This window comes from Streptomyces parvus (assembly GCF_014648875.1).
In the GTDB taxonomy this organism is placed as follows: Bacteria; Actinomycetota; Actinomycetes; order Streptomycetales; family Streptomycetaceae; genus Streptomyces; species Streptomyces parvus.
Window position 1 is genome coordinate 343,768 of record NZ_BMRY01000002.1, and the last position, 227,541, is coordinate 571,308.

The 227,541-nt window shown below is 72.0% G+C and carries 205 protein-coding genes, 1 other RNA gene, 1 pseudogene and 2 riboswitches (2 of these 209 cut by a window edge); of the genes and pseudogenes, 106 read left to right on the forward strand and 101 right to left on the reverse strand.

Annotated features, from left to right (window positions below):
• The 3 genes in view from chsH3 to IE140_RS07715 are tightly spaced (at most 47 nt apart) and all read left to right on the forward strand, a layout consistent with a single transcriptional unit that may run on beyond the window.
• On the forward strand, window positions 1-260 hold the end of the coding sequence (gene chsH3 / locus IE140_RS07705; protein ID WP_150197547.1) for an enoyl-CoA hydratase ChsH3. Its footprint begins 595 nt before the window's first position; only the last 260 of its 855 coding nucleotides appear in the window; the start codon falls outside the window, past its left edge; it ends in the stop codon at window positions 258-260.
• A 47-nt stretch (window positions 261-307) separates the two neighbouring features.
• Entirely contained in the window at window positions 308-1,384 is a 1,077-nt protein-coding gene (locus IE140_RS07710; RefSeq protein WP_150197548.1) for a Zn-dependent alcohol dehydrogenase, read from the forward strand.
• A gap of 34 nt (window positions 1,385-1,418) precedes the next feature.
• Window positions 1,419-2,366, forward strand: a complete 948-nt coding sequence (locus tag IE140_RS07715; protein WP_150197549.1) for a 3-oxoacyl-ACP reductase — start codon at window positions 1,419-1,421, stop codon at window positions 2,364-2,366.
• 85 nt (window positions 2,367-2,451) lie between these two features.
• Here IE140_RS07715 and IE140_RS07720 read toward each other — a convergent pair whose 3' ends face one another.
• Window positions 2,452-2,622 carry a hypothetical protein gene (locus tag IE140_RS07720; RefSeq protein ID WP_167533570.1) on the reverse strand — a complete coding sequence of 57 codons (171 nt, stop codon included), beginning with the start codon at window positions 2,620-2,622 and terminating at the stop codon, window positions 2,452-2,454.
• 129 nt (window positions 2,623-2,751) lie between these two features.
• Window positions 2,752-4,110, reverse strand: a complete 1,359-nt coding sequence (locus IE140_RS07725; protein WP_150197550.1) for a hypothetical protein — start codon at window positions 4,108-4,110, stop codon at window positions 2,752-2,754.
• A 212-nt stretch (window positions 4,111-4,322) separates the two neighbouring features.
• On the opposite strand from IE140_RS07725, the gene IE140_RS07730 reads away from it, so the two are divergent.
• The 4 genes from IE140_RS07730 (at window position 4,323) to IE140_RS07745 (ending at window position 8,442) form a co-directional block, all read left to right on the forward strand.
• On the forward strand, window positions 4,323-5,366 hold the full coding sequence (locus IE140_RS07730; RefSeq protein WP_150197551.1) for an ABC transporter substrate-binding protein: 1,044 nt from the start codon (window positions 4,323-4,325) through the stop codon (window positions 5,364-5,366).
• Window positions 5,367-5,519: 153 nt separating this feature from the next.
• Window positions 5,520-6,356 (forward strand): Nif3-like dinuclear metal center hexameric protein, encoded by an 837-nt coding sequence (locus IE140_RS07735; protein ID WP_006124092.1) that lies wholly within the window; start codon window positions 5,520-5,522, stop codon window positions 6,354-6,356.
• Window positions 6,353-7,096, forward strand: a complete 744-nt coding sequence (locus IE140_RS07740; RefSeq protein WP_189460305.1) for a zinc ribbon domain-containing protein — start codon at window positions 6,353-6,355, stop codon at window positions 7,094-7,096. The genes IE140_RS07735 and IE140_RS07740 overlap by 4 nt, the downstream gene beginning before the upstream one ends.
• On the forward strand, window positions 7,096-8,442 hold the full coding sequence (locus IE140_RS07745; RefSeq protein ID WP_189460217.1) for a bifunctional RNase H/acid phosphatase: 1,347 nt from the start codon (window positions 7,096-7,098) through the stop codon (window positions 8,440-8,442). Before IE140_RS07740 ends, IE140_RS07745 begins: the two co-directional genes overlap by 1 nt.
• 16 nt (window positions 8,443-8,458) lie before the next feature.
• On the opposite strand, the gene eda is transcribed toward IE140_RS07745, so the two are convergent.
• Together eda and yaaA are read right to left on the reverse strand one after the other, a co-directional pair.
• Window positions 8,459-9,124 carry a bifunctional 4-hydroxy-2-oxoglutarate aldolase/2-dehydro-3-deoxy-phosphogluconate aldolase gene (gene eda / locus IE140_RS07750; protein ID WP_093439921.1) on the reverse strand — a complete coding sequence of 222 codons (666 nt, stop codon included), beginning with the start codon at window positions 9,122-9,124 and terminating at the stop codon, window positions 8,459-8,461.
• A 76-nt stretch (window positions 9,125-9,200) separates the two neighbouring features.
• Window positions 9,201-10,001 (reverse strand): peroxide stress protein YaaA, encoded by an 801-nt coding sequence (gene yaaA, locus IE140_RS07755; RefSeq protein WP_150198869.1) that lies wholly within the window; start codon window positions 9,999-10,001, stop codon window positions 9,201-9,203.
• A 242-nt stretch (window positions 10,002-10,243) separates the two neighbouring features.
• On the opposite strand from yaaA, the gene IE140_RS07760 reads away from it, so the two are divergent.
• Entirely contained in the window at window positions 10,244-11,671 is a 1,428-nt protein-coding gene (locus IE140_RS07760) for an RNB domain-containing ribonuclease (protein ID WP_189460306.1), read from the forward strand.
• Here the strand turns inward: IE140_RS07760 and IE140_RS07765 are convergent.
• Together IE140_RS07765 and IE140_RS07770 are read right to left on the reverse strand one after the other, a co-directional pair.
• Entirely contained in the window at window positions 11,622-12,581 is a 960-nt protein-coding gene (locus IE140_RS07765) for a hypothetical protein (RefSeq protein WP_150197726.1), read from the reverse strand. The genes IE140_RS07760 and IE140_RS07765 overlap by 50 nt on opposite strands.
• Window positions 12,578-13,327 (reverse strand): MerR family transcriptional regulator, encoded by a 750-nt coding sequence (locus IE140_RS07770; RefSeq protein WP_093439916.1) that lies wholly within the window; start codon window positions 13,325-13,327, stop codon window positions 12,578-12,580. Before IE140_RS07770 ends, IE140_RS07765 begins: the two co-directional genes overlap by 4 nt.
• A 179-nt stretch (window positions 13,328-13,506) precedes the next feature.
• On the opposite strand from IE140_RS07770, the gene IE140_RS07775 reads away from it, so the two are divergent.
• The 3 genes from IE140_RS07775 to IE140_RS07785 all read left to right on the forward strand — a co-directional run bounded on the left by IE140_RS07775 (window position 13,507) and on the right by IE140_RS07785 (window position 15,360).
• Complete coding sequence (locus tag IE140_RS07775; protein ID WP_093439914.1) at window positions 13,507-14,076, forward strand: Uma2 family endonuclease; 570 nt, start codon at window positions 13,507-13,509, stop codon at window positions 14,074-14,076.
• 57 nt (window positions 14,077-14,133) lie between these two features.
• Window positions 14,134-14,541, forward strand: an RNA gene (gene rnpB, locus IE140_RS07780) — RNase P RNA component class A.
• Window positions 14,542-14,868: 327 nt separating this feature from the next.
• Window positions 14,869-15,360 carry a GNAT family N-acetyltransferase gene (locus IE140_RS07785; protein WP_093439908.1) on the forward strand — a complete coding sequence of 164 codons (492 nt, stop codon included), beginning with the start codon at window positions 14,869-14,871 and terminating at the stop codon, window positions 15,358-15,360.
• A 1-nt stretch (window position 15,361) separates the two neighbouring features.
• Here IE140_RS07785 and IE140_RS07790 read toward each other — a convergent pair whose 3' ends face one another.
• The 3 genes from IE140_RS07790 to IE140_RS07800 form a co-directional block, all read right to left on the reverse strand.
• Entirely contained in the window at window positions 15,362-16,264 is a 903-nt protein-coding gene (locus IE140_RS07790; protein WP_032776203.1) for a glycosyltransferase family 2 protein, read from the reverse strand.
• 79 nt (window positions 16,265-16,343) lie between these two features.
• Complete coding sequence (locus IE140_RS07795; protein ID WP_208836346.1) at window positions 16,344-17,033, reverse strand: GNAT family N-acetyltransferase; 690 nt, start codon at window positions 17,031-17,033, stop codon at window positions 16,344-16,346.
• Between the two features lie 73 nt (window positions 17,034-17,106).
• Complete coding sequence (locus IE140_RS07800) at window positions 17,107-18,564, reverse strand: MFS transporter (protein WP_229826726.1); 1,458 nt, start codon at window positions 18,562-18,564, stop codon at window positions 17,107-17,109.
• Window positions 18,565-18,671: 107 nt separating this feature from the next.
• On the opposite strand from IE140_RS07800, the gene IE140_RS07805 reads away from it, so the two are divergent.
• Window positions 18,672-19,307 carry a TetR/AcrR family transcriptional regulator gene (locus IE140_RS07805; RefSeq protein ID WP_150197725.1) on the forward strand — a complete coding sequence of 212 codons (636 nt, stop codon included), beginning with the start codon at window positions 18,672-18,674 and terminating at the stop codon, window positions 19,305-19,307.
• A 66-nt stretch (window positions 19,308-19,373) separates the two neighbouring features.
• Window positions 19,374-20,396 (forward strand): hypothetical protein, encoded by a 1,023-nt coding sequence (locus IE140_RS07810; RefSeq protein ID WP_093806243.1) that lies wholly within the window; start codon window positions 19,374-19,376, stop codon window positions 20,394-20,396.
• Window positions 20,397-20,465: 69 nt separating this feature from the next.
• On the opposite strand, the gene IE140_RS07815 is transcribed toward IE140_RS07810, so the two are convergent.
• Together IE140_RS07815 and IE140_RS07820 are read right to left on the reverse strand one after the other, a co-directional pair.
• Window positions 20,466-21,320, reverse strand: coding sequence for a PhzF family phenazine biosynthesis protein (locus IE140_RS07815; RefSeq protein ID WP_150197724.1), 855 nt, complete (start codon window positions 21,318-21,320; stop codon window positions 20,466-20,468).
• Between the two features lie 197 nt (window positions 21,321-21,517).
• A complete protein-coding gene (locus IE140_RS07820) occupies window positions 21,518-22,330 on the reverse strand; it encodes an SDR family oxidoreductase (protein WP_088574236.1) in 813 nt (270 codons plus the stop codon).
• A 143-nt stretch (window positions 22,331-22,473) separates the two neighbouring features.
• Here IE140_RS07820 and IE140_RS07825 point away from each other — a divergent pair, with 143 nt between their 5' ends.
• Window positions 22,474-24,141 (forward strand): alkaline phosphatase D family protein, encoded by a 1,668-nt coding sequence (locus IE140_RS07825; protein ID WP_109178325.1) that lies wholly within the window; start codon window positions 22,474-22,476, stop codon window positions 24,139-24,141.
• A gap of 6 nt (window positions 24,142-24,147) precedes the next feature.
• Here the strand turns inward: IE140_RS07825 and IE140_RS07830 are convergent, their stop codons facing one another.
• Window positions 24,148-25,143, reverse strand: a complete 996-nt coding sequence (locus IE140_RS07830; protein WP_150197069.1) for a Gfo/Idh/MocA family protein — start codon at window positions 25,141-25,143, stop codon at window positions 24,148-24,150.
• Window positions 25,144-25,232: 89 nt separating this feature from the next.
• On the opposite strand from IE140_RS07830, the gene IE140_RS07835 reads away from it, so the two are divergent.
• Window positions 25,233-26,567, forward strand: a complete 1,335-nt coding sequence (locus tag IE140_RS07835; protein ID WP_150197076.1) for a multidrug effflux MFS transporter — start codon at window positions 25,233-25,235, stop codon at window positions 26,565-26,567.
• Between the two features lie 100 nt (window positions 26,568-26,667).
• Here IE140_RS07835 and IE140_RS07840 read toward each other — a convergent pair whose 3' ends face one another.
• Entirely contained in the window at window positions 26,668-27,987 is a 1,320-nt protein-coding gene (locus IE140_RS07840; protein ID WP_093439890.1) for a hypothetical protein, read from the reverse strand.
• Window positions 27,988-28,218: 231 nt separating this feature from the next.
• Between IE140_RS07840 and IE140_RS07845 the strand changes: the two genes are divergently transcribed.
• Window positions 28,219-29,214 (forward strand): small ribosomal subunit Rsm22 family protein, encoded by a 996-nt coding sequence (locus IE140_RS07845; RefSeq protein WP_150197070.1) that lies wholly within the window; start codon window positions 28,219-28,221, stop codon window positions 29,212-29,214.
• 9 nt (window positions 29,215-29,223) lie between these two features.
• On the opposite strand, the gene ddaH is transcribed toward IE140_RS07845, so the two are convergent.
• Window positions 29,224-30,141 carry a dimethylargininase gene (gene ddaH / locus IE140_RS07850; RefSeq protein ID WP_373296153.1) on the reverse strand — a complete coding sequence of 306 codons (918 nt, stop codon included), beginning with the start codon at window positions 30,139-30,141 and terminating at the stop codon, window positions 29,224-29,226.
• 101 nt (window positions 30,142-30,242) lie between these two features.
• Between ddaH and IE140_RS07855 the strand changes: the two genes are divergently transcribed.
• Both IE140_RS07855 and IE140_RS07860 read left to right on the forward strand, forming a co-directional pair.
• Complete coding sequence (locus IE140_RS07855; protein ID WP_150197071.1) at window positions 30,243-30,899, forward strand: TetR/AcrR family transcriptional regulator; 657 nt, start codon at window positions 30,243-30,245, stop codon at window positions 30,897-30,899.
• Window positions 30,900-31,067: 168 nt separating this feature from the next.
• A complete protein-coding gene (locus IE140_RS07860) occupies window positions 31,068-31,814 on the forward strand; it encodes a bifunctional DNA primase/polymerase (protein ID WP_150197072.1) in 747 nt (248 codons plus the stop codon).
• Window positions 31,815-31,866: 52 nt separating this feature from the next.
• Here the strand turns inward: IE140_RS07860 and IE140_RS07865 are convergent, their stop codons facing one another.
• The 4 genes from IE140_RS07865 to IE140_RS07880 all read right to left on the reverse strand — a co-directional run bounded on the left by IE140_RS07865 (window position 31,867) and on the right by IE140_RS07880 (window position 36,091).
• A complete protein-coding gene (locus IE140_RS07865; protein WP_088574510.1) occupies window positions 31,867-32,889 on the reverse strand; it encodes an SCO2278 family lipoprotein in 1,023 nt (340 codons plus the stop codon).
• Between the two features lie 138 nt (window positions 32,890-33,027).
• Window positions 33,028-33,867 carry a heme ABC transporter ATP-binding protein gene (locus IE140_RS07870; RefSeq protein ID WP_150197073.1) on the reverse strand — a complete coding sequence of 280 codons (840 nt, stop codon included), beginning with the start codon at window positions 33,865-33,867 and terminating at the stop codon, window positions 33,028-33,030.
• On the reverse strand, window positions 33,864-34,994 hold the full coding sequence (locus IE140_RS07875; RefSeq protein WP_189460220.1) for a FecCD family ABC transporter permease: 1,131 nt from the start codon (window positions 34,992-34,994) through the stop codon (window positions 33,864-33,866). The genes IE140_RS07870 and IE140_RS07875 overlap by 4 nt, the downstream gene beginning before the upstream one ends.
• Entirely contained in the window at window positions 34,991-36,091 is a 1,101-nt protein-coding gene (locus tag IE140_RS07880) for a heme/hemin ABC transporter substrate-binding protein (protein ID WP_150197074.1), read from the reverse strand. The genes IE140_RS07875 and IE140_RS07880 overlap by 4 nt, the downstream gene beginning before the upstream one ends.
• Before the next feature lie 181 nt (window positions 36,092-36,272).
• Between IE140_RS07880 and IE140_RS07885 the strand changes: the two genes are divergently transcribed.
• The 3 genes from IE140_RS07885 to IE140_RS07895 all read left to right on the forward strand — a co-directional run bounded on the left by IE140_RS07885 (window position 36,273) and on the right by IE140_RS07895 (window position 40,275).
• Window positions 36,273-37,742, forward strand: a complete 1,470-nt coding sequence (locus tag IE140_RS07885) for an HtaA domain-containing protein (protein WP_189460222.1) — start codon at window positions 36,273-36,275, stop codon at window positions 37,740-37,742.
• Between the two features lie 92 nt (window positions 37,743-37,834).
• Window positions 37,835-39,481 (forward strand): HtaA domain-containing protein, encoded by a 1,647-nt coding sequence (locus IE140_RS07890; protein ID WP_150197640.1) that lies wholly within the window; start codon window positions 37,835-37,837, stop codon window positions 39,479-39,481.
• Between the two features lie 116 nt (window positions 39,482-39,597).
• The gene (locus tag IE140_RS07895) at window positions 39,598-40,275 is read left to right on the forward strand and encodes a PhzF family phenazine biosynthesis protein (protein WP_032761806.1); all 678 of its coding nucleotides are present in this window, start codon (window positions 39,598-39,600) and stop codon (window positions 40,273-40,275) included.
• Between the two features lie 31 nt (window positions 40,276-40,306).
• Here IE140_RS07895 and IE140_RS07900 read toward each other — a convergent pair whose 3' ends face one another.
• Together IE140_RS07900 and map are read right to left on the reverse strand one after the other, a co-directional pair.
• Window positions 40,307-40,972, reverse strand: coding sequence for a biliverdin-producing heme oxygenase (locus tag IE140_RS07900; protein WP_150197641.1), 666 nt, complete (start codon window positions 40,970-40,972; stop codon window positions 40,307-40,309).
• Between the two features lie 229 nt (window positions 40,973-41,201).
• Complete coding sequence (gene map, locus IE140_RS07905) at window positions 41,202-42,059, reverse strand: type I methionyl aminopeptidase (protein WP_032761804.1); 858 nt, start codon at window positions 42,057-42,059, stop codon at window positions 41,202-41,204.
• Between the two features lie 58 nt (window positions 42,060-42,117).
• On the opposite strand from map, the gene IE140_RS07910 reads away from it, so the two are divergent.
• Window positions 42,118-42,354, forward strand: coding sequence for a hypothetical protein (locus tag IE140_RS07910; protein ID WP_150197642.1), 237 nt, complete (start codon window positions 42,118-42,120; stop codon window positions 42,352-42,354).
• A 122-nt stretch (window positions 42,355-42,476) separates the two neighbouring features.
• On the opposite strand, the gene IE140_RS07915 is transcribed toward IE140_RS07910, so the two are convergent.
• Both IE140_RS07915 and IE140_RS07920 read right to left on the reverse strand, forming a co-directional pair.
• A complete protein-coding gene (locus tag IE140_RS07915; protein WP_373296151.1) occupies window positions 42,477-43,799 on the reverse strand; it encodes an MFS transporter in 1,323 nt (440 codons plus the stop codon).
• Window positions 43,800-43,859: 60 nt separating this feature from the next.
• Window positions 43,860-44,462 carry a hypothetical protein gene (locus IE140_RS07920; protein WP_150197643.1) on the reverse strand — a complete coding sequence of 201 codons (603 nt, stop codon included), beginning with the start codon at window positions 44,460-44,462 and terminating at the stop codon, window positions 43,860-43,862.
• A 186-nt stretch (window positions 44,463-44,648) separates the two neighbouring features.
• On the opposite strand from IE140_RS07920, the gene npdG reads away from it, so the two are divergent.
• The 3 genes from npdG to IE140_RS07935 all read left to right on the forward strand — a co-directional run bounded on the left by npdG (window position 44,649) and on the right by IE140_RS07935 (window position 46,965).
• Window positions 44,649-45,362, forward strand: coding sequence for an NADPH-dependent F420 reductase (gene npdG, locus IE140_RS07925; RefSeq protein ID WP_030707797.1), 714 nt, complete (start codon window positions 44,649-44,651; stop codon window positions 45,360-45,362).
• 163 nt (window positions 45,363-45,525) lie between these two features.
• Window positions 45,526-45,708: a hypothetical protein gene (locus tag IE140_RS07930; protein ID WP_093439864.1), complete on the forward strand. Its 183-nt coding sequence runs from the start codon at window positions 45,526-45,528 to the stop codon at window positions 45,706-45,708.
• A 153-nt stretch (window positions 45,709-45,861) separates the two neighbouring features.
• Complete coding sequence (locus IE140_RS07935; RefSeq protein ID WP_229826727.1) at window positions 45,862-46,965, forward strand: ABC transporter permease; 1,104 nt, start codon at window positions 45,862-45,864, stop codon at window positions 46,963-46,965.
• Window positions 46,966-46,987: 22 nt separating this feature from the next.
• Here the strand turns inward: IE140_RS07935 and IE140_RS07940 are convergent, their stop codons facing one another.
• Window positions 46,988-47,794, reverse strand: a complete 807-nt coding sequence (locus IE140_RS07940) for a site-2 protease family protein (protein ID WP_150197644.1) — start codon at window positions 47,792-47,794, stop codon at window positions 46,988-46,990.
• A 128-nt stretch (window positions 47,795-47,922) separates the two neighbouring features.
• Here IE140_RS07940 and IE140_RS07945 point away from each other — a divergent pair, with 128 nt between their 5' ends.
• A complete protein-coding gene (locus IE140_RS07945; RefSeq protein WP_189460224.1) occupies window positions 47,923-51,333 on the forward strand; it encodes an AfsR/SARP family transcriptional regulator in 3,411 nt (1,136 codons plus the stop codon).
• Window positions 51,334-51,344: 11 nt separating this feature from the next.
• Here IE140_RS07945 and IE140_RS07950 read toward each other — a convergent pair whose 3' ends face one another.
• From IE140_RS07950 to panB, 3 genes are all read right to left on the reverse strand, one after another.
• Window positions 51,345-52,211 (reverse strand): ABC transporter permease, encoded by an 867-nt coding sequence (locus tag IE140_RS07950; RefSeq protein ID WP_093439856.1) that lies wholly within the window; start codon window positions 52,209-52,211, stop codon window positions 51,345-51,347.
• Complete coding sequence (locus IE140_RS07955; protein ID WP_150197129.1) at window positions 52,208-53,221, reverse strand: ATP-binding cassette domain-containing protein; 1,014 nt, start codon at window positions 53,219-53,221, stop codon at window positions 52,208-52,210. The genes IE140_RS07950 and IE140_RS07955 overlap by 4 nt, the downstream gene beginning before the upstream one ends.
• Window positions 53,222-53,391: 170 nt before the next feature.
• On the reverse strand, window positions 53,392-54,279 hold the full coding sequence (panB, locus tag IE140_RS07960; RefSeq protein ID WP_032761789.1) for a 3-methyl-2-oxobutanoate hydroxymethyltransferase: 888 nt from the start codon (window positions 54,277-54,279) through the stop codon (window positions 53,392-53,394).
• 204 nt (window positions 54,280-54,483) lie between these two features.
• Here panB and IE140_RS07965 point away from each other — a divergent pair, with 204 nt between their 5' ends.
• The 4 genes from IE140_RS07965 (at window position 54,484) to IE140_RS07980 (ending at window position 59,685) form a co-directional block, all read left to right on the forward strand.
• Complete coding sequence (locus IE140_RS07965; RefSeq protein ID WP_150197130.1) at window positions 54,484-56,097, forward strand: MFS transporter; 1,614 nt, start codon at window positions 54,484-54,486, stop codon at window positions 56,095-56,097.
• A gap of 152 nt (window positions 56,098-56,249) precedes the next feature.
• A complete protein-coding gene (locus IE140_RS07970) occupies window positions 56,250-56,957 on the forward strand; it encodes a TetR/AcrR family transcriptional regulator (RefSeq protein WP_032761786.1) in 708 nt (235 codons plus the stop codon).
• Window positions 56,958-57,181: 224 nt separating this feature from the next.
• Window positions 57,182-58,207, forward strand: a complete 1,026-nt coding sequence (locus IE140_RS07975) for an endonuclease/exonuclease/phosphatase family protein (protein ID WP_150197132.1) — start codon at window positions 57,182-57,184, stop codon at window positions 58,205-58,207.
• A 155-nt stretch (window positions 58,208-58,362) separates the two neighbouring features.
• Window positions 58,363-59,685, forward strand: coding sequence for an MFS transporter (locus tag IE140_RS07980; protein ID WP_150197134.1), 1,323 nt, complete (start codon window positions 58,363-58,365; stop codon window positions 59,683-59,685).
• Window positions 59,686-59,796: 111 nt separating this feature from the next.
• Here the strand turns inward: IE140_RS07980 and IE140_RS07985 are convergent, their stop codons facing one another.
• The 6 genes from IE140_RS07985 to IE140_RS08010 form a co-directional block, all read right to left on the reverse strand.
• Window positions 59,797-61,551, reverse strand: coding sequence for an NAD+ synthase (locus tag IE140_RS07985; RefSeq protein WP_093439846.1), 1,755 nt, complete (start codon window positions 61,549-61,551; stop codon window positions 59,797-59,799).
• 123 nt (window positions 61,552-61,674) lie between these two features.
• Window positions 61,675-63,249, reverse strand: coding sequence for a multicopper oxidase family protein (locus IE140_RS07990; protein WP_150197136.1), 1,575 nt, complete (start codon window positions 63,247-63,249; stop codon window positions 61,675-61,677).
• A 67-nt stretch (window positions 63,250-63,316) separates the two neighbouring features.
• On the reverse strand, window positions 63,317-63,736 hold the full coding sequence (locus IE140_RS07995; RefSeq protein WP_150197138.1) for a hypothetical protein: 420 nt from the start codon (window positions 63,734-63,736) through the stop codon (window positions 63,317-63,319).
• A gap of 108 nt (window positions 63,737-63,844) precedes the next feature.
• The gene (locus IE140_RS08000; RefSeq protein ID WP_150197140.1) at window positions 63,845-64,270 is read right to left on the reverse strand and encodes a CBS domain-containing protein; all 426 of its coding nucleotides are present in this window, start codon (window positions 64,268-64,270) and stop codon (window positions 63,845-63,847) included.
• Between the two features lie 157 nt (window positions 64,271-64,427).
• Window positions 64,428-65,147, reverse strand: a complete 720-nt coding sequence (locus IE140_RS08005; protein ID WP_109178309.1) for a DUF305 domain-containing protein — start codon at window positions 65,145-65,147, stop codon at window positions 64,428-64,430.
• Complete coding sequence (locus IE140_RS08010) at window positions 65,144-65,824, reverse strand: thioredoxin-like domain-containing protein (protein WP_189460226.1); 681 nt, start codon at window positions 65,822-65,824, stop codon at window positions 65,144-65,146. The genes IE140_RS08005 and IE140_RS08010 overlap by 4 nt, the downstream gene beginning before the upstream one ends.
• 254 nt (window positions 65,825-66,078) lie before the next feature.
• Here IE140_RS08010 and glnA2 point away from each other — a divergent pair, with 254 nt between their 5' ends.
• Window positions 66,079-67,440: a gamma-glutamylpolyamine synthetase GlnA2 gene (gene glnA2, locus IE140_RS08015; protein ID WP_006124033.1), complete on the forward strand. Its 1,362-nt coding sequence runs from the start codon at window positions 66,079-66,081 to the stop codon at window positions 67,438-67,440.
• A gap of 132 nt (window positions 67,441-67,572) precedes the next feature.
• On the opposite strand, the gene IE140_RS08020 is transcribed toward glnA2, so the two are convergent.
• Entirely contained in the window at window positions 67,573-68,847 is a 1,275-nt protein-coding gene (locus tag IE140_RS08020; protein WP_032761776.1) for a GTP pyrophosphokinase, read from the reverse strand.
• Window positions 68,848-69,100: 253 nt separating this feature from the next.
• Here IE140_RS08020 and IE140_RS08025 point away from each other — a divergent pair.
• A pseudogene (locus IE140_RS08025) lies at window positions 69,101-69,670 on the forward strand (MerR family transcriptional regulator); the annotation flags it as partial.
• 4 nt (window positions 69,671-69,674) lie between these two features.
• Here the strand turns inward: IE140_RS08025 and IE140_RS08030 are convergent.
• From IE140_RS08030 to IE140_RS08040, 3 genes are all read right to left on the reverse strand, one after another.
• A complete protein-coding gene (locus IE140_RS08030) occupies window positions 69,675-70,139 on the reverse strand; it encodes a hypothetical protein (RefSeq protein WP_150198130.1) in 465 nt (154 codons plus the stop codon).
• 245 nt (window positions 70,140-70,384) lie between these two features.
• Window positions 70,385-70,681, reverse strand: coding sequence for a hypothetical protein (locus tag IE140_RS08035; RefSeq protein WP_093439829.1), 297 nt, complete (start codon window positions 70,679-70,681; stop codon window positions 70,385-70,387).
• Between the two features lie 122 nt (window positions 70,682-70,803).
• Window positions 70,804-71,142, reverse strand: coding sequence for a hypothetical protein (locus IE140_RS08040; RefSeq protein WP_150196355.1), 339 nt, complete (start codon window positions 71,140-71,142; stop codon window positions 70,804-70,806).
• A 161-nt stretch (window positions 71,143-71,303) separates the two neighbouring features.
• Between IE140_RS08040 and IE140_RS08045 the strand changes: the two genes are divergently transcribed.
• Window positions 71,304-72,098 carry a GntR family transcriptional regulator gene (locus tag IE140_RS08045; protein WP_100560306.1) on the forward strand — a complete coding sequence of 265 codons (795 nt, stop codon included), beginning with the start codon at window positions 71,304-71,306 and terminating at the stop codon, window positions 72,096-72,098.
• Window positions 72,099-72,155: 57 nt separating this feature from the next.
• Here the strand turns inward: IE140_RS08045 and IE140_RS08050 are convergent, their stop codons facing one another.
• Complete coding sequence (locus tag IE140_RS08050; protein WP_150196351.1) at window positions 72,156-72,755, reverse strand: acyl-CoA-like ligand-binding transcription factor; 600 nt, start codon at window positions 72,753-72,755, stop codon at window positions 72,156-72,158.
• Window positions 72,756-72,989: 234 nt separating this feature from the next.
• On the opposite strand from IE140_RS08050, the gene IE140_RS08055 reads away from it, so the two are divergent.
• Both IE140_RS08055 and IE140_RS08060 read left to right on the forward strand, forming a co-directional pair.
• Complete coding sequence (locus IE140_RS08055) at window positions 72,990-74,489, forward strand: MDR family MFS transporter (protein WP_150196354.1); 1,500 nt, start codon at window positions 72,990-72,992, stop codon at window positions 74,487-74,489.
• Between the two features lie 253 nt (window positions 74,490-74,742).
• Window positions 74,743-75,537, forward strand: a complete 795-nt coding sequence (locus tag IE140_RS08060) for a putative protein N(5)-glutamine methyltransferase (RefSeq protein ID WP_150196350.1) — start codon at window positions 74,743-74,745, stop codon at window positions 75,535-75,537.
• Here IE140_RS08060 and IE140_RS08065 read toward each other — a convergent pair.
• Window positions 75,530-76,051 carry a pyridoxamine 5'-phosphate oxidase family protein gene (locus tag IE140_RS08065; protein ID WP_109178302.1) on the reverse strand — a complete coding sequence of 174 codons (522 nt, stop codon included), beginning with the start codon at window positions 76,049-76,051 and terminating at the stop codon, window positions 75,530-75,532. The genes IE140_RS08060 and IE140_RS08065 overlap by 8 nt on opposite strands.
• 221 nt (window positions 76,052-76,272) lie before the next feature.
• Between IE140_RS08065 and IE140_RS08070 the strand changes: the two genes are divergently transcribed.
• Together IE140_RS08070 and IE140_RS08075 are read left to right on the forward strand one after the other, a co-directional pair.
• Complete coding sequence (locus tag IE140_RS08070; protein WP_093439815.1) at window positions 76,273-79,269, forward strand: bifunctional [glutamine synthetase] adenylyltransferase/[glutamine synthetase]-adenylyl-L-tyrosine phosphorylase; 2,997 nt, start codon at window positions 76,273-76,275, stop codon at window positions 79,267-79,269.
• A gap of 199 nt (window positions 79,270-79,468) precedes the next feature.
• Window positions 79,469-80,689: an alpha/beta hydrolase family protein gene (locus tag IE140_RS08075; RefSeq protein WP_150195316.1), complete on the forward strand. Its 1,221-nt coding sequence runs from the start codon at window positions 79,469-79,471 to the stop codon at window positions 80,687-80,689.
• Between the two features lie 81 nt (window positions 80,690-80,770).
• Here the strand turns inward: IE140_RS08075 and IE140_RS08080 are convergent, their stop codons facing one another.
• Both IE140_RS08080 and IE140_RS08085 read right to left on the reverse strand, forming a co-directional pair.
• On the reverse strand, window positions 80,771-81,790 hold the full coding sequence (locus IE140_RS08080; protein ID WP_150195314.1) for a phosphatase PAP2 family protein: 1,020 nt from the start codon (window positions 81,788-81,790) through the stop codon (window positions 80,771-80,773).
• Window positions 81,791-81,866: 76 nt separating this feature from the next.
• Window positions 81,867-82,910, reverse strand: a complete 1,044-nt coding sequence (locus IE140_RS08085; RefSeq protein ID WP_093439807.1) for a LacI family DNA-binding transcriptional regulator — start codon at window positions 82,908-82,910, stop codon at window positions 81,867-81,869.
• A gap of 357 nt (window positions 82,911-83,267) precedes the next feature.
• Here IE140_RS08085 and IE140_RS08090 point away from each other — a divergent pair, with 357 nt between their 5' ends.
• The 9 genes from IE140_RS08090 (at window position 83,268) to IE140_RS08130 (ending at window position 100,019) form a co-directional block, all read left to right on the forward strand.
• Entirely contained in the window at window positions 83,268-84,539 is a 1,272-nt protein-coding gene (locus tag IE140_RS08090; RefSeq protein ID WP_150195313.1) for an extracellular solute-binding protein, read from the forward strand.
• A 19-nt stretch (window positions 84,540-84,558) separates the two neighbouring features.
• A complete protein-coding gene (locus IE140_RS08095) occupies window positions 84,559-85,578 on the forward strand; it encodes a carbohydrate ABC transporter permease (protein ID WP_150195311.1) in 1,020 nt (339 codons plus the stop codon).
• Complete coding sequence (locus IE140_RS08100; protein ID WP_150195309.1) at window positions 85,575-86,453, forward strand: sugar ABC transporter permease; 879 nt, start codon at window positions 85,575-85,577, stop codon at window positions 86,451-86,453. Before IE140_RS08095 ends, IE140_RS08100 begins: the two co-directional genes overlap by 4 nt.
• 108 nt (window positions 86,454-86,561) lie before the next feature.
• On the forward strand, window positions 86,562-88,238 hold the full coding sequence (locus IE140_RS08105) for a glycoside hydrolase family 13 protein (RefSeq protein ID WP_150195307.1): 1,677 nt from the start codon (window positions 86,562-86,564) through the stop codon (window positions 88,236-88,238).
• On the forward strand, window positions 88,223-89,278 hold the full coding sequence (locus IE140_RS08110; RefSeq protein ID WP_176741724.1) for a LacI family DNA-binding transcriptional regulator: 1,056 nt from the start codon (window positions 88,223-88,225) through the stop codon (window positions 89,276-89,278). Before IE140_RS08105 ends, IE140_RS08110 begins: the two co-directional genes overlap by 16 nt.
• A 430-nt stretch (window positions 89,279-89,708) precedes the next feature.
• Window positions 89,709-91,445 carry a carbohydrate-binding module family 20 domain-containing protein gene (locus IE140_RS08115; RefSeq protein ID WP_150195305.1) on the forward strand — a complete coding sequence of 579 codons (1,737 nt, stop codon included), beginning with the start codon at window positions 89,709-89,711 and terminating at the stop codon, window positions 91,443-91,445.
• 79 nt (window positions 91,446-91,524) lie between these two features.
• Window positions 91,525-96,843 (forward strand): pullulanase-type alpha-1,6-glucosidase, encoded by a 5,319-nt coding sequence (gene pulA, locus IE140_RS08120; RefSeq protein WP_150195303.1) that lies wholly within the window; start codon window positions 91,525-91,527, stop codon window positions 96,841-96,843.
• 158 nt (window positions 96,844-97,001) lie between these two features.
• Entirely contained in the window at window positions 97,002-99,152 is a 2,151-nt protein-coding gene (locus tag IE140_RS08125) for an ATP-binding protein (RefSeq protein ID WP_150195320.1), read from the forward strand.
• Between the two features lie 162 nt (window positions 99,153-99,314).
• Complete coding sequence (locus tag IE140_RS08130) at window positions 99,315-100,019, forward strand: DUF2470 domain-containing protein (RefSeq protein WP_150195301.1); 705 nt, start codon at window positions 99,315-99,317, stop codon at window positions 100,017-100,019.
• 6 nt (window positions 100,020-100,025) lie between these two features.
• On the opposite strand, the gene IE140_RS08135 is transcribed toward IE140_RS08130, so the two are convergent.
• The 3 genes from IE140_RS08135 to IE140_RS08145 are packed head-to-tail and all read right to left on the reverse strand — an operon-like array spanning window position 100,026 to window position 102,796.
• Window positions 100,026-100,754 (reverse strand): TetR/AcrR family transcriptional regulator, encoded by a 729-nt coding sequence (locus IE140_RS08135; protein ID WP_150195299.1) that lies wholly within the window; start codon window positions 100,752-100,754, stop codon window positions 100,026-100,028.
• A 35-nt stretch (window positions 100,755-100,789) separates the two neighbouring features.
• Entirely contained in the window at window positions 100,790-101,887 is a 1,098-nt protein-coding gene (locus tag IE140_RS08140) for a PDR/VanB family oxidoreductase (RefSeq protein WP_150195296.1), read from the reverse strand.
• Window positions 101,888-101,890: 3 nt separating this feature from the next.
• Window positions 101,891-102,796, reverse strand: coding sequence for a metal-dependent hydrolase (locus tag IE140_RS08145; protein WP_093439785.1), 906 nt, complete (start codon window positions 102,794-102,796; stop codon window positions 101,891-101,893).
• A gap of 91 nt (window positions 102,797-102,887) precedes the next feature.
• Between IE140_RS08145 and IE140_RS08150 the strand changes: the two genes are divergently transcribed.
• Together IE140_RS08150 and IE140_RS08155 are read left to right on the forward strand one after the other, a co-directional pair.
• Complete coding sequence (locus IE140_RS08150; protein ID WP_150195294.1) at window positions 102,888-103,640, forward strand: class I SAM-dependent methyltransferase; 753 nt, start codon at window positions 102,888-102,890, stop codon at window positions 103,638-103,640.
• 27 nt (window positions 103,641-103,667) lie between these two features.
• Complete coding sequence (locus tag IE140_RS08155; protein WP_150195292.1) at window positions 103,668-104,156, forward strand: hypothetical protein; 489 nt, start codon at window positions 103,668-103,670, stop codon at window positions 104,154-104,156.
• Between the two features lie 33 nt (window positions 104,157-104,189).
• Here IE140_RS08155 and IE140_RS08160 read toward each other — a convergent pair whose 3' ends face one another.
• Window positions 104,190-105,713: a DUF1996 domain-containing protein gene (locus IE140_RS08160; RefSeq protein ID WP_150195289.1), complete on the reverse strand. Its 1,524-nt coding sequence runs from the start codon at window positions 105,711-105,713 to the stop codon at window positions 104,190-104,192.
• Window positions 105,714-105,789: 76 nt separating this feature from the next.
• Window positions 105,790-106,335 (reverse strand): carboxymuconolactone decarboxylase family protein, encoded by a 546-nt coding sequence (locus IE140_RS08165; RefSeq protein WP_150195287.1) that lies wholly within the window; start codon window positions 106,333-106,335, stop codon window positions 105,790-105,792.
• 32 nt (window positions 106,336-106,367) lie between these two features.
• Here IE140_RS08165 and IE140_RS08170 point away from each other — a divergent pair, with 32 nt between their 5' ends.
• On the forward strand, window positions 106,368-106,862 hold the full coding sequence (locus tag IE140_RS08170) for a MarR family winged helix-turn-helix transcriptional regulator (protein ID WP_150195285.1): 495 nt from the start codon (window positions 106,368-106,370) through the stop codon (window positions 106,860-106,862).
• Between the two features lie 84 nt (window positions 106,863-106,946).
• Here IE140_RS08170 and IE140_RS08175 read toward each other — a convergent pair whose 3' ends face one another.
• Window positions 106,947-107,594, reverse strand: coding sequence for a LuxR C-terminal-related transcriptional regulator (locus IE140_RS08175; RefSeq protein ID WP_150195283.1), 648 nt, complete (start codon window positions 107,592-107,594; stop codon window positions 106,947-106,949).
• Entirely contained in the window at window positions 107,579-108,847 is a 1,269-nt protein-coding gene (locus tag IE140_RS08180) for a sensor histidine kinase (RefSeq protein ID WP_150195281.1), read from the reverse strand. The genes IE140_RS08175 and IE140_RS08180 overlap by 16 nt, the downstream gene beginning before the upstream one ends.
• 245 nt (window positions 108,848-109,092) lie before the next feature.
• Between IE140_RS08180 and IE140_RS08185 the strand changes: the two genes are divergently transcribed.
• Window positions 109,093-111,210: an MMPL family transporter gene (locus IE140_RS08185; protein WP_189460228.1), complete on the forward strand. Its 2,118-nt coding sequence runs from the start codon at window positions 109,093-109,095 to the stop codon at window positions 111,208-111,210.
• An 88-nt stretch (window positions 111,211-111,298) separates the two neighbouring features.
• Here IE140_RS08185 and IE140_RS08190 read toward each other — a convergent pair whose 3' ends face one another.
• The 4 genes from IE140_RS08190 to IE140_RS08205 all read right to left on the reverse strand — a co-directional run bounded on the left by IE140_RS08190 (window position 111,299) and on the right by IE140_RS08205 (window position 116,309).
• Window positions 111,299-111,967, reverse strand: a complete 669-nt coding sequence (locus tag IE140_RS08190; RefSeq protein ID WP_189460230.1) for a winged helix-turn-helix domain-containing protein — start codon at window positions 111,965-111,967, stop codon at window positions 111,299-111,301.
• A gap of 386 nt (window positions 111,968-112,353) precedes the next feature.
• Window positions 112,354-113,388, reverse strand: a complete 1,035-nt coding sequence (glnII, locus tag IE140_RS08195) for a glutamine synthetase (RefSeq protein WP_150196485.1) — start codon at window positions 113,386-113,388, stop codon at window positions 112,354-112,356.
• Window positions 113,389-113,533: 145 nt separating this feature from the next.
• Window positions 113,534-114,676, reverse strand: a complete 1,143-nt coding sequence (locus tag IE140_RS08200) for an ARPP-2 domain-containing protein (RefSeq protein WP_150196484.1) — start codon at window positions 114,674-114,676, stop codon at window positions 113,534-113,536.
• Between the two features lie 64 nt (window positions 114,677-114,740).
• Window positions 114,741-116,309 (reverse strand): hypothetical protein, encoded by a 1,569-nt coding sequence (locus IE140_RS08205; RefSeq protein ID WP_229826729.1) that lies wholly within the window; start codon window positions 116,307-116,309, stop codon window positions 114,741-114,743.
• A 285-nt stretch (window positions 116,310-116,594) separates the two neighbouring features.
• Between IE140_RS08205 and IE140_RS08210 the strand changes: the two genes are divergently transcribed.
• Window positions 116,595-117,506 (forward strand): Gfo/Idh/MocA family protein, encoded by a 912-nt coding sequence (locus IE140_RS08210; RefSeq protein WP_150196483.1) that lies wholly within the window; start codon window positions 116,595-116,597, stop codon window positions 117,504-117,506.
• On the opposite strand, the gene pdxR is transcribed toward IE140_RS08210, so the two are convergent.
• The gene (gene pdxR / locus IE140_RS08215) at window positions 117,463-119,031 is read right to left on the reverse strand and encodes a MocR-like pyridoxine biosynthesis transcription factor PdxR (RefSeq protein ID WP_150196482.1); all 1,569 of its coding nucleotides are present in this window, start codon (window positions 119,029-119,031) and stop codon (window positions 117,463-117,465) included. The two genes, IE140_RS08210 and pdxR, sit on opposite strands and share 44 nt — an antisense overlap.
• Window positions 119,032-119,078: 47 nt before the next feature.
• On the opposite strand from pdxR, the gene IE140_RS08220 reads away from it, so the two are divergent.
• On the forward strand, window positions 119,079-119,603 hold the full coding sequence (locus tag IE140_RS08220; protein ID WP_150196481.1) for a carboxymuconolactone decarboxylase family protein: 525 nt from the start codon (window positions 119,079-119,081) through the stop codon (window positions 119,601-119,603).
• 24 nt (window positions 119,604-119,627) lie between these two features.
• On the opposite strand, the gene IE140_RS08225 is transcribed toward IE140_RS08220, so the two are convergent.
• Entirely contained in the window at window positions 119,628-120,632 is a 1,005-nt protein-coding gene (locus tag IE140_RS08225) for a hypothetical protein (protein ID WP_229826730.1), read from the reverse strand.
• Window positions 120,633-120,651: 19 nt separating this feature from the next.
• Window positions 120,652-121,017: an ArsC/Spx/MgsR family protein gene (locus IE140_RS08230; protein WP_093806093.1), complete on the reverse strand. Its 366-nt coding sequence runs from the start codon at window positions 121,015-121,017 to the stop codon at window positions 120,652-120,654.
• 119 nt (window positions 121,018-121,136) lie between these two features.
• Here IE140_RS08230 and IE140_RS08235 point away from each other — a divergent pair, with 119 nt between their 5' ends.
• The 7 genes from IE140_RS08235 (at window position 121,137) to IE140_RS08265 (ending at window position 125,167) form a co-directional block, all read left to right on the forward strand.
• Window positions 121,137-121,442 (forward strand): hypothetical protein, encoded by a 306-nt coding sequence (locus IE140_RS08235; protein WP_032761724.1) that lies wholly within the window; start codon window positions 121,137-121,139, stop codon window positions 121,440-121,442.
• A gap of 133 nt (window positions 121,443-121,575) precedes the next feature.
• Window positions 121,576-122,049: a hypothetical protein gene (locus IE140_RS08240; protein WP_109178282.1), complete on the forward strand. Its 474-nt coding sequence runs from the start codon at window positions 121,576-121,578 to the stop codon at window positions 122,047-122,049.
• Between the two features lie 34 nt (window positions 122,050-122,083).
• A complete protein-coding gene (locus tag IE140_RS08245) occupies window positions 122,084-122,977 on the forward strand; it encodes a M55 family metallopeptidase (protein WP_150196480.1) in 894 nt (297 codons plus the stop codon).
• A 55-nt stretch (window positions 122,978-123,032) separates the two neighbouring features.
• Window positions 123,033-123,566: a chloramphenicol phosphotransferase CPT gene (gene cpt / locus IE140_RS08250; protein WP_150196479.1), complete on the forward strand. Its 534-nt coding sequence runs from the start codon at window positions 123,033-123,035 to the stop codon at window positions 123,564-123,566.
• A gap of 72 nt (window positions 123,567-123,638) precedes the next feature.
• Entirely contained in the window at window positions 123,639-124,205 is a 567-nt protein-coding gene (locus IE140_RS08255; protein ID WP_150196478.1) for a GNAT family N-acetyltransferase, read from the forward strand.
• 19 nt (window positions 124,206-124,224) lie between these two features.
• Complete coding sequence (locus tag IE140_RS08260) at window positions 124,225-124,764, forward strand: hypothetical protein (RefSeq protein WP_150196477.1); 540 nt, start codon at window positions 124,225-124,227, stop codon at window positions 124,762-124,764.
• A 10-nt stretch (window positions 124,765-124,774) separates the two neighbouring features.
• Window positions 124,775-125,167: a cupin domain-containing protein gene (locus IE140_RS08265; protein ID WP_109181414.1), complete on the forward strand. Its 393-nt coding sequence runs from the start codon at window positions 124,775-124,777 to the stop codon at window positions 125,165-125,167.
• A gap of 165 nt (window positions 125,168-125,332) precedes the next feature.
• On the opposite strand, the gene IE140_RS08270 is transcribed toward IE140_RS08265, so the two are convergent.
• Window positions 125,333-126,124 carry a hypothetical protein gene (locus tag IE140_RS08270; RefSeq protein ID WP_150196476.1) on the reverse strand — a complete coding sequence of 264 codons (792 nt, stop codon included), beginning with the start codon at window positions 126,122-126,124 and terminating at the stop codon, window positions 125,333-125,335.
• A 217-nt stretch (window positions 126,125-126,341) separates the two neighbouring features.
• Complete coding sequence (glnA, locus tag IE140_RS08275) at window positions 126,342-127,751, reverse strand: type I glutamate--ammonia ligase (protein ID WP_093439729.1); 1,410 nt, start codon at window positions 127,749-127,751, stop codon at window positions 126,342-126,344.
• 297 nt (window positions 127,752-128,048) lie between these two features.
• On the opposite strand from glnA, the gene IE140_RS08280 reads away from it, so the two are divergent.
• Window positions 128,049-128,456: an RDD family protein gene (locus IE140_RS08280; protein WP_032776310.1), complete on the forward strand. Its 408-nt coding sequence runs from the start codon at window positions 128,049-128,051 to the stop codon at window positions 128,454-128,456.
• A gap of 102 nt (window positions 128,457-128,558) precedes the next feature.
• Here IE140_RS08280 and IE140_RS08285 read toward each other — a convergent pair whose 3' ends face one another.
• The 4 genes from IE140_RS08285 to lipB all read right to left on the reverse strand — a co-directional run bounded on the left by IE140_RS08285 (window position 128,559) and on the right by lipB (window position 131,887).
• Window positions 128,559-129,266: a DUF4191 domain-containing protein gene (locus tag IE140_RS08285; protein ID WP_006123960.1), complete on the reverse strand. Its 708-nt coding sequence runs from the start codon at window positions 129,264-129,266 to the stop codon at window positions 128,559-128,561.
• Window positions 129,267-129,364: 98 nt separating this feature from the next.
• Window positions 129,365-129,565 carry an SCO2195 family GlnR-regulated protein gene (locus IE140_RS08290; protein WP_032776311.1) on the reverse strand — a complete coding sequence of 67 codons (201 nt, stop codon included), beginning with the start codon at window positions 129,563-129,565 and terminating at the stop codon, window positions 129,365-129,367.
• Window positions 129,566-129,841: 276 nt separating this feature from the next.
• Window positions 129,842-130,831, reverse strand: coding sequence for a lipoyl synthase (gene lipA / locus IE140_RS08295; RefSeq protein WP_032776312.1), 990 nt, complete (start codon window positions 130,829-130,831; stop codon window positions 129,842-129,844).
• 225 nt (window positions 130,832-131,056) lie between these two features.
• Window positions 131,057-131,887 (reverse strand): lipoyl(octanoyl) transferase LipB, encoded by an 831-nt coding sequence (lipB, locus tag IE140_RS08300; RefSeq protein WP_150196475.1) that lies wholly within the window; start codon window positions 131,885-131,887, stop codon window positions 131,057-131,059.
• A gap of 315 nt (window positions 131,888-132,202) precedes the next feature.
• Between lipB and IE140_RS08305 the strand changes: the two genes are divergently transcribed.
• Window positions 132,203-133,807, forward strand: coding sequence for an NsdA family TPR-like regulatory protein (locus IE140_RS08305; protein ID WP_150196474.1), 1,605 nt, complete (start codon window positions 132,203-132,205; stop codon window positions 133,805-133,807).
• Window positions 133,808-133,942: 135 nt separating this feature from the next.
• On the opposite strand, the gene IE140_RS08310 is transcribed toward IE140_RS08305, so the two are convergent.
• Window positions 133,943-135,385 carry an FAD-dependent oxidoreductase gene (locus IE140_RS08310; protein WP_189460232.1) on the reverse strand — a complete coding sequence of 481 codons (1,443 nt, stop codon included), beginning with the start codon at window positions 135,383-135,385 and terminating at the stop codon, window positions 133,943-133,945.
• Window positions 135,386-135,544: 159 nt separating this feature from the next.
• Window positions 135,545-136,444, reverse strand: a complete 900-nt coding sequence (locus tag IE140_RS08315) for a TIGR01777 family oxidoreductase (RefSeq protein ID WP_093441155.1) — start codon at window positions 136,442-136,444, stop codon at window positions 135,545-135,547.
• A 62-nt stretch (window positions 136,445-136,506) separates the two neighbouring features.
• Between IE140_RS08315 and IE140_RS08320 the strand changes: the two genes are divergently transcribed.
• A complete protein-coding gene (locus IE140_RS08320; protein ID WP_088574170.1) occupies window positions 136,507-137,028 on the forward strand; it encodes a GNAT family N-acetyltransferase in 522 nt (173 codons plus the stop codon).
• Between the two features lie 10 nt (window positions 137,029-137,038).
• On the opposite strand, the gene IE140_RS08325 is transcribed toward IE140_RS08320, so the two are convergent.
• From IE140_RS08325 to IE140_RS08360, 8 genes are all read right to left on the reverse strand, one after another.
• Window positions 137,039-137,560 carry a DUF4240 domain-containing protein gene (locus IE140_RS08325; protein ID WP_109178270.1) on the reverse strand — a complete coding sequence of 174 codons (522 nt, stop codon included), beginning with the start codon at window positions 137,558-137,560 and terminating at the stop codon, window positions 137,039-137,041.
• 62 nt (window positions 137,561-137,622) lie between these two features.
• Entirely contained in the window at window positions 137,623-138,606 is a 984-nt protein-coding gene (locus tag IE140_RS08330; protein ID WP_093441150.1) for a helix-turn-helix transcriptional regulator, read from the reverse strand.
• Window positions 138,607-138,705: 99 nt separating this feature from the next.
• Window positions 138,706-141,378 carry a pyruvate dehydrogenase (acetyl-transferring), homodimeric type gene (aceE, locus tag IE140_RS08335; protein ID WP_150198155.1) on the reverse strand — a complete coding sequence of 891 codons (2,673 nt, stop codon included), beginning with the start codon at window positions 141,376-141,378 and terminating at the stop codon, window positions 138,706-138,708.
• Between the two features lie 267 nt (window positions 141,379-141,645).
• The gene (locus IE140_RS08340; protein WP_006123949.1) at window positions 141,646-142,269 is read right to left on the reverse strand and encodes a GntR family transcriptional regulator; all 624 of its coding nucleotides are present in this window, start codon (window positions 142,267-142,269) and stop codon (window positions 141,646-141,648) included.
• Window positions 142,270-142,417: 148 nt separating this feature from the next.
• A complete protein-coding gene (gene sucB, locus IE140_RS08345; RefSeq protein WP_189460234.1) occupies window positions 142,418-144,196 on the reverse strand; it encodes a 2-oxoglutarate dehydrogenase, E2 component, dihydrolipoamide succinyltransferase in 1,779 nt (592 codons plus the stop codon).
• A gap of 62 nt (window positions 144,197-144,258) precedes the next feature.
• Window positions 144,259-145,647: a dihydrolipoyl dehydrogenase gene (gene lpdA, locus IE140_RS08350; RefSeq protein ID WP_010057769.1), complete on the reverse strand. Its 1,389-nt coding sequence runs from the start codon at window positions 145,645-145,647 to the stop codon at window positions 144,259-144,261.
• 343 nt (window positions 145,648-145,990) lie between these two features.
• Window positions 145,991-147,538, reverse strand: coding sequence for a leucyl aminopeptidase (locus IE140_RS08355; RefSeq protein WP_150198027.1), 1,548 nt, complete (start codon window positions 147,536-147,538; stop codon window positions 145,991-145,993).
• Window positions 147,539-147,744: 206 nt separating this feature from the next.
• Window positions 147,745-148,527 (reverse strand): adenosylcobinamide-GDP ribazoletransferase, encoded by a 783-nt coding sequence (locus IE140_RS08360; RefSeq protein WP_150198029.1) that lies wholly within the window; start codon window positions 148,525-148,527, stop codon window positions 147,745-147,747.
• 88 nt (window positions 148,528-148,615) lie between these two features.
• On the opposite strand from IE140_RS08360, the gene IE140_RS08365 reads away from it, so the two are divergent.
• Complete coding sequence (locus IE140_RS08365; RefSeq protein ID WP_150198032.1) at window positions 148,616-149,380, forward strand: hypothetical protein; 765 nt, start codon at window positions 148,616-148,618, stop codon at window positions 149,378-149,380.
• On the opposite strand, the gene IE140_RS08370 is transcribed toward IE140_RS08365, so the two are convergent.
• From IE140_RS08370 to IE140_RS08380, 3 genes are all read right to left on the reverse strand, one after another.
• Window positions 149,328-150,065, reverse strand: a complete 738-nt coding sequence (locus IE140_RS08370) for a hypothetical protein (protein WP_189460236.1) — start codon at window positions 150,063-150,065, stop codon at window positions 149,328-149,330. The genes IE140_RS08365 and IE140_RS08370 overlap by 53 nt on opposite strands.
• A gap of 143 nt (window positions 150,066-150,208) precedes the next feature.
• Window positions 150,209-151,309, reverse strand: coding sequence for a nicotinate-nucleotide--dimethylbenzimidazole phosphoribosyltransferase (gene cobT, locus IE140_RS08375; protein ID WP_093445064.1), 1,101 nt, complete (start codon window positions 151,307-151,309; stop codon window positions 150,209-150,211).
• A gap of 115 nt (window positions 151,310-151,424) precedes the next feature.
• On the reverse strand, window positions 151,425-152,627 hold the full coding sequence (locus tag IE140_RS08380) for a bifunctional adenosylcobinamide kinase/adenosylcobinamide-phosphate guanylyltransferase (protein ID WP_189460238.1): 1,203 nt from the start codon (window positions 152,625-152,627) through the stop codon (window positions 151,425-151,427).
• Window positions 152,628-152,705: 78 nt separating this feature from the next.
• On the opposite strand from IE140_RS08380, the gene IE140_RS08385 reads away from it, so the two are divergent.
• Complete coding sequence (locus tag IE140_RS08385) at window positions 152,706-152,915, forward strand: hypothetical protein (RefSeq protein ID WP_010057779.1); 210 nt, start codon at window positions 152,706-152,708, stop codon at window positions 152,913-152,915.
• Between the two features lie 66 nt (window positions 152,916-152,981).
• On the opposite strand, the gene IE140_RS08390 is transcribed toward IE140_RS08385, so the two are convergent.
• The 3 genes from IE140_RS08390 to IE140_RS08400 form a co-directional block, all read right to left on the reverse strand.
• The gene (locus tag IE140_RS08390; RefSeq protein ID WP_093445062.1) at window positions 152,982-154,070 is read right to left on the reverse strand and encodes a S1C family serine protease; all 1,089 of its coding nucleotides are present in this window, start codon (window positions 154,068-154,070) and stop codon (window positions 152,982-152,984) included.
• 71 nt (window positions 154,071-154,141) lie between these two features.
• Complete coding sequence (locus IE140_RS08395) at window positions 154,142-154,804, reverse strand: methyltransferase domain-containing protein (RefSeq protein ID WP_032761695.1); 663 nt, start codon at window positions 154,802-154,804, stop codon at window positions 154,142-154,144.
• A 128-nt stretch (window positions 154,805-154,932) separates the two neighbouring features.
• The gene (locus IE140_RS08400; protein ID WP_093445061.1) at window positions 154,933-155,532 is read right to left on the reverse strand and encodes a DUF3043 domain-containing protein; all 600 of its coding nucleotides are present in this window, start codon (window positions 155,530-155,532) and stop codon (window positions 154,933-154,935) included.
• Between the two features lie 341 nt (window positions 155,533-155,873).
• On the opposite strand from IE140_RS08400, the gene IE140_RS08405 reads away from it, so the two are divergent.
• The 5 genes from IE140_RS08405 to IE140_RS08425 all read left to right on the forward strand — a co-directional run bounded on the left by IE140_RS08405 (window position 155,874) and on the right by IE140_RS08425 (window position 162,516).
• Window positions 155,874-156,659, forward strand: coding sequence for a PspA/IM30 family protein (locus IE140_RS08405; RefSeq protein WP_024263376.1), 786 nt, complete (start codon window positions 155,874-155,876; stop codon window positions 156,657-156,659).
• Between the two features lie 10 nt (window positions 156,660-156,669).
• A complete protein-coding gene (pspAA, locus tag IE140_RS08410; RefSeq protein WP_006123934.1) occupies window positions 156,670-156,948 on the forward strand; it encodes a PspA-associated protein PspAA in 279 nt (92 codons plus the stop codon).
• Between the two features lie 154 nt (window positions 156,949-157,102).
• Window positions 157,103-158,425 (forward strand): sensor histidine kinase, encoded by a 1,323-nt coding sequence (locus IE140_RS08415; RefSeq protein ID WP_150192969.1) that lies wholly within the window; start codon window positions 157,103-157,105, stop codon window positions 158,423-158,425.
• On the forward strand, window positions 158,422-159,150 hold the full coding sequence (locus IE140_RS08420; RefSeq protein ID WP_150192968.1) for a response regulator: 729 nt from the start codon (window positions 158,422-158,424) through the stop codon (window positions 159,148-159,150). Before IE140_RS08415 ends, IE140_RS08420 begins: the two co-directional genes overlap by 4 nt.
• A 210-nt stretch (window positions 159,151-159,360) precedes the next feature.
• Window positions 159,361-162,516 carry an efflux RND transporter permease subunit gene (locus IE140_RS08425; RefSeq protein WP_093445059.1) on the forward strand — a complete coding sequence of 1,052 codons (3,156 nt, stop codon included), beginning with the start codon at window positions 159,361-159,363 and terminating at the stop codon, window positions 162,514-162,516.
• Between the two features lie 112 nt (window positions 162,517-162,628).
• Here the strand turns inward: IE140_RS08425 and IE140_RS08430 are convergent, their stop codons facing one another.
• The gene (locus IE140_RS08430) at window positions 162,629-164,821 is read right to left on the reverse strand and encodes a coiled-coil domain-containing protein (RefSeq protein WP_150192967.1); all 2,193 of its coding nucleotides are present in this window, start codon (window positions 164,819-164,821) and stop codon (window positions 162,629-162,631) included.
• Between the two features lie 281 nt (window positions 164,822-165,102).
• On the reverse strand, window positions 165,103-166,281 hold the full coding sequence (gene nadA / locus IE140_RS08435; protein ID WP_093445057.1) for a quinolinate synthase NadA: 1,179 nt from the start codon (window positions 166,279-166,281) through the stop codon (window positions 165,103-165,105).
• Window positions 166,282-166,533: 252 nt separating this feature from the next.
• Here nadA and IE140_RS08440 point away from each other — a divergent pair, with 252 nt between their 5' ends.
• Window positions 166,534-166,890 (forward strand): iron-sulfur cluster assembly accessory protein, encoded by a 357-nt coding sequence (locus IE140_RS08440; RefSeq protein ID WP_006123927.1) that lies wholly within the window; start codon window positions 166,534-166,536, stop codon window positions 166,888-166,890.
• A gap of 112 nt (window positions 166,891-167,002) precedes the next feature.
• On the opposite strand, the gene IE140_RS08445 is transcribed toward IE140_RS08440, so the two are convergent.
• Together IE140_RS08445 and IE140_RS08450 are read right to left on the reverse strand one after the other, a co-directional pair.
• Complete coding sequence (locus IE140_RS08445) at window positions 167,003-168,445, reverse strand: hypothetical protein (protein WP_150192966.1); 1,443 nt, start codon at window positions 168,443-168,445, stop codon at window positions 167,003-167,005.
• 217 nt (window positions 168,446-168,662) lie between these two features.
• Window positions 168,663-168,860: a hypothetical protein gene (locus IE140_RS08450; protein WP_093445055.1), complete on the reverse strand. Its 198-nt coding sequence runs from the start codon at window positions 168,858-168,860 to the stop codon at window positions 168,663-168,665.
• Between the two features lie 156 nt (window positions 168,861-169,016).
• On the opposite strand from IE140_RS08450, the gene IE140_RS08455 reads away from it, so the two are divergent.
• Window positions 169,017-169,991, forward strand: coding sequence for a carbohydrate kinase family protein (locus tag IE140_RS08455; RefSeq protein WP_010057798.1), 975 nt, complete (start codon window positions 169,017-169,019; stop codon window positions 169,989-169,991).
• 17 nt (window positions 169,992-170,008) lie between these two features.
• On the opposite strand, the gene IE140_RS08460 is transcribed toward IE140_RS08455, so the two are convergent.
• Window positions 170,009-171,391 carry a cysteine desulfurase/sulfurtransferase TusA family protein gene (locus IE140_RS08460; RefSeq protein WP_150192965.1) on the reverse strand — a complete coding sequence of 461 codons (1,383 nt, stop codon included), beginning with the start codon at window positions 171,389-171,391 and terminating at the stop codon, window positions 170,009-170,011.
• A 273-nt stretch (window positions 171,392-171,664) separates the two neighbouring features.
• Between IE140_RS08460 and ctaC the strand changes: the two genes are divergently transcribed.
• The 4 genes from ctaC to IE140_RS08480 all read left to right on the forward strand — a co-directional run bounded on the left by ctaC (window position 171,665) and on the right by IE140_RS08480 (window position 176,141).
• Window positions 171,665-172,633 (forward strand): aa3-type cytochrome oxidase subunit II, encoded by a 969-nt coding sequence (gene ctaC / locus IE140_RS08465; RefSeq protein WP_006123921.1) that lies wholly within the window; start codon window positions 171,665-171,667, stop codon window positions 172,631-172,633.
• A complete protein-coding gene (ctaD, locus tag IE140_RS08470) occupies window positions 172,630-174,366 on the forward strand; it encodes an aa3-type cytochrome oxidase subunit I (protein WP_006123920.1) in 1,737 nt (578 codons plus the stop codon). The genes ctaC and ctaD overlap by 4 nt, the downstream gene beginning before the upstream one ends.
• Window positions 174,363-174,761: a cytochrome c oxidase subunit 4 gene (locus IE140_RS08475; RefSeq protein ID WP_006123919.1), complete on the forward strand. Its 399-nt coding sequence runs from the start codon at window positions 174,363-174,365 to the stop codon at window positions 174,759-174,761. Before ctaD ends, IE140_RS08475 begins: the two co-directional genes overlap by 4 nt.
• A gap of 126 nt (window positions 174,762-174,887) precedes the next feature.
• On the forward strand, window positions 174,888-176,141 hold the full coding sequence (locus IE140_RS08480; RefSeq protein WP_088574501.1) for a L,D-transpeptidase: 1,254 nt from the start codon (window positions 174,888-174,890) through the stop codon (window positions 176,139-176,141).
• 90 nt (window positions 176,142-176,231) lie between these two features.
• Here the strand turns inward: IE140_RS08480 and IE140_RS08485 are convergent, their stop codons facing one another.
• Window positions 176,232-176,633 carry a DNA-binding transcriptional response regulator gene (locus IE140_RS08485; RefSeq protein WP_150192964.1) on the reverse strand — a complete coding sequence of 134 codons (402 nt, stop codon included), beginning with the start codon at window positions 176,631-176,633 and terminating at the stop codon, window positions 176,232-176,234.
• A 199-nt stretch (window positions 176,634-176,832) separates the two neighbouring features.
• On the opposite strand from IE140_RS08485, the gene ctaE reads away from it, so the two are divergent.
• The 6 genes from ctaE to IE140_RS08515 all read left to right on the forward strand — a co-directional run bounded on the left by ctaE (window position 176,833) and on the right by IE140_RS08515 (window position 183,984).
• Complete coding sequence (ctaE, locus tag IE140_RS08490; RefSeq protein WP_003969635.1) at window positions 176,833-177,453, forward strand: aa3-type cytochrome oxidase subunit III; 621 nt, start codon at window positions 176,833-176,835, stop codon at window positions 177,451-177,453.
• 56 nt (window positions 177,454-177,509) lie between these two features.
• Window positions 177,510-178,319: a cytochrome bc1 complex diheme cytochrome c subunit gene (gene qcrC / locus IE140_RS08495; RefSeq protein WP_093445053.1), complete on the forward strand. Its 810-nt coding sequence runs from the start codon at window positions 177,510-177,512 to the stop codon at window positions 178,317-178,319.
• Entirely contained in the window at window positions 178,316-179,368 is a 1,053-nt protein-coding gene (gene qcrA / locus IE140_RS08500; RefSeq protein WP_093445052.1) for a cytochrome bc1 complex Rieske iron-sulfur subunit, read from the forward strand. Before qcrC ends, qcrA begins: the two co-directional genes overlap by 4 nt.
• The gene (gene qcrB, locus IE140_RS08505; protein ID WP_093445051.1) at window positions 179,365-181,014 is read left to right on the forward strand and encodes a cytochrome bc1 complex cytochrome b subunit; all 1,650 of its coding nucleotides are present in this window, start codon (window positions 179,365-179,367) and stop codon (window positions 181,012-181,014) included. Before qcrA ends, qcrB begins: the two co-directional genes overlap by 4 nt.
• A 123-nt stretch (window positions 181,015-181,137) precedes the next feature.
• The gene (gene trpD / locus IE140_RS08510) at window positions 181,138-182,202 is read left to right on the forward strand and encodes an anthranilate phosphoribosyltransferase (protein ID WP_093445050.1); all 1,065 of its coding nucleotides are present in this window, start codon (window positions 181,138-181,140) and stop codon (window positions 182,200-182,202) included.
• A gap of 105 nt (window positions 182,203-182,307) precedes the next feature.
• A riboswitch (SAM riboswitch) is annotated at window positions 182,308-182,425 on the forward strand.
• A 179-nt stretch (window positions 182,426-182,604) separates the two neighbouring features.
• Window positions 182,605-183,984 (forward strand): aminotransferase class V-fold PLP-dependent enzyme, encoded by a 1,380-nt coding sequence (locus IE140_RS08515; protein ID WP_150192963.1) that lies wholly within the window; start codon window positions 182,605-182,607, stop codon window positions 183,982-183,984.
• Window positions 183,985-184,049: 65 nt separating this feature from the next.
• Here the strand turns inward: IE140_RS08515 and IE140_RS08520 are convergent, their stop codons facing one another.
• A complete protein-coding gene (locus IE140_RS08520; protein ID WP_073218007.1) occupies window positions 184,050-184,331 on the reverse strand; it encodes an Lrp/AsnC family transcriptional regulator in 282 nt (93 codons plus the stop codon).
• Window positions 184,328-185,083 carry a rhomboid family intramembrane serine protease gene (locus tag IE140_RS08525; protein WP_150192962.1) on the reverse strand — a complete coding sequence of 252 codons (756 nt, stop codon included), beginning with the start codon at window positions 185,081-185,083 and terminating at the stop codon, window positions 184,328-184,330. Before IE140_RS08525 ends, IE140_RS08520 begins: the two co-directional genes overlap by 4 nt.
• 194 nt (window positions 185,084-185,277) lie before the next feature.
• On the opposite strand from IE140_RS08525, the gene IE140_RS08530 reads away from it, so the two are divergent.
• The 5 genes from IE140_RS08530 (at window position 185,278) to IE140_RS08550 (ending at window position 190,813) form a co-directional block, all read left to right on the forward strand.
• Window positions 185,278-185,520, forward strand: a complete 243-nt coding sequence (locus IE140_RS08530) for a hypothetical protein (RefSeq protein ID WP_003969643.1) — start codon at window positions 185,278-185,280, stop codon at window positions 185,518-185,520.
• Window positions 185,521-185,559: 39 nt separating this feature from the next.
• Window positions 185,560-186,921, forward strand: a complete 1,362-nt coding sequence (locus IE140_RS08535) for an NYN domain-containing protein (protein WP_093445047.1) — start codon at window positions 185,560-185,562, stop codon at window positions 186,919-186,921.
• 293 nt (window positions 186,922-187,214) lie between these two features.
• Window positions 187,215-188,240 (forward strand): C40 family peptidase, encoded by a 1,026-nt coding sequence (locus IE140_RS08540; protein ID WP_150192961.1) that lies wholly within the window; start codon window positions 187,215-187,217, stop codon window positions 188,238-188,240.
• Window positions 188,241-188,511: 271 nt separating this feature from the next.
• Window positions 188,512-189,540 (forward strand): C40 family peptidase, encoded by a 1,029-nt coding sequence (locus tag IE140_RS08545; RefSeq protein WP_150192960.1) that lies wholly within the window; start codon window positions 188,512-188,514, stop codon window positions 189,538-189,540.
• Between the two features lie 16 nt (window positions 189,541-189,556).
• Window positions 189,557-190,813, forward strand: coding sequence for a hypothetical protein (locus IE140_RS08550; protein WP_150192959.1), 1,257 nt, complete (start codon window positions 189,557-189,559; stop codon window positions 190,811-190,813).
• On the opposite strand, the gene IE140_RS08555 is transcribed toward IE140_RS08550, so the two are convergent.
• Window positions 190,789-192,039, reverse strand: coding sequence for a glycosyltransferase 87 family protein (locus tag IE140_RS08555; RefSeq protein ID WP_150192958.1), 1,251 nt, complete (start codon window positions 192,037-192,039; stop codon window positions 190,789-190,791). The genes IE140_RS08550 and IE140_RS08555 overlap by 25 nt on opposite strands.
• A gap of 108 nt (window positions 192,040-192,147) precedes the next feature.
• Here IE140_RS08555 and IE140_RS08560 point away from each other — a divergent pair, with 108 nt between their 5' ends.
• Window positions 192,148-193,290 carry a glycosyltransferase family 4 protein gene (locus tag IE140_RS08560; RefSeq protein WP_150192957.1) on the forward strand — a complete coding sequence of 381 codons (1,143 nt, stop codon included), beginning with the start codon at window positions 192,148-192,150 and terminating at the stop codon, window positions 193,288-193,290.
• Between the two features lie 125 nt (window positions 193,291-193,415).
• Here the strand turns inward: IE140_RS08560 and IE140_RS08565 are convergent, their stop codons facing one another.
• Window positions 193,416-195,212 carry an AMP-dependent synthetase/ligase gene (locus IE140_RS08565; protein ID WP_093445043.1) on the reverse strand — a complete coding sequence of 599 codons (1,797 nt, stop codon included), beginning with the start codon at window positions 195,210-195,212 and terminating at the stop codon, window positions 193,416-193,418.
• Between the two features lie 277 nt (window positions 195,213-195,489).
• On the opposite strand from IE140_RS08565, the gene IE140_RS08570 reads away from it, so the two are divergent.
• From IE140_RS08570 to IE140_RS08595, 6 genes are all read left to right on the forward strand, one after another.
• On the forward strand, window positions 195,490-196,296 hold the full coding sequence (locus IE140_RS08570; RefSeq protein WP_150192956.1) for a metallophosphoesterase family protein: 807 nt from the start codon (window positions 195,490-195,492) through the stop codon (window positions 196,294-196,296).
• A 109-nt stretch (window positions 196,297-196,405) separates the two neighbouring features.
• On the forward strand, window positions 196,406-196,855 hold the full coding sequence (locus tag IE140_RS08575) for an SRPBCC family protein (protein ID WP_032761660.1): 450 nt from the start codon (window positions 196,406-196,408) through the stop codon (window positions 196,853-196,855).
• Between the two features lie 5 nt (window positions 196,856-196,860).
• Window positions 196,861-198,048, forward strand: coding sequence for an ArsA family ATPase (locus tag IE140_RS08580; protein WP_150192955.1), 1,188 nt, complete (start codon window positions 196,861-196,863; stop codon window positions 198,046-198,048).
• A gap of 82 nt (window positions 198,049-198,130) precedes the next feature.
• Window positions 198,131-198,598 (forward strand): DUF5304 domain-containing protein, encoded by a 468-nt coding sequence (locus IE140_RS08585; protein ID WP_093445041.1) that lies wholly within the window; start codon window positions 198,131-198,133, stop codon window positions 198,596-198,598.
• A 75-nt stretch (window positions 198,599-198,673) separates the two neighbouring features.
• Complete coding sequence (locus IE140_RS08590; protein ID WP_150192954.1) at window positions 198,674-199,615, forward strand: ROK family glucokinase; 942 nt, start codon at window positions 198,674-198,676, stop codon at window positions 199,613-199,615.
• Between the two features lie 79 nt (window positions 199,616-199,694).
• Complete coding sequence (locus IE140_RS08595; protein ID WP_150192953.1) at window positions 199,695-200,447, forward strand: endonuclease/exonuclease/phosphatase family protein; 753 nt, start codon at window positions 199,695-199,697, stop codon at window positions 200,445-200,447.
• A 44-nt stretch (window positions 200,448-200,491) separates the two neighbouring features.
• Here IE140_RS08595 and IE140_RS08600 read toward each other — a convergent pair whose 3' ends face one another.
• Window positions 200,492-201,187 (reverse strand): hypothetical protein, encoded by a 696-nt coding sequence (locus IE140_RS08600; RefSeq protein WP_150192952.1) that lies wholly within the window; start codon window positions 201,185-201,187, stop codon window positions 200,492-200,494.
• Window positions 201,180-201,959 carry an alpha/beta hydrolase gene (locus tag IE140_RS08605; RefSeq protein WP_032761652.1) on the reverse strand — a complete coding sequence of 260 codons (780 nt, stop codon included), beginning with the start codon at window positions 201,957-201,959 and terminating at the stop codon, window positions 201,180-201,182. Before IE140_RS08605 ends, IE140_RS08600 begins: the two co-directional genes overlap by 8 nt.
• A 224-nt stretch (window positions 201,960-202,183) precedes the next feature.
• Here IE140_RS08605 and IE140_RS08610 point away from each other — a divergent pair, with 224 nt between their 5' ends.
• The 4 genes from IE140_RS08610 (at window position 202,184) to IE140_RS08625 (ending at window position 206,017) form a co-directional block, all read left to right on the forward strand.
• The gene (locus tag IE140_RS08610; RefSeq protein WP_150192951.1) at window positions 202,184-202,954 is read left to right on the forward strand and encodes a lysophospholipid acyltransferase family protein; all 771 of its coding nucleotides are present in this window, start codon (window positions 202,184-202,186) and stop codon (window positions 202,952-202,954) included.
• 31 nt (window positions 202,955-202,985) lie between these two features.
• Entirely contained in the window at window positions 202,986-204,236 is a 1,251-nt protein-coding gene (gene macS / locus IE140_RS08615; protein ID WP_150192950.1) for a MacS family sensor histidine kinase, read from the forward strand.
• A complete protein-coding gene (locus IE140_RS08620; RefSeq protein ID WP_032761648.1) occupies window positions 204,233-204,934 on the forward strand; it encodes a response regulator in 702 nt (233 codons plus the stop codon). The genes macS and IE140_RS08620 overlap by 4 nt, the downstream gene beginning before the upstream one ends.
• An 84-nt stretch (window positions 204,935-205,018) precedes the next feature.
• Entirely contained in the window at window positions 205,019-206,017 is a 999-nt protein-coding gene (locus tag IE140_RS08625) for a 2-hydroxyacid dehydrogenase (RefSeq protein ID WP_150192949.1), read from the forward strand.
• Window positions 206,018-206,025: 8 nt separating this feature from the next.
• Here IE140_RS08625 and IE140_RS08630 read toward each other — a convergent pair whose 3' ends face one another.
• On the reverse strand, window positions 206,026-207,924 hold the full coding sequence (locus IE140_RS08630) for an anthranilate synthase family protein (protein WP_150192948.1): 1,899 nt from the start codon (window positions 207,922-207,924) through the stop codon (window positions 206,026-206,028).
• Window positions 207,925-208,049: 125 nt separating this feature from the next.
• On the reverse strand, window positions 208,050-208,118 hold the full coding sequence (locus IE140_RS36585; RefSeq protein ID WP_106429850.1) for a trp operon leader peptide: 69 nt from the start codon (window positions 208,116-208,118) through the stop codon (window positions 208,050-208,052).
• Between the two features lie 102 nt (window positions 208,119-208,220).
• Between IE140_RS36585 and IE140_RS08640 the strand changes: the two genes are divergently transcribed.
• Window positions 208,221-209,567, forward strand: coding sequence for a class II 3-deoxy-7-phosphoheptulonate synthase (locus tag IE140_RS08640; RefSeq protein WP_162600240.1), 1,347 nt, complete (start codon window positions 208,221-208,223; stop codon window positions 209,565-209,567).
• 163 nt (window positions 209,568-209,730) lie between these two features.
• Entirely contained in the window at window positions 209,731-209,973 is a 243-nt protein-coding gene (locus tag IE140_RS08645) for a (2Fe-2S)-binding protein (RefSeq protein WP_109178235.1), read from the forward strand.
• A gap of 34 nt (window positions 209,974-210,007) precedes the next feature.
• Here IE140_RS08645 and bfr read toward each other — a convergent pair whose 3' ends face one another.
• A complete protein-coding gene (gene bfr / locus IE140_RS08650) occupies window positions 210,008-210,487 on the reverse strand; it encodes a bacterioferritin (protein WP_003969666.1) in 480 nt (159 codons plus the stop codon).
• A gap of 158 nt (window positions 210,488-210,645) precedes the next feature.
• On the opposite strand from bfr, the gene IE140_RS08655 reads away from it, so the two are divergent.
• On the forward strand, window positions 210,646-211,278 hold the full coding sequence (locus IE140_RS08655) for a sulfite oxidase-like oxidoreductase (protein WP_150192947.1): 633 nt from the start codon (window positions 210,646-210,648) through the stop codon (window positions 211,276-211,278).
• On the opposite strand, the gene IE140_RS08660 is transcribed toward IE140_RS08655, so the two are convergent.
• The 5 genes from IE140_RS08660 to thiO all read right to left on the reverse strand — a co-directional run bounded on the left by IE140_RS08660 (window position 211,275) and on the right by thiO (window position 216,559).
• A complete protein-coding gene (locus IE140_RS08660) occupies window positions 211,275-212,138 on the reverse strand; it encodes a deoxyribonuclease IV (RefSeq protein ID WP_032780300.1) in 864 nt (287 codons plus the stop codon). The two genes, IE140_RS08655 and IE140_RS08660, sit on opposite strands and share 4 nt — an antisense overlap.
• A gap of 6 nt (window positions 212,139-212,144) precedes the next feature.
• Entirely contained in the window at window positions 212,145-214,079 is a 1,935-nt protein-coding gene (gene pknB, locus IE140_RS08665) for a Stk1 family PASTA domain-containing Ser/Thr kinase (protein WP_150192946.1), read from the reverse strand.
• A 196-nt stretch (window positions 214,080-214,275) separates the two neighbouring features.
• Window positions 214,276-215,070, reverse strand: coding sequence for a thiazole synthase (locus IE140_RS08670; RefSeq protein WP_093445035.1), 795 nt, complete (start codon window positions 215,068-215,070; stop codon window positions 214,276-214,278).
• Window positions 215,071-215,072: 2 nt separating this feature from the next.
• Entirely contained in the window at window positions 215,073-215,351 is a 279-nt protein-coding gene (gene thiS, locus IE140_RS08675) for a sulfur carrier protein ThiS (RefSeq protein WP_176741890.1), read from the reverse strand.
• Window positions 215,348-216,559, reverse strand: coding sequence for a glycine oxidase ThiO (gene thiO, locus IE140_RS08680; RefSeq protein WP_093445034.1), 1,212 nt, complete (start codon window positions 216,557-216,559; stop codon window positions 215,348-215,350). The genes thiS and thiO overlap by 4 nt, the downstream gene beginning before the upstream one ends.
• A riboswitch (TPP riboswitch) is annotated at window positions 216,557-216,669 on the reverse strand. (Overlaps the previous gene by 3 nt.)
• A gap of 51 nt (window positions 216,670-216,720) precedes the next feature.
• Here thiO and IE140_RS08685 point away from each other — a divergent pair.
• The 6 genes from IE140_RS08685 (at window position 216,721) to IE140_RS08710 (ending at window position 221,604) form a co-directional block, all read left to right on the forward strand.
• The gene (locus tag IE140_RS08685; RefSeq protein WP_006123881.1) at window positions 216,721-217,062 is read left to right on the forward strand and encodes an avidin-fold protein; all 342 of its coding nucleotides are present in this window, start codon (window positions 216,721-216,723) and stop codon (window positions 217,060-217,062) included.
• Window positions 217,063-217,191: 129 nt separating this feature from the next.
• Window positions 217,192-218,367 (forward strand): NAD(P)/FAD-dependent oxidoreductase, encoded by a 1,176-nt coding sequence (locus IE140_RS08690; protein ID WP_229826738.1) that lies wholly within the window; start codon window positions 217,192-217,194, stop codon window positions 218,365-218,367.
• An 82-nt stretch (window positions 218,368-218,449) separates the two neighbouring features.
• On the forward strand, window positions 218,450-218,815 hold the full coding sequence (locus tag IE140_RS08695) for an Rv2175c family DNA-binding protein (RefSeq protein ID WP_032761636.1): 366 nt from the start codon (window positions 218,450-218,452) through the stop codon (window positions 218,813-218,815).
• Between the two features lie 105 nt (window positions 218,816-218,920).
• Window positions 218,921-219,580, forward strand: a complete 660-nt coding sequence (thiE, locus tag IE140_RS08700; RefSeq protein WP_032761635.1) for a thiamine phosphate synthase — start codon at window positions 218,921-218,923, stop codon at window positions 219,578-219,580.
• Window positions 219,581-219,716: 136 nt separating this feature from the next.
• Window positions 219,717-220,634: a methylenetetrahydrofolate reductase [NAD(P)H] gene (gene metF, locus IE140_RS08705; RefSeq protein WP_093445032.1), complete on the forward strand. Its 918-nt coding sequence runs from the start codon at window positions 219,717-219,719 to the stop codon at window positions 220,632-220,634.
• 49 nt (window positions 220,635-220,683) lie between these two features.
• A complete protein-coding gene (locus tag IE140_RS08710; protein WP_093445031.1) occupies window positions 220,684-221,604 on the forward strand; it encodes a hypothetical protein in 921 nt (306 codons plus the stop codon).
• Window positions 221,605-221,644: 40 nt separating this feature from the next.
• Here the strand turns inward: IE140_RS08710 and IE140_RS08715 are convergent, their stop codons facing one another.
• The 5 genes from IE140_RS08715 to IE140_RS08735 all read right to left on the reverse strand — a co-directional run.
• The gene (locus IE140_RS08715) at window positions 221,645-223,159 is read right to left on the reverse strand and encodes a phytoene desaturase family protein (RefSeq protein ID WP_189460240.1); all 1,515 of its coding nucleotides are present in this window, start codon (window positions 223,157-223,159) and stop codon (window positions 221,645-221,647) included.
• Between the two features lie 227 nt (window positions 223,160-223,386).
• On the reverse strand, window positions 223,387-223,983 hold the full coding sequence (locus IE140_RS08720) for a DUF4126 domain-containing protein (protein ID WP_150192945.1): 597 nt from the start codon (window positions 223,981-223,983) through the stop codon (window positions 223,387-223,389).
• 374 nt (window positions 223,984-224,357) lie between these two features.
• A complete protein-coding gene (locus tag IE140_RS08725; RefSeq protein WP_006123872.1) occupies window positions 224,358-224,969 on the reverse strand; it encodes a TetR/AcrR family transcriptional regulator in 612 nt (203 codons plus the stop codon).
• Window positions 224,970-225,022: 53 nt separating this feature from the next.
• Window positions 225,023-227,110 (reverse strand): YhgE/Pip family protein, encoded by a 2,088-nt coding sequence (locus IE140_RS08730; RefSeq protein WP_150192944.1) that lies wholly within the window; start codon window positions 227,108-227,110, stop codon window positions 225,023-225,025.
• Window positions 227,082-227,541 carry the 3' portion of an ATP-binding cassette domain-containing protein gene (locus IE140_RS08735; RefSeq protein WP_150192943.1) on the reverse strand. 371 nt of this gene lie beyond the right edge of the window, so 460 of the gene's 831 nt are visible here — the last part of the coding sequence; its start codon lies beyond the right edge, outside the window — the gene reads right to left on this strand; the stop codon is at window positions 227,082-227,084. The genes IE140_RS08730 and IE140_RS08735 overlap by 29 nt, the downstream gene beginning before the upstream one ends.

A 227,541-nucleotide genomic window follows, 5' to 3' on the forward strand; every position in this document is an offset into this window, starting at 1 on the left:
AGCTCGCCGGGTTCGACCGGCCGATCCTGCACGGCCTGTGCACGTACGGCATGACCCTGAAGGCCGTCACCGACACCCTCCTGGACGGTGACGTCTCCCGGATCACCGCCTACCGCACCCGGTTCGCCGGAGTGGTCTTCCCCGGCGAGACCCTCCGTGTCCGGATGTGGGCCGAGGAGGGCCGCGTCCAGGTCACGGTCACCGCCGCCGAGCGCGACGACGCCCCGGTCCTCGCCGACACGCTCGTCGAACACGCCTGAATCCAGTAACTCCCCTTCTTGGCAGCCGATTCGAGGGAGCCCCACCCATGCGCGCAGCCGTACTGCACGAGATAGGCCAGGAGAAGCTCGAAGTCCTCGACGACGTCGAGGCGGTGGGCTTCGGCCCGGGAAAGGTCAAGCTCCGCATCCGCGCCACCGGCCTCTGCCACTCCGACGTCTCCGCGATGAGCGGCGTCCTTCCGCAGCCCGCCCCCTTCATCCCCGGCCACGAGGGCGCGGGCGAGGTCGTCGACGTCGGCGACGGGGTGACCGGCCTGAGCGCCGGCGACCGGGTCCTCGTCTGCTGGCTGCCCGCCTGCGGGGAGTGTCCGTCCTGCAAGCGCGGCCAGACCCAGCTGTGCCTGGCGGGCTTCATGAACGCGGGCACCCCCAACTTCAAGCGCCCCGGCGGCGACGTCTTCGGCTTCGCGGGCACCGGCACCTTCACCGAGGAGGTCGTCGTGGGCGCGGGCTGCGCGGTGCCGATCCCCGACGACGTACCGTTCGAGATCGCCGCCCTGATCGGCTGCGGGGTCACCACCGGCCTGGGCGCGGCCATCAACACGGCACAGGTGGAAGCCGGTTCGTCGGTCGCGGTGATCGGCTGCGGCGGCGTCGGCATCTCCACGATCCAGGGCGCCCGGGTCCGGGGCGCTGCCCAGATCGTCGCCGTCGACCCCGTCACCTCCCGCCGCGAGGCCGCGCTGCGCTTCGGCGCCACCGAGGCCGTCGCACCCGGTGAACTGGCCGACGCCAAGCAGCGGATCACCGGCGGCGAGGGCTTCGACTACGTCTTCGAGGTCGTCGGCAAGTCCGCCACCGCCCGCACCGCCTACGAGACCACCCGCCGCGGCGGCACCCTGTGCGTCGTCGGGGCCGGGGCGATGGACGACACCTTCCAGGTCAACATGTTCGAGCTGTTCTTCGACGAGAAGCGCATCCTCCCCTCCATGTACGGCGGCGGGGACGTCCTGCGCTCCTACGAGCGGGCCATCGCGCTCTGGCGGGCGGGCCGCATCGACCTGGAGTCGATGATCACCCACCGGGTCCGGCTGGACGGGATCAACGACGCCCTGGACCAGATGCGCACGGGCGAGGCGCTGCGTACCTGCATCGAGCTCTGAACCCCGCCCGCATCCAAGGAAGCCGAGGACCGTGATGTCACTTCCCCTCCCGCTGGACGGGCTGTCCGCGATCGTCACCGGCTCGGGCCGCGGCCTCGGCCGCGCCGAAGCCCTCGAACTGGCCCGGCTCGGTGCGGCCGTCGTCGTCAACGACTACGGGCAGCCCGGCCGCGACGGCTCCGGCGAGGCGTCCGCCGCACCCGCCGAGGAGGTCGCCGCCGAGATCCGCGCGGCCGGCGGCCGGGCCGTCGCCCACCTCGGCGACGTCTCCGACCACCAACAGGCCCGTGAACTGGTCGAGTCGGCGATCTCGGCCCACGGCAGGCTCGACATCCTGGTCAACAACGCGGGCATCCTGCGCGACCGGATGGTCTTCTCGATGACCGAGGAGGAATGGGACTCCGTCATCCGCGTCCACCTCAAGGGCCACTTCAACACCACGCACTTCGCCGCAGCCCACTGGCGCGCCCGCTCCAAGGCCACCGGCGGGCCGGTCTACGGGCGGATCGTCAACACCTCCTCCGAGGCGTTCCTCGCGGGCTCGGCGGGCCAGCCCAACTACGCGGCGGCCAAGGGCGGCATCGTCGGCCTCACCACCTCCACCGCGCTCGCCCTCGCGAAGTACGGCGTCACCGCCAACGCCATCTGCCCGCGCGCCCGGACCCGGATGACCGAGGACGTCTTCGCGGGCTTCCAGGAACCGGCGGACGGCACCCTCGACCCGCTGGCCCCCGAGCACGTGTCGCCGCTCGTCGGCTATCTCGCCTCACCGGCGGCGGCCGGGGTCAACGGGCAACTGCTCGTCGTCCACGGGGGGATGGTCGCCGTCGTCGAACGGCCGAGGGTGGCGGCCCGGTTCGACGCGGCGAAGGAGACGTTCACCTTCGCGGAACTGGACGGACTGCTCACCCCGTACTACGAGGACCGGCCGCCGAACGAGACCTTCGCCGCCGCCGAAGTGCTGGGGCTGAAGCGGCTGTAGCCGGGTTCGGCACGTACATGGGTAAGGGCCCGGACCGGCGGACGTCCGCCGGTCCGGGCCCTCCCGTACCGCACTGCTCGGCGGCTCAGGCCGCCGCGGATTCCGCTTCCGCGGGCCGGCGGTGGCGGCCGTGCGGCCGCACCGACGTGTTCTCCGTCGACGCACCCCCGCGGTGCTTGCCGGAGCCGCTGGTTCCGGCCCCTTCGTCCGCCCCCGTCGGGCGCTGCTGGGTCGTGTCGGTCCGTGCTTCGGACATGTGGGAAGTCACCCCGTTGTGATCGCTTGCGTGTGTCGCGCCTACGTGTGTCGCCGGCCCCGCCACCGTCGCCCGACCCGGTCACCGTCGGTACCCGCCCGGAACGGTCGCGTAGCCCAGGCCCCGAATTCAATCAGGTTGGGCGGCTCCGTGCAGAGGCGCCTGCCCCAACGGAACGGGCTTACACACAGCAGGAGCGGTGTCGGCGGCGGACGGTTCCCTTCCGTCTTCCCCGCCACCCGTACGGCCGGTCACGGAGGAGGGTTCCACGTCCTCGGGGGCGTCCAGCAGCGCCACGCCGCAGGGCGTCGCCCCGTTCGCGTACGGCAGGCGCAGCACACCGTCCCGGCTCCAGTACCCGGCCCCCGGCACCCAGCCCAACGGGGCTGCGAACTGGTGCAGTTGCCGGCCCGCCGGGCGCCAGACGCCCACCCAGCTGCCCGGCGCCCCGTCGATCCGCAGCGCCACCGCGCAGCTCTCCGGCATCAGCATCTGGCCCGGCTGCACCGCGAACGGCGTCACCGCCACATCCGGGAGGCGCAGGCACTCGGGGAACCTGACGGGCAGGCAGCTCCCCAGCACCCCCCAGCCGAGCCGGTCGTGGCCCGGGGCGTCGGAGCGGAGCAGCAGCAGCCCGCTGTCGGCGTCCGCGAGCAGCAGCCGGTCGTTGCTCCCCGGTGCGATCTGGAGCAGCGGCGTCACCTCACCCTGCCGCCCGAGGTCGACGGCGACCGCCTTGACCGGCCCGCGGCCCGGCTCCCGCCGGTCCAGCGCCAGCATCCGGCCCGCCCGGTCCAGCCACACCCCGCCCGAGCAGCGGCCGGGAATCCGCGCGACCTCCTCGGGCCCGAACGTGCCGCCCGCCACCCGCCACAGCGACGCGTGGTCCTCGCCGGCCGCCAGGGCGTACACACACCGGCCGTCCGGCGACGGCGGCAGCAGGCTCATCTCCGCGCATCCGACCGCGCCCAGCAGGAGTTCGCCGGTCCCGGGGCCGGTCGGATAGAGCAGCGAGAACATCTGCCGGTCCGCCACCCTCCGCCGGATCAGCACCCGCCCGTCGGCGAGTGGGGCCACCTCGGAGTCCGGCTCCTCGGGCTGGTCGAGAGGGAGGGGCACCGCGTACGGCTCGGGCCCGTCCAGCGTCCACCGCTCGGGATACCAGGCGCGCTCGCCCGGCGGCCCGGGGGCGGCGGTGATCCGGGCGGCATAGGCGCCGTCCGCGGTGAGCGTGAAGCGGCCGGGGGGCGGTGCGTCGTCGGCGCCCGACCGTGCGTCGGGCCCCGTGGACGACGCTTCCGCTTCGTCCGCTCTTCCGGCTTCCCCGGCTTCCCCGGTTCCCCCGTACTCCTCCCCGGCTTCCCCGTTCTCCGCGTCCGCCCCGGCAGGCTCTCCGGGCTCTCCGGACTCTTCCGGTTCGGGTTCCGCTTCCGGGTCCGCCGTCGCGGCGGCCCCGGCGGATCCACCCTCGATGGCACAGGCAGTCATGGACTCGTCACCTCCGGCTACGAAAGCTAGTTTTCGCACTTCCAGCCGAACAACACGAGCCACCGCACTTCACACATAAGGGTGGCGATGCCCGGATTCTCCTGAGGTGACAGGGGTGAGTGTGCTGTCGGAGGGGGGCGTGTCTATGGTTAGGCGGCCCTAACCAAGCGCCCGTGCATCCCACGCACGCACGCGGACAACTGGAGTACGTGATGTCCCTTCGCCCCCGCGGTACCGCCGCAGTCGCCCTGGTCGTGGCGGCCGCTCTCTCCCTGTCGGCCTGCGGGGGCGGTGACGGCGGCGACGCGGACGCGGCGAAGTCCGACGCGGGCGGCGGCAAGAAGGCCGCCGTCGCCACGGGCGGCAAGGACTTCGCGGACGCGGCGAAGAAGACCGCGTCGTACGGCACCGACGCCGCGGCCGGCGAGTTCCCCCGTACGGTCACCCACGCCATGGGGAAGACCGAGATCAAGACGGCTCCGAAGCGCGTGGTCGTGCTGGACGTCGGCGAGTTCGACAACGTGGTGTCGCTGGGCCTGAAGCCGGTCGGCTACGCCCCCAGCGAGGGCGACGCGGCCATCCCCTCGTACCTGAAGAAGGACGCGGGCGAGCCGAAGAGCGTCGGCACCATCAACAGCCTCAACCTCGAAGCCATCGCGGGCCTCCAGCCGGACCTGATCCTCGGCAGCCAGCTCCGCGCCGCGGACAAGTACGACGAGCTGTCCAAGATCGCCCCCACCGTGTTCTCCATCCGCCCCGGCTTCACCTGGAAGGAGAACTACCTCCTCAACGCCCAGGCGCTGGACCGCACGAAGCAGGCCGAGGCGAATCTCGACGCGTACGAGGCGAAGGCCGACGAGCTCGGCGAGGACATCGGCCCCGACAAGCCGACCGTGTCCATGGTCCGCTACATGCCCGACCGCCTCCGGCTCTACGCCAAGGCCTCGTTCATCGGCACGATCCTTCAGGACGTCGGCCTGCCGCGGCCGAAGAACCAGCAGATCGACGACCTCGCCGCCGAGATCAGCCCCGAGAAGATCGACGAGGCGGACGCCGACTGGATCTTCACCGGCGTCTACGGCGACCCGAAGGCCACCCAGCGCGACACCGCCCGGTCCAACCCGCTGTGGAAGAACCTGAAGGCCGTGAAGGAGGGCCGGGCGAAGGACGTCTCCGACGAGACCTGGTACCTGGGCCTCGGCGTCACCTCGGCCGGTCTGGTCCTCGACGACCTCCGCGCGGACCTGGTGAAGTGACCGCGTCACCGAGAAGCGGACCTGGTGAAGTGACCGCGCGACCGGGAAGGCGACGACCTGTGAAGTAACGATTCGTGTCCGGCCGCCGGTCCTGGCGTACAGGGTCCGGCGGCCAGGGGCGGCGGACCACCCCGGACAGGTAGCCTTTCCCCCGTGCCCCGTCTGTCTGAAGTCATCGCCGCCCTCGACGCCCTCTGGCCCCCCGAGCGGGCCGAGGGATGGGACGCGGTCGGGACGGTCTGCGGCGATCCGGACGCGGAGATCGACCGGGTGCTGTTCGCCGTCGACCCGGTCCGCGAGATCGCCGACGAGGCCCTGGAGCTCGGCGCCCGGCTGATCGTCACCCACCACCCGCTCTATCTGCGCGGGACGACGACGGTCGCCGCCGACACCTTCAAGGGCAAGGTCGTCCACACCCTCATCAAGCACGACATCGCCCTCCACGTCGCGCACACCAACGCCGACACCGCCGACCCCGGCGTCTCCGACGCCCTCGCCGGCGCCCTCGACCTGCGCGTCACGGGGCCGCTCGTCCCCGACCCCACCGACCCCGCCGGACGGCGCGGACTCGGCCGGATCTGCGAGCTGGACCACCCCGAGACCCTGGCCGCCTTCGCCGCCCGCGCAGCCGCCCGGCTCCCCGCCACCGCGCAGGGCATCCGGCTGGCCGGCGACCCGGAGGCCCTCGTGCGTACCGTCGCCGTCAGCGGCGGCTCCGGCGACAGCCTCTTCGACGCCGTGCGCGCCGCGGGCGTCGACGCCTTCCTCACCGCCGACCTGCGCCACCACCCGGCGTCCGAGGCCGTGCAGCACTCGCCGCTCGGCCTCGTCGACGCCGCGCACTGGGCCACCGAGTGGCCCTGGTGCGAGCAGGCGGCGGCCCAGCTCGACGCGCTTTCCGACCGCCACGGATGGGACCTGCGGGTCCATGTCTCGAAGCAGGTCACCGACCCCTGGACCACCCACCATTCCTCTGGAGCCCCCAACTGAACGCCGCGCCCGCCGACCAGATCCGACTTCTCGACGTCCAGGCCCTCGACACGCGTCTCGCCCAGCTCTCCCACAAGCGTTCCTCGCTGCCGGAGCACGCCGAGATCGAGCAGCTCAGCAGCGACCTCGCCCAGCTGCGCGACCTGCTGGTCGCCTCCACCACCGAGGAGAGCGACACCGCCCGCGAGCAGACCAAGGCGGAGCAGGACGTCGACCAGGTGCGTCAGCGCGCCGTCCGCGACCAGCAGCGCCTGGACTCCGGCGCGGTCTCCTCGCCCAAGGACCTGGAGAGCCTCCAGCGCGAGATCACCTCGCTCGCCAAGCGCCAGGGCGACCTGGAGGACGTCGTCCTGGAGATCATGGAGCGCCGCGAGGCCGCCCAGGAGCGGGTCACCGAGCTGACCGAGCGGGTCTCCGCGGTCCAGGCCAAGGTCGACGACGCCACCGCCCGCCGCGACGCGGCCACCTCCGAGCTGGACGCCGAGGCCGCCACGGTGACCAAGGACCGCCAGGTCGTCGCCGAGGTCGTCCCCGCCGACCTGATGAAGCTGTACGACAAGCTCCGCGCCCAGCAGGGCGGGGTCGGCGCCGCCCGGCTCTACCAGCGCCGCTGCGAGGGCTGCCGCCTGGAGCTGAACATGGCCGAGGTCAACGACGTGAAGGCCGCCTCCCCCGAGACGGTCCTGCGCTGCGAGAACTGCCACCGCATCCTGGTCCGCACCGCGGAGTCGGGCCTGTAATGAGCGTCGCCCGCCAGGTGGTGGTCGAGGCCGACGGCGGCTCCCGGGGCAACCCGGGGCCCGCCGGTTACGGCGCGGTCGTCATCGACCCCGCCACCGGGGAGCCCCTCGCCGAGGCCGCCGAGTACATCGGCGTCGCGACGAACAACGTCGCCGAGTACCGCGGGCTGATCGCCGGTCTGACGGCAGCGAAGGCGCTGTTCCCGGACGCGGGGGACGCGCTGCGGGTCCACGTCCGGATGGACTCCAAGCTGGTCGTCGAGCAGATGTCGGGGCGCTGGAAGATCAAGCACCCCGACATGAAGCCGCTGGCGGCCCGGGCCGCCGCGATCCTGCCGCCGTCCTCGGTGACGTACGAATGGATCCCGCGCGCGCAGAACAAGCACGCGGACCGGCTCGCCAACGAGGCGATGGACGCGGGGCGCGACGGCCGGCAGTGGGAGGCGTCCGCCTCGACGGCCGCCCTCGACGCCCCCTCCGCCCGCACCCCGAGCAGCACCCCGCCGCCGGTGCAGGGCCCGCCCGGCGACCAGGCCGCGGGCGCGGCCAGGGCCCGCGCGGCGCTGGCGGCGGCCCGCGGCGCGGCGGCTCCGGAGGGGCTTTTCCCGATGCCGGGCGCGGCCGAGACGCCGGAAGCGGGCGGCGAGCCGACAGACGCCCACCCCGCCCCGCGACAGTCCGCCGGGACCCCGCAGACCGGCTGGGGCTCGGCCCCCGACCTGGGCGCGCCCGCCACCCTCGTCCTGCTCCGGCACGGCGAGACCGCCCTCACGCCCGAGAAGCGCTTCTCCGGCAGCGGCGGCACCGACCCCGAACTCTCCGCCGTCGGCCGCGGCCAGGCCGAGCGGGCCGCCGAGCACTTCGCCGCCCTCGGCACGGTCCAGGAGATCGTCAGCTCCCCGCTGCGCCGCTGCCGTGAGACCGCCGCAGCCGTCGCCGCCCGCCTCGGCCTGGACGCCCGGATCGACGAGGGCCTGCGCGAGACGGACTTCGGCGCGTGGGAGGGCCTGACCTTCGGGGAGGTACGGGAGCGGTACGGCGACGACCTCACCGCCTGGCTGGCCTCGCCGGACACCGCCCCGACCGGCGGCGGCGAGAGCTTCGCGGAGGTGGCCGAGCGGGTCGCCGCCGCCCGGGACCGGCTCGTCGCCCGGTACGCGGGCCGCACGGTCCTGCTCGTCACGCACGTGACGCCGATCAAGACACTCGTCCGCCTCGCCCTGGGAGCCCCGCCCGAGGCGCTGTTCCGGATGGAGCTGTCGGCGGCCTCGGTCTCCACCGTCGCGTACTACGGGGACGGCAACGCCTCCGTACGCCTGCTCAACGACACCTCGCACCTGCGCTGACGTCGGCCCCCGGCGACTACGCGGCGAGCGCCGCCGCCTCGGCCGCCAGGCGGGCCACCCGGTCCCAGTCCTTCGCCGCCACCGCATCGCCCGGGACCATCCAACTGCCGCCCACGCAGCCGACGTTGGGCAGGGCGAGATACGAGGGCGCGGAGGCGAGCGAGATACCGCCGGTCGGGCAGAAACGGGCTTGGGGGAGCGGTGCGGACAGGGCCTTGAGATAGGCCGTACCGCCCGCGGCCTCGGCCGGGAAGAACTTCATCTCGTTCACCCCGCGCTCCAGCAGGGCCACCACCTCGGAGGTGGTCGAGACGCCCGGCAGGAACGGCAGCCCGGACGCCTTCATCGCCTCCAGCAGCGCGTCCGTCCACCCCGGGCTGACCAGGAACCGGGCCCCGGCGGCCACCGTCTCCCGGACGTGCTCCGGCGAGATCACCGTGCCCGCGCCGACCACCGCGCCCGGCACCTCGGCGGCCATCGCCCGGATCGACTCCAGCGCGGCGGGCGTCCGCAGCGTCACCTCGATCGCCGGGAGCCCGCCCGCCACCAGCGCCCGCGCCAGCGGCACCGCGTCGGTGGCGTCGTGCAGGACGACGACGGGGACGACGGGCGCGAGATCGAGCACGGAGGCGGCGGGGGCGGCTGCGGGGGAGGGCGCGGTGGGCGGCACGGAGGAGGTCATGGGCCCATCCTGCCGCGCAGCCACCAATATCTGCAACGAACGTTGCATCCTGCGCAACATGCTCGTGCGGTCGGGCTCAGTGGATCTCCGTCACCACCACGTCCAGCGACCACGGCCGCCCCGCCCGCGCGGGAGCCTCGGCCTCCACCACGTAACCGAGGTCCCGCAACACCTCCACCAGCCGCGCCGGGTCCTTGGGCCGCGCGCCGGCCACCAGCAGGTCGCGTACCAGCCGGCCCTTGGTGGCCTTGTTGAAGTGGCTCACCACGGACCGCTTCTCCACGCCGTCCACGATCTGCGCGTGGAGCACTCGCACGCTCGCCGTCCGCGAGGCCACCTCGCCCTTCGGCTTCCACGCCGCCGTGTACGCGGAGGACCGCAGGTCCAGGACGAGCCCGCCGCCCGCGGCCTCGGGCAGCACGGTCTCCATCGGGGTGCGCCAGTACGCGCCGAGGGCGCCGAGACCGGGCAGCTTCACCCCCATCGAGCAGCGGTACGGCGGAATCCGGTCACCGATCCGGACCGCGCCCCACAGCCCCGAGAAGACCAGCAGCGAGGCGGCCGCCCGGCGGCGCGCGGCCGTCTCCAGCGTGGCCAGGCCGAGGGCGTCGTACAGCACGCCGGTGTACAGCTCCCCGGCCGGGCGGGTCCCGGCGGTGCGCAGCTCGGCGTTCTTGCCGACCTCGCCCGCGAGACCCACGCTCAGCCCGAGCACCTCCCGGGCCTTCTCCTCGTCCGCCTGGCACAGCTCGACCAGCTCGTCCAGCACCGCCGCACGGGCCGGGGCGAGCCCCGGCAGCGACAGCGACTCCGGCTTCAGCGAGGCTCCGCGCCCCGAGGCGGCCTTTCCTTCGGAGGGCGGCAACAGCACGAGCACGGCGGTTCTCCTTCGTACGTACGGCGAGCGCGGATCCGGAGGGCGTGCGGGCTCACCCGGGTCCTCGGCAAGGGTACGGGGACGGGGCGGGGGTTCCCGTACGGCAGCGGGATCCGGGGATCCCCCCTGCGGCCTCCACCAGCGGCCCGCGAACCGCCCAGGACGCGGCCCCGGGGACCGCCCCGGATGCCGCCCGCCCCCTCCCGGCCTACGCTCGGGCCATGCCCCGTCGCCACCTGCGTATGACCGGCGCAGCCGACTGCTCGCTCGGGGCCGCCCTGCGGGCCCTGCGCACCGAACTCGACCTGCCCGGAGCGTTCCCGCCCGAAGTGCTCGCGGAGGCGGAACAGGCGGCGCGGGCCCCGGACCTGCCGGCCCACCTGGACGCCACCGACATCCCCTTCCTCACCATCGACCCGCCCGCCTCCACCGACCTCGACCAGGCGATGCACCTGGAGCGCCGCCGGGACGGGCGCGGCTACCGGGTGCTCTACGCCATCGCCGACGTCGCCGCGTATCTCCGGCCGGGCGGCGCGCTCGACGCCGAGGCCCACCGCCGGGTCACCACCCTCTACTTCCCCGACGACCGGATCCCCCTCCACCCCACCGTCCTCTCCGAGGGCGCCGCCAGCCTCCTCCCCGGCGAGACGCGCCCGGCCGCGCTGTGGCGGATCGACCTGGACGGCGACGGGGTGGCCGTCGCCACCGACGTACGGCGGGTCCTGGTCCGCAGCCGCGCGAAGCTCGACTACGCGGGCGTCCAGCGGCAGATCGACGCGGGCACCGCCGAGGAACCCCTCGCCCTGCTCCGGGACATCGGGCGGCTGCGCGCCGAACAGGAGCTGGCCCGGGGCGGCATCTCGCTCGACGTCCCCGAGCAGGAGATCGTCGAGCACGAAGGGGCGTACGGCCTCGCCTACCGCGCCACGCTCCCCGCCGAGGCCTGGAACGCGCAGATCTCGCTTCTCACCGGGATGGCCGCCGCCCGTCTCATGGCCGACACCGGCACCGGCATCCTGCGCACCCTGCCGCTCGCCCCCGACGGGGCCGTCGCCCGGCTGCGGCGCTCCGCCCACGCCCTGCGCATCGACTGGCCGCACCACGTTCTGTACGCCGAGGTCGTCCGCTCCCTCGACCCGGGGAGGAGCAACCACGCGGCGTTCCTCCAGGAGTGCACGACCCTGCTGCGCGGCGCGGGTTACACCGTCTCCGAGGGCGGCGACCTCCCCGACCCCGCCGTGCACGCCGCGGTCGCCGACCTCTACACGCACTGCACCGCACCGCTGCGCCGCCTGGTCGACCGGTACGCCTCCGAACTCTGCCTCGCCGCCACGGCGGGGAAGGAACCTCCCGAGTGGGTACGGGAGGCCCTCCCCGCCCTCCCGAAGGAGATGGCCGAGGGGACGCGCCGCGCGGGCACCGTGGAGCGGGCCTGCGTCGACCTGGTCGAGGCGGCGCTGCTGGAGGGGCGCGAGGGCGAACTCTTCGACGCGTACGTCGTCGACGTCCAGGAGCGGGACCCGGCCATCGGCACGATCCACCTCCGGGACCCGGCGGTCGTCGGCCGGATCGAGGGCGGCACGGCCCCGCTGCCGCTGGGGGAGCGGCTGCGGGTCCGGCTCACGCGGGCGGGGCCGGCGGCGAGGACGGTGCTGTTCGCTCCGGCGTGAGCGAGCGCGAGGGCGCCTTGAGGCGCGGGGCCGGGGCCGGCGCGGCCCCCTCCGGCGTCGGCGCGGGCGGCGCTGCCCGCCTCGGCGCGGCGAGCGCGGCGACGGCCGCCCGCGGCTCGTCCGCATGGAACCGGAGCGTCCGCGCACTCCCGCGCCGCCCGAGCGGCCGTACGAACTCCACCGGCCCCGTCAGCTCCACGGTCACCGTCGTCTGGCTCCCCACCGCCAGATCCAGCGTCCCGTCCTCGTCGACCCGGACCAGCCCCCCGTCCGGGAAGCGCCGTTCGACCCGGGCGGAGGCGATGGCGTCGGCGGGCACCCGGAGGTCGAACAACGCCCCGTACCGCAGCCGCAGCGAACCGTCGGCCTCCACCAGATGCGGCCGGGTCACCGCGGCGGCGTGCAGGGCGAGGACGATGACGATCCCGTACACGTCCACCACGAGCACGATCGCGTGGACCAGCGGCCAGGGGATCACCAGGGCCAGCACCACGGTCTCGACGACGGAGACGAAGAGGAACGCCCACATGATCCCGGTCTGCGGTTCGGTGTACGAGAACGGCCGGGCCCCCTCCGGAATCCGGTGGCGGCGCCGGGCGCTCCACAGCCCGAGGCTGTGCAGCGCCCGGAACTCGTGGACGACGAGCCGCCGCAGGGCGACCGGCACCGCCGCCCGCACCACGGCGAGCCCGGCCTTCCGCCGGGTGTCGCCCGCCCGCCGCCGGGCCGCGTACAGGGGCCACATCACGTACGCCTCCAGCGCGAGCATCCCCACCACCAGCGCCTCGGCCGCCAGCAGCACGGCCCCCGGTATCCGCACCCCGGCCACCAGGCAGACCACCAGGGCCAGCTCCCCGGGCAGCACCGCCCACATCGCGACCCGCAGGCTCCTCGCCACCCGTGCCCTCATGCCGTCCCCCTCCTCCGCACCCGCTCGGCCAGCTCCTCCATCACCCGGCGTACCACCGCGCGCTGCGCGGGCGGATAGTCGTCGAGCAGCACCCGCCCGAACCCCGTCGCCGACGGCTCCCCCTCGGGGATGACCGCCAGGACCTCGTCCGGCACGGCGGCGACCAGCTCGGCCGCCAGGGGTGCGATCCGCGGATCGTCCACCCCGGCCCCCTCCAGTTCGTCGAGCCGCTCGTACAGCGCGAGCACACCCGGGTGCTCGGCCAACGGCCGCAGCGCCGCGAACAGCTCCGCCCCGGCCCCGTCGCCCGCCGCGTCCAGCAACGCCAGATGCTCGCGGTCCTTCGCGGCGGCCGGAGAGGTGGTGGCGGGCGCGTGGTCCAGGAGCGCGGCGAGGGCGGGCGAGAGCGGCCCGTCCGAGGCGAGCGGCGCCTCCAGCAGCACGGCCAGCACCTGCCGCCGCTCCTGGATCTCCCGCTCCTGCCGCGCCAGATCGGCGTCCAGTTCCGCGAGCACCTCGCCCAGCTCCCGCCCCGCGTCATCGGCGAGCACGTCCCGGACCTCGTCCAGCGAGAGCCCGATCTCCGTCAGCCGCCGGATCCGGGCCAGCAGCACGGCATCGCGGACGGTGTACGCCCGATAGCCGTTGGCCTGCCGGGCGGGCTCGGGCAGCAGGCCGACGTGGTGGTAGTGCCGGACGGCCCGGGAGGTGACTCCGACGAGCGCGGCGATCTCTCCGATACGCATGCGGCCAGTAGAAACGTTGACGCTGCGACAAGGTCAAGCGGCGCGTTCCTTCCCGCGCTTTCGTCCACGCCGGGCGGTCCTGTGCCACGATCGGGGGAAGAACCCCCCTCTCACGGACGGCTGGTCCTCCAATGCCCGAGTCTGGCGAGCGACCGAGGAAGGAGCGTGACATGACTGCCATGGCGCACGAGCCGCTCACGCAGGCAGAAGTCCTTCTGGAGGGCTTCCTGGCCCTGGACACGCCGGAAGGCTTCCGGGCCGAGCTGATCGAGGGGGAGATTGTCGTGACGCCGCCGCCGGACGGGGACCACGAGGACTACATCGGGCTGATCGTCGACCAGGTGGCCAGGCGCGCCCGAACACGCATGCAGTTCTCCGGAAACAAAGGGCTGAAACTCCGCAGCGGCGGTGGTTGCCCGAAGAACCATGCCATCCCCGACGGCACCTTCGCCCCGTTCGACCTTCGCCTCTTCCGCGGCGCCGACCCCTGGATGCCCTGCGAGGGCGTAGCCCTGGTGGTCGAGGTGACCTCCACCAAGCCGCAGGCAGACCGCGAGGCCAAGCGCCGCTGCTACGCGCGCGGAGGCATCCCGCTCTACCTGCTCATCGACCGGGACGACAGCTCGGTGACGCTGTTCAGCGAGCCCGAGGGTGACGACTACCGCCAGCACCTGACCATCCCGTACGGGAAACCGCTCCCGCTCCCCGAGCCCTTCGCCTTCGACCTGGAGACCGGTGACTTCGGCTGAGGGACACCGACAGGGCGGTCGGCCGGTACAGCCCGGTAGGATGGCGATCACGGCAGACGAGCCGTGCGGACGGCCGCGTGAGGATCCCCGGATCCTCCCGAGGAACGTCCGGGCTCCGCAGAGCAGGGTGGTGGCTAACGGCCACCCGGGGTGACCCGCGGGACAGTGCCACAGAGAACAGACCGCCCGGGACTTCGGTCGCGGGTAAGGGTGAAACGGTGGTGTAAGAGACCACCAGCGCCTGAGGTGACTCAGGCGGCTAGGTAAACCCCACCCGGAGCAAGGTCAAGAGGGGGCGTCCCGGAAACGGGACGGCCCTGCGCGGACGTTCGAGGGCTGCTCGCCCGAGTTCGCGGGTAGACCGCACGAGGCCGGCAGCAATGCCGGCCCTAGATGGATGGCCGTCTCCGCGGCCGCCGCGAGGCGACCGTGAGACAGAACCCGGCGTACAGCACGACTCGTCCTGCCTCAGGGGCCTCCGCGCAGCGAACAAGCTGCGCGGAGGCCCCTTTTTCTCCTTTCCGGGGAGATCGCCTTCGTACCGGAGCCGGAGGAGCGGACCGAGCAGGCCGTACCGGTCGAGCAGGTCGAACCGGGTGTGCCCGGCGCGCTGGTGAAGGCCGAGGTGCAGGGAGCGACGGAGGCGGCGGAGCGCACCGGGTGAGCGCGGACCGCGCCTCACGACGGGCCTCCGCGCGGGAATTCCACCTGCGCGGAGGCCCGCGCCGTGTTCTGATCAGCCGTGATCGACCGCAGGGGTGAGGGAGTGACAGGGGTGAGGGAGTGACAGGGATGACGTCCGAGCACCAGGGGGTACGGCTGCGCCCGGCGACGGCCGGGGACGCGGAGGCCGTCACGCGGGTCTTCCTGGACTCCCGCGCCGCCGCCATGCCCTGGCTGCCCCGGATCCACAGCGACGCGGACACCCTCGCCTGGATCACCCATGTCGTGCTGCCCACCAGCACCGCGGTGTGGGTGGCCGAAGCGGCGGGAGAGGCCGGGGAGAGCGGGGAGGTGCTCGGCTTCGCCGCTCTCGCCGGGCGTGACGAGCTCGATCATCTCTATCTGCGGCCCGACGCCTTGCGGCGGGGCATCGGGAGCCGGCTGCTGGCCGAGGTGCGCGGGGCCGTGGACGGGCCGGTCCATCTGTACGTGTTCCAGCGCAACGCCGCCGCCCGTGCCTTCTACGAGCGGCACGGGTTCAGCGCCGTCGCGTTCGACGACGGGGGCCGCAACGAGGAGAACGAGCCGGACGTGCTGTACCGCTGGACGCCCCGACGGTGACTCAGATGACCGGCGGGCGGCCCAGCAGCGTCATCTGCCACACCGTGGACCAGCGCATCGGGCGCCGCTCCCCGCACGGGGTGCGGACGCCCTCGGCGAAGCCGCCCGCCCAGGCGCGCAGGCCCTTCGGGTCGCGGGTGCGGGCGAGGGTGAGCAGGGTCCAGGTGCCGAGGTAGGCGGGGACCAGGGGGAGGGGCAGGTTGCGGCGGGCCAGCCAGACGCGGTTGCGGGCCGTCATCCGGTAGTAGACCGCGTGCCGGGCCGGGGACGTCTTCGGGTGCTGGAGCAGCAGCTCGGGGTCGTACTCCACCTTCCAGCCGGCGTCCAGCGCCCGCCAGGCCAGGTCCGTCTCCTCGTGGGTGAAGAAGAACTCGGCGGGCCACAGACCGGTCTCCGCCAGCATCTTCATGGAGAACGCGTGGCCGCCGCCCAGGAACGCCGTGACCGGGCCGCCGCGCATCGGGTCGCCCGCCCGCAGACGCGGCACATGGCGGCGCTGCGTCTCGCCGGTCTCGTCGGCGATCCGGAAGCCGATGATGCCGAGCCGGTCCTCGGCCGCGAAGCGGTCCCGCACCCGGCGGAAGACGTCCTTGTCGACCAGCAGCCCGTCGTCGTCCAGCTCGATGACCACGTCCACGTCGCCGATCTCGGCGAGCCTGCGCAGCCCCTCGTTCCGGCCGCCCGGGCAGCCGAGGTTCTCCGGCAGCTCGATGGTGGTCACCCCGCCGTCGAGGTCCTCCAGGCCGGGCGTGGAGGAGTAGTCCGGGAGGGCCGTACCGTTGCCGATGATCACGAGCCGGGTGGGCCGGACGTCCTGCATGGCGACCGACGCCAGCAGCGCCTCGACCGCCTGCGGGCGGTCTCCCATGGTCACGATGGATACGCCGATGCGCGGTGCGGACACGGTCGGTACTCCTGGAACTCGGCTGCCGGTGGCCGGCTGCTGGTCGGCAGCGGTGCCCGCGATCGTAACGCCTCGGTGTTCAGTGTGCGGTTACCGCCCGGCCATCCACCGCTCCGTCGCTGTTCAGCAGCGCGTACACGGCCATGTCCCGCCGTTCGTCGCCCACCCGCTGCCAGCCGCGCAGCAGCCCCTCCCGCCGGAAGCCGATGTCCTCGGCGATCCGGGCGGAGGCGGTGTTCCAGGGCTCGATGTAGAGCTGGAGGCGCGGGACGCCGAGGTCGCGCAGGGCCCAGCCCGTCACCGTACGCAGCGCGGCCCGGGCGACCCCCTGGCCGCGGGCGGTATCGGTGAGCCAGTAGCCGAGGGAGGCGCGCCCCTCGGGCAGCTCCCGGAGCCAGAGCCCGATCGCGCCGACCGGGCGCCGGTCCCGGGAGCGCACGATGGCGAACGGGTACCCCGCGCCGGTGGCCGCGCGCTCCCACTGCCCGCGTACGAACGCCTCGGCGGCCGCTTCGGAGTAGGGGGCCGGGATCGTGGTGATGAGCGGGATGTACGGGTCGAGCGAGGCCTCGCGCACCAGCGGGAGGTCGCTCATCTCCCAGGGGCGCAGCACGAAGTCCGGGCCCGCCGACATGCTCGGAACGGTCAGCGGCTCGGGGCCGGGAGCGAGGTCGGGGGCCGAGCCGGGGATGTTGCCGGTCTCGGCGGTGGTGTGGGGGGCGGAGCCGGTGCCGGGGGCGCGTCCGGGGTCAGGCTCGGGAGCAGCCATGTCCGTATCCTCCCGCTGTCGATCCGGTTCCGCTTCCCGGGCCGGTCCCGCCTGCCCGGGAAGCGGGACCGGCTCACCCGTCCTTCCGCCTCCGGGCCCCGCCCGCCAGGAAGTACCCGGCCAGTACGGCGCCGGCCAGGACCAGGGCCGAGTTGACCAGGATCGCGGTGGAGACGCCGGACAGTACCGCCTCGGGTCCGTGCGCGGCCCCCGTCCGGGCGGTGACGACCGCGCTCATCACCGGAATGCCCAGGGCGATACCGACCTGCTGCGTCATCGTCGCCAGCCCGGTGGCCCGCCCCTGCTCCTCGTCCGGCAGGCCCGAGGTCGCCGTGACCATGAAGCCGACGATCATCAGCATGTTGCCGACGCCGCCCACGAAGGTCGCCGCCAGCAGGAGCCAGATCCAGGCCCCGGACGTGCCGAGCGCCACGAGGGAGAGGGTGGCGGCGGCCTGGACGGTGCCGCCGAGGACGATGGCGCGACGGTCGCCGAAGCGGCCCACCGCCCGTCCACCGAGCACACCGCCGACGACCGTGCCCGCGCCGAGCACGCCGAACGCGAGGCCGGTGGCGAGTGCGGAGTGGCCCAGGACCTCCTGGAGGTAGAGGGTCAGCAGGAACACCAGCGAGGTCTCCGTGGCGAAGGCGATCAGCCCGGCGGTGTTGCCCCAGACGACACTGCGCCGCTTCAGGACGCGGATAGGGACGAGCGGGGCCGCGGCTCGCTGCTCGATGCGGACGAACGCGACCAGGAGGACGGCTCCGGCGGCCAGCGCGGCCAGGGTGGCCGGCCCGGTCCAGCCGGTCTCGCCCGCCCGGGTCAGCCCCAGGACGAGCAGCAGCAGCCCGCCGGTGACGGCGACGGCTCCGGGCACGTCCAGCTTCGGGTGCTTCTCCGGCCGGGAGTCGGTGATCACGGACGGGGCCAGCATCACGACGAGGGCCGCCACCGGTACGTTGATGAAGAAGGCCCAGCGCCAGGAGAGCAGATCCGTCAGCAGCCCCCCGAGGATCGCCCCGGCGGTGAACCCGGCCGACATCAGGGCCCCGTTGAGCCCCAGCGCCCGTTCCCGCAGCGGCCCCTCCTTGAACGCGGTGGTCAGCAGCGCGAGTCCGGCCGGGGTGACGGCCGCGGTGGCCAGGCCCTGCAGCACCCGGGCGGTGAGCAGTACCTCGGGCGAGGTGGCGAGGCCGCCGAGCACGGAGGAGAGGCCGAGGACGGCCATGCCGCCGACGAACAGGTTCTTGCGGCCGACGAGGTCGGCGACCCGGCCGAAGAGCAGCGTGAACCCGGCGGCGGCGAGCGCGAAGGAGGTGGCGATCCACTGGAGACCGGCGAGGGAGAAGCCGAGTCCTTCCCCGACGACGGGCAGCGCCACGTTCAGGATCGAGAAGTCCACCGCGATCATGAACTGGGAGCCGAGCAGCAGGGCCAGGACGAGTTTCTGGTGGCCGGACATGCGAGGGGCGGTGAGGGGAGGTCCGGTCGTGGGGTCCGCCGTGGACGTGTCGGTACGGGGTGTGGGCATGGCAGAGGCGCCTTCCTGGACACGGGAACTCTTAATGGTTCTATGGTTCCGTTAAGGTGGCGTCACCGTAGCAGGGAGAGTGTTGTTAATGGAACTGGAGACCCGTTATGACTTCTGAAGGCGGCGGCCCGGAGAGCGCGGAGGGCGTGGAGCCCGGCACCGTACGGCCCGGCGGTCGCACCGCCCGGGTGCGCGAGGCGGTGCTGCGCGCGGCCGGTGACGCGCTGGTCGAGCACGGTTTCGACGGGCTCGACCTGGCCGACGTCGCCCGGCGGGCCGAGGTGGGCAAGACCACCGTCTACCGTCGCTGGTCCTCCCCGGCCGGGCTGGTCGCCGACCTGCTCACGGACATGGCGGAGCAGTCCCTGCCGCGTACGGACACCGGATCCCTGGCCGAGGACCTCCGGGCCAACGCCCGCCTCGTGGTCCGCACGCTGACCGACCCCCGCCAGGGCCCCCTCTTCGTGGCCGTCATCGCGGCCGCCGCCTGCGATCCGCGCACCGCCGAGGCCCTCCACCGCTTCTACGCGGTGCGGATCGGGGAGTGGTCGGGCTGCGTCGAAGCGGCGGTCGGGCGCGGTGAACTGCCCGCGGGTACGGACCCGGGCGAGGTGATCGCGGCGGTGTCGGCGCCGCTGTACTACCGGCTGCTCGCCAGCGGCGCCCCGCTGGACGAGGAGGTCGCCGACCGGGCGGCCGACGCCGCGGCCGCCGCCGCGCGGGCGGGAGTCTTCGTACGGTGAGGAGCGCGGGAGCCCATGGCGGGACCGGCTTCATAGCATCGAACGGGCCGTCGATAAAGTGGTGGAATGATATTCGGTAAAGCCGGGTTCGGGGGAGCCGTCGCCGACTTCGAGGCGGCGGTGTCGGCGCAGGACGCCAAGCGGTCCGGCAAGGCGTTCGTCCGGTTGCAGGAGACCTTCGGGCAGGCCAGGGAGTCGGAGTTGCTGGACGGCGGGCCGCGGCTCGCCGCCGTGCTGGAGCAGGTGCCGCCCGCCCCGCGTGCCGTCGTCGCCGTGCTCGTCGGGGCCTGCGTCGAACGCGGCGCGGACGCCGAGCGCTGCGCGCCGGGGGTCCTCGCCGGGCTGCGGTGGGCCCTGGAACAGGCCGTGGCGTTCGCCGACGCCTGGGCCGCGACCGGGGGCGGCGCGTTTCCCGCCCCCGACGGCGGCGAGCCGGGCCCGGAGCTCGTGGAGCGGGCCGGCTTCGAGGCGGCCGTCGGCTGGAGCACGCTTCCCCAGTGGGAGATGGCCGCCGTCGCCATGCTGAACCACCCCGGCGTACGGCGGGAGGCCGGCTCCCGGGGTGACGCGCTGCGGCTGCTCGGCGCGGTGGAGCGGGCCTCCGGCCTGGAGCTGAAGTCCCTCGCCCACGCCCTCCTGGTGCTGGACGACGAACCGCTCGTCGCCCTCCACCGGACGAGCGGTACCGGCTACCTCCTGCGGATCTCCGGCATCGGGGACAACTTCCAGCTGCACACCCTGCTCGCCGACGCGCTCATCGGCGGTGGCCATGTGGAGGGCCACGCGCCGTCGCCGCAGGAGGCGGCCGTCTGCCGGGAGACCCCCGGCCAGGTGGAGACCGTGGGCTCCTTCGACTTGGTCGCGCCGGACGGCGAACTGATCTGGAACGAGGGCGCCCCCGCCGACATACCCGTCGTCGACGGCGTCCGGCTGCTGGTCCTGGACGAGCCGTCCTACCGGCGGACCTGGCCCGCGGGCCGCTTCTTCCCCGGCATGCGCGGTGACGCCCTGCTGGAGCGGGCCCTCGACCCGGAGGAGACGGAGCGCTGGTACGCCCATGTCTCCCCGGCCAAGAACACGACCGGCTGAGGCCGGCTTCCGGACCGGATCGGTCCCGTACGCCGGAGGCCCCCGGTCCTCGGCCGGCGGTGACCGGTCTCAGTCGATCCGGGTGCCCGTTCCGCTGACCCGGATCCGGGCGTCGCCCGCGCGCAGTTCGACGGTGAGGGTGCCCGGGCGGCCCATGTCCGCCCCCTGGTGCAGCGTCAGCACGGCCGTCTCCGGTACGAGCCCCGACTCCCGCGCGTACGCGCCGAAGGCCGCCGCCGCCGCGCCCGTCGCCGGGTCCTCGACGACCCCGCCCACCGGGAACGGGTCCCGGACGTGGAACACCTCGGGCCCCTCGCGCCACACCAGTTGCAGGGTGGTCAGGTCGAGCCGGCGCATCAGCGCCTCCAGCCGCGCGAAGTCGTAGTCCAGGTCCGCCAGCCGTTCCCGGGTGGCGGCGGCCAGCACCAGGTGCCGGGCCCCCGCGTAGGCGATCCGGGGCGGCAGGGCCGGATCGAGATCGGCTGCCGCCCAGTCCAGGGCCGCCAGCGCCTCCGCCAGATCGGCCTCCGCGGTCTCCTCGACGTGCGGCGCCACGCTGGTCAGGGTGGCACGGAGCTCGCCGCCCTCCCGGACTACGGAGACCGGGACCGGTCCCGCGGGCGTCGCGAACTCCAGCGCGCCCGGTCCGTCCCGTTCGGCCAGCGCGAGGGCCGTGGCGACCGTGGCGTGACCGCAGAACGGCACCTCGGCCTTCGGGCTGAAGTAGCGGATCGTGTAAGCGCCTTCGCCGGTCCGTTCCGTCAGGAACGCCGACTCGCTGTAGCCCAGGTCCGCCGCGATCGCGAGCATCCGCTCCTCGTCGAGACCGGAAGCGTCCAGGACGACCCCGGCGGGGTTCCCGCCCGCGGGATCGCCGGAGAAGGCGGTGTAACGCAGGACCTCGGGCCGGTGATCAGGTGTCATGCAGCAGACAACCGTGGCGCAGCCCCCGCCATTCCCCCGTGGGAGAGGGCTGGTCGCGCCCCCCGGCAGCCGCGACCAACCCCCCTCCCCCCGGAAGACGCCGGCCGTGTCAGTGGCAGTGCTTGGCGCCCTTGTCGGCCCTCGTGGACTTCCCCGGGAGCAGGAGTCCCCGCTCCACCCCGCCCCTGCCCCCGCCCTCAGCCTCGTCCGACGTACGGCATGTTCGTCGCCATCACCGTCGCGAACTGGACGTTCGCCTCCAGCGGCAGCTCCGCCATGTGCAGCACCGTCCGTGCCACGTCCGCCGCCGCCATCACCGGCTCCACCGCCAGTTCCCCGTTGGCCTGGAGGATCCCGGTCTGCATCCGCTCGGTCATCTCCGTCGCCGCGTTGCCGATGTCGATCTGGCCGCAGGCGATCCGGTGGGGGCGGCCGTCCAGCGACAGCGACTTCGTCAGCCCGGTGATCGCGTGCTTGGTCGCCGTGTACGCGATCGAGTGCGGGCGCGGTGCGTGGGCGGAGATCGAGCCGTTGTTGATGATCCGGCCGCCCTGCGGGTCCTGCTCCTTCATCAGCCGGTACGCCGCCTGTGCGCACAGGAACGCGCCCGTCAGGTTCACATCGACGACCGCCCGCCAGTCCGCGACGGCCAGGTCCTCCAGCGGTACGCCGCCGGGGCCGAACGTGCCCGCGTTGTTGAACAGCAGGTCCAGCCGGCCGAACCGTTCCCGTACGGCGGTGAAGAGCGCGGCGACCTCGTCGGCGTCCGTCACGTCCGTGGTGACGCACAGCGCCTCGGTGTCCCCGGCGGCGGCCGCCGTCTCCGCCAGCGGCTCGGCCCGCCGGCCCGCGAGCGCGAGCGACCAGCCCCCGCTCGCGAGGGCGAGCGCCACGGCCCGTCCGATCCCCGACCCCGCCCCCGTGACGACGGCGACCTTCCGGCCGCCGGTCCGGTCGGTCTCCTCGGTCTGCCCGGCCCGCCCGGCCTGCTCCGTCTTCTCAGTGTTCATGGCCCGGCAGCGTACGGGACAGATCCGTGCACAGGGCACGCGGTGCTCATCGACCCGCCATGCGGATGTTGTGCACGCGACAACGGTGCGTCGTCCCCTCCCGCTGCCATGAAGCCCGACAGCATCCGGGCCGAGGAGGGCATATGACAGCCGCACACACCATCATGACGCCCGATCAGACCACCCGAGCCATCGAACTCCGCACCGCCGCCCGCCTACTGGAACCGGGGGTGGGCCGTCGGCGCTTCCTGACCGTCACCGGGGCCGCCGCCGCGCTCGCCTTCGCCGTCAACCTGCCCGCCGCCGGGACGGCGAGCGCCGCCGAGGCCGATGCCCGCCGGATCGCCGAGGACCCCTTCACCCTCGGCGTCGCCTCCGGTGATCCGCACCCCACGTCCGTCCTGATCTGGACCCGGCTCGCGCCCCGCCCCTTCGAACCGGGCGGCGGACTGCCGCGCGGCCGCATCGAGGTGCGCTGGGAGATCGCCCGCGACGAGCGCTTCCGCCGGATCGAGCGGCGCGGCTCGGTCACCGCCCACCCCGAGTTCGCCCACAGCGTCCGCGCCGAGGTCCAGGGCCTCGACTCCGGCCGCCTCTACTACTACCGCTTCCGCACCGGCAGCTGGACCAGCCCGGTCGGCCGCACCCGCACCGCCCCCGCCCCCGGCGCCCGCAACAGCTCCCTCACCCTGGCCGCCGTCTCCTGCCAGGCGTACCACGACGGGTACTTCACCGCCCACCGCCACCTCGCGGCCGAGGACGTCGACGTCGTCTTCCACCTCGGCGACTACCTCTACGAGTACGCCGTCAACGCCACCGGCGGGGCCCGCAACTACACCGACCGCCGCCTCCCGGACCTCTTCAACCGCGAGACGACGACGCTGGAGGACTACCGGCTGCGCTACGCCCTCTACAAGTCCGACCCGGACCTGCGCGCCGCCCACGCCGCCCACCCCTTCGTCGTCACCTGGGACGACCACGAGACCGAGAACAACTACGCGGGCGAGATCCCCGAGAACAACGTCACCCCCGAGGAGTTCCTGCTCCGCCGGGCCGCCGCGTACCGCGCGTACTGGGAGAACCAGCCGCTGCGCACCCCGCAGCGCCCCACCGGACCCGACATGACGCTCTACCGCCGCCTCCGCTTCGGCCGGCTCGCCCAGTTCGACATCCTCGACACCCGCCAGTACCGCGACGACCAGGCGTACGGCGACGGCTGGCGCACCCCCGGCCCCGAGTCCGAGGACCCCGCGCGCACCATGACCGGGGCCACCCAGGAACGCTGGCTGATCAACGGCTGGCGGGCCTCGAACGCCACCTGGAACGTCGTCCCGCAGCAGGTCACCTTCGCTCAGCGACGCGATGTACCCACCGACTCCTACAAGCTCTCCATGGACTCCTGGGACGGCTACCCCGCCTCCCGGCAGCGGGTGCTGGCCGGGGCCGAGGCCGCCGGGGTGGACAACCTGATGGTCCTCACCGGCGACGTGCACGTCTCCTACGCCTTCGACCTGAAGAAGGACTTCGCCGACCCCGCGTCGCGCACCGTCGGCACGGAGATCGTCACCACCTCCATCGCCAGCGGCAAGGACGGCGCGGACCGGCCCGCCAACTGGGAGAACCAGACCCGCGCCAACCCGCATCTCAAGCACTACAACGGGCGGCGCGGCTACGCGCTCGTCACCCTCGGCACGACGGAGGCCCGCGCCGACTTCCGTACGGTCGCGGCCGTCACGACCCCCGGCGCACCCGTCACCACCGCGGCCTCGTTCGTCACGGAGGCCGGGAACCCGGGACTCAACCCGGCCTGAGAGGGCTCAGGCGTCCGCCGGGTAGCGGACGCCGATGCGGTCCCGTACCGCGTCGAGCGTCCGCATCACCGCCAGCGAACCCTCCAACGGGACGAGCGGCGACTCCGGCTCGCCCGCCCGCACCGCGCGCGCCACCTCGACCGCCTCGTACTGCATGCCGGACAGCCCCTGCGGGCCCGGCCCCGACGTGATCGTCTCCGGCTCCGCACCCGCCCGCCGCAGCACGAAGTGGTCCGGGTGGAAGAAGTCGCGCGGGAGGTCGATCCGGCCCTCCGTGCCGATCACGGTGGCCGCCGTCGGATGGTGGCCGACGATCGAGCAGGACAGCAGCGCGGTCGCACCGGAGTCCCAGCCGAGCAGCATGCCCGTGTTCAGGTCCACGCCCTCGGGGGAGAGCAGCGCGTCGGCCTGGACGCGGTCCGGCTCGCCCAGCAGCAGATGGGCGAACGAGACCGGGTAGACCCCGAGGTCCAGCAGGGCCCCGCCGCCGAGGGCCGGGTCGCGCAGCCGGTGGCCGGGGGCGAAGTCGCCCGCGAAGCCGAAGTCCGCCTGCACGGTGCGGATCTCGCCGATCGCCCCGTCCCGGACCAGCTCGGTCAGCCGGCGGACCACCGGGTTGAGGTAGGTCCACATGGCCTCCATCAGGAACAGGCCCTGCTCCCGGGCGAGCGCCACCAGCTCCTTCGCCTCCCGGCTGTTGAGCGTGAACGCCTTCTCGCACAGCACGTGCTTCCCCGCCTTCAGCGCGAGCGAGGCCGCCGCGTGGTGCGCCGAGTGCGGGGTGGCCACGTAGACCACGTCCACCGTGTCGTCGGCGACCAGCTCCGCCCAGCTCCCATGGGCCCGGGCGATCTGGTGCCGGTCGGCGAAGGCCCGCGCCGAGGCCTCCGTGCGCGAGGCGACGGCCACCACCTCGGCGTCCGGGAGCCCCTGTACGTCCGTCGTGAAGGTCGCGGCTATGCCGCCCGTCGCCAGAACACCCCAGCGCACCGTGTCACTCATGCCCGCCACCTCAGCCCACCCGAAAAAGGTATCGACCACTCCGGTCGAGCTGAGAGCATAGATGCGGATTCAACGATGTGGAGATGAGAATGCCGGAGAGCGGCGGCGGCCGGGCCCAGCGAGAGCACATACCCCCCTCCGGGACCGGAAGCGGAACCGGGACCGGACCCGGAACCCACGGGCTCCCCGCCCCGGTGGCGAAGGCCGCCCGGCGCACCGGACTCCTGGTCACCCTGGTCCTCGGCGGGCTCACCGCCCTGCCGCCGCTGTCGATGGACATGTACCTCCCGGCGCTCCCCGCCGTCACCGACTCCCTGAGCGCCCCCGCCGCCACCATCCAGCTCACCCTGACCGCGTGCCTCGCCGGAATGGCGCTCGGCCAGCTCGTCGTCGGCCCCATGAGCGACCGCTGGGGCCGCCGCACCCCGCTGCTCCTCGGCATGGTCGTCTACGTCCTCGCCACCGCGATCTGCGCCCTGGCCCCCACCGCCGGACTCCTCATCGGCTTCCGCCTCCTCCAGGGGCTCGCGGGCGCGGCCGGGATCGTCATCGCCCGGGCCGTGGTGCGCGACCTCTACGACGGCGTGGAGATGGCCCGCTTCTTCTCCACCCTGATGCTGATCTCCGGCGCCGCCCCGATCATCGCGCCGCTGATCGGCGGGCAGGTCCTGCGGGTCACCGACTGGCGGGGCATCTTCGTCGTGCTGACCGTCGTCGGCATCGTGCTCACCCTCGTCGTGTGGAAGTGGCTGCACGAGACGCTGCCGCCCGCCGCCCGCCACACCGGCGGTGTCACCGACGCCCTGCGCACGATGCGCGGGCTGCTCGCCGACCGGGTCTTCACCGGCTACATGGTCGCGGGCGGGCTCGCCTTCGCCGTCCTGTTCGCGTACATCTCCGCCTCCCCGTTCGTCGTCCAGGAGATCTACGGGGCCTCGCCGCAGACCTTCAGCCTGCTCTTCGGGCTCAACTCCATCGGCCTGATCGCCGTCGGGCAGATCAACGGCAAGCTCCTCGTGGGCCGGTTCCGCCTCGACAAGGTGCTCGGCTTCGGCCTCGCCGTGATCGTGCTGGCCGCCGTCGCACTGCTGCTCATGACGACCGGCGTCTTCGGCGAGGTCGGGCTCGTCCCGGTCGCCGCCGGGCTGTTCGTGCTGATGTCGGCGATGGGCCTCGCGATGCCGAACACCAACGCCCAGGCCCTCATGCGGACCAAGCACGCGGCGGGTTCCGCCTCCGCGCTGCTGGGAACGTCCTCGTTCCTCATCGGGGCCGTCGCCTCCCCGCTGGTCGGCATCGCGGGGGAGGAAACGGCCGTCCCGATGGCCGTCGTCCAGGTGAGCTGCGCGGTGGCGGCGGTGGCCTGCTTCCTGCTCCTGTGCCGCCCCTGGCAGCGCGCGGGACGCGAGGCCGACGGCCTCTGAGCCTCCGAGGAGCCGGCCGGGGAGGGCCGGGCCGGTGCGCGTCCGGGGGGCTCAGCCCGTGCGCGTCCGGGAGGGCTCAGCCCGTGCGCGTCCGGGGGGCTCAGCCCGTGCGCGGGTAGCCGATCAGATGCGTACGGTCCTGCCGGTCCGTCCAGCGGAACACCCCGACCCCCGTCGTCTCCGTCCCCGGCAGCCGGGCATTGCGCGACAGCCGCTCGGTGCTCCAGGTCGCGAAGTCCATCGCGACCGGGAGCCCGCCGCCGGACAGCGCCTCCGAGGCGTCGCGCGCGTTCTCCGCCCCGTACGCGATGCCGTCGTCCGTCACCGTGGCCAGCGTCAGATGCGCGGTGCCGCCCTCGTCCTCGAAGCAGCGGCCCTGCTTCGCCTCCAGGTCGAAGGCGAGGTTCCCGGCGATCAGATAGTCGCCCGAGGGGGAGAGGACGGCCTGTGGATAGCGCCCCGGCTTTATGGCCGGCTTGTGGCACTCCACCGAGGTGAGCACCTCCCCGGTCGCCGCGTCGTGCACCGCCCACAGCTCGTGGGTCGCCGCCCGCTTGGTCTTCTTCGCGGGCTGCCACTTGGCCAGCACCTGGTCCGGGGTCATCGACGTCACCACCCCGCTGTCCCTCTCGGTCCCCTTGGGCGCGACGTTCCGGCTGAACCAGCCACCGCGCACCCAGAACTCCCGCGCCCCGCCCACCAGCAGGCCGTCGGCGGTCCGGCCGTGCACCTCGGTGAGCTGTTTGCAGGCCGGGCAGCCCTTGGGATAGCCGAGCTTGTCCGCGCCCAGCTCGGACACCTCACCGGTGACCGGGTCGATCAGGGTGCTGTTCGCCTTCGCGTCGCTGATCACGATGCCCGGCCCGGTCGTGGTCACCTTCGGGGCCCCGGACCACGGCACCTCGACCCGCTGCCGGTTCCCGTTGGTCACGTCGTACAGATCCAGGGCGAGGAAGGTGTCCTCCGGCGAAAGACCGTCGCCGACCTTCCCGTACGACCAGGTCACGAAGAACTGCCGGTCGCCCTTGGCCACCGTGGCGAGCTTCGGGTAGTGCAGCGGGTCCGGCGGCTGCCAGGCCTGTCCCCGCCAGCCCAGCTCGCCGGTGGCCGTGTCGACCGTGCGCAACCGGTAGCGGCTCTCCTCGGACCGCTCCAGATAGGCCAGCAGGCCCGTGGAGTGGGAGACGGCGACATCGGGGGAGGAGCCGATGATCTCCCAGCCCCGGTCCGTCGTGTACTGGGGCGGAACGGTCAGCCGTGTCACCGGGCCCGCGCTCGGCAGCACCGGCTTCGCCGAGGCGGTGGCCCCGCTGTCCCTCTTCTCGCCCTCGGGGTCGCCGCCGCAGGTGGCCAGCAGCAGGAGCAGGGCGAGAAAGACCACCCCGCCGACCAGCGTCAGCCGCACGATCTTCTGCCTCATGGCTCCCCCGCTGGACCATCTTGATCTGGTGCCGTGCACGCGCGGGCCAGCGTAGCAACAGGCCTCCGGCCACGTGGAGTTCGCCGGATTCCTGTTCCGTACCGGTTACGTGAACCCCGGGTGCGGGCCCGCCCGGCGCCTCGTGCCGCTCGCGTACGTCCCCGCCTACCCCCTCCCGTACCGGCGGAAGCGGAATGCGGCCGACGGGTCGCCTCCGCCTACAATTCGGCGGTGAACGTCACCCTCCCCACCGCACAGTCCCTGCGCGCGGCGCTGGCCGGGCTGCTCGACGGACTGCCGCCCAAACAGGCCGCGCAGGCCGTCGACCGGCTGATCGCCAGCTACCGCGGGGAGACCCCGACGAACGCCCCGATCCTGCGGGACCGCTCCGACGTCGTCGCGTACGCCGCGTACCGGATGCCCGCCACCTTCGAAGCCGTACGGTCCGCCCTCGACGCCCTCGTCGAGGCCGCGCCCGACTGGACGCCGGCCACCCACACCGACATCGGCGGCGGCACGGGCGCGGCGAGCTGGGCGGTCGCCGGCGCCTGGGCGGGCCCCGCCACCACCGTCCTGGACTGGGCCGAACCGGCCCTCGCGCTCGGCCGTGAACTGGCCGAGGCGTCCGGTGTGCCCTCGCTCCGCGCCGCGCGCTGGGAGCGGGCCCGGATCGGCGCGGCCCTGGAGCTGGCCCCGGCGGACCTGATCACCGTCAGCTACGTCCTCAAGGAGCTCCCGGCAGCCGCCAGGACCGAACTGGTCGACGCGGCCGCCGGAGCCGGGCAGGCCGTGGTGATCGTCGAGCCCGGCACCCCCGACGGCTACGCCCGGATCATCGAGGCCCGCGACCGGCTGACCGCCGCCGGGCTGCGGATCGCGGCCCCCTGCCCGCACAGCGACGCCTGCCCGATCGCGCCCGGGACCGACTGGTGCCACTTCTCGGCCCGGGTCAGCCGCTCCTCGCTGCACCGGCAGGTCAAGGGCGGCTCGCTGAGCCACGAGGACGAGAAGTTCAGTTACGTCGTCGGCACCCGCTTCCCCGCCGTCCCGGCGCCCGCCCGGATCACCCGCAAACCGCAGATCCGCAAGGGCCTGGTCCAGCTGGAGCTGTGCACCCGGGACGAGGGGCTGGACCGCGCCACGGTGAGCAAGCGCCACGGCGAGCTGTACCGGGCGGCCAGGGACGTCGCCTGGGGCGATCCCTGGCCGCCGGAAGGCACCGGCTGACGGCAGACCCTAGGCCCGCAGCTCCTGCGTGCAGCACTTCACGCTGCCGCCGCCCTTGAGCAGCTCGCCCAGGTCCATCGGGATCGGCTCGAAGCCCCGGTCCCGCAGGGGATCGAGCAGCCCGGTCGCGCCCTGCGGCAGCAGCACGTGCCGTCCGTCGCTGACCGAGTTGAGCCCGAACGCCGCCGCGTCCGCCTCCTCGGCCAGCAGCGCGTCCGGGAACAGCCGGCGCAGCACGGACCGGCTGGCGGCGGAGAACGCGTCCGGGTAGTACATGATCTCGTCGGCCGCCGCGTCCAGCACACAGAGCGCGGTGTCCAGGTGGTAGTAGCGCGGGTCCACCAGATCGAGGCCGATGACCGGCACCCCGAAGAACTCCTGGGCCTCCATGTGCGAGAGCGGGCTGGAGCGGAAGCCGCGCCCGGCCAGCAGATAGGAGGCGGTGACGGCGAAGTCCCCCTCGCCCTCGTTGACGTGCTCCGGCTCGTGGACCTCGGCGAAGCCGTTCTCCCGGAACCAGTCCCGGTGGGCCCCGGCCTCCTCGAACCGCTCCCGGTACGCGAACAGCGCGCCGAGCACCCGGCCGTCGATCACCGTGGCGCCGTTGGCGGCGAAAACCATGTCGGGCAGGTCGGGGCGGGGGGTGAGCAGCTCGACGGTGTGGCCGAGGCTCCGGTAGCGGTCGCGCAGGTCCTCCCACTGGGTCTGGGCCAGCGGCAGGTCGACGGGTTTCGACGGGTCCATCCACGGGTTGATGGAGTAGGTGACCCGGAAGTGCGTCGGAGCGCACATCAGGTAGCGACGAGGGGTGGCGTCACGGTTCAACTCGGGCTCCTCACGGTCGGCGGCCGGGGCCGCGGAACGGTGGGATGCGCACGGTCTGTGCGTGAGCCCATGGTGCGCCGTGCGGGCCGGATCCGCAGTGATCCGATCGGGTGGTTCACCGGACGCCGCACAGGACATCATCAGGACGTCACCGGGACACTGCAAGACGATACGTATCGGCTCGTGCGGGGTAGATTGGCCGCATGGCTCCCACCAAGGCACCCGACTCCAGCCGCCGCAGCGACCGCTCCCGCCGCGCCATCCACGACGCGGCCCTCGCCCTCGTCACGGAGGTGGGATACCGGCGTACGACGATCGAGGGTATCGCCGCCCGCGCCGGGGTCGGCAAGCAGACCATCTACCGCTGGTGGCCCTCCAAGGCCGCCGTGCTGATGGACGCCTTCCTGGACCTGGCGGGCAGGGCCGCCGAGGACGCCGGGGCCGGGTCCGGGTCCGGGGCCGGGTCCGGCGGCACGGGGGAGCCCGCGCCGGGCATCCCCGACACCGGAGACCTGGCCGCCGACCTCAAGCTCGTCCTGCGGGCCACCGTCGACGAGCTCAACGACCCGGCGCTGGAGGCCCCCACCCGCGCGCTGACCGCCGAGGGCATCGTCGACGCGAAGCTCGGCGCCGAGTTCGTCCACAAGCTGCTGGACCCGCAGCTCGCGTTGTACGTCACACGGCTGCGGGCGGCCCAGGAGGCCGGGGACGTACGCGCCGACGTCGATCCCCGGACCGCCCTGGAGCTGCTCATCGGCCCGCTGATGCACCGCTGGCTGCTGCGGACCCTGCCGCTCACCCACGCGTACGCCGACGAGATCGTCGACTGCGCGGTCGGCGGGCTCGCCCCGCGAGCATGACTCCCGGCCCCCTCCCGTCGTGTCCGAAATATGGCGACATCGGGCGTGATGGTGCTCACTCGGTGCAGTGGTACACGGCCCCGCTGGTGAACTCTGGCCACCCGAACCGCAGGATGGTGCGACCATGGACAGGCAACGCTGAGGTGAACTGCTGAGGTGAGGGGATAGATGGGCGCCGATTCCGGCCGTTTCCGCGGCACAGAGAGCAGGATCTCCCAGTGGCTGCGGCGACGTCCCAGATCATCGGGGGCCGACACCGACGAGTCGGCCCGGGTCGCGCTGCTCCTGGCGGTCGCCGACGCGGGCATGCCGATCGCGCCCGCCGCCCACCCCGTCGGATACCGATGTTCGTGCGAACGCATCGGCTGCCCCACCCCCGCCCGGCATCCCGTCTCCTTCGCCTGGCAGACGCAGTCGACCACCGACCGGGCCCAGATCGAGCGCTGGGCCGCCGGTCAGCCGCAGGCCAACTTCATCACCGCGACCGGCATGATCCACGACGTGCTGGACGTCCCGCTCACCGCCGGCCTCAGCGCCCTGGAGCGCCTTCTCGACGCGGAGATCGACGTCGGCCCGGTCGCGCAGTCCGGCGATGACCGTCTGCTCTTCTTCACCGCCACCCGCGGCACCCCCGAGGACGAGGACGAGTGGTGGCCCTGCGAGCTGGACTGCCACCCCGAGACCATGGACGCCCACCCGGGGCTGCGCTGGCACTGCCGGGGCAGCTACGTCCTCCTGCCGCCCGCCCGGCTCCCCGGTGAGCTGGACGTCCACTGGGTGCGCGGGCCCGAGCACGAGCTGCCCGACCCGCTGACCCTGCTGGAGACGCTCACCGACGCCTGCGCCCGGTACGCGGGCAGCGCCGAGCAGAGCGAGCTGGACCACGACGCGATCGCCTGGCCGCTGAGCCGCTGAGCCGCTGAGCCGATCCGCCACGCCGTGCGGGGCGGCTGAGCCGCGGGGGGCGTTATTCGCCCTTCGCCGCGATCAGGCCCGGCAGCCGGTTCAGCATCCGCACCTTGCCGCCGGAGCCCGTGTCCGCACCGGAACCGGCTCCCGCGGCCCGCGGCGGCACGTGCACCAGCTGGCTGGAGACCCGCTCCTTGGTGAGGGTGCTGTTCACCTCGCCGGTGAGCAGCGCCTTCACATCCGGGTTGACCTCCGGCCGCAGCCCCTCCGCGGCGACCTGGCGCTCGAAGTGCTTGCTGTTGAAGAAGACCAGCGCCCCGCCGTCCTCGGTGCGCAGCCCGAGCGGCGCGAAGGTGCTGCCCGTCAGCGGCTGGTCGACGTACTGGTAGGAGAACCCCGCCCGCCGTGTGGTGCGGCGCGTCTCGCGCCAGCCGGAGGTCGAGGTGGACGGTGTGAACACGTCAGGAGAGCCGTTCTGCAGATAGCCCGTGTACGAGGCGCTCAGATCGGCGGGCGCCACGGCCAGCTCGTCGTCCTGCGGCTTCACCGGGGTGGCGAGCCCGTCCCCGTCGAGGGTGAACTCCGGCACCTGGGAAGCCGGGAGGACGCCGAGGTAGGCCGCCTTCCACAGCGCGTCGGGACCTGTCCGGACGAACACCACCAGCCAGCGGGTGTCCAGCTTCCCGCCGTCCTGGTCCCGGTTGGAGTCGGTGTCCGCGAGGAACCAGCGCGGCCAGCCCGCCTTCTTGGGAATGACGTACGTCGCGTCGTCCAGCACCAGCGGCTTGTGCGCCTTGTTGCCGTCGGGGTTGTACGTCCGGCGGGCCTTCAGACCGGCCTGGTTGATCGCGCCGAGCGAGCCCGTCACCCGGTCCGCGTCCAGCGCCGGATCGAACGCCTTGTCCGCCGCGTTGTAGGCGTCGGTGAAGTCCTTGAGCGCCTGGGCGGCCTCGGACTTCTTCGCCCCGGGCAGCACTTCCAGCTCCCCGTGCACCGTCACACAGCCGGTCGCCGTCAGGCACAGCACCGTCGCCGTCGCGAGCCCCGCCGTCAGCCGGCCCAGCCCAGGGTGTCTCGTCATCCGCTGCTTCTGTGCCTTCCGCATCCGTCGCCCGCACTGACCGTCGAAACCCTACCGGGGCCGCGACGGGCGTGCGGGCGGGGACCGGATACAGCGTCCACACCGTGACCTGCCGGCCGGACACCCCCTGGAACCGCCTCAGTTCTGGCGTGCCGGCACGATCAGCGGCGTCCCCGTACGCGGATGGGGGAAGACCTCCACCGGCTGCCGGTAGACCTCGCCGAGCAGCTCGCCGCTGAACACCGCCTCGGGCGGGCCCAGTTCCGCGATCCGCCCGTCGTGCAGGACGGCGACCCGGTCCGCGTATGCCGCGGCGAGCCCCAGATCGTGCAGGACGACGACCACCGCGTCCCCGGCGGCGGCCCGCTCCCGGCAGATCCGCAGCACCAGCTCCTGGTGGCGCAGGTCCAGGGCGGCGGTCGGCTCGTCCAGCAGCATCAGCGGGGCCCGCTGCGCCAGCACCCGGGCCAGCGCCACCCGCGCCTTCTCCCCGCCCGACAGCGCCGAGAACGGGCGGGCCGCGAACCGGGTCACCTCGGTCGCCGCCATCGCCGCGGCCACCGCCGCGTCGTCCTCGTCCTCCCGCTCCGTACCGGCCCAGGGCGCCCGCCCCATCCGTACGACGTCCTCCACCGGGAACGGGAAGGACAGCACGGCGGCCTGCGGCAGCACCGAGCGGCGCAGGGCCAGTTCGGGCGCGGACCACGCGGCGGCCGGGCGGCCGTCGATCCGCACCTCGCCGCTCGCGGGGGCCAGATCGGCGGCGAGCGCGGCCAGCAGCGTCGACTTGCCGGCCCCGTTCGGTCCGACCAGGGCGACCACCTCACCGGCGTGCGCGGTCAGGTCGACGGAGTCCAGCACCTGCCGCTGCCCGAGGCGGACCGAGAGCCCGGCGGCCTCGACGGCGGGGGAGCCGGGCGCGACGGGCGAGGGCAGCTCCCGGGTGCGTACCGCGAACAGATCTCTCAGCGTCCTCATGCCCAACCACCTTGCTTACGACGGGTCCTGCGCAGCAGCCAGAAGAAGAACGGGCTGCCGAACAGCGCGGTCAGCACCCCGAGCGGCAGCTCGGCCGGGGCCGCCACCGTCCGGGCCGCGAGGTCGCCCGCCACCAGCACCAGCGCGCCGCCGAGCGCGCTGCCCGGGACCAGGAAGCGGTGACCGGGGCCGTTCGCCATCCGCAGCAGATGCGGGACGAGCAGCCCGACGAAGGAGATGATCCCGGCCACGGCGACAGCGGCGGCCGTCAGCAGCGCCACCACCAGCACGAGCACGATCCGCAGCCGCTCCACGTCCACGCCCAGGTGCCGGGCGGGCCGCTCGCCCAGCGCCAGCAGGTCCAGCTTGCGGGAGTAGAACGGGGCGATGAGCAGCCCGGCCAGCGCGCACGGCAGCACGGCCAGCACCTTGGGCCAGGTCGCCTGGGAGAGCGAACCGAGCTGCCAGAAGGTGATCTGGGTGATCTGCGCGTTGTCCGCGAAGAAGATGAACAGGCCGATCAGCGCGCCCGCGAAGGCGTTGACGGCGATACCGGTGAGGATCAGCGTCACCACCTCGGTCCGGCCGCCGGAGCGCGACAGCGCGTAGACGAGCAGCACGGTCGCCAGTCCCGCGACGAACGCGAAGACGGTGATGGTCCAGTTGCCGAAGAAGGTCAGGCCGAGCGCGATCGAGGCGACCGCGCCGACGGCCGCGCCCGCAGAGATCCCGATGACGCCGGGTTCGGCGAGCGGGTTGCCGAACACGCCCTGCATCAGGGCGCCCGCGCAGCCGAGCGACGCGCCGACGAGCACCGCGAGGGCGACCCGGGGGAGCCGCACGTTCCACAGGACGCTCTCGCCGACCCGGTCCAGCGCCTGCCCGCCGAGCCCGATCCGGTGCTGCACGGAGGACAGGACGTCCCCGAGCGGGATGTTGTACGCACCGATCGCCGCCGACAGCAGACAGCCGACGAGCAGGGCGAGGGAGAGCCCCAAGGTGAGCAGATACGCCGTGCTGCGCGAGGACTTGACGCCGGGGGCCGGGGGCTCGGGGGCTCCACCCCGGGCCGGTCCGCCCGGGGACTTCTCCACGGGGCCGGTGCGTTCCTCGTACGAGCTGGTCACTGGCCCTTCCCGCCCTTCGCGTACAGCTGCTCGACGATCTCGGTGAGCACCCGGTCGGTGCGCGGGCCGTAGTTCAGCAGTACCCCGTCGTCGACCGTGACGACCCGGCGGTCCATTCCGGCCGGGGTCTCCGCGATCCCCGGGATCTTCACCAGACCGTCCATGCCGCCGACCGACTCGAACCCCTTGGTCATCAGCAGGATCGCGTCCGGGGCGGCCTTGGCGAGGGCCTCGCTGGTGATCGCGGTGAAGTCCTTGTCCAGGCCGGATTCCTTCCCGGCGTCGACCGCGCCCGCCGCCTCCAGCAGCGAACTGGCCCCGGACTCCGCGCCGCCCAGCAGATAGACGGAGGCCGAACCGCGCAGATAGAGGAAGGCGACCCGGGGCTTCCTGCCGTCGGCGTGGTCCGGGATGGACTTCTGGACGTCGGCGATCCGCTTCTCGGTGCGCTGCTTCAGCTCCGTGCCGGCCGACGGTACGCCGAGGGCCTCGGCGACGGTGTCGATCCGGCGGCTCACGTCGGACAGCCCCTTGGCGGGCTCGACGACGAGCAGCGGGATGCCCGCGTCGCGGATCTGGCCGATGGCCTCGGAGGGTCCCGTGGTGGTGTCGGCGAGGACGATCGTCGGCTTGAGGGAGAGCACGCTCTCCGCCGAGACGTCGTGGGCCCGGGTCACCACCGGGAGCCTCGAAGCCTGTTCGAAGGTGGCGGTGATGTCCCGGGCGACGACCTGCTTGCCGAAGCCGAGGGTGAAGACGATCTCGCTCAGCGACCCCGTCAGCGGCACGATCCGGTCGGTGGAGTCGATCGTGACCTTCTTGCCGTCCGCCGAATCGACCGTCACCGGCAGCTTCGGCGCGGGCGCACCGGCCAGCGGCTCGACCCGGTCCGCGTCGGCGGCGCTCTTGGCGGACGCCGGCTTCGGCGCGGAATCGTTACCTCCACCGCAGCCGGTCAGGACCAGGGCGAAGGCGACTGCGGCGGTGAGCGCGGCGGCAGCCCTGCCCCGGGCCGGGCGACGGCGGAGCGTCGTCGCGGCGTCCGGGCCCGCGGGGTCCTCGGTCGCCCGGGGGGCGAAGTCCTGCGAGATGCGCACTGGGCACCGTCCTGTCGTTCTGCGGCGTGCTGATGAGGCGTGCTGATCGAGCGTGCTGGTGGGCCGTGTTGCTCGTGGGGCGAATGTGTCGAGGTGGTGGAGATACCGGAGGGGTTCCGGCGAGGGCTGGGAGTACCTTAGGTTAGCCTTACCTGTGTAGCCAGTCCTCGGAGGGTCCCTCATGCCGTCGTCCAGATCCACCCGCGCGCTCGCCGTCGCGCTCCTGGCGGTCCTGCTGGGAGCCCTGCTCCCCGCCGCCACCGCGCAAGCGGCGAGCCGCACGGTGCAGGGAGGACGGCTGGACTGGGGCATCAAGGCGTCCTTCCAGAGCTATGTCACCGGCCCCATCGCGAACGGGAGTTGGCGCCTGACCGGCGGCGCGGCCACGGTCGGCGGCAGCCAGTTCCGCTTCCACTCGGCGACCGGCTCCTACGACCCGGACTCCGGGGCGTTCAGCTCCGGCTTCTCCGGCGGCGTGCACTTCACCGGCCACAAGAAGGCCGACGGCAGCAATGAGCTGGACCTCACGATCAGCCGCCCCACGATCCGCATCAGCGGCGGCAGCGGCGTGCTCCACGCGGACATGGTCAGCAAGGAGCGGGGGACCGGCAAGGTCTCCAACCGCTCCCAGGTGCCCCTGGCCAGGCTCTCTCTCGGCGGGATCAACATGAAGGGCGGTTCCACCCCCATCGCCCTCACCAACGTCCCCACCACGCTGACCGCCGAGGGCGCCTCCGCCTTCGCCGGCTACTACACCGAGGGCACCCCGCTCGACCCGGTCAGCCTCTCCGTCGACACCAAGGGCGCCGCCGAGCCGAAGCCCTCCGCCCCCGACAAGAAGAAGGACGAGGGCGAGAAGAAGGACAAGGCGGAGAAGAAGGACAAGGAGAAGGCGGGCCGCTTCGAGGACGCCGCCGTCGACTGGGGTGTGCGACGCACCTTCCGCGAGTACGTCACCGGCTCCATCGGTCAGGGCAAGTGGACGCTCGCCGACGGCGCCCAGGACGGCGGGGCCCTGTTCCGCTTCCCGCAGGGCAAGGGAACGTACGACGCGAAGAAGGAGACGCTGGACGCGGAGTTCAGCGGCAGCATCCGCTTCATCGGCGCCCATGACCTCGACCTGAAGTTCGCCGCCGTCACCGTCGCCGTTGCCAAGGGCGAAGGCACCCTCTCGGCCGACGTCACCAGCGAGGGCAAGACCACCGAGAACGTCCCGATCGTCACTTTCGAGGCCGAGGACTTCACGCCCGAGGACGGACTCGCCGCCCTCACGGAAGCCCCCGCCGCCCTCACCGCCGAAGCCTCCAAGGCGTTCGGCTCCATGTACAAGGCGGGCACCGCGATGGACCCGGTCTCGCTCGCCGTGGCCGTCGACGAGAAGGCCCAGCTGCCCGCCCTGCCCGACCTCGGCAGCGAGCCGACCGCGGCCGCCGAGCCCACGAAGAAGGCCACCGCGAAGCCCTCCGCCGCACCGTCGGCCGCCTCCTCCGACTCCGGTCCGGGCGCGGGCACCTGGGCGGCGATCGGCGGTGGCGCGCTGATCCTCCTCGGAGCCGTGGCGGCGTTCTTCGTCCTGCGCCGCCGGTCCGCGCAGCCGGCCCCCGAGGCCGCCGACGCCTCCGCGGCCCCCGACTCCCCCCAGACTTCCTGACCCCCGGCATCACCCATGCGTGCCTTATGGATCCTCACCCCCTCCCCCCACGCTTCTCTTCCGCCCCCGGTCCCTCTAGGAGACACACCGACATGGCAGCAACCCGCCGCCCCATAGCCCTTGCCGCGGCCGTCGCCACGGCCGCCGCCCTCGGCGCCACCGCCTTCGCGCTCCCGGCCCTCGCCGCCGGGTCCCCGGCGGCCGCCCCCACCGCCGCCCCGAAGTTCGAGATCGTGGACGGCACGCTGGACTGGGGCATCAAGGAGTCCTTCCGCAAGTACATCGCCGGCCCCATCGCCCAGGGCAGGATCACCGTCTCCGACGGCGCCAAGCAGGCCGAAGGCAACGGCGTGTTCACCTTCGTCGACGGCAAGGGCTCCTACGACGTCGGGACGCACGCCTCCGACACCGCGTTCAAGGGCGGTGTCCGGTTCGAGGGCCACCACGGCGTGCTCGACGTCAAGCTGAGCGACATCAAGGTCGGCACCGGCCGGGAGACCGGCACCATCACCGCCGACTTCACCAGCAAGAAGATGGACGGCACCGTCGTCTCCAAGGACGACGCCCCCATCGCCGCCCTCGACATCACCGGCGCCGAGCGCGGTCGCGGTGCGAACGGCGAGACGGTCTTCACCGACATTCCGGCCAAGCTGACGGCCGAGGGCTCGGAGGCCTTCGCCGGCTTCTACGCGGAAGGCGCCGAGCTCGACCCGGCGACGCTGACGCTCAAGACCGCGGCCCCGAGCCCGACCCCGTCGGACGACCCGACCAAGGACCCGACGAAGGACCCGGACCCCACCAAGGACCCGGACCCGACCAAGGACCCGACCAAGGACCCGGACCCGACCACGGACCCGACCAAGGACCCGGACCCGACCACGGACCCGACGAAGGACCCGAGCGGCGACCCGACCCCCACGGCCTCCGAGACCGCCGCGCCCGTCAGCGGCCCGGTCGTCGACGGCACCCTCAACTGGGGCGTGAAGGAGAGGTTCCGCAACTACGTCCTCGGCAACATCGCCCACGGCAAGATCGTGACGAGCGACGGCGCGTCCGCCAACGGCGACAGCTACCGCTTCACCAAGGCCACCGGCGTCCTCGACGCCGACAAGAACACCCTCGACGCCGCCTTCAAGGGCAAGGTGCGCTTCCTCGGCCACGAGACCAACGGCGAGTACGTCCTCGACCTGTCCCTCAGCAACCTGAAGGTCGACATCGAGGGCACCTCCGGCACGCTCCTGGCCGACGTCTCCTCCAAGGACCAGAAGTCCGGCAAGGTCAGCAAGTTCACCGGCCTGTCCCTGGCCGACCTGAAGGTGCCCTCCGGCGCGCTCGCCGCCAAGGGCGGCATCGTGAACCTCAAGAATGTCCCGGCGACGCTCACCGCGGACGGCGCCAAGGCGTTCGGCGGCTTCTACCAGAAGGGCGAGGAGCTCGACGCGCTGAACGTCGCGGTCTCCATCGACAAGGACGCCCAGCTCCCGGGCGGCTCCACCGGCGGCTCCGGCTCCACGGGCGGTTCGGGCTCCACCGGCGGTTCCACGGCGGGCGGTTCGACCACCGGCGGCGGCACGGTCGGCGGCGGCTCCACCGGCGGTTCGGTCGGCGGCTCCGGCGCGCTGGCCTCCACCGGCTCCGACGTCCCGACCGGCGCCCTGATCGCCGCCTCCGGCGTCGTCGTGGCGGCCGGTGCCGGTGTCGTGATCGCGGCGCGCCGCCGCCGCGACACCACCGCCTGATCCACCCGCACATCGACCGGGGCCGGTCCGGCGAGCACACCCGCTCGCCGGACCGGCCCCGCGGCCGTACCCGGCTCGCTTGCCGCGCCCGCGCCCGGCAGTGCTTGAATGCCCTGGTGAACGACTACGACGTACCCCGGGGCATCGACGTCCTGCGGGTGTTCTGCGGACCCGACGGCCGGTACGGCAACGCCCTCGGCGTCGTACGCGACGGCAGCGGCCACCCCGACGAGGCGTCCCGGCAGCGGCTGACCCGGCAACTGGGCTTCAGCGAGACCGTGTTCGTCGACGACCCGGAGCGCGGCCGGGTGGACATCCACACCCCGGGGCTCCGGCTGCCGTTCGCCGGACACCCGCTGGTGGGCGCGGCCTGGCTGCTCGACCTGGAGATCCTGGAACTGGCCGTCGGGGACGTGTTCGCGCGCCAGGACGGCGAGTTCACCTGGATCACCGCCCGCCCCGAGTGGGCCCCGCCGCGCACGCTCCAGCAGTACGCGAGCGCCGCCGAGATCGAGGCGCTGCCGGGACCGCCGCCCGGCGAGGGCTGGCTCTACGCCTGGGCCTGGGAGGACGAGGCGGCCGGCCGGGTGCGCGCGCGGGCCTTCCCGAGGCGCGGCGGGGAGGCCGGGATCGTCGAGGACGAGGCGACGGGGGCAGCGGCCATGCTGCTCAGCGCCCACCTCGGCCGGGCCCTGAACATCACACAAGGACGCGGCTCCCAGATCCTCACCGCACCCGCGCCGGACGGCACGGTGGAGGTCGGGGGCCGCGTCCTGATGGCCGCCCGGGGCTGAACCCGGGCGGCGGTGAACCGTGAAGCGGTGACTACGCGCTGAGCGGGAAGACCTCACCCAGCTCGCGGAAGACCGCGGTGTTCAGCGCGAAGGCGCGCTTGCACTCCTCGATGATGCGCTGCTTCTCCAGGTCGTCCGCGTTCACACCGTCCAGCAGCTCGCGGTAACCCCGCTTGAATGCGGCGGGGTTGGTGATCTGCTCGAAGACGTAGAACCGGACGCCGTCTCCCTTGCGCTCGAAGCCCCAGGTCTTCTCCGCCTTGTCGCGGATGATCTGACCGCCCGACAGGTCGCCGAGGTAGCGCGTGTAGTGGTGGGCGACGTAACCGGCGGGCCAGGTGCGCGCGCACTCCGCGACCCGGGCCGCGTACGCCGCGGTGGCGGGCAGCGGCTCAAGGCCCTCGCGCCAGCCGTCCCCGCGCAGATGCGCCAGGTCGCGCTCCAGCTCGGCGGAGCGCATCAGCTCCGGCTGTATGAACGGACCGGCGACCGGGTCGTCGCGCAGAGCCTCCGCGCCCTCCTCCAGCGCCCGGTACACGAACCACAGCTGCTCGGTGTAGCGCGTGTAGGCGTCCACTCCCAGCCGCCCGCCGAGGAGGTCACCCATGAAGGTCGAGGTCTCGGCCTCGGTGTGCTGCTCGTGCGACGCGGTGCGGATCAGCGTCGAGAAGGGAGTGACGGTGGCGGTTGCGTCCAAGGCGGGCCTCCGGGGACCGAGGGGACGGGAGAGTCCAGAAAGAGACGGAAATATCGGCAGGCGGCCGCCGCGACGGTGCGGCGGCGCGTGCCGATACGCCGATCCTCCTACTTAGGCTTACCTAAGTCAACTGGTTCCCGACTGCTTGTCGGTAAAAAAATACGCCACGAAGGGGTGGAGGGCCCGATATCGGAAAGTTCGGGGTGATTCCGGGGTGATTCCCGGGTGGCTACGGAAGGGTGAGGATCTCCGCTCCGGTCTCCGTGACGACCAGCGTGTGCTCGAACTGGGCCGTCCGCTTCCGGTCCTTCGTCACCACGGTCCAGCCGTCCTCCCACAGGTCGTACTCATGGGTGCCCAGCGTCAGCATCGGCTCGATGGTGAACGTCATGCCCGGCTGCATCACCGTGGTGGCGTGCGGGCTGTCGTAGTGCGGGATGATCAGGCCGGAGTGGAACGAGGTGTTGATCCCGTGGCCGGTGAAGTCGCGGACGACCCCGTAGCCGAACCGCTTGGCGTACGACTCGATGACCCGGCCGATGACGTTGATCTGCCGCCCTGGCTTGACCGCCTTGATGGCCCGGTTCAGCGATTCCCGGGTGCGCTCGACCAGCAGCCGGGACTCCTCGTCCACGTCGCCGCAGAAGTAGGTGGCGTTGTTGTCGCCGTGCACCCCGTTGATGTACGCGGTGACGTCCAGGTTCACGATGTCGCCGTCGCGCAGGACGGTGGAGTCGGGGATGCCGTGGCAGATGACCTCGTTGAGCGAGCTGCACAGCGACTTCGGGAAGCCCCGGTAGCCGAGCGTCGAGGGGTACGCGCCGTGATCGACCATGAAGTCGTGGGCGACCTTGTCGAGCTGGTCCGTGGTGACGCCCGGGGCGATGTGCTTGGCGGCCTCCTCCATCGCCTGCGCGGCGATACGGCCCGCGATGCGCATCCGCTCGATGGTGTCGGCGTCCTGCACCTCCGGGCCGGTGTACGGCGTCGGAGCCGGCTTCCCCACGTACTCGGGACGCCGGATGTTTCCGGGTACGGAACGGACGGGAGTGATCTCCCCTGGTACGAGAAGCGACTGGCCAGACATGCCAGCGAGTCTAACCAGCGGCGTCGGGGCACCATGGCGATAAGGAAAGGAGCCGTCGATGGCCCTGTTCAAGAAGCGCACGGTCGGCAAACCGGGCGAGTGGTACTACTGCCTGGAGCACAAGAAGGTCGAGGAAGGCCCGGAGTGCCCGGCGCTGAACCGTTTCGGCCCCTACACCTCCCGTGAGGCGGCCCAGCACGCGATGGACACCGCGCGCGACCGCAACCTGGAGTGGGACACGGACCCGAAATGGCACGACGAGGACAAGGGCAGATCAAGCCCGTCCGGCGATTGAGGACGTCCTTCAGCCCCGTCGGCGCTTGAGGCCGCACATCCAGCCCGTCCGGCGTTCGAGGACGCCTTCTCAGCCCCTCCGGCGATTGAGAAGCGGGGCGCGGGGCGGAGCCCCGGACCGGGTCACCCCTCCACCCGGGCCTCCCGCCTCCGCACCGCATCCTCATCCGTCTCCGAGTCGTACCGCACCAACTTCGGCAACGCCGCCGTCAGCAGCACCACCGACGCCACACACGCCACCCCGCCCGTCCAGATCGCCGACCGGGTCCCGGTCCAGCCGGCCATCGCCCCGGCCCGCACCTGACCCAGCTGCGGCCCGACGCTGTACGAGAGCACCTCGATGCCCGCCAGCCGCCCCCGCAGCTCCTCCGGAATGGTCTGGTTCCAGATCGTCGAGCGCCCCAGCCCGCTCAGCATGTCGCCCGCCCCCGCCACGGCCAGGCAGACCAGCACGACCCACACGCTGGAGAACCAGCCCGCCGCCGCGATCGCCAGCCCCCACACCGCCGCCCCGAACACCACGAACAGCCCGTGCCGCCGCACCCGGGACGTCCAGCCGCTGGTCAGCCCCAGGGCGAGGGAGCCGACCGAGCCCGCCGCGTACATCAGCCCCAGCGACCACTCGGCGTCCAGCTCGTCCGCCAGGAACGGGAAGATCGTGTTCGGGAAGGCGAAGAACATCGCCGCCAGATCGATCGCGTACGTCCCCAGCAGCACCGGCCGGCTCCAGGCGTACCGCGCCCCCTCGACGATCCCGCGCAGCGACGGCTTCGCCGCCTCCTTGGCGGGCGGCGCGGGGGCGAGCCGCAGACAGAGCACGACGGAGGCGGCGAACGTGCACACCGTCACCGCGTACGCCGTGCCGTGACCGGCGTACGCCACCACCAGGCCGGCCAGCGCCGGACCCGCGATCGCCCCGATCTGCCAGCGCAGCGAGTTCAGCGCGGCCGCCGCCGTCTGCTGGGCGTGCGGCACGATCCGGGCCATCAGCGAGTCCAGCGCGGGCCGCTGGAGCCCGGCGAGCGCGGACACCCCGCCGGCCACCACGTACAGCGGCCACAGCAGGGGCTCCGGGAGCAGGGCGTTCACCAGCAGGATCGCGGCGAGCACCCCGAGCCCGGCCTCGGTGAGCAGGATGACCCGGCGGCGGTCCACCGAGTCCGCGAGCGCCCCGCCGTACAGCCCGAAGACCACCAGCGGCACCAGCTCCACCGCGCCCATCGCCCCGACCGCGAGCGGGGAGCCCGTGAGGTCCTTGATCTGGAGCGGCAGCGCGATGAGCGCCATGAAGCTGCCGAAGTACGTGATCAGGCCCTGCACCCACAGCAGCCGGAAGTCCGGCGAGGAACGCCACGGCGAGAGGTCGGGCAGCAGGGCGCGCAACCGCCCCGGTCGCGGTGCCGGCGGCGAGGCGGAGGAGGGGGGTGGGGGAGGTGCTGAGGTCACGAAGGGCCATGATCCGTACAACAGGGTGTATCGGGCAAGCGAGTTTCCGGCCCGCCCGCGCTACCAGCGGGCCGGCGGCGGCTGCGTCAGCCGGTCGGCCAGCCCGGAGAGCCGGTCCCGGAACGTGCGCCGCCCGCCCGCCGGAGGCCTCCCGTTCTCCCCGGCGGCCGCGCTCACCAGGTGCTGCACGATGTCCAGGTCCACCTCGTCGTCCCCGCCGACCACCAGCGACTCGTGCGCGAGACCGCCGACCTCGGGGTCGCCGCCGTCCAGGGTGAGCACCCGCGCCCCGGCCCGCCGGGCGTCGTGCACCAGCTCCAGCAGGCCTTCGTCCGGCCGCTCCGGCGCGACCAGCAGCACCGTCTCGCCACGCCCCGCCGCCGCGATCCGGTCGGGCCCGACCGCCAGGTGCGCCGGGTCGCCCGCCGCCACCCGGTGCCGGACGAGCGTGGGCGCCAGCTCCGGCAGCCCGGACCAGGCGGACTCGTCGGAGAGATGGGCCGCCAGATGCCACGGCTCGTACGCCTCGGTCCCCGCCAGCAGCAGGCCGCCGCCGCGCGGCACGACGGAGGCGCGCAGGGTCAGGGCGAACCGGCGGGCGTCCTGCGGCCACCGGGTCCCGGCCAGCACTTCACGGAGCAGAGCGACGCGTACGGCATCCATGGCCCGGCATCCTGCCCCGGTCCGTCGCCCCGGCCGGCCCCGTCACCCACGGCCTCACCCGAACGGAGGACCCGGCGGGAAACGGGACCAGAGAGCGGAACCGACGGGCGGACCGGGACCGGACCGAGGCCGACCGAGGCCGACGGGGCGGCTTCCCCGCGTCTTACCTGGCAGTAGGGTCGGCCCATGACTACACAGGACAGCAGCGGCAGCGCGCCCAAGCCCCCCGCCAAGGACCCCTGGGACCTCCCCGACGTATCCGGCCTGAGCGTCGGCGTGCTCGGCGGAACCGGACCGCAGGGCCGCGGCCTCGCCTACCGGCTCGCCCGCGCCGGACAGAAGGTCACCCTCGGCTCCCGGGACGCGGCCCGCGCCGAGCAGGCGGCGGCCGAGCTGGGCTTCGGCGTCGAGGGCGCGGACAACGCGGAGTGCGCCCGGCGCAGCGACATCGTGATCGTCGCCGTGCCGTGGGACGGTCACGCCAAGACGCTCCAGTCGCTGCGCGAGGAGCTTGCGGGCAAGCTCGTCATCGACTGCGTCAACCCCCTCGGCTTCGACAAGAAGGGCGCCTACGCCCTCAAGCCCGAGGAGGGCAGCGCCGCCGAGCAGGCCGCGGCCCTGCTGCCGGACTCCCGGGTCACCGCCGCCTTCCACCACCTCTCGGCCGTGCTGCTCCAGGACGAGTCGATCGAGGAGATCGACACCGATGTGCTGGTCCTGGGCGAGGCGCGCGCCGACACCGACCTCGTACAGGCGCTGGCCGGCCGGATCCCCGGTATGCGGGGCATCTTCGCCGGCCGGCTGCGCAACGCCCACCAGGTCGAGTCGCTGGTCGCCAACCTGATCTCGGTCAACCGCCGCTACAAGGCCCACGCCGGACTGCGCACCACCGACGTCTGACCGGGCCGGCCCCGGCGGGCGCTCCGGCACCGTGTCCGGGCGCTCCGGCGACGAGTCCGGGCGCTCCCCGGGACGGGTCACAACGGGGCATGGGGGACACTGGACGGGACCGCGACCGTTCCCGGCAGGGAGCGCGACCCGTTCCCGACAGGAGCCGACCCCCATGCCCCGCATCGCCCTCTACGCCCTCGTCGTCTGCGTCCTCGCCGTCGTGGCGGCCGTGGTCTCCTTCGCCCAGGGCAGCCTGCTCGGGATCGTCTGGGTGCTCATCGCGGGTCTCTCGTCCAACATGACCTGGTTCTACGTGCGCAGGCACCGACTGGCCACCGCCTCCGACGCGGGCTGATCCCACGCCGCTCCCCGCTCCAGGCCTCCCCGCCTCCGCCAATCAGGTCGTGCCCGCCTCTCCCCGGGCGTGCCCCGGCCGGCAGACGCCGCCGGGGGCCGAGCATGTGACGGCCCTGCCACGGATGTGGCGGAACCGGACGAGGGAGGCCGTGTGGCAGACGCGAGGGACGAGGACTTTTCGGGGTCGACCGTGCGGACGGGGGAGCGGACCCAGGGCTTCTGGCAGGAAGTGCGGGACGCCGTCTCGACCCGGGCCGCGCTCGTCATGCTCGGGGTGCTCCTGCTGCAGCTGGGCTTCGCCCTCTCCTACATGGGCGCCTTCCACGCACCCGAGCCGCGCCGGGTACCGATCACCCTGGTCGCCCCGCCCGCCGTGGAGGCAGACCTGGTGGCCCGCCTCGACGCGCTGCCCGGCGACCCGCTGCGGGTCACCGCCGTCCAGGACCGCGCCGAGGCACGCGCGCGGCTGCTCGACCGCCGTACGGACGCCGCCCTCGTCGTGGATCCGGCGAGCCGCACCGACACTCTGATCGTGGCGTCGGCCGGCGGGCCCTCGGCCACCGCGGCGGCCACCGAGATCCTCCAGGAGGTCGCCCGGGCGGAGAACCGGACGATCGTCGTCCGAGACATCCGCCCGCCCGCCGCCGGAGACTCGCGGGGCCTCTCCTCCTTCTACATCGTCCTCAGCTGGACCATCGGCGGCTATCTCGCGGCCTCGGCCCTGAGCATGGCGGCCGGTTCCAACAAGCCCACCCTGCGCCGCACCCTCGTCCGGCTGGCGGCGATGCTGCCGTACGGCTTCGTCTCGGGCATCGGCGGCGCGATCATCGTGGGCCCGGTGCTGGACTGCCTGCCGGGCGCGTTCTGGGAGCTCGCCGGGATCGGCACCCTCGTGGTGTTCGCCTCCGGCGCGGTGGGCGTCGCCCTCCAGTCGGTCGCGGGCACGATCGGCCTCGGCCTCACCATCCTGATCTTCACGATCCTGGGGAACCCCAGCTCGGGCGGCGTGTACCCGTCCTCGCTGCTGCCGCCGTTCTGGAGCGCGATCGGCCAGGCGCTCCCGCCGGGCGCCGGGACGACCGTGGTGCGCAACACCGTCTACTTCGACGGCAACGCCACCACGGGCGCCCTCTGGATCCTCGGTGCCTGGGCCTTCGGCGGCGTCGTGCTGGCGATTCTCGCCGCCGCCGTACGGGCGTCCCGGGCGGCTCGCCCCACCGCCCCGGCCGCCGGGCCCGCCGCCCCGGCGGTCTGACACGGGGGCCCGGGCCGCGCGGTCAGCCGACCGAGCAGCCCGGGTCCTGCTCGTCGAAGAGGCCCCGCCAGAAGCGGTACAGGTCATATCCGCAGTACCGCTGGAACTCCTCCACGCCCAGCCCCCGCAGCAGCGCGTGGATGGCGTCGAAGAACACGATGTTCACCTCGGGGATCCACAGCAGCGCGAACACCGCGATCAGCCCGAACGGCGCGATCGGCTCCACCTGGCGGCGGACCTTGTACGAGAGCCAGGGCTCGATCACCCCGTAGCCGTCGAGCCCCGGGATCGGCAGGGAGTTCAGGATCGCCGCCGTCACCTGGAGCATCGCCAGGAACGCCAGCGCGTACTGGAAGGCACGCGGCACCCCGTCCAGCGCGTCCAGCCAGAACGGGGCCGTACAGAGAAACGCGAACGCCACGTTCGTCAGCGGCCCCGCCGCCGAGATCAGGCTGTGCTTCCACCGGCCGTGGATCCGGCCGCGCTCGATGTAGACCGCACCGCCGGGCAGCCCGATCCCGCCCATGATCACGAAGAGCACCGGAAGCACGATGCTCAGCAGCGCGTGCGTGTACTTCAACGGGTTGAGCGTCAGATAGCCCTTCGCCCCCACCGACAGGTCCCCGCTGTGCAGCGCGGTGCGGGCGTGCGCGTACTCGTGGAGGCAGAGCGAGACGATCCAGGCCCCGGTGACGAACAGGAAGACCGCGAAGCCGGTGGCGTCCGCGAAGCCCGTCCACACCGCCCAGCCCGCGACCGCGGTGACGGCGGCGATGCCGAGGAAGACCGGGCTGATCCTCCGGTCGCCGCGGGTGGCTGCGGTGGTCATCGGCGTTCGACTCCTGGGGCAGGGGACGGGGTGATCGTACGGTCCGGCACGGCTGGAACGTCCGCGACCGCTTGTGGAGTTCCACCCGGTCAACCCAGGTCCGCCACCCGTCACGGACAATGGGCTCCGTGCACTACTGCGTCCTCGGCACCACCCGGGCACTCCGCGACGACGGCACGGCCGTCACCCTCGGCGGGGCGCGGCTGCGCGCCCTGCTCACCGTTCTCGCGCTGCGCCCCGGCCGGACCGTCCCGGCCGCACACCTCGTCGACGAGGTGTGGGACGGCGACCCGCCCGCCGACGCGGCCGGTGCGCTCCAGGCCCTGGTCGGCAGGTTGCGGCGGGCCCTGGGGCACAGCGCCGTCGAATCCGTGGAGGGCGGCTACCGGCTCGCCGCCCCGCCGGACGCCGTGGACCTGCACCGCTTCGAGCGGCTGGCCGGCGAGGGGAGCCGGGCCCTGGAGGACGGCGACGCCGCCGGCGCCCTCGCCGCCCTGGGAGAGGCCCTCGCCCTGTGGAACGGGCCGGCCCTCGCCGATCTGCCCGACCGCACGGCGATCGCGTCCCGCTGGGAGGCCCGCAGGCTCGACGCCCGGCGGGCCGCGCTCGGGGCGCTCCTCGCCCTCGGCAGACCGGGGGAGGCGCTGCCGGAGCTGGCCGTGCTCTGCGACACCCACCCGCTCGACGAACCGCTCCAGGCCCTGCGCATCAGGGCCCTCCGGGACGCCGGACGCCCCGCCGAGGCGCTGGCCGCGTACGAGGAGGTCCGCACCCTGCTCGACGACCGCCTCGGCACCGCCCCGGGACCGGCCCTGCGCGGCCTGCACACGGAGCTGCTCCACCCGGGACCCGCGACCGGGGGCGAGCCTACCCCTGGGACCGCGCCCGCGACCGGGGCCGTCCCCGCCCCTGAGGACGTACCCGCCGCGACCCAGCCGCCCCCCGCCCCGCCCCCGCCCGGCCCCGGCAACCTCCGCGCCCGGCTCACCAGCTTCGTCGGGCGCGACACCGACATGGCCGCCCTGCGCGAGGACCTCGGCCGCACCCGGCTGGTCACCCTGCTCGGGCCCGGCGGCGCGGGCAAGACCCGGCTGTCGCAGGAGACCGCGGAGGCCGCCGCCGAAGCCTGGCCCGACGGTGTCTGGCTGGCCGAACTGGCCCCCGTCGACGACCCTGACACCGTGCCCGAGGCGGTCCTCGGCGCGCTCGGGGCCCGCGAGACCGTGCTGCGCGGGGCGGGCGCCGAGGAGTTGCGCGCCGCCGACCGCACCGGCGGTGACCCTCTCGTACGCCTCACCGAGCACTGCGCCCCGCGCCGGATGCTGCTCCTGCTGGACAACTGCGAGCACGTCATCGGCGCGGCCGCCGCCCTCGCCGACCATCTGCTGGCCCACTGCCCGCAGCTCACCGTCATCGCCACCAGCCGCGAACCCCTCGGCGTACCCGGCGAGTTCGTCCGCCCCGTCGACCCGCTGCCCGACCCGATGGCCCTGCGGCTGCTCGCCGAACGCGGGGCCGCCGCCCGCCCCGGCTTCCGCACCGACGCGGACGAGGCGACCGCCGCCGCCTGCGCCGAGATCTGCCGCCGGCTGGACGGGCTGCCGCTCGCCATCGAACTGGCCGCCGCCCGGCTGCGGATGCTCACCCCGCGCCAGATCGCCGACCGGCTCGACGACCGCTTCCGCCTCCTCACCAACGGCAGCCGCACCGTGCTGCCCCGCCAGCAGACCCTGCGCGCCGTCGTCGACTGGTCCTGGGACCTGCTCGACGCCGCCGAACGCGCCGTCCTGCGCCGCCTCTCCGTCTTCGCCGGAGGCTGCTCGCTGGCCGCCGCCGAGGAGGTCTGCGCCCTGCCCGAACCGGCCGACGGCGTCACCGTGGACTCCCTCGACGTCGCGTCCCTGCTCGGCTCCCTCGTCGACAAGTCCCTCGTCGTCGCCGCGCCCGGCGACGACGGGGAGATGCGCTACCGGCTGCTGGAGACGGTCGGCGAGTACGCCGCCGAACGGCTGGCGGAGGCGGGCGAGCGGGCCGCCGTCGAGCGGCGCCACCTGGTCCACTACCGCGAGCTCGCCCGGATCACCGGCCCGAAGGTGCGCGGCAGCGGGCAGCGGGAGGCGATCGCCGTCTTCCAGCGCGAGTACGAGAACCTGCGCACCGCGCTCCGCCACGCCGTCGCCGCCCGGGACGAGCACGAGGCGCTGTGCATCGTGCTGTCGATGGCCTGGTACTGGATGCTGAAGGATCTGCGCTCGGAAGCCCGTCAGTGGTGCGAGCTCGCCGCCTCGCTCGGCCCCGACCCCTTCGCCCCGCCCGGCACCCGGGCCCCCTCGCTCGCGGAGCGGCCCACCGACCGGCCCCCGCCGATGGACGACGAGCAGCTCGCGGAGGCGCGGCGCGGGGTGTCCCTGGTCCAACTGGCCGGAGTGGACAACGCGATCAGCGCCTGGTCGACTCCCAAGGGCAAGGCGCGGCTGAGGATCATCGCCGACACCTACCGGCCCGGCATGCCGCAGACCTGCCGGATGCCCGGAACCCTCTGGCTGTTCGCGATCATGCTCACCGGCGACCTGGAGCAGCTGTACGCGGTGCTCGACGAGACGGTCCGCGCCTCCCGGGTCCACGGTGCCGAATGGGAACTGGGCTCCGCGCTCCACACCCGGGCCAACCTGCGGGCCAACAGCCCCGAGCAGGTCGCGGACGCGCTCGCCGACGCCGACGAGAGCCTGGAGATCTACACCCGGCTCGGCGACGACTGGGGTGCCGCCGAGGCGCTCTCCGCACGGGGCGAGGCCAACGAGCGGGCCGGCGACTTCGCGGCGGCGCTGGAGGACTACCGGGCCGCCGTGGAGTACGCGCGGAAGATCGGCGCGCAGAGCCAGGCGTCGCTCCTGCGGGCCCGGTACGCCGGATCCCTCATCGAGCTCGACCGGCTCCCGGAGGCCGAGGCCATCCTGCGTGAAGTCACTTCGAGCGGTCGGGAGATGGGCCACGAGGCGACGCCGATGGCGCGGATGTTCCTGGGGTTCGTTCTCGGCCTCCAGGGTCGAGTGGATGAGGCCCGCCAGCAGGCATACCTCGTCCGGGAGGATTTCAGTTCCCGCGATGTCGCCGTCTTCGGCGGCTTCGTCCACGGCACGCTGGCCTGGCTGGACAACCTCGACGGAGACCACTACGCAGCCCTGGACAACGGGCTGACAGCTCTGGAGTGCGCGCGGGAACCGCTGTCGATGATGGTGGCCCCGCAGCTGCCGTCGTCCCATCTGACGGCCATCGCCCAGGCGCTGGCCGGGCTCGGCGGAGCCGACGCGGCGCGGGACGCCGCTCGGCTGCTGGGGTTCCAGGAGACGCTCCTGCCGAAGGGGCACGTGCCGACCGTGATGGAGCGCCGCAACCGGGCGCTCACCGAGCAGGCCGCCCGGGAGGTGCTCGGTGACGACGCGGCCTACCGGGCGGCGTACGAGGAGGGCGGTGGCCTCACCCTCGACGAGGCCACCGCCCTGGCGGAGTCGTACCGGCGGGCGCACCCGCCGACGTAACGCCCGTCCGCTCAGGCCTTCTTGCGGAACTTGGCCACCGCCAGCGGAGCCAGCACCACCGTGATGCCGGCGGCCCAGGCCAGCGTCCACCAGACCGAGTCGCCGACCGGGTCGCCCTGCATGAGCGCCCGCGCCGCGTCCGCCAGGTTGGAGAGCGGGTTGTAGTCGGTGAAGGTCTGGAGCCAGCCCGGCATGGTCTCGGTCGGCACGAAGATCGAGGAACCGAACTGCAGGGGCATCAGCACGAGCATCGCCGTCCCTTGAACAGCCTGGGCCGTCGGCATGGACAGCCCGAGCAGGATGAAGATCCACATGATGGCGGCCCCGAACACCGCCGACAGCGCGACCGCCGCGAGGAGTCCGAACACCGAGCCGTGCAGCTCCATGCCGACGACGAACCCCATGACGAGCAGGATGAGCATGGCGACCATCAGCCGGCCCAGCTCGACCACGATCTTGGCGATGAGCACCGAGGACCGGGAGATCGGCATCGTCCGGAACCGGTCCATGACCCCCTTGCGGAAGTCGTCGTTGACGCCGGTCCCTACGGCCATGGCGATGTTCAGCCCCAGCATCGCCATCAGCCCGGGCACCAGGTAGTTCACGTACTCCTGCCGGTTTCCGCCGAGGCTTGCGCCGACCGAGCCGCCGAAGACGTACACGAAGAGCAGGATGAAGATGATCGGCGTCAGAAGGACGTCGAACATCGACTCCGGGTCCTTCTTGATCTGGAGCAGGTTGCGGCGCGCCAGGGCTCCGATGTGCCGGAGGTTGGCCCGCAGGCCGATCCGCCCCTCGTCGGCCACGACGGCCTGCGCGGATGCCGGACCCGGGGACCCGGGGGGCGTGGGGGTCGGTGCTGTGGTGGTGGCGCTCATGCGGCGACCTCCTGGGGAGCCGGGTGGGAGAGGGGGGAGGCCTTGTCGCCGGTGATCGCGAGGAACACCTCGTCCAGGCTGGGCAGGGCGGTGGAGACATGGGCGAGCGAGAAGCCGCGCACGCCCAGCAGCCCGATGACGGCGGTGAGCTGCTCGTCGCTGAGGATCGGCACGTACAGCAGCCCCTCGTCCACGACGGCCTGGACCCCGGCGACCCCGTCGAGCCCGGCCTCCCGGATCGCCTGCGCCATCGCGGCCAGCTCCGCGGGGTCCGAGGGCCGGATGTGCAGGGTGCGGCCGCCGACCCTGGCCTTCAGCTCGTCGACCCCGCCCCGGGCGATGATCTTCCCCCGGTCGATGACCGTCAGCTCCTTGGCGAGCTGCTCGGCCTCCTCCATGTACTGCGTGGTCAGCAGGACGGTCGCGCCCTCGGCGACCATCCGCTGCACCTCGTCCCAGACCTCGTTACGGGTCCGGGGGTCGAGCCCCGTCGTCGGCTCGTCCAGGTACAGCACGGCCGGGCTGCCGATCATCGAGGCGGCCAGGTCGAGCCGGCGGCGCATCCCGCCGGAGTACTCCATGCTCGCCCGCTTGGCGGCCTCGGTGAGCGAGAACCGCTCCAGCAGCTCGTCGGCGCGGGCCCGGGCCTGCTTGCGGGGCAGATCGAGCAGGCGCCCGATCATGTAGAGGTTCTCCCAGCCGGAGAGTTTCTCGTCGACCGAGGCGTACTGCCCGGTCAGGCCGATCCTGCGGCGGAGCTCGCGCGGCTGCTTCACCACGTCGTAGCCGGCGACGACCGCGTGCCCGGCGTCGGGGGTGATCAGGGTGGACAGGCAGCGTACGAGGGTGGTCTTGCCGGCGCCGTTGGGGCCGAGCACACCGAGGACGGTGCCTTCACGGACGTCGAGGTCCACGCCGTCCAGAGCTTTGGTCTCGCCGTAGTGCTTGACCAGCCCCCGCACTTCGACGGCGTTCCGGCCGCTGCTGGGGTTCTTGTCGATTCGTTCCATGCCCACCAGCAGACCAGCGCCCACCGACAGCTCACCGACAGCCCGCCGACACGGACCGGCGCGGGGCGGCAGACGCGCGACAGCCCGCCGATGGGGGATGTCGGCGGGCTGTCGGTGGTGCGGGAAATGGCTGGTGGGCGCCGCTCGGGGAGCGGCGGCGACCGGGTGGATCAGTGGAAGGTGTGCTCCGCCGCCGGGAACGTGCCCCCGACGACCTCGTCCGCGAACTCCTTCGCCGCGTCGCCGAGGACCTGCCGCAGATTCGCGTACTGCTTGGTGAAGCGCGGCACCTTGCCGCCGGTCAGCCCGACCATGTCCGTGTAGACGAGCACCTGCGCGTCGGTCCCGGAACCGGCGCCGATGCCGACGGTCGGGATGTGCAGCGTACGGGTGACCTCGGCGGCCAGCTCGGCGGGGACCAGCTCCAGCACGACGGCGAACGCGCCCGCGTCCTGGACGGCCTTGGCGTCCCGCAGCAGCTGCTGGGCGGCCTCCTCGCCGCGGCCCTGGACCCGGTAGCCCATCGCGTTGACGGACTGCGGGGTCAGGCCGATGTGACCCATGACCGGGATGCCGGCCTCGACCAGCAGCCGGATCTGCTCGTGGGACCGCTCGCCGCCCTCCAGCTTGACCGCGCCGACGCCCGAATCCTTGATCAGCCGGGTGGCGTTGCGCAGTGCCTGGACGGGGCCTTCCTGGTACGAGCCGAAGGGCAGGTCGGCGACGATCAGGGCGCGCTTGGTGCCCCGTACGACGGCGGCGGACAGCATGGCGATCTCGTCCATCGTGACGGGCACGGTGGTCTCGTAACCGAGGTGGACGTTGCCCATCGAGTCGCCGACGAGCATGACCGGGATCCCCGCCTCGTCGAAGACGGACGCGGTCATCGCGTCGTAGGCGGTCAGCATGGGCCACTTCTCGCCGCGCTCGGTGGCGGCGGCGATGTCGTGGACGGTGATGCGGCGGGTGGACTTCCCTCCGTACAGCGCCTTGCTGCTGTCGGCGGACGGGCCCGCGGGGGAGGTCGAACTCTGTTTCTGTGCAGCCTGAAGCGACATGGCGAAACGGCTCCTTCGTCATCTCGAGGCGCCCTGACGGCGTCCCCGGATCCCTTCCATGGTGGCATCCCGCCCCGCCACTCGGGAAGTGGGCCCGCGGGCGGTGGGAAAGCGGGCCCGAGGAAGCGCCCGTACGGCCTCCGTTGGGCAAAGCTTTAACAATACGAGACGGTCTCGTATCGAAATGGGATTAGGCTCGTCCTCATGCCCATACCGTCCGGCGCTCCCGCCGCGCCCGCCGTGCCCCATGTTCCCGAGGCGATCCACCGCCGCCGCTGGTGGATCCTCGGCGTCCTCATGTTCAGCGTGCTCATCGTCGTGCTGGACAACTCGATCCTGAACGTCGCGGTCAAGACGATCGCGAGCCCCGCCCCCACCGGCATCGGCGCCACCCAGAGCGAGCTGGAGTGGGCGATCAACTCCTACACGCTCGTCTTCGCCGGACTGCTGTTCACCGCGGGCCTTCTCGGCGACCGGATCGGCCGCAAGAAGGTCCTCCTCGCCGGCACCCTGGTCTTCGGCCTCGGCTCCGCGCTGGCCGCCTTCTCCGCCTCGCCGGGCGAGCTCATCACCTGGCGGGCGCTGATGGGCTTCGGCGCCGCCTTCGTGATGCCCGCCACCCTCGCCGTCCTGATGAACGTCTTCGAGCGCGACGAGCAGCCCAGGGCCATCGGCATCTGGGCGGGCAGCGTCGGCCTCGGCATCGCCATCGGCCCGATCACCGGAGGGGTGCTACTGGAGCACTTCTGGTGGGGCTCGATCTTCCTGGTGAACGTCCCCGTGGTCGTCCTCGCCCTGATCGCCATGGCGATCCTGGTCCCCGACTCGCGCGACCCGAAGCCCGGAAAGGTCGACCCGCTGGGCGTCGGGCTCTCCATCGTGGGCCTGGTCCTGCTGGTGTACGGGATCATCCGGGGCGGCGAGCTGGCCGACTTCACCGACACGACCGTGATCCTCGCCATCGCCGGCGGGCTGCTCGTGCTGGCCGGATTCGTCTGGCACGAGAAGCGCAGCAGCCACCCGGCCATCGACATCACGTACTTCCGGAAGCCCGCGTTCTCCGCCGCCGTCGCCGCGATAGCACTGGTCTTCTTCGCCCTCATGGGCGTGACGTTCTTCTCCGCCTTCTACCTCCAGAGCGTGCGCGGGTACAGCGCCCTCCAGTCGGGTCTGCTGATCCTTCCGCTCGCCGCCGCCCAGATGGTCTTCGCGCCCCGGGCCCGGCTGGTCGTCGACCGCTTCGGCGCCCGCGCGGTCTGTACGGCCGGGATGCTGCTCGTCGCCGCCGGCCTCGCGTCGTTCGCCCTGTTCGACGCCGGTACGCCGGTGTGGGTGATGTGCCTCGTCTTCTTCGTCCAGGGCACCGGGATGGCGCACATCATGCCGCCCGTCACCGTCGCCGTGATGCAGGCGCTGCCCCGCGAGAAGGCCGGTTCCGGTTCGGCCATCAACAACACCTTCCGCCAGGTCGGCGGGGCGCTCGGGATCGCGGTCCTGGGCTCGGTGCTCTCGACCGTCTACCGGGGGGACATCGAGGGTCACCTCGGCGCGGTCCCGGCCGAGGTCAGGGACGTGGCGGGCGAGTCCATCGAGGCCACGCTCGGCGTCGCCGAGAAGCTCGGCCCGGTGGCCGGAAAGCCTCTGGTCGCCGCCGCCAATGACGCGTTCATCAGCGCCATGCACGTGACCGCGCTCGGCTCGGCGGCCGTCGCCCTGATCGGCGCCGTGGTCGTCGGCCTGTTCCTGCCGGGCCGCCCTCCGGCGACGACCGAGGTCCCCGAGGAGGTCCGCCCCCCTGCGGAGCAGCTCACCCGCTGACCCGCTGACCAGCTGAGCCGCTGACTCGACGAGGCTCGTCGATCCGCGCCCTCCGGGTCGGCGAGAATCGAGGCGACGGACGTGCGACGGACGTGCGACGGACGTACGGCTGACGTCCGAGGGGCGACGGCGCGACGAGAGGCGGCTTCACGGTGCAAGGCCAGGACGGCGAGCGGGACCGGCGCGGGGCGAGGAACGGGGGCGAACCGCAGGCCGGTGCCCCGGCCTGCGGTTCGTCGGCAGAGGTTCCGGCAGGGGCTCCGGATGCGGAGCCCCGCCGCGGACGCCCCCGTTCCGCTGCGGCGGAACGGGCGATCCTGGACGCCGTGATCGCTCTCCTGGAGGCGGGCGAACCGCTCGCGGGCCTCTCCATCGAACGCATCGCGCGCACGGCGGGCGTCGGCAAGGCCACGATCTACCGCCGCTGGTCGGGAAAGGAGGAGCTGTTCGTCGACGTCGTACGCGACATGGAGCCCACCGACCCGCCCCTCTCCGGCACGGCGGGCCTCGCCGACCTCCGCGTCATGCTGGAATCCCTGCGCACCCGGGGCCTCGCCCAGCGCTCCTCGGTCCTCCTGGTCAACATCTTCGCCCAGATGAAGAGCCACCCGAAGCTGTGGGAGGAGTACCACGGCACGGTGATCGCCCCGCGGCGTGTCGCGATGCTGGAGGCGGTGCGGCGCGCGGTGGCCGCCGGGGAACTGCGCGACGACCTCGACGTGGAGCTGATCGACGACCTCTTCGTCGGCCCCATGCTCGTCCGTACGGTCCACCGCCCCGACGCGCCGCTGCCCGACGATCTCGCGGACCGCATCATCACCGCCCTGCTGCAGGGGCTCGCCCCCGCGGCACGAGTGTGATCGTTCTGTCACAAGGTGCCCCGGCCGGCCCCGGGCCGGAACCCGTCGTCCCGCCACCGTCGTCCTGACCTCCGTACGGGATCCCTCTACGGGATCTCCGTACGGTCGTCGAACACGGGACACCGGGGGCGGCGGGCCGCCAGGTCGGCGGCGGGAAAGACGCCGCTCATCACCTAGGGTCGAGGGCGCGGCGATGTGCAGGGCAAGGCAGTGAGGACAGCGCGATGGTGCAGGCGTACGGAGCGGACACGGACAACGGCAGCGCGGAGCAGCCCGGGGCCCGCGGATCCCGCTTCCGGGGCCTGTGGGACCGGCTGAGAAACGACTCGGGCTACTGGCGGCGCGGCATCCTCCTGGCCCTCTGCTCGGTCCTGCTGACCCTGCTGATGGTCGTCCACGCGCAGATCCCCAACCGGCTCGGCAACCTCGGCAGCCTCATCGAGACCTTCCTGCCGTGGGTCGCCGTCTTCATCCCGGTGCTGCTGGTCCTGGGACTGCTCCGCCGCTCCGCGACCGCCACGATCGCGCTCCTGCTGCCCGCCGTCGTCTGGCTCAACGTGTTCGGCGGCCTGCTCACCGACAAGTCCGGCGACGGCGGCGACCTCACCGTCGCCACCCACAACGTCAACGCGGGCAACCCCGACCCCGAGGGCACCGCCCAGCAGGTCGCCGGATCCGGGGCGGACGTCGTGGCCCTCCAGGAACTCCCGGGCCGGCAGGTCTCCACGTACGAGAAGTCGCTGGCCGGCCGCTACCCGTACCACTCGGTGCAGGGCACCGTGGGCCTGTGGAGCAAGTACCCGCTGGCCGACACCAAGCCCGTCGACATCAAGATGGGCTGGACCCGGGCGATGCGCTCGACGGTGAAGACCCCGCAGGGCGAGGTCGCGGTGTACGTGGCCCACCTGCCGTCCGTCCGCGTGAAGCTGCACGCCGGGTTCACCGCCAACCAGCGCGACGACAGCGCCGACGCGCTCGGCGAGGCCATCGCCGACGAACGCGTGGAGCGGGTCGTCCTCCTCGGCGACCTGAACGGCACGATGAACGACCGCTCGCTGAACGCGGTCACCGCGCAGATGCGCTCCACCCAGGGCGCGGCGGGCGACGGCTTCGGCTTCAGCTGGCCCGCCTCGTTCCCCATGGCCCGGATCGACCAGATCATGGTCAAGGGCGTCGAGCCGATGGCCTCCTGGACCCTCGCGGCGACCGACAGCGACCACCTCCCGATCGCGGCCCGCGTGGAGCTGTGATCACGGCCACGCAACCGCCCGTTCACCACGCGGCATAAAACGTCTGCGACAATTTGTTCCAGTCGCATACATAAAGAAGACTCAGCCGTCGCCCGGCGCCACGCCGAGGCGACGGCTCTTCGTTCTGCCCCCGCTCCGAGATTGCGAAGGTTTCCATGCCCCTGGCCCTCCTCGCCCTGGCCGTGAGCGCCTTCGGCATAGGCACGACGGAGTTCGTCATGATGGGCCTGCTGCCCAACGTGGCGGACGACCTCGGCACGTCCGTGCCCACCGCCGGATACCTCGTCTCCGCGTACGCGATCGGCGTCGTCCTCGGCGCACCGCTGCTCACCGGCCTCGGCTCCCGCGTCCCGCGCAAGAAGATGCTGCTGCTCCTGATGGCGCTGTTCACCGTCGGGAACCTGGCCTCGGCGCTCGCCCCCGACTTCGGCTGGCTGGTCGTGGGCCGCCTCCTGGCCGGTCTCCCGCACGGCGCGTTCTTCGGCGTCGGCGCGGTGGTCGCCGCCCGGCTGGTCTCCGAGGGCCGCCAGGCGCGGGCGGTGGCGACGATGTTCCTCGGCCTGACGGTGGCGAACATCGTCGGCGTCCCCGCCGCCACCCTCCTCGGCCAGCACCTCGGCTGGCGGGCCACGTTCCTCGTGGTCGCGGCGATCGGGCTGGCCGCGATGGCGGCCCTGGCCCGCCTGGTCCCCAGCATCCCGGTCGAGGCCCACCAGGACGTACGCCGCGAACTGCGCGCCCTCGGCAACCGCCAGGTGCTCCTCGGCCTGCTCACCGCCGTCTTCGGCTTCGCCGGCGTCTTCGCGGTCTACTCCTACCTCTCGGCCATGACCACGAAGGCGATGGGCTTCGGCGAGTCCTCCGTGACCCTGGTCCTGGCCCTGTTCGGCATCGGCATGACTCTGGGCGCCCTCGCCGCGGGCCCCCTCACGGACCGCGCCCTGCGCCCGACGCTGTACGGCTCGCTCGGCGCCCTCGCGGTGGTCCTGGTGGCGTTCCCGTTCACGGTGCACGTGCAGTGGGCGGCGCTGGTGATGGTGGTGCTGCTGGGCGCCGTCGGCTTCATGACGACGACCCCGCTCCAGATGCTGGTGATGAACAAGGCGAAGGACGCCCCTACCCTGGCCTCCGCCTCCAACCACTCCGCCTTCAACCTGGCCAACGCGGGCGGCGCCTGGCTGGGCGGCGTGGCGATCGCGGCAGGCTGGGGCTGGACGTCCCCGGCGCTCGTGGGCGCGGTACTGGCGGTGGCGGGCCTGGCGATAGCGGCGACGGCGGGCTTCCTGGACCGGGGCGAGGGGAAGGCGTCGCGGGTGGTGGCGGCCCACCAGTCCCGCCAGGCGCCCTCTTCGGCCCGTCCGGCGGCTGTCCCAGCCCGTCCGGCGTTTGAGGACGGAACCGGTTCGCAGAGCGGGCCCGCAGCCGAATCCGCCAACTCCAGCCCGTCCGGCGGCCACTCCAGCCCGTCCGGCGTTTGAGGACGGAACCGACACGCCGGACGGGCCGGCCACCCACGTGGGGAGCCCAGCCCGTCCGGCGCTCAGGACAAGGACGGCCGCCGGACGCCCCCCGGCAACCACCCACCCCCGCTACGACGACTCGCGCCAGCGATTCGTGATCGGCAACCGCCGGTCCTTCCCGAACCCCTTCGGCGAGATCTTCGTCCCCGGCGGATACTGCCGCCGCTTGTACTCCGCCGTATCCACCATCCGCAACGTCTTCGCCACCAGCTCCGCATCGAACCCGGCCGCGACGATCGCGTCCATCCCCTGGTCCCGGTCGACGTACAGCTCCAGGATCGCGTCCAGGACCTCGTAGTCCGGCAGCGAGTCCGTGTCGACCTGCCCCGGCCGCAGCTCCGCGCTCGGCGGCTTGGTGATCGAGGCCTCGGGGATCGGCGGGGTCTGGCCCCGCTCCTCCGCCGCCCGGTTGCGCCACTTCGCCAGCCGGAACACCGAGGACTTGTAGACGTCCTTGATCGGCCCGTACGCGCCGACCGCGTCCCCGTACAGCGTGGAGTAGCCGACCGCCAGCTCCGACTTGTTGCCGGGCGCCAGCACGATCTGCCCCTCCTGGTTGGAGATGGCCATCAGCGTCGTCCCGCGCAGCCGGGCCTGGAGGTTCTCCTCGGCGAGCCCCGTGAGCTCCAGCGACTCCATGTACGCGTCGAACATCGGCGCGATCGGCACCGTACGGAAGTTGAGCCCGGTACGCCGCGCCAGCTCGGCCGCGTCGCCCTTGGAGTGGTCCGAGGAGTACTTCGACGGCATCGAGACCCCGTACACGTTCTGCGCACCGAGCGCATCGCACGCGATCGCCGCGCAGATCGCCGAGTCGATGCCGCCGGAGAGCCCGATCAGCACACTGCTGAAACCGTTCTTCGCAGCGTACGCGCGGAGTCCCACGACCAGCGCCGAGTAGATCTCCTCCTCGTCCTCCAGCCGCTCCGCGTACCCGCCCGCGAGCTCCGGCCCGTACGCGGCGACCGGCTCGTCCGACAGCACGACATGGTCGATCCGCAGCCCGTCGTCAACGACCCCCGATGGTGCTTCGGCCGCTGCCGCGGGCAGCTCCAGATCGAGGATCACGCTGCCCTCGGAGAACTGCGGGGCACGGGCGATGACCTCGCCCTCCTTGTCGACGACGATCGAGTCACCGTCGAAGACCAGCTCGTCCTGACCGCCGATCATCGCCAGATAGGCCGTCGTGCAGCCGGCCTCCTGCGCCCGCTTGCGGACCAGCTCCAGCCGGGTGTCGTCCTTGTCCCGCTCGTACGGCGAGGCGTTGATCGACAGGAGCAGCCCGGCCCCGGCGGACCGGGCGGCCGGGACACGCCCGCCGTCCTGCCACAGGTCCTCGCAGATCGCGAGGGCCACGTCGATGCCGTGGACCCGCACGACGGGCATCGAGTCGCCCGGCACGAAGTACCGGAACTCGTCGAAGACGCCGTAGTTCGGCAGGTGGTGCTTGGCGAAGTTGAGCGCGATCCCGCCGCGGTGCAGCACGGCGGCGGCGTTGCGCGGGGAACCGGCCGGCTGGCCGTAGCGCGCCGCGGCGTGCTCGGAGCGGTCCAGGTAGCCGACGACGACCGGCAGTTCGCCGAAGCCCTCCGCGTCGAGCCGGGCGGCCAGCGCGCGGAGCGCCTGCCGCGAGGCCTCGACGAAGGACGACCGCAGGGCCAGGTCCTCGACGGGGTATCCGGTCAGCACCATCTCGGGGAACGCCACGAGGTGGGCGCCCTGCTCGGCGGCGTGCCGGGTCCAGTGGACGATCGCCTCGGAGTTGCCGGCGAGGTCGCCGACGGTCGAGTCGATCTGATTCAGTGCGAGGCGTAGTTGAGGCACGTCCGCCAGTGTAATCGTCTTTCTGACGCGATGTCCCGGCGGGCCGGGCAAAATCTGCTCCGGCCCACCGGAACCGCAGGTGGGAGCGGCTGCCGGCGCCGCCCCACGGAGGGGCGCGGGAGGTCAGCCCCGGTAACCGAGGACCGTCATCATCCCCGCCTCCGCGTGGTAGACGTTGTGGCAGTGGACCATCCACAGCCCCGGATTGTCGGCGTCGAAGTCCACCGTCAACGACCGGTGCGGCAACACGACGGCGGTGTCCTTACGGGCCCCGGCGGCGTTCCCGCCGAGGGCGAAGGTGTGCCCGTGCAGATGGAGCGGATGCCACATGGCCGTCCCGTTGTCGAAGACGAGCCGCACCCGCTCGCCCGCCTCCACCGGCCGCCGCCGCTTCGCGTCGTACGGCTGCCCGTCGAAGGCCCAGTCGTACCGAGCCATTCCGCCGGTGAGCCGCATCCGGATCGTCCGGTCCGGCAGCCGGGTAGGCAGCGCCACCGACGGGTCGGGCGCGAGCCGCCCCGCCTGCACCACCTCTCCGTCCAGTTCCTTCGGCCGTACGGAGGCGGCGGGCGCGGCCCCGCCCCCGGTCCGCAGGACGGCGAGGGCGGTCGCCTTCTTCCCCTCCGCCAGGGCGGTCAGCGGGAAGACCCCGTCCCCGGCGGTGACGAGGACGTCGTACCGCTCGCCCATCCCCAGCAGCAGCGCGTCGCCCGTGGTGTGCCGGACCGGGAACCCGTCGGTGTGCGTCACGGTCATCCGGTGCCCGCCGAGGGCGACGCGGAACGCGGTGTCGCCGCCGGCGTTGATGATCCGCAGCCGGACACGGTCACCGGGCCGCGCCCGGAACGTCTCCGGATCGTCCGCGACGCGCCCGTTGACGAGATAGTGCGGATAGGCGACATCACCCGCGTCGCCCCCGAGCAGCTCACTGCGGGCGCCCATCATCATCCGAGAGGGCCCGCCGTCCTTCTTCTTCGGGTCCTCCTTCGACATGGTGTGCGCGCCATGATCCATCCCGCCGCTCATGCCTCCGGACAACTCGTCGAGGACGGCGTCCGGAGTGGACCCGCCCACCCCGTCGACCCAGTCGTCGAGGACGACGACCCACTCCTTGTCGTACGCCAACGGCTCCTTCGGGTCCTCGACGATCAGCGGTGCGTACAGCCCCCGGTCCTGCTGGACGCCGGAGTGCGGGTGGAACCAGTACGTCCCCGGATGCGGCACGGCGAACCGGTAGGCGAACTCGGCCCCCGGGGCGATGTCCCGCTGGGTCAGCCCGGGAACCCCGTCCATGTCGTTGCGGAGCGCGAGCCCGTGCCAGTGCAGGGAGGTGGGCTGCGGAAGGTGGTTGGCCAGGGTGAGGGCGAGGATGTCCCCGGCGGTCACCCGCACCTCGCGCCCGGGCAGCCGGTCCCCGTAGGCCCAGGAGGCGACGGTGGTGCCGCCGCCCAGATCGAGCCGGGTCCGGGTGGCGGTGAGGGAGACCTTCCGTACGGGCCCGGAGCCGCGCGCCGTCTCGGCGGCCTCGACCTCCTTGCCGCCGGGCGAGACGTACGTACCGGAGTCCTGGGCCCCGCTGCCGGGGGAGTGGGCGCCGCCGTGGCCGCCGCCGTCGGAACAGGCGGCGAGGGCTCCCGTACCGGCTACGGCGAGAGCGGCGCCGAGCACGGCGCGTCGGGGGAGTTGGTGCATGGGCATGGTGAAGACACCTCTGGAGTGCTGTGGTTCGGGTGAAGGTGAAGGGGCGGAGGTGAGACGCCCACTTCTAAATGCGCAGCACCGAGACGCTGGCGAGCACCGATATCGGGGGAGGCGGATTCGGTCGCAGCGCGCGCAGGAGACCCGACCCCACCGGCGTACCGAGAGGCCGCCCGTCGGCGCGGAGTCCGAGCAGCCAGGAACCGACGAGGGCGAGGCTCCAGACACCGAGGACGGCGAGGCAGACGGAGAGCGGATCCATGCCGCTCATGGGGGCATCGGCCCCGGGGGAGCCGTGCGGCGCGGGGTGCTCGCCCACGGCGTCCGGCGACTCGGACGTCGACACGGATGCCGCCGGCATCCCCGCCGGTCCGCTGTGCTCGGCCGGATGCCCGACCGTGTGCATGGTGACGATGCCGAACAGCAGGGCGGCGAACAGCATCAGCTGCCCGTACGTCACGCTCCTGCTCCGCGTCCTGCCCGCCATGCGGGCCACCCTACCCCCGGCGGGTATACGGACAGACGGCGGCCCGGCACCCCTCCACCGAGGCGGACGAGGGGCGCCGGGCAACCGCCACGCTCACGTCGGGGCTTCTCAACTCCGCGAGTAGACCTTCTCGGCCCAGCCCGCGATCTGCTCCTCGGTGAGGTGCTGCGCGAGGTCGGCCTCGCTGATCATGCCGACCAGCTTCTTGTTCTCGACGACGGGCAGCCGGCGGATGCGATGGGTCTGCATCTCCTCCAGGACCGCGTCCACATCGGCCTCCGCCTCGATCCAGCGGGGCGTGCCCTGCGCGAGATCGCCCGCCGTGACCTTCGACGGGTCGTGCCCCTTGGCCACACAGCCGACGACGATGTCGCGGTCGGTGATGATGCCGACCATCCGGTCCGAATCGCCGTCGGCCGAGACGGGCAGGGCGCCCACGTGGTGCTCGCGCATCAGCTGCGCCGCACGGTCGAGGGTCTCGTGGGCCGGGATCCAGCGGGCCCCGCTGTGCATGATGTCTTTGGCGGTCGTCATGGGGGATTTCCTCCTGCGTGCCGATGGCACTGCCGTACGGCCCCGAGCGCACCCATCGTCATCGGCCGGGAGGGCACGCGCGACCGCAATCACCCGTTCGGGTGCGCCGACGAGAGGACGCGAGCTGACGCGGGTCGTCCGGGCCGTGGCCCCGGGCTCAGGGCCGGGGCCGGGCCTTTCGCTCGGTGAGCATGTCCCGCATGAGCCCCAGCTCGGACTGCTGCCCCTCGACCATGCCCCGGGCGAGCCGCTGCTCCACCGGGACGGTGCACCGGGAGGCGCAGGCCTCGGCCATGGCGACGCCGCCCTTGTGGTGGTCCGTCATGAGCTGGAGGTAGAAGACCTCGGCCTGCTCGCCGTCGAGGCGCGTGAGCCGCTCCAGCTCGGCGCGGGAAGCCATCCCGGCCATGAGCACACCGTCGGCGTCACCGTCCGCGTGCTGCCCGCCGTGCTGATGCCCTCCGCCACTCCCCATCCAGGCCATCGGCGGATCGTCGCCGCCCGCGACCTTGGGCAGCCCCCACAGGTCCAGCCATCCCAGAAGCATCCCGCGCTGGTTGGCCTGGGTGTTGGCGATGTCGTACGCGAGACGGCGGACGTCCTCGTCCTCCGTACGGTCGCGGACGATGAACGACATCTCGACGGCCTGCTGATGGTGGACGGCCATGTCCCGGGCGAACCCGGCGTCGGCGGAGTCCGCGGCGGGCGCACCGGCCGCGCGGGGCGCCGGGGCGTCCTCGCGGGCGGAGGCGACGGCGGCGGCCCCGGCAAAGAGCAGGGCCAGGACCACGGCGGCCCCGGACGCCCACCGGACGCGCGCGGTCTTCCGCCGCTCGGCACCGGTGGCCGGGTCCGTGGGCTCCGTCGTGCCGGTCACTGCGGTGCCGTTTCCAGCCCGCCGGTGCAGGGGGCGCCGGGCTCGGGCGTCTGGACGCCCTGGACGTACTGGGTGAGGAACTGGTCCACCCGCCGGTCGTCGGCGGAGTCCACGGTGACCTGCTTACCCCAGGCGCTGAGAGTGATCGCGCCCTCCTGGCCGGCGTACGGGCTCATCAGGGTGAACGGGGTCTTCCTGACGCGCTCCGCGAGCGCGGCCACGTCGCTGTCGGCGGCCTTGTCGTTGTACGTGACCCAGACCGCGCCGTGCTCCAGGGCGTGGACCGCGTTGACGTCCGGGACGGCCTTTTCGTATACGTCCCCGTCGCAGTTCATCCAGGACGGGTTGTGGTCGCCGCCGACCGGAGGCTTCATCGGATAGTCGACGGTGCCCGCCACGTGGTTGCGGGTCAGCTTCGCCGCGTCCCAGGACTTCAGCCCGTCGATGGCCCCGCCCTTGGCGTCGCCGTGCCCGCCCGGGTGCTTGCCGTCGTGGGCCGCCGAGGCGTTGTCGGACTTCTCGTCGGCCGCTGAGCTCTCCAGCAGCGTGAACGAGCCGAAAGCGACGAGACCGGCCACGACGGCGGCGCCCAGCCCTATGGCGACGGCCCGGTTGCGGGTGGAGCGCGCGCGAGGGTCGGGGGCCTGGGGCTGGGGGTACCGGGGGTCGAAACTCATGTCGTGTGCGTCCTTCTGCGAAGGGGCCGGGAGGCGGGGAACGGTCCGTGGACCGGGGGCGCGGACGGGCGGGAAGCCGCAGAGGGAGCGGGCCCCGAAGCCGTCCGCCGCTCGGTCGCCGATCGTAGTGGGTGGCCGAGTGCTCTCTCTCACACCGTGTGCGTAATCTGGGGGAAATCCCGGGTCGCGATACTGAAGTGTCCCCCTACCCCGGGCGGTGGTGCACGGACCGTCTGAACTGCAAGGATGTGGCAATGGACAAGCAGCAGGAATTCGTCCTCAGGACCCTTGAGGAGCGCGACATCCGCTTCGTGCGGCTGTGGTTCACCGACGTCCTCGGGTTCCTCAAGTCCGTCGCCGTCGCCCCGGCCGAGCTGGAGCAGGCCTTCGACGAGGGCATCGGCTTCGACGGCTCGGCGATCGAGGGCTTCGCGCGGGTCTACGAGTCGGACATGATCGCCAAGCCGGACCCGGGCACCTTCCAGATCCTGCCCTGGCGCGCGGAGGCCCCCGGTACGGCGCGGATGTTCTGCGACATCCTGATGCCGGACGGCTCGCCGTCCTTCGCGGACCCGCGCTACGTCCTGAAGCGGATCCTGGCCAAGACGTCCGACCTGGGCTTCACCTTCTACACCCACCCCGAGATCGAGTTCTTCCTGCTGAAGAACAAGCCGGTCGACGGCACCCGCCCGACGCCCGCGGACAGCTCGGGCTACTTCGACCACACGCCGCAGAACGTCGGCATGGACTTCCGCCGCCAGGCGATCACCATGCTCGAATCGATGGGCATCTCGGTCGAGTTCAGCCACCACGAGGGCGCCCCGGGTCAGCAGGAGATCGACCTCCGCTACGCGGACGCGCTGTCGACGGCGGACAACATCATGACGTTCCGTCTGGTGATGAAGCAGGTGGCGCTGGAGCAGGGCGTGCAGGCCACGTTCATGCCGAAGCCGTTCTCGGAGTACCCGGGCTCGGGCATGCACACCCACCTCTCCCTCTTCGAGGGCGACCGCAACGCGTTCTACGAGTCGGGCGCGGAGTACCAGCTCTCCAAGGTGGGCCGCTCGTTCATCGCGGGCCTGCTGAAGCACGCGGCGGAGATCTCGGCCGTCACCAACCAGTGGGTCAACTCCTACAAGCGCATCTGGGGCGGCTCCTCCCGCGCGGCCGGCGCGGGCGGCGAGGCCCCCTCGTACATCTGCTGGGGCCACAACAACCGCTCCGCCCTCATCCGCGTACCGATGTACAAGCCCGGCAAGACCGGCTCGGCCCGCGTCGAGGTCCGCTCCATCGACTCCGGCGCCAACCCGTACCTCACGTACGCGGTCCTGCTCGCCGCGGGCCTCAAGGGCATCGAGGAGGGCTACGAACTCCCGGCCGGCGCCGACGACGACGTCTGGGCCCTCTCCGACGCGGAGCGCCGCGCGATGGGCATCGAGCCGCTCCCGCAGAACCTGGGCGAGGCGATCTCGCTGATGGAGAAGAGCGAGCTGGTCGCCGAGACCCTGGGCGAGCACGTCTTCGACTTCTTCCTCCGCAACAAGAAGCAGGAGTGGGAGGAGTACCGCAGCGAGGTCACGGCCTTCGAGCTGAAGGCGCTGCTGCCGGTGCTGTAGCGGTGGTTCGGACGGCTGTGGCCGTCGAGGCGTGATCCCGGGCCGGAGGCGGTGAGCCTCCGGCCCAGGGCGTTCCGGTGGGCGCCGGGCCGTCCGCGGGCCGTCGCGGGATGTGCCGAGGCGGTCGGCTGCTCACCCGGTCTGTGGAGGCTCCTTCAGCTTGGACAGCCGGGCCGTGACGGCGACGATCCTCTCGATCGCCTCCTGAAGGAAGGCCGCCCCGGGTGTTTCACCGCTGTGGACCAGGTCGTTCCTGATGCGCCGCAGGTAGTCGAGTTCACGCTTGAGAGGTTCGGTGAGGTTCGGAATCCTGTTGATGAGAGCCCCCACACCCATGAAGCGCGTGTCCTCGGGGTCCGGGACTGCGAGCTCGCGCAGGGTCTTCTCCAGTGCTGTCCATTTGGACCAGAACCGACCAACGATTTCCTCGGACACCGTGGGCTGGTCGGAAGAAGGAGGCTTCATGGACGAGAAGCTCATCTGGAATTGGATTTCTTCGAACCTTCGGTACCGCTCAGGATCCTCGGAGATTATCGCATCGATGACTTGATCGGCCAGTGGGCGCTCTTCCAGATTTTCGTGGAGGGATGAAATGAAGGGCGCCAGTGAGTTGGGTGTGTTGAACTCCAGGTCGGTGAGAAGCTGAAAGAGGAGGTCGACACGGCCGAGGCCTGACTCTCCGACCGGACTTTTGCGTTCCTTGTTCGCGTGGGCGAGTATATGGGCGGCGAGTTCGTAATGGTTGAGGAAGGTGCGGTCGGTGCTGGCGACACGGACCTCTCCTGCCTTCTGCAGCATTTCGAGGGCGATCTCACCGGCCAGGACCAGACCGTTGAGTTGGTCCAGGATATGGAGTTCCTCCTCGGAGAGGCCTCCTTCGAGTGGTTTGTAGATGAGGTCGTGCTCCACCTCGGACCACGAGTGCATCAAGACCGAGGCGACCTGGATCTCGACCCGCGCTTTGGCGTACCTCTTGTCGCTGTCCCCCAGGCTGCGTTCGGACAGCTGGGCCCTGTAGTGAGCGGCGGAGTAACCGGAGAACTTCTTGGAAGGGTTGACCTTTCCGGAATCAGGGAAATCCCGTCTCTCCTCCAGGAGGTGGAAGAACCTGTTGATGATTCTGTCCACGCGCTCCCGGTCTCCGGGGAAGTAGAGGGCGACGCGCACCCCTGCCAGGTCGACTATGTCGCTGTAGATGTCTTCTATCTGCCTGTAAGGGTCTTCCGCGTTGCGCTTCTCGCATTTTTCGGCAAGCCGGGATATGTCCTTGGCGCGATGGGTGACGATGCAGCGGATTCCTGACCTGTGGAGGTTGCTCTCCAGCGTTTCGGCTGCCAGCCGGGCGGCCTGGCTGTAGAAGTCGTACTCTCTGATGTATCTGGAAATGAATTCCTCTACCAGGTGCATCCTCGGACCCATCGTCGTGTCTACGGAGTAGTGCTGCACTATGCGTCAAGTGACAGGATGCCCCAGAGGGCCGGAGAAGATTGCGCTTTCAAGGAAGTTGGCTTGCCGGCGCTGATGCCGACCAGGAGCACAGTTATTGGACAGTTCGTTCAGAATTGACAGCTATGCCCGCCAGGGAGAGAGTTGCACCTTCCGTAGCGTCATGTGGTCCGGTGGACGTACGCCCCGATCCCTTGAGAGAAGGTCCCCGCCCGTGCCCGCGTCTTTCGTGCCACCCCGTCAGGTCAAGATCGGCGACGCTGCGGCCTTCGCCGGCTGCACACCACGGGCGATCCGCCACTACCACGGGATCGGTCTGCTCCCCGAGCCGGAGCGGGGTGGCGATGACCGCCGCCGCTACGGCTACGAGGACATGATCCGCCTGCTGTGGATCCGCAGGATGGCCGATGCCGGGATCGCGCTGGAGGACATGCGCGACGCCTTCGCCGAGGACCCCGCCGACGCGCAGGACGGAGACGGCATCGAGGCCGTGCTGGCGCGCGTGGAGGATTCCCTCGCCGAGCGAGAGGCGGAACTGCGGCGGCAACGGACCGCCGTGCAGCGGATGCGCGTCGAGGGCAGCCGGGTGGGCCTGCTCTCCGAATTCGTCACCGAACGCCTCAAGGGCCTGCCCGAAGGCTCCCTGCGCCGGGCCGACCTGGACACCCTGCTCGTCACCGAGCGGATCTTCGGCCCGCTCGGAGCAGCCGTCCAGGCCACGCGGTTCGTCGCCCTGGCCACGCATCCCGCGCTGCGGGAGGAATCCGATCGCGTCGACGCCGCCGGCTTCAGCGGGGAGCCAGGGACGACCGCATGTCCGTCATCAGCTTCTGGCGGGCTTCCCGGAAGGCGCGCCGTGCCTGCGTGCACTCCGAGTCGTCCCGCAGGTGCCCCGCGACCACCGCGTCCCGGTACAGAAGCAGGCGGTAGGAGGCGTCCCTGGCGGACTCGGCCACCTCGGGCGTGGCCAGCAGCTCCAGTTGGTACTGCTTCGCGTGCACTCCCTGCGCCGAGGTGCCGGCGCGAGCGAGCTGGGCCCGTTCCGCCACAGGCAGGTGCTCCGACCGGCTCGCATCACTTATGGCGTCGCGTGCCTCGGTCAGGGCCTCCAGGAACTGCGCGGCCACCGTGCGCAGCGTCTCCCTGTCCCGCTCGCGTGTGTCCCGTCGCCAGCTCACCCGGTCCGTGACGAGCGTGCTGCCGACGCCGATGACCGCTCCCAGCACTGTGGCGGCTAACGCTGTCCATTCCATGGACCGGAGAGTAGAAGCCTCGCCGGCCCGTCGGCCAGAGGGCGTGCTGTCCCTCCCCGGGCACGGAGTCGGGATGAGGGGGGTGGGAATCCACGGCCTGCGACATAGTCCCGAGGTGGCTCCCGGGGACCTTTGTGCCCACCCCCCTTGACCGCGTACCTCGAAGGTCTGACCGGTCTTCAGCCACCGCTCAATCCAGTGGGCGGCACTGACAACGGGCCCCGGCCAGGGCGGGGCGCCGGGCCCTACACCGGCGGGGTCCCCGGCGGTGACGGGGCCGGGGGAGGGTTGGGCAGCGGTGGGCCAGGATGGGGCGGGAGCTTCGGGGGGCCGCTGCCGTGGCGGCCGTCGTTCAGGAGCTTGCGGGATGTCAGGCCGTAGATACCGAACGGCGGGAAGAGGTCGACGCGGCGCGGGTAGTCGCCCTCCGCGCACTCCTCGCAGAGCAGGTCGCGGCCGGCGGCGGTCTGCCGGGCGGCGGTGACCGGAGCGTTCCAGCACGCCTCGCAGTCGAGGACGTCGGTTGCGGAGAGGGTGATCATCCAGGCCTCCCGGGTGGTGCCGGTAACGCCTGGCGGGTGCTGCGCATCAGGTGCCTCCGTCGCTGGTGGGTGTGGTGGGTGCGATGGGGCCGATGAGACCGGGGCGCTCTCATCGGTCCCCCTCATCGGCGGGTCTCCCGCCAGACGCGGACGAGCTTGGCCGCGTCGGGGCAGATCGCCCCGGTCCGGCAGGCGGTGCAGGTCGTCGTATGGCCGAGCAGGGCGCGGTAGGCCGTGTCGGGGGATTCGGTCGTGGTCACGTTCGCCTCTCTGCTGATCTCGGCCCAGACGTACTCGGCGGCGCGGGTGCGCGTGTGGCCGTAGCGGTCCGCCGTGGCCAGGGCGGCGAGGACGGCCGCGTGCGCGGTCGCGCTCAACTCGGCGGGGAGATCGGCCTCGACGCGGAAGACGTCCAGGTCGGCGGCCACGCGCGGTTCGGTGCCTGTGGCGGCGCCGAGCATGCCGGTCAGCGCCGCGACCCGCGCTTGTGCAGAGCGCACACTTCTCCCCTGGTGAACCGAATGTCACTCCATGTAATGCTGAATACTCAGCTTCAACCTGATGGGTTAGCTTTGTCAACCAGCGACGCCCATATCGACGCCGAACACACGGAGCTGCTCAAATGCCACGTGATACGCCGTACTTGCAGGTGGCGGACAAGCTGCGGGCTCGCATCCGAGCCGGTGAGTGGGCCGTCGGCGACAAGCTGCCGTCCCGGGCGCGGTTCGCGGAGGAGTACGGCGTCGGTCAGTCCGTGGCGCAGCGGGCCATGGAGCGTCTGATCATCGAGGGGATCCTCGAAGGCCGCGCCGGCTCCGGCACGTACGTCCGCCGGGCCCGCGAGCGCCGGCGCATGGTCCGTTCACGCCACCGCGAGCAGCGGAACAGGAGTCCGTTCGCCTCGGACATGGCCGAGCTCGACCACGAGGCGGACTGGGAGTGCACGAGCGTGGCGCGCGTACCCGCGCCCGAGGACATCGCGGAGCGCCTGGCGATCGAGCCCGGCGACCTCTGCGTCGTGACGGACTACGAGTTCCTCGCCGACGGCATGCCCGTGCAACTCGCCAAGAGCTGGGAGCCGATGGCCATCACGGACGGGACACCGGTCCTGCTCCCGGAGATGGGGCCGCACGGCAGGATGGGCGTCGTGCAGCGCATGCGCTCCATCGGTGTGGACATCGCCACCGGCATCGAACTGCCCCGCCCGGCCCGTGCGACGCGCGAACAGGCCAACCTGCTCGGGATCTCCATCGGTGACCTGGTCATCGAGATCGAGCGCACCTACTTCGACCGTGAGGGTCGCCCCGTGGAGACGGCGGACGTCGTCGTGCCGGACATCCGCTGGGAGATCGCCTACGAGATCCGCGTCGACCAGCCCGACTCCGACCAGCCGGACTCCGACCAGCCGGATTCCTGACACGGCTGCCGAGGGGGCGGGTTCACTGACAGGCCTGACCCTTCGGTGCCCCCGCCCTCACGCGAAACCCCGCCCCATCTCGTCCAGGATCTCGTCGATCACCGCCGCCGGCTCCCGCGCCAGGTCCTCCTCGATCCACATCCGCATCGCGATCCGGAGCGAGGCCAGGAAGCCCGCCGCCAGGACGATCGGGCGGACGGGGGCGGATCGCGGGCCGGGGCGGGCCGCCACCGCTTCGGCCAGGTCGCGTTCCAGGGTGGCGTGGTTGGCCAACTGGCGGGCCAGCAGCGAGGGGTGACGCATCGCCAGGCGGGTGCGGATCGCCCATTCGCGTTCCGGGGGTGCCACGCGGTCCGCGAACTGGGCCACCGCCGCGCGCAGGGCCGGCCAGGCGGGTTCGTCGGCGGGGCGGTCGCGGACCGTGCGAACCAGGGCCCTGATCTGCTGCTCCTCGCCGTAGAGGAGGGCGTCCTCCTTGTTGGTGAAGTAGTTCGAGAACGTTCTGCGGGAGATCCCGGCCGCGTCCGCCACCGCCTCGACCGTCACCTGGTCGAAGCCGTGCTCCACCGTCAGGCGCAGGGTCGCCTCGTGCACCGCCTGGCGGGTGGCTTCCTTCTTGCGTTCCCGGAGTCCCGGGCCCGCGGTGCTGCTGTCCATGGGGGGCATTATCCCCCGGGTGCGCCCCCCAGGTGTGAGATTCTTGCTCAGTGGGCAAAATTGCTCACTGTGCATGTATGGTGAAGCCTTCTCCCTCCCGTACGGGGTCGTGCACGGATTCTGGTTGACCCGGTGCCGACACCGCTGACGGGCCTCTCGTACGAACTTTTCCGGAGGTTGCGCGTGAGCGCAGCAGACACCGCCGCCCCGGCCGCGGCACCCGCCGCCGCACCCATGGACCACCGCCACGTCCTGCGGGCCCTCAGCGGGCTGCTCATCGTGCTGTTCGTGGCGATGATCAGCAGCACCGTCGTCTCGGTCGCGCTGCCGCAGATCATCGGGTCCCTGGAGGGCACGCAGTCGCAGTACACCTGGGTCGTCACCGCGACCCTGCTCGCCTCCACGGCCTCCACCCCGATCTGGGGCAAGCTCGCCGACCTGTTCAGCAAGAAGCTGCTGCTCCAGATATCCATCGGGATCTTCGTCGTCTCGTCGGTCGCGTGCGGGTTCGCCCAGTCCACCGAGCAGCTCATCGCCTTCCGCGCCGTCCAGGGGCTCGGCATGGGCGCGCTCCAGGTGCTCGTCCAGGTGATCATCGCCGCGATGATCAGCCCGAAGGAGCGCGGGCGCTACAACGGTTACCTCGGCGGCGTCATGGCCGTTGCCACCGTCGGCGGGCCGCTGCTCGGCGGGTTCATCACCGACGCCTCCTGGCTCGGCTGGCGCTGGTGCTTCTTCATCGCCGTGCCCTTCACCCTCCTCGCCTCCGTGATGCTCGCCCGCACCCTGCACCTCGTCGAGGTCCGCCGGCCCGACACCAAGGTCGACTACCTCGGGGCCTCGCTCATCGCCGCCGGGGTCAGCCTCCTGCTCCTCTGGGTCACCTTCGTCGGCGACGACTTCGACTGGATCTCCTGGCAGAGCGGACTGATGGTCGGCGGGAGCGTGGTCATCCTCGGGGCGGCCGTAGTCGTGGAGAACCGGGTCAAGGAGCCCGTCGTTCCGCTGCACGTCGTCCGCCGTCGCGACCCCGCCCTCGCCATCGTCGCCAGCCTCGCCGTCGGCATGGCCATGTTCGGGGGCGCGGTCTTCCTCGGGCAGTACTTCCAGATCGGGCGCGGCTACTCGCCGACCGAGGCCGGGCTCCTCACCATTCCGCTCATGGCCGGCGTCCTCGTCTCCTCCACCGTCGCCGGACGGCTGGTCTCCAGGACCGGCAAGGTCAAGCCGTTCATCGTCGCCGGTGTCGTCGTCCTCGCCCTCGGCTTCCTCGGACTGTCCTTCATCGACCACGAGACCTCGCTCGTGATGGTGTCGCTGGGGATGCTCGGCGTGGGCTTCGGGGTCGGTATGTCGATGCAGAACCTGGTGCTCGTCCTCCAGAACACCGTGCCGCTCAGCGAGATCGGCGCGGCCAGCGGGGCCATCACCTTCTTCCGCTCCCTCGGCGGCACCATGGGCGTCTCCGTCCTCGGCGCGGTCCTCGCCCACCAGGTTTCCACGAAGATCACGGACGGGCTGGCGAAGCTCGGCATCGACCCCGCCGCCTCCGGCTCCGGCGGCTCCACCCTCAACGTCGCCGCCATGCCGCCCCAGGTCCAGGACGTCGTCCGGGCCGCGTACGGGGACGCCACCGGCCACATCTTCCTCATCTCGGCCGGAATCGCCGTGATCGGCGTCGTCGCGTCGCTGTTCCTCACGCCGACGAAGCTGCGGGACAGCGTGGATCTGTAAGTCACCCGCACGGCTCGTCCAGCCCGCTTCCGCGCCCCGCACGGGTGCGGAAGCGGGCTGCTGTACTGTTACGACCCCCGTACGCCACGGGGAACGACGCGATCGGCCGAGGAGGTGAGACCCATTACCGCTGGATCAGGCTGGGTGCTCACCCCGCGCGATCACGTCGGACGGCCGGCAGCAACCGAAGCCGGCCGGACGGACTAGGACGATCGTCGAGCGCCCATCGGACTTCCCGAAAGGCTTCGCTCGCATGTCGGTTCACCCCCTCAGCACCACCCTCTCCACCACCGTCCTCGCCCTCCGCCGCGCCGGCTGCGTCTTCGCCGAGGACGAGGCCGTCCTCCTCCACGAGGCCGCCGCTTCCCCCGACGAACTCTCCGCCCTCGTCGAGCGCCGCGCCGCCGGGCTTCCGCTCGAACACGTCCTGGGCTGGGCGGAGTTCCGCGGTCGCCGCTTCGCCGTGGACACCGGAGTCTTCGTGCCCCGGCGGCGTACGGAGTTCCTCGTGGCGCAGGCCGCCGCCCTCGCCCCCCGCCGGTCCGTCGTCGTCGACCTCTGCTGCGGCTCCGGCGCCCTCGGCGTCGCCCTCGCCGCCGCGTCGGACACCGCCGAACTGCACGCCTGCGACGTCGAACCCGCCGCCGTGCGCTGCGCCCGGCGCAACGTCGGCGGCCTGGGGGAGGTGTACGAGGGTGATCTCTTCGACCCCCTTCCCGCCCGCCTGCGGGGCCGCGTCGACGTGCTCCTCGCCAACGTTCCGTACGTTCCGACCGCCGATGTCGAACTGCTCCCCGCCGAGGCCCGCGTCCACGAACCGCGCGTCGCCCTCGACGGGGGCGGCGACGGCCTCGACGTCATGCGCCGGGTCGCCGCCGAAGCGCCCGAGTGGCTCGCGCCTGGCGGCAGCCTCCTCGTCGAGGCCGGCGAGCGGCAGCGGGACACGGCGGTCGGGATCCTGCGCGCCGCCGGGCTCACCCCGCGGGTCCTGGTCTCCGAGGAGCTCTACGCCACCGTCGTCATCGGGACGGCCCGGCGGGTCACGTGAAGCGGTAGCGCGTCTGGCTGTACGGCTCCCCCTTGCCGAAGCCGAACGCCGTACGGGGGTGGACCGCGAACACATGGGCGTGGCCCGCCTCCGCCTGGACGAAGCTGCCGTCCTCGACGCCGAAATGCCAGTCGGCGCCGTACTTCGCCTCCCACTCCCGGGCCAGGGCGGTCAGCCGCTCGTGGTCCGTCACCCGGTCCGCCCGGCCCTCCACCACCAGGTCGAAGCCGGAGTCCAGGGTGTTCGCACCCGTCGTCAGGATCACCTCGGGGTTGGCCGCCAGATTGCGTGCCTTGCGCTCCTGCGGGCCCGTACAGAAGTGGAGGGCGCCCTGCGACCAGACGCCGATCAGCGGGGTGACGTGGGGGCGGCCGTCCGGGCGGACGGTGGACAGCCAGTACAACGGGGCATCGGCGAGCACGGCGGCCGCCTCCGGCCACGGGCGGGCCGTCGCCCCCTCGCTGCTGTAGCGGGCGTCCAGCTCGGTGGCCGGGGGCTGCTCGGTCGTGGACATGGTTCCTCCGGGTGGTGTCCAGCGGCGGTGTCAAAAACGGTGCTGTCAATCTGTGGTGTCAATCGGTGCTGTCACGGGGTGCTGTCAGGTGTTTTCCCCGTGGGTGGACTCCGCCGCCGTCCCGAATTCATCGGTACAGGACTAGGCTCGGAGAGCTGTGACGCGGCGAGGGAGCGGCGAGCAGTGACGCAGTTCGGGTTCGGCTGGCAGGAGAGCACGGGATGACGACCGCGCCGGGGCGCAGAAGCAGTACGTTCACCAGGCTGCTGCGGCACGGATTCACCGACCCGTCCGCCGCCGAGCAGCTCCTCGACCTGGACGCGCTTGCCTCCGTACGGTCCGATCCGGTCCTCCTGGAGGCGCTCGGGGCCACCGCCGACCCCGATCTGGCCCTGCGCGGACTGGTCCGGATCGTGGAAGCGGGGGAGGAGGGCGAGCGGCAGGTGCTGCTCGACACCCTCGTCACCGCCAAGCCCCTGCGTGACCGGCTCCTCGGGGTCCTCGGCGCGTCCGAGGCGCTCGGGGACCATCTGGCCCGGCACCCGCGCGACTGGCAGGCCCTCGTCACGTACGAGTCGGCCGACCTGCACCCCGGGGTCGCCGAATTCGAGCAGGGGCTCGCCGACGCCGTCGACCCGGACTCGCTGCGGGTCGCCTACCGCCGGTGCCTGCTCACCCTCGCCGCCCGGGACGTGTGCGGGACGACCGGTCTCGCCCAGACCGCCGCCGAGCTGGCCGACCTCGCCACCGCCACCCTGCGCGCCGCGCTCGCCATCGCCCGCACGGCGGCGCCCGAGGACGCCGCGCAGTGCCGGCTCGCCGTCGTGGCGATGGGCAAGTGCGGCGGGCGGGAGCTGAACTACATCTCCGACGTCGACGTGATCTTCGTCGGGGAGGCACGCGACGGGGTCGACGAGACCAAGGCCATGCAGGCCGCCACCCGGCTGGCCGCGCACATGATGCGGATCTGCTCCGACACCACCGTCGAGGGCACCATCTGGGAGGTCGACGCCAACCTCCGCCCCGAGGGCCGCAACGGGCCGCTCGTCCGCACCCTCAGCTCGCACCTCGCCTACTACCAGCGCTGGGCCAAGACCTGGGAGTTCCAGGCCCTGTTGAAGGCCCGGGCGGTGGCCGGCGACCCCGAGCTGGGTGCCGAGTACGTCGATGCCGTGTCGCCGCTGGTGTGGGGGGCCGCCGACCGGGAGAACTTCGTCCCCGACGTGCAGAAGATGCGCCGCCGGGTCGTCGACAACATCCCCGCCGACCGGATCGAGAGAGAGCTGAAGCTCGGACCCGGCGGGCTGCGCGACGTCGAATTCGCCGTCCAGCTCCTCCAGTTGGTGCACGGGCGCAGCGACGCCTCGCTGCACAGCGGCTCCACCCTGGAGGCGCTGCGGGCGCTCGCCGAGGGCGGGTACGTCGGCCGCGCGGACGCCGCCCAGCTCGACGAGGCGTACCGCTTCCTGCGCTCCATGGAGCACCGCATCCAGCTCTACCGGCTGCGCCGCACCCACCTGGTCCCCGAGGACGAGGCGGACCTGCGGCGGCTCGGCCGGTCGCTCGGGATGCGCACCGATCCGGTGGCCGAGCTGAACAAGGCGTGGAAGCGGCACGCCTCCGTCGTACGGCGGCTGCACGAGAAGATCTTCTACCGGCCGCTGCTGGACGCCGTCGCCCAGCTGGCCCCCGGCGAGTCCCGGCTCAGTGCGAAGGCCGCCGCGATCCGTCTGGAGGCCCTCGGGTACGCCGACCCGGCGGCCGCCCTGCGGCACCTGGAGGCCCTCTCCTCCGGGGTGACCCGCAAGGCCGCGATCCAGCGCACGCTGCTGCCGGTGCTCCTCGGCTGGTTCGCGGACTCGGCCGACCCGGACGCCGGGCTCCTCGGCTTCCGCAAGGTGTCCGACGCCCTCGGCAAGACCCCGTGGTACCTGCGGCTCCTGCGCGACGAGGGCGCCGCCGCGGAGAACCTCGCCCGGGTTCTCTCCGCCGGCCGCCTCGCCCCGGACCTCCTCATGCGGGCCCCGGAGGCGGTGGCGATCCTGGGCGATCCGGAGGGGCTGAAGCCGCGCACCCGGGAGCACCTGGAGCAGGAGGTGCTGGCCGCGGTGGGGCGTGCGGGCGATGCGGAGTCGGCCGTCGCGGTGGTGCGCGGGGTGCGCCGCCGGGAGCTGTTCCGTACGACGGCCGCCGATCTCATCGGCTCGTACGGCACCGAGGACAGCCCCGCCGAGCAGGACCACGGGGCCCTCGTCGACCGCGTCGGCTCCGCCGTCACCGACCTCAACGCCGCCACCATCGCGGGCGCGCTGCGGGCCGCCGTACGCGAGCGGTGGGGCGACACCCTGCCGACCCGGTTCGCCGTCATCGGCATGGGCCGCTTCGGCGGACACGAGCTGAGTTACGGCTCCGACGCCGACGTCCTCTTCGTCCACCAACCGCGCGAGGGCGTGAGCGACGAGGAGGCCGGGCGGGCGGCCAACGCGGTCGTGGGGGAGATGAGGCGACTGCTCCAACTGCCGACCGCGGACCCACCGTTGCTCATCGACGCCGATCTGCGTCCCGAGGGCAGGACCGGGCCGATGGTCCGCACGCTGAAGTCGTACGAGGCCTACTACCGGCGCTGGTCGCTGGTCTGGGAGAGCCAGGCGCTGCTGCGGGCCGAACACATGGCGGGCGACGCGGAGTTGGGACGGGCCTTCGCCGAGCTGGTCGATCCGCTGCGGTATCCGATGGAGGGGCTGGGCGAGGACGCCGTACGCGAGATCCGCCGGCTCAAGGCGCGGATGGAGTCCGAGCGGATGCCGCGCGGCGCGGACCCCACGCTCCACGCGAAGCTGGGGCGGGGCGGGCTGAGCGATGTCGAGTGGACCGTCCAGCTGATCCAGATGCAGCACGGGTGGGCGGAGCCCGGCCTCCGCACGACGCGGACACGCGAGGCACTGGCCGCGGCGTGCGCGGCCGGCCTGATCCCGGCGGAGGAGGCGCAGACGCTGGACGAGGCGTGGGTGCTGGCGGCGCGGGTGCGCAACGCGGTGATGCTGGTGCGGGGGCGGCCGGGCGACACGTTCCCGTCCGACGCGCGGGAGCTCGCGGCGGTGGGGCGCTATCTGGGGTACGAGCCGGGCCACGTCGGGGACATGCTGGACGACTACCGGCGGATCACCCGGCGGGCTCGGGCGGTGGTGGAGGAGCGGTTCTACGGGGCGGCGGGCTGAGGGGTGTTCCCGGGGCCCGACCCCGGCGCCCCCGAGTGGGCTCTGCCCGGCCCCGGCCCCCTCGGGGCCCCGCCCGAATCCCGCTCCTCAAGCACCGGAGGGGCTGGATTCCCCCAAGGCCAGGAGGGGGTTTTCCCCCGTTGCAGCCCGGGGGGCCGCTCCATGGCCCGGCGGAGCGGCCGACGGGCATGATCCATCCATGACTTTACAGCGAACAAGTATCCGGATCGCGGCCGGCGCGGCGGTCCTCGGCAGTGTCTCCGCCCTGGTGGCTCCGGTCTCGGCGGTGGCCGACTCCCACCGTGAGCGGGTACCGGGCGGGGCTGTCGTCTCCGTCGGGCAGGCGGCCGACCTCACAGCGGAGGAAGTGGCCGAGGAGCTCCGGGGGAAGATCGACCCGTCCCAGGTCCGATACGGTGTGACCGCCTATCGGGTTGTCTACCGCACCACTGACAGCGCAGGCGCCCCCACGACCGCGAGCCAGCTCGTCGTCCTGCCCAAGAACGGGGCGCGCCACCTGTCCACCGTCTCCTGGCTGCACGGAACCACCGTCTATCGCAAGGACGTCGCCTCGGAGAATCCGAAGTCGAACGACCGACTCGTCGCCCTGCTGTTCGCCTCGACCGGGCGGGCCGTCTCGGCGCCCGACTACGTGGGCCTCGGCTCGGGCGAAGGCTTCCACCCGTACGGTGACCCCGGGGCCACCGTCGCGGCCTCCGTGGACGGCCTGCGCGCGGCCCGGATCTTCGCCCACTGGAACGGCCGGGAGCTGAAGCGCAAGGTACAGGTCAGCGGGTTCTCGCAGGGCGGCCCCGCGACCATGCTGGTAGGCCGGGCGCTTCAGCAGGAGGGTGCCGACCGCTACTTCCGGCTGGGGGCACTCGCCCCGGTCAGCGGCCCGTACAACCTCTCGGCCTTCGAGGCCGCCGCGGCCGACGACAAGATCGCCAGATCCGGCATCTACCTCGCCTACTTCGTCACCGCCTGGAACAGGATGTACGGCCTTTACACGTCACCCGGAGATGCCTTCCGGCCTCCGTACGACAGCAAGGTCGAGGGTCTCTTCGACGGTCATCACACCGCCGAGCAGATCGTCGGCGAACTCCCGGCGGCGTCCAAGGACCTGTTCACCGAGGACTTCCTGAACAAGATCCGCAAGCCTGAAGGTGTTCTGAAGGACAGGCTGCGCCCGATGGACAACACATGCGACTGGCGGCCGGACGTACGGGTGGAGATCTTCCACGGCCGGGGTGACAAGGACGTCGACTTCAGTCACGCGGCGTACTGTGCCGACCAGCTGACGAGGAACGGCGCCGCACACCGGCTGACCGATGTCGGCGACTACGACCACAACGAATCGGTGCGGCAGGCACTGCCCCGCATCGTCCGGTTCTTCGACGAGTCGGCGAAGACCGGCTGAAGTACGCCACCGGTGACGGGTGGGGAAGGCTGACCGGCGTCACCGGTGTGGCGCGCCACACCGTTCCTCACCGTCCGAGCACTACGGTCTGCGCGCTCCGGCCGCCCCGGCCGCCTCCGGCTCGGCCTCCGCACCCGGCTTCGGCTCCGGCTGCGGATCCGGTTCGGACGCCGGGCGGGGCAGGCGGGCGGCGCGCAGTCCGGTCAGCCGGCTCTTCGTCGTCCCGGGCACCCACTTCGGCAGCCGGTGCGGCAGCGAGCCGTACCAGACGCGGGAGACCGCGTAACCGAAGGCGAGGCAGGCCATGCCGCCCACCGCGTCCAGCCAGAAGTGGTTGGCGGTGGCCACGATGACGACCAGGGTGAGCGTCGGGTAGAGCAGGCCCAGGACGCGGGCCCACGGCACCGAGGCCAGGGCGAAGATCGTCAGACCGCACCAGAGCGACCAGCCGATGTGCATCGACGGCATCGCCGCGTACTGGTTCGACATGTTCTTGAAGTTGCCCGAGGCCATCGAGCCCCACGTCTCGTGCACGAGCACGGTGTCGATGAAGTTCGCGCCGTTCATCAGACGGGGTGGTGCCAGCGGGTAGAGGTAGTAGCCGAGCAGGGCCACGGCCGTCGTCGCGAAGAGGACAAGACGGGTCGCGGCGTAGCGGCCGGGGTGGCGGCGGAAGAGCCAGACGAGGACGCCGATGGTCACCACGAAATGCAGCGTGGCGTAGTAGTAGTTCATCGACACGATCAGCCATGTCACGGAATTGACCGCGTGATTGACCGATTCCTCGAAGGCGAGACCCAGGGACTTCTCAGCCGACCAGATCCAGTCCGCGTTGCGCAGGGCCGCAGCCTTCTGCTCGGGGACCGCATTGCGCACGAGCGAGTACAGCCAGTAACTGACCGCGATGAGCAGGATCTCGAACCAGAGCCGGGGGCGGCCGGGCATCCGCAGCGAGCGGACTCGGGCCCGCCAACCGGTCTTCCCGGTGGCCGGGGGAGGTGTGGACGAGGCGTCGGCGGTCCCGGGGGCCGCCTCGGCCGCGATGGGTGAAGCGCCGGCCGTCGACCGGCTTTCCTGTGCTGTCACCTGTGTTTCACCCATAGGCAGAGAGTCTTCCATAGAGCTTCCTCTGCCTACGATCATCCTCCGGTCGGGTTCCGGTCGCACGTCCTGCACCTCAGGGACGAGGGGCCGACCCCGACCCGCCTCCGGGTCCGGCGGCCGTCGAGCCGCGTACCACCAGCTCGGGCATGAAGACGAACTCGCTGTGCGGGGCCGGCGTCCCGCCGATCTCCTCCAGGAGCGTACGGACCGCGGCCTGGCCCATCGCCGTCACCGGCTGCCGGATCGTCGTCAGCGGCGGGTCGGTGAACGCTATGAGGGGCGAGTCGTCGTAGCCGACCACGGAGAGGTCCCGGGGGACATCCCTGGACTCCCGGCGGGCGGCCCGGATCGCCCCGAGCGCCATCATGTCGCTCGCGCACACGACCGCCGTGCAGCCGCGCTCCATCAGGGCGGTGGCGGCGGCCTGGCCGCCCTCCAGCGTGTACAGGGAGTGCTGGATCAGCTCCTCGATCTCCTCCTCGGCGAGGCCCAACTGCTCCCGCATCGTCGTGTGGAAGCCCTCGATCTTGCGGAGCACCGGCACGAAGCGCTTGGGGCCGACCGCCAGGCCGATCCGGGTGTGGCCGAGCGCCACCAGATGCGTCACCGCGAGCCGCATCGCCGCCCGGTCGTCCGGGGAGATGAAGGGCGCCTGCACCTTGGCGGAGAAGCCGTTCACCAGGACGAAGGGGACCCCCTGGCCGCGCAGTTGCTCGTACCGTTGCATATCGGCCGAGGTGTCCGCGTGCAGCCCGGAGACGAAGATGATGCCCGAGACGCCCCGGTCCACCAGCATTTCGGTGAGTTCGTCCTCGGTGGAGCCGCCGGGGGTCTGGGTCGCCAGCACCGGGGTGTAGCCCTGCCGGGTCAGCGCCTGGCCGATGACCTGGGCCAGCGCCGGGAAGATCGGGTTCTCCAGCTCCGGGGTGATCAGGCCGACCAGCCCCGCGCTGCGCCTGCGCAGCCGCACCGGGCGTTCGTAGCCGAGGACGTCGAGCGCCGCGAGGACGGATTCGCGGGTGGCCGCCGCGACTCCGGGCTTGCCGTTCAGGACTCGGCTGACCGTCGCTTCACTGACCCCCGCCTGAGTTGCGATATCGGCAAGCCGTGCGGTCATGGGATGCGACTGTACCGGGCCCGTGTCGGATTGCCCACTGTGTGGGGGGCTGTGCGGAGGCCGTACGGGAGGGAGGTTCGACGCGCCTTCCGGCAACGGCTTGCAAGGACTTGCGGCGCCGGATCGCGGAGCGCGGTCGGGTCGTCGCCCTGCGGGTATGGCCAGGCCCGCCCGTCTGTGCCAGGGGGGAGTGGTGGTCGTCAAGGGGCTTGACGGCAACCTTGAGGACACGCGAATGTAACGATCACCAAGGTTTGCAGAAATCTTCCGCAAGGTCTTTCGGTCGTCTTTCATCCTTGTTACGTTCACGTCGACCCGGCGCCGCGACGGAGCGGTACGGCAGTTGAAGGAGTTCAGATGCGACGTGGCATAACGACCACCGCCCTGGTCGCGGCCCTGGCGCTCGCGGCGACCGCCTGCGGCAGCGACGACGAGTCCGGCGGCAGCAAGAGCTCGGGCGAGCTCTCCGGCACCGTCACCTGGTGGGATACCTCCAGCGTCGGCAGCGAGGACAAGGTCTTCAAGAAGCTCGCCGAAGGCTTTGAGAAGAAGCACCCGAAGGTCGACGTCAAGTACGTCAACGTGCCCTTCGGTGAGGCACAGAACAAGTTCAAGAACGCCGCCCAGGCCGGCGACGGCGCGCCCGACGTGATCCGCTCCGAGGTCGCCTGGACGCCGGACTTCGCCAACCTCGGCTACCTGGCCCCGCTGGACGGCACCGCCGCCCTGAAGGACCAGGACGACTTCCTCAAGCAGGCCGTCGCGTCCACCAAGTACGAGGACAAGACCTACGCGGTCCCGCAGGTCATCGACTCCATGGGCATCTTCTACAACAAGAAGATGTTCAAGGAGGCCGGTGTCGAGGTGCCCGCCAACCTGGACGACCTCAAGACCGTCGCCAAGAAGATCAAGGACAAGACCGGCAAGACCGGCCTCTACCTCCGCGGCGACGACCCGTACTACTTCCTCTCCTTCCTGTACGGCGAGGGCGGCGACATGGTCGACGCGGGCTCCAAGAGCGTCACCATCGACAAACCCGAGGGCGTCAAGGCGTTCAAGGCGGTCAAGGAACTGGTCGACGACGGCACCGCGAAGACGGACGCCTCGGACGGCTGGGAGAACATGATGCAGGCGTTCAAGAACGGCGACGTCGCGATGATGATCAACGGCCCCTGGGCCGTCGCCGACACCCTGACCGGCAGCGAGTTCACGGACAAGGACAACCTGGGCGTCGCCCCGGTCCCGGCCGGCTCCGCCGCCCAGGGCGCCCCGCAGGGCGGCCACAACCTCGCCGTCTACGCCGGCTCCAAGAACCTCGACGCCTCCTACGCCTTCGTCGAGTACATGACCTCCGTGGACAGCCAGGCCACCGCCGCCGGCGAGCTGAACCTGCTGCCCACCCGCACCTCCGCGTACGCCAAGAAGCAAGCGGTCAACAGCGAGATCGTCGGCTTCTTCAAGCCGGTCGTCGAGACCGCCGTCGAGCGCCCCTGGATCCCCGAGGGCGGCAGCCTCTTCGAGCCGCTGCGCGTCGAGTACACCAAGGTCCTCACCGGCCAGACCACTCCGGAGAAGGCCGCCAAGGCCACCGGCGACGCGTACCGCAAGCTCCTGAAGGACTGGAAGTAACAGGAAGGTTGGCCGACTCATGGCTGTCCACACCAGCCAGTCGGTGGTGAAGGCCGCGGGCGGGAACACCGCCCGCGGCCGGAGCCGCGGCACTGGCACCCCACCGCCGGCCCACGGCCGCCTCCGGCGCGCCCTGTCGGTCCACTGGTACGCCTGGGCCATGGTCGCCCCGGTCGTCCTCGTGATCGGCGTGATCATCGGCTACCCGCTGGTCCGCGGCATCTACCTCTCGATGACCGACGCCGACGAGCGCAACGTCGCCCGCTCCATCGGGGTCAACGAGATCCCCGCCACCTACGAGTTCATCGGCGTCGACAACTACGTCGACGCGCTGACCGGCTCGCAGTTCCTCGGCACGCTCGGCTGGACACTGGTGTGGACGGTCTCCTGCGTGAGCATCACGTTCGTCCTCGGCATGGCCCTGGCGAACATCCTCAACCGCCGCATCGCCGGACGCTCCGCCTACCGCATGGCCCTCATCCTGCCCTGGGCCATCCCCGGCTTCGTCTCGGTCTTCGCCTGGCGCTTCCTCTACAACGAGGAGCGCGGCCTGCTCAACAAGATCCTCGGCGGCGCCGGCATCGACGCCGTCCCGTGGCTCAACGACCCGACCTGGGCGAAGTTCGCGGTCATCGCCGTCAACGTCTGGCTCGGCGTCCCGTTCATGATGGTCGCCCTCCTCGGCGGCCTCCAGTCCATCCCCTCCGAGCAGTACGAGGCGGCAGAGATGGACGGCGCGACCGCCTGGCAGCGCTTCCGCCACATCACGCTGCCCGGACTGCGCCCGGTCTCCACCACGGTGGTCCTGCTCTCCACCATCTGGACCTTCAACATGTTCCCGGTGATCTTCCTGCTGACCCGCGGCGGACCCGGTGAGGCGACCCAGATCCTGGTGACCCAGGCGTACAAGTTCTCCTTCGAGATCAGCCCGCGCGACTACGCGCAGTCCTCCACGTGGGGCGTGCTGATCCTCGTCCTCCTGATGGTCTTCGCCGTCGTCTACCGGCGGGTCCTGCGCTCCCAGGGAGACAACTGGTGACCACCGTGACCGACACCACCGCCCGGCATGCCGTCCGCAAGGTCCGCCTCCGCGGCGAGCGCTCCCCGCTCGCCTCCGTCGGCCTCCACCTCACCCTGATCGCCGCCTCGGTGATCGCGGTCTTCCCGGTGCTGTGGGTCCTGCTGACCTCGCTCAAGCCCGCCAAGTACGCGACCACCACGGACTTCTTCCGCGAGACGACGTTCGTCAACTACACGAACCTCATCCGCGACACCGAGTTCCTCAACTGGTTCGCCAACTCCGTGATCATCTCCGCGCTCTCCACGGCGATCGGCGTCTTCGTCGCCGCCACCACCGGATACGCCGTCAGCCGCTTCCGCTTTCCCGGCAAGCGCGGACTGATGTGGACGCTGCTGATCACCCAGATGTTCCCGGTCGCCGTCCTCATCGTGCCGATCTACAACATCATGTCGACCCTGGGGCTGCTCAACCAGCCCACCGGACTCGTCATCACCTACCTCACCATCTCGGTGCCGTTCTGCGCCTGGATGATGAAGGGCTTCTTCGACACCATCCCGCGCGAGATCGACGAGTCGGGCGAAGTCGACGGCCTCACCCCCTTCGGCACCTTCTTCCGGCTGATCCTCCCCCTGGCCAAGCCGGGCCTCGCGGTCACCGCCTTCTACTCCTTCATCACCGCCTGGGGCGAGGTGGCCTACGCGTCCGCCTTCCTGGTCGGGGACGAGAACCTCACGCTGGCCGGCGGGCTCCAGAAGTTCGTCAACCAGTACGGAGCCCAGTGGGGCCCGATGACCGCGGCCTCCGTGCTCATCGCCATCCCGGCCGCCCTGGTCTTCCTCTTCGCCCAGAAGCACCTGGTCACCGGCATGTCCGCCGGAGCAGTCAAGGGCTGACACCGCCAGGACGCCCGAACCCGCACGCACCACCGCACCCGTCACGGCGGCGCCGGAAACCCCGACCCGGTCCCGGCGCCGCTCCCACCCAGACACCCCAGGGACGACATGACCCAGCACCTCGCTGCCCCCTCCACCGGCACGTCCGACGACGCCCCGGGCCACCGCACCGGCTGGTGGCAGGACGCGGTGATCTACCAGGTCTATCCGCGGAGCTTCGCCGACGGCAACGGCGACGGGATGGGCGACCTCCCCGGCGTCACCGCCCGCCTGCCCCACCTCAAGGACCTGGGCGTCGACGCGGTGTGGCTCTCCCCCTTCTACGCCTCCCCGCAGGCCGACGCGGGCTACGACGTCTCCGACTACCGGGCCATCGACCCCATGTTCGGCAACCTGCTGGACGCCGACGCCCTGATCCGCGAGGCACACGCCCTGGATCTGCGCGTCATCGTCGACCTGGTCCCCAACCACTCCTCCGATCAGCACGAGTGGTTCAAGCGCGCCCTGGCCGAGGGCCCCGGCTCCGCCCTGCGCGAGCGCTACCACTTCCGCCCCGGAAAGGGCGCGAACGGCGAACTCCCGCCCAACGACTGGGAGTCCATCTTCGGCGGCCCCGCCTGGACCCGTACGGTGAACCCGGACGGCACCCCCGGCGACTGGTACCTCCACCTCTTCGCCCCCGAGCAGCCCGACTTCAACTGGGAACACCCGGCCGTCGCCGACGAGTTCCGCTCCATCCTGCGCTTCTGGCTCGACATGGGCGTCGACGGCTTCCGCGTCGACGTCGCCCACGGCCTCGTCAAGGCCGAGGGCCTGCCCGACCTCGGCGCCCACGACCAGCTCAAGCTGCTCGGCAACGACGTCATGCCGTTCTTCGACCAGGACGGCGTGCACGCCATCTACCGCAGCTGGCGCACCATCCTCGACGAGTACCCGGGCGAGAGGATCGCCGTCGCCGAGGCGTGGACGCCGACCGTCGAGCGCACGGCCAACTACGTGCGCCACGACGAGATGCACCAGGCGTTCAACTTCCAGTACCTCTCCACCGCCTGGGACGCCGCCGAGCTCCGCAAGGTCATCGACTCCTCGCTCGACGCCATGCGCCCGGTCGGCGCCCCCACCACCTGGGTGCTCTCCAACCACGACGTCACCCGGCACGCCACCCGGTACGCCAACCCGGCCGGCCTCGGCACCCAGATCCGCACCCCCGGCGACCGCGAACTCGGCCTGCGCCGCGCCCGCGCCGCCTCCCTGCTGATGCTCGCCCTGCCCGGCTCCGCCTACGTCTACCAGGGCGAGGAACTCGGCCTGCCCGACGTCACCGACCTGCCCGACGAGGCCCGCCAGGACCCCTCGTTCTTCCGCGCCGAGGGCCAGGACGGCTTCCGCGACGGCTGCCGCGTCCCGATCCCCTGGACTCGCGAGGGCACGTCGTACGGCTTCGGCGAGGGCGGCAGCTGGCTCCCGCAGCCCGCCGGCTGGGGCGAGCTGTCCGTCGAGGCGCAGACCGGCGTGGAGGGCTCCACCCTGGAGCTGTACCGGGCCGCCATCGCCGCCCGCCGCGACCACCCGGGCCTCGGCGCGGGCACGGACGTCGAATGGCTGGACGGCCCCGAAGGCGTCCTCGTCTTCGCCCGCCCCGGCTTCGTCTGCACCGTCAACACCACCGGCGCCCCGGTCCGGATCGCCGCCCGCGGCCAGGTGCTGCTCGCCAGCTCCCCGGTCGCCGTGGACGGCGCCGAGGCCGAGCTGCCCGCCGACACCACGGTGTGGTGGACGGTGTGACACTCCCCGCGCCCAGGACCACGGCCGCGCCCCGCCTCTCCGACATCGCCGGCCAGGCGGCGGTCAGCGAGGCAACGGTCAGCCGGGTCCTGAACGGGAAGCAGGGCGTCGCGGACTCGACCCGTCAGCGGGTGCTCGCGGCGCTCGACATCCTGGGCTACGAACGCCCCGTACGGCTGCGGCAGCGCAGCGCCGGACTGATCGGCCTGGTGACGCCCGAACTCACCAACCCGATCTTCCCGGCGTTCGCGCAGTCCGTCGAACAGGTGCTGGCCGGGCACGGCTACACCCCCGTGCTCTGCACCCAGCTCCCGGGCGGGGCCACCGAGGACGAACTCGTCGAGCAGCTCGTCGAGCGCGGCGTCGGCGGCATCGTCTTCCTGTCCGGGCTGCACGCGGACACCTCCGCCGACCCGGGACGGTACGCCGCGCTCACCGAGCGCGGCGTACCGTTCGTCCTGATCAACGGCTACAACGAGCGCATCAGCGCCCCGTTCGTCTCGCCCGATGACAACGCTGCCGTGACGATGGCCCTCCAGCACCTCGCCGACCTCGGCCACCGCCGGATCGGCCTGGCCATCGGCCCGCAGCGCTACGTCCCCTCCCGCCGCAAGCGGGACGGGTTCGTGGCGGCGGCCGCCTCGGTGCTCGGCATGGACCGCTCCGAGGCCGAACTGCTCGTCTGCTCCACCCTGTTCAGCGTCGAGGGCGGTCAGGTGGCGGCGGGCGCCCTCCTGGACGCGGGGTGCACCGGCATCGTCTGCGGCAGCGACCTGATGGCGCTGGGCGTGGTCCGCGCGGCCCGGGGGAGAGGCCTCGACGTACCGCGCGACGTCTCGGTCGTCGGGTTCGACGACTCGCAGCTCATCGCGTTCACCGATCCGCCGCTGACCACGGTGCGCCAGCCCGTGCAGGCGATGGCGGCGGCCGCGGTGGGGGCGCTGCTGGAGGAGATCGGCGGGAGCCCGGTGCAGCGCACGGAGTACGTCTTCCAGCCGGAGCTGGTCGTACGGGGCTCGACGGCGGCGGTACGCGCGTAGGAGTCGAGAGGGACACGTACAGGAGAGGCACCAGGAGTCGGCCCAGGGAGGGCCGGCGGGGAGTTGTAGCGACTCCGGGTGCCTCTCTCTGTCGTGACCGGCCCGGCCGGCCGGGCGCGTGGGGTCCAGACCGTTGCGGACGGGCCGGAACCCTCGGCCGACCGGACCGGAGTCAGAGGCAACGTAACAGGCCCGCAATATCTTGCGAAAGACCTTGCAGCAAGAAATCGCGAAGAAAAATGGCTTGTTTCGTGGATGTGAGCGCTTGATGTCCAAAGGGTTGACCGGTGCCTGGCGGCCTCGTACGGTCTGGTCCGCGGCAAGGTTTGCATTCTTGCAGCAAGAACCTTCATGAGCCTTGAGGGCACGGCGCGTTGCCGACTGAGGCTGCACCGTCATCCCCGCTTCCCCCACCCGCAGGAGGAAAGACATGGCACGCAGACCCCTGTCTGCCGCACTCGCCCTCGTGGCCGGCGCCGCCGCCCTCGTCGTCCCCACCGGATTCGGCGCCGCGTCCCCCGCGCAGGCCGCCGCTCCGGGCGACAAGGACGTCACCGCCGTGATGTTCGAGTGGAAGTTCGCCTCCATAGCCAAGGCCTGCACGGACACCCTCGGACCGGCGGGCTACGGCTACGTCCAGGTCTCACCGCCCCAGGAGCACATCCAGGGCGGCCAGTGGTGGACCTCCTACCAGCCCGTCAGCTACAAGATCGCCGGCCGGCTCGGTGACCGGGCCGCCTTCTCCGCCATGGTCAACACGTGTCACGCGGCGGGCGTGAAGGTCGTCGCGGACTCGGTCATCAACCACATGTCGGCCGGGAACGGCACCGGCACCGGCGGCTCCGCGTACACCAAGTACGACTACCCGGGCCTCTACTCCGGCGCCGACATGGACGACTGCCGCACCCAGATCGGCAACAACTACAACGACCGCGGCAACGTCCAGAACTGCGAGCTGGTCGGCCTCGCCGACCTGGACACCGGTGAGGACTACGTACGCGGCAAGATCGCCGGGTACCTCAACGACCTGCTTTCGCTCGGCGTGGACGGCTTCCGTATCGACGCCGCGAAGCACATGCCCGCTGCCGACCTGGCCAACATCAAGTCCCGGCTGACCAACCCGAACGTCTACTGGAAGCACGAGGCGATCTACGGGGCCGGGGAGGCCGTCTCGCCCTCCGAGTACCTGGGCAGCGGAGACGTCCAGGAGTTCCGGTACGGGCGGAGCCTCAAGCAGGTCTTCCTCAACGAGAACCTCGCCCACCTGAAGAACTTCGGCGAGGGCTGGGGCTTCATGGAGTCCGGGAAGTCCGCCGTCTTCGTCGACAACCACGACACCGAGCGCGGCGGCGACACCCTCAACTACAAGAACGGCTCCGCCTACACCCTGGCCGGTGTCTTCATGCTGGCCTGGCCCTACGGCTCCCCGGACGTCCACTCCGGCTACGAGTTCAGCGACCACGACGCAGGACCCCCGAACGGCGGCCAGGTCAACGCCTGCTACAGCGACGGCTGGAAGTGCCAGCACGCCTGGCGTGAGATCTCCTCCATGGTCGGCTTCCGCAACACCGCGCGCGGCCAGGCCGTCACCAACTGGTGGGACAACGGCGGCGACCAGATCGCCTTCGGCCGGGGCAACAAGGCGTACGTCGCCATCAACCACGAGGGCTCCGCGCTGAACCGCACCTTCCAGACCTCGCTGCCCGCCGGTGACTACTGCGACGTCCAGTCCGGCAAGGGCGTCACCGTCAACGGCTCCGGCCAGTTCACCGCCACCGTCCCGGCCGGCACCGCCGTCGCCCTGCACGCGAACGCCCGGACCTGCTCCGGGGGCGGCGGCACCAACCCCGACCCGGACCCCGGCAACGGCTCCTCCGGCGCCTCCTTCGGTGTCAACGCCACCACCCAGCCGGGCCAGAACATCCACGTCACCGGAGACCAGTCCGCCCTCGGCAACTGGAACCCGGCGAACGCCCCCAAGCTCGACCCGGCCACGTACCCCGTCTGGAAGCTGGACGTCGCCCTGCCCGCCGGGACCACGTTCGCCTACAAGTACGTCCGCAAGGACGCGGCCGGCAACGTCACCTGGGAGAGCGGCGCCAACCGCACCGCCACCGTCCCGGCCTCCGGGAAGGTCACGCTGACCGCCGACGTCTGGCGCGGCTGACCCGTACCCCTCGCCGACGGGCCGGTGGCATCGCCACCGGCCCGTCTCCGCACCGATCAAGCCCCGAGGAGCACCCTCCGTGTCCCGAACGACCCTCAGACGAGGGGCGGTGGCCGCCCTGTGCGTGGCGCTGCTGCCCGTCGTCCCGGCGGCCACCGCCGCCGCATCGCCCCGGCCGCCGTCCCCGCCCTCGGACGCGAAACTCGCCCGTGAGGCGGCCCGGCACGACCTCACCCGCGAGCAGTTCTACTTCGTGCTGCCCGACCGCTTCGCCAACGGCGACGCCTCCAACGACCGGGGCGGGCTGACCGGTTCACGCCTCGACCACGGCTACGACCCCACCGACAAGGGGTTCTACCAGGGCGGCGACCTCAAGGGTCTGACCCAGAAGCTCGACTACATCAAGGGCCTCGGCACCACCGCCATCTGGATGGCCCCGATCTTCAAGAACCGGCCCGTGCAGGGCACCGGCAAGGACGCGTCGGCGGGCTACCACGGCTACTGGATCACCGACTTCACCCAGGTCGACCCGCACTTCGGCACCAACGCCGACCTGGAGAAGCTGATCGACAAGGCCCACGCCAAGGGCATGAAGGTCTTCTTCGACGTCATCACCAACCACACCGCCGACACCGTCGACTACGCGGAGAAGGCCTACGGCTACAAGCCCAAGGGCGCCTTCCCCTACCTCGACAGGACCGGCCGCCCCTTCGACGACCGCGAGGGCGTGAAGAAGGTCGACCGGGACTCCTTCCCGTACTCCCCGGTGCAGGCCCCCGGCGCGGAGAAGAAGGTTCCGTCCTGGCTCAACGACCCGACCATGTACCACAACCGGGGCGACTCGACGTGGGCCGGCGAGTCCAACGAGTACGGCGACTTCTCCGGGCTCGACGACCTGTGGACCGAGCGTCCCGAGGTCGTGAAGGGCATGGAGAAGATCTACGAGAAGTGGGTCCGCGACTTCGACATCGACGGCTTCCGCATCGACACCGTCAAACACGTCGACCTCGACTTCTGGACCCAGTGGGCCACCGCGCTCGACGCCTACGCGGCCAAGCGCGGCCGGGACGACTTCTTCATGTTCGGCGAGGTCTACTCCGCCGACACCGAGGTCACATCGCCGTACGTCACCCGGGGCCGCCTGGACTCCACGCTGGACTTCCCGTTCCAGGACGCCGCCCGGCAGTTCGCCTCCCAGGGCGCGCCCGCCGACAAGCTCGCCTCGGTGTACGGCAACGACTTCCGCTACACCACCGACAAGGCCAACGCCTACGAGCAGGTCACCTTCCTCGGCAACCACGACATGGGCCGCATCGGGACCTTCCTGAAGCAGGACAACCCGAAGGCGGATGACGCCGAGCTGCTGCAGCGGGCCCGGCTGGCCAACGAGCTGATGTTCCTCGGCCGCGGCAACCCGGTGATCTACTACGGCGACGAGCAGGGCTTCACCGGCGCGGGCGGCGACAAGGACTCCCGCCAGACCCTCTTCGCCTCGAAGACCGCCGACTACCTCGATGACGACCAGCTCGGCACCGACCGCACCCACGCCTCGGACGCGTACGACACGAAGCACCCCGTCTACCGCTCCATCGCCGCGCTCTCGAAGCTCACCAAGGAGCACCCGGCGCTGCGCGACGGCACCCAGATCGAGCGGCTCGCGGACGGCTCGGTGTACGCCACCTCGCGCATCGCGACCGAGCGGCCGTACGAGTACCTCGTCGCCTCCAACAACGGCGCGACACCGAGGAGGGTCCAGCTCGCCACCGAGTCGGCCGAGATGAATTTCCGTACGGTGTACGGAGGTTCCGGCGCGGTCCGCAGCGGAAAGGACAAGAAGGTCACTGTCACCGTGCCCGCCCTGTCCAGCCTCGTGCTGAAGGCGGACCGGACCGTCGGTGCCCCCGCCGCCAAGCCCGGGGTCTCGCTCAAGGCCCCGGCCGCCGGCGCCACCGGCACCGTCGAGATCACGGCCGACGTGGACGGGGGACAGCTCAACCGCGTCGTCTTCGCCGCCCAGGTCGGCAACGGCAAGTGGCAGACCCTCGGCACCGCCGACCACGCTCCGTACAAGGTCACCCAGCACCTGGACGAGACGGTCAAGGCGGGAACGCCCCTGCGCTACAAGGCCGTTGTCGTCGACCGCGCCGGCCGCACCTCCAGCGCCCTTGCCTCCACCACCGCCGGCCAGGCCCCGCCGCCCGGCAAGCCCGTCGCCGTCGAGCGCGACCGGGCCGTCGTCCACTACCAGCGCCCCGACGGCGACTACGAGGGCTGGCAGCTGAAGTCCGGTGAGAGGACGGCCGAGTTCATCGGACGGGACGCGTACGGCGCGTTCGCCTGGCTCGACCTGGAGAAGGGCACCGACTCCGTCCCCTACACCGTCGAGAAGAACGGCACGGCCGACGGGCCGCGGCGGACCATCGACCTCGGCGTGACCGGACAGGTCTGGATCGAGCAGGGCAAGGACGGGCAGACGGCCGAAGCCCCCGAGACCCCGCCGCAGGACACCACCAAGGCGGTCCTCAACTACCACCGCCCCGACGGGAACTACGACGGCTGGGGGCTGCACACCTGGACCGGCGCCAAGGAGCCCACCGACTGGGCCAAGCCGCTGATGCCGGTGAAGAAGGACGCCTACGGGGTCACCTTCGAAGTGCCGCTCGTCGACGGGGCCACCAGCCTCAGCTACATCCTCCACAAGGGTGACGAGAAGGACCTCCCGAGCGACCAGTCCCTCGACCTCGCCACCTACGGCCACGAGGTCTGGATGCTCGGCGGCAAGCCCGGCTACCTCCTGCCGCAGACCGGCGGCGGCGCGGCCCCCGACCTGTCGAAGGCCGAGGCGCAGTGGATCGACGCGAACACCGTCGTCTGGAAGGTGAAGGCCACCGACGCCACCAGCCAGCAGCTCGTGTACGCGAAGGAGGGCGGCATCTCCGTCGTCGACGGGGCGCTCTCCGACGAGGGGCAGTGGCTGCGGCTCCAGCAGGGCGAGCTGAACGACGCGCAGAAGGCGAAGTTCCCCCACCTGAAGGACTATCCGGCGTTCACCGTCGACGCCCGCGACCGCGACCGGGTCCGCGAGTCCCTGCGGGGCCAGCTGATCGCGACCCAGCGCGCCGCCAACGGGGCCCTGCTCGCCGCCACCGGAGTACAGACGGCCGGAATCCTGGACGACCTGTACGGCAAGAAGGCCGCCTCGGCCGAACTCGGTCCGGTCTTCCGCAAGTCCACGCCGACGCTCTCCGTGTGGGCCCCGACCGCGCAGACCGTCTCGCTCGAACTCGACGGCCGCCGCGTCCCGATGAAGCGCGACGACCGTACCGGCGTCTGGTCCGTCACGGGGAAGAAGAGCTGGCAGGGCAAGCCCTACCGGTACGCCGTGACCGTCTGGGCCCCCACCGTCCAGAAGCTGGTGACCAACAAGGTCACCGACCCCTACTCCACCGCCCTGACCGCCGACTCCGCCCGCAGCCTCGTCGTCGACCTCACCGACCCGAAGCTCGCGCCGCGCGGCTGGTCCGGCCTGAAGAAGCCCGCCGCCACCCCGCTGCGGGACGCCCAGATCCAGGAGCTGCACGTCCGGGACTTCTCCATCACGGACCGCACGGCGAAGCACCCCGGTGAGTACCGGGCCTTCACCGACACCCGCTCGAAGGGCATGCGGCACCTGAAGAAGCTCGCCGACTCCGGCACCAGCTACGTCCACCTGCTGCCCGTCTTCGACATCGGGACCGTCCCGGAGAAGAAGAAGGACCAGGCGACCCCCGACTGCGACCTGACCGCCCACGCACCCGACTCCGAGAAGCAGCAGGAGTGCGTGAGCAAGGCCGCCGCCAAGGACGGCTTCAACTGGGGCTACGACCCCTTCCACTACACCGTCCCCGAGGGCTCCTACGCCTCCGACCCGGACGGCACCGAGCGCACGGTCGAGTTCCGGCAGATGGTCCAGGGCCTGAACCAGGCCGGACTGCGCACGGTCATGGACGTCGTCTACAACCACACCGTCGCCTCCGGGCAGGACGACAAGTCGGTCCTCGACCGGATCGTGCCCGGTTACTACCAGCGGCTCCTGGAGGACGGCACCGTCGCCACCTCCACCTGCTGCGCCAACACCGCGCCCGAGAACACCATGATGGGCAAGCTCGTCGTCGACTCGATCGTCACCTGGGCGAAGGAGTACAAGGTCGACGGCTTCCGCTTCGACCTGATGGGCCACCACCCCAAGGACAACATCCTGGAGGTCCGCAAGGCGCTGGACCGGCTCACCCCCGCCAAGGACGGCGTCGACGGCAAGAAGATCATCCTGTACGGCGAGGGCTGGAACTTCGGCGAGATCGCCGATGACGCCCGCTTCGTCCAAGCCACCCAGAAGAACATGGCCGGCACCGGCATCGCCACCTTCTCCGACCGGGCCCGCGACGCCGTGCGCGGCGGCGGCCCCTTCGACGAGGACCCCGGCGTCCAGGGCTTCGCCTCCGGCCTCTACACCGACCCCAACTCCTCGCCCGCCAACGGCACCCGCGCCGAACAGAAGGCCCGGCTGCTGCACTACCAGGACCTGATCAAGGTCGGCCTCACCGGCAACCTCGCGAACTACACCTTCACCGACACCTCCGGGCGCACGGTCAAGGGCTCCGACGTCGACTACAACGGGGCGCCCGCCGGATACGCGGCCGTACCCGGCGACGCGCTCGCCTACTCCGACGCCCACGACAACGAGACCCTCTTCGACGCCCTCGCCTTCAAGCTCCCGGCCGACTCCTCGGCCGCCGAGCGGGCCAGGGCCCAGGTGGTCGCCATGGCCGCCTCCGTCCTCTCCCAGGGGCCCTCGCTCTCCCAGGCGGGCACCGACCTGCTGCGCTCCAAGTCCCTGGACCGCAACTCCTACGACAGCGGCGACTGGTTCAACGCCCTGCACTGGGACTGCCGCGACGGCAACGGCTTCGGACGGGGCCTCCCGCCCGCCGCCGACAACCGGGACAAGTGGTCGTACGCGAAGCCGCTCCTGGCCGCCACCGGCACCATCGCGCCCAAGTGCGCCCAGATCGACGGTGCTTCGGCCGCCTACCGCGACCTGCTCACCATCCGCTCCACCGAGAAGGAGTTCTCCCTGCGCACCGCGGACCAGGTGCAGTCCGCCCTGTCCTTCCCGCTCTCCGGCAAGGACGAGACCCCCGGCGTGATCACCATGCGCCTCGGCAAGCTCGTCGTCGTCCTCAACGCCGCCCCGGACACCGCGACCCAGCGGCTCGCCGCACCGGCCGGGAAGACGTACGCGCTGCACCCGGTCCAGGCCAAGGGTGCGGATCTTACGGTCAAACGAGCCAGGTACGACGGGAAATCGGCCACTTTCACCGTCCCGGGACGCACCGCGGCCGTCTTCACTCTGCGCTGACCACCCGCGGCACTACGGTGACGGCAGACGTCGGCAACGGAGCCGCGACAGCCGTACCCGGTACCGTCCGGCCGGCCCCGCCCACCCCTCCGGGGGAGTGCGGGGCCGGCCTCGGCCGTCGGCCCGCCGGCGCACCCTGCCCCAGCGTGCGGACGGTGATGATGACCAACGTGGGATACCTTCCCGAGGAGACGAGCAGCTTCGTCGGGAGGCGGGCCGAACTGGCCCGGCTGCACACCGCGTTGACCACCCGGCGGATGACCACGCTGATCGGCCCCGGCGGGGTCGGCAAGACCCGGCTCGCGCTCCGGTCCGCCCGCGCCGTCGCCGGCCGTTACGCGGACGGCGCCTGGTGGGCCGACCTCTCCCCGCTCTCCGACGACCGGCTGCTGCTCCCGACCGTCTCGGACGCGGTCGGGCTCGCCGACCACACCCTGCGGATGCCCGTCGAGGCGCTCTGCGAATGGCTCGCGGACAAGCACCTCCTGCTCGTCCTCGACTCCGCCGAACACCTCCGCGGCCCCTGCTCCCACCTGCTGGCCGAGATCCTCACCACCTCGCCCGCCCTGACCGTCCTGGTCACCAGCAGGCAGCCGCTCGGCACCCGCGGCGAGCACGTCGTCGAGGTGCCGCCGCTCCCGGTCGACGGCGCGCCCGACGCCCTCCAGCTCTTCGCCGACCGGCTGCGCGCCACCGACCCGCGGGCCCGCCTCGACGCTCCCGGGGACGAGGCGGCCGCCGCCGAGATCTGCCGCCGCCTCGAAGGCATCCCGCTCGCCATCGAACTGGCCGCCGCGGGCATCGGCCGGCACAGCGTGGCCCAGCTCGCCACCCGCATCGGCACCCGTTTCGACGCCCCGGGCCTCACCGTCGGCGTGTCCGGGGCGCACGGCTCCTCCGGTGCGGCCGGGCTCCCCGGAGGCGTCGGGGCGGCGGCAGATCCCGGCACGTCCCGGCTCGACCTCCTCGCCGACGAGACCGCCTGGCCCCGCCGCCACCGCACCCTGCGCACCGCCATCGGCTGGTCCCACGAGCTGTGTACGCCGCTGGAACGTCTCCTGTGGGCCCGGCTCACCCCGCTGCGCACCGACTTCGACGCCGAGGTCGCCCGCGAGGTCTGCGCCGGGGGACCGCTCACCCCCGGCGAGGTGGACCGGGCGCTCCAGGGGCTCGTCGCCCAGTCCGTCGTCCAGCGCGACGGCGACCGCTACCGGATGCTCGACACCCTGCGCGAGTACGGCCGCATGTGGCTCGCCGAGCTGGGCGAGGCCCGCGCGGCCGCCGACCGGCACGCGCACAGTTTCCTCGGCCTCGCCCGCCGTGCCCACGAGGGCTGGACCGGCCCTGACCAGGTCTCCTGGTACCACACGGTGTCCGACACCCACCTGGACCTGTGCGCGGCCCTGGAGCACCTGCTCGCCCACGACGCCGAAGGGGCCCAGGAGATGGCGGGCCGGGTCGGCTTCTTCTGGGCCTGCTGCGGCCATCTCTCCGAGGCCCGGAACTACGCCCAGCGGGCCCTGGACGCGGGCCCCGTCGAGGGCCCCCACCGGACCAGACTGCAGTGGGTGCTCGGCGTCGCGGCCCTGCTCCAGAGCGACTTCGCGACCGCCGAGAAGTACGGGGCGCTCTGCACGGCCACCGCCCTGTACGACGGGGACGACGAGGGCATGCTCGCCGCCACGTATCTCTCCGGCATCACGCAGCTGATGACCGGGGAGCCCGACGCGGCCCTGGAGGCGGCCGGGCGCGTCCTGCGGATGACGGAGGGCGTTCCCGTGGATTCCGGCCACCGGCTGCGCTGCCGCCTCGTCACCGTCTTCGCGCTCACCGCACTCGGCCGGCTCGCCGAGTCCGAGGCGGCGGCGACCGCGCTGCGCCGGGCCTGCGAACGCGGCGGCGAGTTCTGGACCCGATCCTACGTGGACTACCAGCTCGCCCTGATCGCCCTGCTCCAGGGGCGCCCGGAGGCCTCCGCCACGTACGCCCGGGCGATGCTCGCCGGCAAACACCGGCTCCGCGACAGCTTCGGCATCGCCCTGGGCCTGGACCTCCTGGCCGCCGCCATCGCCGCCCAGGGCGCGGGCGCCCAGGCCGCCCGGGTCTACGGCACCGGGCACGCGTACTGGCGGATGGTCGGCCACCCCCAGCGCGGCACGCCCGAGCTGGGCCCGGTCCGCGAGCGGTGCGAACTCCAGGCGCGGGCGGCCGTCGGCGACGAGGCGTACCAGCGGGCCTTCGAGCGCGGCCAGTCGGACAACGCGGAGGTCGGCCTCGCCGCAGCGCTGCGCACCGAACTGCAAATCTGAGCAGGGCCGGACTCCGACTCCGGCCAGGACCGAACCGCGGCTCCGACCAGGGGCTGAGCCGCACTCGTGTCCCCGGACTACCCGCATCCACCGCCTTGTGGGTAAGGTTAGGCATACCTAAGTAGCCGCTTGGGTTCCGCTGACCCTCCCTGGAGAACTCGGATGCGTCTTTCCCGCCCCCGCGCCACGCAGCCGACCCGCGCCGAGCGTGTCCGGTCGATCCTGACCGTCGCCCACTCCATGACGGTGGTCAGCGACGGGCTGCACACCGAAGTCCGCCGCCTGGACGGCACGGGAGCGATGGGCCACATCCACCTGCACGCCCCGAACGACGGCAACCACGCGCCCAGCGCCGAACGCGTCCCGTCCCGCCTGGAGTTCACGGACATCGCCGCCACTCCCGTACGCGACCGGCTGCGCGCCCGCGTCACGGTCACCGGGCTGCTGGCCTCCCCGTACAGCACCGACACCGAACAGTCCACCTGCATGGAGTTCGGCCAGGCCGTCCTGGAGGACGCCGAGGGGCGCACCTTCGTCACCCTGGAGGAGCTGGAGGAGGCGGAGACCGACCCGATCGCCGCCTGCGAGGCGGGCATGCTCACCCATCTCGTGGACGACCACGCCGAACTGGTCCCGCTGCTGCTGCGCCTGGTCCACCCCCGCCCGGAGCGCGGCATGACCCGGGCCGTGCCGCTGGCGATGGACCGGTACGGCGTCACCCTGCGGCTCGAATACCCGGACACCCACGAGGACGTCCGGCTGCCCTTCCCCCGGCCGGTCACCGAGATCGACCAGGCGGGCCCGCAGATCCACGCGCTGCTGGCCGCCGCCCGACGCGTCTCCCACCGCAACGGCCTGCCCGCCTGAGTGGTCCTACGGTTTCGGCAGCCGCTGGGCCGGCACGGCGGGATCGTCCGGGGCGAACGCGGAGAGCCGCGCCAGCAGATCCCCGAACGGACCGTCCGCCGGCTCCTGGGACAGCATCCGCAGCACGATGCCCGCCATCTCCTGGTCGTACGCGGCACTGACGGCGGCCAGCGCCGCGAAGTCGTGCACCAGCTGCATCTCCAGCTCCTCGCGCGGGATGCGCCGCCCGTCCAGCCAGATCAGCGCCGTCGACTCGGCGAGCGACACCCAGGAGCGGACCACCAGCTCCAGCCGGGCGGGCGGTTCGGCCACCCCGAGGTGCGTGATGATCTGCTCGTACGCGGCCTGCCGCACCCCGTCGATCATGGCGTTCGCCGTCGAGGAGCCGACCGCGGGCCCGCCGCGCATCAGCGCCGAGAAACCGGGCCCGTGCTCGTCGACGAAGTCGAAGAACCGCCCCATCACCCGCAACAGCCGCGCGCCCAGAGGCCCTTCGAGCGGCTCCAGGAAGCGGGCCGCCAGCTCGTCGGCGGCCCGCCGCAGCGCCGCCTCGTACAGGCTCTGCTTCCCGGGGAAGTAGTGGTACACCAGCGGCCGCGAGATCCCCGCGACGGCGGCGATCTCGTCGATCGACACATCCTCGGGCGAGCGGCGGCTGAACAAGTCCAGCGCGACGCCGATCAGTTGCTGTCTGCGCTCGTCGACGCCCATCCTGCGCCGCACCCCCGTCGTCATGCGAACAGCCTATCCGGGGTGCGCACTCACAGACCCTAGAGGTCCAGGACGAGACGCCCGCCCCGGCACCGCGAGACGCAGATCAGCATCGAGTCGCCCCGCTCGTCCTCGGTCAGCAACTCGTCCCGGTGGTCGATCTCGCCCTCCAGCACCCGCTGTTGGCAGGTCCCGCAGAACCCCTGCTCGCAGGAGTACGCCACATGGGGCAGCTCCGCGCGGACGGCGGCCAGCACCGACTGCCCGGCCGCGACCGGCACCGTACGCCCGCTGCGCCGCAGCTCCACCTCGAACGCCTCGGAGCCTTCGGAGCCCCCATCGGAGCCCGCCGTGCCGCCCGTCGCCGCCGAGAACCGCTCCAGGTGCAGCGTGCAGCCCTCGGGCAGTGCGGCGGTGGCGGCGGCCATCAGCGGCTCGGGACCGCAGCAGTAGACCGCCGTCCCCGGGGCGAGGTTCGCCAGCGCCCCCGCCACGTCCGGGTGGCCCGCCTCGTCCTGCGCGACGACCGTGACCCGGTCCCCGTCCGCGCCCAGCTTCTCGATCTCCTCCAGGAACGGCATCGACGCCCGCGACCGGCCCCCGTACAGCAGCCGCCACTCGGCCCCCGACGCGGCCAGCGCCCGCAGCATCGGCAGGACGGGGGTGATCCCGATACCGCCGACGACGAAGACGTACCCCGGGGCCCCGGTCAGCGGGAAGCGGTTGCGCGGCCCCCGCACCTCCACCTCCAGGCCCTCCTGGAGCTGTTCGTGCACCTCCCGCGAACCGCCCCGGCCGTCCGCCACCAGCCGGGTCGCCACCGTGTACGCCCCGGTGTCCGCCGGGTCGCCGCACAGCGAGTACTGCCGCACCAGACCGGACGGCAGCACCAGGTCCAGATGGGCCCCGGGCGACCAGGGAGGCAGGCCGGGCCCCTCCAGCCGGAGCCGGACGACCCCTTCGGCGACCTCGGTCCGCCCGGTGATCAGCAGCTTGCGGACCGCCGTCGCGCGCCGCTTCGAGTGACCCGATACCGGCTCGGGCAGGGCGGGCAGCGGCCACAGCGGGGACCGGGCGATCCGGCGTTTCAGGGCGCGCCGGGTGAGCAGGGCGGCGCCGGAGACCAGCACGACGGTACGCAGACGGGGGAGCGCCATCGGTCAGGCCCCCTTCGCCGTCTCGGCCTCGGCGGCCAGGGCGGCGGGGGAGCGGGTCAGATAGTCCACGGCCTGGGCCGTACTGCCCTCCTGCGAGGGATGGTAGGACCGGCTGAGATAACTCGGGACGGAGCGCAGGATCGCGCCCGTGCTCGGCAGCGTGCCCTGCTTGCCGCTAGCGTGGAACGCCTTGAAGGAGGCCTTGCCGTCCAGCAGCGTGGGGTCGTTCTCCATGAAGAACCGGGTGCCGCGCTGCCACAGGAACACCAGCGCGGAGAACGCCGCCGCCCAGGTGCGCACGCGCCTCCGGTAGCCGCCGTCCACATGCATGAAGACGTCGAAGGCCACCGACCGGTGCTCCACCTCCTCCGCCCCGTGCCAGCGCAGCAGGTCCAGCATGGTCGGGTCCGCGCCCTTGCGGTCCAGGGCCTCGGCGTTGAGGATCCAGTCGCCGAGGAACGCGGTGTAGTGCTCGATCGCCGCGATCATCGCCACCCGCTCCATCAGCCACCACTTCGACGCCCGCCCCGGCGGCAGCGTCCGGTCCCCGAGCAGCTTCTCGAAGAACCAGTCGACCTGCGCGGTGTACGGCGTCGGGTCGAGGCCCAACTCCCGCAGATGCGGCAGCACATCGTCGTGGGCCTGCGAGTGCACGGCCTCCTGCCCGATGAACCCGATGACGTCCTCGCGGAGCCGGTCGTCGTGGATGTACGGGAGGATCTGCCGGTAGACGTGGATGAACCAGCGTTCCCCGGCCGGGAGCAGCAGGTGGAGCACGTTGATGGTGTGCGTGGTGAACGGGTCGCCCGGCACCCAGTGCAGGGGGGTCTTCTCCCAGGCGAAGGACACCTTGCGGGCCTTGAGGTGCGTCCGCTCCGACGCGACCGCCGCTGGCTGCGTGTTAGACATGTTGTCAATGTACTGAGGGGTAAGCGGGCGGACCAGAGGCGTGCAGGGAAATTCCGTGAGGCTCCGGGAGGCGTCGAGCGATGATCGCTGTATGACGAAACCCGTGCAGGCCCGTTCCTTTGACGCCACCGCCGCCGCCTACGACGCCCACCGCCCCTCCTATCCGCCCGCGCTGTTCGACGCCGTCGAGGAGCTGGCCGGCATCCCGCTGGCCGGAGCCCGGGTCGCGGACGTCGGCGCGGGCACGGGGCTCGGCACGGCCCGGCTGTACGAACGCGGGGCCCGGGTCACCGCGGTGGAGCCGGGCGACGGGATGGCCGAGCAGTTCGCCCGGAGCCTGCCGGACGTGCCGCTGGTGCGGGGCGACGGGAACAACCTGCCGCTGCGGACCGGGTCGATGGACCTGATCACGTACGCCCAGGCGTGGCACTGGACCGACCCCGTCCGCTCGATCCCCGAGGCCCGCCGGGTGCTGCGGCCGGGCGGGGCGCTCGCCCTGTGGTGGAACGACGGTGACCCGTCGGTGGAGTGGCTGGTCGACCAGGAGAACCGGATGCGGGCTTTCTTCAAGGTGGACATCCCGGCCGCCACCGACGTATGGGCCCGCCACCGTGCCGTACTGCCCGACGGGCTGGACTTCCGCACCCGGCAGGTGGCGTGGAGCCGCCGCGTACCGGTCGATGCCCATATCGCCAACATGGCCACCCACTCCGACTTCCTGATCGGCGATCCGGTGGCGGTCCGCGACTTCTTCGACCGCGAACGGGCCCTGCTGGCAGCTCTGTTCCCGGACGGCGAGGTCGAGGAGGCGTATCTCGTGAGTCTTGCCGTAGCCCACCCGTAGCCCCGCTTTCGGGTGCAGGATGGCCCGATGGTGACACAACCGGAATGGCGAAACACGCGGCGCGGCGGGGCAACAGCCCTTGTCCTGGCGGGATTTCTGATTCTGGCCGGGTGCAGCACGGAACCGGCCGACGACAACGGCGGCCGGGAGCGGCCCACGCCGAAGCCGGCCGCGACGGGCACGCTGGAGCAGCTGGCGAAGAAGGCCGGCTGCGACCCGAACGTGCAGACCGACGCGGCCGAGCTCCGGCAGGCCAACTGCAAGACAGGCGAAGGGCGTTACGTCCTCACCACCTTCGCCACCGACCGCGGGCAGCGGGAGTGGATCAACGAGGCCAAGGACTACGGAGGCTCCTACCTCGTCGGACGGCAGTGGGTGGCCGTCGGTGATCCGGAGGTGGTGGCGGCGCTGCGCGGCCGGCTCGGGGGGACAGTGGAGACCGCCTCGCCTCACCACTCGGGGAACAGTGGCGGAGGGGGGAGCGAGGACGGGCACTCCGGCCACCACCCGGGCTGACCGCGCAGGTTCACGGGGGCCGCACGCGCCGCGTCAGCGGCAGCGGCGGCCGTCGTTGATGCACCGCACCATCTTCTTCATCAGCCGGTCGTCGAAGACGTTGATGAAGTCACCGTGATCGGTGATCGGCTTGTGCAACTGCTCGGGGAACGAGTCCACGGCGAAGCCGGGCCCCGGCGGAACGTCGTAGACGATGCGCTGCACCAGCTGCGGCACCGCCCGGAACCCGTTCGGGCACCGGCCGTTCTCCTGCGCGAACGCCACATGGGTGCGGTGGTTGGCGCTGTCCGTGTTCTGCCCGTCCCAGCAGTTCTGGAAGGCGAACGTCCGCACCACCTGACTGCCCTCGGGGCAGATCGGATACTTGTCCGTCAGCTGGCGGTCCTCGAATCCGGTGCAGCTCCACGAGGCGTTGGCGTTGGCGTCGCCGTTGGTGAACGCCTTCGCGTCCCCGGTGATGATCCGCAGGAAGCGCGGCATCGCGGTGACCCTGCCGACGGGCGAGCCGACGAACTTCAGCGTCACCTGGGACGGGGTCTGGATCTCCCCGACGTTCTGGTCCCGGCCACCGCCGTCCGCGTTCACGTCGTCCTCGTCCTGCCCGTTCTGCAGGCGCAGGACCGGCCAGTAGTAGGTGGAGCGGTCGCCCTGGTTGCGGCAGGTGGTCGCGCCGTTCGCCAGATCGTCGTCGCTCGCGAAGGCGTCGTTGGCCTGGTTGCCGATGTAATCGTGCATATGGTGCGCGCCGTTGCTCACGCCGGGCGCGACGATGACGTTGTCCGGGTTGAACTTCCCGTTCTCATTACGGCCGCAGTCGGTGGTGAAGGTGCCCCGGGACGCGCCGCGGCGCTGGCGGGGCCGGTCTACGTTGGGCTGGACGGACTGGATATCGACGAAATCGGCGGCCACGGGCCCGTTGCCGCCCTGGCCCTGCCCCTGCCCGGGATCCTGCCCCTGTCCCGGGTCCTGGCCTCCCGGGTCCTGCCCCTGGCCCCCATCCTGGCCCTGATTCTGACCCTGGTCCTGGCCCTGGCCGTCGTCCTGACCACCGCCACCGGGGCCGCCGTTACCGCCGCGGCTGTCATCGGCGCGCAGGCTGCATCCGGCGAGGCTCTCCAACCCCGTCGGCCGCTCGCCCGCGCGCCCGATCGCGATACCGATGCGGTCGAGGCTCGCCGTCCGCTTGCTGCGCAACGGGCCGAGCACGGCGTTCTCCGCCAGCCCCGGGTCGCGGGCTATCTGCTCCTTCCGGTCCGCGAACTGTCGGTAGGCGTCGGTGATCTGGGTATCCATCGCCGCGAGTTCGCGGTCGACCTCCCCACGTGCCTCGTCCGGCACGTCGGGCAGTCCGTTGACGGCTTCGGGGCAGTCGATGGTGGACAGCTGGCCGCCGGCGTTCTGCGTCCGGGTGGGCGGAGAGGAACCGGACGGTCCTTCTCCCGCGGAGGCGTAGACATTGACCGCGACCAGACCGCCTCCCCCCAGGATCAGGGCTGCGGAGGCGGCGATGGCCCGGTTGGCCAGCGTGGAACGTTTCTTGCGCGATATGCGTCGCATGGGACTCCTCTGCTTCGAGGGAGAAGCGTGACGTCCCATACGGACGGAGAGCCCAACCCGTTCAGCTCACCCCCGGCTATCGCGCGAACGCGGCCAGTTGCTCGTCGACCGGGGCCCCGGTGAGCCGGTTGGCCAGGGTCGACAGGGTGTACGCGCCGATGCCCAGGACCACTTCGAGCGCGTTCTGCTCGGTGTAGCCGTACGCCAGGAAGTCCCGCAGATCCGCGTCGTCCACCGCGCCCGCCGAGGCGAGCACCGCCAGGGTGAACCGCCTTACGGCGTCCAGGCGTTCGTCCGGCAGAGGGTCCTCCGCGCCGTCGCGCAGAGCGGCGATCAGCGCCGGGCCGGCGTCCAGGGCGGCCAGTTTCGCCGTGTGCATCGCGACGCAGACGTGGCAGTCGTTGCGGGTCGCCATCGTCATCACGACGACCTCGCGGGAGAGCGGGTCCAGCGTGCAGGCGTCGAAGATCGCGCTGATCTTCAGGAATCCGTCCAGGGCGTGGGGCGAGGCCGCGAGCCGGGCGACGGCGGCGGGCCGGTAGCCGAGGCGCTCCGTCACCGCCTCCATGGCACGCCTCGATGCGGGCGAGGCGGTTGCGGGGGTGAGATCGGCAAAGGGCATGGCGAACCTCTCGCGGAGATAGGATCGACAACATGGTTGACGAAAAAAAGGTAAACCAGGTTGTCGAAGCTCGCAACGGCTTCGAACTGCCGCTGCTGCTCTTCGCCGGCTTCCGCTCGATCATCGACGCCCTGCACCGGGACCTCGCCGAGCACGGCCACCCCGAGACCCGGCCCGCGTACGGCTTCGCCCTCCAGGCGGTGGGCCCCGACGGCGCGGCCATCAGCGAGATCGGGCGGCGCCTCGGGGTCTCCAAACAGGCCGCCGGGAAGACCGTCGACAAGCTGGAGACCCTCGGTTACGTGGAGCGCGCCCCGGACCCCGCCGACGGCCGGCGCACCCTGATCCGCCTCACCCCGCACGGCGTCGACCTGCTGACCCGGTCCGCCGAGGGCTTCGACCGGCTGCGGGCGGAGTGGGCCCGGACGCTCGGCGAGGACCGGCTGAACGCCCTGGAGCGGGACCTCCGCACGATGGCCCCGGGCGGCGCGTTCCGGCTCGACGCGGCGGGCTGGTTCACGGGCTGAACGGAGCCGGGGCCCCGGCCGCGTACGACGGAGCCGGGAAGCCCCGGCCGCGTACAGCCGGTGAACCGGCCCGCGCGCACACGCTCAGCCGCGGTCCAGATACGCCAGCACCGCCAGCACCCGGCGGTTGTCATCGTCCGACGGAGGCAGGTCCAGCTTGCCGAAGATGTTCGACGTGTGCTTGGCCACCGCCCGCTCCGTGATGACCAGCTGCGCGGCGATGGCGGCGTTCGACCTGCCCTGCGCCACCAGCTCCATCACCTCCCGCTCGCGCGGGGTGAGGCCGCCGATCGGCTTGTCCTGCGAACGGCGCGACAGAAGCTGCGAGATGACCTGCGGATCCATCGCCGTTCCGCCCGCCGCCACCCGCCGTACCGCGTCGATGAACTGGTCCGCGTCGAAGACCCGGTCCTTCAGCAGATACCCGACGCCGCCGTTGCCGTCCGCCAGCAACTCCCGGGCGTACAACTGCTCCACGTGCTGCGAGAGCACCAGCACCGGCAGCCCCGGCCGGGCCCGGCGGGCGGCCAGCGCGCACTGGAGGCCCTCGTCCGTGTGCGACGGCGGGAGCCGGACGTCGACGACGGCGACGTCCGGCTCCAACGAGGCCAGTGCCTCGGTCAGTTCGGGCCCGGTCTCCACAGCCGCGGCGATCTCGAAGTCGTACGCCTCCAGCATGCGCACCAGGCCGTCGCGCAACAGGAAGAGATCTTCGGCTAGGACAACTCGCAAGGGATCTCCATGGTCACCATGGTGGGACCGCCCGCGGGACTGCTGACGGCCAGGACGCCGTCGAATGTACCCAGTCGCCTCTCGATCCCGCTCAGGCCCGAGCCCGATCCGATCGCCGCCCCGCCCCGCCCGTCGTCCGTCACGGAGATCCGGAGCATCCCCTCCGCATGGTGCAGGTCCACGTACACCCGCTCGGCCTTCGCGTGCTTCACCGTGTTCGTCAGGGCCTCGCTGACCGCGAAGTACGCCGCCGACTCCACCGGGGCCTCGGCCCGGCCCGGCAGTTCCACCGTCACCTCGGAGGCGAGCGGTAGCCGCAGCGCCAGCGCCTTGACCGCGTCGCCGAGACCGCGCTCGGCGAGGACCGGCGGGTGGATGCCCCGGACCAGGTCGCGCAGTTCCGTGAGGGCCTCCGCCGACGACTCCCGGGCCATCGCCAGCAGCTTCTTCGCCTGTGCCGGATCCTTCTCGATCAGCGCCTCGATCGTGCCCAGGTTCATGCCCATCGCGACCAGCCGGGCCTGCGCACCGTCGTGCAGGTCCCGCTCGATGCGCCGCAGTTCGGCGGCCGCGGTGTCCACGGCCTCGTGCCGGGTCTCGGTCAGCCGCTCGACGCGCTGCGCCAGCTCCTCGTCCCGGGTCGGCGCCAGCACCGTACGGGCGAGCGAGAAGTGCAGCCGCAGCAGCGGCCTGCTCGCCCACAGTCCGACGTGGAAGAGCACGATCCCCAGCGCCAGAGCCGCGAAGGCCGTCGCCTGGCTGTCCACCGGCACGAACCCGTACCAGTACGGATCGTCCCTGAACACCCGCCACAGCCCCGCCGCCAGAACCAGTCCCTCCACCGGGTAGATCATCAGGGCCGCCGACAGGACCGCCAGCACCGTGCCGGCGGTCATGTCCACCAGCAGCCATTGCAGATCCCGCCAGGTCGCCGGATCCTTCAGCATCAGCGTGGTGCGCTCCACCTGACCGGTGAGACCCGGCCGCAGGTCCCTGGGGAAGGGCCGGTACGGGACCGGGATCCGCACGTCCGCCCAGGTTATGGCCCACAGCCTCCGCTGATTCGCGTGCTTGCGGACCGCCTCCAGCACCACCGGGGTGGTGAACACCCCGATGCCCAGCAGGATGAAGGAGATCGAGAGCACCGCGAGCACGAACAGGGTGATGGACACCGCCAGGCCGACCACGGACAGGTACAGCCCCCGCCCCGCTGCCAGCATCGACGGCCGCAGCCGCCCCGTCATCGCCTTCATCGTGGATCCTCTCCCCTCACCGGAGCCGGGCCGATCCCCGGTCCGGGGGCCAGTCTCACCCGGGCCGGCCCCGCCGCGTCAGCCGGTCCGCCACCCGAAGGGGGTGTACCTGGCACCACCCCCGCATCCGCCCCCTACGCCTCCACGGCCGGGGGCTTCGACGGCTGGGGCGGACCGCCCCCGATTCCTAGATTCGAAGCGTCCCGAACCACTTACCTGACGCTTACCTCCGGGGGAGAGACCACATGAGGCGCAACCTCGCCGCACGCATCGGCGTGTGGAGCACACGCCACCGCAAGACCGCCGTACTCGGCTGGTTGCTCTTCGTCGTGCTCGCCACGGGCATCGGCGGAGCCACCGGCATGGTCGAGATGACCAACGCGGAGAACGGTGCCGGAGAGTCCGCCCGTGCCGAGCAGATCCTGCTCGACGCCGGACTCGACAAGCCCGCGGGTGAACTCGTCATGGTCTCCGCACCCGCCGCCGGCGACTGGAAGCCGGCCGCCCAGGCCCTCTCCGACGCCGTACGGGAGACCGGCGAGGCACAGAACATCGTTCCGGCCGTCCCCTCGAAGGACGGCAAGGACGCCCTGATCACCTTCGAGATGAAGGGCGACGCCGCCACCTCGCCCGACCGGATCCAGCCCGTCCTGGACGCGGTCGCCGCCGTGGGCGACGACCACCCGGACGTCGAGATCCACCAGTTCGGCGAGGCCAGCGCGGGCAAGTGGCTCGGCGACCTGCTGGCCGAGGACTTCAAGAAGGCCGAGTTCACCGCCGTCCCGCTGGCCCTCGGCATCCTCGTCGTGGCCTTCGGCGCGATCGTCGCCGCCCTGCTCCCGGTCGGGCTCGCCCTCACCGCGTGCATGGCCGCCTTCGGCCTCCTCTCGATCGCCAGCCACCAACTGCACCTGTTCCAGACCACGTACTCGGTGATGTTCCTGATGGGCTTCGCCGTCGGCGTCGACTACTGCCTCTTCTACCTGCGCCGCGAACGCGACGAACGCGCCGCCGGACGGGACGCCGAGACCGCCCTGCGCATCGCGGCGGCCACCAGCGGCCGGGCGGTCCTCGTCTCCGGCCTCACCGTGATGGTCGCGATGGGCGGCATGTTCCTCTCCGGACTCCTGCTGTTCAAGGGCTTCGCGCTCGCCACGATCATCGTCGTCTTCATCGCCATGCTCGGCTCGGTCACCGTCCTGCCCGCCCTGCTCTCCTGGCTCGGCGACCGCGTCGACGCGGGCCGCATCCCGCTGCTGAACCGCCGCGCCAAGCACGGCAACACGGGCAGCGGCCGCATCACCGGCCGACTGCTCGGCCCCGTCCTCACCCGCCCCCGCACCTTCGCTGTCGCCGCCGTCGTTCTGCTGCTCGCCCTCGCCGCGCCCGCCCTGGGCATGAAGACCGAATCGCTCGGCCTGGAGAAGCAGTTCGGTTCCGACTCGCAGCTCTCGATCGCGTACAACCGCATCACCGACAGCTTCCCCGGCGGCCCCGCCCCCGCCCTCGTCGTGGTCACCGCGCCCGACATCACCGCCCCGGAGGTCGCCAAGTCCCTGGGCGGCTTCGAGGACGTCACCGTCCACCGGGACAAGAACGTCGCCGAGATCGAGATCCCCCTCCCCGGCGGCACCGCCGACCTCACCGAACTGCGCGAGCGGACCCTCCCCGCCGCGTTCGACGGCACCGGGGCGAAGACCCACGTCACGGGCGAGACCGCCGGATCGGTCGACTTCAACGACCAGCTCCGCCGCGGCATCGTCCCGGTCTTCGCCTTCATCACGGCGGTCACCTTCCTGCTGATGCTGTTCTGCTTCCGCAGCTACGTCATCGCCGTGACGTCCATCGTCCTCAACCTGCTCTCGGTGGCAGCCTCCTACGGGGTGATGACCGCCGTCTTCCAGCACGGCTGGGGCGCCTCGCTCATCGGTTCGGAGGGCGTCGGCGCGATCGAGGCGTGGATGCCGCTGTTCGTTCTCGTCGTCCTGTTCGGCCTCTCCATGGACTACCACGTCTTCGTCGTCTCCCGGATCCGCGAGGCACGCGGTGGCGGCCTGGACAACCGGTCGGCCATCGAGACCGGTCTCCGCCGCACCGCCGGGGCGGTCACCGGAGCGGCGGCCATCATGGTGGCGGTGTTCGCGGTCTTCGGGACGCTGTCCATGCAGGACATGCAGCAGATGGGCGTCGGCCTCGCCGTCGCGGTCCTGCTGGACGCCACCGTCGTACGGATGGTGCTGCTGCCCTCCGTGATGCTGCTGCTGGGCGAGCGCAACTGGCGTACCCCGCGCGGGCTTTCCCGGCTCCCGAGCCTGGAGCAGGAGGAGCCCGCCGAGCCGGCGCGCGACACCGTACGCGTCTGAGCGGACGGGTCCGAGCACACGGGGGCGGGCCCGGACCACGGTGAGGAGGAACCGTGGTCCGGGGCCGCCGCACGGGTGCGGGCGCCGGTCAGGGCGTGTACTTGTACCCGACCCGGCGGACCGTCTGGATCGAACGGCGGTACTCCGCCCCCAACTTGCGGCGCAGCCGGGCGACATGGACGTCGACGGTGCGCCCGTCGCCCACATGCCCGTAGCCCCACACCGTCGTCACCAACTGGTCGCGGGTGTGCACCCGGTGCGGATGCGCCACCAGATGGGCCAGCAGCTCGAACTCCAGATACGTGAGGTCGAGGGCGACGCCGTCGACGGAGGCCGTACGCCGGGTGGCGTCGATCCGCACCGGCCCGGCCGACCCCCCCTCGGCGCCGGCGGCAGCAGCGGCACCGGAGCCCGCGTCGGGCGCCGGCCGGAGCGGGGAGTCGGCGACGGCCCCCGCGAGTGCGGGCTGCTGGTCGGCCGGCACGAGCACCAGGTACCCGATCATCGGGGGCCGGCCGGGCAGCGAGGGCAGGGTGTGCGGCGGGGCGGGCAGCCAGGTGGCCCCGGGCGGGAGGAAGCCCGCCACATCGGCCGGGGCCGCGACCTCGTCGCGGTCGACCGCGCGCAGCCGCTGCCGGTTCGGGTGGGCGGGCAGGGAACGGGCGGGGACGGAGCGGGCGGTGGGGTGGGCCGCAGCGGATGCCGGGGACGCCGCGGTGGCGGCGGACGCGGCGGAGAAGGTACGAGTGTTCGCCATGAGGGTCAGCTCTTTCGCGCGAGAAGTCGTCAGGGACGGACGTTCGTCGTACGCGCGGACCAAAGGCCGGGGTGAGCGGCTTTAGTGGGCCTGCGCGTTCCACGCGCGGCAACACACCCGGTCGAAATCATGGTGCTGACGGGAAGGCCAGAACGGTTCGAGGTCGCTGCGACCCGACGCGATGTACTGGAAGCTGGCCATGTGCTCCATTGAAGCAGACATTGCGGCGGTGCATCAGACTCCTCTCGCCCCTCGATACGGACCCTTCGCGTCGCGTTCCTCACGCGACGCCCGCCGGACCCGCCCGGGAGGGGGCACGCGCCCACGCGGGAGGGGCCCGCCGGCGAACCGGCGGGCCCCTCGTACGTACGCGGTCGGCGTCGGGATCAGACCTGGTCGGCCTTCTCCAGCGCGGTGCAGCAGGTGTCGACGATCAGCCGCGTGACGACGTACGGGTCGACGTTGGCGTTCGGACGGCGGTCCTCGATGTACCCCTTGCGGTCCTGCTCGACCTGCCACGGGATACGGACCGAGGCGCCGCGGTTGGAGACGCCGTAGCTGTACTCGTTCCACGGGGCGGTCTCGTGCAGACCGGTGAGCCGGTCGTCGATGCCCGCGCCGTAGTTCTTCACGTGGTCCATCGGCTTCGAGCCCTCACCCAGCGACTCGCACGCGGTGATGATCGCGTCGTAGCCCTCGCGCATCGCCTTGGTGGAGAAGTTGGTGTGCGCGCCCGCGCCGTTCCAGTCGCCCTTGACCGGCTTCGGGTCCAGCGTCGCGGAGACGTTGAAGTCCTCGGCGGTGCGGTAGAGCAGCCAACGGGCCACCCACAGCTGGTCGGAGACGTCCAGCGGGGACAGCGGGCCCACCTGGAACTCCCACTGGCCGGGCATGACCTCGGCGTTGATGCCGGAGATCCCGAGCCCCGCCGCCAGGCAGTTGTCGAGGTGCTTCTCCACGATCTCGCGGCCGAAGATCTCGTCCGCGCCGACCCCGCAGTAGTAGCCGCCCTGCGCGGCCGGGAAGCCGCCCTCGGGGAAGCCGAGCGGCCGGTGGCCGTCGAAGAAGGTGTACTCCTGCTCGATCCCGAAGATCGGTGCCTGGCCCGCGAACTGCTCGGCGACCGGACGCAGCGCGGCACGTGTGTTGGACTCGTGCGGCGTCATGTCGATGTTGAAGACCTCGCACAGCACGAGGACGTCGTTGCCGCCGCGGATCGGGTCGGGACAGGTGAAGACGGGCTTCAGCACCCGGTCGGACGCGTGGCCCTCGGCCTGGTTGGTGCTGGAACCGTCGAATCCCCAGATCGGCAGATCCGCCACGTCCCCCGACGGCGCGCCGTCCATGATCTTCGTCTTGGAGCGAAGCTTGGCGGTCGGCTCGGTGCCGTCTATCCAGATGTACTCAGCCTTGAACGTCACGGACGCCATCCTTTGCGGGTGCAGCGGTCTATGCAGCGCAGCTTGGCAAGACGCGATTTCCCGTCCGTTGCCCATGTGTGAACCCCGTGTTACCGAGGTTTCCTGCGGTTTTCCGCGGTGCGCGGGCGGCCGTAGGGGCTGCGTTTCAGAGGCTGCTCCTGAGCAGGGCCGAGAACCCGGCCGCCCGCATCCGGCGCACCAGCTCCTCCCGGCTCGACCCCAGCGCCGCGGCCGCCCGGTCCAGCTCCCAGTCGGCCCCGGCCACGGTCCGCAGCAGATGGCCCCGGCGGATCTGCGCGTCGGAGAGCCGGAACGTCTTGAGGTAGGCGACCTGCCCCTTGTGATCGGTGATCGTCTCCCCGATGTGCTGCCCGCCCCCGTCCCGGACGAACGGCGGCAGAAAGCGCCACAGGGTGAAGGACTTCATCCGGTACACCCGCTCGAACGCGTACGAGGAGTCCAGCAGCTCCCGCGCGAACAGGGTGTCGTGAGCCTCGGCCCACGCCCGCTCCTGCGTCCGCGCGGCCGACCGCAGCTCGCCCAGATCCCGGATGTGGTCCGCACCCCCAATCCGCACCGGGGTGTCGGCCACCGGAGCCCCGTACAGCGCGTACTGGTGCACCAGCTCCCCGTAGAGGTCCTCCACCAGCGAGGCGTGCAGCAGGCGGTAGTCGTCCGGGTGCGGCACCACGAACGCGGAGGCGAGCGCGTCGGAGACGTACACCATCATCCCGCACTGGCCCGGGTGGATCTCGAAGATCCGCAGCGCGTCCGCGAGCCCGCGCACCGACAGCCCGAGGTACGCGTCCTCGGCACGCGGCGAGAGCCCGTCGCGCAGGGCCGTGCGCGACCACTCCTCCCAGGCGGTCGACGGACCGCCGAAGTGCAGCGCGAGATACCCCTCCAGCGCCAGGTGCAGCGGCAGGAACCGCAGCCGGTCGCCGGGCCGCCGCTTGGCCATCCGGTGGTGCGGCACCGCCGGCAGGGACATGGCCCGGGGCGCGTCGCCGCCACCGAACTGGGTGCCGTACGCGGCCGACTGCCGGCCCGCCCCCGGGGCCCGGCCGTCCTCCTCGCCCGACCAGTCGGCGACCAGCCCGTGCGGGATGTACGAGAGGTAGCGCTCCCGGGGCCCGAGCTCGACGATCCCCGCGCCGAGCCCCTCGTACACCTCGCGATGCAGCCGCAACCCCGCCACCGGCGCCTCGCGGATCAGCGGGACGAGCCGGACACCACCCCACACCTGCGCGGGACCGGCGGTGAGTCCGGTCAGCTCCAGCCGGTTCACGGTGTCACGTCCTCTCCGGGCGCCCGCGCGGTGCGGACGGTCGTCGGTGCCGACTCCGTCCGCTTCACGAGGCCGCTCCCTCTCCGGGCTCCTGCGCGGTGCGGGCGCCCGTCGCTGCCGATTCCAGCCGCTTCACGGCGGTCGTTCCCTCTCCGCTGGTGAACCGGGCCACCTGCCGGTCCAGATACGCGTACAGCTCCGTGGTGCCCGTGCGCCCCTCCGCGAACCGGGCGATCTCGACCAGCGCGGGCAGGTCCTCCGCGTCCCGGATCCCGGCCGTCGCCACCCCCGCCGCCAGCCGCCGCACGTCGAAACCCTCCGCGTCGTATACGGGGTTGACGTGCACCACCGCCGTACGCCGCGCCGGATCCAGCCGGTGCCGCCACACCCGCAGCACCTCGCCCGCCAGGCCCGCCGGAGCGTTGTCCCAGCCGTCCGAGACGACCACCAGCCGCTCCGGAGGAGCCCCGTCGGCCCCCGGCTCCAACGCGTCCAGGATCCGCATCCCCAGCGGGGTCGGCCCCCAGGGGCGTACGAGCAGGGCGTCCCGCGCCCCCGAGGTCCACAGTCCCCGGTACGCCCCCGGCGCGGCGAGCACCTCCAGCAGGTGGTGGCAGGCCAGGGCCACGGCGAGCGGCCGACGCCCCTTCTGCCCCGAACCGGACGAGGAGAAGCTGTCGTCCAGCACCGCGTGCACCCGACCCCAGCTCCCCGCGTGCGCGCCCGCCGCCCGCCGGGCCGCCACGCGCAGGGCGCCGGTCAGCTCGGCCCGGCGCTCGGAGCGCTCCTCGAAACCGAGCGACAGCACGTACAGCGCGAGCCGGGTCAGCGGCATCACGGTCAGATCGACGTCCGGCCGCCTGTCACCCACCACCCGCTGCTCCTGCGTGCGCAGCCGCTCCAGCCGGGTCATCCGGGGCGCGGCCCGCTTCAGGAACACCTCGCGCTTCATCCCGTGCTTGGCGGCGAACCCCTCCGCCACCGTGAACGGCAGCTCGGCCACGGCCCCCTGCTCGTAGTGGGCGCGCCGCCAGGCGTCCAGCATCCCGTGCTCGTACCGGGGCAGCCGGCCCGGCCGGAACAGGAACGCCCCGACCTCGGCGAGCGGTCCGCGCCCCTCGGGGCAGGGCAGGTGGATGTGCCGGGCGACGGTCTTCAGACCGGCCCGGTACTTCACCGCGTCATGGCCCAGATCCGGCCGGGCCGCCAGCCAGTCCCGCATGATCGCCCGGGTGCGCCGGTTGTTGACCTTGGCGCGGCGCAGCTCGCCGAAGAGCCGGTAGACGCGCTGCGGCGGCAGCGCCGCCAGCCGGGCCGCGATCAGCCGGCCCTCGGTGCGCCGCTCCTCGGGGGACGCCTCGTCCGCGGTCTCCAGGAGCCGGCGCACGATGAGCGCCGCGTTGTGGTGGTTGATGTCCAGCGCCAGCGAAGCCGCGTACACCCGGCGGTAGTTGACCCGTACGTAGGTGTGCAGGAAGTCCAGGGAGAGCTGCTGGTCGACGGCGCGGGAGCGGAACTCGCGCTGCCCGGTCGAGGTGATCGCCGCGTTCACGAAGAGGAGGACGTCCTCGGCGGCGACGAGGTCGGCGGCGCTGTCGGCGCGGCTCTCGGCATGGCTGTCGGGCGTGTTCATGGTCGTCCCCCGGGTGGCTGGAGTGCCGGCCGGGGAATGGGGGCGCGAACAGCGAAATCATTGCTTCACAGGCAGGTCTCGGAAGTCGCACCGGAGTCCCGCGGCCGGCTCGGGAAACGTAACGGGGCGGGGCGGGTCCGCGCCACCGCATTCGGGCCGGGCGTTGTCCGGGACCGGGCCCGGCACGATGCGGGCCCCGGCCTCCGGCCCCTGGTTTCCGGCCCCCTGGTCTCCCGCCCCGGGCCTCCTGTCCGCACGCCCGCCGCGCCCGGCACACTGGCACGCATGACGACTGCAGGCACCACCCCTCTGCGCATCGGCCTCCTCGGCACCGGCCCCTGGGCCCGTAACACCCAGGCGCCCGCGCTCGCCGCCCACCCCGGTGTCGAGCTGAGCGGAGTGTGGGGCCGCAGGGCCGAGGCGGCGGAGCCCCTCGCCGCCGCCCACGGGACCCGGGCGTACACGGGCGAGGAGGGCATCGACGCGCTCCTGGAGGCGAGCGACGCGGTGGCCTTCGCGCTGCCGCCGGACGTCCAGGCCCCCCTCGCGGTCCGGGCGGCGGAGGCGGGCTGCCACCTGCTGATGGACAAGCCGGTCGCCACGACGGTCGCCGGGGCCCGCGCGGTGGCCGAGGCGGCGGAGAAGGCAGGGGTGGCGTCGGTCGTCTTCTGTACGTTGCGGTTCGCACCCGAGACCGCGGCCTGGATCGCCGAACAGACGGCGGTGGGCGGCTGGTTCACGGCACGGGCCCAGTGGCTGGGTTCGCTCTACGCCGCCGGTTCGGCCAGCGAGTACGCGGACTCCCCGTGGCGGCGCGAGAAGGGCGGCCTGTGGGACGTCGGCCCGCACGCGCTCTCCGTGCTGATCCCGGTCCTGGGCGAAGTGGAGCACCTGACGGCCGCCGCGGGACCGGCCGACACGACGCATCTGATCCTGCGCCACGCCTCCGGCGCGTCCAGCACGGTGACGCTCGGGCTGAGCGCCCCGCCGGGCGCGGCGGTCGTAGAGATGGAGTTGCGGGGCGAGCGGGGCACGGCGTCGGTCCCGGGCTGGGCGGGCGCGGAGACGGCGTTCCGGGGCGCGGTGGACGCCCTGGCCGAAGCGGTACGCACGGGAGTGCCGCACGCCTGCGACGCGCGCTTCGGCCTCCACCTCACGGAGCTGCTGGCGGCGGCGGAGGAGCAGACACGGGCGTAGCGGCAGGCGGGGTGGCAAGTGGGGCGGCCGGCGGCAGGGCGCGGCACAGGGCATCGAGCGCCTCCGGGTAGGCGGATTCGGCGGGGGTCGCGTATCCGACGACGAGCCCGTCACGGTGCGGGACGAGGGAGGCGTCGGCGGGACCGGCGGCACGTACGGCATCGGCGTTACCGGCGGCACCGGCACGATGGGCCCGGGAGGCACGAGGGCCACGGGAGGCGTCCTCCGCCCCCGGGTGCAGATAGTCGCCAAGCCCCTCCACCGCGAGCCCCTGCCAGGCCGCCGCCCGGACCGCCGACCGCTCGGTGCCGGGCGGCAGCTCCACCACGGCGTGCAGCCCGGCCGCGATCCCGGTGACCCGGACGTGCGGGGCCCGCGCGTGCAGGGCGGCCACCAACTGGTCCCGGCGGCGGCGGTGGCGCTGCCGCATCCGGCGTACCTGCCGGTCGTACGCGCCCGACTCGATGAAGTCCGCGAGGGTGAGCTGCTCGGTGGCGCTGGAGAACTGCTCGCGCTCGCCCTTGGCCGCGACGACGGGGGCGACGAGCCGCTGGGGGAGCACCATCCACCCGATCCGCAGAGCAGGGGAGAGACTTTTGCTCACCGACCCGACCAGCACCACATGCTCGGGATCGAGCCCCTGGACGGCCCCCACGGGCTGCCGGTCGTAGCGGAACTCCCCGTCGTAGTCGTCCTCGACGACGAGCCCGCCGGTGGCCCGGGCCCAGTCGACGACGGCCGCCCGCCGCGCGGGGTGCAGCGGCCCGCCGGTGGGGAACTGGTGGGCGGGCGTGAGGAGTACGGCCCGGTCGCGGCGGGTGAGCCCGTCGACCCGGGCGCCGTCCGCGTCCACGCCGAGCGGCCGGGTGCCGACCCCGTGGGAGGCGAGCAGTTCGCGGTGGAAGGGCAGCCCGTACGCCTCCGCCGCCCACGGCCCGCCGACCACCTCCGCGAGCAGCCGCAACCCGTGCGCGGCCCCTGAGCACAGGACGATGCGGTCCGGCGCGGCCCGCACCCCGCGCACCCGGGCCAGATAGCCGGCCAGGGCCCGCCGCAGCTCGGGCCGCCCGTGCGGATCGCCGGGCCCGAACGCGTCGTCGGGGGCGGCGGCCAGCGCACGCCGGGCCGAGGCCAGCCAGGCGGTGCGCGGGAACACCGAGGGGTCCGGCTGCCCCTGGACCAGGTCGTGGACCGGCCGGACGGCGCGCTCGGGGGTACGGGGCCGGTGCACCGGGGTCACGGGGGCGGCCCGCTCGGCGACCCGCGTCCCCGACCCCTGGCGGGCGGCCAGCCACCCTTCCGCGACCAGCTCCGCGTACGCGTCGGCGACGGTGTTGCGGGCCAGGCCCAGGTCGGCGGCGAGGGAACGGTAGGGCGGCAGCCGGGTGCCGGGGGCGAGCCGCCCGCTGCGCACGGCCTCGCGGAGCGCGTTCATCAGGAGGGCCCGGCGGTTACCGGTGCCGGAGAGTTCCAGGGGCAGATCGCTGCCCAGGATCTCCGCAGAATTGACCCATGAATCCGTCACGCGAATGCACCCCACACCCAGTCGCTTGTCGCCCTAGATTCGTACCCATGACGACGACAGAGATCAAGACGAACGACCGCACCACCGCCGAGGCCACCACCGTCCGGCCCAACCCGGCCACGGCGGCCCCCCGGCTGAACTTCGCGAAGGCGGCTCCGAAGGCGTTCCGGGCCGTGATCGGCCTGGACGCGGCGGCCCGTGAGGGCCTGGACCCGGCCCTGGTCGAACTGGTCCAGATCCGCGCCTCGCACCTGAACCGGTGCGCGTACTGCCTGCACATGCACACCACGGACGCGCGCAAGGCGGGCGAGAGCGAGGACCGCCTGCACATGGTCGCGGTCTGGCAGGAGGCGGAACACTTCTTCACGGACCGGGAGCAGTCCGCCCTGGCCCTGACGGACGCGGTCACCCGGATCGGCGACGCCGGGGTGCCGGACGAGGTCTACGACCGGGCGGCGGCGCACTTCACCGAGGAGGAGCTGGCCCACCTGCTGGCCCTGATCTTCACGATCAACACCTGGAACCGCATCGCCCTGTCCACGGCCAAGCGAGCGGGCACGGACGAACGCTGAGCCGGTACGGCACCCACCCGAGCCTCACATCAGCCGGGTCCGGAGCTCCAGCCAGGCCGCCACCTCGGCCCGCAGCGCACGGTCCCGCACCCGGGGCAGCAGCTCACCGGCCGCGAGGGTGAGCCGCTTGGCGGCCCGGGAGGCGTTGACCGCCACCAGGTTCTCCCGTGCGTACGGAGTCGACTCCCGGGTCGCCACGTCCGCCCGGGACACCGGAATGGCGTCCAGGCAGGCCCGTACGGCCGTGTCCGGTTCGAGCAGCCCGTACCGCGCGATCTCGCAGACGGCGTCGGTACGGTCGAGGACTCCGGCGGCCTCGCACGAGCCGAGCAGCCAGAGCGCCAACACCTCCCAGGCGGACCGATCGTGACCAAATCTCCGCTCACCTTCGTCCGGCAGGAGCTGCCGGCACGCGACCCACAGGAACCACCACCAGCGCGCAGCTTCCTCCGCCTCGCCCGGCGCCCGCCGCCCTGCCCAGGCCTCCCGCTCCGCCGCACCGAGCCCGACCAGATGCCGGACCCGGTCGCGCCCGGATTCCCGGGACCACGGCGAGGGCTCGCCACGAGCACCGGGCGCGAACCAGGCGGGTGCGGTGATCGCCAGCACCTGGCCGTTCTCCTCGTCGGCCAGCACCGCCACCCGACTGTCCGCGCGAACGAAGCGCCGGCACCCGACGCCGTCGGGCGCGACTTCGACGAGGGGGAAGCCGGCCCGTTCCAGATCCTCGGCAAGCGCGTCGACCGACAACGGGACGTCGAGCCGGTGGGCCTGGACGGTGACATACAGACCGCGCCGGCCGTCACCCTCCTGCTCCCACGCGAGCTCCACCAGCTCGTAGCAGCGGAGCAGCTGCCCGGGCCCGGTACGGCTCTCGACGAACGCGTCACCGAGGAGACCGGTCACCTCGGCGGGCGTACTGGTCGCATCGGCGCCGCGCACGGTACCGGTGACGACGAAGTCGGTGAAGAACGCCATGCCGGGGGAGAGCTGCCGGACCGTCGACGGGCCCTCGGCCTCAGGAACCACGGACTCAGGGGGCACAGCCTCAGGCACCACGCCCCAGCGCGTCCCGCACGGCCTCCTCGCTCCGCGCCACCACGGCCGTGCCGTCCTCGGCGGTGATGATCGGCCGCTGGATCAGCTTGGGATGCTCGGACAGCGCGACGATCCACCGCTCCCGCGAACCGGCGTCGCGAGGCCACTCCTTGAGCCCCAGCTCCTTCGCCGCCGCCTCCTGCGTCCGCGTGATGTCCCAAGGCTCCAGACCGAGCCGGTCCAGCACGGCCCGGATCTCCTCGGGCGAGGGCACGTCCTCCAGGTAGCGGCGGACGGTGTAATCGGCCCCTTCGGCGTCCAGCAGAGTCACCGCGCTGCGGCACTTGGAACAGGCGGGATTGATCCAGATCTCCATGGGGCCAAGGGTACGCGAGGGACTGCCGAAACCGCCTCTGGCCAGGGGCGATTGTCAGTGGGGGGCAGTAAAATGGAGGGAGTTCGTGAGGGTTCCACCACGCTGCCAGGAGGATGCCGATGGCCGTCGCCACCGCCACGACCCAGCCGCTCGACCGACAGCTCCCGATGCCCTTCCACCCGCCGCTCCCCGCGCCGCCCGCGAAGAAGCGGCTGCCCGCCGGCCGCCCCCGCGAGTGGTACGTCTCCCACAACCGCCGCCTCAAGGCCATGCGCCTGGCCATCGCCCTGCTCGACAGCGGGGTCTACCAGCCCTCCAGCGCCGGCAACCACCGGATACGGATCACCGCCGAGCGCATGGGCATCCACCCGCCGTCCGACACCACCTGCCGCATGGTCCGTGCCCTGATCCGCTACGGCCGCTGACCGAACCGCTCACCGACCGCTCCACCGGTGCCCCCGGCCCCTCTGCATCCGGCCGGGGGCACCGGCACGCCGTCGGCCGCCGTACGGCACCATGACCCCGACCGAACAGGGGAAAGGGCGAAGGGACTTCACCATGGCTGCGGATCTGTGGACGTCGGTCGTCTCGCTCGCGGGTGTGGCGCTGGGCGGCGGACTGACAGCCCTCGCCCAACGCGCCACACAACGCTCGGCGGAACGCGCGGAGGAACGTCGCCAGACCGCGGCCACCTCGGAGAGTCGCAGGGCCGAACAGATCGACGTGCTGAAGGAGTTCGTCTCCTGCGCCCAGGCCGCGGAACGGGCCGCCTACGGTCGCCCGGACCCGTGGGGCGACGACGAGGACGGCTGGATGACGCAGACGGGCCCGGTCATGACCGCGTTGTGGACCGCGTCCGGCAATGTCACGCTCCTGTGCGACGAGGCCCTGCGCGAGCCGGTCAGGACGTACGGTCACGCGCTGAACGCCGCCGTCTGGCGCGACATCGGGGACGTCGAGGTCAACGAGCACCTGGAGGAGGCCAAGACGGCGTTCATGAACGCGGCCCGGGCGAGCCTCGCGGGCGCCTGACCGGTAGAACGACGACGGGTAGGATCCCAGCCCCATGAAGGCACTCATCTCGGTCGACATGGAAGGCATCTCGGGGATCGTCCACTCCTCCGAGACGAATCCCGAGCGTTACGACTACCAGCGCGGCCGGGAGCTGATGACGGCCGAGGCGAACGCGGTGATCGCGGGCGTCCTGGACGCCGAGCCCACGGCCGACGTCCTGGTCGCGGACGCGCACGGCACCTTCCGCAACCTCCTGCCGGAGCAACTCGACCGCCGCGCCCGCCTGGTCCGGGGCAAGCCGCGCGCGCTGAACATGCTGGCCGGGCTCGACGAGGAGACGGACGCGGCGCTGTTCGTGGGCTACCACGTCCGCGCGGGAGAGGGCCCGGGCGTGCTGGCGCACACGATGAACGGCGAGATCCTCGACGTACGGGTGACGGCCCGGGCGCAGGGGGAGGGCGCACCGGGCACCGGCCACGCACCGGGCGAAGACGGACAGGTCACCGGCCGCTCCCTGGGCGAGATCGGGCTGAACGCCGCCATGGCCGGCCACCTCGGCGTCCCGGTCGTCCTGCTCAGCGGCGACGACGCGGCCTGCGCCGAGGCTGCCGCCCTGATCCCCGAGGCGGTCACCGTCCCGGTCAAGGAGGCCTTGGGCATGGCGGCCGCCGTGACCCTGCACCCGGAGGAGGCCCGGGACCGGCTGCGCCGTGCGGCGGCGGACGCGGTGAGTCGCCGCACGGAGATCCCACCCCTGGCCCTCACGGGCCCGCTGGACGTGGAGGTCGACCTCGCGAGCCCGCACACGATCAACCTGGCGACCCTGGTCCCGGGCGTCTCACGCACTGCGGGCGCCCGGACGGTCGCCTTCGCGGCCCCCGACTACGGGACGGCTTACCGCCTGATCCTGCTGCTGGCGCAGCTCGCCACGATCAGGCCGGCGTAGGCGCAGGCACCGAAAACACGTCGAAGACCGCACGCGTTGCCTCTACCGTGTCCGGGTGACAACCCAGGTGATCGTGCTGAACGGCGGCTCCAGCTCCGGCAAGTCCGGCATCGTCCGGTGCCTCCAGGCGGAGCTGCCGACCCCGTGGCTCGCCGCCGCGATCGACACCTTCGTGGACTCCCTGCCCGCGTCCCTGAGGTCGGCGGGCGAAGGCATCGCGTTCGCGGCCGGCGGCGGCGTGGCCATCGGCGAGGAGTTCCGGAGACTGGAGGCGGCCTGGCGCGAGGGCGTGGCCGCGACGGCCCGGGCGGGCGCGAACGTCATCATCGACGACGTGTTCCTCGGCGGCCCCGCCTCCCAGGAACCGTGGCGGAAGGCGCTGACGGGCCTGAACGTCCTGTGGGTGGGCGTTCGGTGCGCGAGCGAGGTGGCCGAGGCCCGCGAGATCGCCCGAGGGGACCGCCCGAGGGGAATGGCCGCGGCGCAGGCGGAGAAGGTGCACGAGGGGGTGTCGTACGACGTGGAAGTGGACACGACACACATGGAGTCCCTGGCCTGCGCGAGGACGATCGCAGCCCACGTAACCTGACCGCCCGACTGGCCCGACCTGCTCCCACACCCACCGCCTACCCCCCACCCCCTCAGACCTGGCTGGAGCGAGATGACCGACCTGTGGACCGGCGAGCGAGTACGCCTGCGAGGCATCGAACCCCAGGACTGGGAGGGCTTCCGGGCCCTGGCCCTGCACACCGTGGACGCCCGCAACGCCGACGTGGTCGAACCCCCGCGCTCGGACGAGAGCTTCCGCGCCTGGACCACCGAACGCGCCGGCCGCACCCCGAACCCGTCCTCGTACCAACTGGTCATCGAAACCCGCTTCGAGCACGCCTTCGTCGGCGCGGTGTCGGTGGGCGAGACGGACACCCGGGCGGGCCGCTTCCGCACGGGCATCGAGGTCACCCGCGAACACCGCCGCCAGGGCTACGCCGCCGAGGCCACCGAACTGATCCTCACCTACATGTTCGCCGAACAGCGCTGCCACAAGTGCGAGGTGGAGGTCTACGCCTTCAACGACGCCTCCCTGGCCCTCTACCGCAAACTCGGCTTCGTGGAGGAGGGCCGCCTGCGCCAGCACGAGTACTTCGCGGGCACGTACCACGACGTGGTCCTGCTGGGCATCACGGCGGATGAGTACTGGGCGGGACGGGCACGGCCTTCGTTGCGGTGAGGTCTTCCGGGTGGACCGTATGAACGTACGGGGACGGATCTACCGATACGTCGGACCGGCCGACCTGAAAGCCGCGATCCGGCCCGGCAGAGGCAGCCGCCGGATCGTCTCGCCGGCCGACTTCGCCCACTGGGCCGCCGGACAGGCGGCGGTAGAACTGCTCGAACCGTTCACCTTCGTGGTCGGCATGGACGGTGTGCTCAGGCTGGCTCCTCGACGCAGCGAACACGTGGCATGCGCTAACGGAGAACCCGTCCTGAGCGCAGGAGAGATCAGCTTCATCCGCGAGGCAGGCCGGTGGGTAGTGGACGAGGTCAGCAACCAGTCGACCGGATACTGCCCGGACGTCGTCTCCTGGCCGGCAGTCGCCCGCGCGCTGGACGCCATCGAACTAGGACACCCGTCCTGCTTCACCCACCAAGTGGTGTTCCGGCGCTGTCCCGGCTGCCGGGAGTGCGCCATCGTGCGCGAGGGCGACTTCATCTGTGTCTTCTGCGGCAGCGATCTGCCCGAGGAGTGGAACGTCGATGCCGCGCCGCCGCATGACCGGCGCTGCTAGCGTCCCCCGCGTGAACGACAGCGTGTACGTGGGCAACGCGGGCAAGGATGCGGCACTGGACCGAGGATGGCTCCTCGGGCATTTCCAGGACGCCGACGACCCGCGTCACAGCGAGGCCGTGGAGATCAAATGGGGCGTCCACCCGCGCGCCGACAGGCGATTGCAGTGGGTGAAGGGCGAGGAGCGCACGGCTCTGCTGGTTCTCATCAGTGGCCGCTTCCGCGTTGAGCTGCCGGGCCGCGACGTCCTGCTGGAGGAACAGGGCGACTACGTCGTGTGGGGACGCGGCGTCGATCACTCATGGTTCGCGGAGGAGGAGTCGGTGGTCCTGACGGTTCGATGGCCGTCCGTTCCTGGCTATGCGGTCATGCCCTGCGGCAACAAGGTGCCTGATTCCCACTGACTCACCGTCGGACACCCCACGGCTGACCGAGGTCCGTTGCGGCCACCCGGGCCGACGTCCCGTCGTTCGGACGACGAACCGCCGGCCCAACGTCGCATAGAGCAACCCCTGTTGGTCGCCGGGGCTGACGTGAGAGACGTTCAGAGTAAGGTGCCCCCGGCCGTTCTATGGGAGAGCGTCGTAGACAGAGTCCGGCCACGGCTCGACGTGCCCTGCCCACGGGTCGTGGTCGCCTTGGACGGTGTACTGGTTAACCGGCCCGGCGAATCTGTTCGGGCCCGGCTGCGGGGGCTCGGGGTAGTGGGATGTGTCCTGGCCCCAGGCGACGAGTCGGTCGACGGCATACCACCTGTAGGGAGTGTCGCGGGCGGCGAGTTGGTGGACTGCGTTGGTCAGGGCCGGGACGTGCCGTGTCGGCGTCGAGTCGGTCAGCAGAGGCAGGATCGCGCAGAGGGCGGCGTCGCGGACCTCCTGCTCACCGTCGCTGAGGAACGGGTGGACCGCGTCGTAGAGGGCTGGGCGGATCGTGAGGAAGGCGTCGATGTCTTCCTGGGCGCCGGGCGGCCACTCGGGCGGATGGTTCGTGTTCTGGGCAGTGTCCCCGAGCCAGTCGAGCAGAAGCACCCGCAGCGAGGACAGCTTCTCGCCGTGCAGTTCGATCTCCCAGGGCCTCTGCGGGGTCACCCTCGCCACTGTCCGTGGATCGCCCAGGACCGCAGCGACGAACAACGCCGCCGGTGCCGTGGCGCTGTAGAAGGTTCCCTGGTGTGTCACCGCCTCGGACAGCTCCCGCACCGCTGTGCCCCGGACCCGCGGATCGTCGTCGAGCAGCTGCCGAAGGATCACCGGCGTCGTCGGAGCCACGTTCGGGCAGCAGTGCTCCACCGCGTTCCAGTCCGTCCGCAGCAACAGCGCCCGCACCTTCACGAGGCCGGAACTCCCACCCTCATTCGTCATCCGGCGAGTGTGGCAGTCGACTCGCACACGCCGGCTCTGGGGCTGCGGTCCGATCACGCGGCGCTCGGCCTGTCCGCCGCTGGCGGCGGCGGTGCTGTGCCCATCGCGGTGTGACGGGCAGCAGAAAGGGCCGTCGGCCGTACCCCCGGAGGGACACGGCCGACGGCCCACAGGCGGCCCAGGTGAGAGAGGCGAACCCCTCTGACCTGCGGCAGTCCTAGATGTCGAAGTACAGCTCGAACTCGTGCGGGTGCGGCCGCAGCTGGATCGGGGCGATCTCGTTCGTGCGCTTGTAGTCGATCCAGGTCTCGATCAGGTCCGACGTGAAGACGCCGCCCGCCTGGAGGTACTCGTTGTCCGCCTCCAGGGCGTCGAGCACGGCCGGGAGGGACGTCGGGACCTGCTGGACGTTGGCGTGCTCCTCGGGAGCCAGCTCGTAGAGGTCCTTGTCGATCGGCTCGGCCGGCTCGATCTTGTTCTTCACGCCGTCCAGGCCCGCCATCAGCAGCGCGGAGAACGCGAGGTACGGGTTGGAGGACGGGTCCGGGGCGCGGAACTCGACGCGCTTGGCCTTCGGGTTCGAGCCGGTGATCGGGATGCGCATCGCGGCGGAGCGGTTGCGCTGCGAGTACACCATGTTGACCGGGGCCTCGAAGCCGGGGACCAGGCGGTGGTAGGAGTTCACCGTCGGGTTGGTGAACGCCAGCAGCGACGGGGCGTGCTTCAGGATGCCGCCGATGTAGTAGCGGGCGGTGTCCGACAGGCCGGCGTAACCCTGCTCGTCGTAGAAGAGCGGCGAGCCGCCCTGCCACAGCGACTGGTGCACGTGCATGCCCGAGCCGTTGTCGCCGAAGATCGGCTTCGGCATGAAGGTCGCGGTCTTGCCGTTGCGCCAGGCGACGTTCTTCACGATGTACTTGAAGAGCATCAGGTCGTCGGCCGCGGCGAGCAGCGTGTTGAACTTGTAGTTGATCTCCGCCTGGCCGGCCGTGCCGACCTCGTGGTGCTGGCGCTCGACCTGGAGGCCGTTCTTGTCCAGCTCCAGGGAGATCTCGGCCCGCAGGTCGGCGAAGTGGTCCACCGGCGGGGCCGGGAAGTAGCCGCCCTTGTAGCGGACCTTGTAACCCCGGTTGTTCTCCACCGCACCGGTGTTCCAGGCGCCGGCCTCGGAGTCGATGTGGTAGAAGCTCTCGTTCGCCGACGTCTGGAAGCGGACGTTGTCGAAGACGTAGAACTCGGCCTCCGGGCCGAAGTACGCGGTGTCCGCGATGCCGGTCGAGGCGAGGTAGGCCTCGGCCTTCTTGGCGATGTTGCGCGGGTCACGGCTGTACTGCTCGCCCGTGATCGGGTCGTGGATGAAGAAGTTGATGTTGATCGTCTTGTCGCGGCGGAAGGGGTCCACCCGAGCCGTCGACAGGTCCGCGCGCAGCGCCATGTCCGACTCGTGGATGGCCTGGAAGCCGCGGATCGACGAACCGTCGAAGGCCAGTTCCTCGGCCGGGTCGAAGGACGCAGCCGGGATCGTGAAGTGCTGCATCACCCCGGGCAGGTCGCAGAACCGGACATCGATGAACTTGACGTCGTTGTCCGCGACGTACTTCTGCACTTCGTCGGCGTTCTGGAACATCCAACTCCTCCTCCTCCCGACCCGGGAGGGGCGGGGGTTGTGTAGCTCGTGGTGCGGCCAGTGCGGTGGCGCACGCTGGACCCGACCATAGGCAGGCCCGATTTCTCAAGCGTGACCCATTTGTTTCGCCCAAGTTAACCGGGGCGGTGGTGGGCGGCATCTCAGCGGCGGTCTCCGTGCGGCTGTTTCCGTGCCCCGCCCGGCCGGGCCCAAACCCGGGCGCAGTACCGTGGACGGGTGGACAACAGGCAAGCAATCGGATCGTGGCTCTCGGGGCCCCGCGCGGCCGCCGAGGAGATGGGCGCCGACTTCGGCTACCGGGGCAAGGGCCTCGGGCTGCCCGAGGAGGGCCCCGGCTCCATCGCGCCGCTCGGCCGGCGCTTCGGAGCCGTCTTCATCGACTGGACCCTCTGCATGCTGATCGCATACGGGCTGTTCGCTCGCGGTGACCAGCAGGCGGCGGGGAACTGGGCGCTCGGGATCTTCCTCGTGATGAGCCTGCTGACCGTCGGCACCATCGGCTGCACCCCCGGGAAGCGGCTGCTGGGCGTGCGCGTGGTCGCCGACGACGGCGGGCGGCTCGGGTTCGTGCGCGTGGCCGTGCGGACCGTGCTGCTCCTGCTCGTCATCCCCGCGCTCGTCTGGGACCGCGACGGTCGCGGCCTGCACGACCGGCTGTCGCGGTCCGTTCAGGTCCGGATGTGACGACCTCTCCCGCGCACCCCTGAGACGTGCGCCCATGCGAAACGGGGCGGCCCCGGACCTGTCGAGGTCCCGGGGCCGCCCCGTTCTTCACGTCCGGCGCGGTCAGCGCATCTTTCCGCCGCGCGGCATCCGCATGCCCTTCGGCATCGGGCCCTTCGGCAGCGGCATGTTGCTCATCAGGTCGCCCATCGCGCGCAGCCGGTCGTTGGTGGTGGTCACCTGCGGGCCGGTCAGGACGCGGGGGAGCTTCAGCATCTTGGTGCGGACCTTCTTCAGGGGCACCTGACCCTCGCCGTTGCCGACGATGATGTCGTGCACCGGCACGTCCACCACGATGCGGGCCATCTTCTTCTTCTCGGCCGCCAGCAGGCCCTTCACCCGGTTCGGGTTGCCCTCGGCCACCAGGACGATGCCGGCCTTGCCGACCGCCCGGTGGACGACGTCCTGGCTGCGGTTCATCGCCACCGCGGGGGTGGTCGTCCAGCCGCGTCCGATCCGGTCCAGGACGGCGGCCGCCGCTCCGGGCTGGCCCTCCATCTGACCGAAGGCCGCCCGCTCGGCGCGTCGGCCGAAGACGATCGCCATCGCGAGGACGGCCAGGACGAAGCCCAGGATGCCCAGATAGACCGGGTGGCCGATCGCGAAGCCGATGCCGAGGAGGACACCGAACGTGACGATCCCGACACCCGCGACGACAAGACCGATCTTGCTGTCGGTCCGCCTGGTCATCTTGTAGGTCAGGGCGATCTGCTTGAGTCGCCCCGCGTTCTCGGCGCTGTCCGCGCCTTCAGTTTTTGCCTTCCTCGCCATGTACTGAAGTTTACGTGGCGAGGGAGCGACCCAGGAACGTGGGAGCGGTCCGGGTACGCGCGAGCGACCCCGGGACGGGGGAGCGGCCCGGCGGCGGCCTAGGAGCGGTGGTCGGCCACCGCGTCCAGCACGTGCTGGGCCTCCACCCGGTCCTTGGCGCGGCGGCGGTCCTCCAGGACGGCCGTCCAGGCGTTGCGGCGGGCGGTGCGCTGGCCGCCGCTCAGCAGCAGCGACTCGACGGCGCGCAGTGCGGTGGTGACGGACGGAAGGGCGTGGGCGCGGACCGGTGCGGCCTGCATCGTGGTGTTCCCCCTCGGAAACGACGCGCCCCAAGGGCGCGGATGAGGATGAGTACGGGAAGCAGTGACGGCGGCGGCTGCCGGAGTCGCTGCCGCACGTGTACCCAGGGTCACTGCTCGGTGTTACCAGCGCGTGACCGGGTGGTCAAACACCAATGAAGCCCTGATTCCGTCGGAGCGCACGCCGAAGCGGTCCGTACGCGTCCCTCACCTGCGGGGAGCGTACGGACCGCTTCGGTCATACGGTTACGGCGTGCCGGCCGCTCGTGAGCGGATTCACACGGCCGGTGCGGCCTGGACGGCCGCGGTGGCGGCCCCGGCGGCGACACCGCGCGCGTCCATCGCCTGCTGGAAGAGACGCCCCGCGCGGTACGAGGACCGCACGAGCGGACCCGACATCACGCCGGAGTAGCCGATCGCGTCGGCCTCGTCCTTCAGCTCGACGAACTCCATCGGCTTCACCCAGCGCTCGACCGGGTGGTGCCGTACGGAGGGGCGTAGGTACTGCGTAATCGTGATGAGCTCGCAACCCGCGTCGTACAGGTCCTGGAGCGCCTCGCTGACTTCCTCGCGGGTCTCGCCCATGCCGAGGATGAGGTTCGACTTGGTCACCAGACCGGCCTCGCGGGCCCGGGTGATGACCTCCAGGGAACGCTCGTAACGGAAACCGGGGCGGATCCGCTTGAAGATCCGCGGCACCGTCTCCACGTTGTGCGCGAGCACCTCGGGGCGCGAGGAGAAGACCTCGGCGAGCTGCTCGGGCTCAGCGTTGAAGTCGGGGATCAGCAGCTCGACCTTGGTCGCGCCGGCCTCCCGCTCCGCGGTGAGCGTGTGGATCTGGCGGACGGTCTCCGCGTACAGCCAGGCGCCGCCGTCCTCCAGGTCGTCGCGGGCGACGCCGGTGATGGTGGCGTAGTTCAGGTCCATCGTGACGACGGACTCGCCGACGCGGCGGGGCTCGTCACGGTCCAGCGCCTGCGGCTTGCCCGTGTCGATCTGGCAGAAGTCGCAGCGCCGGGTGCACTGGTCGCCGCCGATGAGGAAGGTGGCCTCGCGGTCCTCCCAGCACTCGAAGATGTTGGGACAGCCCGCCTCCTGGCAGACCGTGTGCAGGCCCTCACCCTTCACCAGCTGCTGGAGCTGCTTGTACTCGGGGCCCATCTTCGCCCGCGTTTTGATCCACTCGGGCTTGCGCTCGATGGGGGTCTGGCTGTTCCGGACCTCCAGGCGCAGCATCTTGCGCCCGTCGGGTGCGACAGCGGACACTCCGGCTCCCCTTTGCTCTCTGCTGCGTTGGATTCGCGTCGGGTTCGCGTGGGATGCGCGAGCGATGCGCGAGGGATTCACTTTGGAATCTTCGGCGAACACCAGGGTACGCCCCTACATCGAACGGCCTTACGTCTGGCCAACCTGCGGCCGACGGGGCCTATTCCCCGGACGGGCTACTGGCTGGTACGGCCAGGGGTTCCCGGCCGGCACGGCCGCGGCTCCTCACGCCGGGACCGAGGCCTGCGGCTCCGGGGCCGAAGCCTCAGGCCGCTCGATCTCGCGCGGTGCGAGGTCCGCGTTCTCCAGGATGTCCCGCAGGTGCTTCTCGACGACCGGCAGCACCTCCTCGATGGTGATCTCCCGGCCCAGCTCGTTGGAGAGGGACGTCACCCCCGCGTCCCGGATGCCGCACGGGACGATCCGGTCGAACCAGGTGTTGTCCGGGTTCACGTTGAGCGCGAAGCCGTGCATCGTGACGCCCTTGGCGACCCGGATGCCGATCGCGGCCAGCTTGCGGTCCTCGCGGCGCTGGCCCGCGTTGGACGGGGCGTACTCCGGGCCGTTCAGCCGCGCGTCGAACTCCTCGTCCTGGAGCCTCGGGTCGAAGTCCAGCGAGAGCCCGCCCAGCGCCTGGCGCTGCTCCACCGGGTCGCCGAGCACCCAGACCCCGCTGCGGCCCTCCACCCGGGAGGTCTCCACGCCGAAGTCCGCGGCCGTGAGGATCAGCGCGTCCTCCAGCCGGCGCACATGCGCGACGACGTCGACCGGACGCGGCAGCTTCTGGATCGGGTAGCCGACGAGCTGGCCCGGACCGTGCCAGGTGATCTTCCCGCCCCGGTCCACGTCGATGACGGGGGTGCCGTCGAGTGGACGCTCGCTGTCCGCCGTGCGGCGACCCGCGGTGTAGACGGGCGGGTGTTCCAGGAGCAGACAGGTGTCCGGGACCCGGTCCTCGAACCGGTCCGCGTGCACCTCGCGCTGCTTCTGCCAGGCCTCCGTGTATTCGACGGCCTGTTCGCCGAAGCCCAGACGGACGAACCGCAGCTCGCTCACCGATGCCTCCCTCTGTGGGCCCCGCAGGCCCGGAGGGGTGTCCCCGGGATGACGGTGCCCTGCACTGATCGCGCCCGCATCCACTGTACGACCGTCGCCCGAACGGCCCCCCGGCAGGTGGAACGGCCGCCTCACGGGCCCGCCGGTCGCGCGCACTCACGTGTCGGGCGTTTCCGTCAGCTCCGTCCGGAATCCTCACACGATCGGATGAACGTGGAGCAAAGGGTGGCAGTGACCGCCCCGGTGGCCGCTAAATTCGCGCCGTTCCCATGAGGGCTGCCCGGCCGGCCCCGAAGGCAGGAGACCGTACAGCTGATGTCGGAACGACCCTCGCAGCGCACGCCCAACCGCCGACTCGCCTCACTCATCGCGGAAGCCGGGTTCTCCCACGCGGGCCTCGCCCGCCGGGTCGATCAGCTCGGCCTCGAACACGGCCTCGACCTGCGGTACGACAAGACCTCGGTCACCCGCTGGCTGCGGGGGCAGCAGCCGCGCGGCACCACGCCCGCGCTGATCGCCGAGGTGTTCACCCGGCGGCTCGGCAGACGGCTCTCCGCGCAGGACCTCGGGCTCGACGCCTGCGCGCCCGTCTACGCGGGACTGGAGTTCGCGGCCACCCCCGCCGAGGCGGTCGACATCGTCAGCGGCCTGTGGCGCAAGGACTCCGGTACGCACACGGAGCTGCGCAAGATCGCCTTCACGCCCGCCGGACTCGTCGTCCCCAGCCGCGACTGGCTGATCGGCCGGGCCGACGAACGGGTGGCCCGGGACGGCGGAGCCGGCCGCCGCACCGGGGGAGAGGCCGGAGCGGCCCCCGCGCCGGGGCGTACGGACGGGGCGCCGCGCACCGAGCCCCGGAACCTGCCGCGCCCGCCCGCCGGACCCCAGCGGCCCACGCCGTCGGGGCCCGCCGCGACGCACCCGCCCGCGACGCACCCGCCCGCCGCCGGTACGCACCCCGGGGGCGGGGCGCTGCCCGTGGTCCCGCGCCAGCGCCAGACCGACCGCGGCCCCGGCCAGCGGGTCGGCTCCGGGGACATCGCCGCGCTGCGCTCGGTCGGCGAGCTCTTCCGCACCCTGGACCACGCCTACGGCGGCGGTCACGCCCGGCAGGTCCTCGTGCGGTATCTGGAACACGAGGCCGAGCCGATGCTCCGGGGCACGTACGGCGAGGCCGCCGGGCGGCGGCTGTTCGCCGCGGTGGCCGACCTGACCCGGCTGGCCGGCTGGACCTCGTACGACATCGCCGCCCACGGCCTCGCCCAGCGGTACTTCGTCCAGTCGCTCCGGCTCGCCCAGGCCGCCGGGGACCGCGGTTACGGCGCCTATGTACTGCTCACCATGAGCCGGCAGGCCGTCTACCTCGGGCACGGCCGGGAAGCCGTCCAGCTCGCCCGCGTCGCCCAGCAGGGCATCGGCTCGGCCGCCCCGCCGCTCGTCCAGACGCTGCTGCACGCGGTCGAGGCGCGCGGCCACGCGGTGCTCGGCGAGGCGCGCTCCTGCACCGCCGCCCTGACCCGCGCCGAACACGCCCTGGAGACCGCGCGCCCCGGCGACGAGGTGCCGCACTGGGCCCGCACCTTCGACGAGGCGCAGCTCGCCGACGAGCTGAGCCACTGCCACCGCGACCTCCAGCAGTACCGGGCCGCCGCCCAGCACGCCGAGCGGTCGCTCGCGCTGCGCGCCCCGGCGTACGCCCGCAGCAGACTGTTCTGCCGGGTGGTCCTCGCCTCGGCCCGCCTCGGCCTCGGCGAACTGGAGCAGGCCTGCCAGCTCGGTGCGGAGGCGGCCCAGCAGGCGGCCGAGATGCGTTCGGTGCGCGCCACGGAGTACGTCCGCGCCTTCGAGCGCAGCCTGGAGCCGTACCGGGACGCGGTCGCCGTACGCGGCTACCGCGACCGGGTCGCGGCCCTCGGCTGAGCCCGCAGAGGCCGGGCGGGACGGGCGACACGGACCCGGGGCCCGTAGGGCCTGTCGTCAAACTGCCGTCTGCCGCGCGACGCCTGGCACGCACGCTACGGCGACCGCGTCACGCCGCCTCCGGCAGCCCCGGCCTCACGCCGCCCGGGGCAGGCTTCCCTCATGAGTGCCCGGGACGGCCAGGTCGGTGAGGATCGCCTCCGCGGCCCGGCGGCCCGAGTGCAGCGCGCCCTGGACCGTGCTCGTGTCGCGGTGGTCGCCGCACACGTACAGCCCGGCCAGCACCCGCACCGGGCGGCGCGGATCGTGCGGGGCCTCCATCGCGGGCACCGCCTCCGGGTCGTGATGGGCCGCCAGCAGCTCCCAGCCGTTTGTGGCGACGCCGTACAGCGCCGCCAGATGCGCCCGCACCGAGCGGTCCAGGTCCGGCGGCGGGGTCCCGAGCACCGTCGAGGTGATCAGCGCCCGGCCCTCCGGCGCACGCGAGGGGTCCACCTCGCTCATCACCGAGGTGTACGCCACCGGGCCCGACCGGTCGCCGTCCAGCACCAGCGACCTGCCCGTGGGCGGCGCGGCCGGCGCCGTGTGGTGAAGGACCGTCACCGGGCGGAAGGACGGCACCCGCAGCCCGGGCAGCAGCTCGGCCGCGGCGCCCGCCCCGGTCGCCAGCAGCAGGGAGCGGCACCCCAGCTCGCCGTGCTCCTTGGTGCGTACGGAGGTGATGTCGGCGGCCGTCACATGCACCCCGGTCCGGACCGTGTCCGGCGGCAGCGCGGCCGCCAGCAGTTCCGGCAGCGCGGCCGATCCGCCCGCCGGTACGCACAGGCCGCCGCGCGCGTAGTCCCGCAGCGCCAGATCGGCGGACCGGCTCGACGTGGTGAGGGCCGGGTCGCTGAGCAGCGCGGCGAGCAGCGGGCGCAGGATGCCGTCCACCGTACGGCCGGGCAGCCCCACGCCCGCCAGGGCCTCGGCGGCGAGACGCTCCGGCCGGGCCAGCAGCCGGGCCTCCGGGGTGAGGGCCAGCCGGTGCAGCGCCGCGCCCAGCCGGGCCCGGTCGATCGCGCCGGTCACCACCCCGCCCCGGCCGCCACCCCGCCCCGGAGCACCGGGCTCGTGCCCGTACGCGCCGTGCGCCGAACCGGCGGCCCCGGAGACCGCAGGAGCCCCGGAAGCCGCGGAGCCCCGGAGAGCGCGGGGCGTGCGCGGAGCGCGATGGACCCAGGGGGCGCTCGATCGGGTGCGTGCTGCCCTGAGTGCGCCCCTCGCGCTCCGTATGTCGCCGGTGAGATGGCGGCGCCCCTCGCTGTGCACCAGGACCCCCGGCGCGAACTCCCGCAGCTCCGGGGTGCCGAGCCCCGGGGTGCCGGTCAGCTCGGGCCAGGAGGTGCAGAGCAGCGGGCCGAGGCGGTCGAGCCGGAACCCGTCCACCTCGTCGGTGGCGAGCCGCCCGCCCACCCGGGGCGCGGCCTCCAGGACACTGACGCCGAGCCCTGCCCCGGTCAGCAGGTGGGCCGCTGACAGGCCGGCTATTCCGGCCCCGATGATGATCACGTCTGCGTGATGTGCCGTGCTGCGCACGTGCCCCTCCCCGAGTCGGTGCGACTGGTGGGGGGTTCTTGCCCCCAACAGGCCCCCGGAAAGCCGGAGTTCGCATCGAGGCTAGGAGGATGGCTGATACTCGGTCAGACGCGCGCCGGGGAGCACCGGGGCACGGGGTCGCACACGGGTCCGCCCGGATCAGCGCAGTGCGGCGCGGATCGCCCCGTCGATGTCGGGGAAGGCGAACGAGAAGCCGGAGTCCAGCAGCTTCGCCGGGATCACCCGCTGACTGCCCAGCACGTCCTCCGCGAACTCCCCGAGCACCAGCTTCAGCGCGGGCGCCGGCGCCGGGAACAGCGTGGGGCGGCGCAGCACCCGGCCCATGGCGGCGGTCACCTCGGCGTTGGTGACCGGCCTCGGCCCGGTCAGGTTCACCGGCCCGGCCAGCGACTCCGTGTCCAGGATGTGGCGCAGCGCCGCGACATGGTCGTGCAGGGCGATGAAGCTCCAGTACTGGCGGCCGTTGCCCAGCTTCCCGCCGAGGCCCGCCTTGAACAGCGGGAAGAGCCGGCCCCAGGCGCCGCCCTCGCGCCCGACGACCAGCCCGGTCCGGGCGTGCACGGTGCGCACCCCCGCCTCCTCGGCGGCGGCGGTGGCCGCTTCCCACTCCTCGCAGACCGACGGGAGGAACCCGTGCCCGGGCGGCGCGCTCTCGTCCACCGGGGAGCTCCCGGTGTCGCCGTAGAAGCCGATCGCGGACCCGGAGAGCAGGACCCGGGGCGGGGTGTCGAGCGAGGCGACCGCCTCGGCGACGGCGGCGGTTCCCAGGACCCGGCTGTCCCGGATCTCCCGCTTGTAGTCCTCGGTCCAGCGGTGGTCGCCCACCCCCGCCCCGGCCAGGTGCACGATCGCGTCGCAGCCGACGAGGCCGGCCACGTCCACGTAACCCCGCTGGGGGTCCCACTCGACCTCGTCGCCGGTTCTGGCGGGCCGTCGCACCAGGCGGGCCACCTCGTGCCCGTCGGCGCGCAGCGAGCGCACCAGCGCCGCTCCGATGAGTCCGGACGATCCGCTGACGGCGATACGGGAGCTCGGCATGGGCCCATCCTGCCCCATCAAACGCCTCGAACACCGGGAACACCCCATGACACAGTGACCCCATGGTCGCCCCCGTACTCCGCCCCGTCCGCCCCGCCGTACCCGCCGACGACGACGCGCTCGCCGAACTCGACCGGTCCACCTGGTCGACGCTGCACGCGGTCCTGCCGAGGCCGGCGCCTCCGTACGAGCCCTTCTTCGACGAGGGGCACGGGCCGGAGGACTTCCTCGTGGTGGAGGCGGAGACGCCGGACGGGCAGGCGGGCATCGCCGGGTACATCCGGCTCGTCCCGCCCACCCCCCTCGCCTCCAACGCCCACGTCCGCCAGATACGGGGTCTCGCCGTGGCGACCTGGGCGCGCGGGGCCGGGGTGGGGAGGACCCTGGTGCGCGCCGCGTGCGCCGAGGCCCGCCGCCAGGGCGCCAACCGGATCACGCTGCGGGTGCTCGGCCACAACACCCCCGCCCGCGCGCTCTACGCCTCCGAGGGCTTCGCCGTCGAAGGGGTGCTGCCCGGGGAGTTCTTCCTGAACGGGGCCTACGTCGACGACGTCTGCATGGGCCGCTCGCTCGGCCCCGTCTGACGCCCCCGGGTCAGCGCGGCCCGAAGCGGTCCCACAGCTCGGGGAAGCGGGCGGCGAGCGCCCCCTCGTCCTCGAAGTCGACCGGGTTGCCCAGCGGCTCGGCGGGCTGCGGCGGCAGCCCCAGGTCGGGCGCGACCACGCCGGTGAGCTGTTCGTACGCCTCGTCGGCCGCGTAGCCCAGCTCCTCGCCGTCCCCGTCGATCTCCTCGTCGAAGTCGTCCAGCAGCTCCGCCAGGGCGTCCGGATCGTGCAGCGCCCCCTCGAAGACCTCCCGGCCCTGGCCGATCAGCCAGCAGCGGAACCAGTCGAAGGCGTCGTCGCTCGCCCCGCCCAGCAGCACGGCAGCGGCGCCCCACAGGTCCCAGGCGTAGGCGCGGTTGTAGCGGGCCTCGAAGTGCCGGGCGAAGTCCAGCACGGAATCGGGATCGAGCTGCGTCAGCCGTTCCACCAGCAGGTCGGCATGGTCCTCGGGGTCGCCGTCGGCGGCCTCGCGGGTGCTGTCGATGATCTCCCAGAATTCCGTTTCGTCCATCACGGGTCCAGCATCCAGCCTGCCGGGGGCTCCCGCACGCGCAGACGCCGAATTGAAGCCTTTCAGCGATACAACTCGCGCAGGCGTTCGGCCGCTTCGGTGAACCGCGCCCGCAGCCCCTCGGGCGCCACCACCTCCAACTCGGGCCCCAGCGCCAGCAGCTGGCCGTACGCCACGTCCAGGGATTCCACCGGCAGCGTCAGCGTCCGCCACCCGTCCGGGCCCGGCTCCGAGGCCTCCGCGAGGGCCGCCGCGGCCGCCGCCCGGTCACCTGCGTACGCGAGCATCCGCCCACCGCGCTCGGACACCCGTACGGTGACCTCCGTACGCAGCAGGGACCGGGCGAACGCGTCGGCCCGCTCCGTCCAGAACCCGGGCAGGTCGAAGCCCTCGTCCCGCTCGAAGCGCTCCTCGGCCGCCTCCACGGCGGTGAAGCGGTCGATCCGGTAGACCCGGAAGTCCTCGCCCGCCCGGGCGCAGAGGTACCAGATCCCCGCCTTGAGGACGAGACCGTACGGAGCGAGCTCCCGCGCCACCTCCGCCCCCGTGTGGTCGCGGCCCCCTCCCCGGCGGTAGCGGACCCTCAGCAGCCGGTCGTCCCAGACCGCGTCGGCGATCGCCGGCAGCAGCTCGGGGGTCTCCGGCTCGTGGTACCAGGAGGGCGCGTCCAGATGGAAGCGGCGGGCGGCGGAGGACGAGGCGTCGCGCAGGGAGGGCATGAGCGCCGCCGACACCTTGAGGCGGGCCGCCGACGCCGCGTCCTCCAGGCCCATCTCGCGCAGTGCGGCGGGCAGCCCGGAGAGGAACAGCGCCTCCGCCTCGTCCCGGGCGAGACCGGTCAGCCGGGTGCGGTAGCCGCCGACGAGCCGGTAGCCGCCGGCCCGGCCGCGCTCCGCGTACACCGGGACGCCCGCGTCGGACAGCGCCTGCGCGTCCCGGGTGACCGTACGCTCCGACACCTCCAGCTCGGCCGCCAGCTCGGCGGCGGTCATCGCGGGGCGGGCCTGCAGGAGCAGCACCATCTTGATCAGCCGGGCAGCACGCATGACCCCATTGTGGCGGCGGCGAAAACCCCCGGCCGCCGGGGCGGAAGCGCTGTCGGGCACTTCCGCCCCGGCGACCGGGGGTCAGGTCACGCCGACGGCTCAGAGGCCGTAGCGCTCCCGGGCCTCCTTGACCGCCGAGGCCGGGACCTCGCCGCGCTTGGCGAGCTGGGCCAGCGAGGCCACCACGATCGACTGCGCGTCGACACCGAAGTGGCGGCGGGCCGCGTCGCGGGTGTCGGAGAGGCCGAAGCCGTCCGTACCGAGCGAGGACCAGTCCTGCTCCACCCACTGGCTGATCTGGTCCGGGACCTGGCGCATCCAGTCGCTGACCGCGAGCACCGGGCCCGGCGCGCCGGAGAGCGCCTGCGTCACGTACGGCACCTGCTGCTCACCGCGGAGCAGCGCCTCGTCGGCCGCCAGCGCGTCGCGGCGCAGCTCGCCCCACGAGGTGGCCGACCAGACGTCGGCCGTGACGCCCCAGTCGGCGGCCAGCAACTCCTGGGCCTCCAGGGCCCAGTGGATCGCCGTACCGGAGGCCAGCAGCTGGAGGCGCGGCGCGTCCGCCGAGGCCGGGGTGCCCTCCTTGAAGCGGTACAGGCCCTTGACGATGCCCTCCTCGACGCCCTCGGGCATCGCGGGCTGGGGCTTCGGCTCGTTGTAGACCGTCAGGTAGTAGAAGACGTCCTCGGCGTCGGGGCCGTACATCCGGCGCAGACCGTCCTTGACGATCACCGCCACCTCGTACGCGAACGCCGGGTCGTAGTTGAGCGAGGCCGGGTTGGTGGCCGCGATCAGGTGCGAGTGGCCGTCCGCGTGCTGGAGGCCCTCACCCGTCAGGGTCGTCCGGCCCGCCGTGGCGCCGACGATGAAGCCCTTGCCGAGCTGGTCGGCGAGCTGCCACATCTGGTCGCCGGTGCGCTGCCAGCCGAACATCGAGTAGAAGATGTAGAACGGGATCATCGTCTCGCCGTGCGTCGCGTACGACGTGGCGGCGGCGATGAAGTCGGCCATGGCGCCGGCCTCGGTGATCCCCTCGTTGAGGATCTGGCCGTCCTTGGCCTCCTTGTAGTACATCAGCTGGTCGCGGTCGACCGGGTCGTACGTCTGGCCCAGCGGCGAGTAGATGCCGGCCGACGGGAACAGCGACTCCATACCGAAGGTACGGGCCTCGTCCGGGACGATCGGCACCCAGCGCTTGCCGGTCTCCTTGTCCCGCATCAGGTCCTTCACCAGGCGGACGAACGCCATGGTGGTGGCCATCTCCTGCTTGCCGGACCCCTTGTACAGGGCCTTGAACGCACGCTCCTCGGGCTGCGGCAGCGGAGCCGAGGCGTGCAGCCGGCGGGCCGGGGCGGGGCCGCCGAGCGCGGCGCGGCGCTCCTGGAGGTAGCGGACCTCGGGGGAGTCGGCGCCCGGGTGGCCGTAGGGGACCAGGCCGTCCTGGAAGGCGCTGTCGGGGATCGGGAGGCCGAGCAGCTCGCGCATGCCCTTGAACTCGTCGATCGACAGCTTCTTCATCTGGTGGTTGGCGTTCTTGGACTCGAAGCCCTTGCCGAGCGTGTAGCCCTTGACCGTCTGGGCCAGGATCACGGTCGGCGCGCCCTTGTGCTCGACGGCCGCCTTGTACGCCGCGTAGACCTTGCGGGCCTCGTGGCCGCCGCGCGAGGTGTAGAAACACTCGGCGATCTTCGCGTCGGTGAGCAGTTTCGCCAGCTCGACGAGGGCGGGCTCGGTGCCGAAGAAGTGCTCGCGGATGTAGGCGACGTCGCGGGTGGCGTACGTCTGGAACTGCGCGTCCGGGACCTCGCGCAGGCGGCGCAGCAGCGCACCCTGGGTGTCCAGCTGGAGCAGCTCGTCCCAGGCGTTGCCCCAGAGCGTCTTGACGACGTTCCAGCCGGCCCCGCGGAACTGCGCCTCCAGCTCCTGGACCACGCGGAAGTTGGCGCGGACCGGGCCGTCGAGGCGCTGCAGGTTGCAGTTGATGACGAAGGTCAGGTTGTCGAGCTGCTCACGGGCCGCGAGGGCCAGGGCGGCGGTCGACTCGGGCTCGTCCATCTCGCCGTCGCCCAGGAAGGCCCAGACGTGCGAGTTGGCGGTGTCCTTGATGGAGCGGTTGGCCAGATAGCGGTTGAAGCGCGCCTGGTAGATGGCCGAGAGCGGGCCGAGGCCCATCGACACGGTGGGGAACTCCCACAGCCAGGGCAGCCGCCGCGGGTGCGGGTAGGAGGGCAGGCCCTCGCCACCGGACTCCTGGCGGAAGTTGTCGAGGTGCTGCTCGGTGAGCCGCCCGTCGAGGAAGGCGCGGGCGTAGATGCCGGGGGAGGCGTGGCCCTGGATGTAGAGCTGGTCGCCGGAGCCGTCCCCCTCCTTGCCGCGGAAGAAGTGGTTGAAGCCGGTCTCGTAGAGCCAGGCCGCCGAGGCGAAGGTGGCGATGTGGCCGCCGACCCCGTACCGGGCGCCCCGGGTCACCATCGCGGCCGCGTTCCAGCGGTTCCACGCGGTGATCTTCGACTCCATCTCCAGGTCGCCGTCGAACGCGGGCTCGGCGGCGGTCGGGATGGTGTTGACGTAATCGGTCTCCAGCAGCTTGGGCAGCGCGAGACCGGCGCCCTCGGCGTGCTGCAGCGAGCGGCGCATCAGGTACGCGGCGCGGTGCGGGCCGGCAGCCTTGGTGACGGCGTCCAGGGAGGCCGCCCATTCGGCGGTCTCCTCGGGGTCACGGTCCGGGAGCTGGTCGAGCTCGCTCGGAAGCTTTCCTACGGGGTCGGTCATGATCGCCGCCTTCCGGAGAGGAGGGGGGTGGAGAAGGCTCTATCTGGCAGGACAGAGCGATGGGGCCGGTGGGCCCGCGAAATGAACTGTAAGGCGCTGATCGATGATCGATCAAAGGATTGAAGGCAAAACTTCTCGATACGAAGAAAAGTGGCATGGGGTGCCTCGAAAAAGGGCACGGAGTGACGCGAAATAGCGCGCAAAAAGGGCGCTGACCTGCACGGAAGAGCAGGTCGCGCGCCAGATGATCGGAGCTCGCGGCAGCCGTCAGGCGCGCGGCGCGCAGCCCAGGACGTGCGCCTTCACCAGGGCCCCGATCTGCGGGTCCTCGGCGAGGAACGCGTCGATGAGCGCCTGGTGCTCCTCCGCGTACGACTTCTGCACCGTGCCCAGCCAGCGGATCGACAGGGCCGTGAACACCTCGATGCCCAGCCCTTCCCAGGTGTGCAGCAGCACCGCGTTCCCGGCGGCCCGCACCATCTCCCGGTGGAAGCCGACCGTGTGCCGCACCTGGGCCTCGCCGTCGGCCAGCCGGTCCGCCTCGTACAGCGCGGCCACGTGCGGCTCCAGCGCCGAGCAGTCCTGGCCGAGCCGGGGGGCGGCCAGCTCGGCCGCGATCTGCTCCAGGCCGGCCCGGACCGGGTAGCTCTCCTCCAGGTCGGCGGCGGTCAGATTGCGGACCCGGACGCCCTTGTTGGGGGCCGACTCGATCAGCCGGAGCGTCTCCAGCTCCCGCAGCGCCTCGCGTACCGGGGTCTGGCTGACCTCCAGCTCGGTGGCGATGCGGCGCTCCACGATCCGCTCGCCCGGCTTCCAGCGCCCGCTGACGATCCCCTCCACGATGTGCTCGCGGATCTGTTCGCGCAGCGAGTGGACGACGGGCGGGGTCATGGAGGGCTCCTTCAGGGCAGACCGGTGCTGCCTACATCATCACGGGCGCGGCAGGTCGCTTGTGATGTTTAGACAATACGGCGGCGCCCCCGCCCGGAAGAGTTCCGGGCGGGGGCGCCGCTGGTGAGGCTGGTTGCAGCCGGGGCGTTCAGAGGCCGAGCTCGACCTCGAACTCACCCGCCTCCAGGATCGCCTTGACCGACGTCAGGTAGCGGGCGGCGTCCGCGCCGTCCACCAGACGGTGGTCGTAGGAGAGCGAGAGGTACGTCATGTCGCGCACCGCGATGGTCTCGCCGAGGTCCGGGTGGTTGATGACCACGGGACGGCGGACCGTCGCGCCGATGCCCAGGATGGCGGCCTGGTTCGGCGGGACGATGACGGTGTCGAACAGGGCGCCGCGCGAACCGGTGTTGCTGATGGTGAAGGTGGCGCCGGACATGTCGTCCGGCGTCAGGCCGCCACCGCGCGCCTTGCCCGCGAGCTCCGCGGTCTTCTTGGCGATACCGGCGATGTTCAGGTCGCCCGCACCCTTGATGACCGGGGTCATCAGACCCTTCTCGGCGTCCACGGCGATGCCGATGTTCTCCGAGTCGAAGTACGTGATGGTGCCCTCGTCCTCGTTGATCCGGGCGTTGATGACCGGGTGGGCCTTCAGCGCCTGGGCCGCCGCCTTCACGAAGAACGGCATCGGGGACAGCTTGACGCCCTCACGGGCGGCGAACGCGGCCTTGGCCTGGTTGCGCAGCTTCATCAGCTTGGTGATGTCGACCTCGAGGACCGAGGTCAGCTGGGCCTGCGAGTGCAGGGCCTTCATCATGTTGTCGCCGATGACCTTGCGCATCCGGGTCATCTTGACCGTCTGACCGCGCAGCGGGGAGGCCTCCAGCTTCGGCGCCTTGGCAGCGGCGGGAGCGGCGGCGGGCGCCGGGGCAGCGGCGGCGGCCTTGGCGGCCTCCGCGGCGGCGACGACGTCCTGCTTGCGGATACGGCCACCGACGCCGGTGCCCTTGACCGAGCTCAGGTCCACGTTGTTCTCGGACGCGAGCTTGCGGACCAGCGGCGTGACGTACGCGCCGTCGTCACCGGTGGGCGCGGCCGGGGCGGCCGGTGCGGCGGGGGCGGGCTGAGCCGGGGCGGCCGGTGCCGGGGCCGGAGCCGCGGGGGCGGCCGGAGCAGCCGGAGCAGCCGGAGCCGGGGCGGGAGCCGCGGGGGCCTCCTGCTTCGGCGCCTCGGCCTTGGGGGCCTCGGCCTTCGGGGCCTCCTGGGCCGGGGCGGCCGGCTGCGCCGGAGCGGCGGCCGGAGCCGCGCCCGGGGCGCCGATGACGGCGAGCTTGGCGCCGACCTCGGCGGTCTCGTCCTCGCCGACCACGATCTCCAGCAGCACACCGGCGACCGGGGCGGGGATCTCCGTGTCGACCTTGTCGGTCGAGACCTCCAGCAGCGGCTCGTCCTCGGCCACCTCCTCGCCGACCTCCTTGAGCCAGCGGGTGACGGTGCCCTCGGTGACGCTCTCGCCGAGCGCGGGGAGGGTGACATCGGTGCCCTCGGCGGAACCGCCGGAGGCGGCCGGGGCCTCGGCCTGGGGGGCCTCCTGGGCCGGGGCGGCGGGCTCCTCGGCGGCGGGGGCCGGAGCCTCGGCGGCCGGGGCCTCCTCGGCGGCCGGAGCCGCGGCCTCGGCCGGAGCGCCGGAGCCGTCGTCGATGACGGCCAGCTCGGCGCCGACCTCGACGGTCTCGTCCTCGGCGACCTTGATGGACGACAGAACGCCGGACGCGGGGGCCGGGATCTCGGTGTCGACCTTGTCGGTCGAGACCTCGAGCAGCGGCTCGTCGGCCTCGACGCGCTCGCCCTCGGCCTTCAGCCAACGGGTGACAGTGCCCTCGGTGACGCTCTCGCCGAGCGCCGGAAGGGTTACGGAAACCGACATGGTTTCAGTTGCTCCTTACGAAAATGCGGAAGTGGTCGGTCGTCGCGCCCGGGACCGGGGGATCAGTCGTGGGCGTGGAGGGGCTTGCCGGCCAGCGCCAGGTGAGCCTCGCCCATCGCCTCGTTCTGCGTCGGGTGTGCGTGGATGAGCTGGGCGACCTCGGCGGGCAGCGCCTCCCAGTTGTAGATCAGCTGGGCTTCGCCGACCTGCTCGCCCATGCGGTCGCCCACCATGTGGACGCCGACCACGGCACCGTCCTTGACCTGGACGAGCTTGATCTCGCCCGCGGTCTTCAGGATCTTGCTCTTGCCGTTGCCCGCGAGGTTGTACTTGAGGGCGACGACCTTGTCCGCGCCGTAGATCTCCTTGGCCTTCGCCTCGGTGATGCCGACGGAGGCGACCTCGGGGTGGCAGTACGTCACCTTGGGCACGCCGTCGTAGTCGACCGGGACGGTCTTCAGACCGGCCAGACGCTCCGCCACCAGGATGCCCTCGGCGAAGCCGACGTGGGCGAGCTGGAGGGTGGGGACGAGGTCGCCCACGGCCGAGATCGTCGGGACGTTGGTCTGCATGTACTCGTCGACCAGGACGTAGCCGCGGTCCATCGCGACGCCCTGCTCCTCGTAGCCGAGGCCCTGCGAGACCGGGCCGCGGCCGATCGCGACGAGGAGGATCTCCGCCTCGAAGGTCTTGCCGTCGGCGAGCGTCACACGGACGCCGTCCTGCGTGTACTCGGCCTTGTCGAAGAAGGTGCCGAGGTTGAACTTGATGCCGCGCTTGCGGAACGCGCGCTCAAGAAGCTTGGAGCTGTTCTCGTCCTCGACCGGGACGAGGTGCTTGAGGCCCTCGACGATCGTGACCTCGGTGCCGAAGGACTTCCACGCCGAGGCGAACTCGACGCCGATGACGCCGCCGCCCAGCACGATCGCCGACTTCGGGACGCGGTCCATCTTCAGCGCGTGGTCCGAGGAGATGATCCGGTTGCCGTCGATCTCCAGGCCGGGCAGCGACTTCGGCACGGAGCCGGTCGCCAGCAGCACGTGGCGGCCCTGGATGCGCTGGCCGTTCACGTCCACCGAGGTCGGCGAGGAGAGCTTGCCCTCACCCTCGATGTAGTGGACCTTGCGCGAGGCGATGAGACCCTGCAGACCCTTGTACAGGCCCGAGATCACGTCGTCCTTGTACTTGTTGACGGCCTCCATGTCGATGCCCTCGAAGGTGGCCTTCACGCCGAACTGGGCCGACTCGCGGGCCTGGTCCGCGATCTCGCCCGCGTGCAGCAGGGCCTTCGTGGGGATGCAGCCGTTGTGCAGGCAGGTACCGCCGACCTTGCCCTTCTCGATCAGGGCGACGTCCAGGCCCAGCTGCGCTCCGCGCAGGGCCGCGGCGTAACCGCCACTGCCGCCGCCGAGGATCACTAGGTCGAAAACGGTGCTGGCGTCGTTCGCCACGTCACGTCCTCCATGCATGTGCGCCGTACGCCGGGCCCCGTCGCTGGGGTGTGACCGGCCGGTCGGCTGGTGTGCGGCCGCTTTTGTCTTCGGCCCTGTGGTGGGGGCCCTGTCCTGCCGAGAACCCATCTTCGCACTTGTCGACGGTGGGCGGGACGCGGGGCCCGGGTCCGGGACGGATGATCGTCCGTTCCGGAGGGTTACTGCTGCGTAGATACCTGTGGATCCGGCCGGTGTTCGTCGAGAGCGAAACCCCGCCCTCTCCTCACCGGCGCCGCCCGGACAACACGTACGGCCCCGGACCTTATGCCCGGGGCCGTACGTGTCATCGGCGGATTCCGGCTCAGCCGAGGTCGCCGTCGGCGGTGCGCTCGGCGAGCCGCACCAGGGTGCGGACCGCGGAGCCGGTGCCGCCCTTCGGCGTGTAGCCGTACGGAGCGCCCTCGTGGTAGGCCGGGCCGGCGATGTCCAGGTGCGCCCAGGCGATGCCCTCGCCCACGAACTCCTTCAGGAACAGGCCGGCCACCAGGCCGCCGCCCATCCGCTCGCCCATGTTGGCTATGTCGGCGGTGGGGGAGTCCATGCCCTTGCGCAGGTCGGCGGGGAGCGGCATCGGCCAGGAGGCCTCGCCGACCTCCTCGGCGATCTCGTGGACCGACGTACGGAAGGCGTCGTCGTTGGCCATGATGCCGAAGGTGCGGTTGCCGAGCGCCAGCACCATCGCACCGGTCAGGGTCGCCACGTCGACGATCGCGTCCGGCTTCTCCTCCGAGGCGCGGGTCAGCGCGTCGGCCAGGACGAGCCGGCCCTCGGCGTCGGTGTTGAGGACCTCGACGGTCTTGCCGCTGTACATGCGCAGCACGTCACCGGGGCGGGTGGCGTTGCCGGAGGGCATGTTCTCGGCCAGCGCCAGCCAGCCGGTGACGTTGACCTTCAGGCCCAGGCGGGCGGCGGTGATGACGGCGGCGAACACGGCGGCGGCGCCGCTCATGTCGCACTTCATCGTCTCGTTGTGGCCGGCCGGCTTCAGCGAGATGCCGCCCGAGTCGTAGGTGATGCCCTTGCCCACGAGAGCCAGGGTCTTCTCCGCCTTCGGGTGCGTGTAGGCGAGCTTCACCAGGCGCGGGCCGTTCGTGGAGCCCTGGCCGACGCCGAGGAGGCCGCCGTAGCCGCCCTTGACGAGAGCCTTCTCGTCCAGGACCTGGACCTTGACGCCGTGCTCCTTGCCCGCGGCGGTGGCCACGGCGGCGAAGGACTCGGGGTACAGGTCGTTCGGCGGGGTGTTGATGAGGTCGCGGGCCCGGTTGATCTCCTCGACCAGGGCCAGGGCGCGCTCGACGGCCGCCTTGTAGGCCTTGTCGCGCGGCTTGCCGCCGAGCAGGGCCACCTCGGCGAGCGGCTGCTTCGGGCCGCTGTCCTTGGACTTGGCGTCCTTGGGGGCCAGCTTGTTCTCGCCGCCCTGGTAGGCGGTGAAGGCGTACGACCCGAGGAGCGCGCCCTCGGCGACGGCGGCGGCGTCCTCGACGGAACCGGCGGGCAGGGCGAAGCCCGCCTTCTTCGAACCGGACAGCGCACGGGCCGCGGTGCCCGCCGCGCGGCGCAGCGCCTCGGCGTCGTAGGCGTCCTCCTTGTCCGGGACCGGACCGAGGCCGACCGCGACGACGACCGGGGCCTTGAGGCCGGACGCGGCGGGCAGCTTGGTCAGTTCGCCCTCGGCACCGGTGGCACCCAGGGTCGCGAGGACGGCGGCGAGCTTGCCGTCGAACGCCTTGTCCACGGCCTCGGAGCCGGGTGCCAGGACCGGTCCCTTGACGCCCTTGGCGACGCCGACGACGAGTGCGTCGGCGCGCAGCGTCGCCGCACCGGCAGTGCTGAGAGTGAGAGCAGTCACGGTGGTGAATTCTCGCTTCCGTTGAGTTCGAGTTCGACCGAGGGGTGGGCCGGCCGTGCCCGGCGCATCGTAGACGCCCCGACGATGTGCCGGGAATGAGCCTACGCGCGCACTTCCTGCTCCGTGACGGCGGCGGGCCTTCCCGGCGGTCCTTCCGACCGGTACGGCGGTCGGGAAACGACCGCCCGGCGGGGAGCGCCGCTCCGTCAGCCGCCGAGCGCCAGCACCACCAGAGTCGCCGTCGCCGCGGTCTCCTCGACGCCGCCGAAGACATCCCCGGTGACCCCGCCGAACCGCCGTACGCAGTGCCGCAGCAGCAGTTCCGCGGCGGCGAGCGCACCGAGCACCGCGAGCCCGTGGCGCAGCGCCCCGGCCGGTCCGGACACCGCGCCCGCCGCCGCGCACAGCGCCACCACCGTCGCCGCCACGAGCAACGCCCGCCCGGCCGGAACCGTGCCCGCCACCGTCGCCCCGAGCCCCTCCGGGCGGGCCGCCGGGACGCCCTGACGGGACGCCAGGGTCAGCGCCAGCCGGGCGGCGACGGCCGCGACGACGGTCCCGAGGGCCCCGTCCGCCCAGCCCTCCCCGTACAGCTCGAAGAGGACCGCGACCTGCGCCAGCAGCACCAGGAGCAGCGTGATGACACCGAACGGCCCAATGTCGGACTGCTTCATGATCCGCAGCGCGTCCTCGGCCGGCTTCCCGCTGCCGAGGCCGTCCGCCGTGTCCGCCAGACCGTCCAGATGCAGCCCCCGGGTGAGGGCGGCCGGCACCGCGACGGAGGCGACCGCCGCGAGCAGCGGCCCCGAGCCGGCCAGCAGCGACAGCGCGCCGAGGGCGGCGGCGAGAAGCCCCACGACCAGCCCGGCGAGGGGCGCGCGGAGCATGCCGGAGCGGGCGGTCTCGCGGTCCCAGCGGGTCACCCGGACCGGCAGCACGGTCAGGGTGCCGAAGGCGAAACGTATGCCGTGGCTGTTCAGGGAGGTCACCGCGCGCAGGCTAGCCGCTGCGCCGCACCGATAGATTGGGCGAAACGCGCTGATCGCCGGGAAACCTGACATATCGGGAGTGGGTGGCATGGGTCACTGGTGGCACGACAACATCGCGGAGCCGGGCAAGCTGCCGCTGCTCCTCGCGCTGGCCGCCTTCGTCCTCACCTTCGCGATCACGCGCACCATCACCCGCATGATCCGCGCCGGGAAGGGCCCGTTCCGCAACATCACCCCCGGCGGGGTGCACATCCACCACGTGGTGCCCGGGGTCGTCCTCTCCGTCGTCGGCGGGTTCGGGGCGGTGGCCAGCGGACGGCACGGGGTGGCCGCCGGAGTCTTCGCGGTGATCTTCGGGATGGGGGCCGGCCTGGTGCTCGACGAGTTCGCCCTGATCCTGCATCTCGACGACGTGTACTGGACCGAGGAGGGCCGTCAGAGCGTCGAGGTGGTCGTGCTGACCGCCTCGCTCGTGCTGCTGGTCCTGGCGGGCTTCTCCCCGCTCGGCGTCGACGACGTCAGCGACGAGGAGCAGGAGAGCAGGCTCGGCCTGATCACGACGTACGTGATCAACTTCTGCTTCGTCCTGATCTGTCTGTTCAAGGGCAAGCTGCGGATGGCGGTGCTCGGCACCCTCGTCCCGTTCGTCGCGCTGGTCGGCGCGATCCGGCTGGCCCGCCCCGCGTCCCCGTGGGCCCGGCGCTTCTACGGCCACCGCCACCGGACCCGCTCCCGGGCGATGCTGCGGGCCTACCACCACGATGTGCGCTGGGCCGGGCCGCGCCGGAAGTTCCAGGACCTCATCGGCGGCGCCCCGGACCGGGTCCCACTTCCGCCGGCCCGCAAGTCCTGACCACCGTGCCGGGGTTCCGGGAGCCGCGCCGCCGCCCGAGCCACTCCCGTACGCCGCACACCACCAGGACGGCGGCGATGGCGGCCAGATGTTCACGGCCCGCCAGGTTGTCCTTGACCAGGACCTCCACCACCATCGCGAGCACCACCAGCGCCCCGGTGAACCAGGCGCGCCGCTGGTGGCAGACGTACACCGCGAGCCCGACGACCGCCGCCGACGGGCCGGTGTCCACCACCTGGGCGTCGGAGGCGGGCAGCCCCGGGAACGTCCCCGGCCCGAGGGCCACGCCGGCGCGGGCGTACAGCGTCCCGGCCAGCGTCGCCCCGTACGCCACAGCGAGCGTGCGCCACCGCCCCAGGCACACCTCCGCCACGCCGAACACCAACAGGATCTGGGCCAGCGCGCCCCACACCGGCAGGTCGAGCGCGGGCACGAACAGCGACAGCGGGGTCCGCAGGAGGGCGAGCGCAAGCGGGTCCTCGGCGCGTACGGCTCCGAGGTTCTGCACCGGGCGGTAGCCCCACGCCTGGTTCTGCGTCACCTGGATCACGGCCGTCAGCACCACCGCGGTCAGCGTCAGCGCGAGCGCCCGCACCCCGCGCCCGGCGAGCCGCTGCCGTACGGCGGTGAACAGCGGGCCCCACTCGCGTACGGCCGCCCGGCGCAGCGCCGGGAGACGGTTCATCCGCTCTTCACGAACAGCATGGAACGGGCCCCCGGTCGGTCGGTTCGTCGGTCGGTCGGATCTCTCCCGAAGACGGACCGGGGCGGAGCGGCGTTGAGCGGCGTCGGAGTGACGCCGGTCTCGTCCGCGCGGTGGCGGGACTCTCAGCCCCCGTCGACGGCCGACGCCTCCGCCTCCTCGGCTTCCTCCACGTCCTCGGGCTTCTCCGGCTCGCGCTCCGGGAGTTCGGCGGCCAGCGCAGCCGCGGCCTGCACCAGCGGCAGGGCCAGCAGCGCACCGCTGCCCTCGCCCACCGTCACCCCGTGGTCCAGCAGCGGGGTCAGCGCCATCCGGTCCAGCGCCTTCGACTGCGCGGGTTCCCCGCTGACCTGACCGGCCAGCCACCAGTCCGGCGCCCGGAACGCCGCCCGCTGTGCCACCAGCGCGCAGGCCGCCGAGACGACCCCGTCCAGGATCACCGGCATCCGGCGCACCGCGCTCTGCAGCAGGAACCCCGTCATCGCCGCCAGATCCGCCCCGCCCGACGTGGCCAGCAGCTCCACCTGGTCGCCCAGCACCGGCCGGGCCCGGCGCAACGCGTCCCGGATCGCCGCGCACTTGCGCATCCACGCCAGGTCGTCGATGCCCGCGCCACCGCGCCCGGTCACCACGGAGGCGTCCGTTCCGCAGAGCGCGGCGACCAGGGTGGCCGCCGCCGTCGTACCGCCCACGCTGAGGTCGCCGAGCACCACCAGATCGGTGCCGGAGTCCGCCTCCTCGTCGGCGATCGCCATGCCGAGGCGGATCGCCTGCTCGGCCTCCTCGGCGGTCATCGCGTCCTCGACGTCGATCCGCCCCGAACCCCGCCGCACCCGGTGCCGCACGACGGACTCGGGCAGCAGCTCCGGATCGCAGTCCAGGGAGACGTCCACGATCCGCGCCGGCACCGAGAACCGCCGGGCCAGCACGGCGACCGGGCTCGCCCCGTCCAGGACGTTCCGCACCAGCTCGTACGCGCCGCCCGCCGGCCGGCCCGAGACGCCCAGCTCCGCCACCCCGTGGTCACCGGCGAAGAGCACCAGACGCGGCTGCTCCACAGCCCTGACCGGCACGGACTGCTGCGCGGCGCTGAGCCACTCGCCCAGCTCGTCCAGGCGCCCGAGCGCTCCCGGCGGGACGGCCAGCCGCTCGCGCCGCTCCTCGGCATCGCGCCGCACACCCCCGTCGGGGCGTTGGATCAGGTCGGAGAAGTCGTCCAGGTTCACGGAGGTCTGCCTCGCGGGTCGTCAGGTCGGTCCGGGTCCGGGAACCCTGCGGGCCCCCGCCCGGAACAGTACCGGTCGGCCCACGGCAGCCGGGGTCCCGAGCACTGCCGCCCCCTCACCCCCGCAGCACCAGCACCTGCCCCGCCACCACCAGCAGCACCTGCTCGCACTCGGCCGCCACCGCCGCGTTCAGCCGCCCCAGCTCGTCCCGGAACCGCCGCCCCGCCGCCGTCGCCGGGACCACCCCCGACCCCACCTCGTTGGTCACCAGCACCACCGGCCGCCGGGTCCCGCGCACCGCGGCGACCAGCTCCGCGACCCGCTCCCGCAACGCCGCCTCGCCACCGTCGTGCCACCGCTCGTCCTCCCAGGCCCCCACCCGGTCCATCGCGTCGGTCAGCCACAGCGACAGGCAGTCGATCAGCAACGGAGGCCCGTCCGCCCCCAGCAGCTCGGCGAGCTCGCAGGTCTCCTCGGTCCGCCAGGCGCCCGGCCTGCGCTCCCGGTGCAGTCCGATCCGGGCCGCCCACTCCGGGTCCCCGTCGCGGCGGCCGCCGGTCGCCACGTACACCACCTCCGGGAACGTCTCCAGGCGCTGCTCCGCCTCCAGCGACTTCCCCGACCGGGCGCCCCCCGTCACCAGCACCCGGCGCGGCACGTCCGGCACCGCGTGGTACTCGCCCACCACCAGCGTCGTCCCGTCCGGCACCGCCCGCGCCCCGGCCGCCGCGAGCCGCCGCTCCAGCGCCGGGCCCGGCGGGGCGTCGTGGTCCAGGTGGACCGCGATCACCTCGGTCGTCGGGCCCACCGCCCCGGCCGCCCGCAGCCGGGCCACCGCGTCGGGGCGCCCGATTACATCGAGGACGACCATCTCGTACGGCCGCTCCATCCGCTCGGGCAGCCCGGCGGGGGCGGCGCCCGGCGGCAGGTACAGCAGCCGCTCGCCCTCCGGGGAGGTCACCTCGTACCCGGTCCCCGGCGCGTCCATCGCCACCGCCCGCACCCGGTGCCCGCTGATCAGCGTCAGGACCTGACCGTCCGGGACCCGCCCGGCGGGCGGCAGCGGGGCGGGCAGTTCGACGGCGGGCCCGTCGTGCGGGTGGGTCAGCAGCACCTGGCGGACCGCGCCCAGCGAACGCCCCGCACGGGCGGCCGCGAACATCGCGCCGGGGGTGAGGTCCAGCAGCAGCGCGTCGTCGACCAGCAACGCCGTCGCGGCCCGCGCCCACGGGCCGCGGGCCGACGCGCAGACCGCACAGGGGCAGGAGGGGCGCGGCAGCCCGTCGGGGGCTCCGGTGCCGAGCAGTGTCAGTTCCACACCTTGATCCTCCCGTGTCCCCGCTCAGGCTGCCCGCCCGGCTAGGCTTCGGGCAGCAACGTGACCCAGGAGGCGGACATGGCGTGGACGTGGCGGTTCGAGAAGTCCGACGGTACGGAGACGGAGCCGGCGCTGCAGCCGGAGGAGTTCACCACCCAGGGCGACGCGGAGTCCTGGATCGGTGAGTACTGGAAAGAGCTCCTGGAGGGCGGTGCCGCACAGGTGACGCTCTTCGAGGACACCACCAAGATCTACGGCCCGATGAGCCTGCAGGCCGACGGCGCCTGACACGCGAGCGGTCGAGAGGGGCGGTACGGGCGAACCCGTACCGCCCCTCTCGGACTCCGGGAAGGGTCAGATCTCCCCGAGCGTGACCTCCGCCGTCCGGCTGTCGCCGTCCCGCGTGTACGTCACGGTCACCTTCTCGCCCGGCTTCTCGCCCGCCAGCGCCTCGGAGAGCGAGGTGATCGTGGTGACCTCGGCGTCCCCGACCTTCGTGATGGTGTCCCCGGGCCGCAGCCCCGCGTCGGCCGCCGCGCCGCCCCGCTCCACGCTGACCAGCGCCACCCCGGCCGGGCGGTAGTTGTCGTCGACGACCGTGCGGCCGGTGATGTTGAGCGCCGCCCGGCCCGAGTCGGTGACCTTGCCGTCCTTGATGATCTGGTCGGCGACCGTACGCACCATCGAGACGGGGATCGCGAAGCCGATGCCGGGGGCCGCGCTGTCGCCCATCTGCGGGTCGGTCGCGGCCAGGGTCGGAATGCCGATCACCTGGCTGTCGAGGTTCACCAGCGCACCGCCGCTGTTGCCCGGGTTGATCGCCGCGGACGTCTGCACCATGTTGGCGATCGTCGCGCCCGTGCCACCGCCCGACCGGCTCTCGCTCACCGTCCGGCCGAGCGCGGAGACGATGCCCTGGGTGACGCTGCTGGACAGGCCCAGCGGCGAGCCCATCGCCAGTACGATCTGCCCGACCTCGACCTTCTCCGCGTCGCCGAACTCCGCGGCCCGCAGCCCGTCCGGCACCTCGTCGAGCTTGATCACGGCCAGGTCCTGCTCCGGGTAGGAGGAGACCAGCGAGGCGTTCAGCACCGCCTCCCCGGTGGCGACGCTGACCTTGAACGTCTTCTCGTCACCGACCACATGGGCGTTGGTGACGATGTGCCCCTTGTCGTCGTACACGATGCCGGAGCCGAGCCCCTCCGAGGCGTCGATCTGCACCACCGACGGCAGTACGTCGTTGATGACGCCCTGGTAGGCGTTCTCCAGATCGTCGGGGGCGCGCTTCACCGCACCCTGCGCCGTACCCGACGCACTGGCCTCGGGGGCCGGGGCCGCCGGACCCGTACCGGAGCAGCCGCCCGCCAGGGCGAGGGCGCAGACGGCCGCGGACAGGGGGAGCAGCAGCCTGCGCGCCCGGCTGCGGGAGGGGTGAGAGTCCATGTCCGAAAGTCTCGTGGCGGGCCCGTTCGGGTGCCCGTGCTGATGGGCCGAACGGGCCTGCCGGCCTCCGGCTAGCCGCGCACCCCGCACAGATGCAGCAGCGCCGCCACACCCCGGTACGGGTCGGTCCGCCCGGCCCGGTCCTCCAGGGTGAGGACCCGCTCCAGCTCCTCGGCCGGCAGCTCCACGTCGTTGCCGACGTTGTCCGTGAAGACCCGCACCCCGTACCAGGCGTGCAGCGGCGCGGCGATCCCGGCGAGCGTGGCCCGCAGGGCGTCGAGCCGGTCGGCCCGCACGGTGAGGCCGAGGCGGTTGGTGTACGCGGCGGTGTCGAAGGCCGTCAGGGCCGCGCCGAAGTCACCGGCGAGCCCAGGGCGCATCGCGAGCGCGTCCGCGTTCCGTACGAGCAGGGAGAGCAGACCGCCCGGCGCCAGCATCCGGGCGAGCCCGGCCAGCATCGGGTCCGGCTCCTCGACGTACATCAGGACGCCGTGGCACAGCACCACGTCGAAGCTGCCCGGCAGGAAGTGCACGCCGGTCTCGCGGCCGTCGCCCTCGATCAGCCGGACCCGCTCCCGGATCCCCTCCGGCTCGCTCGCCAGGGACGCCCGGGCCGACGCCAGCATCTCCGCGTCCGACTCCAGACCGGTCACCGAGTGACCGGCCCGCGCCAGACGCAGTGCCTGGGTGCCCTGGCCCATGCCGACGTCCAGGACACGCAGCCGCCGGCCCACCGGGAACCGCCCGGCTATCTGCTCGTCCAGCTGCCGGGCGACCAGCTCCTGACGGACCTTGTTGCGTACGCCGTCGAGACCCGCCAGCCATGCCGAGGAGACCCCGGTGAAGCCGGAGGCCTCCGTGCTCAGGGCCGCTCTCCGCGCTTGACCTGCGGCTTCGGCAGACGCAGTCGGCGCATCTGGAGCGTGCGCATCAGGCCGTACGCCACGGCTCCGCGCTTCGGCGTGTCCGGGAAGCGCTCGCGGAGCTGCTTCTTCAGGCGGATCGACAGGCCGATCGAGTCGATCACGATCAGGATGATCACGCCGAGCCACAGCAGCAGCGAGATGCTCTGGATGTTCTGCACCTGGATCACGCTGAGGATCAGGATGATCACGGCGAGCGGCAGGAACCACTCGGCGATGCAGAAGCGCGAGTCCACGTAGTCGCGGACGAAGCGCCGGACCGGGCCCTTGTCGCGGACCGGGAGATACCGCTCGTCACCCGACGCGAGCGCCTCGCGCTGCCGGGCCAGGTCGGCGCGGCGCGCTTCGCGCTGGCGCTTCATGGCCGCCTTGCGGTCGGCGGGCGCCGCGGACGCGGCACGACGCCGCTGCGTCTGGGCCTCGCTGCGCTTGGGGGTGGGGCGACCCTTGGGAGCCTGCGGGTCGCGGGGCTGCTGGGAGAGGTCCGCCGTCACCTTGTCGGTGGGGGCCTTCTCTGTCTTGGCACGGCTACGGAACACAAAACCCAAGGGTACGGGGTCGGTGCGCGGACCCCGCGACCCGGGCGGGCACGATCCGGCAACGGACGGGGTGCCCACAAGGGCCCTGACCGGCCCATACGGGCGTTTACCGGCTGTTCCGAAGTCCGTCACGGGCCGGTTCCGAAGTCTGGCGGGGACGGTCCCGGGGCCTCACCTACACCCTGGGCGGGAGCGTTCGCCCGCCGCACTCGTCCTTGGGGAGGAGCACATCGGTGCCCGAACAGTGCGGTAATAGAGGCAGGGCCCGTACTGTGGGTTCTATCGGGAGTGCTGGAGCTCAGTCCGTCAGAAGGGGGCGCGCGAAGCCCATGAGCGGTGTCATGAAGCGTATGGGGATGATCTTCCGCGCGAAGGCAAACAAGGCCCTTGACCGGGCCGAGGATCCGCGCGAGACCCTCGATTACTCGTACCAGAAGCAGCTGGAGCTGCTTCAGAAGGTGCGTCGCGGCGTCGCCGACGTGGCGACGTCCCGCAAGCGCCTGGAGCTGCAGCTGAACCAGCTGCAGGGCCAGTCGTCCAAGCTGGAGGACCAGGGCCGCAAGGCGCTGGCGCTGGGCCGCGAGGACCTGGCGCGCGAGGCGCTGTCACGGCGCGCCGCCCTCCAGCAGCAGGTCACCGACCTGGAGACGCAGCACACCACGCTCCAGGGCGAGGAGGAGAAGCTCACCCTCGCGGCGCAGCGCCTCCAGGCCAAGGTCGACGCCTTCCGCACGAAGAAGGAGACCATCAAGGCCACCTACACCGCGGCCCAGGCCCAGACCCGGATCGGCGAGGCCTTCTCCGGCATCTCCGAGGAGATGGGCGACGTCGGCCTCGCGATCCAGCGGGCCGAGGACAAGACGCAGCAGCTCCAGGCGCGGGCCGGTGCCATCGACGAGCTGCTCGCCTCCGGCGCCCTGGACGACCCGACCGGCACGGCGAAGGACGACATCGCCGCCGAGCTGGACCGGATCTCCGGCGGCAGCGACGTGGAGCTGGAGCTCCAGCGCATGAAGGCCGAGCTGGCGGGCGGCTCCTCGTCCTCGCAGCAGGCCATCGAGGGCGGCGCCCAGGACGGTTCCCAGCAGTCGCAGCAGTCGTCCCCGCACAAGTTCGACAAGCAGTAAGGGCAGCGTCATGATCGTACGGATCATGGGGGAGGGCCAGGTCAAGCTGGCCGACAGTCACTTCGTCGAGCTGAACGAACTCGACGACGTCCTGCTCAAGGAGATGGAGAGCGGCGACGGCCCCGGCTTTCGCACGACCCTCCACGCACTCCTGGACAAGGTGCGCGAGCTCGGCACTCCGCTGCCGGACGACTCCCTGGAGCCGTCCGAGCTGATCCTGCCGGCGCCCGACGCCACCCTCGAAGACGTGCGCGCCATGCTCAGCGACGACGGGCTCATCCCCAACTGATCCACGGGACGCCCACCAGCACCCCCTGCCCCGCGTCCGGTCCGCCGGCTGCGGGGCAGCAGTGCTTCAGCCCGCTTCCGGACCGGGCCGGCCACTGCCCGTGCTTGTCGGGGAAGGCACGCCGCCGACGACCGGCCGCGTACCGTTGCTGGACGTGACCACCCTCTCGTCCGGCTTCGCGCGCGCCCGCCGCTGGCTGCGGGACCATCCGCTCGCCTTCGACGCGACCCTGGCGTTCTGCACCCTCGTCGCGATGATCTGCAGCTCGTTCACCGATCCGGGCGACGGCCACGGGCCGCCCGCCTTCGGGGCCCGTACCCCCGAGCTGTTCAGCGTGCTCCTGATGACCCTCACCGCCGCGGCCCTCGTCCTGCGGCGCCGCCGACCGATGCAGGTCCTCGCCGTCACCGCGGCGCTCGCGGCCGTCGAGTACGTCCTGATGGACCCGCCCGCCCCGGTGGTCATGAGCACCGTCATCGCCCTCTACACCGTCGCCTCGCGCACCGACCGCCCGACGACCTGGCGGGTCGGGCTGCTGACCATGGGAGGGCTCACCGCGGCCGCGATGGTCTTCGGCTCGACCCCCTGGTACAGCCAGGAGAACTTCGGCGTCTTCGCCTGGACCGGTCTCGCCTCCGCCGCCGGTGACGCCGTACGCAGCCGGCGCGCGTTCGTCGACGCCATCCGGGAGCGGGCCGAGCGGGCCGAGCGCACCCGGGAGGAGGAGGCCCGCCGCCGGGTCGCCGAGGAGCGGCTGCGGATCGCCCGGGACCTCCACGACGTCGTCGCCCACCACATCGCCCTGGTCAACGTCCAGGCCGGGGTCGCCGCCCACGTCATGGACAAGCGCCCGGACCAGGCCAAGGAGGCGCTCGCCCACGTCCGCGACGCCAGCCGCTCCGCCCTCAACGAACTCCGGGTCACCGTCGGCCTCCTGCGCCAGCAGGGCGACCCCGAGGCGCCCACCGAACCGGCCCCCGGGCTCGCCGTCCTCGGCGAACTGGTCACCACCTTCCGCAACGCCGGGCTCCCCGTCGAGGTGGCCTGCGCCGACCGCGACCGGCTGCCCGCCGCCGTCGACCTCGCCGCCTACCGGGTCATCCAGGAGGCCCTCACCAACGTCCGCAAGCACGCGGGCGCCGGGGCCAGGGCCGAGGTGAGCGTCGTACGGGTGGGGGCCACCGCCGAGGTCACCGTGCTCGACAACGGCCGGGGGAGCGCCGGCCGGCGCCCCGGGACCGGACCGGCAGGCGGGACCGGACCGGACGGCGGCGGCCCGGGCGACGGCGACGGGCAGGCCGGCGGCGGCCACGGCCTGGTCGGCATGCGGGAACGCGTCACCGCCCTCGGCGGAGCCCTCACCGCGGGGCCTCGGTACGGCGGCGGCTTCCGGGTGCATGCGATCCTTCCGGTCGAGGCCCGCACGGGTGAACCGGACCGGCCGGGCACAGCGGGCGGGACGGGGCTCCGCCGATGACCCAGCCGACTCCGGCATCGACGCCCGACGCGCGGGAAGCGCCGATCAGGGTGCTGCTCGCCGACGACCAGGCGCTGCTGCGCAGCGCGTTCCGGGTGCTGGTGGACTCCGAGCCGGACATGGAGGTGGTCGGCGAGGCCGCCGACGGGGCCCAGGCCGTCGAGCTGGCCCGCGCCACGGGCGCCGACGTGGTGCTCATGGACATCCGGATGCCGGGCACCGACGGGCTCGCCGCCACCCGCATGATCAGCGCCGACCCGGAGCTGGCCGCGGTGCGGGTGGTCATGCTCACCACCTTCGAGGTCGACGAGTACGTCGTCCAGTCACTGCGCGCCGGGGCCTCCGGATTCCTCGGCAAGGGCGCGGAGCCCGACGAGCTCCTCAACGCCATCCGGATCGCCGCGGCCGGCGAGGCGCTGCTCTCCCCGGCGGCGACCAAGGGGCTCATCGCCACGTTCCTGGCCCAGGGCGGCAGTTCGGAGGAGGGGCCGGACAGTGCGGAGTACGCGGAGCGGCTGGCGGCGCTCACCGGCCGCGAACGCGAGGTGCTGGTGCAGGTCGCGGGCGGCCACCCCAACGACCGGATCGCCGAGCGGCTGGAGGTCAGCCCGCTCACCGTCAAGACCCATGTGAACCGGGCGATGGCGAAACTGGGCGCCCGGGACCGGGCGCAATTGGTGGTCATCGCCTACGAATCGGGCCTGGTGCGTCCCCGCGCGGACTGACCCGGGGGCGGCACGGGTGTACGGCGGTGTACTCCACCTGCGGTATGCGCGGCATAAGAAAGCAGCCCGGCGGGCGACGTTTCGGCTCTGCGGAGCGGAGATCGTAGGACTGGGCTGGAGGGGTGGTCCCCGACGGGGCTCCCGATGCGATCCCCGGTGTTCTCCTCTCCCCGCCCTCTGCCGCGTACGCCACAGAAGAGAGACCCACCCATGTCCTGGCTGTCCAGATTCAGCCTCGCGCAAAGGGCCCTGATCGGGCTGATCTCGATCGTCGCGCTGGTCTTCGGCGCGATAGCCATCCCGCAGCTCAAGCAACAGCTGCTGCCGACCATCGAACTGCCGATGGTCTCGGTGCTGGCGCCCTACCAGGGTGCGTCTCCCGATGTGGTCGAGAAGCAGGTCGTCGAACCGCTGGAGAACTCCCTCAAGGCCGTCGACGGCGTCGAGTCCGTCACCTCCACCGCCAGCGAGGGCAACGCCCTCATCATGGCGACCTTCGACTTCGGCGACGAGGGCACCAAGCAGCTCGTCGCGGACATCCAGCAGGCGGTGAACCGGGCCCGCGCCCAGCTGCCCGCCGATGTCGACCCGCAGGTCATCGCCGGTTCCACGGACGATATCCCGACCGTGGTCCTCGCCGTCACCTCCGACGAGGACCAGCAGACGCTGGCCGACCGGCTCGACCGCACGGTCGTCCCGGCCCTCCAGGACATCGAGGGCGTCGGCCAGGTCACCGTGGACGGCGTCCAGGACCTCCAGGTCTCCGTCGTCCCCGACGACAGGAAGCTCGCCGCGGCCGGTCTGAACGCGGGCACGCTCGCCCAGGCCCTCCAGTCGGGCGGCGCCACCGTCCCGGCCGGTTCCTTCTCCGAGTCCGGCAAGAGCCGCACCATCCAGGTCGGCGGCGCCTACACCTCGCTGAAGCAGATCGAGGACCTCCAGGTCGTCGCCAAGGACCCGGCGGGCGGCGCGGACCAGCCGGGCAAGGCGGTGCGCCTCGGTGACGTGGCCGAGGTCGAGCAGGAGCCGTCCACGGCGGTCTCCATCACCCGCACCAACGGGAAGCCGAGCCTCGCCGTGATGGCGACGATGGACAAGGACGGCAGCGCCGTCGCCATCTCGGACGCCGTCAAGGACAAGCTCCCCGACCTCCGCAAGGACCTCGGCGCCGGCTCCGATCTCACCGTCGTCTCCGACCAGGGCCCCGCGGTCTCCAAGTCGATCTCGGGTCTGACCACGGAGGGCGCGCTCGGCCTGGTCTTCGCGGTCGTCGTGATCCTGGTCTTCCTCGCCTCGATCCGCTCGACGCTGGTCACCGCGGTCTCCATCCCGCTCTCGATCGTTCTCGCGCTGATCGTGCTCTGGACCCGCGACCTGTCGCTCAACATGCTCACCCTCGGCGCGCTCACCATCGCCATCGGCCGGGTCGTCGACGACTCGATCGTGGTCCTGGAGAACATCAAGCGTCACCTCGGCTACGGCGAGGAGCGCCACGCGGCGATCATCAACGCGGTCAAGGAGGTCGCCGGAGCCGTCACCTCCGCGACCCTCACCACCGTCGCGGTCTTCCTGCCCATCGGCCTGGTCGGCGGCATGGTCGGCCAGCTCTTCGGCTCGTTCTCGCTGACCATCACCGCGGCGCTGCTGGCCTCCCTGCTGGTCTCGCTCACCGTGGTCCCGGTCCTGTCGTACTGGTTCCTGCGCGCGCCCAAGGGCACCCCCGAGGACGCGGCGGAGGCCCGTCGCCTGGCCGAGGAGAAGGAGGCGGCCAGCAGGCTCCAGCGGATCTACGTCCCGGTCCTGCGCTTCGCGACCCGCCGCCGGATCACCAGCCTCGTCATCGCCGTCGCCGTGCTGCTGGGCACCTTCGGCATGGTCCCGCTGCTGAAGACGAACTTCTTCGACGCCGGCGAGCAGGAGGTCCTGACCGTCAAGCAGGAACTCGCCCCCGGCACCAGCCTGGAAGCCGCCGACGAGGCCGCCCGCAAGGTCGAGAAGGTCCTGACCGACGACAAGGGTGTCAAGGACTACCAGGTCACCGTCGGCTCCTCCGGCTTCATGGCCGCCTTCGGCGGCGGCACCGGCTCCAACCAGGCCTCCTACCAGGTCACCCTGAAGGACGCCGCGGACTACGAGGACGCCCAGGACCGTATCGACGAGGCCCTCGGCAAGCTCGACGGCATCGGCGACACCACCATCGCCGCGGGCGACGGCTTCGGCTCCCAGGACCTGAGCGTCGTGGTCAAGGCCGCCGACGCCGACGTCCTGAAGAAGGCGTCCGAGGCGGTCCGTGACGAGGTCGCCACTCTCAAGGACGTCACCGACGTCCAGAGCGACCTGGCGCAGAGCGTCCCGCGCATCTCGGTCACCGCCAACGACAAGGCGGCCGCCGCCGGATTCGACTCCGCCGCCCTGGGCGGGATCGTCGCCGGAGCCGTCCGCGGTACGCCCGCCGGCTCCGCGACGCTGGACGACACCGAGCGCGACATCGTCATCCGGTCCTCGAAGCCGGCCGCCACCGTGGCCGAGCTGAAGGCCCTGCCGCTCGGCCCGGTCAAGCTCGGCGACATCGCCGACGTGAAGGTCGTCCCCGGCCCGGTCTCGATGACCCGGATCGACGGACAGCGCTCCGCGACGGTCACCGCCAAGCCCGTCGGCGACAACACCGGCGCGGTCAGCACCGATCTCGCCGCGAAGATCGACGCCCTGGACCTGCCGGAAGGCGCCACCGCCACCATCGGCGGCGTCACCGAGGACCAGAACGAAGCGTTCATGCAGCTCGGCCTCGCCATGCTGGCGGCCATCGCGATCGTCTTCATGCTGCTGGTGGCCACCTTCCGGTCGCTCGTCCAGCCGCTGATCCTGCTGGTCTCCGTGCCGTTCGCGGCGACCGGCGCGCTGGCCCTCCTGCTCATCACGGGCACCCCGCTCGGCGTCCCCGCGATGATCGGCATGCTGATGCTCATCGGCATCGTGGTCACCAACGCGATCGTGCTGATCGACCTGATCAACCAGTACCGGGCCCAGGGGCTCGGGATCATGGAGGCGGTCATCGAGGGCGGCCGCCACCGCTTCCGCCCGATCATCATGACGGCGCTCGCGACCATCTTCGCCCTGCTCCCGATGGCGCTCGGCGTCACCGGCGAGGGCGGCTTCATCTCGCAGCCGCTGGGCGTCGTGGTGATCGGCGGTCTGATCAGCTCCACGCTGCTGACCCTGCTGCTCGTGCCGACGCTGTACGCGATGGTCGAGCTGCGCAAGGAGCGCCGCGCCAAGAAGAAGGCCGCCAAGCGCGCGGCCAAGGCCGGTGTCCCGGACCAGCCGGAGCCGGAGGAGGCCCGCGAGGCCGAGCCCGCGCAGGCCTGACCAGAAGGAGAGACAGGGGCCCGTCCCACGCGCTCGCGTGGGACGGGCCCCTGCCGCGTACGGCTGCGCTCACGCGCGTACGGCTGCGTGTACGGCCGTCAACGGGCGACTCTCAGGCGTCCCCGCCCAGCGCCCGGACGATCCGGTGCCCCATCTCCTTGCGCTGCTCGGGCAGCCGGGCGCTCAGGGTGACCGTCTCCCGCACCAGCCGGGCCCGGGTCTCCTCCGGGGCCGTGTGGAGGAGCGCGGCGAGGTCGTCCGGCTCGAAGCCCTCGGTGGCCCCCGCGAGGACCAGGGCCACCTGGGCGTGGGTGAGCGAGGAGAGCCGGTCGCCGAAGACCTGCCCCTCGATACCCCCGCCGTGCATCAGCGCGACGCCGTCCCCGGCCTCCAACGCCCGTTCCACGTAAGCCTGGAGGGCCGCGCGGTCCTCGACGAGACGGTAGGCGGAGTCCAGTCCCCCGGTACGGCCGATGTCGAGCATCGCGACATGGGCCAGCGGGGTGTCCCCGGGCGGCTGGACGGTCAGGAGGCGCGGGTGCTCCTCCAGGTAGGCCCGCGACTCCTTCCAGTCCGCGCACTCCAGCCACTGGGCCAACTGCTCCTGGAGGATCAGCGGATCGTAGGCGGCGGTCACCCCGTGGAGGAGGACGGCCTCGCGGAGCAGGGCGTGCCGCTGCGCACCGCGCGGATGCAGAACGGCCAGCTCGTCCAACGCCACCGCCGCCTGCTCGCCGCCGAGAACCTCGGCGTTCCGCGACCAGAAGTCGCGGGAGCGGGGCCAGTTCGGCGCGAACATCCAGGCGCTGACGGTGTCCAGGGTCTCCCGGGACAGACCGAGCCAGTCCGGCACGGGCGTGAACGTCTCGTCCTCCCACGCCGTGCGCACCGCCGCGCTGTCCCCGTACGCGCGGAGCGCCTGCCGGGCCCGCACGGTCACGGCGTCCGCGCCGCCGACCCGCTCCGCGTCCTCGTCGAGCCGGTTCACCAGCTCGCCCACCCCGGTCGCGGGCCAGGGCTCGGGGCAGCGCAGCAGGAAGGCGCTCCGCTCCACGGCCAGGCGCCGGGCGGCCGAGGGACCGGCCTCGGAGAACTCCTTGACGGTCTCGTCGAACTCCTCGATCGCCGCCGCGTGTTCGCCGGTACGGGCGAGGGCCCGGCCCAGGTCGTCCAGGGCGGAGACGAGACCGGAGACGAGGGGGGCGTCCGGGGCGCCGCCGGGGGTCTCCAGCGCCAGGGACCGGTGCAGGGCCACGGCCTCCCGGAACGCCTCCGCCGCCCCCTCGTCGTCGCCGCTCCGCTCCAGAAGCGTGCCGAGCACCTGGAGGGCGCGGGCCAGCTCGGGCAGCAGGCCGTCCCCCCGGTCGCGCAGCAGCTCGACGGCCTCCCGCGCCGGGGGCAGGGCCTCTTCCGGGCCACCGTCGGCGGCCGGGCTCCCGGCGAGGGTGCCCAGCGCGGCGGCGAGGCCGGCACCGAGGGCTTCGGGGAGCTCCGCGGCCAACTCCCGGTACAGGGCGACGGCTTCCTCCGCGATCCGGCGGCCCGCCGGGTCGCCGGATCGGTCGAGATGAGCGGCGAGACCGTCGAGCGCCGCGGCCAGCTCCGGACGGAACTCGGGCCGCCGGGCGGCGAGTACGCGGAAGCGGCTGCGCGCCTCCTGGGCCGCCTCGATCGCCCCGAGGGGGTCGCTCACGGCCGCGCGATGGTGGCCGAGGGCGTGGAGAGCGGCGGCGAGCCGGGGAAGGAAGGCGTCGGGCTCCGCCTCGGCGAGCTCGCGCAGGAGCTCGACCGCCTCCTCCGCACAGGGCACGACGTCCACGACCTGACCGGCGTCCGCGAGCCGCGAGGAACAGTTCAGGAGGTACGCCGCGAGCGCCGGGACGGACGCGCCCGGCGCTTCCTCCTCGACCAGCTCGCGCTGGAGCCGTACGGCCTGCTGCGCGAACGGCAGGGCGGCCGCCGGGTCGCCGGTGTCGGCGACCCGGTCGCCCAGGGCCCCCATGGTCAGGGCCAGTTCCGCCTGGTACTCCCCGGGGCGCTTCATGCCGAGCTCGGCGTAGATCCGGGCGGCCTCCTTCGCCGGGGCCAGGGCGCCGGTGCGGTCCCCGGCGGCGGCGCGGAGGCCGGAGAGCCGGTGCAGGGCCCCGGCGAGCGCGGGCAGCCCGGCGGCGGGCTCCCGCTCGGCCTCGCCCCGCCGGTCTCGTACGTCCGCCTCCGCGCGCGCCAACGCCTCGGTGGACGCTTCCCCGGATTCCGCCGCACCCGTCTCCTCGCCCGCACCGGTCCCACGGTCCCCGTGGTTCATGTCCGCCCCACCGTCCTCGCTGTTCTCACCCGCGCGAGTATTCGCTGCGGTGCGTAGCAGCGTAGTTACGCGGTGATGTCACCCGTCGCTGTATGGCGGAACCGGCCGGACCGGGGGGCGCATCCCGGCCACGGCTCCCGGCGCACGCGAAAGCCACGGCTCCCGGCGCACGCGAAAGCCACGGCTTCCGGCGCACGCGAAAGCCCCGGCACGCCGACCAGCGGCATACCGGGGCTCCCGGGCGTTCCGGACCGCACAGGGCGTCCCGGAACGGATACGCGTTACGGCAGCGCCAGCATCCGCTCCAGCGCGAGCTTGGCGTACTTCTCCGTCTCCGGGTCGACCTCGATCCGGTTGACCAGCTTGCCGTCGGCCAGCGACTCCAGGGTCCAGACCAGGTGCGGCAGGTCGATGCGGTTCATCGTCGAGCAGAAGCAGACCGTCTTGTCGAGGAAGACGATCTCCTTGTCCTCGGCGGCGAAACGGTTCGCCAGGCGGCGTACCAGATTCAGCTCCGTGCCGATGGCCCACTTCGAGCCGCGCGGGGCCGCCTCCAGGGCCTTGATGATGTACTCCGTCGAGCCCACGTAGTCCGCGGCGGCGACGACCTCGTGCTTGCACTCCGGGTGCACCAGCACGTTGACGCCGGGGATCCGGGCGCGCACGTCCTCGACCGACTCGACCGAGAAGCGGCCGTGGACCGAGCAGTGGCCGCGCCACAGGATCATCTTCGCGTCCCGCAGCTGCTCGGCGGTGAGGCCGCCGTTCGGCTTGTGCGGGTTGTAGACGACGCAGTCCTCCAGGCTCATCCCCATGTCCCGCACGGCCGTGTTGCGGCCCAGGTGCTGGTCGGGGAGGAAGAGGATCTTCTCACCCTGCTCGAAGGCCCACTCCAGGGCGCGTTTCGCGTTCGAGGAGGTGCAGATCGTGCCGCCGTGCTTGCCGGTGAAGGCCTTGATGTCGGCGGAGGAGTTCATGTACGAGACGGGCACCACCTGGTCGGAGACCCCGGCCTCCGTCAGCACGTCCCAGCACTCGGCGACCTGCTCGGCGGTGGCCATGTCGGCCATCGAGCAGCCGGCCGCCAGGTCGGGCAGCACGACCGCCTGGGCGTCGGTGGTCAGGATGTCCGCGGACTCGGCCATGAAGTGCACACCGCAGAAGACGATGTACTCCGCCTCCGGGCGCGCGGCAGCGTCGCGGGCCAGCTTGAACGAGTCACCGGTGACGTCCGCGAACTGGATGACCTCGTCGCGCTGGTAGTGGTGGCCGAGGACGAAGACCTTGTCCCCGAGCTTCTCCTTCGCGGCGCGGGCGCGCTCCACCAGGTCCGGGTCGGACGGGGAGGGGAGGTCGCCGGGGCATTCGACGCCGCGCTCGCTCCTCGGGTCCGCCTCGCGGCCGAGCAGCAGCAGCGCGAGGGGTGTGGGAGTTACGTCCAGGGGCTGGGCCGTGGTCACGTCACGCACCCTTTCTTCTCTGCGTTCTGCTCTGCGGCTTCGATGAACGCGCCTTTTCGTCTATTTGACGCTATCTATCATAGCCGCTTCGTGTCACTTTGACGATGCCGATAGCGTCGATGTGACGCATCCCCCGGGCGAGCGGGTGTGCGAGCATGAAAAGGAACAGACACGCGCTTGGCCCGGAATGATTCCGGGGCTGAGACGGTTGAACCGTCGGCAAGCAGTCCGTACAACCCGGGAGAGAAGCAGATGTCCGTATCGGACGAGACCACCACCGTGAGCGACGGCATCCTCCTGTCCGACGCCGCCGCAGCCAAGGTCAAGGCCCTGCTGGAGCAGGAAGGCCGCGAGGACCTGGCGCTGCGCGTCGCCGTTCAGCCCGGCGGTTGCTCGGGCCTGCGCTACCAGCTCTTCTTCGACGAGCGCTCGCTCGACGGCGATGTGGTGAAGGACTTCGACGGCGTCAAGGTCGTCACCGACCGCATGAGCGCCCCGTACCTGGGCGGCGCCTCCATCGACTTCGTCGACACCATCGAGAAGCAGGGCTTCACGATCGACAACCCGAACGCCACCGGCTCCTGCGCCTGCGGCGACTCGTTCAGCTAGGCGACTCGTTCAGCCAGGCGCCGCGAGCGGGAAGCACACGGCATACGGAGGCGGCCCCGGGATTCGTTCCCGGGGCCGCCTCCGTATGTACGTGCTGGGCGCGGGCCCGCCGTCAGCCGCGCGGCACCGCGCCGCCCGAGGCCGCGTCGATCACCGTGCGGTCGCCCAGCGGCTTCTCCAGCGTCACCGTCCGGGTCAGCTCCTTGGCGATCATGATGCAGGCCTTCTTGCCCTCCTGCGGCTTCTCCGTCACCGTGATCCGCACCTGGCCCGCGCTCTCCTTCGCGCTCGCCGTGTACGTACTGCACACCCCGCCCCAGAAGGTCACCTCAAGGGTCCGCCCGTCCGCTCCGTACGAGGTCACCTTCCGGTCCCCGGAGGGCGTCGTCGGCGCGTCCGGCTTCTCGATGAACTTCGGGTCCACCGCCACCTGTGTGACCGTGTTCTCCGGGCCGCCCGGCGCCTGGCGGACCGTGAAGAGCCAGGACGGCACCAGCGTCTGCCGGCCGTCCACGTAGTTCAGCGCGAGACCGAACACCGCGTCCTCGACCGTCTGCGTCACCGGCGCCCGCTTGCCGTTCGACGGCACGCACTGCGGATCGGCGGGAGGCTTCGGCTCGCCCTCCAGCGGTACGGGAGTGGCGCAGCCGCCGATGTCCCGGCCGCCGTCGCCCTTGCCCCGGCTCGCCTCGTTCAGCTGCTTCAGCGCCTCGTCCGCGCCGACCGCCGGGTAGGTGGCGCCCTTCTCCAGCGCCTTCAGATGCCCGCTGCCGCCGGTCACCTTGCCGTCCGGGCCCACCTGGACCCCGGTCGACCAGCCGTACGTCGGGAGCCCGTCGACCTTCGGGTCGGCGTTCACCACGCGGACGTCGCCCATGAGCTGGCCCGCGTTCAGTGCCGCGTCGTCCTGGCCGGTCGCCTTGAGCACCGGGGCCGCGGCCGCCTTCGCCGCCTTCTCGCTCACCGGGTCGCCGCCGGGCTCCGTGGCGCTGTTCGCGCACATCTTCCCCGGCTCGCAGGGCTGGGACGGGGTGGTGCGGGCGAACGTCCAGGTGCCCGGGGCCTGCTTGGCCACCTTCAGGAGCGCGCCGGGGCCGTCGTCGTCGCCGACCACCCACGAGGTGCCCTCGGTGCGGGGCGTGCCCGGGATGCCCAGCGCCTTCGCCAGCCGGGCGACGTCGGCCGACGCCACCGTGCCCTTCGCGTGGTGGACGGCCGCCTCGTCCGGGCCGTCGGGGAGTTCGCCCGCGGCCCGGTAGATCACGGGCGGGCCGCCCGGATCCGGTTCACCGGGGGCGATCCCGGCGGGCGGGGAGTCCGAGGCCGAGGACGGGGAGCCCGGTCCGTCCGCCGCGGTGTCCAGGGCCAGCATGGGGGCCGGCTTCTTCGCCGCCGCGGCGCTGTCGGCCCTGCCGCCGTCGCCCGAGGCGGTCGAGGCCCAGTACGCCCCGCCGCCCCCGGCCAGCAGCACGGCCGCGGCCACCGAGGCCACCGCGAGCGGCGGACGCCGCCGCCGGGGGCCGGTCACGTCGTTGTCGGGTCGCTCGGTGCTCACCGGATCGCTCCTTCGCCTGCGTTGCCGTCGCGGCGCCTACCGCGTGCCCCCGGACGGGGACACCGGTGGGACGGAGCCGAGGAGCGTACGGTTCCACCGGCCGGGGGAGACCCGGACGAGGGCACCGCACGATTCGCGCCGGAACCGGCACGGAAAGGCCGAAAGGCGATGCCGCCCGGCCCGTCCCTCGCCGGCCCCTGCCGGTCCTCGCCGGTCCTCAGTCCCCGTACTCGGACATCGCGTTGATCAGCCGCGCCGACGAGGGCGGTACCGTCACCCCGCTGATCAGGGACGGCTTCACCGGGACCGGGGCGCTCTTCACCGGCGCCCTCCAGTGCGGAGCCATCCGCGCGCAGTCACCGCGCAGTGCGGCCAGGCTCAATTCCGACTCGGGCAATGCGGTGTGCTTCGACATATCCGCACCGTAACCACGGTCGCACTCAGGTAGAAAGCCCTACTATCGGGTAGTTTTCCCTTTTCCTGGAGGTCGGGTCACCCGGTAGCGTGAACTGTCACGTCGTCCCGGAGGGCGCACTCACGGCCCTTCGCCTTCCGCAGGAGCAGTCTCCCCGTGCGTATTGCAGTCACCGGCTCGATCGCCACTGACCACCTCATGACCTTCCCCGGCCGCTTCGCCGACCAGCTGGTCGCGGATCAGCTGCACACGGTCTCCCTCTCCTTCCTGGTCGACAACCTCGACGTCCGCCGCGGCGGTGTCGCCGCCAACATCTGCTTCGGTATGGGCCTCCTCGGCACCAAGCCGATCCTGGTGGGCGCGGCCGGGGCCGACTTTGACGAGTACCGCGCCTGGCTCGACCGGCACGGCGTCGAGACCGGCTCGGTCCGTATCTCCGAGGTCCTGCACACCGCCCGCTTCGTCTGCACCACCGACGCCGACCACAACCAGATCGGCTCCTTCTACACCGGCGCGATGAGCGAGGCCCGCCTCATCGAGCTGAAGAGCGTCGCCGACCGCGTCGGCGGCCTCGATCTCGTCTCGATCGGCGCCGACGACCCCGAGGCGATGCTCCGCCACACCGAGGAGTGCCGCTCCCGGAACATCCCGTTCGCCGCCGACTTCTCCCAGCAGATCGCGCGGATGGACGGCGAGGAGATCCGCATCCTCCTCGACGGCGCCACCTACCTCTTCTCCAACGAGTACGAGAAGGGGCTCATCGAGTCCAAGACCGGCTGGAGCGACGAGGAGATCCTCTCCAAGGTCGGCCACCGCGTCACCACCCTCGGCGCCCGCGGTGTCCGGATCGAGCGGGTCGGCGAGCCGGTCATCGAGGTCGGCTGCCCCGAGGAGGACACCAAGGCCGACCCCACCGGCGTGGGCGACGCCTTCCGAGCCGGCTTCCTCTCCGGTCTCGCCTGGGGCGTCGGCCTGGAGCGGGCCGCCCAGGTCGGCTGCATGCTCGCCACCCTGGTCATCGAGACGGTCGGCACCCAGGAGTACACCCTGCGCCGCACCCACTTCATGGACCGCTTCACCAAGGCGTACGGCCACGAGGCCGCCGCCGAGGTCCAGCAGCACCTGGCCTGATGCGGCGCCTGGCCTGATCAGGAGAGCCGGCGGACCACATAGGCCGAACCCCGGTCCGCCGGCTCCTCGCCCACGTACTCCTGACCCCGCATCTCGCACCAGGCCGGGATGTCCAGCCGCGCCGCCTCGTCGTCGGCGAGCACCGTCACCGTGGCGCCCACCGCTACCTCCCCGATCACCTTTGCGAGTTCGATCACCGGGATCGGGCAGCGGCGGCCCAGCGCGTCGACCACCAGCGAGTCGGCGGGCCCGGGGGAGGGGGGCGCGGACGCCGGGGCCCCGAGCCGCTCCCGCACCTCCGCCACCACCCCGGGCAGCACCTCCAGGAAGCGGTCCACGTCCGCCCCGGCCGTACCCGGCGGCAGCGACACGCGGACGTTCCCCTCCGAGAGCACCCCCATCGCCTTGAGCACATGGCTCGGCGTCAGCGTGCTGCTCGTACAGGACGAACCGGATGATACGGAAAACTCCCTCCGGTCCAGCTCGTGCAGCAGGGTCTCCCCGTCGACATAGAGACAGGAGAAGGTGACCAGATGCGGCAGCCGCCGCACCGGGTCACCCACCACCTCCACATCGGGCACCCGCTCGGCCACCACGCTCCGGATCCGGTCCACCAGGGCCCGCAGCCGCACCGCCTCCGCCGCCGCCCCGTCCCGTACCGCGCGCAGCGAGGCCGCCGCCGCCACGATCGCCGGCAGGTTCTCGAACCCCGGCGCCCGCCCCGACTCCCGCTCCCCGGCCGGGCCTTGCGGCGAGAAGCGGGTCCCCTTGCGGACCGCGAGCAGCCCCACCCCGGCCGGTCCGCCCCACTTGTGCGCGCTCGCCGTAAGCAGCGACCAGCCCGCCGGGAGCGGCCCCCAGCCGAGCGACTGGGCCGCGTCCACCAGCAGCGGCACCCCGGCCCCGGCGCAGAGCGCGGCGACCTCGGCCACCGGCTGCTCGGTGCCCACCTCGTGGTTGGCCGACTGGAGGCAGGCCAGCGCGGTGTCCGCCCGCAGCGCCGCCGCGTACGCCGCCGGGTCCACCGCCCCGGACCGGTCCACCGGGACCTCGGTGCACGAACCGCCGGCCGCCTCGTGGGCCGCCGCCGAATGGAGCACCGACGAGTGTTCGACCGCCGAGTGGGCCAGATGGCGGCCGACACGCCGACGCCCCGAAAGAGCCCCGGCAATTCCCGCGTGCACCGCCGTGGTCCCGGACGAGGTGAAGACCAGCTCGTCGGGGCGGCACCCGACGGCCTCCGCGGCCGCCTCCCGGGCCGCGTCCAGGAGCAGCCGGGCCCGCCGCCCCTCCCGGTACAGACGGGCGGGATCGGCCCAGCCCTCGTCGAGCGCGGCAAGCAGCGCCTGGCGTGCGACGGGGTGCAGGGGGGCGGCGGAGGCGGCATCGAAGTAGGGCACCCCGCCACGCTAGCCCGCACCCGGCCCCACCTCGGCGGGGGCCGCTCCTCCCGGACGGGCGAGTGGGCGTCAGATGGGCTCCGGAGGCCCGCATTCCACCCCAAGGGGGTGTCGGGCGGCGCGTTGGGCACCCTCCCCGCGCGACCCCAAATAGCGTCCAGTAGGGTTTGGTCCGCATAAACATCCAAACCCCTGCCCGCGTCAGGGCCGGCGACCGACCAGAGACATACGGGCGCGCCGACCGTGCGGGCGAGACTCTCGGGAAGGCGCTACGTGAGTCCCAACGGCTCCGACCGCTCGTCGCGGCGCCCGATGCGGCGGAAGCTGCCGCAGGTGCTGACTGCGGGCCTGGTCCTGGCGACGGCCTCCGGTTGTTCATACAACTGGGAGGATTTTCCCCGCCTCGGTATGCCCACCCCGGTAACGGAAGAGGCCCCTCGGATCCTCTCCCTCTGGCAAGGCTCGTGGGCGGCAGCGCTCGTCACGGGTGTCCTTGTCTGGGGGCTGATCCTCTGGAGCGTCTTCTTCCACCGGCGTAGCCGGACCAAGGTGGAGGTACCTCCGCAGACCAGGTACAACATGCCCATCGAGGCGTTGTACACAGTGGTTCCCCTCATCATCGTCTCGGTGCTCTTCTACTTCACCGCGCGTGATGAGTCGAAGCTCCTTGAGCTCTCCGACAAGCCCGCCCACACCATCAACGTGGTCGGCTTCCAGTGGAGCTGGGGCTTCAACTACATCGAGAAGGTGGATGGCCAGCCCGCGGCGGGCCCCGAGGTCCCCAAGGAGCTCAACGCCATCCCCGACAAGTTCCAGAAGGACTTCCCCGAGGGCGCCGGCGGCGTCTACGACGTGGGCATCCCCGGGACCCGCAACCCGCAGAACGGCAACCCGGGTCCGACCCTGTGGCTGCCGAAGGGGGAGAAGGTCCGCTTCGTCCTCACTTCGCGTGACGTCATCCACTCCTTCTGGGTGGTGCCGTTCCTCATGAAGCAGGACGTCATTCCGGGCCACACGAACGTGTTCGAGGTGACCCCCAACCGCGAGGGCACCTTCATGGGCAAGTGTGCCGAGCTCTGCGGCGTCGACCACTCCCGGATGCTCTTCAACGTCAAGGTCGTCTCCCCGGAGCGTTACCAGCAGCACCTCAAGGAGCTGGCTGAGAAGGGTCAGACGGGCTACGTGCCGGCGGGGATCGCGCAGACGGACCCGGCCAGGAATGCGGAGAAGAACCAACTGTGAGCATCCTCAACGAACCTCAGGGTGCCGCTCCGGCAGACGACTCGTACGAGGACGAGCTGCCGGTACGGCGCAAGCAGCCGGGAAATGTCGTCGTCAAGTGGATGACCACCACTGACCACAAGACGATCGGCACGCTCTACCTGGTCACGTCGTTCGCCTTCTTCATCATTGGCGGACTCATGGCGCTCTTCATGCGCGCCGAGCTCGCTCGTCCCGGCACGCAGATCATGTCGAACGAGCAATTCAACCAGGCGTTCACGATGCACGGCACGATCATGCTGCTGATGTTCGCGACGCCGCTGTTCGCCGGATTCGCGAACTGGATCATGCCGCTGCAGATCGGCGCGCCCGACGTGGCGTTCCCGCGGCTGAACATGTTCGCGTACTGGCTGTACCTCTTCGGCTCGCTCATCGCGGTGGCGGGCTTCCTCACCCCGCAGGGCGCGGCCGACTTCGGCTGGTTCGCGTACGCGCCGCTGAACGACGCGGTCCGTTCGCCGGGCATCGGCGCCGATATGTGGATCATGGGTCTGGCCTTCTCCGGCTTCGGCACGATCCTCGGCTCCGTCAACTTCATCACCACGATCATCTGCATGCGCGCCCCCGGCATGACGATGTTCCGCATGCCGATCTTCACCTGGAACGTCCTGCTGACCGGTGTTCTGGTCCTGCTGGCCTTCCCGGTTCTCGCCGCCGCGCTCTTCGCGCTGGAGGCGGACCGTAAATTCGGTGCGCATATCTTCGACGCCGCCAATGGCGGCGCACTGCTCTGGCAACACCTCTTCTGGTTCTTCGGACACCCAGAGGTGTACATCATCGCGTTGCCGTTCTTCGGAATCATTTCCGAGGTCATCCCGGTCTTCAGCCGCAAGCCGATGTTCGGCTACATCGGTCTGATCGCCGCGACGATCGCCATCGCCGGCCTTTCCGTGACGGTGTGGGCGCACCACATGTACGTCACCGGCGGTGTGCTGTTGCCGTTCTTCTCCTTCATGACGTTCCTCATCGCCGTACCAACAGGCGTGAAGTTCTTCAACTGGATCGGAACGATGTGGAAGGGGTCGTTGTCCTTCGAGACACCGATGCTCTGGGCCGTCGGCTTCCTGATCACCTTCACCTTCGGTGGTCTGACCGGCGTCATCCTCGCCTCGCCCCCGATGGACTTCCACGTCTCCGACTCGTACTTCGTCGTCGCGCACTTCCACTACGTCATCTTCGGCACCGTGGTCTTCGCGATGTTCTCCGGATTCCACTTCTGGTGGCCGAAGTTCACCGGCAAGATGCTGGACGAGCGGCTCGGCAAGATCACGTTCTGGACGCTGTTCGTGGGCTTCCACGGCACGTTCCTGGTGCAGCACTGGCTCGGTGCCGAGGGCATGCCGCGGCGTTACGCGGACTACCTCGACGCCGACGGCTTCACCGCGCTGAACACGATCTCGACGATCTCCTCGTTCCTGCTCGGCCTGTCGATGCTCCCGTTCTTCTACAACGTCTGGAAGACCGCGAAGTACGGCAAGAAGATCGAGGTCGACGACCCGTGGGGTTACGGCCGTTCGCTGGAGTGGGCGACCTCCTGCCCGCCGCCGCGGCACAACTTCCTCACCCTGCCGCGGATCCGTTCCGAATCCCCGGCGTTCGACCTGCACCACCCGGAGATCACCGCGCTGGAGCAGCTCGGCCATGACTCCGAGTCGGACAAGGCCCTGGCCGGCGGCAAGGAGGCAGGCAAGTGAAGATCCAGGGACAGATGTTCATCTGGCTGAGCGTTTTCATCCTCGGCATGGCCGTCGTGTACGGCGTGTGGTCGAAGGAGCCGGTCGGCACCACGGCCCTCTTCCTGGCCTTCGGCCTGGCCATCATGATCGGCTTCTACCTGGCCTTCACGGCCAACCGGGTCGACGCGATGGCCCAGGACAACAAGGAAGCCGATGTCGCCGACGAGGCGGGCGAGCTGGGGTTCTTCTCCCCGCACAGCTGGCAGCCGCTCTCCCTGGCGGTCGGCGGAGCCTTCGCCTTCCTGGGCGTCGTCTTCGGCTGGTGGCTGCTCTACTTCTCCGCCCCCCTGCTCCTGATCGGCCTCTTCGGCTGGGTCTTCGAGTACTACCGGGGCGAGAACCGCACCCAGTGACACCGCGCAGGCGGTGACACGCGCTACACCACGAAAGGCCCGCGCCGCCGCAAGCGACGCGGGCCTTTCGCCCGTTTGCAGTCACTGAACGCGCTGCAACGGAGGAACCTTCCTAGCGTGGAGCGCATGAACCACACGCCACGCATCCGCACCGTAGTGAGCTGCACCCTCCTGGTCGTGACCCTCGCCGCGGGTGCGACCGCCTGTGGCTCGCCCGACGGCCACCCGCTCTCGACGAAGCCTTACGACGCGGGCGACCAGATCTCCTTCAACGGCCCCTCCGACCAGGAGAAGGCCGACCCCGACAAGCCCCTGGAAGTCACCGTCAAGGGTGACGACGGGCGCATCACCGACGTCAGCGCCGTGGACACCGGCGGCCGCCACCTCGCGGGTGAGCTCTCCGCCGACGGCAGGCGCTGGCGCTCCACCGCCCCGCTCGCGGCCGGCACCGGATACACCGTCAGGGTCTCCACCGAGAACGGCGACGGCGCCCCAGGCGTCCGTACGCTCTCCTTCGACACCTCCTCGCCCAAGAAGCTGCTGAAGGTCGCCTTCGGCCCGGAGGCGGGCACCTACGGCGTCGGACAGCCCATCACGGCGGAACTCAGCGCTCCGATCACCGACAAGGCGTCCAGGGCCACCGTCGAGCGCGCCCTGAAGGTCCGCTCCACCCCGGCCACCACCGGCTCCTGGTACTGGGTCGACGACAAGAAGCTGCACTACCGTCCGAAGGAGTACTGGCCGGCGAACGCCACCATCGAGGTGCGCTCCAACCTGGCCGGCATCAAGGTGACCAACGCGCTCTACGGAGCCGAGGCCAAGCCCCTCAAGCTCACCACCGGCGACCGGATCGAGGCCATCACCGACGCCTCGGACCACTCCCTGACGGTGTACCGCAACGGAGAAGTGATCAACACCATTCCGGTCACCACCGGCAAGCCCGGATTCTCCACCCGCAACGGGGTCAAGGTGGTGCTGGCCAAGGAGCAGTTCGTCCGGATGCGCGGCGAGTCCATCGGCATCGCCGCCGGCTCCTCGGAGTCGTACGACCTGCCGGTCTACTGGGCCACCCGGGTGACCTGGAGCGGCGAGTACGTCCACGCCGCCCCCTGGTCCACCGGATCCCAGGGCAACGCCAACGTCAGCCACGGCTGCACCGGAATGAGCACGAGCAACGCCGAGTGGTTCTTCGACACCGTGCGCATGGGGGACATCGTCAAGGTCGTCGGCAGCCAGGGCGAGGACATGGACCCGTTCGGCAACGGGTTCGGCGACTGGAACCTCTCCTGGGAGAAGTGGCAGCAGGGCAGCGCGCTCCACGAAGGGGCGCCGGACAGCCCGCAGACGCTCCGGACCGCCCGGCTGCGGCCCCACGTCTGACGACCAGGGCCCCGCAGGTGCCGAGAAAGCCCCCACGTCCTTCAACGGGCCGTGGGGGCTTCTCGGCCCTCAGGCGTCCGAGGCCGCTCTTCAGGCCTCCACGGCGAGCCGCTGACGCAGCAGCGCCGCCAGCGCGTCGGCGAACTCCACCGGGTCCACCGGCAGCGTCACGGCGGCCTCCGCGCGGCTCCAGGTGGCCAGCCACGCGTCCTGCGGGCGGCCGATCAGCAGGAGGACCGGCGGGCACTTGAAGATCTCGTCCTTGATCTGGCGGCAGACGCCCATGCCGCCGACGGGAGCCGTCTCCCCGTCCAGTACGCACACGTCGATGCCGCCGCCGTCCAGCACCTTCAGGACGGCCGGGAGCGTCGCGCACTCCAGGAACTCCACCGGTGGGACGTCCGCGGCAGGCCTGCGACCGGCTGCCAGCCTCACCTGCTCGCGGATGTTGGCGTCGTCGCTGTAGACCAGGACCGTGGCGGTCGCCTGCATTGTTCCTCCGTGACATCGACGTCGTCGGGGCTCTCGGGGCATGAACCGATGCGCGGATCGTACTCCGCCCGACCGGCCGTCAGCACCGGTAATGACGACGATCCGATGGGCCGTTCGGCGCAGGGCGGGACCCCTGCGGACGGTACGGACACACCGAACGGCACCCCCCGGGGTGAGGGCGGGATAAGCGACCGACATAATGTCGGTCGTGGCGACAGCAACGACAGTAGAAACCGGGCACGCGCACCCGTCGGTCAATCGGCCGAACCTCACCAGCGTCGGAACCATCATCTGGTTGAGTTCCGAGCTGATGTTCTTCGCGGCCCTCTTCGCGATGTACTTCACCCTGCGATCGGTGATGGGACCCGATTACTGGAAGGAGATGTCCGATCATCTGAACTTCCCGTTCTCGGCGACGAACACCACGATCCTGGTGCTCTCCTCACTCACCTGCCAGCTCGGCGTCTTCGCCGCCGAGCGGGGCGATGTGAAGAAGCTCCGCACCTGGTTCATCATCACGTTCGTGATGGGTGCGATCTTCATCGGCGGCCAGGTCCTGGAGTACACCGAGCTGGTCAAGGACGCGGGGCTCTCCCTCTCGTCCGACCCCTACGGCTCGGTGTTCTACCTGACCACCGGCTTCCACGGTCTGCACGTGACAGGCGGTCTCATCGCCTTCCTGCTGGTCCTCGGCAGAACGTACGCGGCCAAGAGGTTCACCCACGATCAGGCCACCGCCGCCATCGTCGTGTCCTACTACTGGCACTTCGTCGATGTCGTATGGATCGGCCTGTTCGCAACGATCTACATGATCAAGTAACCCGGGCTCGCACCCGCCCACCATCGACGCAGAAGATCCTGACACCGGGGTAATCCGTGAAAAAGCTCTCCGCACGACGACGCCATCCGCTGGCGGCGGTCGTCGTACTACTCCTCGCGCTGGCGGCTACCGGGGGGCTGTACGCCGCGTTTGCGCCTGCGGGCAAGGCGCAGGCCGATGAAACCGCCCAGTCCCTCGCCATCGAAGAGGGCAAGAAGCTCTACGCCGTAGGCTGCGCCAGCTGCCACGGAACCGGCGGTCAGGGCACCACCGACGGGCCGTCCCTCGTGGGCGTGGGCTCCGCCGCCGTCGACTTCCAGGTCGGTACGGGCCGGATGCCCGCGCAGCAGCCGGGCGCCCAGGTACCGAAGAAGAAGGTCATCTACAGCCAGGCTGAGATCGACCAGCTCGCGGCGTACGTCGCGTCGCTCGGCGCCGGTCCGGTCACCCCGACCGACAAGCAGGTCGACCCGGCGGGCGCGGACGTCGCCAACGGCGGCGAGCTGTTCCGTACCAACTGCGCCCAGTGCCACAACTTCACCGGTAAGGGCGGAGCCCTGACGGAGGGCAAGTACGCACCGGACCTCGAAGGTGTGAGCCCGAAGCACATCTACGAGGCCATGCAGACCGGCCCGCAGAGCATGCCCTCCTTCCCCGACACGGTGATGCCGGAGCAGGAGAAGAAGGACATCATCGCGTACATCGAGTCCGTGAACGGTGACGAGACGGAGAGCCCCGGCGGTCTGGCCCTCGGCGGCCTCGGTCCGGTCAGCGAAGGTCTGTTCGCCTGGATCTTCGGACTCGGCGCGCTCGTCGCAGTCGCCGTTTGGGTCGCGGCCCACACCGCTAAGGCCAAGAAGTCATGAGTAGCCAACAGATTCCAGAAGACAGCCTGCCCGCAGTGCAGGAGACCGCGCACGGCGCGGTCGAGGGTACGGACGACCCGTTCGCCGACCCGGGGCTGCCGGCTCACAAGCCGCGCATCCAGGACCTGGACGAACGCGCCGCGAACCGCTCCGAGCGGGCCGTCGCGCTCATGTTCACCCTCTCGATGCTGGCGACGGTGGGCTTCATCGCCTCCTACGTCATCTTCCCGGTGGACAAGATCGTCTACATCTGGCCGTTCGGCCACGTGAGCGCGCTCAACTTCTCCCTGGGGCTCACCCTGGGCGCGGCGCTCTTCTTCATCGGCGCGGGAGCCGTCCACTGGGCGCGCACCCTGATGTCCGACGTCGAGGTCGCCGCCGAGCGTCACCCGATCGAGGCAACGCCCGAGGTCAAGGCCCAGGTCATGGCCGACTTCGCGGCCGGTGCCGAGGAGTCCGCGATCGGCCGTCGCAAGCTGATCCGCAACACCATGTTCGGTGCGCTGGCCCTGGTGCCGCTCTCCGGTGTGGTCCTGCTGCGCGACCTCGGTCCGCTGCCGGAGAAGAAGCTCCGCAACACCCTCTGGGCGGAGGGCAAGGAGCTCATCAACATGAACACGATGACGCCGCTGCGCCCCGAGCACATCACCGTCGGGTCGCTGGCCTTCGCCATGCCCGAGGGGCTCGACCCGGAGTCGCACGACTTCCAGACGCAGATGGGCAAGGCCGCCCTGATGATCGTCCGCATCGAGCCGGACGACATCAAGGACAAGCGCCAGCGTGACTGGGCCCACGAGGGCATCGTCGCGTTCTCCAAGATCTGCACCCACGTCGGCTGCCCGATCAGCCTGTACGAGCAGCAGACGCATCACGTGCTCTGCCCGTGCCACCAGTCCACCTTCGACCTCTCCGACGGCGCTCGCGTCATCTTCGGTCCGGCCGGCCACCCGCTTCCGCAGCTGCGGATCGGTGTCAACAGCGAGGGCAACCTCGAGGCGCTCGGCGACTTCGACGAGCCCGTCGGTGCTGCCTTCTGGGAGCGCGGATGAGTACTGCGACAAAGAACCCCTCCGCCGCCGAACCGGCGAGCGGGCGCAAGGCTCCGGCCGGCGAGCGGGTTGCCGACTGGGCGGACGGCCGGCTGGGCATCTACGGCCTCGCCAAGGCCAACATGCGCAAGATCTTCCCGGACCACTGGTCCTTCATGCTCGGTGAGGTCTGCCTCTACAGCTTCATCATCATCATCCTCACGGGTGTGTATCTGACGCTGTTCTTCCAGCCGAGCATGGGCGAGATCGTCTACCACGGTCCGTACGAGCCCATGCAGGGCATCCGGATGTCCGAGGCCTACGCCTCGACCCTGAAGATCAGCTTCGAGGTCCGCGGCGGTCTGCTGGTCCGGCAGATCCACCACTGGGCCGCGCTGATCTTCCTGGCCGGCATGTTCGTGCACATGATGCGCGTCTTCTTCACGGGCGCCTTCCGCAAGCCGCGCGAGATCAACTGGCTCTTCGGCTTCCTGCTGTTCGTGCTCGGCATGTTCACCGGGTTCACCGGCTACTCCCTCCCGGACGACCTGCTCTCCGGTACGGGTGTCCGCTTCACCCAGGGCGCGATCCTGTCCGTGCCGATCGTCGGTACGTACATCTCGATGTTCCTGTTCGGCGGCGAGTTCCCCGGCCACGACTTCGTGGCCCGGTTCTACTCGATCCACATCCTGCTGCTGCCGGGCATCATGCTCGGCCTGCTGGTGGCCCACCTGATCCTGGTCTTCTACCACAAGCACACGCAGTTCGCGGGTCCCGGCCGGACCAACAAGAACGTCGTCGGCATGCCGCTGCTGCCCGTGTACATGGCGAAGGCCGGAGGATTCTTCTTCCTCGTCTTCGGCGTCATCGCGATCATCTCGGCCATCGCCACGATCAACCCGATCTGGGCCCTGGGCCCGTACCGGGTCGACCAGGTGTCCACCGGCGCCCAGCCCGACTGGTACATGGGCTTCGCCGAGGGTCTGGTCCGTGTGATGCCGGGCTGGGAGATCAACCTGTGGGGCCACACGCTCGTCCTGGGCGTGTTCATCCCGCTGGTCGCCTTCGGCCTGGTGCTCGGAGTCATCGCGCTCTACCCGTTCATCGAGTCCTGGATCACCGGCGACAAGCGCGAGCACCACATCCTGGACCGCCCGCGCAACGCCCCGACCCGGACCGCGTTCGGCGTCGCCTGGATCACGGCGTACTTCATCGGCCTCGTCGGCGGTGGAAACGACCTGTGGGCCACGCACTTCCACCTGTCGATCAACTCGATCACCTGGTTCGTCCGGATCTTCTTCTTCGCCGGACCGGTCATCGCGTTCATCGTCACCAAGCGGATCTGCCTCGGCCTCCAGCGCCGCGACAAGGAGAAGGTGCTGCACGGTCGCGAGACCGGCATCATCAAGCGCCTGCCGCACGGTGAGTTCGTGGAGATCCACGAGCCGCTCAGCCAGGAGCAGCTGCACACGCTCACGGCGCACGAGCAGTACAAGCCGCTCGAACTCGGCCCCGCGGTCGACGAGAACGGCGTCAAGCGCAAGATCTCCCCGGTCCAGAAGCTGCGCGCCAAGCTCAGCAAGGGCTACTTCGCCGACGGGAACCAGATCCCCAAGGCGACCGCCGAGGAGTACAAGGAGATCAGCGAGGGCCACGGCCACCACTGATCACCTGACCTGATCGCCACCGCGAGAGCCCCGTCCATCCGCTGGACGGGGCTCTTCGCGGTCCCCGGGGCTGGATAGGGTGGAGCCGATCCTTCTTTCCGGCTGTGGACCCTGGAGCGGACCATGAACGTTGTGACCCCGAACGGCGGCGACAGCGTGGCGGACCGTTCCTGGCCCGGCCTCCTGAACCCCCTGCTGCGCGGCGAGAACCTCAGTGCCGAGGAGACCTCCTGGGCCATGGACCGCATCATGAGCGGCGAGGCCACCGACGCGCAGATCGCCGGGTTCGCCGTGGCGCTGCGGGCCAAGGGCGAGACCGTGGACGAGGTCACCGGCCTGGTCCGCGCGATGTACGCGCACGCCAACACCATCGAGGTGCCCGGCCGCACCGTCGACATCGTCGGCACCGGCGGCGACCTCGCCAAGACCGTCAACATCTCCACCATGTCCGCGATCGTCATCGCCGGCACCGGCGCCAAGGTCGTCAAGCACGGCAACCGGGCCTCCTCCTCCGCGAGCGGCTCCTCCGACGTCCTGGAGAAGCTCGGCGTCAACCTGGAGCTGACCCCGCGCCGGGTGGTCGAGGTCGCCGAGCAGGCGGGCATCACCTTCTGCTTCGCCGTGAAGTTCCACCCCGCCCTGCGGTACGCCGCCAAGGCCCGCAAGGAACTCGGCGCGCAGACCACGTTCAACATCCTGGGCCCCCTCACCAACCCGGCCCAGGTGCGCTCCCAGGCCGTCGGGGTCGCCGACGCCCGGATGGCGCCCATCGTCGCGGGCGTGCTGGCCGACCGGGGCAACTCCGCCCTCGTCTTCCGCGGCGACGACGGGCTGGACGAGCTGACCACCACCGCCACCTCCCGGGTCTGGGTGGTGCGCGACGGCGCGGTCCGCGAGGAGGCGTTCGACCCGCGCGACGTAGGGCTGCCCATCGTCCCGGTCGACGCGCTGCGCGGCGCCGACGCCTCGTACAACGCCGATGTGGCCCGCCGCCTGCTGGACGGCGAGAGGGGCGCGGTACGGGAAGCGGTGCTGCTCAACTCGGCGGCGGCCCTGGTCGCCCTGGACCCGGGCCCCGGCACGCTGACCGAACAGCTCGCGACGAAGATCGCGGTGGCGGCCGAGTCCATCGACTCCGGGGCGGCCAAGCGGGCCCTGGAGCGCTGGGTGGCGGCCAGCAACGCCTGAAACACCTGAGCGGAGTCCCCGGCGCACACGGTGTGACCAAGGGCGCAGTCCGGATTCCGGACTGCGCCCTTGCGCGTGTGCATACGTATGGCAAGATGCTGCGCAGGTCATGAGTGACAGCGACTACGGCCCCGGCCCGCTGTCCGGCAACCCTCCGTCCGTGGCGGGGTGCCCCGGGTGAAGACCAGGCCGCAGGCAGCGAGGTCTGCGGCAAGCGCGGGCCCCTCGGCATCCAGCGGATGTCAGCCCCCGGGGTCCTGGTCCCTAGGGAGCCTTCTGTGAGCAAGCGAATGCGCTAGGGCTGACTGCCCTTCTTCCGCGCACCCTTTTTCCTTTCCCCTCCTTGCGCCGCCGCGCATCCGCCGGCGCGGGAATTTCGCCTGCCTGTTACGGGAGTTCGCCATGTCTGTCTCCACCGCTGCCCTCGACCCGTCGGTTTGTGCCCTGCTGCCCGTTCTGGGCCAGGACGTCACCGTTCCGCTCGTCACCGGCGGTGAAGTCACCTACGCCGCGCTCGACTACGCCGCCAGCGCCCCGGCCCTCCAGCGGGTCTGGGACGACGTCGCCGCGTACGCCCCGTACTACGGCAGCGTCCACCGCGGCGCCGGCTACCTCTCGCAGCTCTCCACCGACCTCTTCGAGAACAGCCGCCGCACGGTCGCCGAGTTCCTCGGCTGCCGCCCGGAGGACCAGGTGGTCTTCACCCGCTCCACGACCGACTCCCTCAACCTGCTGGCCGCCGCGATCCCCGCCAACTGCCAGGTCTTCGTGTACGAGACCGAGCACCACGCCTCCCTGCTGCCCTGGCGCGACGCCCAGGTCACCTACCTCAACGCGCCCCGCACCCCGGGCCAGGCGGTGGAGACCCTGGAGCGCGCGCTCGCCGACCGCGACCCCTACGGCCCGGCCCTCGTCTGCGTCACCGGCGCCTCCAACGTGACCGGCGAGCTGTGGCCGGTGCGTGAACTGGCCGCCGCCGCCCACGCGCACGGCGCCCGCATCGTCCTGGACGCCGCCCAGCTCGCCCCGCACCACCCCGTCGACGTCGCCGAACTGGACGTCGACTGGGTCGCGTTCTCCGGCCACAAGCTGTACGCGCCCTTCGGCTCCGGGGTCCTGGCCGGCCGCGCCGACTGGCTCCAGGCGGCCGAGCCGTACCTCGCCGGCGGCGGCGCGTCCCGCAAGGTCGCCCGGCGCGCCGACGGCGGCGTGGACGTCGACTGGCACACCACGGCCGCCCGCCACGAGGCCGGTTCGCCCAACGTCATCGGCGTCTACTCCATCGCCTCCGCCTGCAAGGCCCTCACCGAGGCGGGCTTCGACAACCTGGTCGCCCGGGAGCAGGAGCTGGTGTCCCGGGTCCGTGAGGGGCTCGCCGAGGTCCCCGAGGTGCAGGTGCTCTCGCTGTTCGGCGACGACGCGCCCCGGGTCGGCGTCATCTCCTTCGTGGTGCGCGGCTGGAACAGCTCGCACTTCGCCGCCGCCCTCTCCGCCGAGTACGGCATCGGCGTGCGCGACGGTCTCTTCTGCGCCCACCCGCTCGTGCGCACCCTCCTCGGCAGCGACCCGCAGGACCCGGGGGAGTGCGGCGCCCCCGAGGCCGAGCCGGGCGAGCGCTCGCTGAACGCGATCCGGGTGAGCTTCGGGGCCGGTACGCCCGACGAGCACATCGAGCGCTTCCTGCGCGCGGTGACCGAGCTGGTCCGCGAGGGCGCCCAGTGGAAGTACCGCACCGAGGACGGCCGCTGCGTCCCGGACCGCGGCGAGGCCGCACAGGTCTGAGGCAGGCGGAACACGTCGGCCGGGGACGGGCGCGTTGCCCGTCCCCGCCCGACGTACATCCGGAGTTACGCGTCGAGGCCGATGGCGAACGCCGCTTCCAGGTCGTGCTGGGAGTACGTACGGAACGCCACATGGGTGTCCGTGCCCTCGACGCCCGGGATCTTGCTGATCCGGCCGGGGATGATATCGGCGAGGTCGTCGTGGCGGGCGACCCGGACCATGGCGATCAGGTCGTAGGTGCCGGTGACGGAGAAGACCTCGCTGACGCTGTCCAGCGCGGCGATGGCCTCGGCGATCTCCGGAATCCGGTCCACACTGGTCTTGATGAGCACGATCGCGGTGATCACGGCTGGCTGTCTCCCTCGGTGGCCGTGGCTGGAACCTTCACTCTAGCCCTCCGCCCATACCGCACCCAGGCGTAGAGGAACCCCGCCGCGAACCCGGCCACATGCGCCAGATACGCCACGCCCGGCCCCGCGTCCGCGCCCTGCGCCGCCGCCCACTGGAGGGCGAACCAGAAGATCAGCACGATCCAGGCGGGAAAGCGCAGCGGCAGGAAGAAGAGGAACGGGAACAGGCTGGTCACCCGGGCCTTGGGGAAGAGGTACAGGAACGCGCCCAGCACCGCGGAGATCGCCCCCGACGCCCCGACCAGCGTCTGTGCGGAGTCCGCGTGCGCCGCCGCGTAACAGACCAGCGCCACATAGCCGCAGCCCACGTAGAACAGCGCGAACTGCACCCGCCCCATGCGCTCCTCGGCCATCGCCCCGAACACGTACAGGAACAGCAGGTTCCCCAGCAGGTGCAGCCAGCTGCCGTGCACGAACAGCGCCGTGAACGGGGTGATCAGGGCGTGCGCGGAGCCCTCCCACAGCTCGGCGGGGATCACCCCCCACCGCTCGAAGTACGAGGCCTGCGCGGCGAGCAGAGCCTCCTCGCTCCGGTGGGCGGCGCCGCCGAACCCGGAGAGCGGGCTGATCAGGAAGACCACCCCGCAGACGCCGATCAGCCCGTACGTGACCGGGGCGCCGCTCGCCACCGCCGCGTCCCGGATCCTCCCCGCCGTGGTCCGCCAGTCGGCCTGCCGCCACTCGATCATGTACAGAGCATGACGTACCGGCCGAGAACGGGACGGAGCGCCTCGCCGTGTCAATGCCTATACGCGAGGCCGTAGGGTTACGCCAGGACTTCCGCAGTTCGACGGCGCACCGCGAGATCCTTGACGTAGACAGGTGGAGTCGCGGCGGCGCGCCCGGCGCGGGCTCCTGGAGACGACGAAAGAGGACGCACACGATGACGACGGTTCCCCTGCCGACGGACTCGACCCGCTGGCGCTGCACCCTGTGCGGCAACCTCACGCGCTTCGACGTGACCCGCTCCTCCAAGGTCGTGGAGTACGTGCACCTCGACCTGGCCGGTGAGTCGAGTGTCGAGGAGCGGGAGGTCGTCAGTGAGACCATCGAGTCGGTCCGCTGTCGTTGGTGCAACGCGGTGGACCAGATCGAACTGGTGGACAGGCCGGGTGCCGCTTCCTGAGGGAGCGCACCCTTCGACATATCTATGGGGTGACGGACGGTGGATCAGCCGACCAGCGGCGCCGGACCGGCCGATGAGGCCGACGGCGGTGCAGAGGCGCTCGGCCGTCCGCTGCCCGAGGGTGTGCGACGGCGGGTGATCGCGCTGGTCTCGGACGCCTTCGGCTCCCTGACCGTCGCAGAACTGCCCGCCCAGCTACGGCAGTACGCCCGGTTCACCCCGACCCGGCGGGCGAAGTTCGCGGGGAACGCGATGGCCGCCGCGCTGGAGAGCGACACCGTCTTCCGGCAGCGCATCGGTGAGCGGCTCGGCCAGTCCCAGCCCGAGCTGACCGGTGCGCTGGAGGCGGGCGCGCCGCCCGCCGCCGCCGATCCCCTTGATGTGGCCGCGGCCGCCTATGTGCTGCGCCCGGCCGGCTGGGTCAAGCTGGTCGAGTCGGCCGGCGAGGAGGTCCAGCGCGCCGACGCGGAACGGGCCGACGAGGAGACCCGGCGGGAGAGGGATCAGCTGCGCGAGGAGCTGGAGCGGGCCCGCGCCCATACCCGTACGGAGACCGAGCGGCTGCGCACCGAGCTGGAGGCGGCCCGCAAGGAGTCCGAGTCGCTGCACCGTAAACTGCGCAGCGCGCTCAGCGAGGTGAAGCGCGGCGAGGCCGCCCTGCGTCGCAGTGGCGCCGAGACCGACACCGTACGGGCCGAGTCGGCCGCCCAGCTCTCCGCCGTGGAGAGCGAGTCGCGGCGGCTCAAGGCGCGGCTGGGGGAGGCCGAGGCGGCCCTGGAGGCGAGCCGCCGGGCCGCCCGGGAGGGCCGCTCGGTGGAGGACATGAGGCTGCGGCTGCTCCTGGACACCGTGCTGGACGCGGCCTCGGGGCTGCGGCGGGAGCTGGCGCTTCCTCCGGCGACCACGCATCCCGCCGACACCGTGGACGCGCTGGAGCCGGGCCGGATGTCGCCCAAGGACATTGCCGCGCGCGCCCTTTCGGAGACCGATCCGGCTTTGCTGGACCAGTTGCTCGCGCTGCCGCAGGCGCATCTCATCGTGGACGGGTACAACGTCACCAAGACCGGCTATCCCCAGATGCCGCTGGAGAAGCAGCGGTTGCGGCTGCTGGGCGGGCTCTCGGTGCTCGCGGCGCAGACCGGTGCCGAGATGACCTGTGTCTTCGACGGGGCCGAACTGGCCGCCCCGGTGCTGCTGGCCCCGCCGCGCGGCGTGCGGGTGCTGTTCAGCAAGCCCGGGGTCACGGCGGACGAGGTGATCCGTCAACTGGCCCGCGCGGAACCGCCGGGGCGGCCCGTGGTGGTCGTCTCCACCGACCGTGAGGTGGCGGACGGCGTTGCGAAGGCCGGGGCGCGGCCGGTCGCGTCCGTGTTGCTCCTCAAGCGCCTTTCGCGCGTCTAAAGGGGTTTGGGTGGCATGTGTGACATGCCGGATTTCTGGGAACGTACCGTCAAGTCGCCGCTACACGCGGTGGGGTGAGAGTAAAGAGTTGCCTGGTGTGACGAGAAAAATCCTGTGAGGATTTGAACTGATCACAAGATGGTCACTAGGGTCAGGCCTCGAACCTTCGCACGGTTGATCACCCATTGGGGGTGGCGGCGAAGGAACCGCCGAGTCCGTCATGTGCACGGAGCCGGGGATTCTTTCCCCCACAAGCCCGGTAGGCGGCTCTGAGGAAGAAGGAGCTCGCCTTCGTGGCGTCCCACCGTCGTCCCAAGCAGCCGAGCCGCACCCGCGTGACCGTGCTCACCGCGACCGCCGCCGCGGCCGTGGCCCTGACCTCCCAGGCCGCCCACGCCGACCCCAAGCCGAGCAAGAGCGAAGTCAAGGCGAAGGTCGACAAGCTCTACCACGAGGCCGAGGCCGCCACCGAGAAGTACAACGGGGCCAAGGAGCAGCAGGACAACCTGAAGAAGGAAGTCGACGCGCTTCAGGACAAGGTCGCCCGCGGCCAGGCCGAGCTCAACACGCTCCGCACCGAGCTGGGATCGATCGCCACCGCGCAGTACCGCTCCGGCGGCATCGACCCGTCGGTCGCGCTCTTCCTCGCCTCGGACCCGGACAGCTTCCTCGACCAGGCCTCCGCGCTCGACCAGCTGACGGTCAAGCAGACGGAAGCGCTGCAGAAGATCCAGTCCAAGCAGCGCACCCTCGCCCAGCAGCGCAAGGAGGCCCAGGACAAGCTCGGCGACCTCGCCGACGTCCGCAAGGCACTCGGCGAGAACAAGAAGAAGTACCAGGGCAAGCTGGCCGACGCCCAGCGGCTCCTCAACACGCTGACGCAGGCCGAGCGGGCCAAGATGCAGCAGGACGAGCAGCGCGCCAGCCGTGCCGCCAGCGACCGGGTCGAACTCGGCAACGAGGCCCCCGCGTCCAACCGCGGCGCCGCCGCCCTGGCCGCCGCCGCCACGCAGATCGGCAAGCCGTACGTCTCCGGCGGCTCCGGCCCCAACTCCTACGACTGCTCCGGGCTGACCCAGTGGGCCTTCGCCCAGGCGAACGTCCAGATCACCCGGACCACGTACACCCAGCAGCACGACGGCCAGCGGATCGGCCGCAGCCAGCTCAAGCCGGGCGACCTGGTCTTCTTCAACGGCCTGTCGCACGTCGGCTTCTACGCCGGCAACAACCAGATCCTGCACGCCCCGAAGCCCGGCACCGTCGTCCGCTACGAGTCGATGGACTACATGGGCACCTTCCAGTTCGGCGTCCGCGTCTGACGCTGACCGGGCCGCGCCCGACAACGCGCCACGGCACGCCCGAACGAGGGAATCGCCGCGCACCACGCTGACGCCCCCGCCCCGCCGGAGACCAAGGTCACCGGCGGGGCGGCGGCTTTCGGGCCCGTCCTCCGCCACCGGCGCGGTCTTTGGTCGCCGCGTAGTCGTCCGATTACTGTCTGGCTGCTTGCGCAGCTCCCGGACTCCGTCCGCCCGCCCGGGCGGCAGGGGCTGCGCACCACCGCGTCAGCGGAAGGGAGTGCGGCTACCAGTGGTGTCCCATCGCCGTTGCACACAGTCCGGCTTCACCAGAGGCGTCCGGGTCACGGTCGTCTCGGCGGCCGCCGCCACCGCGGCCGCCACCCTGACCGGGGCCCCGGCGAGCGCCGGCCCGAAGGAGACCCGGGAGAGCGCCAAGGCCGCCGTCGACCGCCTCTACGAGGAGGCCGAGCGGGCCACCGAGCGGTTCAACGAGGCCGGGGAGCGCGTGAAGCTGCTGCGCGGCGAGGCGGACCGCGCCCAGGACGCCACGGCCCGGGGCCAGGAACGCGTCAACGAGATGCGCAACGCGCTCGGCGCGATGGCGGGCGCCCAGTACCGCACCGGCTCCATCGACCCGTCGGTCGCCCTGCTGCTCTCCGCCGCCCCGGACACCTACCTGGAGCAGGCCGCCGCCCTCGACCGGGCCGGCGCCCGCCAGGCGATGACCCTGGACAAACTGCGGCACGCCCAGCGCAAGCTCGCCCAGAACCGCGCCGAGACCACCCGCGCCCTGACCGACCTGGAGCGCAACCGGACCGCCGTCACCCGGCACAAGCGCGCCGTCGAGGCCAAACTCCGTGAGGCCCGCCGGCTGCTGGACTCACTGCCGCCCGAGGACCGCGCCTCCTTCGACCGGGCCTCCCGCTCCGGCCGCGACGGCGTGCCCGACCTCTCCGGCGTCGCCCCCGGCTCGGCCCGCGCGATGTCCGCCGTGGCCGCCGTCCACCGGGCGCTCGGGAGACCCTACGTCTGGGGCGCCAACGGGCCCTCCGGATTCGACTGTTCCGGCCTGATGCAGTGGGCCTACGCCCAGGCCGGGGTGAGCCTGCCCCGCACCTCCCAGGCCCAGCGCTACGCGGGCAGTATGGTGCCGCTCTCCCAGGCCCGGCCCGGTGACCTGGTCGCCTACCGGGCGGACGCCAGCCACATCGGCATGTACGTCGGCAACGGCCAGGTCATCCACGCCCCCTACCCGGGCGCCCCGGTCCGCTACGATCCGGTCGGCATGATGCCCGTCTCCTCGGTCACCCGGATCTGACCGTACGATCGGCAGGGTGGCCGTACGAGAACGTGACGCGCGCGGGGGAGGCCCCCGGGGACGGCGGCGTGCGGCGGGCCTGCTGCTCGCCGCGCTCCTGACCGCGTCCGCCTGCACGGCCTCCGCCGACCCGGACACCTTCCTCACTACCGGGGCCCTCGACGCCACCCTGGAACGCCGCGCCGCGGCCGTCCTCGCCCACGACCCGGCGGGCTATCTCGACGGCCTCGCCCCGGACGCGGCGAAGCTGCGGGCCGCCCAGCGCACCGAGCTGGACCGGCTCGCCGACGTACCGCTGAAGTCGTGGAGGTACGACGTCAAGGGCATCACCGAGCAGGACGGGCGGTGGGCCACCGCCGAGGTGGAGCTGCGCTACCGGATCGACGGCTACGACACCGCCCCGGTCGCCACCCGCCGCGTCCTGGAGCTGATGCGCGACGGCGACCGCTGGTACATCACCGCCGACCGGCCCGCCAAGGGCGCCTCCGGGCAGCTGTGGCAGCAGGGGGACGTGGACGTCGTCCAGGGCGCCCACAGCATCGTCCTGGGCGTCGGCCGGGGCGAGGAGGAGCTGCGGCAGATCGCCGACACCGTGGACCTCGCCGTACCGGCCGTCTCGGACGCCTGGCCGCGCCCCTGGAACCAGCGGGTGGTCGTCCTGGTCCCGGACTCCGTCGAGTCGATGGCGGGGCTGCTCGGCTCGCCGGAGGCCAGCTACCGGGGCATCGCCGCCGTCACCACCGGCGAGGTCGGCGGCACCGGCGAACGCCCCGCCATCGCCGACCGGGTCATCGTCAACCCCCAGGCGTACGCCACCCTGGGCAGCTTCGGACAGCGGATCGTCCTGACCCATGAGACGACCCATGTCGCCACCCGGACCAGTACCTCCACCGCCACCCCCGTCTGGCTCTCCGAGGGATTCGCCGACTGGACCGCCTACCGGGGCGAGGACCGCACCGCCGACACCATCGCCCCCGAGCTGGCCGAGGCCGTCCGCAGCGGCCGGACCCCCGCCGAACTCCCCGCCGACCCGGACTTCGGCTTCGACGGCGACCCGGCGAAGCTCGCGGGGGCGTACGAGGGCGGCTGGCTGGCCTGCGAGCTGATCGCGGAGCGCTGGGGCAAGGAGAAGCTGATCGCCTTCTACGAGGCCGTCGGCGCGCACGACGGGCGCGAGGGAGCGGTGGAGAAGGCCCTGAAGGCGGTGCTCGACACCACCCCCGAGCAGTTCACCGCCGACTGGCGCGACTACCTCGCCACCCGGCTCGGCTGACCCTCCGCCGCGCCCGGGACGGCCTCCGCGCCCGGCCTCCCCGGTACCGTCGACCGCCACAGCCGCCGCGCCGCGATCAGCGAGGCCGCCGCCAGCAGCCCGTTCCGTACGACCAGGAGCGTCACGCCCCACGCGTCGCTCGCCACCACATGCCCGAACCCGATCGGGAACTCCAGCAGCGTCACCCCCGCCGCCACCAGCACCAGGACCGCGGGCAGGGTCATCGCCGTCCCCCGGAACACCAGGCACACCGCGGCCAGACCGACCAGCCACACCACGTACTGCGGGCTGATCACCCGGCTGGTCACCGTGAACAGCAGCACCGCCGTGAACGCCGCCTCGGCCGGGGTGCGCACGGAGAAGAGGCGGGCCCGCAGCCGCCACAGCAGCAGCCAGCCCAGCGCCAGGACCGCGAGCCCCAGCGCCAGCGTCGAGACCAGCTCCACCTGCGGCCCGACGAACTCCATCGAGCCGTAGCGCAGTTCCACCCGCCCCTCCCAGCCGAACTGCCGGGCGATGTGGAAGACCAGCGCGCCCAGCGACTCGATCTCGGTGCCCCGGTCCCGCTGGAAGGCCAGGAACGCGAACGCCCCGGGCATCCACAGCGCGAACGCCGCCGCGAGACCGGCCCCCGCCAGCGCGGCCGAGGACCACGCGGCGCGCGTCGGACGCCCCTTCCGGACCCCCAGCAGCAGCAACGCCGGCCACCCCTTCAGCAGCGCCCCGAACGCGGCCAGCGCCCCCAGCGCCCGGGGCCTGCGCACACCCGCCAGCAGCGCCGCCACCGCGACCGCCGTCACCATCAGGTCGTAGCGGGCGTAGACCGTCGGGCCCAGCAGCGGCACCCCCACGACCCACACCCACGCACCCGCCGCCCGCATCCCCGGCCGCCGGCCCGCGTACAGCAGCAGCCCGAGCACCAGCGCGTCGCAGACCAGCACCAGCACGAAGAACGCGGTCGCGTACTCCCAGAACGGCAGCAGGGCGGGGGAGAGGACCGCCAGGGCCGCCCCGGGCGGGTACTGCCAGGTGACGTCGTCCAGCGGGTACGTGCCGGTCAGCAGGACCTCGTACCAGCTCCGGTAGATCACCGACACGTCCACCGTGACGTCCGGCCCGGCCACCGTGACCACCTTGAACACGCAGGCCAGGAGCCAGGCCCGGGTCAGCGCCCATGCCGCGTACGGCCACGGTCCGGTGCGGGTGGGTGCTCGTCCCGTCGTCATCGCCGCCCTCGTCGTCGCTCGTCTCCGGCCCGGGCCCCCGGCGGCTCATGATGCCGTCGGCGGAGGGCGTCAGCGGTGAAGCGCGGCCGTTCGGTACTGTCGGCGGCGATGGACAAGACCTTGATCGTGACCAACGACTTCCCGCCCCGCCCCGGTGGCATCCAGGCGTTCCTGCACAACATGGCGCTGCGCCTGGATCCCGAGAGGGTCGTCGTCTACGCCTCCACCTGGAAGCGCGGCGAGGAGGGCGCGGCGGCCACCGCCGCCTTCGACGCCGAGCAGCCCTACCCCGTGGTCCGCGACCGGACGACGATGCTGCTGCCGACCCCGCGCGTCACCCGCCGGGCCACCGAGCTGCTGCGCGAACACGGCTGCACCTCCGTCTGGTTCGGCGCCGCCGCCCCGCTCGGCCTGATGGCCCCGGCGCTGCGCCGCGCGGGCGCCCGCCGCCTGGTGGCCACCACCCACGGCCACGAGGCGGGCTGGGCGCAACTGCCCGCCTCCCGGCAACTGCTGCGCCGGATCGGGGAAGGCACGGACACGATCACCTATCTCGGTGAGTACACCCGCTCCCGGATCGCCGCCGCGCTCACCCCCGACGCGGCCGGCCGCATGGTCCAACTGCCGCCCGGCGTCGACGAGAAGACCTTCCACCCGGGCTCCGGCGGTGACCGGGTCCGGGCCCGCCTCGGGCTGACCGACCGCCCGGTGGTCGTCTGCGTCTCGCGCCTGGTGCCGCGCAAGGGCCAGGACACGCTGATCCTGGCGATGCCCGCGATCCTCTCGCGGATCCCGGACGCGGTGCTGCTGATCGTCGGCGGCGGCCCGTACGCCAAGGACCTGAAGCGGCTGGCCGAGGAGACCGGGGTGGCGGACTCGGTGCGGTTCACCGGGCCCGTGCCGTGGGAGGAACTGCCCGCGCACTACGGGGCCGGGGACGTCTTCGCGATGCCCTGCCGGACCCGGCGCGGCGGGCTCGACGTGGAGGGCCTGGGCATCGTCTACCTGGAGGCGTCCGCGACCGGGCTGCCCGTGGTGGCCGGTGACTCCGGGGGCGCCCCGGACGCGGTGCTCGACGGCGAGACCGGCTGGGTGGTGCGCGGCGGCAGCCCGGAGGAGTCGGCGGACCGGATCGTCACGCTGCTCGGCGACCCGGAGCTGAGGCAGCGGATGGGGGAGCGCGGCCGGGCCTGGGTCGAGGAGAAGTGGCGCTGGGACCTGCTGGCGGAGAAGCTCAAGACGTTGCTGTGACCGTACGGACGACGCCGATGCTCAAGACCCTGTTGTGACCGACGGACGACGCCGAAGTGGCCCGTACGTACGCCGAAGGGGCCCGCGCTTCTCCAAAAGCGCGGGCCCCTCCGGCGTAACGCTGCTCAGGCGCGGTAGATCGACTCCACCTCGTCCGCGAAGTCCTTCGCCACCACGTTCCGCTTCAGCTTCAGCGACGGGGTGATGTGGCCCGCCTCCTCGGTGAACTGGGTCGGCAGGATACGGAACTTGCGCACCGACTCCGCCTTGGAGACCGCCGCGTTCCCGTCGTCCACCGCGCGCTGCACCTCGGCCAGCAACTCCGCGTCATCCCGCAGCGACAGGGCCGTCGAGCCGGCCGGCTTGCCGTTCTCCTCGGCCCAGCGGCTCAGGAACTCCTCGTCCAGGGTGACCAGCGCGCCGACGAACGGGCGGCCGTCGCCGACCACCATGCACTCGGCGACCAGGGCGTGGGCGCGGATCCGGTCCTCGATGACGGCCGGGGCGACGTTCTTGCCGCCCGCCGTCACGATGATCTCCTTCTTGCGGCCGGTGATCGCGAGGTAGCCGTCCTCGTCGAGCGTGCCGATGTCCCCGGTGTGGAACCAGCCGTCGGCCAGCGCCTCGGCGGAGGCGGCCTCGTTGTTCCAGTAACCGGTGAACAGGTGCTCGCCGTGCAGCAGCACCTCGCCGTCGTCCGCGATCCGCACGACGGAGCCGGGCAGCGGCTGACCGACCGTGCCGATCTTCGGCCGGTCCCACGGGTTGAACGCGGTGGCCGCGCACGACTCGGTCAGGCCGTAGCCCTCCAGGACCGTGAAGCCGATGCCCCGGTAGAAGTGGCCGAGCCGCTCACCCAGCGGGGCGCCGCCGGAGATCGCGTACTCGCCCCGGCCGCCGAGCACCGCGCGGAGCTTGCCGAAGACCAGCTTGTCGAAGAGCTTGTGCTTGAGCTTCAGACCCAGCGTGGGGCCCTGCGGGGTGGACAGCGCCCGGCTGTAGGCGATCGCCGTGTCGGCGGCCCGGTCGAAGATCTTGCCCTTGCCGTCCGCCTGCGCCTTGGCGCGGGCCGCGTTGTAGACCTTCTCGAAGACCCGGGGCACGCCCAGGATCAGCGTCGGCCGGAACGAGGCCAGCTCGTCGGTGAGGTTCTTGATGTCGGGGACGCAGCCGAGCTTGATCGGGGCCATCACCGAGGCCACCTCGACCAGCCGGCCGAAGACGTGCGCGGCGGGCAGGAACAGCAGCACCGAGCACTCGCCCGTACGGAACAGCGGCTTCAGCCGCTCCACCACGTTGCCGCACTCCGCGAAGAAGCTGCGGTGGGTGAGCACGCAGCCCTTCGGGCGGCCCGTGGTGCCGGAGGTGTAGACGATCGTCGCCGGGTCGTCCGCCTTGGCGCTGACCATCCGCAGGTCCATGGTCTCCTCCGAGACCTCGGCGCCCGCCGTGCCGAGCGCCTCCACGGCGCCCGCGTCGATCTGCCACACATGCGCCAGCTCCGGCAGGGAGTCCCGTACGGAGGCCACGGCGGCGGCGTGCGCGTCGCTCTCCACGAGCACCGCCACCGCCCCGGAGTCACCGAGGATCCACTGCACCTGCTCGGCGGAGCTGGTCTCGTACACCGGCACGGTCACCGCGCCCGCGCTCCAGATCGCGAAGTCCAGCAGCACCCACTCGAAACGGGTGCGCGACATCAGGGCGACCCGGTCGCCGGGCTGCACACCCGAGGCGATCAGCCCTTTGGCGGCGGCTCTCACCTCGGCCAGGAACCGGGTGGCGCTGACGTCCGTCCAGACGCCGGCCACCTTGCGGCTCATCACCGCGACTTCGGGATGCTGAGCGGCATTGCGGCGGATGAGATCCGTCAGGTTGCCGTCCGTCGGGACCTCGTACAGGGCCGGAAGGCTGAACTCGCGCAAGACTGCTGCTCCTCATCGGGCTCCGGTGCCACGGCTCTGTGTGACGCACCGGCTGCGGTCCAAGATTGGCGGGTGCTCAGTGGGGTGAGCACGACTGGACTGCCCGGACGTTACCCACCGGTACTCGGTTCCGGATAGGGGGTTCCGGCCAGATGTCTTATGCATCACACATATAAATGGCCCTTTCGCGCACAGTAGTCCACTGCCGTCCCGACGTGGAAGTAACCGCAGGTCCGACGGTCTACCAGGGACCGAAGGGGCACTCTAGGGTGATCGCATGCGAGGTAGCGAACCGGACAGCCGGGACCCGGCCACCAGGCCGAACCGGATCCACGTGGTCAGCGACGTGCACGGCAACACCGAGGCCCTGGCCCGCGCGGGGGACGGCGCCGACGCCCTGATCTGTCTCGGTGACCTGGTTCTTTTCCTCGACTACGCCGACCACTCGCGCGGCATCTTCCCCGATCTGTTCGGCAGGGAGAACGCGAGCCGCATCGTCGCCCTGCGCACCGCCCGCCGCTACGACGAGGCCCGCGCCTTCGGCCGCGAGCTGTGGGCCGGCCGCGACCGCAACACCGAGATCCTTGGAGCCGTACGCAAGCAGTACGCCGAACTCTTCGCTGCCTTCCCCACTCCGACGTACGCCACGTACGGCAACGTCGACGTCCCCGGCCTCTGGCCCGAGTACGCCGGCCCCGGCACCACCGTGCTCGACGGCCAGCGCGTCGAGATCGGCGGCCGGGTCTTCGGCTTCGTCGGCGGCGGCCTCAGGACCCCGATGAACACCCCTTACGAGATCAGCGACGAGGAGTACGCCGCCAAGGTCGAGGCGCTCGGCCCGGTCGACGTCCTCTGCTCGCACATCCCGCCCGAGGTCCCCGAGCTGACCTACGACACCGTCGCCCGCCGCTTCGAACGCGGCAGCACCGCCCTGCTGGACGCGATCCGCACCACCCGCCCCCGATACGCGCTTTTCGGCCATGTTCACCAGCCGTTGGTCCGCCGGATGCGCATCGGCACCACCGAGTGCGTCAACGTCGGCCACTTCGCCTCGACCGGAACGCCCTGGGCGCTGACCTGGTGAGCGCGGGCGGCCGGGCCGTGGACCGGAGCGCCCCGGGCACGCGATAGCCTGCACAGCGGCAGGCTCCTGCCGACAGCGACCGGTATCACCGCACTGGAGGGCCACGGCGATGGCTGAACACACCAGCTCGAGCATCACGATCGAGGCGGCACCGGCCGACGTCATGGGCGTGATCGCCGACTTCGCCCGCTACCCGGAGTGGACCGGCGAGGTCAAGGAGGCCGAGGTCCTCTCCACCGACGACCAGGGCCGCGCCGAGCAGGTCCGCCTCGTCCTGGACGCCGGGGCGATCAAGGACGACCACGTCCTCGCCTACACCTGGACCGGCGAGAACGAGGTCAGCTGGAGCCTCGTCAAGTCACAGATGCTGCGCTCCCTGGACGGCACCTACGCCCTCACCCCCGTCGCCGGCGGCGAGCGCACCGAGGTCACCTACCGGCTCGCCGTCGACGTCAAGATCCCGCTGCTCGGCATGATCAAGCGCAAGGCCGAGAAGGTCATCATCGACCGCGCCCTCGCCGGTCTGAAGAAGCGCGTCGAGTCCGCCCCCAAGGCCTGAGCGACATGCGTACGGTCCTGGTCACCGGCCCCGGCGGCGCGGGCCGTACCACCGTCGCGGCGGCCACCGCACTGGCCGCCGCCGACCGCGGCAGCCGCACCCTGCTGCTCTCCGCCGAGGCCATACCCGGCTTCCCGGCCGCCACCGGACCCACCCCGGTCACCGACCGCCTCGACCACGTCCGCATCGACTCCGGCGAGCACTTCCGCGCCGAACTCACCGAGCTGCAGAACCGTGCCTCCGGTGTGCTGGACCTCCTCGGCGCGGGCCGGCTGGACGGCGAGGAGCTCACCGAACTCCCCGGATCCCCGCAGCTCGCCCTGCTGCACACCCTGCGCCGCGCCGCCGAGGGCGACCTGTCCGGCTACGACACCCTCGTCGTCGACCTCCCGCCGCTGACCGAGGCCCTGGCGTTGCTCGCCCTCCCGGAACAGCTCCGCCGCTATCTGCGTCGGCTGCTCCCCGCCGAACGCCAGGCCGCCCGCGCCCTGCGCCCCGTCCTCGCCCAGCTCGCCGGGGTACCGATGCCCGCCCAGTGGCTGTACGAGGCCGCCGCCCGCAAGGACGAGGAGCTGGCCGCCGTCCAGGCCCTCATCGAGGACGGGACCACCACGCTCCGGCTGGTCGCCGAGCCGGGACCGGCCGCCGAGGACGCCCTGCGCACCGCCCGGACCGGCCTCGCCCTGCACGGGCTGACCGCCGATCTGCTGGTCGCCTCCCGCGTGCTGCCCCGGCACTCCTCCGACCCCTGGTTCGCCGCGCTCGCCGCCCGGCAGGAGAAGTGCCTGGACCACTGGCACCAGGACCTGGCCCCTGTCCTCCCCGTGCACGAGGCCGCCCACCTGGGCCGCGATCCCGAGGGCGCGGACGACCTGGCCGCGCTGGAGATCCCCGCCCCCGACGAGCGGCCGTCCGGCCGGGCCGGCGACCCCTGGTGGACCGAGGAGGAGCAGGACACGGACGACGGGACCACGACCATCGCCTGGTGCCTGCCGCTGCCCGGAGCCGCCAAGGAGGACCTGCGCCTGGTCCGCCGGGGCGACGAACTGCTCCTGACCGTCGGCCCCTTCCACCGGATCGTGCGGATCGCCTCCGCGCTGCGCCGCTGCACCGTCTCCGGCGCGGCCCTGGCCGACGGCGTGCTGCGGGTGCGGTTCACCCCGGACCCGGCCCTGTGGCCGCGTACCTCCTGAACGCCGTGCGGCCATTCGGGTAACGTCGGTAGTACGTGAACCGCAGGCCGACCGTCGGCCGCCCGCGTCGCAGGAGTCCGCCATGAGTGAAGCCACCGATCGTCCCGTCGACGGCGACGCGTGGGCCGACGCCTGCGCCGAGGACCTCGCGGCCGAGCAGGCCCGCCGCCGCGCGCAGTACGGCCCGCCGCCCGGATCCGCCGCCGAGGAGCTGCGCAAGCTGGTCGACGCCGTCGCCGACAAGGTCTCCTCGCTCCAGACCCCGCTGCTCGGCGTCGCCGCCCCCGCGGTCCAGCAGGCCATCCGGCAGGCGAAGTCCGCCGTGGAACCCGTCATCGAGCGCAACCCCCAGGTCTTCGACCACCTCGCCGCCGCGGGCAACGAACTGCTGGCCGCCTACCGCTCCGCGGTGGAGGGCCAGGAGAGCCGCTGGACCCGCACCACCGAGGGTGCGTCGGGGACCGCGGGCCCCTCGAAGAAGGCCGCCGACGACCCGTCCGACCCCCGGGACGAGGGCCCTTCCGGCACCGAACGCATCGACCTGGACTGACCGGCTCCGGCCGGTACCGGGCGCGGCCTCGGGTACGGTTGCCCCTAGCGGGGCTCGACCGAAACTGAGGGATTCATGGGACTCACCATCGGCGTCGATATCGGCGGCACGAAGATCGCGGCTGGAGTGGTCGACGAAGAGGGCCGGATCCTCTCGACGTTCAAGGTGGCGACCCCGCCGACCGCCGAAGGCATCGTCGACGCGATCTGCGCGGCGGTCGCCGGGGCGAGCGAGGGTCACGACGTGGAGGCCGTCGGCATCGGCGCCGCCGGTTACGTCGACGACAAGCGCGCCACCGTCCTCTTCGCACCGAACATCAACTGGCGTCACGAGCCGCTCAAGGACAAGGTCGAACAGCGCGTCGGCCTGCCCGTCGTCGTCGAGAACGACGCCAACGCCGCGGCCTGGGGCGAATACCGCTTCGGGGCCGGCCAGGGCCACGACGACGTCATCTGCATCACGCTCGGCACCGGCCTCGGCGGCGGCATCATCATCGGCAACAAGCTGCGCCGCGGACGCTTCGGCGTGGCCGCCGAGTTCGGCCACATCCGGGTCGTCCCGGACGGTCTGCTCTGCGGCTGCGGCAGCCAGGGCTGCTGGGAGCAGTACGCCTCCGGCCGCGCGCTCGTCCGGTACGCCAAGCAGCGCGCCAACGCCACCCCCGAGAACGCCACCGTCCTGCTCGGCCTCGGCGACGGCTCGGTGGACGGCATCGAGGGCAAGCACATCAGCGCGGCAGCCCGCCAGGGCGACCTGGTGGCCATCGACTCGTTCCGCGAGCTGGCCCGCTGGGCCGGCGCCGGACTGGCCGACCTCGCCTCGCTGTTCGACCCGTCCGCGTTCATCGTCGGCGGCGGCGTCTCGGACGAGGGCGAGCTCGTCCTCGACCCGATCCGCAAGTCGTTCCGGCGCTGGCTGATCGGCGGCGAATGGCGCCCGCACGCCCAGGTGCTCGCCGCCCAACTCGGCGGCAAGGCAGGGCTCGTGGGCGCGGCCGACCTGGCCCGCCAGGGCTGAGTCCCGTACGGCACGACGCATCGGACGCCCGTCGCCGCCCTCCGGGGCAGCGGCGGGCGTCCGCCGTATCGTGGCCCGCATGGTCCTGACGCCCCTGCCCGACTCCCGTACCGAGCCGGACGGTTCAGCCGTCATCAGAGTGCTGAGCTACAACGTCCGCTCCATGCACGACGACACCGCCGCCCTGGCCCGGGTCATCCGCGCCTGCGCACCCGATCTGGTCCTCGTTCAGGAGGCCCCGCGCTTCTTCCGCTGGCGCAAGGCCGCCGCCCGGCTCGCCAAGAGCAGCGACCTGGTGGTGCTGAGCGGCGGGGCCACCGCCGCCGGACCCCTGCTGCTGTGCTCGCTGCGCGCGCGGGTCGAGCGCACCGAGGACGTCCTGCTGCCCCTCACCCCCGGTCTGCACCGCCGGGGCTTCGCCACCGCCGTCGTACGGATCGCCGGGGCCCGGCTCGGGGTGCTGAGCTGCCATCTGAGCCTCCAGCGCGACGAACGCCTCACCCAGGCCGGCCGGCTGCTGGAGCAGCTCGCCTCGATGGGCGTGGAACACGCGGTGGCGGGCGGCGACCTCAACGACGTACCGACGGGGAAGGCGTTCCGGCACCTGGCCGGGGAGCTCCAGGACTGCCGGGCCGTCGCCCCGTGGGGCGGCGAGCTGACGTTCCCGCCCGACGCGCCCCGCAAGCGCATCGACGCCGTCTTCGCGACCCCGGGCATCGAGGTGCTCGGCTGCGGAGTCCCGGCCGGGCTCCCCGGGGTCAGTGACACGGACCTGAGGGCGGCCACGGACCATCTGCCGGTCCTGGCCGCCCTCAGAGTGCCTGCCGGATGACGGTCACAACGGCCCTCGCGCCTCGGAGCCGGGCCCGGTGACCGTCACACGACCGCGCCGCGCCCCGGGTCGCCGAAGGTGTCGTCATCGTCGTCGCTCGGCATCCGGGCGACCAGGGTGGCGAAGCCGCCGAGGAAGCCGCCGACGCAGAGCGTCGTGAGCCACCACGTCATCTCCCACTGGAGCAGCACCGCGATCAGCATCAGCACCGGCCCGCCGATCACCGCGAGCCAGGCGAACTTCGCCGTGACGTCGGCCTCCGGCAGCGGCGGCGGCTCCGGGGGCACGAAGTGGCCCTCGTCCCCGTCGTCCGGCTGGTCGATGCCGTCGTCCTTGGACTCGGGCAGTTCGTAGTCGCGCGGGCCCGCGACGCCGGGCGCGAAGACCACCGAGCTGCCCAGCGGCTTCTTCTCCGGCGGCTTCGGGGGCGTCTTTCCGGACCCCTTGTCCGCCGGTTCACCGGCCGAGCCGTCGCCGGACCCCGTCACATTGCGCTGGTCGTCCTCCAGCAGGGCCAGGTCCTCGATGGACTTGAACGGCTTGGCGCCCGGCGGGTCCGGCGGCTCCTCCCCGTACCCCGCGACGATCGCGGCCCACGCCGCGTCCTCGTCGATCGCCCGCTCCTGCTCCGCTCCCCCGTCCCCCGCCGGCTTCGTCCCCTCCGGGACGGCCGCCGGCTTCGTGGGGCGCGGCTCGCGCTCCTCGTCGCTTCCTGTGCGTTCCGCGTCGTGCTCAGCCACCGGACGTGCTCCCCTTCATCCCGACGTTCGGTGCGAGACGGCCGATGAACCGGTAGCTCTCATCGAAGATCCGCTCCGCATCATGGTCCAACGTCGCCACGTGGTAGCTCTGTTCCAGCAGGATCTCGGAAACATCCGTGGAGGAGATCCGGCTGAGGATCCGCGCGCTGTCGGCGGGCGGCACGACATGGTCCTGCGGGCTGTGCAGCAGCACCACCGGCTGGGTCACCTGGGGCAGCTCCCCGTCGACCAGCCGGAAGAACTTCCGCACCGAGTGGGCCGCGTGCAGCGGAACCCGGTCGTAGCCCACCTCGTGCGAGCCCGGCAGCGCGATGTCGTCGGCCAGACCCTTCGTCGTACGCACGAGGTGGCGGGCGACCGGCAGCGCGTACGCCGAGAGGCCGTGCACCTTGTTGGCCGGGTTGACCAGCACCAGACCGCTGATCGCGTCCCCGTGCTTGGCCGCGAGCCGCAGGGACAGCGCGCCGCCCATGGAGAGCCCGAAGACGAAGACCTGCTCGCACGTCTCGGTGAGGACCCGAAGCTCCCGGTCCACCTCCGCGTACCAGTCCTGCCAGCCGGTGGCCGCCATGTCCTCCCAGCGGGTGCCGTGGCCCGGCAGCAGCGGCAGCGAGACCGTCAGTCCGCGCTCGGCGAGGTAGTCGGCCCAGGGGCGCAGCGACTGCGGGGATCCGGTGAAGCCATGGCAGAGGAGGACACCGACCTCTCCGCCCTCGTGGCGGAACGGCTCGGCTCCAGGGAGGACCGGCACCAAGGTCTCCTGTTCGTGGGACGGGGCGGGGAGGACGCACCTGGGGGAGTGCTTGACGGATGACTTCACCGTACGCGACCGGACCGACACCGACCAGGGCCGTCACGTCCTCACGCGGCGCCCCCCACGGCCCCGCCCGGAAGGGCGGGTCTCCCCATGCCGGGCAGCGGCCGCGACGGCGGCACAGGCTAATCTCTAGCGACAGCACACAGGAGGAACCAGAGTTGATCTACGGCGCCATGAAGTTCTCCATCGGCGGGTCCCTGAAGCTCGCCTTCCGGCCGTGGGTGGAGGGCCTGGAGAACATCCCCGAGCGCGGGCCCGCGATCCTCGCCAGCAACCACCTCTCCTTCTCCGACTCGTTCTTCCTCCCGGCCGTGCTGGACCGCAAGGTCACGTTCATCGCCAAGGCCGAGTACTTCACCTCGCCCGGTGTGAAGGGAAAGCTCACCGCCGCCTTCTTCAAGGGCGTCGGCCAGCTCCCCGTCGACCGCTCCGGAGCCCGCGGCGCCGGTGAGGCGGCGATCAGGGCGGGCATCCAGGTCATCGAGAGCGGCAACCTCTTCGGCATCTACCCCGAAGGCACCCGCTCGCCCGACGGCCGCCTCTACCGAGGCAAGCCCGGCGGCCTCGCCCGGGTGGCCCTGGCCACCGGCGCCCCCGTCATCCCGGTCGCCATGATCGACACCGAGAAGATCCAGCCGCCCGGCCAGGTGGTGCCCAAGCTCATGCGCCCCGGCATCAGGATCGGCAAGCCGCTGGACTTCAGCCGCTACCAGGGCATGGACGGCGACCGCTTCATCCTGCGCTCGGTGACCGACGAGGTCATGTACGAGATCATGAAGCTCTCCGGCCAGGAGTACGTGGACATCTACGCCACCGCCGCCAAGCGCCAGATCGCCGACGAGGCGAAGGCCAGGGCCGAGGAGACCAAGCGGGAGCGGAAGCAGGCCGCCGCGGGCAACGGAAACGGAACGGAACGGTCCGGCGCGTAGCCGCGTCGTTGACCGTCCGGGGGGTGTGGCCATGGCCAAGCGTGAGCGGGTCGTACGGATGTCGGTCGAGCTGCCGCTGTGGCGTGCGCTGACGGGCTACCGCGTCCTGACGATGATCTACGCGGTGCTGCTCGCGATCTTCGGCAGGGACAACTTCGGCCAGCAGAGGTTCGAGCGGCCCTGGGTCGCCGTCGCGTATCTGGCGTTCCTCTTCGTCTGGACGCTCGCCACGCTGCCGAAGGTCCGCTCGGCGGCGAACTGCACCAAGCGCTTCCTCGTCGCGGACCTGGTCGTCGCGCTGACCGGCATCCTGCTCACCCCGCTCGCCGACGTCGACAGCCAGTCCTTCGACGGCCCGACGCTGCCGTCGATCTGGACGGCCGGCGCGGTTCTCGCCTTCGCCATCAAGGGCGGCTGGCGGTGGGCGGCCTTCGCCTCCACCTTCGTCGCCGCCGCCAACATCATCCAGCGCGGCGAGCCCAGCCGGGACACTTACCACAACGTCCTGCTGGTCTGGGTCGCCTCCATCGCCATCGGCTACGTCGTCGAGGTCGCCCGCGCCAGTGAGCGCACCCTCGCCCGCGCCCTGGAGATCGAGGCCGCCACCCGCGAACGCGAACGGCTCGCCCGCGACATCCACGACAGCGTGCTCCAGGTCCTCGCCATGGTCCAACGCCGCGGCGCCGCCATCGGCGGCGAGGCGGCCGACCTGGGCCGGATGGCCGGGGAACAGGAGGTCGCCCTGCGCACGCTGGTCTCCAGCGGCCTCGTGCCCCCCACCCGGGTCTCCGAGGACGCCGCCGAGGGCGCCGTGGTCCGCACGGTCGAGGTCGACGAGGAGGGCCCCGTCGACACGGCCCCCTGCGACCTGCGCGCCCTGCTCGCCCCGCACGCCGGATCCCGGACGAGCTTCGCCGAGCCGGGCGCCCCGGTGCTGCTCCCCGCCGCCTCGGCCCGGGAGCTGGCCGCCGCCGTCAGCGCCGCCCTGGACAACGTCCGGGTGCACGCGGGCCCGGACGCCCAGGCGTGGATCCTGGTCGAGGACGAGCCGGACGAGGTGATCGTCACGGTCCGGGACGACGGCCCGGGCATCCCCGAGGGGCGGCTCGCCCAGGCCGAGGGGGAGGGGCGGCTCGGGGTGGCGCTCTCCATCCGCGGCCGGCTGCGCGATCTGGGCGGCACGGCAGAGCTGATCTCGGTGCCCGGACAGGGCTGCGAGGTCGAGTTGAAGGTTCCCAAAGCACCGAAGGTTTCCCGGGGGAAGGCAGGAACGGCCCGATGAGCACGAACACACCACAGGACGAGCAGGGGGCGACGGACCGGCCCATCAGGGTCATGGTCGTCGACGACCACCCCATGTGGCGCGACGCGGTCGCCCGCGACCTGACCGAGTCCGGCTTCGACGTCGTCGCGACCGCCGGGGACGGCCCGCAGGCGGTCCGCCGGGCCAAGGCGGTGAGCCCGGACGTCCTCGTCCTCGACCTGAACCTTCCCGGCATGCCCGGCGTCCAGGTCTGCAAGGAGCTCGTCGGCTCCCATCCCGGCCTGCGGGTCCTGGTCCTCTCCGCGAGCGGCGAGCACGCCGACGTCCTGGAGGCGGTGAAGTCCGGGGCCACCGGCTATCTCCTGAAGTCCGCCTCCACCCAGGAACTGACCGACGCCGTCCGCTCCACCGCGGCCGGCGACCCGGTCTTCACCCCCGGCCTGGCCGGCCTGGTCCTCGGCGAGTACCGCCGGCTCGCCTCCGACCCCGCACCCGTGGCGTCCGACGAGCCCAAGGCCCCGCAGCTCACCGACCGGGAGACCGAGGTGCTGCGGCTGGTCGCCAAGGGACTCTCGTACAAGCAGATCGCCGAACGCCTGGTGATCTCCCACCGCACGGTCCAGAACCATGTGCAGAACACCCTCGGCAAGCTCCAGCTGCACAACCGGGTGGAGCTCGTCCGGTACGCCATCGAGCGCGGCCTCGACGACGTCTGACCCGGCGGGGGCGGGGCCGTGGCCGTATATTCGCGCTGACCGGCCCTGCCCAGCTCCGTCCTCAGACACAGTTCGGGAGAATCCGTGGAAATCCTGGCCTTCGGTGTGCAGTCCGACGAGAAGCCCCTGATCGAGACGGCCTTCGAGGGACTGCACGAGGTCCGCTGTCTGGACGTCTTCCTCAACCGGGACACCGCCCCCATCGCGGCCGGCTACGAGATCATCTCCACGAGTGTCAACGCCGACCTCAGCGCCCCGGTGCTCCAGACGCTCGCCGCGGGTGGCACGCAGATGATCGCCCAGCGCTCCACCGGCTTCAACAACATCGACCTGGAGGTCGCCGAGCGGCTCGCCCTCCGCGTCGCCCGGGTCTCGTACTACTCGCCGTACTCGGTCGCCGAATTTGCCTGGACGCTCGCCATGGCCGTCAACCGGCGCATCATCCGCGCCGCGAGCCGCACCCGGGACTTCGACTTCCGCCTCGACGGGCTGCTCGGCCGGGACATGCGCGGCCGGACCGTCGGCGTGCTCGGCACCGGCAAGATCGGCGAGGTGTTCACCCGGATCGCCCACGGCTTCGGCATGAAACTGCTCGGCTGGGACGTCGTCGAGAACCCGGCCTGCGTCGAGCTGGGCATGGAGTATGTGGAAAAGGAGCGGCTGTTCGCCGAGGCCGACCTGATCAGCCTGCACGTGCCGCTGCTGCCCAGCACCCAGCACATCATCGACGAGGCCGCCCTCAAGGCGATGAAGGACGACGCGATCCTCGTCAACTCCAGCCGGGGCGGCCTCATCGACACCGCCGCCCTGGTCACCGAACTCCGCGCGGGCCGCTTCCTCGGCGTCGGACTCGACGTGTACGAGGCGGAGGCCGGGCTGTTCTTCCTCGACAAGTCCCTGGAGGGCATCGACGACGACACCCTCGCCCGCCTGGTGACCTTCCCCAACGTCGTCGTCACCTCGCACCAGGCCTACTACACCGAGGACGCGGTGGGCCAGATCATCGACGCGACCGTTCAGAACGTCACCGACCACCTGGCCCGCCGCCACAGCGAGAACGTCCTCGTACCGCGGACTCCCTAGGACCTGTCTCAGCTCGGCACGGGCAGCCCCGCCAGCAGCTCCGTCACGATCGCCGAGCCCCGCACGGTCAGCACCGACTCCGGGTGGAACTGCACCGAGGCGAAGCCCGGCCCGCGCAGCGCGTGCAGCTCACCGCTCTCCTCGTCACGGCTCACCTCGACACCGTGCGCGGCCAGCTCGGCGGCGGCCTGGCCGTCGCACCGGGCGGTGAAGCTGTTGTAGAACCCCACCGTCTCCGGCCGCCCGAACAGCTCGATCCTGGTCTGAGCACCCTGGTACGGCACCGCCTTGCGGACGATCCCCAGCCCCAGCTCCGCCGCGATCAGCTCGTGCCCGAGGCAGACCCCCAGCAGCCCGTGCCGGTGGTCCCGCACCAGCTCGGCGGCGAGCTCCCGCAGCAGTCGCATCTTCGGGTCGGTGAGATCGCCGGGGTTCCCCGGGCCGGGGCCCAGCACCACGGGCCCCTCGTGCGCCCGGACCGCCTCGCGCAGCCCCGGCTCGTCGTACCGGCGCACCGAGACGTCGAGACCGGACGCCCGCAGCAGATGGGCCAGCATCGCGGTGAACGTGTCCTCGCCGTCCACCACCAGGGCGTGCCCGGACAGGTCCCGGACGCGCTCCTGCATCCGCAGCCAGAACGGGGCGAGCCCGCCGCGCCGGTCGTCCAGCGCCGCCTGCACCCGGGGGTCGGACGCCAGGCGCGGCCGGTCCGCCTCCGCCGCCGGGCGGCCCGGCCGCACCCCGAGGGCGGCCAGCACCCCGGCGGCCTTGGCGTGCGTCTCGGCCACCTCGCCCGCCGGATCCGAGTGGCGTACGAGCGTGGCCCCGACCGGCACCTTCAGCGAACCGTCGGGGGCGATGTCGGCGGTACGGATCAGGATCGGCGAGTCCAGCGTCTGCGCCCCGTTCGCGTCCCGGCCCAGCAGGGCCAGTGCCCCCGCGTAGTAGCCGCGCCCCCCGGACTCGTACCGCTCGATCACCCGGCACGCGTTCTGCACCGGGGAGCCGGTCACGGTCGCCGCGAACATCGCCTCGCGCAGCACGTCCCGCACATCCAGCGAGGACTTCCCGCGCAGCTCGTACTCGGTGTGCGCGAGGTGGGCCATCTCCTTGAGCCGGGGCCCGACCACCACCCCGCCCATGTCGCCCACCGTGCACATCATCTTCAGCTCCTCGTCGACCACCATGGACAGCTCCTCGCTCTCCTTGCGGTCCCCGAGGAACGCCAGCAGGCTCTCGGGGGTGGGCCCCTCGGCCGGGTAGCGGTACGTCCCGCTGATCGGGTTCATCACGACCGTGCCGCCCGACATCCGCACATGCACCTCGGGGCTGGCGCCCACCAAGGTCCTGTCCCCGGTGTGCACCACGAACGTCCAGTACGCGCCCCGCTCGCCCGCCAGCAGCCGCCGGAACAGCGCCAGCGCGTCCGCCCGTCCGAACCCGGGGATCTCGCCCCGGAACGTCCGCCGGATCACGAAGTTCGCGCCCTCGCCCTGCCCGATCTCGTCCCGGATCACCCGCCGCACGATGTCCGCGTACTCCTCGTCCGGCACATCGAAGCCGCGGTCCACCACGGTCACGTCATGGGCGGGCAGCGCCGCCAGCACCTCCGCGAGCTCCAGCTCGTGGTGCTCGTCGGCGACCAGCACGCTCAGCGGCGTCCCGTCGTCGCGGACGTCGAAGCCCCGCTCGGCGATCTGCCGGAACGGCACCAGGGCCAGCGCGGGCGACGCGCCCACCGGCAGATCGGCCAGCCGGTCCGCCTCCCGCACCCCGCCGATCAGCAGTTCGACGTGATCGTGGTCACGCCCGGGTGTACGGCGGCGCAGCAACGCGAACGGCGGGGCGTCCTCGGAGAGCAGCCGGCCGATGAGGGCCGACGCGGATCGGGACGAGGTCTGGGACATGGGAGCAGGTTCCTTCCGGACGGTCCGTACGGGGATCCGCACGGGGTTCACAGGGAGAGGAACGGCTCCTGAACACGGAAAAGGCCGCCCCTCGGGCGGCCTTCGCGAAGTGTCAGCGCGATGAATCAGCGGGCCGCCGGATGAGCGGTCCACCACCAGTTCTGGATCGAGATCTGGATCTGTTGCGTCGACATGCCCCGACCTTAGCGGACGATCCGGGCATTGGAGCGGGTGTCTCAACTATTGAGCGTTCGAATGGACGCCCTCCGGGACCCCGTAATGTTGTGCACGTGACCGTGAACGCCAATACCTCCGTCGCCGGTGGCAACACCTGGCGAGACCTTCCCGCGGCGCAGCAGCCCGAGTACCCCGACTCCGAGGCGCTGCGCGATGTACTCGCGGACCTCGCGTCGTATCCGCCGCTCGTCTTCGCGGGCGAGTGCGACCAGCTGCGCGCCCGTCTGGGAGCCGTCGCCAAGGGCGAGGCGTTCCTGCTCCAGGGCGGCGACTGTGCCGAGGCCTTCGACGCCGTGTCCGCCGAGCACATCCGGGCCAAGCTGAAGACGCTGCTCCAGATGAGCGCCGTCCTGACCTACGCCGCCTCCGTGCCGGTCGTCAAGGTCGGCCGGATCGCGGGCCAGTACTCCAAGCCGCGCTCCAAGCCGACCGAGACCCGCGACGGCGTGACCCTGCCGACCTACCGCGGCGACTCGGTGAACGGCTTCGCCTTCACCGAAGAGGACCGGGTCCCGGACCCGCAGCGCCTGAAGCAGATGTACCACGCGTCCTCCTCCACGCTGAACCTGGTGCGCGCCTTCACCACCGGCGGTTACGCCGACCTGCGCCAGGTCCACGCCTGGAACCAGGACTTCGTGAAGTCGTCCCCCGCGGGCCAGCGCTACGAGGCCCTGGCCCGCGAGATCGACAACGCGCTCAACTTCATGAAGGCGTGCGGCACCGACCCGGCCGAGTTCAAGGCGGTCGAGTTCTACGCCTCGCACGAGGCGCTGCTGCTGGACTACGAGACCGCGCTGACCCGTACCGACTCGCGTACCGGCGAGCTGTACGACACCTCCGGCCACATGGTCTGGATCGGGGAGCGCACCCGCCAGATGGACGGCGCGCACATCGAGTTCGCCTCGAAGGTCCGCAACCCCATCGGCATCAAGCTCGGCCCGACGACCACCGTGGACGAGGCGCTCGGCTACGTCGACCGCCTCGACCCCGAGCGCGAGCCCGGGCGGCTGACCTTCATCGTCCGCATGGGCGCCGACAAGGTCCGCGACAAGCTCCCCGAGCTGGTCGAGAAGGTCACCGCCTCCGGCGCGACCGTCGCCTGGGTGACCGACCCGATGCACGGCAACACCTTCGAGGCCGCCTCCGGCCACAAGACGCGCCGCTTCGACGACGTCCTGGACGAGGTCAAGGGCTTCTTCGAGGTCCACAAGGGCCTCGGCACCCACCCGGGCGGCATCCACGTGGAGCTGACCGGCGACGACGTCACCGAGTGCGTGGGCGGCGGCCACGAGATCTTCGTGGACGACCTGCACCAGCGCTACGAGACGGCCTGCGACCCCCGGCTCAACCGCAGCCAGTCGCTCGACCTGGCCTTCCTCGTCGCCGAGATGTACCGCGACCAGTAGGAGTCCTCGCCGGACGCGCCTGTGGGGCACGGATCGATGTGATCCGTGCCCCACAGCCGTACCCGGGACTTTTGCGCCGCCCGGGGGACGGGTAAGGTTAGGTTAGCCTCACCGACGAAGACGGGGACGGCACCAGCGACCGACCCGCAGGGAGGTGAACCGCATGTACGTCTGCTCCTGCTTCGGTGTTACCGAGGCCCAGGTCAAGAAGCATGCGGACGCCGGTGCCTGCACTCCCCGGCAGATCGCGTCGGCCTGCAAGGCCGGCACGGACTGCGGTGGATGTGTGCGCCGCATCCAGGCTCTGCTGGGACGCGGCGACTGCCCGCGCCGCGAGCTGCTCGACCAGCGGCAGGAACCCGTGGTCGCCTCCGTCACGCGTCCGGTCCTCTCCGACGCCGCCTGAGCGGTCCGACGCCGCCTGAGCGGTCGGCCGGCGGTCAGCTCTCCGGCTGCTCGATCAGCTGGGCGATGTAGAGCGGCTCACCGAGCTTCTCGACCAGCTCCAGCTGGGTGTCGAGGTAGTCGATGTGGTGCTCCTCGTCCTCCAGGATCGACTCGAAGATGTTCGCGGAAGTGATGTCGCCCTTGCCGCGCATCACTTCGATACCGCGCTTGAGGCGGTCGATCGCCTCCACCTCGACCTGGCGGTCCGCCTGGAACATCTCGGTGACCGTCTGACCCACCCGGACGTGGAACAGCCGCTGGTAGTTCGGCAGCCCGTCCAGGAACAGGATCCGGTCGGTGAGGATCTCGGCGTGCTTCATCTCGTCGAAGGACTCGGCCCGGGTGTACTTGGCGAGCTTGGTCCACCCGAAGTTCTCCTGCATCTTCGCGTGCAGGAAGTACTGGTTGATGGCAGTCAATTCGGCGGTCAGCTGCTCATTGAGAAACTCAAGGACCTCGGGGTCGCCCTGCATGGCAAAGGCTCCTTCCAACCGGTGATCGATCTGGCAAGTTGGCCAGATCCTCGCACCGCGCTCAGCGGCCGTCCAGTAAGTGCACGCTTAGTACGAGTTGCCCCTATGGGGGTCCTCCCTGGTCATGACCACCCCTGCCTGTCTGTCACCATGGAGACATGGGTCAGCCGGAAAACCGGGAGAAACGCGGAGCAGAGCAGTCGGAGCTTCCACCAGGACAGCGACTGCAGCGCGGATGGCCGGTCACCCACTACGGGCCCGTTCCCAAGTTCAAGCCCGACCGCTGGGAGTTCCGGGTCTTCGGGGCCACCGCCGACGGTGACAAGCACTGCTGGAACCACCAGGACTTCTCGGCACTGCCGTTCTCCTCGGTCGTCGCCGATCTGCACTGCGTGACGAAGTTCAGCATGCTCGGCGCCGAATGGGGCGGGGTCCCGGCGGGGGCGATCCTCGAACTGGCGCCGCCCGCCCCCGACGCCACTCATGTGATGGTCTGGGCGGAATACGGCTTCTCCTCGAACCTGCGCCTGGCCGACTTCGCCTCCGAGCGCACCCTCTTCGCCACCCACAAGGACGGCGAACTCCTCACCGCCGAGCACGGTTTCCCGCTCCGCCTCGTCGTCCCGCACCTGTACGCCTGGAAGGGCCCCAAATGGGTCCGGGGCATCGAGTACATGACGGCGGACCGGCGCGGATTCTGGGAGGAGCGGGGCTACCACAACATCGGCGACCCCTGGTCCGAGCAGCGCTACTCCTACCAGGAGGAGCCCGGGGACGGACCCGAGCTCTAGAGCCCTCGGAGCTTCTTGAGCCGGGCCACGTCCGCCGCGTGCCCCTCCTTGCCGCCGGGCGTCTCGATGATCAGAGGTACGCCCTCGGTCGCCGGATGGGCGAACAGCTCGGCGAACGGCTCCGCCCCGATATGACCGGCGCCGATGTTCTCGTGCCGGTCCTTGTGGGCGCCCACGACGTCCTTGGAGTCGTTGGCGTGGATCAGCTTCAGCCGCCCCTCGCCGACCGTCTCCACCAGCAGGTCCAGCGTCTGCCGCATCCCCGACGGACCGGTCAGATCGTGCCCGGCGGCGTAGATGTGGCAGGTGTCCAGGCAGATGCCCAGCTTCGGGTGGGAGTCAAGCGCCTCGAAGTACGGCCCGAAGTCCCAGGTCCGGGAGCAGAGCGAGAAGCCCTGGCCGGCCGTCGACTCCAGCAGCAGATCGGGATCGTCGTCATGGGTCAGCTCGTCCAGCAGCGGCCGCATGTGCTCCCGCACCTGGGCCAGCGCCTCGGTGCGCGGTCGCCCGCCGGTCGCCGAACCGGTGTGCACCACCACGCCCAGCGCGCCGATCTCCCGGGCCCGCCGCAGCGAGTGGCGCAGGGACTCCACGGACTTCTCCACCGTCGCCTCGGTGTGCGAACCGAAGTTGATCAGATACGGGGCGTGGACGTACGCGGGCATCGAGGCCGCCGCGCACTCGGCGCGGAACAGCTCGTCCTGCGCCGGGTTCCCGGCGGGCGTCGCCCAGCCGCGCGGGTTCGCCACGAAGACCTGCACGGTCTCCGCCGCCAGCTCGCGCGCGTACTCCAGGCCCACCTTGGCGAGGCCGCCGGCCACCGGGACATGCCCGCCCACCGGGTTCCGCAGAGAGTCCATCAGGTTCTAGAGCCCCTTGGTCTTGATGGTGATCGTGGAGCCCTCGGGGGCCTGTTCGCCGCCGCCGACGGACTGGCTCGCGATCGTGTCGCTGAAGGAGAGGAACGGCCGGTCGACCTTCACCTCGAAGCCCGCCTCCTCCAGGGTGGTCCGCGCCTCGTCGACGTCCCGGCCGGTGACGTCGGGGACGTCGAGCATCCGGGGGCCCTTGGAGACGGTCAGCTGGATCGTGTCGCCCTCGGCGGCCTCGGTCCCCTCGCCGGGGGACTGCTCGGCCACATCGCCCGCGGCCTCGGGGGAGTGGACCCGGCCGGGCAGCACCTCGGCCTTCAGCCCCTCGGCCTCCAGCTCGGCGGTGGCCTCGTCGGCGGAGAGCCCGGTGACGTCCGGGACGTCGATCGGGGCGCCCTTGCTGACGACGAGCGCCACGGCCGTGTCCGGATTGCGGTCGGTGCCGGCGCGGGGATCCGTGCGGATCACCTCGCCCCGTTCCACGTCCTCGCTGAACTCCCTGGTCACCATCCCCGGGACCAGGCCCACCTTCTTCAGTGAGCGCCGGGCGTCCGCGAGGGAGGCGCCCACCACATCGGGCACCCGCACGATCTCCGGGCCCCGCGAGACGACGAGCGTCACCGAGCCGTTCCCCCGGATCCGGTCGCCGGAGTCGGGCTTGCTGCTGACGACCTCGCCCCGTTCGACCGTGTCGCTGAAGACCCGGTCCACGCCCTTCAGCCCGAGCCCCGCGTCCGCGAGCCGCTTCTCGGCGGTCTGCTGGGTCTGCCCGAGCAGCGAGGGGACCTGGGTGAACTGGCCGGAGTTGATGTACCAGACGCCCGTGCCGATCCCCAGGGTCAGCAGGACGGCGGCGAGCGCGATGATCAGCCTGCGGTGCGGCCCGCCGAACGGACCGCGCCGGCCGGCCGTTCGCCGGGCCGGAGCGGCGGGCCCCGCGGGCGGCATGGCCAGGCGGCTGGTGCGGTGCACGCCGTCCCCGCCGCCGTCCTGCGGAAGGGCCCGGGGGATCACGCTCGTACGGTCGTCCGCGCCGTCGTGGGAGTCCGACAGCGCCTGCGGCGGTACGGCGTCCAGCTCGGCGTCGGTCAGCCCGGCGCGGGCCTCACGGGTCTCGGCCAGCAGCAGCACCGCGTCGTGCGGGCGCACCTCGGGATTGCGGGCGGTCGCGCTCGCCACCAGGGAGTCCAGCGCGACCGGAAGCCCCGGCACGACGGCGGACGGGGCCGGAACGTCGGAGTTGAGGTGCTGGTAGATGACCTGGGCGGCGTTCTCGCCGGTGTGCGGCTTGGCGCCGGTCAGCATCTCGTACAGCACGACCCCGCAGGCGTACACATCGCTGCGGGTGTCGGCGGTGCCGTGCTCGATCTGCTCGGGCGCCAGATACGACACCGTGCCCAGCAGCGAGCCGGTGGTGTCGGTGGCCGTACCGACCGCCCTGACCAGGCCGAAGTCGGCGACCTTCACCCGGCCGTCGTCCCCTATCAGGACGTTCTCCGGCTTCATGTCGCGGTGCACGAACCCGGCCCGGTGCGCGGCGCCGAGCGCGGCGAGGACCGGCTCCAGGATGTCCAGCGCGGCCCGGGGCTGAAGGGCCCCGCGCTCGCGCAGCACGTCGCGCAGGGTGCAGCCCGCCACGTACTCCATCGCGAGATAGACGTACGCGCCCTCGGCGCCCTGGTCGAAGACCGCGACGACGTTGGGGTGCGCCAGTCGGGCCACCGACTTGGCCTCCCGGATGAAGCGCTCGACGAACGAGACGTCGGTGGCGAGCGCCGGGTGCATCACCTTGAGGGCGAGCACCCGGTCCAGGCGGGTGTCCACGGCCCGGTAGACCGTGGCCATCCCGCCGACGGCGATGCGCGCCTCGATGCGATACCGGCCGTCGAGCAGCTGCCCGACGAGCGGGTCCTGGAGGGTCGTGTCCACCCCGAGAGTCTACGAGCCGCCACCGACACCCCGAACGGCCCGGGGCACTCCCGGAGCAGTTCTGCAGCCGATCCGTGACAGGGACAGGTCCCTTGGCTACGCCCCCGGTGGGCGGCCCGTGCGGGGACAATTCAAGCCCCTCCGGCGATTGAGGAGCGCGGTCCGGGGGCAGCGCCCCCGATCACGTACCCGGCGCTCAGAACGCGGGCCGCTCCGGATCCAGCGCCGCCCGCCCGTCCACCGGCGACGACGCCTCCGCGAAGTGCCGGCGCGGAATCCGGCCGGCACGGCGGGCCAGTCGCCCCGCCTCCACCGCGTGACGCATCGCCCCCGCCATCAGCTCCGGCTCCTGGGCCCGCGTCACCGCCGAGGCGAGCATCACAGCGGCGCACCCCAGCTCCATCGCCTGCGCCGCGTCCGAGGCGGTCCCGGCCCCCGCGTCGAGGATCACCGGCACCCCGGCCCGCTCCACGATCAGCTCGAAGTTGTGCGGGTTGCGGATGCCGAGCCCGGAGCCGATGGGGGAGCCCAACGGCATGATCGCCGCGCACCCCACGTCCTCCAGCTTCCGTGCGAGCACCGGGTCGTCGTTGGTGTACGGCAGCACCACGAACCCGTCGTCGACCAGGATCTCCGCCGCGTCCAGCAGCTCGACCGGGTCGGGCAGCAGGGTCCGCTCGTCGGCCACCACCTCCAGCTTCACCCAGTCCGTGCCGAGCGCCTCCCGGGCCAGCCGGGCGGTCAGCACCGCCTCGCCCGCGGTGAAGCAGCCCGCGGTGTTCGGCAGGACCTGGATGGAGAGCCGCTCCAGCACCGAGAGCACCGAACCCTGCACGGTCGGGTCGAGCCGGCGCATCGCGACCGTGGTCAGCTCGGTGCCCGACGCGATCAGCGAGCGCTCCAGCACCTCCAGGCTCGGCGCTCCGCCGGTGCCCATGATCAGCCGGGATCCGAAGGCGGCGGGCCCCAGTGTGAAGACGTCGTCCGACATGGTCAGCCTCCCTGTACGGCGGTGAGGACCTCGACGCGGTCGCCGTCGCCGAGCGTCGTGGCGGCCCACTGGCCACGCGGGACGACGCTCTCGTTGACTGCTGCGGCGACTCCGGACCGGGCCCGGGTGAGGGTGCCGACCAGGGCACCCAGATCGGTCCCGGCGGGAACGGCGCGGGCTTCCCCGTTCACCGAGACGGAAACGGTGGCGGTCGCGGCGGATTCCGGGCCGGCTGCTCGCGGTGCGGCGTCGGCTTCCGGTGCGGTGGGCTGCTGGGTCATACGGGCTGCTCCTGGAGTACGGGGGCGGCGGCGGGTTCGAAGCGGCCGGGGGCGAAGGGCCGGGCCTCCTCGGGCAGCTCGCCGGTGGTCAGGACGTCGGCCATCGCGTCCCCGGTGACGGGCGTCAGCAGGACGCCGTTGCGGTGGTGGCCGGTGGCGAGGAGGAGACCGGGCAGGGCGGTCGGGCCGAGCAGCGGGGCGTTGTCGGGCGACGCGGGACGCAGACCGGCCCGGGTCTCGGTGAGCGGCAGTTCGGTGATGCCCGGCACCAGCTCATGGGCGTCGCGCAGCAGCTCGTACACCCCGCCCGCGGTGACCGTGGTGTCCCAGCCCATTTCCTCGCTGGTGGCGCCGACGACCAGCTCGCCGTTCTCGCGCGGTACCAGGTACAGGTGGCCGCCCCGGACCACGGCGCGCACGGTGCGGCTGAGGAAGGGGGCGTACGCCGGGGGCACGGTGAGCCGGAGGACCTGGCCCTTGACCGGGCGGACCGGTGGCACGAGCTCCGGCGGGAGCCCCGCGAGCCGGCCGCTGAGGCTGCCCGCGGCGAGTACGACCTGGCCGGCCGCGAACTCCGTACCGTCGCCGAGCAGCGCCCCGGTGGCCCGGCCCCTCTCCACGGTGAGCCGCTCGGCGGTCGTCCGGCGGAACGCGACCCCGGCCCGCTCGCACGCCGTCAGCAGCGCCGAGGCGAGGCGGCGCGGATCCACCTGGTGGTCGCCGTCGACCCGGAGGCCGCCCCGTACGCCCGGGGCCAGCATCGGTTCGAGCCGACGGCACTCACGGCCGCTCAGCCAGACCGACTCCAGGCCCGAACGTTCCTGGAGGGCGTGCAGTTCGCGCAGGTGCGCCCGGTCGTCGGAGTCCAGGGCGACGGCGAGCGTGCCGCAGCTCCGGAAGCCGGTGTCCCGGCCGCTCACCTCCTCCAGCTCCTCGACGAACGCCGGATAGCGGGCGGCGGAGGCCAGGTTGAGCCCGAGCAGCATCTGCTCGCCGTAGTGCAGTTCGGTGACGGCGGCCAGCATGCCCGCCGCGACCTGTGCGGCGCCACCGCCCGGTTCGGGATCGGCCACGGTGACCGTCAGCCCGCGCTGCGCGGCCCGCCACGCGGTGACCAGGCCGATGATGCCGCCCCCGATGACGAGGACGTCGGATCCTGAGGTTCCCGTTCCCCCCAGGGCTCCGGGGGTCTTCCCCGAGACGCGCATGAGTGTCCAGCCCCTCCCTTCGCCGGCATGACCCGGATCAGGTTCGTACGGTCGGAGGCCGTCCAGTCTCCCTCTCAGCCCGGTGCGTCCGGGCTCCCGCGAGTGTTCTACCGTGGCCAGCCTAGACCCACTCACTCGCGGCCAGTAAGGGAGCGCCCACCGTGGCCCGTTCGCTCGACGGACTCGTCCTCGCGCCCGTCGCCGACCAGGCCCCGGGCCAGGTCGGCACCCGTACCCGCTTCACGTACCACGAGCAGGGCGGCCGGATCTGGGCCGAGTACGCGGGCGGTGACGTGGTCCGCGGCCATCTCGTGGGCACCCGGGACGGGGACGCGCTGGACTTCCGCTACGTCCAGCTCAAGCAGGACGGAACGACATCCTCCGGGCACTGCCTCTCCACCGTCGTCGATCTCACCGACGGCCGGGTCCGGCTGGAGGAGCGCTGGGAGTGGGAGTCCCAGGAGGGCAGCGGGACGAGCGTGGTGGAGGAAGTGGCCTCCTGACGGCAGCCCTGAGGGCGGGTGCCCGGCAGCCATCTTCCTGACCTTTCGTCAGATGATTAAGGTGGACAGGTGAGCGAGCAGCAGACGGAGAAGAGTCCCGCCCGGCACGTCGTGATCGTCGGCGCGGGCATGGCGGGCGTGCAGAGCGCCGTCGCCCTGCGCGAGGCGGGCTTCACCGGCCCCGTCACCCTGATCGGCGCCGAGCCCCACCAGCCCTACGACCGCCCGCCGCTGTCCAAGGCCGTGCTGCTGGGCAAGGCCGAGGACTCCGCCTTCGACGTCGACTTCGAGGCGCTGGACATCACCCTGCGCCTCGGCCTGGACGTCACCGCCCTGCGCGCCGCCGACCACACGCTGGACACCGCCGCCGGGCCCGTCCGCTACGACTCCCTGATCCTCGCGACCGGCGCCGAACCCATGACCCTGCCCGGCACCGAGGGCGTGCCCGGCGTCCATCTGCTGCGCACCCTCGACGACGCCGCCCGGCTGCGGCCCGTCCTGGACCGGCAGCACGACGTGGTCGTCGTCGGCGCGGGCTGGATCGGCGCCGAGTTCGCCACCGCCGCCCGTGCCGCGGGCTGTGCCGTCACCGTCGTCGAGGCCGCGGCCCGCCCGCTCGCGGGCACCCTGCCGGCCGAGGTGGCCGCCCCGATGGCCGCCTGGTACGCCGAGAGCGGCGCCGAACTCCTCACCGGGGCCCGGGTCGAGCGCGTCGAGGAGGGGGCCGTGGTCCTCGCGGACGGCCGCGGCCTGCCCGCCGGGGCCGTGGTCGTCGGCATCGGGGCGCGCCCCGCCACCGGCTGGCTGGCGGGCTCCGGGATCGCGCTCGGCCCGGACGGCTCGGTCACCGCCGACAGCGCCCTGCGCACCTCGCTGCCCGATGTGTACGCGGTCGGCGACTGCGCCTCCTTCCCCTCCGCCCGCTACGGGACCCGCCTCCTGGTCCACCACTGGGACAACGCCCTCCAGGGCCCGCGCACCGCGGCCGCCGCGATCCTGGCGGCGGAGAGCGGCGAACCGCTCCCGGTCCACGACCCCGTGCCGTACTTCTGGTCCGAGCAGTTCGGCCGCTTCGTGCAGTACGCCGGCCACCACGCCGACGCCGACACCCTGCTGTGGCGCGGCGACGCGGCGGACGCGGCCTGGTCGGTGTGCTGGCTGCGCGGGGGCGCGCTCGTCGCCGTACTCGCCGTGGGCCGCCCGCGCGACCTCGCCCAGGGCCGCAGGCTCATCGAGTCGGGGGCCGTCCTCGACCCGGAGAAGGCCGCCGACCCCGCCGTACCGCTGAAGTCCGCCGCCCTCTGACCGCCGCGTCGGCCGCCGCCGGCACCCCCCGTACGGTCGGCCCGGCTACCGGCTGTCAGTCCCAGGTGGCACGCTTGTCCCTGTGACCGAGATTGACGCAAAGACCGATGCTCTCGTCCCCGCCTGGCTCCACCTTCCCGACATCGCGGAAATGCTCGATGTCCAGGTGACGCGCGTACGGCAGTTGGTCAAGGAGGGCCAGCTCATCGCCGTACGCCGTGGTGAGAACCGGGCGCTCCAGGTGCCCGCCGCCTTCATCGACGGCGACAAGGTGGTCAAGGGCCTCTCCGGCACCCTGACCCTCCTGAAGGACGACGGCTTCTCCGAGGAAGAGATGCTGGAGTGGCTCTTCACTCCTGACCCGACCCTGCCCGGCACCCCCGCGCAGGCGCTGAGCGAGAATCGCGGGACGGAGGTGAAGCGCCGCGCCCAGGCGCTCGCCGTCTGACCGATACGACAGGAAGCGGCGCACGGGCCGTCCGACACGGCCCGTGCACCGTCACGACCACGGGGGACTCCGCTCCGCCGTGACGACCACGGGGGAAGCTCCACGATGTCCACGCCTTCCACGCCGCGCGAGCAGCTGTCCGACGCCCGGCTCTACCTGTGCACGGACGCCCGCAAGCGGCAGGGTGACCTCCCCGCCTTCCTGGACGCGGTGCTCACCTCCGGCGTCGACATCGTCCAGCTCCGCGACAAGGGCATGGAGGCCGCGGAGGAGCTGGACCACCTCGCGGTGTTCGCCGACGCCTGCCGCAGGCACGGCAAGCTCCTCGCCGTGAACGACCGCGCCGACGTGGCCCACGCCATCGGCGCCGACGTCCTGCACCTCGGCCAGGGCGACCTGCCCGTTCCGGCCGCCCGCGCGATCATCGGTGACGGCCGGCTGATCGGCCGCTCCACGCACGCCGAGGCCGAGGTCGACGCCGCCGTCGCCCAGGACGGCGTGGACTACTTCTGCACCGGCCCCTGCTGGCCCACCCCCACCAAGCCCGGCCGCCACGCCCCCGGCCTCGGCCTCGTGCGGTACGCCGCCTCGCTCGGCAGCCCGCGCCCCTGGTTCGCGATCGGCGGGATCGACGCGGGCAATCTCGACCAGGTGCTGGACGCCGGGGCCCGCCGTGTCGTCGTCGTCCGGGCCATCACCGAGGCCGACGACCCGGCCGCCGCCACCGCCGAACTGGCCCGCCGCGTCCGGGCGCACACGGTCTGAACTCCGGGTGCACGGCGGGCGGACATTCCGGGCCGCTGTCCGGGAGTGTCCGAGGAGTGGACAACAGTCCGGCAAAACCAGACAAAGTTTCCCGCTCTGGTTGGGGGAGTGTCCACCCCCTGGTTAACCTCCCCTTATGGCCCTTGGAACAGCTTCCACCAGGACGGATCACGCGCGCACCGTGCGTGAGATGCTGGCGACCGGCAAGACGTCGTACTCCTTCGAGTTCTGGGCGCCCAAGACGGAGAAAGGTGAGCGCAACCTCTGGAACGCGCTGCGCCGGGTCGAGGCTGTCCGGCCGAGCTTCGTCTCCGTGACGTACGGCGCCGGAGGTTCCACCCGTGCCGGGACGGTCAAGGCCACCCAGGAGATCGCGGCGGACTCCACGCTGACGCCCGTCGCCCACCTCACCGCCGTCAACCACTCGATCGCCGAGCTGCGCAACATGGTCGGGCAGTACGCCGACGCGGGCATCAGGAACATCCTCGCCGTCCGCGGCGACCCGCCGGGCGACCCGATGGGCGAGTGGGTGGAGCACCCGCAGGGGGTGAAGTACGCCGCCGACCTCGTCCGCCTCATCAAGGAATCGGGCGACTTCTGCGTCGGCGTCGCGGCTTTTCCCGAAATGCACCCCCGGTCCACCGACTGGGAGACGGACATCGGTCATTTCGTCGACAAGTGCCGGGCCGGCGCGGATTACGCGATCACCCAGATGTTCTTCCGCCCGGAGGACTATCTCCGGATGCGTGACCGCGTCGTCGCTGCGGGTTGCGAAACGCCGGTGATCCCCGAGGTCATGCCCCTCACCAGCGTGAAGCAATTGGAAAGGTTCTCCCAGCTCAGCAACGCGACCGTGCCCGCGTCGTTGAAAGAGCGCATCCTCGCAGCCAAGGACGATCCCGCCGCTGTACGCTCCATTGGCATCGAGTTCGCAACGGAGTTCTGCGCGAAGCTGCTGTCCGAGGGTGTGCCCGGGCTGCACTTCATCACGCTCAACAACTCGACGGCTACGCTCGAAATCTACGAAAAACTCGGACTGCACAAGCAGTCGTGACCGGTCGTACCCGCCCCCGAAGCGGTGACGGCCGAAGGAGGGGGCGGGCGTGGGCTGGACGGTCCTCTACATCGCATTCGGTCTGGTGGCACTGTGGCTGCTCGGCGAGGTGCTGCTGCAGTACAAGGCACGACTGCGCTGGCGGCTGCTCGCCTTCGGCGGCTTCCTCGGCGTGGTGGCCGGCGTGCTGCTGGCCTCCGTCCCGGTCATCGTCGTCGGGACGCTCGCCTTCGCCACCGGCCAGACCTTCGTGACGCTGTCCTTCCGGCGCGGCTTCTCCACCGGCTGGGCCATAGGCGGCAACCCGGGGGAGAGCCGCCGGCGCAAGGGCGGCGGCGAGGGCGCGGCGACGAAGGAACCCACGCTGGAGGTCTCGGACCTGGAGGTCGCGGAGCCGGACGCCCCCGCCGGCTACGACGGTCCCCCGGCCGCCCCGCCCGCACCGTCCCTCTACGCGACGGAGCCGCTCCCCGACGACACCGGCCAGTACGGCGTGTACGGGGACACCGGCTACGACACGAACGGCCACGCCCACCAGGACCAGGGCCACGACGTGGACCCCTCGGCCCAGCCGCAGTACGACCCGTACACCGGCTACGGCCGGCAGCCTGCCCAGGACCCCTACGCCGGAACGTACGACTACGGCACCGGCGAGCAGAGCTACGCCGCCTACTCCGACCCGTACATCGGCACCACCAACCAGGCCCCCTCCTACGGCTACGACGCCTACGGCAACGGATACGACAGCCAGGGCGGACAGCAGAGCTACGCCGACCCCTACGCGCAGAGCTACGGCGCGGACCCGTACGGCACGGGGGCGTACGCCACGGACACCCCGCCCGGCGGCGTCTGGGTCCCGCAGCAGCGCGACGCCGAGCAGTACCCCCCGATGGAGCCGGAGCAGCCCACCGGGCCCCCCTCGTACGGCAACGGCTACGACACCGGCCAGAACGAGCAGTACCGCTACTGAGCGCGCCGCCGCCGGGGCGCTGCCCCGGCGGCCGGGCTCCTCAGCGGGAGCCGCGGAAGTCGTCGCCCTCCACCACGAGCCCGGCCACCAGCGTCCCCGACATCCCGGCGTGCGCGAGGCCGCCGCCCGGATGCGCCCAGCCGCCCGCGAGATACAGCCCCGGCAGCCGGGTGCGGTTGCCCGGGTGCAGATACGCGCCGTCCGCCCCGGCCAGCGCGGGCGGCGGCACCGCACCGCCCTCGGCGCCCGTCTCCGCCTCGGTCTCCGCCGGCGTACGGATCTCCGTGTGCAGGATCCGCTCCCGCAGCCCGGGAACGGCCGCGCCCGCCCGCTCCACCAGGACGTCCGCGAACCGCCGCCGCGCCGCCGCGTCCCGCCAGTCGACCGGGCCCTGCGGAGCCACCGTCGCGGTGAGCGTCACCGCCTCGTGCTCCGCGTCGGGGCGGGTCGCCGGATCGTCCGGCCGCAGCACCGTCACCGTGGGGTGGCCGGCGACCCGGCCCCCGAACACCGCCTCCTGCTCCGCCGCCCCGTCCGCGCTGTGCACCACGGTCCGGTGCACAGCGTCCGCCTCCCGGGCCCCGCGCAGCGACAGCAGCACCGTGAACCGGCCCGCCGCACCCGCGCCCGAACCCGCCCGGACCGGCACATCGCCCGCGCCCCACACCTGCTGACCCGGCACCAGCCCCGGCCGCGGCCGGCCCCCGAGCACCACCCGGTCGGCCTCGGCCACCTCACCGCCCGCCAGCTCCACGCCCGCCGCCCGGCCGTCCTTCTCGACGACCCGGACCACCTCGGCCCCGAAGACGAACTCCACCCGGCGGGCCACGCACCGCTCGTACACCGCCCGGGCCAGCTCCCGCATCCCGCCCAGCACGTACCAGCTGCCGAAGGTCTGCTCCATGTACGGCAGGAGCGCGGCGCTCGCGGGGGCGGTGCGCGGGTCGAGGCCGTGGGCGAGCGCGTACCCGTCGAGCAGGGCGGCCAGCCTCGGGTCCGCCAGCTCCCACGCGCCGATCTCCGCGACCGTGGCCGCCTGCCGGGCCGACCGCAGCAGCCGACGCTGCCGCACCGCCGGATACGGATCGCGCCCCAGCACCTGGTGGTCCGCGCGCAGCGGCTCCTCCAGCAGCGGCCGCCGCGAGCGGTCCCAGGCGTCCCGGGCCCGGTCCATGAAGTCGCTCCAGCGCGCCCCGGAACCCGCTCCCAGCGTCCCGTCCAGGGCGGCGGCCACCCCGGCCCGGGAGGCGTTCGGCAGGGACACCGCCGTGCCGTCCGCGAAGAGATGGCGGCTCGCCGGATCGACCTGGGTCAGCGTCACGCACTGCTCCAGGGACTCCTTGCCGGTCTTCACGAAGAGGTCCCGCTGGACGGCGGGGAGGTGCAGCAGCCCGGGCCCGGTGTCGAAGGCGAAGCCCTCGTGCTCATGGCGCCCCACCGATCCGCCGTAGCTCGCGGACCGCTCGTAGACCGTCACCTTCTCGCCCGCCACGGCCAGCCGCGCGGCCGCCGCCATCGCGCCCGTCCCGGCGCCGATCACCGCAATTCGTGCCATGCCGGTGACTTTATCGACCGGCGCCGACAGCTCAGCCGGGAGGCCAGTGCCCACCGGTCCCGGCCAGCCGTTTCTCCTCCCGCCGCCAGGGCCTGTCTGACAACTCCCGTCTGCCTCACGACGCCATGCACGCACTCTCGCCGCACCGGCCCCAGACCCAAGTACGTCCAGTACGCGGGCCTGGAGCCGGCACGCCGAGAGCACGCACCTGACGCCGCGCGGCCGCCCTACGGGCTACGACGGGAGTTGTCAGACAGGCCCTGGGCCCGGCGGCGCAGGAAGCGGCGGATCCGCGAGGCGAGGAAGACCACGGTGACGATCCCGAGCACCAGCAGCACGGCCGCGATGACGGCAGCCGCCACCGGGTTGAATATGGCGAACGTGACGACCCCGGCGACCCCGAGGTCCTCCGCGATGCTCATCCCGACGTTGCTGAAGGGCTCCGGAGAGGTGTTGACGGCCATCCGCGTGCCCGCCTTGACCAGATGGCTCATCAGCGCCGTGGACCCGCCGATCGCACCCGCCGCCAGCTCCGGCAGCGAACCGCTCTCCCCGGCCAGCAGCGCGGCGATCACCGCCCCGGCCACCGGCCGGATCACGGTGTGCGCTGCGTCCCAGACCGAGTCCACGTACGGGATCTTGTCCGCGACCGCCTCGCAGAGGAACAGCACCCCGGCCACGATCAGGACGTCGGTGCGCTGCAGGGCGGCGGGCACCTCGTCGGACACGCCGGTGGCGCCGAACAGGCCGAGCAGCAGGACCACCGCGTACGCGTTGATCCCGCTCGCCCAGCCGCTGGTGAACACGAGAGGGATGACAGACACGCAGGTGATCGTAACGACCCCGGTCGGGGGCCGGGTGGGGTTCGGTGCGGTGCTCTGAGTACGCGTACCTAGGCACACAGATGAGTAGCAGCGCGGATAGGCCCCCACCTGCGGGGACGGCAGAGTGATGACCACGGACGGGGCGCTGCGCCGGGACCGCCGGCACGGGGCGGCGGAACGGCGCGGTTCCCCCGACGCAACGGGGGTGCGCGACGGAGCCCGGGGACCACGGGGGACATACGGGGTCACGGGGAACGGGATTCCGGATGCACGGAAGACGCCGGTCCGAGGATGTTCGCGGGGGATGCGAACGTCATCGGCCGGCGTCTTCGGCTTTCCCGGCGGCTTCCCGGTGCCTTCCCGGGCGTGCGGCCTCAGTGTCCGCTGACCCGCCCGTGCAGCAGCAGGGACAGCGCCGAGTGGACCTCGTCGATCGAGCGCTCCGGCTGGAACGCCTGCCAGTCCAGCGCCGCCACCAGCACCATCCCGACCAGCGCGGCGGCCGTCAGCGGGATGTCGATCTCCTCGCTCAGCTCACCGCTGCGCACGGCGTCGCGCAGGACGCCCTCGACGACCGCCACAGCCTCCTGACGGACCACCAGCAGCGTGGACTGCCAGGCGCGGTTGGTGCGCCAGAGCTCGGCCACGTACAGCTGGGTGAAGGCCGGGTAGCGGTCGATGAAGGCGAGCCCGGCCCGGATCATCGCGTCCAGCGCCTCGACCCGGGTGCCGCCCCGCTCCTCGGACTCCTCGGCGGCGGCCCGCAGGGATGCGGTGAGCAGTCCCACACCGTGCCGGAGCAGCTCCTCGAACAGCTCGGTCTTGCTCTTGAAGTTGTAATAGACCGTGCCCTTGGCGACCCCGGCCCGCTCGGCGATCTCGTCGACCGTGGTCGCCGAGAAGCCCTTCTCGGCGATGAGCGTCACCGCCGCCTCGTAGAGCCTCTGCCGGGTGGCCTGGCGGCGCGTGGTGCCACTGCTTTCCATGGGGCCGATTCTTCCAGGCCCGGGCGCACCCGGGGACGCGACCGCGGGCGCGCTCACAGGCTCAGCTCCGGGTGCAGCCGGCTCAGGCTCCACACCTGCTTGCGGCGGGCGGTGAACGCGGTCAGGGCCAGCGCGCCGACCGTGAAGGCCGCCAGCACCGCGCAGCCCAGCCAGACCGGGGTGAGCGGGCCGCCCGTGATCAGCCTGCGCAGCCCCTCGACGACGTACGTCATGGGGAGGTACGGGTGGATCGCGCCGAAGAATCCGGGGCTCGTCTGGACGGGGTAGGTGCCCCCGGCCGAGGTCAGCTGGAGCATCAGCACGACCAGGACCAGGATCCGTCCGGCCGCCCCGAAGCAGGCGTTCAGCCACTGCACGATCGCGGCGAAGCAGCAGGTCACCAGGGCCAGGAAGCCGATCGTTCCGGCGGCGTGCGCCATCTGGAGGCCGAGGCCCCAGTGCAGGACGGCCATCAGGGCGCCGACCTGGGCCGTGCCGATGGCGGCGACCGGGAGCCAGCCGGCGAACGCGATCCGCCACGAGGAGGCCCCGGCGGCGAGCGCCCGCCGGTTCATCGGCTGGATCAGCATGTACGCCACCATCGCGCCGACCCACAGGGACAGCGGGATGAAGTACGGGGCGAAGCCGGTGCCGTAGTTGGGGGCCGCGTGCAGCGACTTGGAGGCCAGCTGTACGGGGTCGGCCATGACGTCGGTGCGTGCGTCGCGGTCCTTCTTGTCGTAGTCGGGGATCTTCTCCACACCGTCGTTGAGGCCCTGGGCCAGCTCGGCCGAGCCGTCGCCGAGCCGGAACAGCCCGCCGTCCAGGTTCTCCGCGCCGGTCTTCAGCTTGCCGACGCCGGTGTCCAGGTTGCTGGAGCCGGTCTGCGCGGTCCCGAGGCCGGTGTGCAGCGCCTGCGCCCCCTTGGCGACCCTCTTGGCCCCGGTGTTGAGCTCGTTGACCTTGGCCACGGCGGACGCCAGGTCGTCGTCCAGCGTCGGGGCGCGCTTGGCGAGCGCCTCGGCCTGCTTCTGGAAGGCGGTGAGCTGGGTGCTCAGCTTCTTCAGATCGCCGTTCTGGTTGGCGACCAGGATGTTCACATCGGCGGCGATCTTCGCCGCGTCCTCGGCCGTGACCTTGGCCCGCTCCAGTGGCGGGCAGGCCGTGGCGTCGGGCTCCTCGGCCTCCTCGCACTGGGTGCGGTGGATTTCGGCCAGCTCGTCGGCGGCCTTCCTGGCGCCGGACGCCGCGGTGGGCGCGGACTTCACCAGCACGTCGAGGTTGTGCCGTACGGCCCCCGAGGTGTCGGCGACCAGCCGGGCGGTGTCCTGGATGGACTTCCCGTTGTCCTTGAAGAACGGCCGTACGTCACCGGCGATCCCGTTGACCTTGTCGGCCAGGACCTGGGTGCCCCCGGCGACCTGCTGGGAGCCCGTCGCGAGGTCGCGGGAGCCCTGGTTCAGCTTCACGATCCCGTCGGAGAGCTTCTTGCTGCCCGCCTTGGAGTCCTTCAGGCCGTCCGCGAGGTCCTTGGAGCCCTGCTTCGCCTTCGAGATGCCGCCCTTGAGGTCGTCGGCGCCCTTGGCCGCCTCGGCGGTCTTGTCGTGCAGATCGGAGAAGTTGATGAAGATGCGGTCCAGGAAACCCCGGGAGGCGTTCGTGGAGGCGGCGTTGCGCACCTCGCCGAAGACCGTCTTGGAGATCTGCCCGACGATGTAGTTGTTGGCGTCGTTCGTCCGCACCTGGAGCGCGCCGGTCTCGGGGGAGTCCCCGCCGCTGGACGCGATCTTCCTGCTGAAGTCCGACGGCATCGTCAGCGAGAGGTAGTACGTGCCCTCCTCGACGCCCTTCTCGGCCTCGGCGGCGCTGACCTCGTGCCAGGCGAAGACCTTGGAGTCGAGCAGCTTCTCGCTGATCTCGTCACCGGCGGTGATCCGCTTGCCGTCGCTGGTGGCCCCCTTGTCGTCGTTGACCAGGGCGACGGGCAGCTTGTCGAGCTTTCCGTACGGGTCCCAGAACGAGCACAGGTACAGGGCGCCGTAGAGCAGCGGCAGGAGCAGCAGGGCGACGAGCGCGGCGGCGGGCAGCTTGCCCCGGCCGAACCGCTTCAGCTCAAGCGCGGCGAGCTTCGGCGAACGCATCGGCCGTCTCCTCCTCGGTGGTGGGTTCCTGGGTGGCGTCTTCGGCGGCGGGCTCTTCGGTGGCCGCTTCTTCGACGGCCGGTTCTTCGACGCCGGCTTCTCCGGCGGCCGGTGCGGTGCGCACGACCTGTGTGATCCCGGGAGCCTCGCTGCACACGGCGAGCACGGTCGTCCCGGCGTCGGCCACGGAGCGCAGCAGCGCCCAGGCCTGCTCGCGTTCGGCGTCCGAGAGCTTGAGGTCGGTGTCGTCGACGGCCAGCAGCCGCGGCTTGCCGATCAGCGCCAGCGCGACGGACAGCCGCAGCGCCTCCAGACGCTCCAGGTCGCGCACGGAGGTGCGCCCCGACTTCGGCAGGGTGGCGGGGTCGAGGCCCGCGGCCTCCAGCGCCTCGTCGACCCGGGCCTCGGCGGCGGCCCGGCGCTCGGCGCGC

Excerpts from the sequence above, each read along its gene's own strand:
- IE140_RS07710 (WP_150197548.1), top strand. The coding sequence starts at position 308 with ATGCGCGCAGCCGTACTGCACGAGATAGGCCAGGAGAAGCTCGAAGTC.
- IE140_RS07715 (WP_150197549.1), top strand. The coding sequence starts at position 1,419 with ATGTCACTTCCCCTCCCGCTGGACGGGCTGTCCGCGATCGTCACCGGC.
- IE140_RS07720 (WP_167533570.1), bottom strand. The coding sequence starts at position 2,622 with ATGTCCGAAGCACGGACCGACACGACCCAGCAGCGCCCGACGGGGGCG.
- IE140_RS07725 (WP_150197550.1), bottom strand. The coding sequence starts at position 4,110 with ATGACTGCCTGTGCCATCGAGGGTGGATCCGCCGGGGCCGCCGCGACG.
- IE140_RS07730 (WP_150197551.1), top strand. The coding sequence starts at position 4,323 with ATGTCCCTTCGCCCCCGCGGTACCGCCGCAGTCGCCCTGGTCGTGGCG.
- IE140_RS07745 (WP_189460217.1), top strand. The coding sequence starts at position 7,096 with ATGAGCGTCGCCCGCCAGGTGGTGGTCGAGGCCGACGGCGGCTCCCGG.
- eda (WP_093439921.1), bottom strand. The coding sequence starts at position 9,124 with ATGACCTCCTCCGTGCCGCCCACCGCGCCCTCCCCCGCAGCCGCCCCC.
- IE140_RS07760 (WP_189460306.1), top strand. The coding sequence starts at position 10,244 with ATGACCGGCGCAGCCGACTGCTCGCTCGGGGCCGCCCTGCGGGCCCTG.
- IE140_RS07765 (WP_150197726.1), bottom strand. The coding sequence starts at position 12,581 with ATGAGGGCACGGGTGGCGAGGAGCCTGCGGGTCGCGATGTGGGCGGTG.
- IE140_RS07770 (WP_093439916.1), bottom strand. The coding sequence starts at position 13,327 with ATGCGTATCGGAGAGATCGCCGCGCTCGTCGGAGTCACCTCCCGGGCC.
- IE140_RS07775 (WP_093439914.1), top strand. The coding sequence starts at position 13,507 with ATGGCGCACGAGCCGCTCACGCAGGCAGAAGTCCTTCTGGAGGGCTTC.
- IE140_RS07785 (WP_093439908.1), top strand. The coding sequence starts at position 14,869 with ATGACGTCCGAGCACCAGGGGGTACGGCTGCGCCCGGCGACGGCCGGG.
- IE140_RS07795 (WP_208836346.1), bottom strand. The coding sequence starts at position 17,033 with ATGGCTGCTCCCGAGCCTGACCCCGGACGCGCCCCCGGCACCGGCTCC.
- IE140_RS07800 (WP_229826726.1), bottom strand. The coding sequence starts at position 18,564 with ATGCCCACACCCCGTACCGACACGTCCACGGCGGACCCCACGACCGGA.
- IE140_RS07805 (WP_150197725.1), top strand. The coding sequence starts at position 18,672 with ATGACTTCTGAAGGCGGCGGCCCGGAGAGCGCGGAGGGCGTGGAGCCC.
- IE140_RS07810 (WP_093806243.1), top strand. The coding sequence starts at position 19,374 with ATGATATTCGGTAAAGCCGGGTTCGGGGGAGCCGTCGCCGACTTCGAG.
- IE140_RS07815 (WP_150197724.1), bottom strand. The coding sequence starts at position 21,320 with ATGACACCTGATCACCGGCCCGAGGTCCTGCGTTACACCGCCTTCTCC.
- IE140_RS07820 (WP_088574236.1), bottom strand. The coding sequence starts at position 22,330 with ATGAACACTGAGAAGACGGAGCAGGCCGGGCGGGCCGGGCAGACCGAG.
- IE140_RS07825 (WP_109178325.1), top strand. The coding sequence starts at position 22,474 with ATGACAGCCGCACACACCATCATGACGCCCGATCAGACCACCCGAGCC.
- IE140_RS07830 (WP_150197069.1), bottom strand. The coding sequence starts at position 25,143 with ATGAGTGACACGGTGCGCTGGGGTGTTCTGGCGACGGGCGGCATAGCC.
- IE140_RS07835 (WP_150197076.1), top strand. The coding sequence starts at position 25,233 with ATGCCGGAGAGCGGCGGCGGCCGGGCCCAGCGAGAGCACATACCCCCC.
- IE140_RS07840 (WP_093439890.1), bottom strand. The coding sequence starts at position 27,987 with ATGAGGCAGAAGATCGTGCGGCTGACGCTGGTCGGCGGGGTGGTCTTT.
- IE140_RS07855 (WP_150197071.1), top strand. The coding sequence starts at position 30,243 with ATGGCTCCCACCAAGGCACCCGACTCCAGCCGCCGCAGCGACCGCTCC.
- IE140_RS07860 (WP_150197072.1), top strand. The coding sequence starts at position 31,068 with ATGGGCGCCGATTCCGGCCGTTTCCGCGGCACAGAGAGCAGGATCTCC.
- IE140_RS07865 (WP_088574510.1), bottom strand. The coding sequence starts at position 32,889 with ATGACGAGACACCCTGGGCTGGGCCGGCTGACGGCGGGGCTCGCGACG.
- IE140_RS07870 (WP_150197073.1), bottom strand. The coding sequence starts at position 33,867 with ATGAGGACGCTGAGAGATCTGTTCGCGGTACGCACCCGGGAGCTGCCC.
- IE140_RS07885 (WP_189460222.1), top strand. The coding sequence starts at position 36,273 with ATGCCGTCGTCCAGATCCACCCGCGCGCTCGCCGTCGCGCTCCTGGCG.
- IE140_RS07890 (WP_150197640.1), top strand. The coding sequence starts at position 37,835 with ATGGCAGCAACCCGCCGCCCCATAGCCCTTGCCGCGGCCGTCGCCACG.
- map (WP_032761804.1), bottom strand. The coding sequence starts at position 42,059 with ATGTCTGGCCAGTCGCTTCTCGTACCAGGGGAGATCACTCCCGTCCGT.
- IE140_RS07910 (WP_150197642.1), top strand. The coding sequence starts at position 42,118 with ATGGCCCTGTTCAAGAAGCGCACGGTCGGCAAACCGGGCGAGTGGTAC.
- IE140_RS07920 (WP_150197643.1), bottom strand. The coding sequence starts at position 44,462 with ATGGATGCCGTACGCGTCGCTCTGCTCCGTGAAGTGCTGGCCGGGACC.
- npdG (WP_030707797.1), top strand. The coding sequence starts at position 44,649 with ATGACTACACAGGACAGCAGCGGCAGCGCGCCCAAGCCCCCCGCCAAG.
- IE140_RS07930 (WP_093439864.1), top strand. The coding sequence starts at position 45,526 with ATGCCCCGCATCGCCCTCTACGCCCTCGTCGTCTGCGTCCTCGCCGTC.
- IE140_RS07940 (WP_150197644.1), bottom strand. The coding sequence starts at position 47,794 with ATGACCACCGCAGCCACCCGCGGCGACCGGAGGATCAGCCCGGTCTTC.
- IE140_RS07950 (WP_093439856.1), bottom strand. The coding sequence starts at position 52,211 with ATGAGCGCCACCACCACAGCACCGACCCCCACGCCCCCCGGGTCCCCG.
- IE140_RS07955 (WP_150197129.1), bottom strand. The coding sequence starts at position 53,221 with ATGGAACGAATCGACAAGAACCCCAGCAGCGGCCGGAACGCCGTCGAA.
- panB (WP_032761789.1), bottom strand. The coding sequence starts at position 54,279 with ATGTCGCTTCAGGCTGCACAGAAACAGAGTTCGACCTCCCCCGCGGGC.
- IE140_RS07965 (WP_150197130.1), top strand. The coding sequence starts at position 54,484 with ATGCCCATACCGTCCGGCGCTCCCGCCGCGCCCGCCGTGCCCCATGTT.
- IE140_RS07975 (WP_150197132.1), top strand. The coding sequence starts at position 57,182 with ATGGTGCAGGCGTACGGAGCGGACACGGACAACGGCAGCGCGGAGCAG.
- IE140_RS07980 (WP_150197134.1), top strand. The coding sequence starts at position 58,363 with ATGCCCCTGGCCCTCCTCGCCCTGGCCGTGAGCGCCTTCGGCATAGGC.
- IE140_RS07990 (WP_150197136.1), bottom strand. The coding sequence starts at position 63,249 with ATGCCCATGCACCAACTCCCCCGACGCGCCGTGCTCGGCGCCGCTCTC.
- IE140_RS07995 (WP_150197138.1), bottom strand. The coding sequence starts at position 63,736 with ATGGCGGGCAGGACGCGGAGCAGGAGCGTGACGTACGGGCAGCTGATG.
- IE140_RS08000 (WP_150197140.1), bottom strand. The coding sequence starts at position 64,270 with ATGACGACCGCCAAAGACATCATGCACAGCGGGGCCCGCTGGATCCCG.
- IE140_RS08010 (WP_189460226.1), bottom strand. The coding sequence starts at position 65,824 with ATGAGTTTCGACCCCCGGTACCCCCAGCCCCAGGCCCCCGACCCTCGC.
- glnA2 (WP_006124033.1), top strand. The coding sequence starts at position 66,079 with ATGGACAAGCAGCAGGAATTCGTCCTCAGGACCCTTGAGGAGCGCGAC.
- IE140_RS08020 (WP_032761776.1), bottom strand. The coding sequence starts at position 68,847 with ATGCACCTGGTAGAGGAATTCATTTCCAGATACATCAGAGAGTACGAC.
- IE140_RS08030 (WP_150198130.1), bottom strand. The coding sequence starts at position 70,139 with ATGGAATGGACAGCGTTAGCCGCCACAGTGCTGGGAGCGGTCATCGGC.
- IE140_RS08035 (WP_093439829.1), bottom strand. The coding sequence starts at position 70,681 with ATGATCACCCTCTCCGCAACCGACGTCCTCGACTGCGAGGCGTGCTGG.
- IE140_RS08040 (WP_150196355.1), bottom strand. The coding sequence starts at position 71,142 with ATGCTCGGCGCCGCCACAGGCACCGAACCGCGCGTGGCCGCCGACCTG.
- IE140_RS08045 (WP_100560306.1), top strand. The coding sequence starts at position 71,304 with ATGCCACGTGATACGCCGTACTTGCAGGTGGCGGACAAGCTGCGGGCT.
- IE140_RS08050 (WP_150196351.1), bottom strand. The coding sequence starts at position 72,755 with ATGGACAGCAGCACCGCGGGCCCGGGACTCCGGGAACGCAAGAAGGAA.
- IE140_RS08055 (WP_150196354.1), top strand. The coding sequence starts at position 72,990 with ATGGACCACCGCCACGTCCTGCGGGCCCTCAGCGGGCTGCTCATCGTG.
- IE140_RS08060 (WP_150196350.1), top strand. The coding sequence starts at position 74,743 with ATGTCGGTTCACCCCCTCAGCACCACCCTCTCCACCACCGTCCTCGCC.
- IE140_RS08065 (WP_109178302.1), bottom strand. The coding sequence starts at position 76,051 with ATGTCCACGACCGAGCAGCCCCCGGCCACCGAGCTGGACGCCCGCTAC.
- IE140_RS08070 (WP_093439815.1), top strand. The coding sequence starts at position 76,273 with ATGACGACCGCGCCGGGGCGCAGAAGCAGTACGTTCACCAGGCTGCTG.
- IE140_RS08075 (WP_150195316.1), top strand. The coding sequence starts at position 79,469 with ATGACTTTACAGCGAACAAGTATCCGGATCGCGGCCGGCGCGGCGGTC.
- IE140_RS08080 (WP_150195314.1), bottom strand. The coding sequence starts at position 81,790 with ATGGGTGAAACACAGGTGACAGCACAGGAAAGCCGGTCGACGGCCGGC.
- IE140_RS08085 (WP_093439807.1), bottom strand. The coding sequence starts at position 82,910 with ATGACCGCACGGCTTGCCGATATCGCAACTCAGGCGGGGGTCAGTGAA.
- IE140_RS08090 (WP_150195313.1), top strand. The coding sequence starts at position 83,268 with ATGCGACGTGGCATAACGACCACCGCCCTGGTCGCGGCCCTGGCGCTC.
- IE140_RS08095 (WP_150195311.1), top strand. The coding sequence starts at position 84,559 with ATGGCTGTCCACACCAGCCAGTCGGTGGTGAAGGCCGCGGGCGGGAAC.
- IE140_RS08105 (WP_150195307.1), top strand. The coding sequence starts at position 86,562 with ATGACCCAGCACCTCGCTGCCCCCTCCACCGGCACGTCCGACGACGCC.
- IE140_RS08115 (WP_150195305.1), top strand. The coding sequence starts at position 89,709 with ATGGCACGCAGACCCCTGTCTGCCGCACTCGCCCTCGTGGCCGGCGCC.
- IE140_RS08125 (WP_150195320.1), top strand. The coding sequence starts at position 97,002 with ATGATGACCAACGTGGGATACCTTCCCGAGGAGACGAGCAGCTTCGTC.
- IE140_RS08130 (WP_150195301.1), top strand. The coding sequence starts at position 99,315 with ATGCGTCTTTCCCGCCCCCGCGCCACGCAGCCGACCCGCGCCGAGCGT.
- IE140_RS08135 (WP_150195299.1), bottom strand. The coding sequence starts at position 100,754 with ATGACGACGGGGGTGCGGCGCAGGATGGGCGTCGACGAGCGCAGACAG.
- IE140_RS08140 (WP_150195296.1), bottom strand. The coding sequence starts at position 101,887 with ATGGCGCTCCCCCGTCTGCGTACCGTCGTGCTGGTCTCCGGCGCCGCC.
- IE140_RS08145 (WP_093439785.1), bottom strand. The coding sequence starts at position 102,796 with ATGTCTAACACGCAGCCAGCGGCGGTCGCGTCGGAGCGGACGCACCTC.
- IE140_RS08150 (WP_150195294.1), top strand. The coding sequence starts at position 102,888 with ATGACGAAACCCGTGCAGGCCCGTTCCTTTGACGCCACCGCCGCCGCC.
- IE140_RS08155 (WP_150195292.1), top strand. The coding sequence starts at position 103,668 with ATGGTGACACAACCGGAATGGCGAAACACGCGGCGCGGCGGGGCAACA.
- IE140_RS08160 (WP_150195289.1), bottom strand. The coding sequence starts at position 105,713 with ATGCGACGCATATCGCGCAAGAAACGTTCCACGCTGGCCAACCGGGCC.
- IE140_RS08165 (WP_150195287.1), bottom strand. The coding sequence starts at position 106,335 with ATGCCCTTTGCCGATCTCACCCCCGCAACCGCCTCGCCCGCATCGAGG.
- IE140_RS08170 (WP_150195285.1), top strand. The coding sequence starts at position 106,368 with ATGGTTGACGAAAAAAAGGTAAACCAGGTTGTCGAAGCTCGCAACGGC.
- IE140_RS08180 (WP_150195281.1), bottom strand. The coding sequence starts at position 108,847 with ATGAAGGCGATGACGGGGCGGCTGCGGCCGTCGATGCTGGCAGCGGGG.
- IE140_RS08185 (WP_189460228.1), top strand. The coding sequence starts at position 109,093 with ATGAGGCGCAACCTCGCCGCACGCATCGGCGTGTGGAGCACACGCCAC.
- IE140_RS08190 (WP_189460230.1), bottom strand. The coding sequence starts at position 111,967 with ATGGCGAACACTCGTACCTTCTCCGCCGCGTCCGCCGCCACCGCGGCG.
- IE140_RS08205 (WP_229826729.1), bottom strand. The coding sequence starts at position 116,309 with ATGAACACGCCCGACAGCCATGCCGAGAGCCGCGCCGACAGCGCCGCC.
- IE140_RS08210 (WP_150196483.1), top strand. The coding sequence starts at position 116,595 with ATGACGACTGCAGGCACCACCCCTCTGCGCATCGGCCTCCTCGGCACC.
- IE140_RS08220 (WP_150196481.1), top strand. The coding sequence starts at position 119,079 with ATGACGACGACAGAGATCAAGACGAACGACCGCACCACCGCCGAGGCC.
- IE140_RS08230 (WP_093806093.1), bottom strand. The coding sequence starts at position 121,017 with ATGGAGATCTGGATCAATCCCGCCTGTTCCAAGTGCCGCAGCGCGGTG.
- IE140_RS08235 (WP_032761724.1), top strand. The coding sequence starts at position 121,137 with ATGGCCGTCGCCACCGCCACGACCCAGCCGCTCGACCGACAGCTCCCG.
- IE140_RS08240 (WP_109178282.1), top strand. The coding sequence starts at position 121,576 with ATGGCTGCGGATCTGTGGACGTCGGTCGTCTCGCTCGCGGGTGTGGCG.
- IE140_RS08245 (WP_150196480.1), top strand. The coding sequence starts at position 122,084 with ATGAAGGCACTCATCTCGGTCGACATGGAAGGCATCTCGGGGATCGTC.
- IE140_RS08255 (WP_150196478.1), top strand. The coding sequence starts at position 123,639 with ATGACCGACCTGTGGACCGGCGAGCGAGTACGCCTGCGAGGCATCGAA.
- IE140_RS08260 (WP_150196477.1), top strand. The coding sequence starts at position 124,225 with ATGAACGTACGGGGACGGATCTACCGATACGTCGGACCGGCCGACCTG.
- IE140_RS08270 (WP_150196476.1), bottom strand. The coding sequence starts at position 126,124 with ATGACGAATGAGGGTGGGAGTTCCGGCCTCGTGAAGGTGCGGGCGCTG.
- glnA (WP_093439729.1), bottom strand. The coding sequence starts at position 127,751 with ATGTTCCAGAACGCCGACGAAGTGCAGAAGTACGTCGCGGACAACGAC.
- IE140_RS08280 (WP_032776310.1), top strand. The coding sequence starts at position 128,049 with ATGGGCGCCGACTTCGGCTACCGGGGCAAGGGCCTCGGGCTGCCCGAG.
- IE140_RS08285 (WP_006123960.1), bottom strand. The coding sequence starts at position 129,266 with ATGGCGAGGAAGGCAAAAACTGAAGGCGCGGACAGCGCCGAGAACGCG.
- IE140_RS08290 (WP_032776311.1), bottom strand. The coding sequence starts at position 129,565 with ATGCAGGCCGCACCGGTCCGCGCCCACGCCCTTCCGTCCGTCACCACC.
- IE140_RS08305 (WP_150196474.1), top strand. The coding sequence starts at position 132,203 with ATGTCGGAACGACCCTCGCAGCGCACGCCCAACCGCCGACTCGCCTCA.
- IE140_RS08315 (WP_093441155.1), bottom strand. The coding sequence starts at position 136,444 with ATGCCGAGCTCCCGTATCGCCGTCAGCGGATCGTCCGGACTCATCGGA.
- IE140_RS08320 (WP_088574170.1), top strand. The coding sequence starts at position 136,507 with ATGGTCGCCCCCGTACTCCGCCCCGTCCGCCCCGCCGTACCCGCCGAC.
- IE140_RS08325 (WP_109178270.1), bottom strand. The coding sequence starts at position 137,560 with ATGGACGAAACGGAATTCTGGGAGATCATCGACAGCACCCGCGAGGCC.
- IE140_RS08330 (WP_093441150.1), bottom strand. The coding sequence starts at position 138,606 with ATGCGTGCTGCCCGGCTGATCAAGATGGTGCTGCTCCTGCAGGCCCGC.
- aceE (WP_150198155.1), bottom strand. The coding sequence starts at position 141,378 with ATGACCGACCCCGTAGGAAAGCTTCCGAGCGAGCTCGACCAGCTCCCG.
- IE140_RS08340 (WP_006123949.1), bottom strand. The coding sequence starts at position 142,269 with ATGACCCCGCCCGTCGTCCACTCGCTGCGCGAACAGATCCGCGAGCAC.
- sucB (WP_189460234.1), bottom strand. The coding sequence starts at position 144,196 with ATGTCGGTTTCCGTAACCCTTCCGGCGCTCGGCGAGAGCGTCACCGAG.
- IE140_RS08365 (WP_150198032.1), top strand. The coding sequence starts at position 148,616 with ATGGGTCACTGGTGGCACGACAACATCGCGGAGCCGGGCAAGCTGCCG.
- IE140_RS08370 (WP_189460236.1), bottom strand. The coding sequence starts at position 150,065 with ATGAACCGTCTCCCGGCGCTGCGCCGGGCGGCCGTACGCGAGTGGGGC.
- IE140_RS08385 (WP_010057779.1), top strand. The coding sequence starts at position 152,706 with ATGGCGTGGACGTGGCGGTTCGAGAAGTCCGACGGTACGGAGACGGAG.
- IE140_RS08390 (WP_093445062.1), bottom strand. The coding sequence starts at position 154,070 with ATGGACTCTCACCCCTCCCGCAGCCGGGCGCGCAGGCTGCTGCTCCCC.
- IE140_RS08405 (WP_024263376.1), top strand. The coding sequence starts at position 155,874 with ATGAAGCGTATGGGGATGATCTTCCGCGCGAAGGCAAACAAGGCCCTT.
- pspAA (WP_006123934.1), top strand. The coding sequence starts at position 156,670 with ATGATCGTACGGATCATGGGGGAGGGCCAGGTCAAGCTGGCCGACAGT.
- IE140_RS08420 (WP_150192968.1), top strand. The coding sequence starts at position 158,422 with ATGACCCAGCCGACTCCGGCATCGACGCCCGACGCGCGGGAAGCGCCG.
- IE140_RS08425 (WP_093445059.1), top strand. The coding sequence starts at position 159,361 with ATGTCCTGGCTGTCCAGATTCAGCCTCGCGCAAAGGGCCCTGATCGGG.
- IE140_RS08430 (WP_150192967.1), bottom strand. The coding sequence starts at position 164,821 with ATGAACCACGGGGACCGTGGGACCGGTGCGGGCGAGGAGACGGGTGCG.
- IE140_RS08440 (WP_006123927.1), top strand. The coding sequence starts at position 166,534 with ATGTCCGTATCGGACGAGACCACCACCGTGAGCGACGGCATCCTCCTG.
- IE140_RS08450 (WP_093445055.1), bottom strand. The coding sequence starts at position 168,860 with ATGTCGAAGCACACCGCATTGCCCGAGTCGGAATTGAGCCTGGCCGCA.
- IE140_RS08480 (WP_088574501.1), top strand. The coding sequence starts at position 174,888 with ATGAACCACACGCCACGCATCCGCACCGTAGTGAGCTGCACCCTCCTG.
- IE140_RS08485 (WP_150192964.1), bottom strand. The coding sequence starts at position 176,633 with ATGCAGGCGACCGCCACGGTCCTGGTCTACAGCGACGACGCCAACATC.
- ctaE (WP_003969635.1), top strand. The coding sequence starts at position 176,833 with ATGTCGGTCGTGGCGACAGCAACGACAGTAGAAACCGGGCACGCGCAC.
- qcrA (WP_093445052.1), top strand. The coding sequence starts at position 178,316 with ATGAGTAGCCAACAGATTCCAGAAGACAGCCTGCCCGCAGTGCAGGAG.
- qcrB (WP_093445051.1), top strand. The coding sequence starts at position 179,365 with ATGAGTACTGCGACAAAGAACCCCTCCGCCGCCGAACCGGCGAGCGGG.
- trpD (WP_093445050.1), top strand. The coding sequence starts at position 181,138 with ATGAACGTTGTGACCCCGAACGGCGGCGACAGCGTGGCGGACCGTTCC.
- IE140_RS08515 (WP_150192963.1), top strand. The coding sequence starts at position 182,605 with ATGTCTGTCTCCACCGCTGCCCTCGACCCGTCGGTTTGTGCCCTGCTG.
- IE140_RS08525 (WP_150192962.1), bottom strand. The coding sequence starts at position 185,083 with ATGATCGAGTGGCGGCAGGCCGACTGGCGGACCACGGCGGGGAGGATC.
- IE140_RS08530 (WP_003969643.1), top strand. The coding sequence starts at position 185,278 with ATGACGACGGTTCCCCTGCCGACGGACTCGACCCGCTGGCGCTGCACC.
- IE140_RS08555 (WP_150192958.1), bottom strand. The coding sequence starts at position 192,039 with ATGACGACGGGACGAGCACCCACCCGCACCGGACCGTGGCCGTACGCG.
- IE140_RS08560 (WP_150192957.1), top strand. The coding sequence starts at position 192,148 with ATGGACAAGACCTTGATCGTGACCAACGACTTCCCGCCCCGCCCCGGT.
- IE140_RS08570 (WP_150192956.1), top strand. The coding sequence starts at position 195,490 with ATGCGAGGTAGCGAACCGGACAGCCGGGACCCGGCCACCAGGCCGAAC.
- IE140_RS08575 (WP_032761660.1), top strand. The coding sequence starts at position 196,406 with ATGGCTGAACACACCAGCTCGAGCATCACGATCGAGGCGGCACCGGCC.
- IE140_RS08580 (WP_150192955.1), top strand. The coding sequence starts at position 196,861 with ATGCGTACGGTCCTGGTCACCGGCCCCGGCGGCGCGGGCCGTACCACC.
- IE140_RS08585 (WP_093445041.1), top strand. The coding sequence starts at position 198,131 with ATGAGTGAAGCCACCGATCGTCCCGTCGACGGCGACGCGTGGGCCGAC.
- IE140_RS08590 (WP_150192954.1), top strand. The coding sequence starts at position 198,674 with ATGGGACTCACCATCGGCGTCGATATCGGCGGCACGAAGATCGCGGCT.
- IE140_RS08595 (WP_150192953.1), top strand. The coding sequence starts at position 199,695 with ATGGTCCTGACGCCCCTGCCCGACTCCCGTACCGAGCCGGACGGTTCA.
- macS (WP_150192950.1), top strand. The coding sequence starts at position 202,986 with ATGGCCAAGCGTGAGCGGGTCGTACGGATGTCGGTCGAGCTGCCGCTG.
- IE140_RS08620 (WP_032761648.1), top strand. The coding sequence starts at position 204,233 with ATGAGCACGAACACACCACAGGACGAGCAGGGGGCGACGGACCGGCCC.
- IE140_RS08630 (WP_150192948.1), bottom strand. The coding sequence starts at position 207,924 with ATGTCCCAGACCTCGTCCCGATCCGCGTCGGCCCTCATCGGCCGGCTG.
- IE140_RS08645 (WP_109178235.1), top strand. The coding sequence starts at position 209,731 with ATGTACGTCTGCTCCTGCTTCGGTGTTACCGAGGCCCAGGTCAAGAAG.
- bfr (WP_003969666.1), bottom strand. The coding sequence starts at position 210,487 with ATGCAGGGCGACCCCGAGGTCCTTGAGTTTCTCAATGAGCAGCTGACC.
- IE140_RS08655 (WP_150192947.1), top strand. The coding sequence starts at position 210,646 with ATGGGTCAGCCGGAAAACCGGGAGAAACGCGGAGCAGAGCAGTCGGAG.
- IE140_RS08660 (WP_032780300.1), bottom strand. The coding sequence starts at position 212,138 with ATGGACTCTCTGCGGAACCCGGTGGGCGGGCATGTCCCGGTGGCCGGC.
- IE140_RS08670 (WP_093445035.1), bottom strand. The coding sequence starts at position 215,070 with ATGTCGGACGACGTCTTCACACTGGGGCCCGCCGCCTTCGGATCCCGG.
- thiS (WP_176741890.1), bottom strand. The coding sequence starts at position 215,351 with ATGACCCAGCAGCCCACCGCACCGGAAGCCGACGCCGCACCGCGAGCA.
- thiO (WP_093445034.1), bottom strand. The coding sequence starts at position 216,559 with ATGCGCGTCTCGGGGAAGACCCCCGGAGCCCTGGGGGGAACGGGAACC.
- IE140_RS08690 (WP_229826738.1), top strand. The coding sequence starts at position 217,192 with ATGGCGGGCGTGCAGAGCGCCGTCGCCCTGCGCGAGGCGGGCTTCACC.
- thiE (WP_032761635.1), top strand. The coding sequence starts at position 218,921 with ATGTCCACGCCTTCCACGCCGCGCGAGCAGCTGTCCGACGCCCGGCTC.
- metF (WP_093445032.1), top strand. The coding sequence starts at position 219,717 with ATGGCCCTTGGAACAGCTTCCACCAGGACGGATCACGCGCGCACCGTG.
- IE140_RS08715 (WP_189460240.1), bottom strand. The coding sequence starts at position 223,159 with ATGGCACGAATTGCGGTGATCGGCGCCGGGACGGGCGCGATGGCGGCG.
- IE140_RS08725 (WP_006123872.1), bottom strand. The coding sequence starts at position 224,969 with ATGGAAAGCAGTGGCACCACGCGCCGCCAGGCCACCCGGCAGAGGCTC.
- IE140_RS08730 (WP_150192944.1), bottom strand. The coding sequence starts at position 227,110 with ATGCGTTCGCCGAAGCTCGCCGCGCTTGAGCTGAAGCGGTTCGGCCGG.